This window comes from Pseudomonas sp. Z8(2022), assembly GCF_025837155.1.
Taxonomy (GTDB): domain Bacteria; phylum Pseudomonadota; class Gammaproteobacteria; order Pseudomonadales; family Pseudomonadaceae; genus Aquipseudomonas.
The window spans coordinates 3954728-4180178 of record NZ_CP107549.1; the positions used below are offsets into that span (position 1 = coordinate 3954728).

Here is a 225451-nt window from a genome sequence, read left to right on the forward strand (position 1 = left end):
GCCGGTGCTTCACAAATGCCACGCGCCCGCTATCATCGCCGCCCCGTGACCGCAGCGGCGCAGACCGCACCATAGCCAAACCATGATGAAGCCCCGCCTGATAGCCGCTGCAGAAATCGACCGCCTGGAAACCTGGGCCAAGTACACGGCCGACATGTGTCACAGCTGCTCGTCCAGCTGCTGCACCCTGCCCGTTGAAGTGCGCCTTAACGACCTGATTCGCCTGGAGCTGGTGGACGAGTTCGAGCGCAGCGAACCGCCGAAGAACATTGCCAGGCGTCTGCAGAAGGACGGCATCGTCGAACGCTTCAACCAGAAGTCGGGCATCTTCACCCTGACGCGCATGTCCAACAACGACTGCCTGTTCCTCGACCGCAAGACGCGCCTGTGCACCGTCTACGAAAAGCGCCCGGACACCTGCCGTCATCACCCCAAGGTCGGCCCGCGGCCGGGTTACTGCGCGTACAAGCCCAAGTAAGGCTCACACGGCGCCCTCTACGCAGAGCGGCGCAGGCCGATGACCCGGCCAACGCAGGCCGGCTGCGGAAACCCCTGATGCTCGCTGGCCAGTTGCGCGACTCTTTCTGCAACCTGATCGGCGAACGGCGCCGCGCGGCCGGCGGCGCTGTCGATGTTCATCAGCATCTGCTCGCTTTCCGCCAGGCTGGCGTCGTCACCGGGTCGATACATTGCGTGATGGATATGCAGGCGTTTGGTGTCATGTGCCAACAGCTGCGTGCGCACTTCCACCGGTTCGCCCTCCTTCACCTCGGCCAGGAAGTTGAGGTGGCATTCCAGGGTGTACAGCGTGTGTCCGGTACGGGCGCGACCGGCTTCGTCCAGCCCCAGCACGTCCATCAGCGCATCGGTGGCGTGGCTGAATATCAGCAAGTAGAAGGCATCTCGCAGGTGCCCGTTGTAGTCGACCCAATCGGGGGAGATGGTGGTGCGATAGGTTGGCAGACTCATGTTGGTATTCCGATAAGGCCCTCAGCTCTCGACTATGGCGTCCTGCGTCGCCCTGACGTCTGCATCGGTGCGGTCGTCTTCCGCAAGCGGGAGAGTGGAGCCGGATGGGCGTCGGTCTTCAGGGTGCGGCATGCGCACCGGCATGATTCGATTCATTCGGCGAAGGCGAAGCCGTGCCTGGCCTTGGTCTGACGAATCGCTTCCAGCACCGCCAGCAGGCAGTCGTCGCGGTAGCGCTCTAGGGCATCCAGGCTGCGCTCGCCCTGCTGTTCGGCCGTTCCCTCGACCACTGCATCGATCAGGTTCTCGGTGAGTTCGGGCGCCTCAAGGTAGGTCCAGGGCAGTTTCAGCGCCGGGCCGAACTGGGCCATGAAGTGGCGCATGCCGGCCGGGCCGCCGGCCAGGGTGTAGGTCAGGAAGCTGCCCATGAACGACCAGCGCAGGCCGGCGCCGAAGCGGATCGCGTCGTCGATCTCGCCGGTAGTCGCCACGCCGTCGTTGACCAGGTGCAACGCCTCGCGCCATAGCGCTTCGAGCAGACGGTCGGCGATAAAACCCGGTACTTCCTTGCGCACATGCAAGGGGCGCATGCCCAGCGACTCGTACACCCTGATCGCCGCCTGTACGGCCTCGGGTGCAGTCTTCGCCCCGCCCACCACCTCCACCAGTGGCAGCAGGTACACCGGATTGAACGGATGGCCGACCACGCAGCGCTCCGGGTGCGTGGCACCTTCGTAGAACTCGCTGGGCAGCAGCCCCGAGGTACTGGAGCCGATCAGCACGTCCGGGCGCGCCGCGGCGCTGATCCTGGCGTGCAGTTCGCACTTGAGTTCGAGCCGTTCGGGCGCGCTTTCCTGAATGAAATCGGCATCGCGTACGCAGTCTTCGATGCTGCTCACGAAGCGCAGGCGCTCAAGCGCAGCACCGGGCGCTAGCCCCTTTTTCTCCAGCGCCGGCCAGGCATTGGCCAGACGGCTGCGCAGCGCGGCTTCGGCGCCAGGGGCCGGATCCCAGGCGATCACGTCGAGGCCATGGGCCAGGGCGCGGGCGATCCAGCCGGCGCCGATCACGCCGGTGCCGAGGGCGGCGAATGTCTTGATATCGGTAACGAAGGTCATGGTTGAACTCCGGTGGCCCGGATGCAATCCGGGGCATGGCAGGTGAAGTTTTCCCGGATTTCATCCGGGCTACGGGAGATGCACACAAGCCTCTCCCCCGGCCCCTCTCCCATGAATGGGAGAGGGGGGAAAGCCGTGCTAGCGACGCTTGAGCTTCATCTTTTCCCGCCCTTCGGCCGGGGTCAGGGCGCGGCCGCCGAGGCGCTCGATGATCTCGATGGCACGCTCGACCAGTTGGCCGTTGCTGGCATGTACGCCACGGTCCAGCCAGATGTTGTCCTCCAGGCCCACGCGCACATGGCCGCCGAGCAGCATGGCCTGGGCGACCATCGGCATCTGCATGCGCCCGATGCCGAAGCCGGCCCAGGTGACACCCGGCGGCAGGTTGTCGGCCATGGCCTTCATGGTGGTGGTGTCGGCCGGCGCGCCCCATGGGATGCCCAGGCACAGCTGGATCAGCGGGTCGTCCAGCAGGCCTTCCCTGATCATCTGCTTGGCGAACCACAGGTGGCCGGTATCGAAGATTTCCAGCTCGGCCTTCACCCCCAGCTCGGTGATGCGCCTGGCACCGGCGCGCAGTTGCGCGGGAGTGGACACGTAGATGAAGTCGCCGTCGCCGAAATTCAGCGTGCCGCAGTCCAGGGTGCAGATTTCCGGCAGCAGCTCCTCCACATGCGCCAGGCGGGTGAGCGGCCCGACCAGGTCGGTGCCGGAACCGAACTCCAGCGGCTGTTCACCCTTGCCGATTTCCAGATCACCGCCCATGCCGGCGGTGAGATTGATGATCACGTCGGTGTCGCTTTCACGGATGCGTTCGACTACCTCGCGGTACAGCGCCACATCACGGCTCGGCTTGCCGGTCTGCGGATCACGCACATGGCAGTGAGCGACAGTGGCTCCCGCCTTGGCCGCCTCGATGGCGGCCGCCGCGATTTCCTTTGGCGTAACCGGGATCGCCGGGTGCTTGCCGACGGTGTCGCCGGCGCCGGTCACCGCACAGGTGACGATAACCTCGTAGTTCATGCTCAACTGTCCTTTCCAGGGGCGAACGGGGGCCGACGGCAGGGCCGCAGGCATTGTGCAAAAAGGGAAATCAGCGCCGGTTCGACCGGCGCTCGCGTATCAGTTGCCGGCGATCAGCGCCGCGCTGGCGGGCTTGCCGTCGAAGGTGGTGACGCCTGCGAGCCAGGCCTCGACCACCTTCGGGTTGGCCTTGATCCAGTCACGCGCCACCTGCGCTGGCTGCTTGCGATCCATGATCGGCTGCATCAGCTCCGCTTCCTGCTCACTGGTGAAACGCAGGCTGGTCAGCAGACGGTTGGCGTTGGGGCAGCGCTCGGCGTAGTCCGGCGCGGTTACGGTGGACACCGTGGCGGCGCCATCGTAGGGGCCGAACACATCCTCGGTGCCGGTCAGATAGGTGATCTGCATCGACAGGTGCATCGGATGCGGCTTCCAGCCGAAGAACACCACCGGTTTCTCGTTGCGCACGGCACGCCCAACTGCGGCGAGCATGCCGGCCTCGCTGGATTCGACCAGCTTGAAGCCGCCGAGGCCGAACTGGTTGGTATCGATCATCTTCTGGATCGCCGTATTGGCCCCGGAGCCGGCCTCGATACCGTAGATCTTGCCGTCCAGCTCGTCCTTGAACCTGGCGATATCGGCCAGGGTTTTCAGGCCCTTGTCGGCGGTGTAGCTGGGCACCGCCAGCACTGCCACCGCATCATCCAGCGACGGTTCGGCGGCCACCTTCACCGCGCCGGCATCGAGGAAGGGCTTGATGTTGTCGTCCATGATCGGCTTCCAGTAGCCGAGAAAGGCGTCGATCTGCCCCTTCTGGATACCGGCGAAGATGATCTGTTGCGAGGCCTGGGTCTGCTTGGTTTCGTAGCCGAGCCCCTGCAGCAGCTCGCTGGCAACGGCAGTGGTGGCGACCACGTCGGTCCAGCCGACGGCGCCGATGCGAACGTTCTTGCAACTGGCGTCATCGGCCAGCAGGGAGGTACTGAACAGGCTCAGGGTGCAGCACGCGGCCAGTGCGGTAAGACCTTTCATCTGGGTGCTCCTCATCGTGTCACAGCGGTTCTATTTCGTTCTTCTAGAGGCCAGGGTGGCCCCCACCGTGCTCGGGATTGCTCGCCTCCCGATGAAAACACCTTACGCCCGGCCCTGACGCAAAAATCGCATCTGGCCGACCATTTATTGACCTTCAGCGACCAGTTTTCGGTACAGATGCACTGATGGCGTATTAATCTCTCGGGCTACCAGCCACCCTGCTCCGGCCTCGTGACCTGTATGCCCCAGACCTTCTGCTTCCTGCTGCTGCCCGGCTTTTCCATGATGGGCCTGATGTCGGCCATCGAACCGCTGCGCGTGGCCAACCGCTTTCGCGGCGAGCTGTATCGCTGGCGCCTGCTCAGCCGGGACGGCAACGCCGTACAGGCGAGCAACGGCATGTCGCTGAACGTCGACGGCGCGCTGGAACTGCCGGACGATACCCGGGCGCTGTTCGTTGTCGCCGGTTTCGAGCCACTGGCCCACTACGATCATCACCTGGCGCACTGGCTGCAACGTCGCGAGGCGGAACTGACGGTACTTGGCGGCATCGATACCGGCAGCTTCGTGCTGGCCGAGGCCGGACTGTTCCAGCATCAGCGCCTGACTCTGCACTGGGAGGCCATCGATGCCTTCCGTGAGCGCTACCCGGCGCTACTGGTCACACAGGAGCTGTTCGAGATCGACGGCAAGCGCATCACCAGCGCGGGTGGCACCAGCAGCCTGGATCTGATGCTGGGGCTGATCGGCCGGGAACACGGCGAAGCACTGGCCGTGAAGGTCTCGGAGCAGTTCGTGGTCAGCCGTATCCGCACGCGCCTGGATCACCAGCGCATGCAGGTCGCCAGCCGCTACGACCTGCACAACAAGAAACTGGTACGGGTGATCGGCGAGATGGAACGCCAGTGCGAGCAGCCGCTATCCAGCGAAGTGCTGGCCGCTCAGGTGGGCATCAGCGTGCGTCAGCTGGAGCGTCTGTTCCGTCATCATCTGGACACCACCCCCTCGGCCTTCTACCTGGAGCTGCGCCTGGACAAGGCGCGCCAGTTGCTGCGCCAGAGCGACCTCAGCGTGCTGGAGGTGAGCCTGGCCTGCGGTTTCGATTCGGCGTCGTATTTCTCGCGCTGCTACCGCAGGCGCTTCGCCGCCAGCCCCAGCCAGGACCGCCGCGAGCGACTGGACTGATCGACAGCCGGCACGGCCACGCCGGAGCGGCTTCAACCACGAATCTCCTGTAGCACGCCGCTTCGGGACGAATCGCGGCTGAAAACGCAATGCCGCCCGACCGTACCTGCGGGTGATGGGAAGGCGAGGCTTCGTATCCATTCGCGACCTCGGCTTGACGCTTTCGGCAAACCCCCAGTCGTTTTTGTACCGGGTCGCCCAGCCCCCCGGGGATAAGCTCTCCCCAAAGCGCCGACAGCCGTCTCGGCGCACCAGTACCAGGGGACAAGCCAGATGAGCCCAGCCGAATTGCACGCCGACAGCATCGTCATCGACGGTCTGATCATCGCCAAGTGGAACCGCGAACTCTTCGAAGACATGCGCAAGGGTGGCCTGACCGCCGCCAACTGCACCGTGTCGGTATGGGAAGGGTTCCAGGCCACCGTCAACAGCATCGCCGCCAGCAGCAAGCTGATCCGCGAGAACAGCGACCTGGTGATGCCGGTGCGCACCACCGCCGATATCCGCAAGGCCAAGGAACAGGGCAAGACCGGCATCATCTACGGTTTCCAGAACGCCCATGCGTTCGAGGACCAGATCGGCTATGTCGAGGTGTTCAAGCAGCTCGGCGTGGGCATCGTGCAGATGTGCTACAACACCCAGAACCTGATCGGCACCGGCTGCTACGAGCGTGACGGCGGGCTGTCCGGCTTCGGCCGCGAGATCGTCGCCGAGATGAACCGTGTAGGCATCATGTGCGACCTGTCGCACGTCGGCTCGAAGACCAGCGAGGAAGTCATCCTCGAATCGAAGAAGCCGGTGACCTACTCCCACTGCCTGCCATCGGGCCTGAAAGAGCACCCGCGCAACAAGTCCGACGAGGAACTGAAGTTCATCGCCGACCACGGCGGTTTCGTCGGCGTGACCATGTTCGCGCCGTTCCTGGCCAAGGGCATCGATTCGACCATCGACGACTACGCCGAAGCCATCGAGTACGTGATGAACATCGTCGGTGAAGACGCCATCGGCATCGGTACCGACTTCACCCAGGGTCACGGCCAGGAATTCTTCGAGTACCTGACCCACGACAAGGGCTACGCCCGCCGCCTGACCAACTTCGGCAAGATCATCAACCCGCTGGGCATCCGCACCGTCGGCGAGTTCCCCAACCTCACCGAAACCCTGATCAAACGCGGCCATTCCGAGCGCGTGGTACGCAAGATCATGGGCGAGAACTGGGTGCGCGTCCTCAAGGACGTCTGGGGCGAGTAAGCCTCACCCAATCCAATTCTGGTAGGAGCGGCTTCAGCCGCGATCCGTCCGAAGGGGCGGCGCGCCTTGAAGCTTCGTGGCTGAAGCCGCTCCTACGCTTCCAATTCAGGAGTTCCACACATGGCCACCCACGCCCCCGAGATGCCCATCCAGGTCGACGACGAAACCGGCGTCTGGACCACCGATGCCCTGCCGATGCTGTATGTGCCACGGCATTTCTTCGTCAACAACCATATCGGCATCGAGGAAGTACTCGGCGCCGAGAAATATGCCGAGATTCTCTACAAGGCCGGCTACAAGTCCGCCTGGCACTGGTGCGAGAAGGAGGCCGAGTGCCATGGCCTGTCCGGCGTCGCGGTATTCGAGCACTACATGAAGCGCCTGTCGCAGCGCGGCTGGGGCCTGTTCAAGATCCTGTCGATCGACCTCGACACCGGTACCTGCGAGGTGCGCCTGGATCACTCGGCCTTCGTCTACGTCTACGGCAAGTGCGGACGCCCGGTCGACTACATGTTCACCGGCTGGTTCGCCGGCGCCATGGACCAGATTCTGCAGGCCCAGGGCAGCAGCCTGCGTACCGTCGCCGAGCAGGTCTATGGCGCCTCGCAGGAAGGCCACGACCACGGCCTGTTCCGCGTCAAACCGCTCTAAACAACAAAGATAGGCGGGAGGGTTTCAGGCTACTGAAGCACCTCCCGACCACAAGACCCCAGGCCGCTTTTTCCGTGAGGGTGCCGCAATGGCTTTTGAAGCAATGTTCCAGCCGATTCAGATCGGCAAACTGACCATCCGCAACCGCGTGCTCTCCACCGCGCACGCCGAGGTCTACGCCACCGATGGCGGCATGACCACCGAGCGCTACGTCAAGTATTACGAAGAGAAAGCCAAAGGCGGCATCGGCCTGGCCATCTGCGGCGGCTCGTCCGTGGTCGCCATCGACAGCCCGCAGCAGTGGTGGAGCTCGGTGAACCTGTCCACCGACCGCATCATTCCGCACTTCCAGAATCTGGCCGACGCCATGCACAAGCACGGCGCCAAGATCATGATCCAGATTACCCACATGGGCCGTCGCTCGCGCTGGGACGGCTACCACTGGCCGACCCTGATGTCGCCGTCCGGCATCCGTGAGCCGGTACACCGCGCCACCTGCAAGACCATCGAGGTCGAGGAAATCTGGCGGGTGATCGGCAACTACGCCCAGGCTGCACGCCGGGCCAAGGAAGGCGGCCTGGATGGCGTCGAGCTGTCCGCCGTGCACCAACACCTGATCGACCAGTTCTGGTCGCCGCGCGTGAACAAGCGTACCGACGAATGGGGCGGCACCTTCGAAGGCCGCATGAAGTTCGGCCTGGAAGTGCTCAAGGCCGTGCGCGCCGAAGTCGGCGACGATTTTTGCGTGGGCATGCGCATCACCGGTGACGAGTTCCACCCCGATGGCCTGTCCCATGAGGACATGAAGCAGATCGCCGCCTACTACGACGCCACCGGCATGATCGACTTCATCGGTGTAGTCGGCTCGGGCTGCGACACCCACAACACCCTGGCCAACGTCATCCCCAACATGAGCTTCCCGCCGGAGCCCTTCCTGCACCTGGCGGCCGGCATCAAGGAAGTGGTCAAGGTCCCGGTGCTGCACGCGCAGAACATCAAGGACCCGAACCAGGCCACGCGCATCCTCGAAGGCGGCTACGTGGACATGGTCGGCATGACCCGCGCGCATATCGCCGACCCGCACCTGATCGCCAAGATCAAGATGGGCCAGATCGACCAGATCAAGCAGTGCGTCGGCGCCAACTACTGCATCGACCGCCAGTACCAGGGCCTGGACGTGCTGTGCATCCAGAACGCCGCCACCAGCCGTGAATACATGGGCGTGCCGCATATCATCGAGAAGACCACCGGCGTCAAACGCAAGGTGGTAATCGTTGGCGGTGGCCCGGCCGGCATGGAGGCCGCCCGAGTGGCCGCCGAACGTGGCCATGACGTGACCCTGTTCGAGAAGCAGGACAGCCTGGGCGGACAGATCAGCATCGCCGCCCGCGCCCCGCAGCGCGACCAGATCGCCGGCATCACCCGCTGGTACCAGCTGGAACTGGCACGTCTGGGCATCGACCTGCGCCTGGGTACCGCGGCCGATGAAGCCACCATTCTCGATCTGCGCCCGGACATCGTGGTGCTGGCCAACGGCGGTCATCCGTTCCTCGAACAGAACGAACACTGGGGCGCGGCCGAAGGCCTGGTGGTGAGCAGCTGGGACGTGCTCTCGGGCAAGGTGGCGCCGGGCAGGAACGTGCTGGTGTACGACACCATCTGTGAATTCACCGGCATGTCCGTGGCCGACTACCTGGCCGACAAGGGCGCGCAGGTCGAAATCGTCACCGACGACATCAAGCCGGGCGTGGCCATCGGCGGCACCAGCTTCCCGACCTACTACCGCAGCCTGTACCCCAAGGAAGTCATCATGACCGGCGACCTGATGCTGGAAAAGGTCTACCGCGAAGGCGACAAGCTGGTGGCAGTACTGGAGAACGAATACACCGGCGCCAAGGAAGAGCGCGTGGTCGATCAGGTGGTGGTGGAGAACGGCGTGCGTCCGGATGAGTCGCTGTACTACGCGCTCAAGCAGGGTTCGCGCAACAAGGGCCAGATCGACGTCGAGGCGCTGTTTGCAATCAAGCCGCAGCCTTGCCTGAGCGAGCCGGGCGATGGCTACCTGCTGTTCCGCATCGGCGACTGCGTGGCCCAGCGCAACACTCACGCGGCGATCTACGACGCCCTGCGTCTGTGCAAGGACTTTTAAGCGGCCCCCTCTCCCGCTTGCGGGAGAGGACGGGGGGAGAGGGTGATCTGCCAACACGGTAGCGGGCCACTCCCCTCTCCCTCTCCCCCAGGGGAAAGGGAACTGGTTCGGCGTAACTCTCTCGGTCCCGCCAAGGAGACCAACCGATGTTGAACACCATTCTCCCCATCCTGCTCTTCGCCGCCCTGGCCCTTGCGGTCATTGGCGCGGCCAGGCGCTTTTTCATGTGGCGTCGCGGCCGACCGTCGAAAGTCGACTGGATCGGCGGCCTGCTGCAGATGCCGCGCCGCTATCTGGTCGATCTGCACCACGTGGTCGAGCGCGACAGGTACATGTCCAAGACCCACGTTGCCACCGCCGGAGGCTTCGTCCTGGCGGCCGTGCTGGCCATCGTCGTGCACGGTTTCGGCCTGCATAGCCGCATCCTCGGCTACGCCCTGCTGGCGGCCACGACGCTGATGTTCGTCGGCGCCCTGTTCGTCGCCAAGCGCCGCCTGAACCCGCCGTCGCGCCTGTCGAAAGGCCCGTGGATGCGTCTGCCGAAAAGTCTGCTGATGTTCGCCGGCAGCTTCTTCATCGCCACGCTGCCGGTCGCCGGGATTCTGCCCGCCGAGTTCGGCGGCTGGGTGCTGGCGGCGATTCTTGCCGTCGGAGTGGCCTGGGGCGTGTCCGAGCTGTTCTTCGGCATGACCTGGGGCGGGCCGATGAAGCACGCCTTCGCCGGTGCCCTGCACCTGGCCTGGCACCGCCGCGCCGAGCGCTTCGGCGGCGGTCGCTCGACCGGCCTGCAAGCCCTTGATCTGGACGACCCGAAAGCGCCGCTAGGCGTGGAAAAGCCCACCGATTTCACCTGGAACCAGCTGCTCGGCTTCGACGCCTGCGTGCAGTGCGGCAAGTGCGAAGCCATGTGCCCGGCCTTCGCCGCCGGCCAGCCGCTGAACCCGAAGAAGCTGATCCAGGACATGGTCATCGGCCTGGCCGGTGGCAATGACGCCAGGTTCGCCGGCTCGCCCTACCCCGGCAAGCCGCTCGGCGAACACAGCGGCGGCCCGCATCAACCGATCGTATCCCTGACGGGCAAGGCGCTGGTGGATGCCGAAACGCTGTGGTCGTGCACCACCTGCCGCGCCTGTGTCGAGGAGTGCCCGATGATGATCGAGCACGTCGATGCCATCGTCGATATGCGCCGCCACCTCACCCTGGAAAAGGGCGCGACGCCGAACAAGGGCGCCGAGGTGCTGGACAACCTGATCGCCACCGACAACCCGGGCGGCTTCAACCCCGGCGGCCGGCTCAACTGGGCGGCCGACCTGAACCTGCCGCTGCTCGCCGACAAGCAAGAAACCGACGTGCTGTTCTGGGTCGGCGACGGCGCCTTCGACATGCGCAACCAGCGCACCCTGCGCGCCTTCGTGAAGATCCTCAAGGCCGCCGACGTCGACTTCGCCGTACTCGGCCTGGAAGAACGCGACAGCGGCGACGTGGCGCGCCGTCTGGGTGACGAAGCCACCTTCCAGAACCTGGCCAAGCGCAACATCGCCACCCTGGCCAGGTACCGTTTCAAACGAATCGTCAGCTGCGACCCGCACAGCTTCCACGTGCTGAAGAACGAATACGGCGCCCTCGGCGGACACTACGAAGTGCTGCACCACAGCACGTTCATCGAGGAACTGGTGCGCCAGGAGGCGCTGAATCTCGGCCAGAGCAAGGCTGCCAGCGTCACCTACCACGACCCCTGCTACCTCGGCCGCTACAACGGCGAGTACGAAGCGCCGCGCGCGGTACTCAAGGCCATCGGCATCGAGGTGAAGGAGATGCAGCGTTCCGGCTTCCGTTCACGCTGCTGCGGCGGCGGTGGCGGCGCGCCGATCACCGACATTCCGGGCAAGCAACGTATCCCCGACATGCGCATGGTCGACATCAAGGAAACCGGTGCCGAACTGGTGGCCGTCGGTTGCCCACAGTGCACCGCGATGCTCGAAGGCGTGGTCGCACCGCGCCCGGAAATCAAGGACATCGCCGAGCTGGTGGCCGAGGTATTGATCGAAGCCACCGAGGTGGCGGCCAAGCGCCCGAATGCCAAGCGCGAACTGGCGGAGGTGCAGTGATGAACAACCAATCCCAGCGCATCCAGGAGGCCCAGGCATGAGCGACATCATCCGCCGCGACCCTCGCGCCGAGTGGATCGCCCGCAACCGCCTGCATCCGCTTCATGCGGCCATGCAGAACCAGACCAGCTGGATGGGGCCCAACGGCATCATCCGCAAGAACCCACATGCCATCGCCGCCGGTTTCCTTGGCCCGGCCGGGATCAAGCGCATCGACCGCAGCGGTGCCCAGCAGGGCACCGCCGGCAAACGCAGCAGCGCCAGCGTCGAGGTGCAGTTGCCGCTGCACGTCATCGAGCAACCGGCCTTCCACATCTGCGTGGTGCCGGACATGGTCGGTGGACGGCTCTCCAGTCATGACAAGGACCTGCTCGGCCTGGCCCGCAAGCTGGCCGGCGACGGCGGTGCGGTGGTGGCCGTGGTGTTCGGCGAGGACAAGGAAAGCGCCTTCGATACGGCCGGCGTCGACCGCCTGCTGCGCATCGCCGGCGAAGCCTTCGAGGGGTACGCCCCGGAAGCCCGCGTACTGGCCCTGAGCGCCGTGGAGAGCCAACTGGCGCCGCGCCACTGGCTGCTGCCCGACAGCCGCACCGGTGGCGGCGAACTGGGCCGGCGCCTGGCCGCCAAGCTTGGCGAACGCCCTGCAACGCGCGTCTGGCAGGTCGCCGGCGAGCAGGCCATCGGCCGCGCCGGCAGTGGCCAGCAGGACATTCAGCGCGCGTTGCCGCGGCTGATCCTGGCCGCCGCCGAGTGCGCCGAACCGGTCAGCGAAACCCGTCATGAAGTTCGCCCCCTGACGCTCGACACACGGATTGCTCACAGCCTGCCACGCATCGAAGACCTCGGCCCGGTGGCCGTGGACCCGGCACAGATTCCCATGGCCGAGGCCGAGTTCATCCTCTCCGGCGGCAACGGCGTGAAGGACTGGGAGCTGTTCCACCAGGCCGCCGCCGCCCTTGGCGCAACCGAAGGTGCCTCGCGCGTGGCGGTGGACGACGGTTTCATGCCGCGCAACCGCCAGGTCGGCGCCACCGGTACCTGGGTCACCGCCCGCGTCTATCTGGCGGTGGGTATTTCCGGCGCCATCCAGCACCTGCAGGGCATCGGCGCCTGCGACAAGGTAGTGGCGGTGAACATGGATCCGGGCTGCGACATGATCAAACGTGCCGACCTTTCGGTGATCGGCGATTCGGCGGCGATCCTGCGCGCACTGATCGAACGTGTCGCCGCCTGGCGCCAGGAGGGCAAGCGTGAAGCAGCCTGATCCTCACGAATACGCCCTCGTGGGAGGGGCTTCAGCCGCGACAGACTGCGCGTATGGCCATATCGCGGCTAAAGCGGAGTGCCGCCCAGCCGCTCCCACTGTTCGAGGTTGCCCAAATGACTGATCTGAATATCGTCGCCCTGGTCTCGGTCGGTGCCCACCCGACTTCCGCCCGCCCGCGCCGCGCCGAACAGGACGCCCGTGCGGTGGAACTTGGCCTGCGTCTGGCCGGACCGAACCTGCAATTGCTGCATGCCGGCGACCCGCAGGCCGAAGCCCTGCGTGGTTATCTGGGCATGGGGCTGGAACAGCTCGATGTGCTGGAACAGCCGGAAGGTGCCGACGCCCTGCCGCTGCTGGTCGATTACCTGCAAGGCAGCCGCACGCAACTGGTGCTCACCGGCAGCCAGGCGGAAACCGGCGAAGGTTCCGGCATGCTGCCGTTTCTGCTTGCCGAACGCCTGGGCTGGCCGATGGTGGTCGGCCTGGCCGAGGTGGAAAAGGTCGAGAACGGTGTGGCTCAGGTACTGCAGGCGCTGCCACGCGGTCAGCGCCGTCGCCTCAAGGTGCGCCTGCCCTGCGTCGCCAGTGTCGACAATGCCGCTCCGGTCGCGCGCCAGAGCGCCTTCGGTCCGGCTCGCCGTGGCCGGATCGAAGCCCATGAAGTCACTGTGATAGACGATCCGTTGCTGGCCGAAGCCAGCCTGCAGCCGGCAAAGCCGCGGCCGAAACGCCTGAAGGTGATCAAGGCCAAGACCGGCGCGGAACGGATGAAGGCAGCGACGGCCAAAACCAGTGGCGGCGGTGGCCAGGTCCTCAAGGATGTCTCGCCACAGGACGGCGCCGAGGCTATCTTCAAGCTGCTGATCGAAGAAGGTGTCCTGCGCTAGCAGGCGGTGAGAGCTGCCTGTGTCGCCCTTGCCGCTTCGCCTATGTTAAACGCCTGCTCTGCCACAAGGAGTCACGACCATGATGCACGCCGACCTGATCGACCAGGAAGATTTCCGCGAACGCCTGATTGCACTGGGCCTGAATATTCCTGCGGGCGCCACGCCGGAGCAATCCTGCGAGTTGGCCGTCAGCGGCCTCAGCCCGGACCGTGCCGTGGCCCTGCGCCAACTGGTGGAAGAATTGCTCGGCGGCAGCGCAACCGTGCTGCCCAATGTGCGTGAAGCCATCAGCCGGCATCTGTTGCCGGCCCTGGTACCGAAGCCGGTCTGATCAGGCCCACCCAGGGAGTGCGTCGGAGCCCAACGGCATCCGACTTGTCTGCAAGATCGGAAAAAATGGGGCGCCAGTGGCGCCCCGTTTTTTATCTGGCCCGACTCAGATCCGTACGCTGGCGAAGGTCGATTCGCCCTGAGCACGATTGAGGGCCAGTACCGCACTGGAATTGACCTGCTGCTCGGGAATCGGCAGCAGCACCACCAGGTTGTGCCCCTGCTGGCCGGCACGCTCATCACGCGGCGGAATTCCGAAATACTCGCGGTAGCACTTGGAGAAGTGCGGGGTGGAAACGAAGCCACACACCGAAGCCACTTCTATGATCGACATGCTGGTCTGCTTGAGCAGCTGGCGTGCACGAATCAGGCGCAGCTTGAGGTAGTAACGCGACGGCGAGCAGTGCAGATACTTCTGGAACAGACGCTCGAGCTGACGACGGGAGATGTCGACGAAGCAGGCCAGTTCGTCGAGGTCGATCGGCTCCTCCAGGTTGGCCTCCATCAACGCAACGATTTCCTGCAGCTTCGGCTGATTGCTGCCGAGCATGTGCTTGAGCGGTACGCGCTGGTGATCCTGCTCGTTGCGAATGCGTTCGTAGATGAACATCTCGGAAATGCCGGCAGCCAGTTCGCGGCCGTGCTGCTGACCGATCAGGTGCAACATCATGTCCATCGGTGCGGTACCGCCGGACGAGGTGTGGCGATTGCGGTCGATGGAGAACAGTCGGGTGGTGATGGCCGCACGCGGGAAAGCTTCCTGCATCGAGGCCAGACACTCCCAGTGCACGCTGCAATCGTAGCCATCGAGCAGACCGGCCTTGGCCAGCGCCCAACTGCCGGTGCACACGGCGCCCAGCTGGCGGCCCTGGCGCGCCTGCAGCTGCAGCCAGCTGACATGCTCACGCTTGACGCTGTGCTGGATGTCCACACCGCCACAGACGATCACCGAATCCAGAGCCGGAGCGTTCTGCAAGGAGGCATCCGGGGTGATCTGCAGACCATCGCTGGCGCTGACGGGCAGACCGTCGAGGGTGAGCGTGTGCCAGCGGTACAGCTCCTTGCCGGAGAGCTGGTTGGCCATGCGCAGGGGCTCCACCGCCGAGGCGAGTGAGATCAGAGTGAAATTGTCCAGAAGCAGAAAGCCGATGGACTGGGCTGCACGGTTCTGGGGCTGCGCCCCCTGGCAGGACTGCGACATCGATGAAACCCTCACGCTAAGCACGGTAGCGGTCCGGTGGTGACGGACCCTGGTTTTGTTATGGCGCTGATTCGAGACCAGCTGGTCATCTGAATCAGGCAAAGCCCATGCCGAAATTGAACAGGTCTTCAATAAAAAATATCGCCCACGCCACCCGGGCTTTTCCAACCTCGGCACAGCACCTGCGAGCACCCCAGGAAGCCCGGTATCAAGGGGCTCTGTGCATTTCGGTAGCACTGCGGAGCATAGCCCCTACCCAGCGTGGCGGAGGCAGTAACGGATGGGCGGTAACAGGCGACCGAAAGGCCAGATCGGAGCGCACCAAAAACTGGCAAAGAGACCCTGACTCGCCCCAGCGCAGCTCAACGAATGAGGCGGCTGACCCATTGCCTGCCCGGCTCAGCTGCAGGTGCAAATGCCCCTTGGAGACGCTCACCAATGGTTTGGCACAGGCCAGGTCATCCGCTATCTCGAGCAGCAAGAGGCAAGCAACGAAAAACGTCCCCCCTGGATACGTGGAGGTCGTTTTTCGCTATGCAGAAAGAGCGTCATTCGCTCTTTATTCAGCAACCCGTTCCCTCTCTCGAACAGACAGGTGTGATCCATGAACCGACTCGCTCATTGGCTGCTCGCATTTGGCCTGTTTTACGGCTCCAGCCTGCAGGCCGCCGAGGCCGAACGCTGTGGCCTGATCACCCTGGCCGATGTCGGCTGGACCGATATCACCATGACCACAGCCGTCGCCCGTCTGGTGCTGGCCGACCTGGGCTATCGCACCCAGGTGAAGCGGTTGTCGCTTCCTGAAACCTATCAGGGACTCGCCAATGGCAGCATCGACGTCTTCCTCGGCAGCTGGATGCCGGCGCAGACCCAGTTGATCGAATCACACCTGAAAAGCGGCCGCATCGACAAACTGCAGACCAACCTGCCCACGGTGCGCTACACCCTGGCCGTGCTGGAGCCGGCATACAAGGCCGGCCTGCAGAACTTTGCCGATATCCATCGTTTCAGGGATGAGCTGCGGGGTCAGATCTTCGGCATCGAGCCAGGCAACGAAGGCAACGACATGATCAAGACCATGATCCGCGAGAATGTTTTCGGTCTGGGCGGTTTCACCCTGGTGGAAAGCAGCGAGAAGGGCATGCTCAACCATGTCGAGCGGGCTCAGCAGATGGGGCGGCCCGCAGTGTTCCTCGGCTGGGAACCGCACCCGATGAATGACCGGCTACGCATGTTCTACCTGTCCGGCGGCGACCAGTATTTCGGCCCCGACTATGGTGCCGCCCGGGTCGACACCATCTCCCGTGGCGGCTTCGCCAGCGAGTGTCCGAACGTGGCCCGGCTGTTCACCAACATGATCTTCACCACCTCCGCGGAAAACCAGTTGATGAGTGGCGTCCTCGAAGGCAATACAAACCGCCGGCGCGTGGCCAAGAACTGGCTGGACAAAAACCCGGACATGCTCGGCGCCTGGCTTCAGGGGGTAAGCCCGCGCCCCTGAGCAAATATCACGAAAATCAGACAAAAAACCGACAAATATCGAGAACATGCCGACATGTTCGCTTAAAAGCGAACCTTCATGACATCGCCTTTGTCAGCAGCCGACGATCGCAACCCATCACCAGCGCCAGCCGACCAAAAAGCTGCCCCCTTCGACGCGACATGATCTTTTTAGCCTCTGCGCTGTCAATTTTTTTCAACACAAGCGTAACGCCCGTGACACGCTGCCTACAGCCTGATCTCGGAGCGGAGAACCGCGCCGCGCGCGGCCTCCAGGGTTGACCTGGGGGTAAAAAGGTCTGTTAAGGTCTTTAACGCGTGTACCGACCACTCATTCGAAATCTCGCCCAGGGAGGGATCAGAAAGTCATGGATTCACCCACATCGACAACGCGATCAGCGGGTGAAAAAACCGGTAAACACGCAGCGGACAGCACTATGTCGTCGCCCAACATGTCAGAGTCGCAAACCGATAATTGCGCAGACTCCAAGACTATATCGTTGAATCAGCCGATGACGTCGCTGCCGACTCCTTCAGAGGAGCGGCAGACCGGGGCCCCACACCCCCGGACCGAAGAACAGATAAGCGCTGGCCCACCCCCACGGGCGCCAGCCCAACAAGAAATTTCGGATGTACGCATGCTCCAGGAAGGAGCATGAAGCCCCGAGGGACTGGATTCGAAACACTGCCAGAGGGTTTGGAACGCGGTTTGCAGCACGGCAAGGCAATGATCATTCACAGACACCAGTCGACGGTGCGACGGGCTGCGACAGCAACCGCCCGCCGATCGTCCGAACCTGTCCGAATATCAACCCCCTGCCAGAGCAGCGAAACGCTCACCAACCTCGACTTTCAGAAAACACCCACAGATATCAGAGGTCTGTCACAGCTATTCTACGCTTCGCTGATGCGTGCCCAGCCGTGCCGGTACCAACTGGATGCCGATTGAAGGGGAAACGTCCCATGCAGTCTGGAAAGATCGTGGTCGAGCACCTGTACAAGGTGTTCGGCTCAAACCCACAAGAAGCCATTGGCCTGCTCAAGGAAGGCTGGAGCAAGGAAAAGATCCTTGCCGAAAAGGGCGCGGTAATCGGAGTCAGCGACGTGTCGTTCAGCGTCGAAGAGGGCGAGATTTTCGTTCTCATGGGCCTTTCCGGCTCCGGTAAGTCCACCCTGATCCGCCTGATCAACCGCCTGGTCGAACCCAGCGCCGGTGACGTGTACATCGATGGGCAGAACGTGGCCAAGTTGCCGCAGTCGCAGTTGATAGACCTGCGCCGCCGCGACATGAGCATGGTCTTCCAGTCCTTCGCCCTGATGCCTTCGCGCAGCGTGCTGGACAATGCCGCCTTCGGCCTTGAAGTGGCCGGCATCGGCCGCAAGGAGCGCGAGAAGCGTGCCATGGAAGTGCTCGAACAGGTTGGCCTGGCGCCCTTCGCGCACAAGTACCCGAACGAACTTTCCGGCGGCATGCAGCAGCGTGTCGGGCTGGCCCGTGCCCTGGCGGTGAACCCGTCGATGATCATCATGGACGAGGCCTTTTCCGCCCTCGACCCGCTCAAGCGCCGCGAAATGCAGGACGTGCTGCTGGAGCTGCAGAAGACTCATCGCCGCACCATCATCTTCGTTTCCCACGACATCGAAGAAGCCATGCGCATCGGCACCCGCATCGGCATCATGGAAGGCGGCAAGCTGATTCAGGTCGGCACTCCGCAGGAGCTGATCGAGAACCCGGCCAACGAATACGTACGCAACTTCTTCGACACCGTCGACACCAGCCGCTACCTCACCGCCGGCCAGCTCAAGGCCGACAGCGTGCCGACCTACGTGCATAACGGCAAGGCACCGGATGCGGCGAAGATCTGCAAGGAACTGCAAGCGCTGGACAAGCACTACGCGTTCATCGTCGACGAGCAGAACAACTTCCAGGGCTCCATCAGCCTGGAGAAGATCGCCCTGATGGTCGATGGCGACGAGCCCCGCCCTCTCGAGCCCAATGCGCTCAAGCAGGTGGAGCCGGTACCCGAAGACATGCCGCTGGAAGACGTCATCACCCGCCTGGTGGACAACGAAGGTCCTATTCCGGTGGTGGATGCCGAAGGCCATTACTGCGGCGCCATCAGCAAGGGCCGTCTGCTGACCCGCCTGCAGGGGGAATCCCATGAGTGACAAGAAACTCGACCTGGGTAGCTGGGTCAACGACGTGGTCCAGCACCTGCTGGACAACTACAGCGGCGCGTTCGACAGCATCGGCAAACTGGTCAGCGGTTTCTCCGAGGGCATCGAAGCGCTGCTGATGCTGCCGCCGGCCTGGCTGCTGATCGCCATCTTCGTCGGCTTAGGCCTGTGGCGCATCGGCGCGCGCTTCGCCATCTTCACCGCCGTGGCCTTCATCCTTATCGTGATGACCGGGTTCTGGGAACAGACCGTGGTCACCCTCGGCCTGACCTTCTCCTCGACGCTGATCAGCCTGCTGCTGGGTATCCCGCTGGGTATCTGGGCGGCACGCAGTGAGCGCGTGGCCACCATCATCCGACCGATTCTCGACTTCATGCAGACCATGCCGGCGTTCGTCTACCTGATCCCGGCGGCGATGCTGTTCGGCCTCGGTCGCGTGCCCGGCATCATCGCCACGGTGATCTTCGCCATGCCGCCTGCCGTGCGCCTGACCAGCCTGGGTATCCGCCAGGTGAACAAGGAAATCGTCGAAGCCGGCCAGTCGTTCGGCTGCACCAACAGCCAGTTGCTGTTCAAGGTACAGCTGCCCAACGCCATGCCGTCGATCATGGCCGGGGTCAACCAGACCATCATGATGGCTCTGTCGATGGTGATCATCGCCTCGATGGTCGGTGCCGGCGGCCTGGGTAATGATGTGCTGGCGAGCATCCAGCGCCTGGATATCGGTCTAGGCTTCGAGAGCGGCATGGCCGTGGTGCTGCTGGCGATCATTCTCGACCGCATCACCGAGAGCTTCGGCACCCCGCAGACTGCCAAACGCGGCCTGTTTGCCTGGTTCAGCGGCAAACTGCAGCGCCAGTAATTACTTTTTCACTCAACAGGGAACCGCAGATGAAATCGTTCAAGACCACCGCCGCCATCGGCCTGCTGTCCTGCGCTCTGGCGCAGGGCGCGCTGGCTGCCGAGCCGGCGAGCTGCAAGCAGGTGCGTTTCGCTGAAATCGGCTGGGCCGACATCGCCGCCACCACCGGCGTAGCCATGACCCTGACCGAAGGTCTGGGTTACCAGCCGCGCAAGATCATGGCCTCCGTACCGATCGCCTTCACCGGGGTGAAGAATGGCCAGATCGATGCATTCCTCGGCTACTGGGCGCCGTCGATGGACTCGGTGATCGAGCCCTTCCTCAAGGACAACGGCGTGAAGGTGCTCGAGAAAGCCAATCTCGAAGGTGCCAAGTACACCCTGGCAGTGCCGACCTACGCAGCCGAAGCCGGCCTGAAAAGCTTCCAGGACATCGCCAAGTTCAAGGACCAGCTCGGCGGCAAGATCTACGGCATCGAGCCGGGTAACGACGGCAACCTGCTGATCGAAGGCATGATCAAGAACAACCAGTTCGACCTCGGCGACTTCCGCATGGTGGAGTCCAGCGAAGCCGGCATGCTGGTACAGGTGTCGCGCGCGATCAAGAAGAAGGAACCAGTGGTCTTCCTCGGCTGGGCGCCGCACCCGATGAACACCCAGCACGACATCACCTACCTGTCCGGTGGTGACGACGTGTTCGGCCCTGACTACGGCGCAGCCAAGGTCTACACCGTGGTACCGCCGGACTACGAGGCGCGCTGCGAGAACGTCGGCAAGCTGCTGAACAACCTGCAGTTCACCGTCGATATCGAAAGCCAGCTGATGGAAAAGGTACTGGAGAAGGCCAACCCGCAGGACGTCGCCAAGGAGTGGATCAAGGCCAACCCGGAAATCCTCGACCAGTGGCTGAGCGGCGTGACCACCTTCGACGGTCAGGACGGCGTTGCCGCCGTGAAGAAACACGTCGGGCTGTAACAGGCCGCTACCCGATTCGCGCTCGAACCTCAGGGTTTCGGCGCGAAAACCTCCTCCTCGATCACTAGCGGCTGTTCCATGGCCGTGACGGGGAGGCTTTGCCCGCGAACCGGAAACCTGCAGCGCAACACGGTTTCGCAAGGCCCGCAATGAGAACGAGCCAGTCAATGATTCTGCAACTGCCACTCAACTGACGGAGCAATCCCACATGCGCGTATTCAAGCATCTCTGCCTCGGCGCCGCCGCCCTGGCCATCGGCATGGGCAGCGCCCTGGCCGCCGACAAACCCACCCTGAAGATCGGTTATGTGAACGGCTGGGACGACAGCGTCGCCGTCACCCATGTCGCCGGTGAAATTCTCGAAAGCAAACTCGGCTACAAGGTCGAGCTCAAGCCGGTGGAGCCGGCCATCATGTGGCAGGGCGTGGCCCGTGGTGACCTCGATGCCACCCTTTCCGCCTGGCTGCCGGCCACCCACGGCGAGTACTACGACAAGCTCAAGGACAAGGTGGAAGTGCTCGGCACCAACTATGCCGGCGCCAAGATCGGTCTGATCGTGCCGGATTACGTCGAAGCCAGAACCATCGAAGACCTGGAGAAGTACGCCAAGGACTTCGACGGCAAGATCACCGGCATCGACGCCGGTGCCGGTGTGATGCGCCGCACCGAAGACGCCATCAAGGAATACGACCTGAGCAGCATCAAGCTGATGCCGAGCTCCGGCCCGGCCATGGCCACTGCCCTGACCCGCGCCGAGAAGGCGCAGAAGCCGATCGTGGTCACCGGCTGGATTCCGCACTGGATGTTCGCCAAGTGGAAACTGCGCTTCCTCGAAGATCCAAAGAAGGTCTTCGGCGATGACGAACGCGTCGACACCGTGGCCAACCCGCAGCTGAAGAGCAAGGCTGCCGACGCTGCCGCCTTCCTCAGCAAACTGTCCTGGAGCGGTGAAGAAGTCGGTTCGGTAATGCTGGCCATCCGCGAAGGCGCCAAGCCGGACGAAGCTGCCAAGGACTGGATCGCCAAGAACCCGGATCGCGTTGCCGAGTGGCTGAAGTAAGCATCTTCCTGCCACATCACAGAGCGGGCTTCGGCCCGCTTTGTCGTTTCTGCCGCACTGAAGATGCCACCCTGATCAAGTTTCCGGACATTCGTGCTACGGCCTACGGGGTAGGCCCTCTAGACTCGCGCCTTCCGTAACAACTCAGCCACCGGAAGATGAAAAATACCGCCAACGTCTTCGCCTCCATCGGCTGCCTTACGCTGCTGACATTCCTCGTCGTCTACACCAGCTCGACCAACACCTTCCTGATCTGGGACGCGAAAGCCTTTGGCTATCTGGCGACCTGCGCCGGCCTGATGATCGCCGCCGTGGTCGGAACGGTTCTGCTGGCTGTAGACAAACCCTCCGCCTCGGGACCTGCCGTGACTGCCCTGCTGCTCACGGCCCTGATCACCCAGTTCCTATTCGGGTTCGATCTGCATAGCCTTCTGGCGGTCGGGCTGTTGTATGTCGCAGCGCTGGTCGAGCTCTGCGACCTGCTCGCGGACACGGCCGAGGAGCCACAGCAATGATGGCTGCAGCATGAGCAAACACCAGCATCCCGGGAGACGGTCGGCGCGTAACCGGCTCGAACGCTGGATACAGGCCGTGGCCAACCTGCCGGAAGGCCATAAGTTTCTGCTTCTGCCCTTTCTTCCCGCCTGGCTTGCCCCGGCTTCGTGGAGCCTTTGGGGAACTGGCGCCGGTGCTTTGGGCATATGCACCTGCGTGGCAGTCGCCCTGTTTTCCATTCGCCGTAACGAACGCACGCTGGACGCCCTGCTGTACAACAGCGATGCGCGCAGCATCACCAGGCTCTTCTTCAACCACCTGGCACAGGGCCTGGGACTGAGCATCGCGCTGTTTCTGCCCCATCTGCTGTTCACAGGTCGCTGACGGCAAAGAGTCCGCGCGGATTGATCGCCTGATCAAAAACTGCCTAGACTTCGACTCCCCCGCCCCTCACGGAGAGCCCCATGCCCAAGGTCGGCATGCAGCCCATTCGCCGCTCGCAACTGATCGCCGCCACCCTGGAAGCCGTCGATCAGGTCGGCATGGCCGACGCCAGCATCGCCTATATCGCCCGCCTGGCGGGGGTGTCCAACGGCATCATCAGCCACTACTTCAAGGACAAGAACGGCCTGCTCGAAGCCACCATGCGCCATCTGATGCAGGCCTTGCACGATGCCGTGTCCGAGCGACGCCAGGCCCTGGACGAAGACAGCTCGCGGGCGCACCTGCGGGCGATGATCGACGGCAACTTCGATGACAGCCAGGTCAGCGGCCCGGCGATGAAGACCTGGCTGGCGTTCTGGGCGGCGAGCATGCATCAACCGTCACTGCGCCGCCTGCAGCGGATCAACGACCGCCGCCTGTATTCCAATCTCTGTGGCCAGTTCCTGCGCGTATTGCCCACTGCAGAGGCACGCGACGCCGCGCGCGGCATGGCGGCCCTGATCGACGGCCTGTGGCTGCGTGGCGCCCTGTCCGGCGAGGCCTTCGACACCGACCAGGCCCGCCAGATCGCCTACGACTACCTCGACCTGCAACTGGGCAAGACTGCCGCCCGCGGCTGATCGCACCAGACGCCTCCATCGTTCCAGCCAGCCGGCATCCCTGAATCATGTCGCATTTGGTAGCACTCCGTCGTTTTTGTTGATTGATCGTTCAATTTAAATAAAATAGGCTGTTCTCTCAGCAGATTGACGAGTTCAGAGGACAGCCCATGCCCCGTTTCGCCGAACAGCAGCTCTACATCGGTGGCCAGTACGTCGCCGCCAGCAGCGGAGAAACCTTCGAGAGCATCAACCCCGCCACCGGCGAGGTGCTGGCCAGGGTGCAACGCGCCAGCCGGAGCGATGTCGACCGCGCCGTGGCCAGCGCTGCCGAAGGGCAGAAGGTATGGGCGGCGATGACCGCCATGCAGCGTTCGCGCATCCTGCGCAAGGCAGTGGATATCCTGCGTGAGCGCAATGACGAACTGGCCGAGCTGGAAACCCTCGACACCGGCAAGCCGCTTTCCGAGACCCGCTACGTCGACATCGTCACCGGCGCCGACGTGCTGGAGTACTACGCCGGCCTGATTCCGGCCATCGAGGGCGAGCAGATCCCGCTGCGCGAATCCTCCTTCGTCTACACCCGTCGCGAGCCGCTGGGCGTGGTCGCCGGCATCGGCGCCTGGAACTACCCGATCCAGATTGCTCTGTGGAAATCCGCCCCGGCTCTGGCCGCCGGCAACGCGATGATCTTCAAGCCCAGCGAAGTCACCTCGCTTAGCGCGCTGAAACTGGCCGAAATCTACTCCGAGGCAGGCCTGCCTGCCGGCGTGTTCAACGTGCTCACCGGCAGCGGCCGCGAGGTCGGCCAGTGGCTGACCGAGCACCCGGGCATCGAGAAGATCTCCTTCACCGGGGGCACCGTCACCGGCAAGAAGGTGATGGCCAGCGCCTCCAGCTCCAGCCTCAAGGAAGTGACCATGGAACTGGGCGGCAAGTCGCCGCTGATCATCTTCGAGGATGCCGACCTCGACCGCGCCGCCGACATCGCGGTGATGGCCAACTTCTACAGCTCCGGCCAGGTGTGCACCAACGGCACCCGCGTGTTCGTGCCGCGCATGCTGCAGGCGCGCTTCGAGGCCAAGGTGCTGGAGCGGGTCAAGCGCATCCGCCTCGGCGATCCTCTGCACGATGCCACCAACTTCGGTCCGCTGGTCAGCTACGCCCATATGGAAAGCGTGCTCGCCTACATCGACAAGGGCCGCAGCGAAGGTGCGCGCCTGCTGGTCGGCGGCAACCGCGTCACCGACGGTGACTACGCCAGGGGCGCCTACGTGGCACCGACCGTGTTCACCGACTGCCGGGACGACATGACCATCGTCCGCGAGGAAATCTTCGGCCCGGTGATGAGCATCCTCATCTACGACGACGAAGACGAAGTGATCCGCCGCGCCAACGACACCGATTACGGTCTCGCTGCCGGCGTGGTGACCCGCGATCTGAACCGCGCGCACCGGGTGATCCACAAGCTGGAGGCCGGTATCTGCTGGATCAACACCTGGGGCGAGTCGCCGGCCGAGATGCCGGTGGGTGGCTACAAGCAGTCCGGCGTGGGCCGCGAAAACGGCCTGGTCACCCTCGGCCATTACACCCGGATCAAGTCGGTGCAGGTGGAGCTGGGCGGTTACAGCTCGGTGTTCTGACCGCCATCGTCACGCCATGTAGGAGCGGATTCGTCCGCGATGCATTTCGCGGATAAATCCGCTCCTACACAACGCCGCCCCGTAGCCCGGATGCCATCCGGGGACATTCATCCAGTTTTCCCGGATCGCAGCCGGGCAGCAGGAGGAGCCATGACTCAGGAATTCGACTACATCATCATCGGCGCCGGCTCGGCCGGTAATGTCCTGGCCACCCGTCTGACCGAGGACGCCGACGTCAGCGTGCTGCTGCTGGAAGCCGGCGGCCCCGACTATCGCCTGGACTTCCGCACCCAGATGCCCGCCGCCCTGGCCTTCCCGCTGCAGGGCCGGCGCTACAACTGGGCCTACGAGACCGACCCCGAACCGCACATGAACAACCGCCGCATGGAGTGCGGCCGCGGCAAGGGCCTGGGCGGCTCATCGCTGATCAACGGCATGTGCTATATCCGCGGCAACGCCCTGGACTTCGACCACTGGGCCAGGCGGCCCGGCCTGGAAGACTGGACCTACCACGATTGCCTGCCGTATTTCCGCAAGGCGGAAACCCGTGACATCGGCGCCAACGACTACCACGGCGGCGACGGCCCGGTCTGCGTGACCACGCCCAAGGTCGGCAACAATCCGCTGTTCCATGCCATGGTCGAAGCCGGGGTTCAGGCCGGCTACCCACGCACCGATGATCTCAACGGCTATCAGCAGGAAGGCTTCGGTCCGATGGACCGCACCGTCACCCCACAGGGGCGCCGTTCCAGCACCGCGCGCGGTTATCTGGACCAGGCCCGCGCGCGGCCGAACCTGACCATCGTCACTCACGCCACCACCGACCGCATCCTGTTCGACGGCAAGCGTGCCAGCGGCGTCAGCTACCTGATCGGCAACGCCAATACGGAGAACATCGCCCGCGCCCGCCGCGAAGTACTGCTATGCGCCGGCGCCATCGCCTCGCCGCAGATTCTGCAACGCTCCGGGGTCGGCCCGGCCACTCTGCTGCACGAGCTGGACGTGCCGCTGGTACATGACCTGCCCGGCGTCGGCCAGAACCTGCAGGACCATCTGGAGATGTACCTGCAGTACGCCTGCACCCAGCCGGTGTCGCTGTACCCGGCGCTGAAGCTGCTCAACCAGCCGGGCATCGGCGCACAGTGGCTGTTCACCGGCAATGGCATCGGCGCCAGCAACCAGTTCGAGGCCGGCGGTTTCATCCGTACCCGCCCCGAGTTCGCCTGGCCCAATATCCAGTTCCACTTCCTGCCGGTGGCGATCAACTACAACGGCAGCAACGCGGTGAACGAACATGGTTTCCAGGCCCATGTCGGCTCCATGCGCTCGCCCAGCCGCGGCCGCGTACAGCTGAAATCCAAGGACCCGCGCCAGCACCCGAGCATCCTGTTCAACTACATGAGCCATGAACAGGACTGGCAGGAGTTCCGCGACGCCATCCGCATCACCCGCGAGATCATGGCGCAGCCGGCACTCGACCCTTACCGCGGCCGCGAAATCAGCCCTGGGGTCCACTGCCAGAGCGATGCGGAACTGGACGCCTTCATTCGCGAACATGCGGAAACCGCCTTCCACCCGTCCTGCTCGTGCAAGATGGGCGAAGACGACATGGCGGTGGTCGACGGCCAGGGCCGCGTGCATGGCCTTGAGGGCCTGCGCGTGGTGGATGCCTCGATCATGCCGGAGATCATCACCGGCAACCTCAACGCCACCACCATCATGATCGCCGAGAAGATCGCCGACAGAATTCGCGGTCGCCAGCCGCTGCCGCGCAGCACTGCGCCGTACTTCGTTGCCGGCGAGCGCCCGGTACGGGGCGAACCTCAGCGCCAGGTATCGGCCGCCTGAGTGCAGCGGATTCGCTCCTGCCATTGCGCAGGAGCGAATTAATTCGCGTTGGAACCGTCGAAGACAGGCATACCCGGCGATAATGGTTCAGGACGCCTGATCGCCTGCTGAATGGATGCCTCATGACGACACCATCCCAACTCGACGCACGCACCGCACGCTTACTGCCGTGGATCATCGCCATCGCGTTCTTCATGCAGACGCTCGATGGCACCATTCTCAACACCGCCCTGCCGACCATGGCCCGTGACCTTGGCGAGGACCCGCTGCGCATGCAGTCGGTGGTGATCGCCTACATGCTCACCGTGGCCCTGCTGATCCCGGCCTCCGGCTGGATTGCCGACCGTTTCGGTACGCGGCGCGTGTTCTACAGTGCCATCGCCCTGTTCAGCCTCGGCTCGCTGCTCTGCGCACTGTCCTGGTCACTGCCCATGCTGGTAGCGGCGCGCATCGTCCAGGGCATCGGCGGCGCGCTGATGATGCCGGTCGGCCGCCTGGTGGTGCTACGCGCCTACCCGCGCACCGAACTGGTACGCATCATGAGCTTCATCACCCTGCCCGGCCTGCTCGGCCCGCTGACCGGGCCGGCGCTGGGCGGCTGGCTGGTGGAGGCGGCCAGCTGGCACTGGATCTTCCTCATCAACATCCCCGTCGGCCTGCTCGGCGTGTGGGCCGCGCGGCGCTTCATGCCGGACATGCGCGGACCGTTGCAGAGCCGCTTCGACGGCATAGGCTTCATCCTCTTCGCCGGCGCCATCGCCCTGGTGTCGATCGCCCTCGAGGCCCTGGCGGCGCACGACCTGTCGGCCCTGCGCATCACCGTGATGCTGGTGGCCGGCCTCGGCCTGCTGGCCGTCTACTGGCTGCGCGCGGCACGCGTACCGCACCCCCTGTTCTCGCCCAGCCTGTTCTCTACTCCCACCTTCGCCGCCGGCATTCTCGGCAATCTGTTCGCCCGCCTGGGAAGCGGCGCCCTGCCGTTTCTCACCCCGCTGCTGCTGCAACTGGCACTGGGCTATTCGCCGGCCCAGGCAGGCATGAGCATGATCCCGCTGGCGCTCGGCGCGATGGCAGCCAAACCACTGGCCAAGCCGCTGATCGACCGCTTCGGCTACCGCCGCGTGCTGACCATCAACACGCTTCTACTCGGCAGCCTGATCGCCAGCATGGCCATGGTCGGAACCGAGACCTCGACCGTGCAACTCGTCGTGCAGCTGGGCCTGATCGGCGTGATCAACTCGCTGCAGTTCGCGGCGATGAACACCGTGACCCTGATCGACCTGGACAACACCGAGGCCAGCAGCGGCAACAGCCTGCTCTCGGTGGTGGTGCAGTTGGCGATGAGTCTCGGCGTGGCCACCGCCGCGGCGCTGCTCAGCGGTTTCAGCGGCGAGTTCGAGGCGGTGCACAGCGCCTTCCAGGCCACCTACCTGTGCGTGGGCCTGCTGTCGATGCTGGCAGCGGCGATCTTCCTTCAGCTCGACCCGCTCGATGGTCGGCGCGCGCGGCCGGTCGAGCCGCCACCGGAGGACTAGCGCGCACTGCTACACTAGCGGCCAATTCGTCTTCAGGTCCGCCCTTGTGAGTAGCCACGCCTTTTCCACCCTGCCCCTGTCCGCCGCCATGCAGGCCAACCTCGCCGCCATCGGTTACAGCGAGATGACACCGATCCAGGCCGCCAGCCTGCCGCTGATCCTCCAGGGGCGCGACCTGATCGCCCAGGCCAAGACCGGCAGCGGCAAGACCGCCGCCTTCGGCATCGGCCTGCTGCACCCGCTCAACCCGCGCTATTTCGGCTGCCAGGCGCTGGTGCTGTGCCCGACCCGCGAGCTGGCCGACCAGGTAGCCAAGGAGCTGCGCCGCCTGGCCCGCGCCGCGGACAACATCAAGGTGCTCACCCTCTGCGGTGGCGTGCCCTTCGGCCCGCAGATCGGCTCGCTGGAGCATGGTGCGCATGTCATCGTCGGTACGCCTGGCCGGGTGCAGGAGCACCTGCGCAAGGGCACGCTGAAGGTCGACGGGCTCAATACCCTGGTGCTCGACGAGGCCGACCGCATGCTCGACATGGGCTTCGTCGACAGCATCAGCGAGATCATCGAACAGACCCCCGCGCGCCGGCAGACCCTGCTGTTCTCCGCCACCTATCCGGCCGGCATCGAGCAACTCGCCGCGCGCTTTTTGCGCACGCCCGAGCGGATCGAGGTCGAGGCTCTGCACGACAACGACCAGATCGAACAGCGTTTCTACGAAATCGCCCCGAGTCAGCGCATGCAGGCGGTCAGCACTCTGCTGCGGCATTTCCGCAAGCAGCCGGTGGTGGCCTTCTGCGCCACCCGCCAGCAGTGTGACGAGCTGGCAGCACAACTGGAAGCCGAGAAGATTTCCGCCGCGGCGCTGCACGGCGATCTGGAACAGCGCGAGCGCGACCAGATTCTTGCCCTGTTCGCCAACCGCAGCCTCAGCGTACTGGTCGCCACCGACGTCGCCGCTCGCGGCCTGGATATCGCCGGGCTGGAGATGGTGATCAACGTCGAGCTGTCGCGCGATGCCGAAGTGCATATCCACCGCATCGGCCGCAGTGGCCGCGCCGGTGACAAAGGCCTGGCGCTGAGCCTGGTGGCACCGGCGGAAGCCAGCCGCGCCCAGGCCATCGAAGCGCTGCAGGGCAGAGAACTTGCCTGGTATCCGCTGCCCGCGGCCAAGGCCGCTGGCGAACCGCTGCTGCCACCGATGCACACCCTGTGCATCGGCGCCGGACGCAAGGAAAAGCTGCGCCCCGGCGACATCCTCGGCGCCCTGACAGGTGATGCCGGCATCCCGGGTGACCAGGTCGGCAAGATCGCCCTGTTCGATTACCAGGCCCTGGTCGCCGTGCAGCGTGATGTGGCGCGCCAGGCTCTGAAACGCCTGAGCGAAGGCAAGATTAAGGGCAGAACGCTGCGTGTGCGGCTATTGTAAGAGCCGCCTCGTGATCGACCGCACTCGCTCTAGCTCGCAAGATCGCGAACGGCCTCCTAGGCTGATATAAAGGATCAAACGGCCTGGGCCGGAGTTACCCATGCGCAATATCCTGGTCATCGAAGACAGCCCTCTGGTCCTGAAGATCCTCGAGCATCTGTTCCGCCAGGAAAACGATCTGGAGCCGATCTTCTGCGCCTCGCTGGCCGAGGCCGAGGTCATGCTGGAGACCTCCGCTTCGCTGTTCTTCGCCGCCATCGTCGACCTGCACCTGCCGGACGCACCGGACGGCGAAAGCGTCGATCTGGTGATGCGCTATCACCTGCCCTGCATCGTGCTCAGCGGCAGCTACAACGAACAGCGCCGCGACGACCTGCTGATGAAGGGCGTGGTCGATTACGTGCTCAAGGAAAGCCAGCACTCCTACGAGTACGCCTTTCGCCTGCTGCATCGCCTCGATCACAACAGCCAGATCAAGATCCTCGTCGCCGACGACTCCGCGGCACAGCGCCATTACATCCGCCACATTCTCGAAGCGCACCACTACCAGATCATCGAAGCCGCCGATGGCAGGGCAACCCTGCGCCAGCTGAACGAGCACCCCGATATCGACCTGCTGGTGCTCGACCATGCCATGCCCGGCGTCAGTGGCTTCGACCTGGTCAAGCTGCTGCGCCAGAAGCTGCGCCTCAACGACCTGATCATCGTTGGCGTTTCCGCCGACCCCAAAGGCTCGCTCAGCGCCCAGTTCATCAAGCATGGCGCCGACGATTTCCTGCGCAAGCCGTTCTGCCCGGAAGAACTCAACTGCCGGGTGATGTCGACCCTGGAGCGTCGCGACCTGATGCGGGCGCTGAAGAAAGCGGCGCAGTTCGACGCCCTGACCGGCCTGAACAACCGCCGGGCCTTCTACGAGCAGGGCATGCAACTGCTGCAGCAGGCACAACGGGAAAACCGTGAGGTCAGCGTGGCGATGCTCGATCTCGACCATTTCAAGCAGATCAACGACGGTTTCGGCCATGCCAGCGGCGACAGCGCTCTGGTGGTATTTGCACGGGCGCTGAGCAATGCCCTGCCCGACATGTTGCTGGGGCGCCTGGGCGGCGAGGAGTTCGCCCTGCTTACCCTGCACGGCGCCGAGCATGTGGCACAGGCGCTGGATGGGTTGCGCCGCCAGTGCGCCGGGCTGCATTACGCCGCCGGCGCCCCGCCGCTGTCATTCAGCGCCGGGCTCTATCAAGGTGAACCGGAAGATCTGGAGAGCCTGCTGCATGAGGCCGACATTCGCCTGTATCGCGCCAAGCAACAGGGCCGAGCGCGTACTGTCGTGGCCTGATCAGGGCGTATGCCGCTGCAGCGTCGCGGCGTAGCTGCCATCGGCATTCATCGACTGAATCGCTGCATCGAAGCGCCTGGCGATCTCGTAATAATAGGGATGGCTGCGGCGCACCAGGATATGCAGTCCGTTCTCGCTCAGTGGTAACGGCAGAAACTCCAGCTCATTGCGCAGGCAGCTCAACTCGCCCGCGAGCACATGCTGCGCCACCAGCTCGTCCTCCAGCGCAAGCTGCACTCGCCCGGCGTGCAGCATGCGTGCGGCACTGCCGAAGTTGCCGACACCAATCTTGAACAGACGCGGATCGCTGTCGAACGCCTTGGAATAGGCGTATCCCCTGACCACCGCGATGCTGTACGGGTAGAGATCGGCCAGCTGGGCAAAGTGAATATTGCTTCCCTTGCGCTGCATCAGACGGATGCGATTGACCAGATAAGGCTGGGAGAAATAGCCATATTCGGCGCGATCGGCACTGTACCAGGCGTTGATCAGTACATCGTAATCACCTCGTTTCAGCCCGCGTACCGCCCGCTCCCAGGGCACTTCCGCGTAGCGGGTGCTGTAACCTGCACGCTTGAGCGCCTGCTCGACCAGATCACTGGCCAGGCCCTTGCCGGGAAGCGTCTCATCGGTGAACGGCGGCCAGGGGTCGGCCACCAGGCGCAGCAGCTCGGCCGAAGCCAGCGCTGGCGACAGCAGGAGAAATAATAGCCAGGCGCGCATTGCAGGCATTGATGACGTCCGTCCGAAATGAACGCTCTAGTGATAGCAGGCATAACGCCATACGTCACTGTCTCAAATCTGATACAGCCAACTGCGCGCAGGCAGAACCGCTGGAGCAGAACCGCTTCGGGTAAACTCCGCGGCTTTGACGAGCCCTTCTGCGGCAGCGATCCATCCGAGGAAATCCCGTGTTGCAAACCGACGTACTGATCATCGGCGCAGGCGCCGCCGGCCTGATGTGCGCGGCCACAGCTGCCGCGCGTGGCCGCCGCGTGCTGGTGCTCGATCACGCCAACAAGGCCGGCAAGAAGATCCTCATGTCCGGTGGCGGCCGCTGCAATTTCACCAATCTGTACTGCGAAGCCGCCAACTTCCTCTCCGGCAATCCGCATTTCTGCAAGTCCGCCCTGGCGCGCTTCACCCAGTGGGATTTCATCGGACTGGTGAGCAAACATGGCGTGCCCTATCACGAGAAGAAGCTCGGCCAGCTGTTCTGCGACAACAAGTCCAGCGACATCCTCGAACTGCTGCTGGCCGAATGTGCCGAGGTGGGCGCGGAGATTCGCCTGAACACGGCGGTGCACGGCATCGAGAAAGTCGAAGGCGGCTTTCACCTGAACAGCGACATCGGCGAGCTGGCCTGCCAGTCGCTGGTGATCGCCACCGGCGGACTGTCGATTCCCACCCTCGGAGCGACCGGCTTCGGTTATCAGGTGGCCAGGCAGTTCGGTCACGAACTGCTGCCGACCCGTGCCGGACTGGTGCCCTTCACCATCACCGATCCGCAGCTCAAGGCGCTGTGCACGGAGCTTTCCGGCACCTCGGTGGAGGATTGCCGGGTGAGCTGCAACGGCCAGAGCTTCGTCGAGAACATCCTGTTCACCCACCGAGGTCTTTCCGGTCCGGCGATCCTGCAGATTTCTTCGTACTGGCAGCCGGGCGACACGGTGCATATCGACCTGCTGCCGCATATCGACCTGCCCGAATGGCTGGCCACCCAGCAGCGCGAACGTGGCAACAGCGAACTCAAGACCCTGCTGGCCGAACTGTTCACCAAGAAGATGGCGACCCTGCTGGTCGACGCCTGGTTCGCCAACAAACCGCTGAAGCAGTACACCCCGGCGGAACTGAAGGCGATCGCCCAGCGCCTGTCCGACTGGCAACTGGTGCCGGCCGGCACCGAGGGCTACCGCACTGCCGAGGTGACCCTGGGCGGGGTGAACACCGACGAGGTGTCATCCAAGACCCTGGAGTCGCTCAAGGTGCCCGGACTGTACTTCGTCGGTGAGGTGCTGGATGTGACCGGCCACCTCGGCGGTTTCAATTTCCAGTGGGCCTGGGCGTCAGGCTATGCCGCCGCCCAGTACGTCTAGCCAGCTGTTGAAACGACCTGCTAGCTGCCCTGCCCGAACAGCAGCTTGCGTGCTTCGGCGGTCAGCAGCGCCTGCGGGTCGTTGTTGACCTGCTCCACCAGCGCGTAGGCACGCTGCACGGCCGGGCGGGCATCGATGCGTTCGAGCCAGGCCGCCATGTTGGGGAAGTCCTCCAGCTTCTGCTGCTGCATCTTCCACAGCTTGGCCCAGGGATAAATGGCCATGTCGGCGATAGAGTACTGGTCGGCAACATATTCGCGCCCGGCCAGCTGGCGATCCAGCACAGCGTAGAGCCGCGCGGTTTCCCTCACATAGCGGTCGATGGCGTAGGGAATCGGCTCCGGTGCGTAGCGCACGAAATGGTGATTCTGCCCCGCCATCGGGCCGACACCGCCCATCTGCCAGTACAGCCACTGCAGCACCGTGAAACGCGCACGTGTCTCGCGTGGCAGGAACTGCCCGCTCTTGTCGGCCAGGTACTCGAGGATTGCCCCGGATTCGAACAGGGCGAAGGGTTCACCGCCATCGGCCGGCACATGATCGACGATCGCGGGGATGCGGTTGTTCGGCGCGATCTTGAGAAACTCGGGAGCAAACTGCTCGCCCTTGCCGATATGCACCGGGACGATGCGGTACTCCAGTCCGGCCTCCTCGAGAAAGATGCTGATCTTGTGGCCATTGGGTGTGGTCCAGTAGTACAGGTCGATCATTTGCTTACCTCCATCGGGATCCTGACCCGTTTGACCGGGCCATGGGTGGATTCGTCAGCCTGCAGGATACGCGCGAACCAGGCGCTCAAGGCAGCTGCCCCGCAGCTGACTGTCGGCCGGCAGGTCGCCGCAGTTGCCAGGGGTCTGGTATTCGCCGCGCCTTCAGATCGGCCCGACTCCCGAAACTGGCGTGCAGCGGATGGAAGCTCCGGCCCGATCTGCGGCCCTCAGCCGTGCGTATCGCAGTCTTTTGCGATACCCAGCGGGCACCGCGTTCAGGTAGGCTGCCAGCATCTTTACCAGCCAGATTGCATATGCCCCGACCTCGCCTCCGCCAATCGCTGCGCCGCCTCTGGGCGCTGGACAAGTTCAGCGCCAGTCTGCGGGTATTCATCGCCCTGGCCGGAGCCCTCGCGCTGTGCTGGTGGCAGGGCTGGGTGCACGGGCTGATCCCGCTGTTTCTGGGCATCATCGCCAGCGCCCTGACCGAGACCGACGACAGCTGGCAGGGCCGCCTCGGTGCGGTGCTGGTGACGCTGGGCTGCTTCAGCGCCGCGGCCTACGCGGTGGAATTTCTCTTTCCCTATCCCTGGCTGTTCGTCGTCGCCCTGGCGCTGTCGGCGTTCTGCCTGACCCTGCTTGGCGCTCTTGGCGAACGCTTCGCCACCCTCGGCTCAGGCACGCTGATCCTCGCCGTGTACAGCATGATAGGCGTCGAACAGCGCGGCGGCGTCGCCGGTCTGTGGCTGGAGCCGCTACTGCTGGTGGCCGGCGCCGCCTGGTACGGTCTGCTGTCGGTGGTCTGGCATGGTCTGTTCGCCCATCAGCCGGTGCAGCAGAGCCTGGCCAGGCTGTTCCGCGAGCTGGGCAAGTACCTCAAGCTCAAGGCGGCACTGTTCGAACCGGTACGCCAGCTGGACGTCGAGCAGCGGCGCCTGGAGCTGGCCCAGCAGAACGGGCGCGTGGTGTCGGCGCTCAATGCGGCCAAGGAGATCATCCTGCACCGGGTCGGTAACGGGCGCCCGGGGCCGAAGGTCAATCGCTACCTGAAGCTGTACTTCCTCGCCCAGGACATTCACGAGCGCGCCAGCTCCTCTCACTACCCCTACAACGAACTGGCCGAAGCCTTCTTCCACAGCGACGTGCTGTTTCGCTGCCAGCGCCTGCTGCGTCTGCACGGTGAAGCCTGCGAACGGCTGGGCAGCGCCATCGAACTACGTCAGCCCTTCGAATATCGCGAGCTGTGCAGCCAGGCACTGGAAGACCTGCATGCCTCGCTCGACCATCTGCACCTGCAGAGCAACCCGGCCTGGCGCAGCCTGCTGCGCTCGCTCGGCGCGCTGGCCGGCAACCTCGCCAGCCTCGACCTGCTGCTGGGCAACGCCAGCAACCCCGACGCCCTGGCCGATGAGCAGGACAGCAGCCTGCTCGATCGCGAGCCGCATTCGCTGCGTGAAGTGGCCGAACGCATCGGCCAGCAGCTGACCCCCACCTCGCTGCTGTTTCGCCATGCCCTGCGTCTGTCCATCGCCTTGGCCGCCGGTTACGGCCTGCTGCATCTGATTCACCCGACCCAGGGTTACTGGATACTGCTGACCACCCTGTTCGTCTGCCAGCCGAACTATGGCGCCACACGCCTGAAGCTGGTGCAGCGCATCATCGGCACACTGTTCGGCCTGGGGCTGGGCTGGGCGCTGTTCGACCTGTTCCCCGATCCGCGCATTCAGGCGCTGTTCGCCGTGGTCGCCGGAGTCGCCTTCTTCGCCACGCGCAGTACGCGCTATACCCTGGCCACAACGGCGATCACCCTGCTGGTGCTGTTCTGCTTCAACCAGGTAGGCGATGGCTACGGTCTGTTCCTGCCACGCCTGATCGACACCCTGCTTGGCGGCCTGATCGCCGGCCTGGCGGTGTTCCTGATCCTGCCGGACTGGCAGGGCCGACGCCTGGGGCGCATGCTCGCCGGTACGCTGAGCTGCAACAGTGCCTACCTGCGCCAGATCATCGCCCAGTACGCGCGCGGCAAGCGTGATGACCTCGGCTACCGCCTGGCCCGGCGCAACGCGCACAACGCCGATGCAGCGCTGTCCACCACCCTCGGCAACATGCTGATGGAGCCCGGTCACTTCCGTAAGGACGCCGACCTCGGCTTTCGCTTCCTGGTGCTGTCGCACACCCTGCTCAGCTACCTCTCCGCGCTTGGCGCGCACCGTGGTGAACAGTTGCCTCAAACCGCCCAGGCACAGCTGCTGGAGCAGGCCGAAGTGCTGGCGGGCAGCCTCGATGAAATCGCCAGCGGTCTGCGCGGCGAGCAGCCGCTGGCCATTCACAGCGACGAGGAACAGGCCCTGGCACGGAGCCTGGAGCAGATCGCCGACGACGCCGACGAGCGCCAGCGTCTGGTACAGACGCAACTGGCGCTGATCTGCCGCCAGCTCGCCCCGCTGCGTACCCTGGCGGTTCACCTGCAGAGGGATCGCCACTAGCAGGCGCACGGAGCTTTCTGCCACTATCTGATCACGCCTATTTCCCAGGCCTTTCTCATGCTTGCCAACCGACACGTAGCCCCTGCCTATATGGCCTCGTTGCCGGCCCTGCTGTTGATGTGCTGCCTGCTTCTGGGCAGCCAGGTCTGCCACGCGGCCACGCAACTGGGTGATACCACCCCGGCACAGGACCTTTACGGGCTGGTGGATTTTCTCGCCGACCCTCAGGGCACGCTGAAGCTGGACGATGTTCGCGCCGCCAATGCGCCGTTTGAGCCCTCGCTCAAGCGCCGTGATCTGAGCTTCGGCTATGTGCCGGGCGTGATCTGGCTGCGCCTGGCCCTGCAGTCGGACGCCCGGCAGACGAGTACCTGGCGCCTGGAGCTGAACTACGCCTCGCTGGATGAAGTGCGCCTGTACGACATCGGCGCCGATGGCGTGCGCGAATCACGCAGCGGCGACACCGTGCCCTACGCCGAGCGCGCCGTCGGCCATCGCTACCCGGTATTCGAGATCACTCTGCAACCTGGCGAGCAGCGCACGCTGTATCTGCGCGTCGACTCGCAGGGCAGCATGACCCTCAGCGGCGCCCTGATGTCGCTGCGCGATTTCGAACAGCACAGCCAGAACGGCTATCTGGTGCACGCCATCTACTTCGGCGTACTGATCGCCCTGGGTCTGTACAACCTGCTGCTGTATCTCGCCCTGCGCGAGCGCCCCTTCCTCAACTACGTGCTGTTCATGTGCGCCTTCGGCCTCAGCGTGCTGTCGCTCAACGGCTTTGGCGCACAGTACCTGTGGTCCGATGCACCCTGGAGCAACCGCATGCTGCCGGTCAGCCTGACCTCGGCGGCATTACTGTCGGTAATCTTCGCCCGCAGCTTTCTCGACACCCGCCAATGGCTGCCGCGCTGGGACAAGGTGCTGCTGATGCTGTGCGTGATCATCGGCATTGCCATATCGGCCACGCTGTTGCTGCCTGTACAGCGTGCGCTACAGCTGATGTCGCTGAGCGGCCTGATCGCCACTCTCACGCTGCTGGTGACCAGCTTCGTCTGTGTCGGCTACCGGGTGCCCGGTGCGCGCCTGTTCGCCCTGGCCTGGCTGATGCTGCTGACGGGCGCCGTGCTGCTGGCGCTGCGCAACTTCGCTCTGATTCCATCGAACTTCCTCACCCTGTACGCCATGCAGATCGGCTCGGGGCTGGAGATGATCCTGCTGTCCTTCGCCCTGGCGGCGCGCTTCAACGAACTCAAGCGCCAGCGTGAGGCCGCGCTGCAGCTCAATGAGCAGATCCTCGCCAAGCGGGTCACCGAACGCACCCTGGCACTGGAACAGGCCAATCAGCGCCTCAGCGAACTGGCGCTGCAGGACCCGCTGACCGGCCTGGCCAATCGCACCGCACTGCAGCAGCATCTCGATCAGGCACTGGCGCGCTGTCTGCGCCGCGGCGAACTGCTCGCGGTGATGCTGATCGACCTCGATGGCTTCAAGCCGATCAATGATCAGCATGGCCACGGCTTTGGCGACAAGGTACTGGCCGAAATCGCCGGACGCCTGCGCCAGTACATTCGCGATGCCGACCTGCCGGCGCGTCTGGGCGGCGACGAATTCGTGGTGATCTGCGAGAACGTACAGTCGGCCGAGGATGCCCAGGACATGGCCAAGCGCCTGCTGGAAGGGCTGGACACGCCCATGTATCTGGAAGATCGCGCCGTGCGCGTCGGCGCCAGCATCGGCATCGCCCTGACCCGCGGCGACGACGACGCGACCACGATGCTTCGTCTGGCAGACGCGGCCATGTACCGCGCCAAGGCCGATGGCCGTAACCGCTTACAACTGGCCGCCCTGCCCGTTTGAAGATGGGCATCGCCCATCCCCTTCTGCGAACCGATAGCGCACCATGGACAAGAATCTGCTGCTGCAAGACGTGCTCACCCATTTGCAGGCCGACCTCGAGCAGGCCCGCCTCGCCGCCCTTACCGCCCACGAAGCTGCCACTCACGAAGAGAATGTCGCCGAGAACAAGTACGACACCCTCGGTCTGGAAGCCGCCTATCTGGCCAGCGGGCAGGCACGCCGGGTCGAAGAGCTGCGCCAGACTCTGATCACCTGGCGCCAGCTGCGGCCGCGCTCATTCGACGAAGCGCAGGGCATCGAACTGGGCGCGCTGATTCTGCTGGCCGGCGAAGACGGTCATGAGCAGTGGCTGTTTCTCGGCCCGCAGGGCGCCAGCATGAAACTGCAGCATGGCGGACAGGCCATCCAGGTACTGGGCAATACGGCGCCGCTGGGTCGCCTGCTGCTCGGCAAGCGCCCCGGCGACGAAATCACTCTGCCGGTGGGCCAGCGCCTGCAGGTCTTCGAGGTGCTGGCAGTCGCCTGAACGGAACTATCTGAGCTAGGGTTGGGTAATAACGATGAACCTCACGTTTGGAGAACCCACCATGGAAAAGCCCGTTCACAGCCTGCCCGCGCTGTTCAAGCAACTCGGTTTGCCCGACGACGCCGCCAGCATTAATGCCTTCATCAGCACCCATTCGCCGCTGCCAGCCGAGTGCTCGCTCGCCGAAGCCCCGTTCTGGACGCCGGCGCAGGCCGCGCTGCTGCGTGAGGAAATTCTCGAAGACGCCGACTGGGCAACAGTGGTCGACCAGCTCAACGTGCGCCTGCACGGCTGAGCAGGCATGACACAGCCGCTCAACCGGCTGCCGTCATCTCGCGCCAGGTCAGGTACATGCGCAGGTCGAACTCGATCTGCGCGTAGCCCGGCAGCATATGGTCGCAAAGCTTGTAGAAGGCCTTGTTGTGCTCGGCCTCCTTCAGGTGAGCCAGCTCGTGCACCACGATCATCTGCAGAAAGACCGGCGCGGCGTCGCGAAACAGCGAGGCGACGCGAATCTCCTTCTTGGCCTTGAGCTTGCCGCCCTGCACCCGCGAGATCGCCGTGTGCAGCCCCAGGGCACGATGGGTAAGGTCGAGGCGATTGTCGTAAAGCACCTTGTCGATGGCCGGTGCGTTCTTCAGGTGTTCCTGTTTCAGGGCCATCACATAGCCGTAGAGAGCCTTGTCGCTCTGCACTTCGTGTCGCCCCGGATAGCGCTGCGCCAGGTAGTCGCCCAGCCGGTCATCGGCTATCAGTTGGCGGACCTGCTGCTGCAAGGCCACCGGATAACCCTGTAGATATTTCAACGGTGCGATCCCACGTTCATCAGGGCCGTCAGTGTAACGGATGGCGCATCACTCGCCCGGCAGCACACGCAGCAGTCGCCCCTGCGGATTGTCGGTGAGCAAATAGAGCGCACCGTCCGGCCCACTGCGAACATCACGGATGCGCTCTTCCAGCTCTTCGAAGAGCACCTCTTCACCGGCCAGCATGCCATCGTGCACACGGATGCGGCGAACGCTGCGCTCGGCCAGGGTGGCAACGAACAGGTCGCCCTGCCAGTCCGGAAACAGCTCACCGCGATACAGCGTGAGGCTCGAAGGTGCCACCGAGGGCGTCCAGTGCAGCAGCGGTGCGGTCAGCCCGGGCAGCTCGGTATAGGGACTGATCCGGGCACCGGTGTAGTCGACACCGAAGGTCGCCAGCGGCCAGCCGTAGTTCCTGCCGGCCTCGATCAGGTTGAGTTCGTCACCGCCGCGCGGGCCGTGCTCGTGGCTGTACAGGCGATCATGCTCAGCATCGAAGAAGATCCCCTGCACGTTACGGTGACCCAGGCTGTAGATCTCCGGCGCCGCGCCTTCCTGCCCCACCAGTGGATTGTCCTGCGGCACGCTGCCGTCGCGGTTCAGGCGCACGATCTTGCCCAGGTGACTGGCCGGGTTCTGCGCCTCTTCGCGCCAGTCGAAGCCATCGCCCAGGGTCAGCACCAGCGTCTTGTCGGCCAGGAAGGCGATACGCCCACCGTAATGCGCAGCGCCGGCCTTCAACGGCTGGGCGGTGAACAGCACTTCGAAGTCGTGCAGTTCGCCGTCCACCAGCCGGGCACGGGCCAGGCGCGTGTTGTTGGCCTCCGGCGAGCCGTATGCGTAGGTCAGATACAGCCAGCGGTTATCACCGTAATCCGGGTCGAGCGCCACTTCCATCAGGCCGGCCTGGGCAGCGATGAAAGCCTCGGGCAGACCCGCAACGGGCTCCGGGTCGACACTGCCATCGGCTTCGATGATGCGCAGGCGCCCGACGCGCTCGGTGACCAGCAGGCGGCCATCCGGCAGGAAGGCCAGCGCCCAGGGGTTCTCCAGACCTTCGCTGAAGGTTTCGATACGGTAATCCAGCGCCAGCAAAGGCGTACTGACCAGCAGGACGCCGAGCGATAGTGCGCGAGTACTTCTCAACATGGGCAACAGCCTTGTCACAGAGAGTCGGAGGAGGTCGGCTGCGTCCGATAGCGCACGCGCCGACCGAGCAGGCCGAACAGCAGCGCACCGACGCTGCCACAGGCCATCAGTCCCAGCGTGCCCACGGCACTGCGATCGGCGGCGATCAGCGTCGGCATCGGAGCTGCGGCATTGGCCAGCGCCAGTACCGACCAGATGGCCATGGCGCCCGCCACAACGAAGATCATCCAGCGCAGCATCGGCATGCGCCGGGCGCACCAGTTGGCCAATGGCAGGGCGACGACAAAGCCCAGCGCACAGAGCAGGGTGAAGATCGGCGCAAAACCGAGCAGGTCGAGGCAGGTGGTAGCCACGCGCACATCCAACGGCACAGGCGCGCCGAGAGCCTGCAGGGCGGCGAGATTGGTCTGGGTCTGAAAGATCGAGGCGAGCAGCGAGGCCAGCAACACGGCGAGGGCGAAAGCGAGCAACAGGCGCGGCTTGCTGGACATGGATCACGGATTCCCGGAACGATAGTGCCCGGATTATGGCCCACCCCACCGGCGGTTATGCCCCTGGTGTTTTACAGGGTTTTACCTGCGGGCGGCGACCATGTTCCGAGCCTCAGCCAGATGCCCTCGACCACGGTCCGAACGCCGGGCATGAGAAAGCCGCGAGAGCTTGCGCTGTCGCGGCTTTCGGCTGAACGATGCGGGCGTGGCCCGCGTCGAATCAGTTGACCTTGGCGGCCAGCTCGCCGCTGGCGTAACGCTTGTACATGTTCTCCAGGGAGATCGGCTTGATCTTGGAGGCGTTGCCGGCGGTGCCGAAGGCTTCGTAACGGGCGATGCAGATGTCACGCATGGCGTCGATGGTCTTGGCGAAGAACTTGCGCGGGTCGAACTCGCTCGGGTGCTCGGCCATCATGCGGCGGATGGCACCGGTGGAGGCCAGACGCAGGTCGGTGTCGATGTTGACCTTGCGCACGCCGTGCTTGATGCCTTCAACGATCTCCTCGACCGGCACACCGTAGGTTTCCTTGATGTCGCCGCCGAATTCGTTGATCACCTTCAGCCATTCCTGCGGAACGGACGAGGAGCCGTGCATCACCAGGTGGGTGTTGGGAATGCGCGCGTGGATTTCCTTGATGCGCTGGATCGACAGCACGTCGCCGGTTGGCGGCTTGGTGAACTTGTAGGCGCCGTGGCTGGTGCCGATGGCGATGGCCAGGGCATCGACCTGGGTGCGCTTGACGAAGTCGGCAGCCTCTTCCGGGTCGGTCAGCAGCTGGCTGTGATCCAGCACGCCCTCGGCGCCGACGCCATCTTCCTCACCGGCCATGCCGGTTTCCAGGCTGCCCAGGCAACCCAGCTCGCCTTCCACGGACACGCCGCAGGCATGGGCGAAGGCCACGGTCTGCTGGGTCACGCGGACGTTGTAGTCGTAGTCGGCCGGGGTCTTGCCGTCTTCCTTCAGCGAGCCGTCCATCATCACCGAGGAGAAACCCAGCTGGATGGAGCGCTGGCACACGTCGGGGCTGGTGCCGTGGTCCTGGTGCATGCACACCGGGATATGCGGGAATTCCTCGATGGCGGCCAGGATCAGGTGGCGCAGGAACGGCGCACCGGCGTACTTGCGGGCACCAGCGGAGGCCTGGACGATGACCGGCGAATCGGTCTTGTCGGCGGCTTCCATGATGGCGCGCATCTGCTCGAGGTTGTTGACGTTGAAGGCCGGCACGCCGTAGCCGAATTCGGCGGCGTGGTCGAGCATCTGGCGCATGCTGATAAGTGCCATGGTGTTTCTGTCTCCCGGTTTGGAGGTCGTTGATCGTGCAAGCCTGCCGCAGGGGCAGGCGTTGTTCAAGTTTCGTCGAGCTGGGACTGGGCCCGCGGCTCTCGTCTCGGCATCGCCGAGGGTGTTACCGCGCCTTGCAGCCGCGGCCGATCAGGTCATCGGTGGCCGTCCAGTAGACCAGGCCTTCCTCACCCTTGGTATGGAAGGACAGGCGCCCGTCGCTGTACAGCACACCGGACGCGGCCCGTTCCTGAGTGAGACGATAGACGATGTCGTCGCCACCCAGGCGTACATCCACCTGCTCGAAGCTGCCATCGGCGAAACGCCACTGGACTTCGGCCTGGCTGTCACAAACCCAGCGATTCCATTGCTCCGGCGCCGCCGGCTGACTGCTGCAGGCTGCCAGCAGCAGGGCGACGGCCACGAGCCCCGCCCGTCTGATTCCGCTCAATTGCCTCTCCTCGTCAGCAACGCTGTTCCGGCACCGGACCGGTAAGCTGGCCGGTGTTCTCTTCGACACGCTGATCATCCTGAGTGGTCGGGGTTTCGATCTGCGCAGGGCTGAATACCTCGCAGGCGGCTTCCCGACCACCGCCGGCGCAACCCGCCAGCAACATACCAATCACGCTCAATGCGGCTAACTTGTCCATGACACGACTCCTTGTACGATGATCCGGTTTTCTACAGACCACCCGTTCGCGTCAGGGTTTAATCAGCCGGGGCTCAGGGCAACTCCCTTCACCCTGGCTCGCCTTTACCTGGCGCGCTGCTCCAGCACTTCCACGGCCGGCAGTACCTTGCCCTCGACGAATTCGAGGAAGGCGCCGCCACCGGTGGAAATGTAGGAAATCTTCTCGGCCACGCCGTACTTGTCGATGGCCGCCAGGGTGTCGCCACCACCGGCGATGGAGAACGCCGGGCTCTCTGCGATGGCCTGGGCCAGCGCCTTGGTGCCGTTGCCGAACTGGTCGAACTCGAAGACGCCGACCGGACCGTTCCACAGGATGGTCTGCGACGCCTTGAGCATCTCGGCAAACTGCGCGGCAGTTTGCGGGCCGATGTCGAGGATCATGTCGTCCCCGGCCACGTCGCGCACCGACTTGACGGTGGCTTCGGCGTCTTCTGCGAAGGCCTTGGCCACCACCACATCCACCGGCAGCGGTACGCTGACCTTGGCCGCGATGGCCTTGGCGGTGTCGACCAGATCGGCTTCATACAGCGACTTGCCCACCGGCAGACCGGCCGCGGCGAGGAAGGTGTTGGCGATGCCGCCGCCGACGATCAGCGAGTCGCAGATATCGGCCAGCGAGTTGAGCACGTCCAGCTTGGTCGACACCTTGGAGCCGGCGACGATGGCCAGCATCGGTCGCGCCGGCTTGTCCAGCGCCTTGCCCAGCGCCTCCAGCTCGGCAGCCAGCAGCGGGCCGGCGCAGGCGACCTTGGCGAACTTGGCCACGCCGTGGGTCGAACCCTGGGCGCGGTGGGCGGTACCGAAGGCGTCCATCACGAACACGTCGCACAGCGCCGCGTACTGCTGCGCCAGCTCGTCGCTGTTCTTCTTCTCGCCCTTGTTGAAGCGCACGTTTTCCAGCAACACCAGCTCGCCGGCCTTGACCTCGACGCCGCCCAGGTAGTCCTTGACCAGCGGTACGTCGCGGCCGAGCGCCTTGCTCAGGTAGGCAGCGACCGGAGCCAGGCTGTCTTCCTCGCTGTAGACACCCTCTTCCGGACGCCCCAGGTGTGAGCAGACCAGCACCGCCGCGCCCTTTTCCAGGGCCAGCTTGATGGTCGGCAGCGAGGCGAGGATGCGCGCGTCGCTCTTGACCACGCCATCCTTCACCGGGACGTTGAGGTCTTCGCGGATCAGCACGCGCTTACCGGCGAGGTCGAGGTCGGTCATCTTCAGAACGGTCATAGATCAGTCCTTCACGGGGGCTGGTTGTACGGTGGAAGTGGATACAGCGAGAAAATGTTCGGCGACATCGAGCATGCGGTTGGCAAAACCCCATTCGTTGTCGAACCAGGCCAGCAGATTGACCAGACGCGGGCCGGACACGCGGGTCTGGCTGCCGTCGACGATGGCCGAGTGCGGGTCATGGTTGAAGTCGCAGCTGGCGTGCGGCAGCTCGGTGTAGGCCAGCAGGCCCTGGAGCGGACCGGTTTCGGCGGCCTGGCGCAACACCCGGTTGATCTCCTCGGCCGAGGTATCGCGGGAGGTCTGCAGGGTAATGTCCAGACAGGAAACATTGACCGTCGGCACGCGGATCGCCTTGGCCTGGATGCGCCCGGCCAGCTCCGGCAGCAGACGCTCGATACCGCGGGCCAGTCCGGTGGACACCGGAATCACCGACTGGAAGGCCGAGCGCGTGCGGCGCAGGTCTTCGTGGTGATAGGCATCGATCACGGGCTGGTCATTCATCGCCGAGTGGATGGTGGTAATGGAGACGTATTCCAGACCCACCACCTCGTCGAGAAGTTTCAACAGCGGCACGCCGCAGTTGGTGGTGCAGGAGGCGTTGGACACCAGGCGCTCGGCGCCCGACAGACAACCCTGATTGACGCCGTAGACCACGGTGGCGTCGATATCCGCCTCGCTGGCCATCGGCTGCGACAGCAGCACCCGCGGCGCGCCGGCATCGATGAAGCGCTGCGCCTGATCGCGGATGACGTACTGCCCGGAGCACTCCAGCAGCAGGTCGATATCCAGCGCCGCCCAGTCGATGGCCTCAGGCTCGCTCTGGCGCAACACCTTCACGCAGTCGCCATTGATATGCAGGCAGTCGCCATCGACCTTCACCTCACCGGGAAAACGGCCGTGAGTGGAGTCGAAGCGGGTCAGGTATTCGACGCTGGCCTGATCGGCCAGATCGTTGAGGGCAACGATTTCCAGGCCCGACGAGTTGCCGCGCTCGTACAGCGCGCGCAGCACGCAGCGGCCAATACGGCCATAGCCGTTGAGGGCGACACGATAGGGGCGATTGGACATGGCGTCTCGCAGGTTCGCAGCTCGGCTGTCCCTCCCCCACAGGCGGGAGAGGGGCGTCGAAGCATCAGGCGTCCAGCAGTTCTTCGGCAGTGGCGACGATGTTCTCGACGGTAAAGCCGAAGTGTTCGAACAGCGCCGGCGCCGGCGCCGACTCACCGAAGCTGGTCATGCCGATGATGCGGCCTTCCAGGCCCACGTACTTGTACCAGTAGTCGGCGTGCGAGGCTTCGATGGCGATGCGCGCACCGACCTGCAGCGGCAGCACGGCCTGCTTGTAGGCGGCGTCCTGCTGGTCGAACACGCTGGTCGACGGCATCGATACCACGCGTACCTGGCGACCCTTTTCTTCCAGTTTGGCGGCTGCCTGCATGGCCAGGGTCACTTCCGAACCGGTGGCAATAAGGATCAGCTCCGGCTCGCCGGCACTGTCCTTGAGCACGTAGCCACCACGGGCGACATCTGCCAGCTGCTGGGCATCACGCTGCTGGTGCGGCAGGTTCTGGCGGCTGAAGATCAGCGCGCTCGGACCGTCGTTACGCTCGATGGCGTACTTCCAGGCCACGGCGGATTCCACGGCATCGGCCGGGCGCCAGGTGTCGAGGTTCGGCGTGCCGCGCAGGCTGGCCAGTTGCTCGATCGGCTGGTGGGTCGGGCCGTCTTCGCCAAGACCGATGGAGTCGTGGGTGAACACGTACAGCACGCGCTGTTTCATCAGCGCGGACATGCGCACCGCGTTGCGCGCGTACTCCATGAAGATCAGGAAGGTCGCGCCGTACGGCACGAAGCCACCGTGCAGGGCGATGCCGTTCATGATGGCGCTCATGCCGAACTCACGCACGCCGTAGAACATGTAGTTACCGGACGCGTCTTCGGCGGAAACACCCTTGCAGCCCTTCCACAGGGTCAGGTTGGAGCCGGCCAGGTCGGCCGAACCACCGAGGAATTCCGGCAGCAGCGGGCCGAAGGCGTTCAGCGCGTTCTGGCTGGCCTTGCGGCTGGCGATGGTTTCGCCCTTCTCGGCCACTTCACGTACGTAGGCGGCGGCCTTCTCGGCGAAATCGGCCGGCAGTTCGCCAGCGATACGACGCTTGAATTCGGCAGCCAGCTCGGGGAAGGCAGCGGCGTAGGCTGCGAACTTCTCGTTCCAGGCAGCTTCGGCAGCAGCGCCGGCTTCCCTGGCATCCCACTCGGCGTAGATCTCGGCCGGGATTTCGAACGGCCCAAAGTTCCAGCCCAGCTGCGCGCGGGTCAGGGCGATCTCGTCGTTGCCCAGCGGCGCGCCGTGGCACTCTTCCTTGCCCTGCTTGTTCGGCGAACCGAAGCCGATGGTGGTCTTGCAGCAGATCAGAGTCGGCTGATCCGGCGTCTTGCGCGCGGTCTCGATGGCCATCTTGATTTCGTCGGCATCGTGGCCGTTGACCTTGCGGATCACCTGCCAGCCGTACGCCTCGAAGCGCGCCGGGGTATCGTCGGTGAACCAGCCCTCAACCTCGCCGTCGATGGAGATGCCGTTGTCGTCATAGAAGGCGATCAGCTTGCCCAGGCCCAGGGTGCCGGCCAGCGAGCAGACCTCATGGCTGATGCCTTCCATCATGCAGCCGTCACCGAGGAACACGTAGGTGTTGTGGTCGACGATGGTGTGGCCTTCACGGTTGAACTGCGCGCCCAGCACTTTCTCGGCGATGGCGAAGCCAACGGCGTTGGCGATGCCCTGGCCCAGCGGGCCGGTGGTGGTCTCGACGCCCGGGGTGTAGCCGTACTCCGGGTGGCCCGGAGTCTTGCTGTGCAGCTGCCGGAAGTTCTTCAGGTCGTCGATCGACAGGTCGTAGCCGGTCAGGTGCAGCAGCGAGTAGATCAGCATCGAGCCGTGGCCGTTGGACAGCACGAAGCGGTCACGGTCGGCGAAATTCGGGTTCTGCGGATTGTGCTTCAGGTAATCGCGCCACAGCACTTCGGCGATGTCCGCCATCCCCATGGGGGCACCGGGGTGGCCGCTGTTGGCTTTCTGCACGGCATCCATGCTGAGGGCACGAATGGCATTGGCTCGCTCACGACGGCTGGGCATCGCTGAATCTCCTACGGGGGCTGCTTCTGGATGAAGGGGGCGAAAAAAGGCGCCCATTTTCGCCCAGCCGCCCCCGCGGGGCAATGACAGATGGTCGTAGAGAGCAAATCAGCCCGCGCGAACAAGGCCGGACACCCATCGCCGGGCGGCCGGAATCACGACCAGACCAATATCAAAACTTTTTGATATTGGTATTGCTGTATGAAAAATGACCGACTAGACTGCGCCACCATGACCCTGCGCGCATCCCAGCTGCAATTCGACCCCTACGACGAGCTCGCCGCCCTGTGCAAGGCCGGCGGTGATGCGTTGCGCCTCAACGTGCTGCGCGCACTGAGCAACGATTCGTTCGGCGTGCTGGAACTGGCGCAGATCTTCGCCATCGGACAGTCGGGCATGAGCCACCACCTCAAGGTCCTGGCCCAGGCCGGCCTGGTCGCCACGCGCCGCGAAGGCAATGCGATCTTCTACCGACGTGCCCTGCCCAATGGCCGCCTGCACGCTGCCCTGCTGGACGATATCGACGACCTGCCGCTGCCCGATGACGTGCAGGCACGCATCGCCACCGTGCACCAGCAGCGCGCCACCGTCAGCCGCGACTTCTTCGCACGCATGGCCAGCAGCTTCCAGGCCCAGCAGGATCTGATCGCCGGCCTGCCGCAATACCGCGACAGCCTGCTGGCCCTGCTCGATGCGCTGCACTTCGCGCCGGATGCATCGGCGCTGGAAATCGGCCCCGGCGACGGCGCCTTCCTGCCCGAACTGGCACGGCGCTTCGCCCGGGTCACGGCACTGGACAACAGTCCGGCTATGCTCGAACTGGCCAGCCAGCGATGCGCTGCGGAAAACCTGCACAACGTCGAGCTGAAACTGGCCGATGCACTACAGGACGAACAGCAACCCGCCGACTGCGTGGTGTTGAACATGGTGCTGCACCACTTCGCCACGCCGGCCGAGGCCTTTCGCAGACTTGCCGGCCTGGTCGCGCCAGGCGGCAGCCTGCTGCTCAGCGAACTGTGCAGCCACGACCAGAGCTGGGCGCGCGAAGCCTGTGGCGACCTGTGGCTCGGCTTCGAACAGGAAGACCTGGCGCGCTGGGCGACGGCCGCAGGCCTGACGCCCGGCGAAAGCCTCTACATAGGCCTGAAAAACGGCTTTCAGATTCAATTACGGCACTTTGCCAAACCCGATGCGCACAGCGCCTTCAGCCTCCGGCAAGAAAGGAACCGATAGATGAGCGAATATTCCCTGTTTACTTCCGAGTCCGTGTCCGAGGGGCACCCGGACAAGATCGCTGACCAGATTTCCGATGCCGTGCTCGACGCCATCATCGCCCAGGACAAGCACGCCCGCGTGGCCGTGGAAACCCTGGTCAAGACCGGCGTGGCCATCGTTGCCGGTGAAGTCACCACCAGCGCCTGGGTCGACCTGGAGCAGATCGTCCGCGACGTGATCTGCGATATCGGCTACACCAGCAGCGACGTCGGCTTCGACGGCGCCACCTGCGGCGTGCTCAACATCATCGGCAAGCAGTCCCCGGACATCAACCAGGGCGTCGACCGCGCCAAGCCGGAAGATCAGGGCGCTGGCGACCAGGGCCTGATGTTCGGCTACGCCAGCAACGAAACCGACGTGCTGATGCCGGCGCCGATCTGCTTCTCACACCGCCTGGTCGAGCGCCAGGCCGAAGCGCGCAAGTCCGGCCTGCTCCCGTGGCTGCGTCCGGATGCCAAATCCCAGGTCACCTGCCGCTACGAGAACGGCAAGGTCGCAGCCATCGACGCGGTGGTGCTGTCCACCCAGCACAATCCGGAAGTGAAATACGACGACCTGCGCGACGGCGTGATGGAACTGATCGTCAAACACGTGCTGCCGGCCGAACTGCTGCACAAGGACACCCAGTTCCACATCAACCCGACCGGCCAGTTCATCATCGGCGGCCCGGTGGGCGACTGCGGCCTGACCGGGCGCAAGATCATCGTCGACAGCTACGGCGGCATGGCCCGTCACGGCGGCGGCGCCTTCTCCGGCAAGGATCCGTCCAAGGTCGACCGCTCCGCTGCCTATGCCGGCCGCTACGTGGCCAAGAACATCGTTGCCGCCGGCCTGGCCGAGCGCTGCGAGATCCAGGTCTCCTACGCCATCGGCGTGGCCCAGCCGACCTCCATCTCGATCAACACCTTCGGTACCCACAAGATCGCCGAAGACAAGATCATCAAGCTGGTACGTGACGTGTTCGACCTGCGCCCGTACGCCATCACCAGGATGCTCGACCTGCTGCACCCGATGTACCAGGACACCGCTGCCTACGGCCACTTCGGCCGCACCCCGCAGTCCAAGACCGTCGGCGACGACAGCTTCACCACCTTCACCTGGGAACGCACCGACAAGGCTGCCGACCTGCGCGCCGCTGCCGGTCTTTGATACTCGGACGCGACACGAAAAGCCCCGCCCAGTGCGGGGCTTTTTCCTGGGCGGTGGCCAGTGCACGCTGCACAAGCCATCAGTTGGTCTAGGCTGATTTCATGACCCCAAGCACGGACGCTTGCCATGAAACGCTGGATCGCGCTGCTGCTGTTTCCCCTCGCCGCCCAGGCGGCCAATTGCCCGGACTGGCCGGCCAGCCGCGCCAAGGTCGAACTTACCTCCCTCGGCGAGCAGATCGCCAGATGGGACCACGCGTACCATAACCTGGGCCGCTCGCTGGTCGCCGACGAACTCTACGATCAGGCCCGCGAGCGCCTGCATACCTGGCACCAGTGTTTTCCCGACGCACTCGACGCGCTACCGGAACCACTGGCAGGCAGCACGGGAAAGATCGCCCACCCGGTGGCGCAAACCGGTCTGCGCAAACACAACGACGCGGCGGTGGCCGAGTGGATCGCAAGCCGCGACGACCTGTGGATACAGCCCAAGGTCGATGGTGTCGCGGTCACCCTGGCCTACCGCGCCGGCGTTCTGCAGCAGGCCATCAGCCGCGGAGACGGGCGCCACGGGCAGGACTGGACGGCCCGTGCCCGGCAGTTGCCAGGGATACCGACGCGTCTGCCGGAGCCGCTCAATGCCGTGCTGCAGGGCGAGCTTTACTGGCGCCTGGACAATCACGTGCAGAGCCGTGACGGCGGTGCCGGCGCAAGGGGCAAGGTGGCCAGCCTGATGGCGCGACAATCCCTGAACGAGCAGGAGGCTGGCAAAGTCGGCCTGTTCGTCTGGGACTGGCCGGACGGCCCGGCGCAGATGCCTGAGCGCCTGGAGATCCTGCACCGGCTCGGCTTCGGCGACAGCCTGCGCTATACCCAGGCGCTGCAGAACTCTGCGCAGGCGCGCCAGTGGCGCCAGCGCTGGTTCACCGAACCGCAGCCGTTCGCCAGCGATGGCGTGGTGCTGCGCCAGGGCACGCGCCCGCCCGGCGAACGCTGGCAAGCCGAAGCGCCACACTGGGCAATCGCCTGGAAGTACCCGCCCAGCCAGGCACTGGCCGTGGTCCAGGCGGTGGATTTCAGCATCGGCCGTTCGGGGCGCATCACGCCGATCCTGCGCCTGCAGCCGGTCGACCTCGATGAACGCCGGATCAGCCGCGTCGCTCTCGGCTCGCTGCAAGGCTGGGAAAAACTGGATATACGCCCGGGGGATCAGGTGTCGATACGCCTGGCCGGACTGACCATCCCGCGCCTCGACCAGGTGATCTGGCGCAGCCCGGAACGCGCTGCGGTATTCACACCCGACCCCGAGCGTTACCACGACCTGAGCTGCTGGCGACTCAGCGCCGAATGCCAGCAGCAGTTCCAGGCACGTCTGAACTGGCTCGGTGGCAGACAGGGCCTGAACCTGCCGGGTATCGGCCCCGGCACCTGGAGCACGCTGCTGGCCAGCGAAAAGCTGGAGGGACTGCTCGACTGGCTGGAACTCGACAGCGAGCACCTGCAACAGCTGCCGGGCATCGGCCCGCGGCGCGCCTCGCAGCTGCAGCATGCCTTCGCCCTGGCCCGGCAGCGTTCACTGCAACACTGGCTGCAGGCGCTTGGTGCACCGCCCGGACTGACGCTGAGGCCGGAGGATGACTGGACAACACTCCAGGCACGCGGACGCAGCGAATGGCTGCAGCAACCCGGCATCAGCCGCAAGAGTGCCGAGCGCCTGCAGACCTTCTTCAGCCATCCGGAAGTCCGGCGCCTTGGCGAGCGATTGCAGCAGGCCGGCGTGGCCGGCTTCGAGCCTCCGCGCGGCTGACCGGGTCAGCCGACGGCGCATTCGCGTCGAACCTCGCGCCAGCATCAGGGTCACTTCGAAAGACACCCCGAGAGGAACAGATCATGATTCGCCAAACCACTGTGCTCGGCCTGCTGCTGGCGGCCAACCTGAACGCCACTCCACTGCTGGCTGCCGACGGCGAAGGCGGCTGCGCCGTCAAACGCCAGGTGCTTCAGGAAAAGATCGAGGCCGCACAACAGAGCGGTAATTCACAGGAGCTGGATGGCCTGCGCCGGGCAATGGGCAATGTCGACGCCCATTGCGATGACGCCTCGCTGCACGAGGAGCGTCTGGCCAGCGTCAAGGAAGCACGCGAGGAAGTGAAGAAGCGCGAGATGGATCTGCGCGAAGCCATGGGCAAGGACGATCAGGAGAAGATCGCCAAGCGCCAGGCCAGGCTGGCAGAGGCGCGCGCCGAACTGGAACAGGCCGAAGCCGAGGCGCGCGCCGGTCAATAGGCGCGGAACGCCTTGTGGCAGGCCTCGCAACTGTCCTCAACGGCCTGCATTGCGGGCTCCAGCTCGGCACGGCGCAGCGGCGGCGCCGTCGTCGCCTGCACCAGCGCAGCTGTAGCCTGCTCCAGATCACGCGCCATCTTCTGAAACTGTTCCTGGCGCTGCCACACCTCTGGATTGGCCTTGCTGCGCTCGTCATCCGCCACCGCCGGGAAATGCTGCCAGGGCTCGCGCGACAAACGATCCAGCTCGGCAGCGCCAGTGATGAATCCAGCCTCATCGTAGGGAATGCGGCCGCGCAGCATGCCGCCGAGGTCTTCGCTGACCTTGAGCATCTCCTTGAACAATGCCTGGCGCTTGCCCAGCGGCGAGTCGGGATCGACCCCGCCACAGGCGGCCAATATCGCGCAGACGCAGGTGAGCAGGTGGAATTTCTTCAGGGCCATCGACACGACTTCCGGGGTGACAGGAGGCCTGTCAGTATCGCGGCTCGACCGGATTGGGCCAAGCGACCTCTTGTCACAACGACTGTCTTTCACATGCCCCGGTCAGCCGCCGTTCAGCCGGGCCATCCCGAAAAACCGGGCTCGCGACTTCAGGCAGAGACCACGAACAAGGCGACGATCAGGCCCATACCGACGAGCCACACCAGCGAGCGCAGCGGCCCCCAGCCAGCCAAGTAGCAGACTAAATACAGCAGGCGGCTGACGATGAACGCTACGGCCAACTGATCGAGCAGCGCCTGCCCGGCGCCACCGGCCTGATGGGCAATGATCACCGCGGCAGCGAACGCCGGAGTCACTTCGAAGCCGTTGAGCTGGGCGTTGTTGGCCCGCTTGCGCCAGCCTTCAAGCGTATTCAGGAACGCACGCGGGTCCTGATTGGCGCTCGGCCCGTAGCCGGGGCCGAGAAACTTGGCGGTAGTCGTCCCCAGATAGGGCAGAAGGATGGCGATCAGGACGCACCAGTAGGCCAGGGTCATGGCAACTCCACAGTTTGCTCGGGGAAGTGCGCAGCTTGTCCGTTCGCCAGGTCGAGATCCTTGACCGACTGAGGGTATCTGCACGGCAATCCGGCCAATGCTCCGGCGACAGTTTCCGGCAGTGCCGCACGCGGGCGACGGAAAACCTTGGGCACAGCCGTTCGGCTCGCTATAATCCGAAAGTTTCACGCGACCGGCACCGCTCCGGTCGCTCCCGCCACCCGGTCGAGGGGCGCTGCAGCAGCCTTGAAGGCTGTCAGGCTCGCCCGGGGCGTTATCCAAACGCATCAACGGCGCCCATTCGCAGACAACGAATGGAGAGCTTTAATGAGCGCTGCTTTTACCGATTACAAGGTCGCCGATATTTCCCTGGCCGACTGGGGCCGCAAGGAACTGACCATCGCCGAATCCGAGATGCCGGCACTGATGGGCCTGCGCCGCAAGTACGCCGCCAGCCAGCCTTTGCGCGGCGCGAAGATCCTCGGCTGCATCCACATGACCATCCAGACCGGCGTGCTGATCGAGACCCTGGTCGCCCTGGGCGCCGAAGTGCGCTGGTCCTCCTGCAACATCTTCTCCACCCAGGATCAGGCCGCTGCCGCCATCGCCGCCGCCGGCATCCCGGTATTCGCCTGGAAGGGCGAGACCGAGCAGGAGTACGAGTGGTGCATCGAGCAGACCATCCTCAAGGACGGCAAGCCGTGGGACGCCAACATGGTGCTGGACGACGGCGGTGACCTGACCGAGATCCTGCACAAGAAGTACCCGCAGATGCTCGAGCGCATCCACGGCATCACCGAAGAAACCACCACCGGTGTGCACCGTCTGCTCGACATGCTCAAGGCCGGCACCCTCAAGGTCCCGGCGATCAACGTCAACGACGCGGTTACCAAGAGCAAGAACGACAACAAGTACGGCTGCCGCCACAGCCTCAACGACGCCATCAAGCGCGGCACCGACCACCTGCTGTCGGGCAAGCAGGCGCTGGTCATCGGCTACGGTGACGTGGGCAAGGGCTCGGCCCAGTCGCTGCGCCAGGAAGGCATGATCGTCAAGGTTTCCGAAGTCGACCCGATCTGCGCTATGCAGGCCTGCATGGACGGCTTCGAGCTGGTGTCGCCGTACCTCGACGGCATCAACGATGGCACCGAGGCCCGTATCGACAAGGCCCTGCTGGGCAAGATCGACCTGATCGTCACCACCACCGGCAACGTCAACGTCTGCGATGCCAACATGCTCAAGGCGCTGAAGAAGCGCGCCGTGGTGTGCAACATCGGCCACTTCGACAACGAGATCGACACCGCCTTCATGCGCAAGAACTGGGCGTGGGAAGAGGTCAAGCCGCAGGTGCACAAGATCCACCGCACCGGCGCCGGCGCCTTCGATCCGGCCAACGACGACTACCTGATCCTGCTGGCCGAGGGCCGCCTGGTGAACCTGGGCAACGCCACCGGTCACCCGAGTCGCATCATGGATGGCTCCTTCGCCAACCAGGTGCTGGCGCAGATCTTCCTGTTCGAGCAGAAATTCGCCGACCTGCCGGCCGAAAAGAAGGCCGAGCGTCTGACCGTCGAAGTGCTGCCGAAGAAGCTGGACGAAGAAGTCGCCCTGGAGATGGTCAAGGGCTTCGGTGGCGTGGTCACCCAGCTGACCCAGCAGCAGGCCGACTACATCGGCGTGTCCGTGGAAGGTCCGTTCAAGCCGGATACCTACCGCTACTAAGGTCATGAGCTTCAGGCTGCACGCAACTGGCGACTCGCTTCGCCCGCGGCGTGCGGCCGGTAGCCCGAAGGAACTACCTATGTCTCAAGAACGTCGCTACAGCTTCGAGTTCTTCCCCACCAAGACCGAAGCCGGGCATGAAAAACTGATGGACGTGGCGCGCCAGCTGGCGACCTACAAGCCCGATTTCTTCTCCTGCACCTATGGCGCCGGCGGTTCGACCCGTGACCGCACCCTCAACACCGTGCTGCAACTCGATGGCGAGGTGAAGGTGCCCACCGCACCGCACCTGTCCTGCGTCGGTGACAGCAAGGCCGAGCTGCGCGAGCTGCTCAACCTGTACAAGAACGCCGGCATCAAGCGCATCGTCGCCCTGCGCGGCGACCTGCCCTCGGGCATGGGCATGGCCAGCGGCGAGCTGCGCTATGCCAACGAGCTGGTCGAGTTCATCCGCAACGAAACCGGCGATCACTTCCACATCGAGGTGGCCGCCTATCCGGAAATGCATCCGCAGGCGCGCGACTTCGAGAGCGACGTTGCCAACTTCGTGCGCAAGGCCAAGGCCGGCGCCGACAGCGCCATCACCCAGTACTTCTTCAACGCCGACAGCTACTTCTACTTCGTCGAGCGCGTGCGCAAGCTGGGCGTGGACATCCCCGTGGTGCCGGGCATCATGCCGATCACCAACTACAGCAAGCTGGCGCGCTTCTCCGATGCCTGCGGCGCGGAAATCCCGCGCTGGGTGCGCAAGCAGCTGGAAGCCTACGGTGACGACAGCGACAGCATTCGCGCCTTCGGCGAGCAGGTGATCACCGAAATGTGCGAACGCCTGCTGCAAGGTGGCGCACCGGGCCTGCACTTCTATAGCATGAACCTGGCCGGCCCCAGCCTGGCCATCTGGAACAACCTCGACCTCAAACGTTGACGGGCAGGGAGCCCCAGCGGCTCCCGCGCTCAAGGATGAGCTCCATGACTCTCAAGCGCCTTCTCCCTCTCGCCGTCCTCGCCGGACTGCACGCCCCCGCCGCCCTGGCCAGTACCGATATGGTCTGCATGCCAAGCTGGCAGTTGGTTTCCGACAAGCTTTCGGCGTGCAACAACCTGGCCTTTCTCAGCCCCGGCAACGACAGCCGCGTCAATCTGCAACTGCTGCTCGACGACGCCGGCCACCTGAAAATGACGCGCCAACCACTGCCGCTCGCCGGCTATGAATACGGCTATGACCTTGTGCCCTTCAGCCTCGGCATGCTCGACCCGGCCCGCGCTCGCAGCGCAACGGCCAGGACAGACGAGCAGACTACCGATCCGGACGTGGCGTACCTGACCCAGGCCCTGCAGCGCCTGGGCATCGACAGCGAAGCGGATGCCTTTGCCGTGCACCGCTTTGCCGAAGGCGAAGGCAATCGCTGCCGCAGCAACGACCTGCAGGCCATGCGCGGCTTCGTCGATGCCCTTGCCGCCACATCAGAGCTGGCCGCAAGCGAAGCACAGGCCCTGGCCCGCTCGCGGCGCAGTCTGCTGAGCCTGTGCGGCGAGGGCGACCCGCAACCGGAGGACATCCTGCCGCAGGCAGCGCAACTGCAGTCGCCCGCAGCCCGGGCCTTCGGAGACTACCTGCGCGGCGCTGACGCCTTCTACCGTGGCGACTTCGAGCACGCCCGAGAGCGCTTCAGCGAGCTTACAGACAGCGGGCAGCCCTGGCTGCGCGAAACCGCCCTGTATCTGCTCGGCCGCGTCGCGCTGAACCAGGCCCAGTTGAACGCCTTCGACGAGTACGGTTTCTTCAGCCCCGAGCATGTCGACAACGGCAACCTCGATGCCAGCGCGAAGGCCTTCGAGCAGTATCTGGAAACCTACCCGCAGGGGCTCTACAGCAATTCCGCACGCGGCCTGCAACGCCGTGTGTACTGGCTCGCCGGCGACACCCGGCGTTTCGCCGAGGCCTTTGCCCGGCAATTCGAGGGTGGCGCGCAGCAGGTCGACATGCTTGCACTGATCGAGGAACTGGACGCCAAGCTGCTGCCCAGCCTGAATCCTGAAGACATCGAAGACCCGCTGCTGCTGGCCATGATCGACCTGATCCAGCTGCGCGATCCCGGCTCCGACAGCGAACCACACCTCAGTCTTGAGCAACTGCAGGCGCAGCAGCCGCGCTTCGCCAGTCAGCCCGGCCTCCACGCCTACCTGCTCGCAGCCTGGCATTTCTACCGCGGTGGCGATGCCGAACAGACCCTCGCCGCCCTGCCGGATGACGATGGCGGGCCGCTGAACGCCCTCGCCTTCAGCCGGGAAACCCTGCGCGGCCTGGCGCTGGAGACCAAGGGCGACACGACTGCGACGCTGCAGCATTGGCAGGCGCTGCTGGTACGCAGCACGGACCCGCTGCAACAGGCCCAACTGCAACTGGCTCTGGCCCTGAGTTACGAGCGCAGTGGCGAACTGGACAAGGTGTTTGCCGCCGACTCGCCAATCAACAGCGCGCCGATCCGCGAGCGCCTGCTGGCCTATGGCGCCAGCCCCGAGCTGCTGCGCCAGCAGGCCGGCGACGAACAGGCACCGGCGAGCGAGCGCGCAACCGCGCTGTACACCCTGCTCTACCGCGATCTGGACTACCGCCGCTACGCCGACTTCCTCAGCGATTTCGCGCAGTTCCCGTATACGCCGGCACAATCTGCGCAACGTCTCGATCCCGGGCTGTTCGCCTGGGCCGGCGGCAGCGATGCCGGTTATGCCTGCCCGAGCCTGGTCAGGATCGCCGAACGCCTCGCAGCAGATGCCGATGACGCCCAGGGCCTGCTGTGCCTGGGCGACTTCATCCGCGTCCATGGTCTCGACGAGCACTGGCTGAACCGCCCACCGGCTGCCGGTGAGCTGGGCAGTGCGCCGAGCCAGTTCCAGGGCAGGTCCTTTTCCCGACTGGCCGGCTACCAGAAGCTGCTGGATGGGCCTCAGGTCAGCCACGAGGACAAGGCCTACGCCCTGTTTCGCGCGATCAACTGCTATGCCCCAAGCGGCTACAACAGCTGCGATGACCAGGACATCAGCAAGGACCAGCGCAAGCAGTGGTTCCAGACCCTCAAGCGCAGTTACGCGGACACCCAGTGGGCACAGCGACTCAAGTACTACTGGTAGGTCTGCTCCTGCTGGCAACCGCTCTGCCGGCGCAGGCTGCACGCGTCGATGCGGGCGAATATCAGGCGTTCTGGCTGTGGGCCGGCGTCACGCCGCAGCCGGTACTGGCCCAAGCCCGCACCCTGTACGTGCTGCAGGGGCAGATCGACGGCCCGCGCCGCGCCGGCGATCCACCCGCGCGCATGCAGGTGCAGAACTCGGCCACACCCAGGCTGTCGAAGGATATCGAGCTCTGGGTGGTGTATCGCGCGCATACCCTGGACTGGAACGATGATGTATTCGCCCTGCTGCTGAGCCAACTGCAGCGCTGGCAGCGTTCCGGCAACCGGGTCAGCGGCGTGCAGATCGACTTCGATGCACAAACCCTGCGCCTGGACCGTTACGCCGCCTTTCTCGAAGACCTGCGCCAGCGCCTGCCGCGACAGTACGGCCTGAGCATCACCGGACTGCTCGACTGGGCCGGCAATGCCGACCCGGCAGCGCTGAACCGCCTCGCCGGAGTGGTCGACGAAGTGGTGATGCAGACCTACCAGGGCCGCCACAGCATCGCCGGCTACCAACGCTACCTGCCGAGCATCGCGCGCCTGCAGCTGCCGTTTCGCGTGGGCCTGATCCAGAACGGCGAGTGGCAGGCTCCGGATTATCTGGAAGACAGTCCCTGGTTCCGCGGCTATGTGGTATTTCTGCTGAACCCGAGCGAACCCGCAACCGACATCCCGGCCGCCAGACGCTGACCGTCTTCCGCTGCGACAACGAATTCGAACTCTCTCCGCGCCGGCTTCGGTGCGACTTCTCCATCAGGACCCCATTTCATGCTCAAACGCTCCACGATCAACGCCTCCGTCAGCCCCAAGGGCAGCCTGGAGACCCTGTCCCAGCGCGAAGTGCAGCAACTGCGCGAAACCGGCTCGGGTTGCGTCTACCGCCTGTTCCGCCAGTGCGCCCTGGCAATCCTCAACACCGGCTCGCACAGCGACAACGCCAAGACCATTCTCGAGGCCTATCCGGACTTCGAAGTGAAGATTCACCAGCAGGATCGCGGCATCCGCCTGGAGCTGATCAACGCGCCGGCCGATGCCTTCGTCGACGGCGAGATGATCGCCAGCACCCGCGAAATGCTGTTCAGCGCCCTGCGCGACATCGTCTACACGCAGACCGAGCTGGAGAACAAGCGCATCGACCTGGACAGCTCCGAAGGCATTACCGATTACGTCTTCCACCTGCTGCGCAACGCCCGGACCCTGCGCAGCGGTGTCGAACCGAAGATGGTAGTGTGCTGGGGTGGCCACTCGATCAGCACCGAGGAATACAAGTACACCAAGAAGGTCGGCCACGAGCTGGGCCTGCGCGGCCTGGACATCTGCACCGGCTGCGGTCCGGGCGTGATGAAGGGGCCGATGAAGGGCGCCACCATCAGTCATGCCAAGCAGCGCAACCTCAACGGCCGCTACCTGGGTCTGACCGAGCCGGGCATCATCGCTGCCGAGGCGCCGAACCCGATCGTCAACGAGCTGGTGATCCTGCCGGACATCGAGAAGCGCCTGGAGGCCTTCGTCCGTGTCGGCCACGGCATCATCATCTTCCCGGGCGGTGCCGGCACGGCCGAGGAATTCCTCTACCTGCTGGGCATCCTCACCCATCCGGACAACCAGGACCTGCCCTTCCCGGTCATTCTTACCGGGCCGAAGAGCGCCGGCCCCTACCTGCAGCAGCTGCATGACTTCATCGGCGCCACTCTGGGCGCAGCCGCACAGCAGCGCTACCGCATGATCGTCAACGACCCGACCGAAGTCGCCCGCGAAATGGCCCGCGGCATCAAGGCCGTGCACCAGTTCCGCCGCGAGCGCAACGACGCCTTCCACTTCAACTGGATGCTGAAGATCGACGAAAGCTTCCAGCGTCCCTTCGAGCCAACCCACGAAGCCATGGCCAGCCTCAACCTCACCCGCGAGCAACCGCTGCATCAGCTGGCTGCCAACCTGCGCCGCGCCTTTTCCGGCATCGTCGCCGGTAACGTCAAGGAGAACGGCATCCGCCTGATCGAGGAACACGGCCCGTACGAGATCCGTGGCGAAACCACCATCATGCGTCCGCTGGACCGCCTGCTGCAGGCCTTCGTCGAGCAGCACCGGATGAAGCTGCCGGGCGGTAGCGCCTACGTGCCGTGCTATCGGGTTGTGGACTGAAAGAATGGTCGGACTTTCAGGCTAGGGGCAAAATCGCTAATCTGGCACAATGACATTAATCCAGCGCCAGATTATCGCCACTTTCCTGTTGACCATTCTCTCGCTAACCGCCAGCAGTGAGACGTTGCGTCTGGTCACGGAGGCCTGGGCGCCGTATGTCCATGAAGAGAACGGCCAGGCCACCGGCCTGGACTACGAAATCACTCGGGAAGTACTGCATCGCCTGGGCGTTGAGCTGGAGCTGCAATTCCTGCCCTGGAAACGCTGCCTGTTGGCACTGGAGCAGGGGCAGGCCGATGGTGTTCTGGACATATTCCACCTCCCGAGCGCGAATCGCAGATGTTGTTCGTCGAGGAACCACTGAGCGAAGTCGAGCTGGTGCTGTTCTACGCACGCAACCGTCCGCACCCCTATCGCCGCCTGGAAGATCTGCGCGGCCTGGTAGTCGGCATCTCGCCCGGCTACTGGTACAACGACGAGCAGTTCCGTACCTCGCATCTGTTCAGCCGCGAGGAGGCGCCGACTCACGAGGCCAATCTGGGCAAGCTGGTTCGCCACCGCGTCGACCTAGTGCTCAACGACCTCCGTGCCGGCCTCTTCCTTAGCGCCCGACTGGGCCTGCTGGATCAGGTCGATTACAACCGCAAGGCCATCGGCCATGACCGCCTGTACCTGGGACTGCGTCATACCCCGAGACTGGAGCGTCTGGCCAGGGACTTCTCCGACGAGCTGCGCCGTTTCAAGCGCGAGCCTGCCTACGCCCAATTGCAGCGGCGCTACGCCGCCCCTGATCGGCCCAGGCCGTGAACCAACCGACAGGCTGATAGCTGCGCACACCTCAAGCTCTGTTATACTCGGCTCTTCCCGCCAGGCTTGCGCCCGGATGTTGGCGCTCAGAAGCCAGCAGTACCGGTCGGGATCATGCCCCCCAAGCGTGATTCAAGCCAGGCTCTACACCCCCAGGGCCACGCCCTCAATTAGTACAGGATTGCTCATGTCCTTTGCCTCCCTCGGTCTCTCCGAGGCTTTAGTCCGTGCGGTCGAATCCGCCGGCTACACCCAACCCACTCCGGTGCAACAGCGGGCCATCCCCGCCGTGTTGCAAGGTCGCGACCTGATGGTGGCGGCCCAGACGGGTACAGGTAAGACGGGCGGTTTCGCCCTGCCGATCCTCGAGCGTCTGTTCCCAGGCGGTCATCCGGATCGCGAGCAACGTCACGGCCCGAAACAACCGCGCGTGCTGGTGCTGACCCCCACTCGCGAACTGGCCGCACAGGTGCATGACAGCTTCAAGGTCTATGCCCGCGACTTGAAATTCGTCAGCGCCTGCATCTTTGGCGGCGTCGGCATGAACCCCCAGGTTCAGGCTCTGGCCAAGGGCGTCGACGTCCTCGTCGCCTGCCCGGGCCGCCTGCTCGACCTGGCTGGCCAGGGCAGCGTCGATCTCTCCCACGTGGAGATTCTGGTGCTGGACGAAGCCGACCGCATGCTCGACATGGGCTTCATCCATGACGTGAAGAAGGTGCTGGCCCGCCTGCCAGCGCAGCGTCAGAACCTGCTGTTCTCGGCGACCTTCTCCAAGGACATCACCGACCTGGCCGGCAAGCTTCTGCACAACCCCGAGCGCATCGAGGTCACGCCACCGAACACCACGGTCGAGCGTATCGAACAACGCGTATTCCGCCTCGCGGCCAGCCACAAGCGCGCCCTGCTCGCCCACCTGATCACTCAGGGTGCCTGGGAGCAGGTGCTGGTGTTCACCCGCACCAAGCACGGCGCCAACCGCCTCGCCGAGTACCTCGACAAGCACGCTCTGCCGGCTGCCGCGATCCACGGCAACAAGAGCCAGAACGCCCGCACCAAGGCCCTGGCCGACTTCAAGGCAAACAAGGTACGCATCCTCGTCGCCACCGATATCGCCGCCCGCGGCCTGGACATCGACCAGCTGCCCCACGTGGTCAACTTCGAGCTGCCCAATGTCGAGGAAGATTACGTTCACCGGATCGGCCGTACCGGTCGCGCCGGCCGTAGCGGCGAAGCCATTTCGCTGGTTGCCCCGGATGAAGAGAAGCTGCTGAAAAGCATCGAGCGCATGACCAAGCAGAAGATCCCTGACGGCGATCTGATGGGCTTCGATGCCAGCGCCGTGGAAGCTGAGCGCCCGGAAGTGCGTGAACCACGCCAGCCGCGCAATGCCGGCCAGAAGAAGCAGAGGGCCGAAGGCGGCGACAAACCCAAGGGTGAGCGCCACGGCAGCGGTCGCAAGGACAAGGACAAGGGCAAGGACAGCGGCAAGGAGCACAAGGCCAGACCGCAAGGTCAGGGCCGTCGTGGCCAGGCACAACGCAACGGAGGCCATGCCCAGCCGGTAGCCGCCATTCCCGCGCTGCCACCGGACCGCGATCCAGAAGAGTTCCTCGACGACGAGATCGACAACTTCGGCAACCGTGTCGACTACGTCAGCCCGATCCAGAACAAGCCTCAGGGCCGCGGCCGTCGCCCCGGTGGTGCTCCAGCCAATGGCGCAGCGCAGGGTCAGCCGCGTCAGAATGGCAAGGGACCGCGCAACAACAACGGCGGCGGCAATGGCGCGGGCAAGAACCGTCGCCAGGGCAGCGGCCAGGCCGCTCAAGGTGGTCAGGGCCGTAACGGCGGCAATCGTGGTCGCGGTCGTCCTGCCCATGATGGTCGCGTCACTTCGCTCGACCGTGACGAGCTGCCGCGTGCCGAGGCGGCCGTGCGCAACCCGCGCGAGAAGCAGCCGATCATCATGCACAAGGGCTCTCGCCTGGATCGCTTCCCCACTGCCGAGCAACTCGACGAGCTGAGCAACAGCACGCGCCCGCGCGGCGAGAAGCCGGCCCTGCTCACGCGCAACCGCGACGAGTAAGGCGCAGGGCACAGGAAACGCCGCTGGGCTCCGGCGGTTATCCTGCCGCGCCAGCGCACTAAAACAAGAACGCCGCCCTTAGGGGCGGCGTTCTCGTTTAGAGGAAGAGGCTAGTGGAGAACCAGCCTCTCCTGCCCTTCGGGCACCCCCGGCTTTAGCTCCTGCGTCGCCCTACCACCTGCATCCTTGCAGTCGTCTCCCATTAAACGGGAGAGGGTCATCGGCTGGCCGCTGGCGGCCGTTTTTCTTACTGGCGAATACCTTCGACCGAGATGATCAGCTCGACGGTTTCCGAGGCCGGACCGAGGTTCATCTTGATGTCGAAATCCTTCAGGGTCAGGGTGGTGGTACCTTCGAAACCGGCACGGTAGCCGCCCCACGGGTCCTTGCCCTCGCCGATGAACTTGGCGGCGATGACCACCGGTTTGGTCACACCGTTGAGGGTCAGATTGCCGGTGATATCGGCGGTGCCTTCGCCAGTGGACTTGACCGAAGTGGACTCGAAGGTCGCGGTATCGTGTTTGCTGGCGTTGAGGAAATCGGCGCTGCGAATGTGCTTGTCACGCTCGGCATGGTTGGTGTCGACGCTGGCGGTCTTCAGAGTCACGCTGACCTTGCTCGCCTCGGGGTTGGCGGCGTCGAAGCTGAATTTGCCGTCGAAGTCCTTGAAGGTGCCGTACAGCCAGCTGTAGCCCAGGTGGCTGATCTTGAAGTTGACGAAGGCGTGCTGGCCTTGCTTGTCGATGACGTAGTCGGCCGCCATGGCCTGGCCACCGATCAGAGCGGAGCCCAGAACCAGTGCAGCGAGGGCTTTCTTCAACATGGGGTGTTCTCCTTGCGAGGTTGTCGATCTAGTTGGGCCTTGGCCCGGTTATGGATGCTTCAGCGCCCGAACATCCGCAGCAGGGTGCTGTCGCGGTCGATGAAATGGTGCTTTAGAGCTGCCAGCCCATGCAGGATGGCGAAGATCACCAGGCCCCAGGCCAGGTATTCGTGGATGGCCCCGGCGACATCTTCCTGCTGCGGGATGGCGGTCAGGGTCGCCGGCACGCTGAACAACCCGAATACCTCGATGCCACGGCCATCGGCGGTGGAAATCAGATAGCCGGAGATCATCACGCCGAACAGACTGAGATAGAGCACGCCGTGTCCCAGCCTGGAGGCCAGGCGAGTGAGCCGGCCGTGGCTGGCGAGAGCAGCCGGAGCGGGATTGATCAGGCGCCACAGCACACGCAGCAGCATGGCGGCGAACAGCAGAATACCGATGCTCTTGTGCAGGTCGGGCGCGCTCTGGCGCCACGGGTCGTAGTAGCTGAGCCCTACCATCCAGAAACCAAGGCCGAACAGAGCGAAGACGGCCAGGGCGACCAGCCAGTGCAGCAGCACACTGACCAGACCATAACGAGCAGAGGTGTTGCGCCATTGCATGGGGGCTTTCCTGATGCGGATTTCGAGCAAGACTAGCGTCAAATATATCGATTTAAAGCGGAAAATTTCGCTACGAAACATCGGGAAATGCGATATCTCATTCCGGTTATTTTTTGCCGACCCGTTTAGTCCTTAGCGCCGGCCAAGAAGTTCGTCGGCCGCAGCGCCGACGGTGCATTACAGCGGACCAATGGCATGCGCCCCGTCTCTGTGCCGGCTTCTGATAGGCTGTGCCGCCGAACACTGGGAGATTTTCCATGAGCCTGAACGACCACTGGATGCAACGCGACCTCGACGTGTTGTGGCACCCCTGCACCCAGATGAAGGATCACGAACGCCTGCCCCTGGTAGCGATTCGCAAGGCCACCGGTGTCTGGCTGGAAGACTTCGACGGTAAACGCTACCTGGATGCAGTCAGCTCCTGGTGGGTGAATGTCTTCGGCCACGCCAACCCGCGCATCAATGCGCGCATCCGCGAGCAGCTGGAAAGCCTGGAACACGTGATGCTCGCCGGCTTCACCCACCAGCCGGTGATCGAGCTGTCCGAACGCCTGGTACAGATCACCCCGGCCGGGCTGAACAAGGTGTTCTATGCAGACAACGGCTCCTCGGGCATCGAGGTGGCGCTGAAGATGAGCTTCCACTACTGGCTCAACAACGGCCAGGCCGACAAGAAGCGCTTCGTCACCCTGAGCAACAGCTACCACGGCGAAACCGTGGCGGCGATGTCGGTAGGCGACGTGTCGCTGTTCACCGACACCTACAAGGCACTGCTGCTCGACACCATCAAGGTGCCGAGCCCGGACTGCTACCTGCGCCCCGAGGGCGTGAGCTGGGAGGAGCATTCGCGCGCCATGTTCGCGCACATGGAGCAGACGCTGGCCGAGCACCACCACGAAGTCGCTGCGGTGATCGTCGAGCCACTGATTCAGGGCGCCGGCGGCATGCGCATGTACCACCCGATCTATCTGAAACTGCTGCGTGAAGCCTGCGACCGCTACGGCGTACACCTGATCCACGACGAGATCGCCGTCGGCTTTGGCCGCACCGGCACCATGTTCGCCTGCGAGCAGGCCGGCATCACCCCGGACTTCCTGGTGCTGTCCAAGGCCCTCACCGGCGGCTACCTGCCGATGGCCGCAGTGCTGACCACCAACGACGTCTATGGCGCCTTCTACGACGACTACGCCACCCTGCGCGCCTTCCTCCACTCGCACACCTACACCGGAAACCCGCTGGCCTGTGCCGCCGCGCTGGCAACCCTGGACATCTTCCGCGATGACGGCGTGATCGAGCGCAACAAGGCCCTGGCGGCACGTATGGCCAGCGCCACTGCGCACCTGGCCGATCACCCGCACGTCGCCGAAGTGCGCCAGACCGGCATGGCCCTGGCGGTCGAGATGGTGCAGGACAAGGCCGGCAAAACGCCCTACCCCTGGCAGGAGCGGCGCGGCCTGCGCGTCTACCAGCACGCGCTGGAGCGCGGCGCGCTGCTGCGTCCGCTGGGCAGCGTGGTGTACTTCCTGCCGCCGTATGTAATCACCCCCGAGGAGATCGATTTCCTCGCCGAGGTGGCCAGCGAAGGCATCGATATCGCCACCCGCGAATCGGTCAGCGTGGCGGTGGATAACAGCCACTATCCGGATCATCGCGATCCGGGCTGAGATGCACCTCGCAGCCCCTGCGGCTAGAATCCGCGCCTCTGTTCAAGGTTGGTAAGCCATGCGCCTGTCCCGCTTCTTCATCGATGCCCCACTCTCTCTCGGTCAGCATGAGCTGCCCGAGGCCCAGGCCCATTACATCGGCCGCGTACTGCGCCATGCGGTGGGCGATGCCGTGCAGCTGTTCGACGGCAGTGGCCGGGAATACCTGGGCGAGCTGATCGAGGTGGGCAAGAAAAGCGTGCGCGTCGAGCTGCGCGAATGCATCGCTGGTCTGGCGGAGTCGCCGCTGCGCATCCATCTGGGCCAGGGACTGTCACGCGGCGAGCGCATGGACTGGGCGATCCAGAAAGCCACCGAGCTTGGCGTAGCGGAGATCACACCGATTGTCTCGGCGCGCTGCGAAGTACGCCTGAAAGACGAACGCGCCGACAAGCGCATGGCCCACTGGCGCCAGGTGGCGATCAGCGCCTGCGAGCAATGTGGCCGTTCGGTGCTGCCGGTGATCCATGCGCCGCTGGAGCTGGACGCCTGGCTGCAACAGATCGAAGCCGACCTGAAGCTGGTTCTCCATCCCGTCGCCGAGCCCTGGGTCAGCCACACCCCGCCACGCTCTCTGGCCTTTCTGATCGGCCCGGAAGGCGGTTTGAGCGATGCAGAAGTCGATCAGGCCAGGGGAGCCGGCTTCGAATCCGCCCGCCTGGGCCCGCGCGTTTTACGCACTGAAACGGCCCCGGTGGTGGCCCTGAGTGTCGCTCAGCAGCTCTGGGGCGACCTCTAAACGTAAAAATGTCGCCTCGACGTAACAAAATGCGACATCAAGAGATTGCAACTGCGGCAGTCTTTGTCATGCTCTGCGCGCCGCACGCGCGACCGGCTCACCAGCTAACGCGCGCGGCTGAGGCTCGCGCCCCGCAGCGCTGACCTCTTCCAATAACAAATCAACGGGTTTCGGCCCCGCCCAAAAGGCGGCCGCATACCCAGGAGCATTGCATGAACGAACTGGTCTCGACCTTAAATGGTCTGGTCTGGAGCCCGGCGCTGATCTTTTTATGTCTCGGCGTTGGTCTCTACTTCTCTGTGCGCGGCCGCTTCCTCCAGGTTCGCCACTTCAAGGAAATGATTCGCCTGATGTTCATCGGTAAAACCGATGAACATGGCATCACCTCTTTCCAGGCTCTGACCATGACCCTCGCCGGTCGCGTCGGTACCGGCAACATCGCCGGTGTAGCCACCGCGATCACCTTCGGTGGTCCGGGCGCCGTATTCTGGATGTGGATGGTGGCCTTCCTCGGCGCCAGCTCGGCGTTCGTCGAATCCACACTCGGCCAGGTGTACAAGGAAAAGCTCAACGGTGAATACCGTGGTGGCCCGGCCTTCTATATCGAACGTGGCCTGGGGATGAAGTGGTACGCCATTTTGTTCGCCATCGTCACCGTGTTCGCCTGCGGCCTGCTGCTGCCGGGCGTACAGGCCAACTCCATCGCCTCCAGCGTACAGACCGCGATGGGCATCGACCCGAACACTACCGCCGCAGTTCTGGCCATCATGCTGGGCCTGATCATCTTCGGCGGCGTGAAGCGTATCGCTCGTTTCGCCGAGTTCGTCGTACCGTTCATGGCGCTGGGCTACATCATGGTGGCCTGCGTTATCGTCCTGCTGAACATTGATAAGCTGCCGGAAGTCATCTCGCTGATTGTGCGCAGTGCCTTCGGCCTGGACGCCGGCTTCGGCGCCATCCTCGGCTGGGCGATCATGTGGGGCGTCAAACGCGGCGTGTACTCCAACGAGGCCGGCCAAGGTACCGGCCCGCACGCCTCCTCGGCAGCTGCTGTGAGCCACCCGGTCAAACAGGGTTTGGTACAGGGCTTCTCGGTGTACATCGACACCCTGCTCGTCTGCTCCGCCACCGCCTTCATGCTGCTGATCACCGGTCAGTACAACGTCCAGGCGCCTGATGGCAGCGCCCTGTTCACTGGCGTCGCCGGCGTCGCTGCGGGTCCGGGATACGTGCAGACCGCAATGGAGAACATCATGCCCGGCTTCGGCAACATCTTCGTCGCCATGGCCCTGTTCTTCTTCGCCTTCACCACCATCGTGGCGTACTACTATATCGCCGAGACCAACATTGCCTACATCAACCGCAAGGTCAATCGTCCCTGGATGACCCTATTGCTGAAGGCCGGCATCATCGTGGCGACCGTCTACGGCACCGTGAAAACCGCGGACCTGGCCTGGGGCCTCGGTGACCTCGGCGTTGGCCTGATGGCCTGGCTGAACATTATCGCCATCCTGCTCATGCACAAGGTTGCCTACAAGTGCCTGAAGGACTACGAGCAACAACTGGACGAAGGCAAGGACCCGGTCTTCCACCCGGAGAAGCTCGGCATCACCAATGCCGACTACTGGAGCGGCCATACCTCCGAAGACAACCTGTCTGCAGAGAAGGCCCAAGCGCAGCAACCGCAGCGCTGATCAGCTCACCGCAGTAACGAAAAAGCCCCGGCACTGCCGGGGCTTTTTCATGGGCGCTCGGCTGAGCGCCTGGTCACTTCAGATCAGGCCGGCATCGGCGAGCAGTTGTTCCAGCGCCGCCAGATCCGGAATACGCACCACGTCGTCACCAACGCGCGCTGCGCCCAGCTCCAGCGGCGCCAGTTCGACGTCGGCCGCCGGCAGATCGCTGCCAACCTTCAGCGAACGTGGAATGCCCTGCACCAGCAGGGCGATGAACTTGACCTTGGGCCGGCCACCGAGGGCGTTGATCACCGCCACGCGGGCGCCGCTGGCGACCTGCGCCTGACCACCGCTGGCAGCCTCGAAGGAAAGCAGCGGCAAGCGCAAATCACGCCAGGCGATCTGGCCGAGAAACCACTCGGGCATGCTTTCGCTGACCTGCGGGGCGCGATAGGGAATCAGCTCCGCCACCGCCACGTTGGGCAGCAGCAGGGTGCGGTCGGCCAGAGGCACCAGCAAACCGGTAAGACCGGTGGTGCTGTTCTGGATGGCGACGGCTTGGCTCATTTGAACGTCCTCAACTGCAATGTTCGGCGAGGTGATTGACCAGCGCCACGGCCAACTCGCGCGGGTCGGCGCTGAAACTGCTGTAACCGCCCTCACGCAGACTGTCAGGCATGCTCGGGCAGGCGCAGCTGTCGGCGCGCTGGGTCCAGATCACCCCGCCCTGGCGTTTGACGTAGGCAGCGGCGGCGCTGCCGTCGCTGCCCATGCCGCTGAAAGCGATCACGCCGCACTGGGCAGCGAACTGTTGCGCCAGGTTGAGCATCATCTGGTCGATGGATGGGCTGTAGGGCTCCGGCCAGCCGCGTTCGGCAATCTGCATAGTGCCGTCGTCGGCAAAGCCCAGCTCTCTGGAGATGGGTACTACCACCACCTCACCGCAGCGCACCGGATCGCCATGACGCGCCGAATTGACATGCCACTGGCTGTGACGGCCGACTGCCTGCGGCAATGCCGCCTCGAAACTGGCGTCGATGTGCTGGGCGTAGACGAAGCCGATGGGAAGTCCGCCCGGCAGGGCATCGAGGAAGGCCTTCACCGCCTCGGGCCCGCCCAGCGAGGCCGCCAGCAACCATACCTGTCGTGCCGGCTCACCCGCTTTCAGCGGAGTGTCGGCAAGTGCCTGCGGCAGCTCCAGGCGCGAAGGACGCTGTGCCTCGTCGAGCAATGCCTGCAGGCTCGGCCCGACCGCCTGGGTCGGATCGCCCACCAGACGCTTGAGCTTGCTGAACAGTCGGCGTTCCCAGCGTGGATAGTTTTCCGAATGGCGTTCGGGCGCATGCCCTTCGCCAAACAGTACGGGGGCACTGGCTCGCTCCAGCAGGCTGTCCACCAGTGGCGAATCTTCCGACTGAGCTAGATCCACCAGCCACAGGTCGGTATCGCAAGCCGCCAGCGCTTCCTCGTCGAGGCGCGCGGGGTCGCTGTTGAGCACCACCTGATAACCGCCACCGGCCAATGCCTGCTGCAGCACATGACGCTGCAGCGAGGTATCGGCGATCACTGCAATACGCGCTGAGGATTTGTCTGTCATGTCCTATTGACCCGGTGGCTATCCACCAACTGAGCGATGGTGTCGAGCAGCAAGGATTCCTGATAGGGCTTGCCGAGGTACTGATTGACGCCGATAGCCATGGCCCGCTCGCGGTGCTTCTCACCAGTACGCGAGGTGATCATGATGATCGGCAGGTCCTTCAGACGCTCGTCGTGGCGCACTAGGGTTGCTACCTCGAAGCCGTCCATACGCGGCATCTCGATGTCCAGCAGCATGATGTCGGGCTTGTGTTCCTGCAGCTGGGCGATGGCGTCCACCCCGTCCTTGGCGGTAACCACGTTCATGCCGTTACGCTCGAGCAGACGACTGGTGACCTTGCGCACGGTGACCGAGTCGTCCACCACCATGACCACCGTCGGCCGGTCGACTTCCACTTCCTCGCTGATCGCAGCCTGACGCGAGGCCAGACGCGGGGTCAGCTGGCTCTGCAGATGCGCATGCAGCACACGGATGGTTGCCAGCAGATCGAGAATCACCACCACGCGCCCGTCACCGAGGATGGTCGCACCGGAGATGCCCTGCACGCCGGCGAACTGCGGGCCGAGGCTCTTCACCACGATCTCGCGCGAACCGGCCAGGCTGTCCACCTGCACCGCCACGGCGTGCTCGCTGGAGCGAACCAGAATCACCGGCAGCGGCAGGCTCTGGCCCACAAGTTTGGGGTGCTGGCCGTTGTTCAGCAGATCGCCCAGATACTTCAGCTCGTAGGCCTGCCCGGCGTATTCGAAACGCGGCGCATCGGGGGCGTAGTAGGCCTCCAGCTCGTACGGCGAAACCCGCACGATACCTTCGATGGTGTTCAGCGGGATCGCATAGAGGTCTTCACCGGAGTAGACCATCAGCGCGCGGTTGACCGACACGGTGAACGGCAGGCGAATGGTGAAGCGCGTGCCCCGACCCTGTGTCGAGTCGATGCTCATCGAACCGCCGAGCTGCTTGACCTCCGAATGCACCACGTCCATCCCGACGCCACGCCCGGAAATCTGCGTGACCTTCTCCGCGGTGGAGAATCCAGCCTCGAGAATGAACTGCAGCACCTCGTAATCGCTCAGGTCGCTGTCGGTGTCCATCAGACCACGCTCGATGGCCTTGCGACGCACTGCCTCCAGGCGGATACCGGCGCCGTCATCCTCCAGCGTGAGGACGATGTCACCGCCCTCGCGGCCGAGATTGAGACGAATGGTGCCGGCCTCCGGCTTGCCGGCTGCACGGCGCACATCGGCCAGCTCGATACCGTGGTCGACGGCGTTACGCAGCATGTGCTCCAGCGGCGCGACGATGCGCTCGAGCACGGTACGGTCCATTTCCCCTTCGGCGTTGCCGACGACGAACTCGACCTGTTTGCCCAGCTCGCCAGCGACCTGACGGACGATTCGACGCAGACGCGGCACAAGGCGGTCGAAGGGCACCATGCGAGTGCGCATCAGACCTTCCTGCAACTCGGTATTGACCCGCGCCTGTTGCAGCAGCAGGGTCTCGGCGTCGCGGTTCTTCGCGGCCAGGGTTTCCTTCAGATCGAGCAAGTCGGAAGCGGACTCGAACAGCGCGCGCGAAAGCTGTTGCAACTGCGAGTGACGGTCCATTTCCAGCGGGTCGAAGTCTTCGTAACCGGCGCGCTCGGCCTCGGCCTGGTAACGGCTGAGAATCTGCGCCTGAGTCTCGGTGTCGAGGCGGCGCAACTGATCGCGCACCCGATCGATGGTCGCTTCCATCTCACTCAGGGTGAAGCTGACGTCACTGACCTGCTGCTCGACGCGGCCGCGGAAAATCGAGGTTTCACCGGCCAGGTTGACCAGGCCTTCAAGCAGCTCGGCCGGTACCTTGACCAGCTCCTGCGGAGCACGACGGGCAGCAGCCTCCTGAGCGGCTTCCCGGGCACGCTGTACGAACGGCAGCACCTTGGGTGCCTGCACCTGAGCCGGCGCCTCACTGGCGGCGACGATTGGCTGGCTCAGACTGGCCACCATTGCGGGAGCAGGTTCAGCCTCCACAGTCGCAGCCACCACCGGCTCGTCCACGAGACTGGCATTGAGGCGCTGGCGCAGCAGATCGAGTTCCTTCTGCAGCCCTTCGAAACCGGACTGCACATCCAGCAACAGGCTGTCAGGCCAGGGGGCTCCCTGCTGCAACGCCTCGCTGAGGTGCTGCTCGAGATCGTGGCTCAGATCGCCAAGGCGCTTCTGACCGGCCAGACGCGCACCACCCTTGAGGGTATGCAGGATACGCAGCATCTCGTCGATGGCCGTGCTGTCGTCGCGGTCTTCTTCCCAGCGACCGACAGCCACTTCCATCGCCTCGAGCAGGTCGTCGCCTTCTTCGAGGAAGATATCGAGGATGTCACTGTCCGCCTCATCGGCTTCGTCACTCTCGACCACCGCCTTGAGCTGTACCGCCGACGGCATGCTCAACTGCTCGTCAGGGTTGGCACGGAAGCGCTTGATGGTCTCGATCAGGGCATCACCCTGCGGCACCGCACGCTGACCACGCACGGCCTCGAGCATCTCGGCCAGACGGTCGTGGCAGGCCTGCAGCAAGTCGAACAGTTCCGGGCTGGCGCGTAGGCGACCGGCACCGAGACCTTCGTAGAGGAATTCCAGCTCGTGGGCCAGATCGCCGATTTCGCGAATCTCGGCCATGCGCGCACCACCCTTGAGGGTGTGCAGGTCACGCTGCAGGGCTTCCAGCTCCAGGCTGTTGTCGACATCGCTCATCCAGCGCTGCAGCGCGGCTCCGGCGCTCTCGATGATGTCGAAGCCTTCCTCGAGGAAGATCTCCACCAGCTCGGGATCGCGCTCATCGTGCCAGTTTGCCTGTGTTGCGCTCTGCAATTCCGGCTCTGGCTCTGGCTCTGGCTCTGGCTCTGGCTCTGGCTCTGGCTCTGGCTCTGGCTCTGGCTCGACAACAGCCGAGCTCGGCGGCTCCTCTGCGGGAAGCACCAGTTCGACTTCATCGACCAGCGGCAGCTCGGGTTCCGGCTCGACCGGCAGTGCTTCTTCAAGCACGATCTCGTCTTCGACCAGCGCCAGCGGCGGCAGCTCGAAGCTTTCCGCGTCAGATTCAACCGACTCGACCGGTTCAGCAGCGGCCTCGGGCTCGACTTGATCGACAGCGGCCGACAGGCTCTGCGCCGTGCCGCCCTGACGGAACGCACGGATCGCCTGAATCAGGTCCTCACCGGAAACCAGACGCTGGCGTGCCTGCAGCTGATCGAGCATTTGCGCCAGGCGGTCATGACTTTGCTGCAGCAGGCTGCCCAGCGCTGGCGAGTAGCTGTAACGGCGGTCGACCAGACCTTCGTAGAGCGATTCCAGCTCATGGCCAAGATCACCAATCGGGCGAATCGCAGCCATGCGCGCGCCACCCTTGAGGGTATGCAGATCGCGCTGCAGCGAAGACAACGGCAAGGTGTTGTCCGGTTCGCCTAGCCAGCGGTCCAGCGCCTGGCCGGCGCTTTCCAGAATGTCCACAGCTTCTTCGAGGAAGATCTCGACCATCTCTTCATCGAGATCGGCGTCGACGCTATCCGGGTCAGCTTCGGCATATGCTTCCGCCTGCGGCTCCTGGCCCGCATCCTCGACGCCTGCCACCTCGGCCAGCTGCTCCTGGACCTCCGGCCCGGCATCAGCCTGCTCCAGTTCGGCAGTGGCCCGGTCCAGCTCGACGATATCCAGACCCTCGGCGCCAGGCGTCAGCAGGGCCAGGGTATTGGGGTCGATGGCTTCGCCAAGCAGATCGCGCAGCGCTTGCACCCGCTCGGATTGCGGGCTGACCTGCAAGGCAGCCGCGACCTGATCCATCATGCCGATCAGCGCCTCATGGGCTTTTTCCGCCTCGTCGAAGAAGCGTTCGCTGACGGCCAGGCTGCCTTCTTCGACGGCGCCATAAAGATCCAGCAGGGCTTCGCAGAGTTCGTCGATCTGCGGCAGTTCGGCCATCTCGGCACCACGGCCGAGGGTGGTCAGTTCCTCCAGCAGTGCGGACAGTTCCTGGCGTTCGGACGGGTGCTCGCGCCATTTGCGCAGCAGATCCTCGGCGTCCAGCAGAATGTCCATGCCTTCGGCGAGGAAGATGCTGATCAGCTGAGGGTCGCGGCTCTCGCCGCTCTCCGCTCTGCGCTCATCCTCGGCATTGGCAAGACGCTCCTGATGCAGCGCCTGCACGCGCGCCAGGAATGCCTCTGCACCGGGAATCGGCGCCAGAGGCTGGCTTTCCAGGTTCTCGAGACCGATACGGAACAGGCCCTCGGCACTGCTGAGCAATTCGGCAGCCGCCAGATCCACCTGAATCAGGTTGGTCTTGAACTCCTTGACCAGCTTCTCCAGCGGCGCGGCGATTTCCGCCACCGGCAGGATGCCGGCCATGTAGGCGCTGCCCTTGAGGGTATGCAGCGCGCGCTGCAGAGCATCCGTCACCGGTTGCGGCAATTCCTGCGCGCAGTCGGCGAGAAAGCCCACCAGGGTGTCCAGATGGGTTTCCGCCTCGTTGCGGAAAATTTCCAGCAACTGCAGATCGAGGGACTCGCCATCGAGAGGCTCGTCATCGAGCGAAGAGGCGACTGCCGGCTCGGCCTGTTCGACGACCTCGGTAGCTTCGTCAACGCCCACGGGCTCGGCTACCTGCTGGGCGGCCGGGGCGTCAGATTTTGGGGGAGTCAGGCCCTTGGCCAGGGCATGCGCCGTGGCGGCCAGCAGGTCGACATCATCACGCTGACGCTGCGCCTTGGCGGCAAATTCCTCGACCAGCGCAGGCATTAGCGCGACGACGTCGAGCACGACCTGCTGCACCGGTTCGCTCGGCTCGATGCTGCGATCCAGCACACGATTGAGCAGGTTTTCGATCGACCAGGCGAGTTCGCCGATGATCAGCGCGCGCACCATGCGGCCACTGCCCTTGAGGGTGTGGAAAGCACGGCGGACTTCAATAAGCGCATCCTTGTTGCCGGTATCGGCCTGCCACTGCGGCAGGTATTCGGCGATGGTTTCCAGCACCTCGGCGGCCTCTTCGATGAAGACTTCCAGAAGCTCTTCATCCACTGGCTCTTCATCGGCGGGCGGTGGCAGCAGGCTGGGCGGCACATCGGCAGCTGGCGGGTTGATCGCCTGCACCGGAGCGGCCATCACATCGGCCATCGACAGCGCTTTTTCCGCTACCGGGGCCTCGACCTCAGGTGTGATCTCCGGCGCGCTGGGCAGCTCGACTTCCGGCAGATCCAGATCCGCGAGCTCCAGTTCGTCCCACTGCGGCGTCTCGGCCAACGGGTCGAAGCTCGGTTCTTCCAACGCCGGCGCAGACTCCGGCGCGGCATCGAACAAGGGTGCAGCGACGACTTCTTCGCTCTCCAGCGCAGGCAGCTCTTCCAGCTCGCCCAGTTCGAAGCTAAGGGTTTCGGCGGCCTCGCTCGCAGCAGGCAGCTCGGGCTCGGCGTCCAGCGCCGGCAGATCCATGACGATCTCTTCGGCTGGTTCGGCCAGCTCAAACGCCAGCGGTTCGATCTCGGCCAGCGGCTCTTCGAGCTGCTCGTCTTCGGCACTCAGCAGTTCGATTTCCTGCAACGGATCGGCCAGAGGCACCTGGCTCTCTTCCTGCGGTTCGACGCGGTCGAGGATCGAAGGCTTTTCCTTGAGCGGATAACCCAGGGACTCCAGGCTCTCTTCGGCGACGTCGAGAATCAGGTCGCCCTGAGTGCCATGGTCCTCGGCCAGACGCTCGAGGTAGTACTCGACACTGGTGATGGCGTCGGCCAGCGTATCCAGGCTCTGCCAGTTGGGCACGGCCTTGCGCGCCAGCAGTTGTTCCTGGATGTAGCGATTGCAGGCGTTGAGCAGGTCGGCGCCACGCTGCAGCGGGATCATCGCCAGACCGCCACGAACCTGAGTCAGCAGCTCGGGCACACGGGCCAGGTGCTCGTGGTTCCACTGCGAAGCGATGAACTCGATGATCGCGTCCTTGGCCTGCTCCAGGCCATTGCGCGCTTCCTTGATCACCACCTGATGGATCTGCGCCACATCGGTGGTCGGCAAGTGGCTCTGTTCGTTCGTACTCTCGTCGCTCGGGCCGACCATGCCGGCCAGCGTCGCTTCGACGTAGAGCAGCGCGCCGGCGACATCCATCAGCACCGCGTCGTTGGGTTCGCGCTGGCCGAGAGACAGACTGTGAACCACATCGATCTGGTCGAGGATGACCTTACGCGGCTGGCCGAAGCCCAGCACCGCCAGGGTGTCGGCAATCTGCTTGAGCGGAGCCAGCAGGGCATCCAGCTCACCGGGCTGACTGCGATCGCTGCGTACGAACAGGTCGAGACTGTCCTTGACCCGCACCAGCTCCTCGCACAGCGCGGCAACCACCGAGCGCATAGCGTCGCGGTCAGGGCCGGCAAGACGGGCACGCTCTTCGTCCACCAGTTCGTTGTCGGGCAGCGCTTCGTCGAGACGGTACTGTTCCTTCAGGGCACGGATACGCGGCGACTGCGCCGGTGCCTTGGCCACGTAGAACAGCAGGTTCTTGGTCAGTTCGTCGGGAGCGGCCTGGTTGATGCCGTCGGCACCCTGCTCGACCAGACGCTTGAGTTCCTTGTCCACCTGACGCAGCAGCGTGCGTACCGAGGTGCCATTGACCACATTGCCATTGGCAAGACCTTCGACCAGGCCGGAGGCGATCTGCCACAGACCGCCCAGCGGGGCGTCCTTGCACAGGCTTTCCAGGCGCGCGAATACACGGGCCATGTAGCCGAGGTTGGTGGCCAGATCCTGATTGCGGATAACGCCGACCAGCGCCATCTGCAGCATCTGCCGCAGCTTGCGCAGCAGCACCGGCAGTTCGGCGGTACGCAGGCGCGCCATGCTGCCCTCTGGCAGCGCCGGCAGGCGAGCGGACATGTCCGGCGAGAACAGGCTGGTTTCCGACAGCAGCTTCTCGCCACGGGCGGCGCGCAGGTCGTTGAGCAGCGGCAGCACGACCATCGGCAGGTCGCGACGAGCGGTCTGGATACGGTCGAGGTACACCGGCAGTTGCAGGATGGCCTGCATCAGCACTTCCAGGGCTTCGCCCTGGTTGGCCACGCGACCTTCCATCAGCGCCTTGGACAGCTGCTCCATTTCTTCGGCGAGCAGCGCAGCACCGTAGAATTCGACCATCTGCAAGGTGCCGTGAACCTGGTGTACATAGGTCAGGCAGAAGCGCATACGCGTGGGATCCTGCGGGTTCTCGACGAACGCCTCCAGGGCCTGCCGCGCCTGCTTCAGGGTTTCCCCGATCTCGCCTTTGACCCACTCCAGGGCGACATAATCATGCCGATCACCCATAGCCACTCCACTCATAAACTTGGCCTTATCCCTTGCGGGTAAACGCCAGAACTCGCTCGTCGGCCACCGGCACCAGTTGCGGGTGCTGCCAACCGGCTACTTCGCCCACACCCACGACCAGCAGGCCACCCGGCGCCAGACTCTCGGCCAGGCGGTTGAGGATGTCGCGGCGACGCCAGCGGCGGAAATAGATCAGCAAGTTCTGACAGAAAATCACGTCCATGCCGGACATCGGCGCCTTGGCCAGTTCCAGCACATTGAGCCGGGCGCAGCACACACGCGCAGCCAGGCTCGGTACAACCTTGAAGCGTCCATCGGCCTGAGCGAGAAAGTAGCGCTCGCGCAGTTCGTCACTCACCTGCTCCAGACGCCGAGCCGAATAGCACGCCTCGCGTGCCTTGCTCAGCGCGCCCTGACTGATATCCGTACCGGTCACTGCGAAATGCTCGGGTAGCTCGCTACCTTGCAGAGCCTCGGCGGCCATGATCGCCAGCGAATAAGGCTCCTCTCCACTGGAGCACCCCACGCTCCACAATTCCCAGGGTTTGCCCAGGCCTGCCGCCAGACGCTCCTGCAGGTACTGCGAGAGCACCTCGAAGGAAGGCGGATGACGAAAGAAACGGGTTTCCTGCACGGTCAGCCGGTCCAGCAGGGTCGACCATTCCACTGCACCACGCGGGCCGTCGGTGACCTGGCGGTAGTAGCTGGCGTAATCCTCGACGCCCAGTTCGCGCATGCGTGCGCTCAGGTTGGTCTGCAGGAACGCGCGCCGCTGCTCGCTGATCACCACGCCGGTACGCGCTTCGAGCAGCGTCTGCCAGTCATGGAAATCGGCTTGCGACATGTCGGTCACCGGGCGCAATGCCCAAACGCCCGCTGACTGCATACCTTCGCCCTGGGTCATGGCTGTGTTGCGGAGACTGCAGCCAGCCTCCGCGCTCCTTTATCAGGCGTCTGGCAGGGTGAAGCCGGACACCGACTTGCGCATCTCACTGGCCATCTTGGCCAGGTTACCAATGCTCTTGGCGGTGGCGGTGGTACCCGAGGACGTCTGCGAGGTGATCTCCTGGATCACGTTCATGGTGTTGGAAATGTGGCCGGCCGAAGAGGCCTGCTGACGGGCAGCGTTGGAGATGTTCTGGATGAGGGCCGCGAGGGTCTTCGATACCTTCTCGATCTCTTCCAGTGCCACACCGGCGTCCTGCGCCAGGCGGGCACCGCGTACCACTTCGGAAGTCGTCTGCTCCATGGAGATAACGGCTTCGTTGGTATCGGTCTGAATAGTTTTTACCAGTGCCTCGATCTGCTTGGTCGCTGCCGAGGAACGTTCTGCGAGGCGCTGTACCTCGTCCGCTACCACGGCGAAGCCGCGGCCCGCATCACCGGCCATGGACGCCTGGATCGCGGCGTTCAGTGCGAGGATGTTGGTCTGGTCGGCAATGTCGTTAATCAGGCTAACGATGTCACCGATCTCCTGGGACGATTCACCGAGGCGCTTGATCCGCTTCGAGGTGTCCTGGATCTGCTCACGGATGTTGTCCATGCCGGTGATGGTGTTGTGTACGACTTCGTTGCCCTTGTTGGCGATGGCTACGGAACGTTCCGCTACCGCGGAAGATTCCGAGGCGTTCGCCGATACCTGGTCAATCGACACGGCCATTTCGTTGATCGCCGCGGAGGCACCGGCGATTTCCTGCGCTTGGTGCTCGGAGGCCTCGGCCAGATGCATCGCCGTGGCCTGGGTTTCCTGGGCCGCACCAGCTACCTGAACGGCGGTCAGGTTGATGGTGGCTACCAGGTCGCGCAGCTGGTCGATGGAGTAGTTGATGGAGTCAGCGATGGCACCGGTGAAGTCTTCGGTTACTGTCGCGGCCACGGTCAGGTCACCGTCTGCGAGGTCGGCGATCTCGTCGAGCAGTCGCAGAATCGCCGCCTGGTTACGTTCGTTCTTCTCGGCGGTTTCAGCCAGACGACGGTTGGTTTCACGCACCATCACCAGGCCGATGAGGATGATCGAGCCCAGCGCCAGACCACCCAGCACATAGCCAAACAGGGTATTGAGTGCACGGCCGGCAGCCAGATCATCGAAACCGGCGGCCAGATCGGACGCTTTGTCCAGCAGGGTCTGCGACACGGTAAAGATGGAGTTCGCCGACTCACGAACCTGGAACAGTTCTGGCGAGGTTTCGAGAATCTCGTCCACCGAACCGGATACGAATTCGAACAGTTCGGAAATCTCGGCCAGACGCTCAAGGGCCTCCTCGTCGGTCACCTGGGTGATTTCCATCGCCGCGTTGCCTTCCAGCATCGCCGCCAGTACACGACCGAACAGGCTGGCATCACGACCGAACATGTCGGCAGCCTGTACCGAGTCTTCGTCACCCGCCAGAACCTTGTTCACCGAACCGAGAATACGTTCGGCCAGCAGCGACTGACGCTGAGCCACGGATACCTGGGCAGCCGGTGCACCGCTTTCCAGCAGGATGTCGACCACTTCCTCGTACTCGACCTGCAGCTGCGGAATGGTTTCCGCCAGGGTGGCGGCTACCTGGTGCAGCGACAATACGGTCTGTTCGCTGGCCAGAATGGCGTCGGTGTTCTGCCGCAGGCTGTCCCAGTCCTTCTGTACCGCAGCCATCTGTGCCTGTACCGACTCGGGTGCCGATGGCAAGCCGCTGCTGGGGTCGCCATCGGTCAGGTAGCCCCAGCGCTGCTGGAAGTCGTTGCGCGCATCGCGCAACAGCCCGAAGGCTTCGGCAGTACCGGTCGCCGCTTCAGTGGCGTTCTTGGCGATACGCTGGGACAGTACGCGCAGCTCACCGGAGTGACTGATGTACTCGGTATCGTAGTTGGACTGGGTGTTGATGTAGGCGAAGTTCGCGAACAACAGCACGATGGAAACGATAAGCACGACGAACAGCGCTGCGATCAGCGTACTGCTGCGTGCCCCCGCCAACAAATTGCCTGCATTGAGTTTTTTCATCATCTGGCCCCCGCCTGGACCGACCGCACTAGGGTTCCCATGTAACGCCAAAGAGCCGGAAGAACCGACCCAACCGAAAATCTGCAGACGCTCGCGTTTTTAGAACGGCCTGCTAATAAGCAACGTCGAGAAAACCCGGATCGGCAGTCAGCGCATGAGGGCTGAACACCAACCAGGGTTGTTCCCGTTGAAAAACACCATGGATGAACGGCGCAATGCTCGCCTCGAGAGGCGGCAGTTGTTCTGAGAATGCATCCACGGGGAAATGCTGCATACCGAAGACTTCGTCGACCGTCAGGCCAGCGAAGATTTCCTGGTGATCAACCACCAGGACCCGCCGCAGCTTGCGCAGCGGCGACAGTTCATTGCCGAAGAAGCCGCACAGGTCCATGATCGGCAGCAGGCGACCACGCACGTTGGCCACCCCCTTGACCCAGCCCTTCACACCCGGCAGCAGGGTGTAGCGCGGCTCGTGCAGAACCTCGCCTACTTCCCCCATCGGCGCGACGAAGAATCGCTCGCCCATGCGAAAGCCGATACCGCTCCAGGTCTGTACGGCAGCCTGTTGCGACGGCAAGCCGGCCGCCAGGGCCCGGCAACGCTGGTCGATCTCGAGGAGGATCTGGAAAGGAGTCTGCGCGTCCGACATGCCAGCCGTGGCCTTCTTCTTATTCAATACACGGACAGCACGGCATCAGCCGGCCAGTACCGCATTGAGAGTTTTCAGCAAGGTTTCTTCGTCGACCGGCTTGGTCAGGTAGTCCTTGGCGCCCTGGCGCTTGCCCCAGACCTTGTCGGTTTCCTGATCCTTGGTGGTAACGATGATCACCGGGATGTGGCTGGTTTCGGCGTCCTTGGTCAGCTGACGAGTCGCCTGAAAACCATTGAGACCCGGCATGACGATGTCCATCAGGACCGCATCCGGCTTCTCCTGACGGGCCAGAGCCACGCCATCGGCGCCGTTTTCCGCTTTCAGTACCTGGTGACCGTGCTTTTCCAGCATGGCGGTCAGCTTGTACATCTCGGTTGGGGAGTCATCAACAATCAGAATTCGAGCCATGGTGTTTCCCAATACAGAAGAGACGTAGAGGCCGTAAGGCCGCTAAATCAGGAGGCTTGTTCCACCGGGGTGAAGTCCGGCACGTGGGCCTTGATCGCACCGAGCAGCTCTTCCTTGCTGAAGGGCTTGGTCAGGTATTGATCGGAGCCGACGATGCGACCCTTGGCCTTGTCGAACAGGCCATCCTTGGAGGACAGCATGATCACCGGGGTGGATTTGAAGGCACTGTTGTTCTTGATCAAGGCACAGGTCTGATACCCATCGAGACGCGGCATCATGATGTCGACAAAGATGATGCTGGGGTGAGTGTCGGCAATCTTGGCCAGGGCATCGAAGCCATCGACCGCGGTGATGACATCACAACCCACTTTTTTCAGCAGAGTTTCAGCGGTGCGACGAATCGTTTTCGAATCGTCGATCACCATCACTTTCAAACCCTCGGAATGCTGTTCCATGTTCGCCCTACCATCGCCTCGGTGAGTCGTTATATTCGCGTTATCAGTATGCCTGAGGCCTAGTCGCCGATGGGCTTGACCCAATCGTCGGGCCTTTTTAGCACACTCTCTAGATGCAATCTATAAGCCTGCCAGGGCGGCGTCAGCCCTTGACCGAGGTCCAGACCGACGCCACCCTGACAGCCTCTTACGGCATGGCCAACTCGGCCTCTACCCTCTAACTCGCGGAGAGTTTATCCCCCATGAGCCTTCGTCTCGGGATCGTCATGGATCCGATTGCCAGCATCTCCTTCAAGAAGGACAGTTCGCTGGCCATGTTGCTGGCCGCTCAAGCACGCGGCTGGTCGTTGTTCTACATGGAGCAGCAGGATCTCTACCAGGTTCGCGGTCAGGCTCGTGCCCGACTGCGCCCACTGGCAGTGTTCAATGACCCGCAGCGCTGGTTCGCCCTCGGCACGGAACAGGACACGCCGCTCGCAGAGCTGGACGTGATCCTGATGCGCAAGGATCCGCCCTTCGATAACGAATTCGTCTACTCCACCTACCTGCTCGAGCAGGCGGAGCGCGACGGCGTACTGGTGGTCAATCGGCCGCAGAGTCTGCGCGACTGCAATGAAAAGTTCTTCGCCACCCAGTTTCCCCAATACACACCGCCGACTCTGGTCAGTCGGCGCCCCGATATTGTGCGCCAGTTTGCCGATGAGCACCGTGACATCATTCTCAAACCCCTTGATGGCATGGGCGGCTCGCAGATCTTTCGCCATCGCGCCGGCGACCCCAACCTCTCGGTGATCCTCGAGTCCCTGACCCTGCACGGCCAGCAGCAGATCATGGTGCAGGCCTACCTGCCGGCCATCAAGGACGGCGACAAGCGCATCCTGATGATAGACGGCGAGCCGGTACCCTACTGCCTGGCGCGCATTCCCGCCGCCGGTGAGACCCGCGGCAACCTGGCAGCCGGCGGACGCGGCGAAGCCCGGCCGTTGACCGAACGTGATCGCGAGATTGCCGCGGCAGTCGGACCCACCCTGCGTGAAAAAGGGCTTATTTTCGTCGGTCTCGACGTCATCGGTGATCATCTGACAGAAATCAATGTTACCAGCCCGACCTGCATCCGCGAGATCGATGCCGCTTTCGACACCCGTATCGGCGAGCGCCTGATGGACTGCATTGCCAGCAAACGCGGGTTAAAAGCTTGACGCAAGTGGCAGCCTGACGCCTGCAACTTGCAGGCGCCCACTGCTACCCGGCAGACTGCGCCCCATTCGTAAGCAGACCCGATACGCGATGAACGCAGCAGCAGCCACCCCGACCACCGTTTCCTCCGCTACCGTCCGTCCGGCGGATCGCCTGGGGTTCACCCTGTTCCTCGCCGCAGCCCTGCATGTGGCACTGATTCTCGGCGTCGGCTTCACCCTGGAGTCGCCGCCGGAAATCAGCAAGACGCTGGAAATCACTCTGTCCACCTTCAAGAGCGACAAGGCGCCGGAGAAGGCCGACTTCCTCGCACAGGACAACCAGCAGGGCAGCGGCACGCTGGAGCATGCCGCCGCACCGAAGACCACCGAGCAGGCGATGTTCCAGGACAGCGAGGTGCGCAAGGTCACTCCACCAGCCACCCCGCAACAGCCTGCCACCAGACAGGAAGCGCCCAAGGCCGCCGTTGCCACACGCGCCCCACAGCAGCAGAAAACACCCGTCAAGCGCGAGGAAGCCAAACCGGTTCCACAGACACGTCCGGCCCCGGTGTTCGACTCGGCCCAGCTCTCGGCAGAAATCGCCAGCCTGGAAGCCGAACTGGCGCAGGAAGTTCAGGCCTACGCCAAGCGCCCGAAGATCCACCGCCTCAACGCCGCCTCGACCATGCGTGACAAGGGCGCCTGGTACAAGGACGAGTGGCGCAAGAAGGTCGAACGCGTCGGCAACCTCAATTATCCGGATGACGCCCGCCGCCAGCGCATCTACGGCAGCCTGCGCCTGCTGGTGTCGATCAACCGCGACGGTTCGCTGTACGAGGTACAGGTCTTGGAATCCTCCGGCCAGCCCGTACTCGACCAGGCTGCACAGCGCATCGTGCGCCTGGCCGCCCCTTATGCCCCCTTCACCGGCGACCTGGCCGATATCGATCGTCTTGAAATCATCCGCACCTGGCGCTTCGAGCGTGGCGACCGGCTGTCGAGCAACTAGCCCGACATACCTGACGCACCCTGCGGCGCCTTTCATCCGCGCCAGGTTCTGGTACCAGAAACGATCGTCGCCCCGGACAGCGTCACGACTGAACAGCCCTGCAGCTTGAAGCCCGGCGCCTTAAAGCTGAAACTAGCCGCCATGAAGAACTCAGCCCCCACCTCGCTCAAGCACCATTTCCTGATCGCCATGCCGCATATGGCCGATCCGAATTTTGCGCAGACCGTTACCTATCTGGTCGAACACAACGAACAGGGGGCGATGGGCCTGGTGATCAACAAGCCCAACGGCCTCAACCTGGCCGACGTGCTGGAGCAGTTACGCCCTGACGAGGAGCCCGCAGCGCTGTGCCACAGCCTGCCGATCTTCGCGGGCGGCCCGGTACAGACTGATCGCGGCTTCGTTCTGCATCCGCTCGGCCCGCAGTTCCAGGCGACACTGGAGCTGGGCGAGCTGGGACTTTCGACCTCCCAGGACGTGCTGTTCGCCATCGCCGACGGCAGCGGCCCGGAGCGTTACCTGATCACCCTCGGCTACGCCGGCTGGGAAGCGGGGCAACTGGAAGCCGAGCTGGCCGACAACGCCTGGCTGACCTGCCCTGCCGACAGCAGCATTCTCTTCGACCTGCCTTACGACCAGCGCCTCAATGCCGCTGCAGCACGCCTGGGAGTCAACCTCAGCCTGCTGACCTCGCAGGTCGGGCACGCCTGATGAGCGACAAGCCACTGCGCCTGCTGCTCGGCTTCGACTACGGCACCAAGCAGATCGGCGTCGCTGTCGGCCAGGTGATCACCGGCCAGGCACGCGAACTGTGCGTGCTCAAGGCGCAAAATGGCGTGCCTGACTGGAGCCGCGTCGAGGCGCTGATCAAGGAATGGCAACCGGACGCCGTGGTCGTCGGCCTGCCGCTGAACATGGACGGCACCCCGAGCGAGATGAGCGCCCGCGCCGAGAAGTTCGCGCGCCGCCTCAACGGCCGCTTCAACCTGCCTGCCTACACCCACGACGAGCGCCTGACCACCTTCGAAGCCAAGGGCCAGCGCCTGCGCGAAGGCCAGAGTGGCGGCTATCGCGAGCGCCCGGTCGATGCCATTGCCGCCGCCCTGCTGCTGCAGGGATGGCTAGAGGAAAACTGCACGGTCTGAGAGCTACCTGCGTTGCCGATGCTGCGTTACAAACAGGCTCGGAATGCTCATTTACAACTCGTAAACTGCGCTTCCTCGCCTGTTTTTGCCTTGCCTCGGCGGCCTCGCCTACGCTCTCAGAAGCTGTTCATATTTGGAGTTTCGCCATGCTACCCAACCCCAACGACCTGCTGCCGGCCATGGCCAGTGCGCTGACCCAGCACCTCAATCAGCGCCAGATCAGCGAGCCGCGCTTCATCGGCATCCGCACTGGCGGCGTCTGGGTCGCCCAGGCCCTGCTGCAGGCGCTGGGCCGCGATGACGCCCTTGGCATCCTCGACGTGTCCTTCTACCGCGACGACTTCACCCAGAACGGCCTGCACCCGCAGGTGCAGCCGTCGGAGCTGCCGTTCGAGATCGAAGGCCAGCACCTGGTGCTGATCGACGACGTATTGATGAGCGGGCGCACCATCCGCGCCGCGCTGAACGAACTGTTCGACTATGGTCGCCCGGCCAGCGTGACCCTGGTCAGCCTGCTCGACCTCAATGCCCGCGAACTGCCGATTCGCCCCGACGTGGTCGGCGCCACCCTGTCGCTGGCAGCCAACGAGCGGGTAAAATTGTCCGGCCCCACGCCGCTGACCCTCGAACTCCAGACGCTCGCCAACTGAGACTTCCCGCGATGACGCCACTCGCCGCCAAGCGCCCGCTGCAACTGAATGACCAAGGTCAGTTGCGCCACTTTCTCTCACTCGACGGCCTGCCCCGTGAGCTGCTGACCGAAATCCTCGACACCGCCGACTCCTTCCTCGAAGTCGGTGCGCGCGCGGTGAAGAAGGTCCCGCTGCTGCGCGGCAAGACCGTGTGCAACGTGTTCTTCGAGAACTCCACGCGCACCCGCACCACCTTCGAGCTGGCCGCCCAGCGCCTGTCGGCCGACGTCATCAGCCTCAACGTCTCGACCAGCTCCACCAGCAAGGGCGAGACGCTGTTCGACACTCTGCGCAACCTCGAAGCGATGGCCGCCGACATCTTCGTCGTGCGCCATGCCGACTCCGGCGCCGCGCACTTCATCGCCGAACATGTGTGCCCGAACCTGGCGATCATCAACGGTGGCGATGGCCGTCATGCGCACCCGACCCAGGGCATGCTCGACATGCTCACCATCCGCCGCCACAAGGGCGACTTCGAAAAACTCTCGGTGGCCATCGTCGGCGACATCCTGCACTCGCGGGTGGCGCGCTCGAACATGCTGGCGCTGAAAACCCTGGGCTGCCCGGATATCCGCGTGATCGCCCCGAAGACCCTGCTGCCCGTCGGTCTGGAGGAAAGCTACGGCGTGCGCGTATTCAGCGACGCCAGTGAAGGCCTCAAGGACGTCGACGTGGTGATCATGCTGCGCCTGCAGCGCGAGCGCATGCAGGGCGGCCTGCTGCCCAGCGAAGGCGAGTTCTATCGCCTGTTCGGCCTCACCGAGCAACGCCTCAAGCTGGCCAAGCCGGATGCGCTGGTGATGCACCCTGGGCCGATCAACCGCGGCGTGGAGATCGAATCGGCGGTGGCCGACGGCCCGCAATCGGTGATTCTCAATCAGGTCACCTACGGCATCGCCATCCGCATGGCCGTGCTGTCTATGGCCATGAGCGGGCAGACCGCGCAACGTCAACTCAACGCCGAGGAGGCCAACTGATGCGTACCGCAATCCTCGGCGCCCGCGTGATCGACCCGGCCAGCAGCCTGGATCAGATCAGCGATCTGTATGTCGACGGCGGCAAGCTGGCCGCCATCGGCCAGGCGCCAGCCGGCTTCACTGCCGACCAGACCCTCGACGCCCAGGGCCTGGTCGCCGCACCGGGCCTGGTCGACCTGTCGGTGGCCCTGCGCGAGCCGGGCTACAGCCGCAAGGGCAGCATCGCCACGGAAACCCTGGCTGCAGCCGCCGGCGGGGTCACCAGCCTGTGCTGCCCGCCGCTCACCAAGCCGGTGCTGGATACCTCGGCCGTGGCCGAGCTGATCCTCGACCGCGCCCGCGAAGCCGGGCATACCAAGGTTTTCCCGATTGGCGCGCTGAGCAAGGGCCTGGCTGGCGAACAGCTCGCCGAGCTGGTCGCCCTGCGTGACGCCGGCTGCGTGGCCTTCGGCAACGGACTGACCAACTTCGCCAGCACCCGCAGCCTGCGTCGCGCACTGGAATATGCCGCCACCTTCGATCTGCAGGTGGTTTTCCACTCGCAGGACGCCGATCTGGCCGAAGGCGGCCTGGCCCACGAAGGTCCGACCGCCAGTTTCCTCGGCCTGGCCGGCATCCCGGAAACCGCCGAAACCGTGGCCCTGGCCCGTGACCTGCTGCTGGTGGAACAGAGCGGCGTACGCGCACACTTCAGCCAGATCACCAGCGCCCGCGGTGCCGAGCTGATCGCCGCCGCCCAGGCCCGCGGCCTGCCGGTGACCGCCGATGTGGCGCTGTATCAGCTGATACTCACCGACGAGGCGCTGATCGATTTCTCCAGTCTCTACCACGTGCAGCCGCCGCTGCGCTCGCGCGCCGACCGTGAGGGTCTGCGCGAGGCCGTGAAAGCCGGGGTGATCTCGGCCATCGCCAGCCACCACCAGCCGCACGAACTCGATGCCAAGCTGGCGCCCTTCGCCGCCACCGAGCCGGGCATCAGCAGTGTGCAACTGCTGCTGCCACTGGCCCTGAGCCTGGTACAGGACGGCTTGCTCGATCTGCCGACACTGCTGGCGCGTCTGTCCAGCGGCCCCGCCGCTGCACTGCGTCTGCCGGCCGGCAGCCTGAGCGTCGGCAACGCTGCCGATATCGTGCTGTTCGACCCGCAAGCCTCGACCGTGGCCGGCGAGCAGTGGTACTCCAAGGGCAGCAACTGCCCGTTCATCGGCCATTGCCTGCCCGGCGCTGTGCGTTACACGCTGGTCGACGGGCATATCAGCTACCAGAGCTGAGCCTTCCGAGCCCGCCGCCTGGCGGGCTCGCCTCTCATAGGCGACGCCCCCTTACAACGCTCATCCCATCCGCGACACGCCCCACTCTCGGCACGACATTGGACGAATGCGTGACTCAACGGTCATGATCCTCGTCAGGTTAGGCAGCCGAAATTTTCAAACGCCAACGCCCTATGACCCCATCCGCGCCAGGAGGCGCCGGCCTGGCGTCGCGCTGGCCTTGTTCAGGAGCTTTTGAGTTATGTCGCGCTTACCTGTGATCGTGGGTTTTGGGGGTTACAACGCAGCCGGGCGCAGCTCCTTCCATCATGGTTTCCGTCGTACCGTGCAGGAGTCGCTGGAACCCCGGGCGCGTCAGGAAACCCTGGCCGGGCTGGCGCAGATGATGAAGCTGGTGCGCGTGGTCGATGGCCAGTACCAGGATCAGGATGGCCAGCCGCTGAGCCTGGCCGAGATCGAGAGCCGCTACGCCAGGCAGATCCTCGCCGGCACCCTGGTGCGCCGCATCGAGAAGCAGCATCTGGACCCGGACGCCGCGCACTGGCAGAAAAGCATCGGTGTCGCCCCCGCCAACGGCGCCAGCCTGAGCTTCGTCACCCAGCGCAAGCAATTGCCCGAACCGCTGCCGGCCAACTGGTCGGTGGAAGAACTCGAAGGCAATGAAGTGCGCATCACCCTGCACGACAGCTGCGAATTCAAGGTCGACAGCTACCGCCCGCTGGCGGTGAAATCCGCCGGCCAGTTGCCCACCGGCTTCGAGCCGAGTGAGCTGTACAACGCCCGTTTCCACCCGCGCGGTCTGGCCATGACCGTGGTCGGTGTCACCGACGCGCTGCGCTCGGTGGGCATCGACTGGCAACGCATCGTCCAGCACGTCGCACCGGACGAGATCGCGGTGTTCGCCAGCTGCATCATGAGCCAGCTCGACGAGAACGGCTTCGGCGGCATGATGCAGTCGCGCCTGAAGGGCGGCCGCGTTACCGCCAAACAGCTGGCCCTGGGTCTGAACACCATGCCGGCCGACTTCATCAACGCCTACGTGCTCGGCAGCGTCGGCACCACCGGCAGCATCACCGGCGCCTGCGCCACCTTCCTCTACAACCTGCAGAAGGGCATCGAACAGATCGCCGCCGGCAAGGCCCGCGTGGTCATCGTCGGCAGCAGCGAGGCGCCGATCAATCAGGAGTGCATCGAGGGCTACGGCGCCATGGGCGCACTGGCGACCGAAGAAGGCCTGCGCCAGATCGAAGGCAAGAGCGAGGTGGACTTCCGCCGTGCCAGCCGCCCGTTCGGCGACAACTGCGGTTTCACCCTGGCCGAGGCCTGCCAGTTCGTGGTGCTGATGGACGACGAGCTGGCCCTGGAACTGGGCGCCGACATTCACGGCGCGGTGCCGGACGTGTTCATCAACGCCGACGGTTTCAAGAAGTCCATCTCCGCCCCCGGCCCGGGCAACTACCTGACCGTGGCCAAGGCCGTGGCCAGCGCCGTGCAACTGCTCGGCCTGGACGCCGTGCGCCAGCGCAGCTTCGTTCACGCCCACGGTTCCAGTACACCGGCCAACCGCGTCACCGAATCGGAAATCCTCGACCGTGTCGCCGCCGCCTTCGGCATCGAGCAATGGCCGGTTACCGCGGTGAAGGCGTTCGTCGGCCATTCCCTGGCCACCGCCAGCGGCGACCAAGTGATCGGCGCCCTCGGCGCCTTCAAGTACGGCATCGTGCCCGGCCTGAAGACCATCGACGCCGTCGCCGGTGACGTGCATCAGGAGCACCTGAGCCTTTCCACTGTCGATCGCAAGGTCGGCGAGAATGCGCTGGACGTGGCCTTCATCAACTCCAAGGGCTTCGGCGGCAACAATGCCAGCGCCCTGGTACTGGCCCCGCACGTGGTCGAGCGCATGCTGCGCAAGCGTCACGGCCAGGCTGCCTTCGACGCCTATCTGGCGCGCCGCGAGGGCACCCGTGCTGCCGCAGCCGCCTACGACCAGCAGGCGCTGCTGGGCAAGCTGGACATCATCTACAACTTCGGCAAGGACATGATCGACGACCAGGCGATCTCCATCAGCACCGAGGAGATCAAGGTGCCCGGCTTCGACCAGCCGCTGGTGTTCAGGAAGGACGCGCGTTACAGCGATATGCTCGATTGAACATAGCACGAGCGTAGGAGCGGCTTCAGCCGCGATTCCTTCCCGAGGGGCGGCGTACGGCAAACTTCGCGGCTGAAGCCGCTCCTACGCCAAGGGCCTTAGGATCGTAGGTTGCGTGCCAGCTCGATCAGCTCGCCCCGCCAAGGCGCCACAGCCGGCAGCGCCAGAAATGACGGATTGAGGAAGGATTCGCGCGCCTCGTAGGTCAGCGGCTCACCGGCGAGATTCAGCACCTCGCCACCGGCCCCCTCCAGCACGCCCTGCGCGGCGGCGGTGTCCCACTGCGAGGTGGGCGCTAGACGCGGATAGCAGTCGGCATTGCCTTCGGCCAGCAGGCAGAACTTCAACGAACTGCCGATACTGGCCAGTGCCGGCTCACCGAAACGTTCAGCCAGCCCCGCGAGCAGGGTTTCCTGCGCCGGGCTCGAATGGCGCTTGCTGGCCACCAGCGTGAAACCTTGTGCCGGCGCCAGACGCACGCGGATCGGTGTTTGTTCACCTGGCACCTCGCTGCACCAGGCGCCCAGGCCAGCACCGCCGTAATAGCAGCGGCCGCTGGCCGGAATGCCGACCACACCGAAGATCACGCGACCCTGCTCGATCAGCGCGACATTGACAGTGAACTCCTCCGACCCGGCGATGAACTCCTTGGTGCCATCAAGCGGATCGACCAGCCACCAGCGCGTCCAGGCGGCACGCTCGGCCAGCGGAATATTGGCCGCTTCCTCCGACAGCACCGGAATATCCGGCGCCAGCGCGCGCAGACCGTCGACCAGGATGTGGTGGGCAGCCAGGTCGGCAGCGGTGACCGGCGAGGCATCGGCCTTCTCCGTCACCGCCACGTCGCTGCGCCAATACGGCAGAATCGCCGCGCCGGCGGCCCGCACCCGTTCGATCACAGGAGCAATGAAGGGATGGTTCACGGGCGGAACTCCCCGCGCTGAGTGAGCAGATCGCGTACCAGGTACAAGGCTGCCAGCGCGCGCCCCTCGCTGAACTGCTCGTGCTGGGCCAGGCTCGACAGCTCGCGCAGGCTGATGCGATCGACCCGCATCGGCTCGGGCTCGTCACCGGGCAGACGTTCCTCGTACAGGTTGCGCGCCAGCACCACCTGAATCTTCTGGCTCATGTAGCCAGGCGACAGACTCAGTTCGGTGATGTATTCCAGCTCGTGCGCACCAAACCCCGCCTCCTCCTTGAGCTCGCGATTGGCCGCCACCAGCACGTCTTCCCCCGGTTCGATCAGGCCCTTGGGCAGCGACAGCTGGTAGTCGTCGGTGCCGCCGCAGTATTCCTCGACCAGCACGGCGTGCTCGGCATCGAGCATCGCCACCACCATCACCGCACCATAACCGGCGCCCTTGCCCACCAGTCGCTCATAGGTGCGCTCGGTACCGTTGGAGAAACGCAACTGCACCTCCTCGACACGGAACAGGCGGCTGCTGGCGACGATCTCGCGGGCGAGAACCGTAGGTTTTTGACGCATGGGGCGACTCCTTGGCGAGACCTGGTCGGGTATCATACAGCGGCTTTTGCGATTATCCCGGCGCAGATTGCACGTTCGCGACGCGCGCCGGCAGATTCACGACTTTCATCACCTGGCGCGCCCATGCCCTCACTACCCTGGCACCAGATCGACACAGTCCTGCTGGACATGGATGGCACCCTGCTCGACCTGCACTTCGACAATCATTTCTGGCTCAGGCACCTGCCGCAACGCTATGCCGAGCATCACGGCATCAGCCTCGCGCTGGCCGAGGCCGAGCTGCTGCCGCTGTTTCGCCAACACGCCGGCACGCTGAACTGGTACTGCACGGATTTCTGGAGCCGCGAACTGAAGCTGTCGATCCGCGAGCTCAAACGCGAGGTTGCTCACCTGATTGCCCTGCGCCCGGATGCCGAGATGTTTCTGCGTGCGCTACGTGAGGCCGGCAAGCGCGTGGTACTGATCACCAACGCTCACCGCGACTCGCTGTCGCTGAAGATGGAGCAGGTGCAACTGGCAACCTGGTTCGAGCGGATGATCAGCTCCCACGACTACGGTTTTCCCAAGGAAGACCAGCAGTTCTGGTTCGCCCTGCGCCAGGACGTCGACTTCGACCCGGCGCGCAGCCTGTTCATCGATGACAGCCTGCCGATTCTGCGCAGTGCCGGTCAGTTCGGCGTCGCCCATCTGCTTGCCGTGCGCCAGCCGGACAGCCAGAGCGGGCCGAAGAACACCGAGGAGTTCGCTGCGGTAGAGGATTACCGGGCATTGCTGCAAGGCCTCGAATAGCCCTGACGCAAGGCGGGAAGCCTGGGCGCTTCCCGCACGGGTCCGGTCACTCGGGGATGCGCAGGACCTGACCCGGATAGATCTTGTCCGGATGGCTGAGCATCGGTTTGTTCGCCTCGAATATCTTCATGTAGGCGTTGGCATTTCCGTACTCGGCCTTGGCGATGGCACTGAGGGTGTCGCCCTTCTTCACCGTGACGAAGCGCGCCTCGGGTGCCGCCGCGGCGACACTGATGCGATCCTCCACCTCGGCGACACCGGCGACATTGCCCAGGGCCAGAAGAATTTTCTCCTTCTCTTCCTGGCTGGCCACCTCGCCGGCGGCGATCACCTTGTCGCCCTCGACGCTGACCTGAATGTTCGGGTTACCCAGGCCTACCTTGGCCACATGCTCCTTGAGCGATTCGGCGGCCTGCGCCTCCTGGCCGACCAGCGATTCCCACAGCTTGACTCCGGCTTCTTTGACAAACGCGAACATACCCATGGCGATGCCTCTCGTTCCTTGTGGATGACCGGACCAGCAGCGTCCGGAAAGGCAAGTCTAGACCATGGAGAAACGCCGGGAGCGACGCTACCCCCGAGCGGGCGCCGGGCTGTAGATTCGCGGAACGCTATGGTGCGGCAGATGAATGAGGTTGAGGCGATGGCGGCGTGCCCAGCGAACGCACAGATCGGTCGGCGCGGACAGGCTCACCAGGCTGGCGAAACCGGCGCGCACCGCCTTGTGGATCAGTTCCAGGCTGCAGCGACTGGTGACCACGGCAAAGCCACTGCGGGCGTCGCGGCTTTCACGACTTAACGCGCCGATCAGCTTGTCCAGCGCGTTGTGCCGGCCAATGTCTTCTCGGCACAGGACAATCTCACCGAGTTCGTCGACGAACAGCGCTGCGTGCAGCGCACCGCTCTGGCGCGCCAGCTTCTGCATCTCGCCGATGCGTGTACGCAGATCGGCCAGGTGCGCAGCCGGTGGCAGCGGGTTGACGCTCAGGGTGTCGAGTTGCGGCAAGGCCTGCTCCAGTGCCTCGACACCGCACAGACCGCAACCACTGGTGCCGGCCAGACTGCGCCGCTGCTGCTTGAGCGTCCAGAATGCACGACTGGCGATCTGCACCTCGGCACTGAACGCCTCGCCCGCGCGCCGGACCTGAATGTCGTAGATATCCTTTGCTGCCCCGACGACAGCGGACGTGAGGCTGAAGCCGACGATGAAGTCCTCCAGCGCGCTGGGCGAAACCATCATCACCGCATGGCTGATGCCGTTGTAGGCGATGGCCAGCGCACACTCCTCGGCCAGCAGCGCATGGCCCACACTGGCGGCCTCGTCCAGTTCGACATAGGCGTAGCCGTCCGGCATTTGGGCAGTGGCGCTTTCGGCAAGCGGATCGGCAGTACGGTGTGACATGTGGCGCGGATTCCTCGCGAGGATCGCAGGGTGCCGGGTGACGTCCTGCACAACAGCCAGATTGCAGCGTTCAGACAGTAGCAGGCCGGGGTTCGATCTGTCCGCGCGACTCACGCAGCACCTGCAGCGCGAACTCGCTCAGGCCCTCGCCGCCGCAGGCATCCAGATGCGCGTACAGCGCCGTGCGCATCTGCGGGTCCCACTGTCGCCGCAGGTGCTGCGCGTATTCCACCCGTGCCTGAACGGCATCGGGCTGCGAGGCGAAGAAGGCACCGATCTGGTTGGCCATCTTGATCAGTTGCGTGGCATTCATGCCCATGGCTGCACTCCGCTAATGGATGGGTACAGATTGGCGCAGGGCAGGTGCGCACGGCCCTGCCTGCCGATCAGAGGCTTCATAGCTGCACCACCGGCAACAGGCTGACCTGCTCGCGGGTGAAGGCATCGAACTGCTGCTGCCAGTCAGACGGCGTCTCGACCTTGCGCACCTGCACTGCCGTGACCTTGTACTCCGGACAGTTGGTGGCCCAGTCGGAATTATCGGTGGTGATCACGTTGGCCCCGGATTCCGGATGGTGGAATGTGGTGTACACCACGCCCGGCTGCATGCGCTCGGTGACCTTGGCACGCATCACGGTCTCGCCGGCGCGGCTGTTGATGCCGACCCAGTCGCCATCCTTGATGCCGCGATCCTCGGCGTCCACCGGGTGCAGTTCGAGAACGTCCTCGGCATGCCAGGCCCTGTTGGCGGTGCGCCGGGTCTGCGCGCCGACGTTGTACTGCGAGAGGATGCGCCCGGTGGTCAGCACCAGCGGCCGCTTGCGCGAGGTACGCTCCTCGGTCGGGATGTACTCGGTGACCATGAAGCGTCCCTTGCCGCGCACGAAGGCGTCCTCATGCATGATCGGCGTGCCCTGCGGCGCGTTGTCGTTGCACGGCCACTGAATGCTGCCCAGGCGCTCGAGCTTGGCGTAGCTGACACCGGTGAAGGTCGGCGTGAGAGCAGCAATCTCGTCCATGATCTCGGACGGATGGTTGTAGTGCATCGGGTAGCCGAGGGCGTTGGACAAGGCCACGGTCACTTCCCAGTCTTCCTTGCCTGCCAGCGCCGGCATCACTTTGCGCACCGGCGAGATGCGCCGCTCGGCGTTGGTGAAGGTGCCGTTCTTCTCCAGGAAGGAGGCGCCAGGCAGGAATACATGGGCGTACTTGGCGGTTTCGTTGAGGAACAGGTCCTGGACCACCACGCACTCCATGGCCTTGAGCGCATCGGTGACGTGCTGGGTATCGGGATCGGACTGCGCCGGGTCCTCGCCCTGGATGTACATGCCCTTGAAGGTGCCGGCATGCGCCGCAGCCAGCATGTTGGGAATGCGCAGGCCCGGCTCGTCGAGCAGCTTTACGCCCCAGGCAGCCTCGAACTGCGGCCGCGCCACAAGATCGGAGACGTGGCGGTAGCCCGGCAACTCGTGGGGGAAGGAGCCCATGTCGCATGAGCCCTGCACGTTGTTCTGCCCGCGCAGCGGGTTCACGCCGACGCCGGGACGGCCGATGTTGCCGGTGGCCATGGCCAGGTTGGCGATGGCCATCACGGTGGACGAGCCCTGGCTGTGCTCGGTGACGCCCAGGCCGTAGTAGATCGCCGCATTGCCGCCAGTGGCGTAGAGACGCGCAGCAGCGCGTACCGAGGCGGCCGGCACACCGGTCATGGCTTCCATGGCCTCGGGGCTGTTGCGCTGCTCACTGACGAATGCACGCCATTGCGCGAAGGCTTCCGTCTCGCAACGCTCGGCGACGAAGGCCTCGTTGACCAGGCCCTCGGTGACGATCACGTGGCCCAGACTGTTGAGCAGCGCGACGTTGCTGCCCGGACGCAGTTGCAGGTGGTGCTCGGCACGGATGTGCGGGCTGCGTACCAGGTCGATACCGCGCGGGTCGGCGACGATCAGCTTGGCGCCCTGGCGCAGGCGACGCTTGAGCTGCGAGCCGAATACCGGGTGGCCGTCAGTGGGGTTGGCACCGATCACCAGCACCACGTCGGCGGACAGCACCGAGTCGAAGTCCTGGGTACCGGCGGACTCGCCGAGGGTCACCTTGAGGCCGTAGCCAGTCGGCGAGTGGCAGACGCGGGCGCAGGTGTCGACGTTGTTGTTGCCGAAGGCGGCGCGCACCAGTTTCTGCACCAGGTAGGTTTCCTCGTTGGTGCAGCGCGAGGAGGTCAGGCCGCCGACCGCATTGCGGCCGTACTGTGCCTGGATCTCCTTGAAACGCCGGGCGGCGTGACCGATGGCCTCGTCCCAGCTCACCGGGCGCCACGGCTCATGGATGCTGTCGCGGATCATCGGCGTCCTGATGCGGTCCGGGTGGGTCGCGTAGCCCCAGGCGAAGCGGCCCTTGACGCAGGCGTGGCCGTGATTGGCGTGGCCGTTCTTGTTCGGCACCATGCGCACCACGGTGTTGCCCTTGACCTCGGCATTGAACGAGCAGCCAACGCCGCAGTAAGCGCAAGTGGTGGCGACGCTGCGCTCGGCCTGGCCCATCTCGATCACCGACTTTTCCATCAGTGTGGCGGTCGGGCAGGCGTTGACGCAGGCGCCGCAGGACACACACTCGGAGTCGAGGAAGTCCTCGTCCTGGCCGGCGGCCACGCGCGAATCGAAACCACGGCCGTCGATGGTCAGGGCGAAGGTGCCCTGCACTTCCTCACAGGCGCGCACGCAGCGGTTGCAGACGATGCACTTGGACGGGTCGTAGCTGAAATAGGGGTTGGACTCGTCCCTGGTCTCGGCCAGGTGGGTCTTCACCGGGTCGTAGCGCACTTCGCGCAGGCCGACCACCCCGGCCATGTCCTGCAGCTCGCAGTTGCCGTTGGCCGAGCAGGTCAGGCAGTCCAGCGGGTGGTCGGAGATGTACAGCTCCATGGTGCCGCGTCGCAGTTCGGCCAGTTTCGGGCTTTGCGTGCGCACCACCATGCCCGGCTCCACCGGGGTGGTGCAGGACGCCGGGAAGCCGCGGCGGCCTTCGATTTCCACCATGCACAGGCGGCACGAGCCGAACGGCTCCAGGCTGTCGCTGGCGCACAGCTTGGGCACGGCAATGCCGGCCTCCTGGGCCGCACGCATCAGCGAGGTGCCGGCGGGCACGGTGATGGCGTTGCCGTCGATTTCCAGAGTTACCGGAGCACCGCTGCGAGCAGGGGTGCCATAGTCGAGTTCACGATACAGGGCCATGGGGACGCCTCCGGATTAGCGGGCTTCGGCGCTGTCTTGCGACATGCCGAAGTCCTCGGGAAAGTGGTTGAGAGCGCTCATCACCGGATAGGGCGTCATGCCGCCAAGGGCGCAGAGCGAGGCGCAGAGCATGGTGTCGCAGAGGCTCTTGAGCAGCTCGATGCGCCCCGGTTGCGGCCCTTCGGAACGAGCCACGATGATTTGCGACAGCAGCTCCTCACCTCGGGTCGAGCCGATCCGGCAGGGCGTGCACTTGCCGCACGACTCCACTGCGCAGAACTCCATGGCGTAGCGCGCCATGTCGGCCATGTCGACGCTGTCGTCGAACACCACGATGCCGCCGTGACCAAGCACGGCGCCGAGGGCGGCGAACGACTCGTAATCCAGCGGTGTGTCGAACTGCGACTCGGGCAGGTAGGCGCCGAGCGGGCCACCGACCTGCACCGCGCGGATCGGCCGGCCACTGGCCGAGCCGCCGCCGTATTCGTAGAGCAGCTCGCGCAGGGTGATGCCGAAGGCCTTCTCGATCAGGCCGCCACGGGCGATGTTGCCGGTCAGCTGGATCGGCAGGGTGCCGAGCGAGCGGCCCATGCCGTAGTCCCTGTAGTAGGCGCCGCCCTTGTCGAGGATGATCGGCACCGAAGCCAGCGAGATCACGTTGTTGATTACCGTCGGCTTGCCGAACAGGCCCTCGATGGCCGGCAGCGGCGGCTTCGGCCGCACGGTGCCGCGCTTGCCCTCGATACTCTCGAGCAGTGCGGTTTCTTCGCCGCAGATATAGGCGCCGGCGCCGCGGCGCAACTCCAGGTGGAAGGCCTTGCCACTATCGAGCACGTTGTCGCCCAGGTAGCCGGCGGCCGTTGCTCGGGCGATGGTTTCGAGCAGCACGGCTTCGGCGTGCGGGTACTCCGAACGCAGGTAGATATAGCCGCGCGTAGCTCCCACCGCGAGACCGGCGATGGTCATGCCCTCGATCAGCACGTAGGGGTCGTCTTCCATCACCATGCGGTCGGAGAAGGTGCCCGAGTCGCCCTCGTCGGCGTTGCAGACGATGTACTTCTGCTCGGCCTGGCAACCGAGCACCGTGCGCCACTTGATGCCGGTGGGGAATGCCGCGCCGCCACGGCCACGCAGACCGGATTCGGTGACTTCGGCGACGATCGCCTCGGGCGTCATGCCGAGGGCGCGCTTGAGGCCGCGGTAGCCGTCGTGGGCGATGTAGTCCTCCAGCGACAGCGGATCGGTGATGCCGACACGGGCGAAGGTCAGGCGCTCCTGGCGCTTGAGGTACTCGATCTCCTCGGTCAGGCCATGGCCCAGCGCATGCGCCTTGCCTTCGAGGAAACCGGCATCGAACAGGCCGGCGACATCACGCGCCCTGACCGGACCATAGGCCACACGCCCCGCCGGCGTGGCGACCTCGACCAGCGGCTCGAGCCAGAACAGCCCGCGCGAGCCGTTGCGCACCAGCTTCACCTCGATATTGCGCGCTGCAGCTTCGGCGACGATGGCTCGGGCCACCTTGTCGGCGCCCAGGCTGAGCGCTGTGGCATCGCGCGGGACGAAAACGGTAATGGCCTTGCTCATGCCAGGGCCTCCTGTTGCGCCAGCAGCGCCAGCACTTCCTCGGCGTCGACACGACCGTGCAGTTCGCCATTGAGCATCACGCTCGGTGCGCAGGCGCAGTTGCCCAGGCAGTACACCGGCTCGAAACTGAGGCTGCCGTCCTCGCGAGTCTCGCCCAGCGGCAGGCCGAGCCTGCTCTCCAGCTCAGCGGTCAGCGCCTTGACGCCCATCGACTGGCAGGCCTCGGCCTGACACAACTTGAGTACCTGGCGACCGGGCGGCGTGGCGCGGAAATCGTGATAGAAGCTGACCACTCCGTGTACCTCGGCACGCGACAGGCACAGGTCCTCGGCGATCAGCGGCAACAGCTCGGGCGGTACGGCGCCGAGCCGATCCTGAATGTCATGGAGGATGGGTAGCAGGGCGCCGGGCCGGCCGCGGTGAGCCGCGAGCACCTCACGGGCGACGGCCTCGCACTGCTCGGGGGCGAAGCGCTGGGGAAGAAGAGCCATGTTCGATGCTCCAGCCGGCGGCCATATCGGTGCGGTCAGAAGACAAGCCCACCGAGGTTGACGGGCACTCATCCCAGACGCAGCCGAAAGGCTCGCCACATATGAAGTAAAGTTCTTATACTTGGTCGCCATGCGCCCATGAATGGCAAACTATCATGGGAAATCGCCCGATCAAATATGAAGCATTGAGCATATGATCCGTATCGACATCCAGCCTCGCTGGCGTTTCCACCAGCGTGACGGCAGCAGCCTCGACCCGCAGGGGCTGGAGCTGCTGCAGGCCGTGCACGACACCGGCAAGCTGACCGAAGCTGCCGCCCGCGTCGGCTATTCCTATCGCCACGCGTGGAACCTGCTGGGCAAGTGGCAGACCTTCTTCGGCAGCCCGCTGATCGAGCTGGAGCGCGGCAAGGGCGCACGGCTGGCGCCGCTGGGGGAAAAGCTGCTGTGGGCCGACCAGCGTATTCGTGCACGCCTGTCGCCACAGCTCGACAACCTGGCAGGCGAGCTGGAGCTGGAGCTGAACCGGGTACTGCAGGCCAGCACCCCGGGCCTGCGCATCCACGCCAGCCACGGTTTTGCCGTGGCGGCGTTGCGCGAGTGGCTGGAGCGTGACCCCGGCTGGCAGTGGGACGTGCAGTTTCGCAGCGGCAACGACGCGGTGATTGCCCTGCAGCGCCACGACTGCGAGGTGGCCGGCCTGCACATACCAGCCGGGCCACTCGGCGCGTCGAGCATGAGCCGCATCCAGCCCTGGCTGCGCCCCGAGCAGCAGCGGGTGATCACCTTCGTCGTGCGTACCCAGGGGCTGATGCTCGCCCCCGGTAACCCGCTTGGCGTAAAAGGCCTGGCGGACCTGGCCGGCGGCACGCTGCGTTTCGTCAATCGCGAGCCGGGGTCGGGTACCCGCCTGCTGCTGCAGGACCTGCTGCAGCGCGATGGTCTGGACAGCATGGCCATCAGGGGTTTCCACAACGAGGAGTTCACCCACGCCGCCGTGGCGGCCTACGTCGCCAGTGGCATGGCCGATGTCGGCTTCGGTGTCGAGGCGGCGGCGCGCCAGTTCGGCCTGGATTTCATCCCCATGGCGCGTGAGCACTATTGCCTGCTGTGCCGCGAGGACAGTCTCGAACTGCCGGCAATGACTGCACTGCTGCGGGTGCTGCAGAACCCGGACTTCCAGGCGCGTATCGGCCAGCTGCCCGGCTACGCCCTGAGTCGCCCCGGCGAGGTGCTGCCATTGGCCCAGGCGCTGGAGCAGTGGGGACGCCAAAGCCTGCTGTGAACGCCGCCACACTATCCGACAGGCGGCCGGCCAACGGGGAACCAGAGGTGAGCCGTTTGGGTCAATGGAGCAGTTCCCGCCGCAAAAGCGGCTCCGTGATCGAGAAGCCTATGAAGTCTCTACAACTCCTCTTCCTCTCCCTGGGCCTGAGCACTGGCGGTTTCGCCTTTGCCGGCAGTACCGAAGCAGGTTTGGGCGGTGCCCTGGGCGGCGCGGTAGGTGCGATGGTTGGCCAGCAGGTCGGTGGCAACACCGGTGCTGCAGTCGGCGCCGGTCTCGGCGGCGCGGCAGGCAGCATCGTTGGCGCTGATCGTCGCAGCCGCACCGAAGCGGCCATCGGTGGTGCGCTAGGCGCGGCCGGTGGCAACGTGGTCGGTCAGCAGGTCGGCGGCCATACCGGCGGTGTGGTGGGTGCCGCCGTGGGTGGTGGCGCCGGTGGCGCGCTGGGCAACTACATGGGCAATGCCAGTTACGACGATGACCGCCGCGGCAAGCACCACCATCATCATCACCACGGCAAGAAGCCCAAGAAGCACCACAAGCACTGGCGCCGTCACTGATCGACCCCGACCAACCAGGGCTCAAGGCGCTGGCCGAAGGCAACTTCGACCTGCACCTTGGGCCTTTTGTCGTCATAGCCGCGCGAGCGCCACTGGACAAAGACATCCCGGTAAGGTTTCGGCACGCTGATGCGATCACCCTCCAGCACGACGCTGGCGCTGTAGCGGGTCGTATCACCGTAGCGGTAGGCTCTCAGGCGACCGGCCAGAATCACCTGGCGCTGGCGGTCCGGCCATACCCGGCGTAGAGCTTCGGCATCCAGGCCGGCATCTACCAGCAACAGTCGCGTGGCCTGCTGTGTCTCGTGCCGCAGATCAAGCCGACGCTGCTCGAGTTGCTGACGCAATTTCTCGTCCCCCGGCTGCGCCGCAGCTGCCGCCTGAGCGCTGGCCAGTTCATCCCGGGCACGCTCAAGCCGCTGTCGATAGCTCGGCCCGTCCAGTTCCAGCACCAGCCATAGCGGCCGCTCCGCAGCGCGGCCCAGGTCGTTCGGCGCGAAACCCAGCTCGCGCAGCTTGGCCTCGCCCAGCCATGACCAGTCGGGATCTGCCTGGCGCCAGAGCAGTTGCAGGCGCACGCCACTGTTTTCCTCGCTACGCAACCAACTGTCGGACGACAAGCGTAGCTCCCGCTCGCTCAATCGCAGTTGCGCCTGCGCTTCACCGCTGCGGTTGTACCAGACGCCCGCCAGGGCCACGGCATTGCTTGCCAGGATCAGCCCGATGCCCAACCAGAGTGAACGGTTCATGCCGCACCTCCACGGCGCCAGCGCTGCAGCACGACCAGCAACAGCAGCGCAATCAACCCGAGCAGCAGGAAGAACAGGTAGCGCGGCAGCAGCTCCCACCACCAGTCGAACAGCTTGCTGAACAGCAGCACCAGGGCAAAGCCCAACCCGGTGTTGACCACCTCGGCCCAGCCGCGGCGTATGCCCAGCCAGATCACCAGTCCCGCCAGAATGAAGCCCAGCGTCTGGTAGAAGGCTTCCACCCAGCGCACCGGCCAGTCGAGGTAGCTGCCCTGCCCCCAGTAGCTGAGGATCAGGACCGGCCCGAACAGGTACAGCAGGCCGACCACCCGATAGCAGGCGGCGAAACCGACCCGTCGCGTCTGATCGATGAACTGCGGCAGTAGAAACATCAACGCAGCAGGCAGGAAGTTCTCCGGGTGGTCATCCAGCGACCACCAGTACAGCCCCGCCCAGTCGTGCAAGCGGGCAGCAAGAAACAGACCGAAGCACAGCAGCGCAGTGACCAGCAGCAGACGCTGACGACACTGGTAAGCCAGCAGCAGCGCCAGCGCGCCCCAGGGCAACAGCGCCTTGTCCGAGGGCGTGATATTGAAGATCTGCCCGAGCATCGACAGGTTGAGCACGAAGCAGACGAATGCCAGCACCGCCGCCAGCTTGGCGTAGTAACCGGAAGCGTCGCGCGCCTGCAGCCAGAAGCACAGCAGCAGGCTGCCCAGCGAGCAGCCGACCAGCACACCGACCTGCGCACCGACATCGAACAGGCCCCAGAACTGGTAGAAGAGGAAGAACAGCCCGGCCGCCAGCGCCAGCGCACCGATCAGCGAGGCCAGACGCATACCCAGCGACAGCTGGCGTGCGCGGGTATCGGCGTCGATATCCAGGGTCTGCCGGTAATGCGCCAGCAACTGATCGTGGTAGGCAGTCAGGCCCTGCTCCTGCTCGGCACTCAGTTGCAACACCTGCTCGCGGCGCAGCTCGGCCAACTCGGCACGAAACGCAGCGATCCGTTCGGCACGGCGTTGCGCCTGCTCGCGTTGCAGATCGGACATAGGCACTCCCTGGCGGCATGAATCGCCACAGCCTAGCACGCCTCAGGCGACCAGCAGGCGCTCCAGCGCCGAGCGCAGCGGCCCGGGAATACTCACCGGACGATTGCTCGCACGGTCGACGAATACGTGGACGAAGCGCCCGGCGGCGCAGGCCTGCTCTTCTCCGGCTCTGAAGATCGCCAGCTCGTACTGCACCGAACTGTTACCCAGCTTGCCGACGCGCAGGCCGACCTCGATGGCATCGGGAAAGGCGATGGAAGCGAAGTAATCGCAGGCCGAGCTGACCACGAAGCCGACCACTTCCCCGTCATGGATGTCCAGGCCACCCTCGGCGATCAGGTAGGCATTCACCGCACTGTCGAAGTAGCTGTAGTAGGTCACGTTGTTGACGTGGCCGTAGATGTCGTTGTCGTGCCAGCGCGTGGTGATCGGCTGGAAGTGGCGGTAATCGCCACGCAGGTGTTGGGGTTGGCTCATGATGTTCCTTCGCTTGGTATCGCGGCTGAAGCCCCTCCCACAGGCTGCGTCGCTCTTGTGGGAGGGGCCTTGAATCAGTAGGCAGCCTGATAAATGGCCAGCGCCTGCTGCTCGGTCATCTCGCGCGGATTGTTCACCAGCAGGCGCTGCTGCAGCATGGCGTCCGCCGCCAGCGTCGGCAACATGGCCTCGCCAACCCCGGCATCACGCAGCCGCGTCGGCAGGCCGCTGCGCTGGCTGAAAGCAGCCAGCGCCTCGATCAGTTGCTCGGTCTGCGTTGCCGCACTGCCCGCACGCAGACGCTCACCCAGCACCAGCGGCGCCAACTCGGCGTATAGCGGTGCGGCAGCCGGTGCATTGAAGGCCAGCACCTGCGGCAGCACCAGAGCGTTGGAAAGCCCATGGGGAATGTGGAAATGCCCGCCCAGCGGATAGGCCAGCGCATGCACCGCCGCCACAGGGGCATTGGCGAATGCCTGCCCGGCCAGACAAGCGCCAAGCAGCATGGCCTGGCGCGCCTCGCGATTGCCGCCGTTATGCACCACCTCATCGAGATTGGCTGCCAGCAGACGAAGCGCTTCACGCGCCAGCAGGTCGGACAGCGGGTTCTTCTTCAGCGCGCTGGTGTAGGCCTCGATGGCATGCACCATGGCGTCGATACCGGTCGCCGCGGTGACCGCCGCCGGCAGACCGAGGGTCAGGTCGGCGTCGAGCAGGGCCAGATCCGGCAGCAGCAGCGGCGAAACCACGCCCATCTTGGTGGTCTCGCCCGTGGTGACGATGGCGATCGGCGTCACCTCGGAGCCGGTGCCTGCGGTGGTCGGCACCTGAATCAGCGGCAGACGCCGACCACGGGCATTACCCACACCGTAGATCTCGCTCAGGGTCTGGTCGCAGTCGGGATGCGCCAGCAGCGCCACCAGCTTGGCCACGTCCATCGAGCTGCCGCCACCGAAGCCGATCACCAGCTCGGCCCCCATCTCGCGAGCCTCTGCGACGGCGGCCAGCACCACGGGCTCTGGCGGGTCGGCCAGCACCTGGTCGAATACCCGCACGCTCATGCCGGCGCGGGCGAAACCTGACAGCGCCTCCCCGAGCAGGCCGAGACGGGTAATGCCGGGATCGGTGACGATGAGCACGCGCTGAGCGCCGCGCTCACGGCAGAGTTCGGCCAGACGCAGGCTGGAGCCGGATTCGCAGAGAATCTGCGCGGTGGTGGCGAAGCTGAAGGGATGCATGCAGTGCTCCTCTTGTTGTAGTCCGGATGAAATCCGGGGTCGGTCAGGCAAATCTCCCCCTCCCTTAAGTGGGAGAGGGAGCTATCCGCGATAGACCTGAACAAGGCGCTATCGCTCCGCTCTCCCGCTTGCGGAAGCGAAGCACCGCTTCGCCCGCTGGAGCGCCCTGAGCTCTGCGAAGAGCAGGGGCGCAAAGCGGGGCTGGTGGAGAGGGCTAGAAGGCGAAGCTGTCCTCCGCCAGGGCCATCAGGCAATCCGCTCCGCCCTGCAGGGCCTCCCGGTGTGCGCTGGCGCGCGGCAGCACGCGACGCAGGTAGAACTCGGCGCTGTGCAGCTTGGCCTGGTAGAACGCAGCCTCGCCGCTGTCCGAATCCAGGGCATCCTGCGCCCGCGCAGCGGCCTGCAACCAGAAGCCGGCAAGCAGCACATAGGCCGAGTACTGGAGGAAGTCCACCGACGTGGCACCGATCTCCTGCGGATCACGCTGGCAGGCGGCGATCACCTCGGCGCTCAGCTCACGCCATTCGCCCAGACGCGCCTGCACGACGCTGGCCATTTCCCTCAATGCCGGGCGCGAAGCCTGGGCGTCGCACAGCGCGCTGAACTCGGCCTGCAGCGCAGAGAGTTCGGCTCCGCCGTCGCCGAGCAGCTTGCGGCGAATATAGTCCAGCGCCTGGATGCCGTTGGTGCCCTCGTAAAGCTGGGTGATGCGGCTGTCGCGCATCAGTTGCTCCATGCCCCATTCGCGGATGAAGCCGTGCCCACCGTAGACTTGCACGCCATGGCTGGCCACTTCCTGGCCCATGTCGGTGAAGAAGGCCTTGACGATGGGAATCAGCAGCGCCGCGCGCTTGCCAGCCGCCTTGCGCGCCTCGGACGACTCTGCGCCGTGCTCCAGATCGAGCTGGCGCGCGCTGTAGGCGGCGAGCATGCGGCTGCCTTCCACCAGCGTTTTCTGCGTCAGCAGCATGCGCCGCACATCGGGATGAACGATGATCGGGTCAGCCGGCTTGTCCGGTGCCTGTACGCCGCTCAGGCCACGAGACTGCAGGCGTTCGCGGGCATAGCGCAGGGCGCCCTGGAAAGCCGCCTCGCCGATGCCCAGCCCCTGCAGACCGACCTGGAAACGCGCGTCGTTCATCATGGTGAACATGCAGGCCAGGCCCTGGTTGGCCTCGCCCACCAGCCAGCCGGTGGCGCCGTCGAAGTTCATCACGCAGGTGGACGCACCCTTGATCCCCATCTTGTGCTCGATGGCCCCGCACGACAGGCTGTTGCGTTCGCCCGGCGTGCCATCGGCAGCGGCGATGAACTTCGGCACCAGCAGCAGGCTGATGCCCTTCACACCCGCCGGGGCATCGGGCAGACGCGCCAGCACCAGATGGACGATGTTCTCGGACAAATCCTGCTCGCCGCCGCTGATGAAGATCTTGCTGCCGCTGACCTTGTAACTGCCATCGGCCTGCGGCTCGGCGCGGGTGCGCAGCAGCGCCAGATCGGTGCCGGCCTGCGGCTCGGTCAGGCACATGGTGCCGGTCCACTGGCCGCTGACCAGCTTGCCCAGATACTGCTGCTTCAGCGCCTCGCTGCCGTGCTTGTGCAGCGCCAGCACGGCGCCCTCGGTCAGACCGGAGTAGACGCGAAAGGACAGCGAGGCGCTCATCAGCATCTCGTGGAAGGCGCACGCCACCAGTTGCGGGAAGCCCTGACCGCCGTACTCCACCGGGCCGGTCATGCTCGCCCAGCCGTTGTCCACATACTGCCGGTAGGCTTCGGCGAAGCCCTTGGGCGTGCTGACCTGGCCGTTTTCCAGATGACAGCCTTCCTCGTCGCTGTTGCGATTGAGCGGCGCAACTTCGCCGGCAGCGAAAGCCGCAGCCTCCTCCAGCACGCCATCGATCAGCTCGCGATCCAGACCGTTGCCCAGGCGCTCGCAGTGGTCGGCAGCGTCGAACAGTTCGTGCAGCACGAAGCGCATATCGCGCAATGGTGCCTGATAGCTCATATCTCACCTTCCTGTACATCGCTGAAGCGCTTGTTCTCGCCAGCCAGGCGTTCGATCAGCGCCGCCGGTTGCCAATGCGCGCCGAAGCGCTCGGTCAGTTGCAAAAGACGTTGATGGATCGCCGCGATACCCTCGCCGTCGGCCCAGGCCATCGGACCACCGCGCTCGGCGGGAAAGCCATAGCCGTTGAGATAGACCAGATCGATGTCGTGGCTGTTGGCGGCGATGTTCTCCTGAAGAATCTTCGCCCCCTCGTTGACCAGTGCCAGCAGGCAGCGCTCGAGAATTTCCTCGGTGCCGATATCACGGCGGGTGAAGCCAAGCCGCTCCGACTGCATCTGAACCAGCCCGTCTACGACCGGGTCATGTTCGGCCTGGCGACTGCCGGGCGCATAGAGGTAGTAACCCTTGCCGCTCTTCTGGCCGAAACGACCCAGCTCGCACAGGCGGTTGTCCACCTGCACCGCCGGGTCGTCCTGGCCCTCGCCGGCCAGCTCGCGGGCACGCCATTCCAGGTCGATACCGACCACGTCGTACATGCGAAACGGCCCCATGGCGAAGCCGAAGCCCTGCAGCGCCGCATCCACCTGATGTGGCCAGGCGCCTTCGAGCAGCAGCATGCGCGCCTCGCGCACATAGGTGTGCAGCATGCGGTTGCCGATGAAACCGTGGCAGTTGCCGGCGACCACCGCCACCTTGCCCATGCGCGCGCCCAGTTCCTGCGCAGCCTGCAGAACGGCTGGCGCGGTCCTCGCGCCACGAACGATCTCCAGCAGCTTCATGATGTGCGCCGGGCTGAAGAAGTGCAGGCCCAGCACCGCCTCTGGCCGTGAGGTGACGGCGGCGATGGCGTCGATGTCCAGTGCCGAGGTGTTGCTGGCGAGAATCGCGCCAGGCTTCATCACCGCGTCCAGCTCGCGGAAGATGCTCTGCTTGAGTTCGAGGTTCTCGTAAACCGCCTCGATCACCAGGTCGGCGTCGGCCAGCGCTGCATAGCCGTCCACGGCCTCGATGCGAGCGCGTCGCGCTGCGGCTTCCGCCTCATCGATGCGGCCCTTGGCGACGTTGTGCGCCCAGGTTTCCTCGGCCATCGCCATACCCGCCTCGATCATCTGCGGGTTGTTGTCCAGCCACAGCACGCGCAGGCCGGCATTGGCCAGGCTGATGACGATGCCGCGGCCCATGGTGCCGGCGCCGATCACGGCGGCACAACGAAGCGGCGAGACGGTGTTGTTCATTTTTGTTCCTCTCGTGCACGAACGGAAAAGCTTGGGTCACGATAAGCAAGCCGCTACTATTTTTGAAATTTAGTCTTGTGATACGACGTATTCAGTATATGAATTTCAGCAATTTCGACCTCAACCTGCTGCGCGTACTCGATGCCCTGCTACGCGAGCAGAACGTCTCGCGCGCAGCCGAACGCCTGGCGCTGAGCCAGCCGGCGGTGAGCAATGCGCTCGGTCGTCTGCGCGAACTGCTCGACGACCCACTGCTGGTGCGGGTGGGCCGGCGCATGCAGCCGACTCCGCGGGCACTGGCGCTGGAGGCGCCGATCCGCAGCGCGCTGCGGCAGCTGGAGCAGAGCCTGAGCGCCGGCGAGGCCTTCGAACCGAGCGAAAGCCGCCAGCGCTTTCGCATCGCCGTCACCGATTACGTCGAGCTGGTGTGCATGCCGCGTCTGCTCGACCGCCTCAGCCACAAGGCGCCGGGCATCGGGATCGACATTCGCCACCTCAGCCCGAGCCTGCCGATGGAGGCGCTGGACAAGGGCGAACTGGACCTGGTGCTGGGCCGCTTCGATGAGATTCCGGCGCGCTTCGCCCGGCGCAGATGGATGAGCGAAACGCTCCAGCTGGTGGTGCGCCGCGAACATCCGCTGCTGCGCCGGGGCGATCTGGACCTGGACAACTTCCTGCGCCTGCGTCACCTCTGGGTGCACGGCGGGCAGACCCGTGGCATGGTCGATCAGTGGCTGGGGGAACAGGGTCTGTCGCGGCAGATCTTCTACACCACGCCGAACTACCTGCAGGCCGCGCATATCGTCGCCGGCAGCGAGCTGGCGGCAGTGCTGCCCACCGCCCTGGCCCGGCATTTCGCCACACTGCTGCCGTTGCAGCTGTTCGACCTGCCCTTCACCTTGGGGCCCTTCCACCTGGAGGTGGTCAGCCTGGCGCAACGTCAGCGCGATAGCGCACTGCAATGGCTGATCGAGGAAATCGTCAGCGTCGCCGGCTGATCACGATCCCACCGCCCCACCTTGGGTCTGCCCGGATTCCAGCCAGTTGCACCTCAGGCGAACAGCTCAATGATGCGCTGACGCTGCGCCGCGTCAGGCAGGCGCCCCTGACCAGCGAGAATGTTGTCGGCCATGTAGCGGGGGTTGGAGGTGGCCGGAATCACTGCCGTCACTGCCGGATTGGCGAGGATGAACTTGAGCATCAACTGCGCCCAGGAGCTGGCATCCAGCTCCACGGTGGCCCAGTCAGGCAGGCTCTTTCCCTTTACCCGCTCGAACAGCGCAGAGCGCTGGAACGGCCGGTTAATCAGCACCGCGATACCCTTGTCGGCGCAGTAGGGCAACAGCTCGCGTTCGGCATTGCGCTCGCCGATGGAGTAGTTGAACTGGACGAAATCCACCGGCTCGCGACGCAACACCTGCAGCAGGCTCTCATGCGCGGAATCCAGATAATGGGTGACACCGATGTAGCGCACCCGCCCCTGCTCCTTCAGCTCGCGCAACAGGCTGAGCTGAGTGCTGGTGTCCTGCAGGTTGTGTACCTGCATCAGGTCGATGGTGTCGGTGCGCAAGGCTGCGAAACTTGCCTCGACCTGGCGCTCACCGGCCGCACGCCCGGTAGAGGACACCTTGCTGGCCAGGAACAGACGCTGGCGCAGGCCGTCCCTGGCGGCCAGCTCCCCGCACACCGACTCGGCACGCCCGTAGCTGGGCGCGGTATCCACCAGGCTGGCGCCGCCATTGACCAGCGTTTGCAGCACCTTGCGCAAAGGCCCCAGCGCTTCGTCGGTCAGTGCCACGTCATGAGTACGCGAGGTCCCCAGGCCGATTACCGGCAGCGGCTCTCCAGTGCTGGGTATCGCCCGACTCGGCAGCGGGCCGGAGGCGAAGGCGGCCGCTGGCAACCAGGGTATCAGGGCAGCCAGCGCGGCCAGGCTGGCACTGCCTTGCAGAACTCGACGACGACTGGGCATGACATGGCTCCACTGACTGTGACCGATTGGTTATAGGCACTGACAGCGCACTGACCAAGTCGTCAACGCCACAGTGAATCCGCTGCGGTCGGCGGTGAGCGACCAGTCAAACGGCTACAGGCCGTTTATCGCGGGGCGAAGGGAAGGAGTGAGGCAGAAGGCGGACGCAATATCCGGTAACCAAAAACGCCGCTGCGCCAAACGGTTGGGGCGCAGCGGTTGGGAAAGCTCAGGCCGCGCGCGAGGAAGATTCGCTGATCAGCATCCCGTGGGAGACGAGGTAGCAGCGGTGGCCTTTCTGCAATATCAAAGGAGTGCGGCTGGAGATGATCCAGCCATCGCTCAACAATTGCTCGATATGAGCCCGCAGTGCGGGAAAATGGCGCTGTTCCTTCATGGCCTTCCTCGATAGCTGGGGGTGCCTGGCACCCTGTTGTTCTTCCGTGACACAGCTCGCAAAAGTGTAGTGGCGCTATGCCAGGAGCGTAAGCGGCGCAAACCCTGAATATCCTGTAGGACATTCGCCATATTTCGATGGTTCAGGGTTTTTCCGACGCCGGCAGAAAAGCGCAGCAGTCCGCATGAGCACGCTGGCCTGAGGTGCCCGAGCGGCGCTAAGCTGTGCCGATGACAACGCCCTATCTGACCTCGCAGCAGACCAGCAGCACGGACGCCGCCAGCGGCCTGCGGCTGGGTGGCGACTGGACGCTGGCCCACTACGCCCGGCTCGAACCTCAGGTACTGGCCCTGCGCGAACGTCTGCACGGCGAGGAACCTGTCGACCTGACTGAGGTGACCGGGCTGGATACAGCCGGTGCGGCGCTGTTGGTGAAGTTGTTCGGCAGTGATCGCCTGCGCCAGCTCACGCAGCAGAGTTCGTTCGACGAACGACGCCGCGCCCTGCTGCTGACGGTGGCCGATGCCATGGCCGGCAGCCAGGAAACGCGATCCGAGCGGGAGCCTTCGGTACTGCGCGAGGTGCTTGGCCATATCGGTGAGGTGGTCGAGGGCATCTGGCACCAGGGCCGCGCGCTGCTCGGCTTCATGGGCCTGACCCTGGCCAGCATGTTGACGATCCTGATAAACCCGAAGCGCTGGCGCCTGACCTCGCTGGCCGCGCATCTGGAACAATGCGGGCTCAACGCCGTGCCCATCGTCGCCCTGCTGACCTTCCTGGTGGGCGCGGTGGTGGCCTTTCTCGGCGCCACCATCCTTGCCGACTTCGGCGCCAGCATCTACACGGTGAACCTGGTGGCCTTCTCCTTCCTGCGTGAGTTCGGCGTACTGCTCACTGCCATTCTCATGGCCGGGCGTACCGCCAGCGCCTTCACCGCACAGATCGGCTCGATGAAGGCCAACGAGGAAATCGACGCCGTCCGCACCCTGGGTCTGAGCCCGGTCGAGTTGCTGGTGCTGCCACGGGTGTTCGCCATGCTCATCGCCCTGCCGATCCTGACCTTCATCGCCATGCTCAGCGGCATGCTCGGCGGCGGTCTGGTCTGCGCCCTGTCCCTGGACATTCCGGCGACCATGTATCTGTCGATCCTGCAGGACAGCGACCTGCTGCGGCACTTTCTGGTCGGCCTGCTCAAGGCGCCGGTCTTCGCCTTCCTGATTGCCCTGATTGGCTGCCTGGAAGGCTTCAAGGTCAGCGGCAGCGCGCAATCGGTGGGCGAACACACCACCTCGGCAGTGGTGCAGTCGATCTTCGTGGTCATCCTGCTCGACGCTTTGGCCGCGCTGTTCTTGATGGAGATGGGCTGGTGAGTCGGGACAAGGTCATCGAGGTGCGCGACCTGAGCAACCGCTTCGGCAGCCAGGTGGTGCACGAGCATCTGGATTTCGATCTTTACCGCGGCGAAATCCTAGGTGTGGTCGGCGGCTCGGGTACCGGCAAGTCGGTGCTGCTGCGCAGTATCGTCGGCCTGCGCCAGCCCAACGCCGGCACCGTGCGGGTGTTCGGCGAGGAGTTGCTGAGCCTGCCGGCCGAACGCCGCTCGCAGCTGGAGCAGCGCTTCGGTGTGCTCTACCAGCGCGGCGCGCTGTTCTCCTCGCTGACGGTCAGCGAGAACGTCGCCCTGCCGCTGATCGAGCATGCCGGCCTGTCACGCGCCGAGGCCGAGCGCCTGGCCCGGGTCAAGATCGCCCTGGCCGGCCTGCCCCAGGATGCGGGCAGCAAGTACCCCAGCTCGCTGTCCGGCGGCATGGTCAAACGCGCTGCCCTGGCCCGCGCACTGGCGCTCGACCCGGATATCCTGTTTCTCGACGAGCCCACCGCCGGCCTCGACCCGATTGGCGCGGCGGCCTTCGACCAGTTGATCCGCACCCTCAACGACAGCCTGGGTCTGAGTGTACTCCTGGTGACCCACGACCTCGACACGCTCTACAGCATCTGCGACCGCGTCGCGGTGCTGGCGCGAAAGAAGGTGCTGGTGGCCGACCGCCTGGACGTGGTGGCAGCCACCGACGACACCTGGATTCAGGAGTATTTTCACGGCCCGCGTGGACGCGCGGCCGCACAAGCCGCCGCGGCGGCAGGGAGTCGATGAATGGAACCCAGAGCCCATCACGTTCTGATCGGCCTGTTCACAGTGCTCACGGTAGGCGCCGCGCTGCTGTTCGGCCTGTGGCTGAACAAGTCCGGTGCAGACCGCGCCTTTACCGATTACGAGGTGATCTTCAACGAAGCAGTCACCGGTCTGTCGCAGGGCAGCGCCGTGCAGTACAGCGGGATCAAGGTCGGTGACGTGATCAGCCTCGGCCTCGATCCCGACGACCCGCGCACGGTGCGCGCACGCATCCGCATCGCCGGCCACACACCGATCAAGCAGGACACCCGCGCACGCCTGGCGATCACCGGAATTACCGGCCTGGCGGTGATCCAGCTCTATAGCGGCACTCCGGAAAGCCCGCCGCTCGTGGGCAAGGATGGCGCGCCGGGGGTCATCGTCGCCGACCGTTCGCCGCTATCGCGGCTGATGGCCAATGGCGAGGATCTGGTAAGCAGCATCACCCGCCTGCTCAACCGCGCCAACAACCTGCTCTCGCGGGAGAACGCCGAGCGCGTGTCGCGCACCCTGGACAACCTCGAACAGGCCACCGCCGGCATCGCCGAGCAGCGTGACGACCTGGCCGAAGCCCTGCGCCAGACCAGCGCTGCCACCCGTGAAGCCGCGGCGCTGATGGCGAATGCCAATCAGCTCCTCGACCGTCAGGGTAGCCAGGTGCTGGAGAGTGCCGAACGCCTGATGGTCTCGCTGGAACGCAGCAGCCAGACCATCGAACAGTTGTTGCAGAACAATCGCGGCGCGCTGGACAGCGGCCTGCAGGGCCTCAGCGATCTGGGCCCGACGATCAGTGAACTGCGCGAAACCCTCGGCGCCCTGCGCGGCTTCTCACGCCGCCTGGAGCAGGACCCCAGCGGCTACCTGCTGCGCAGCGACAGCATCAAGGAGTTCAAACCATGAAGCGCCTCACCCTGTTGCTGGCGGCCACCCTGCTCGGCGCCTGCTCGATCCTGCCGCAGAGTGAACCGCTGGATGTCTACCTGCTGCCGGCCACCGAACTGCCTGCGCAGACGCAACACGTCGACTGGTCGCTGCGGGTAGGCAGTCCGGTCAGCAACCAGTTGCTCGACGGTACACGCATCGTCGTGATGCCCGAGCCCGGACGGATCAATACCTACCAGGGCGTGCGCTGGAGCGAGCGCACCCCGCAGTTGCTGCGCGGCCGCCTGCTCGACGCTTTTCAGGATGACGGCCGGATTCAGGCGCTGAGCAACGAGGACCAGCGCCTGCAAGCCGACCTGGAACTGGTCAGCGACCTGCGCAGCTTCCACAGCGAATACCGCGACGGCATCCCGCACGCGCTGATCCGCCTCGAGGTCAGTCTGGTCGATGCGCGCAGCCAGCAGATTATCGCCAGCCGCCGCTTCAGCGTCAGTCAGGCAGCTGGCGACACCTCGATTGCGGCGGTGGTGGCGGCTTTCGGTCAGGCCGCAGATCAGGTGGCCCGTGAGTTGGTAGACTGGACACTGGCCGCAGGACAACGCAGCCGGGACGGCCTCACGGAGCCCTAGGCGATAGACGCCTCGAGCCAGGCGCGTACCTCGGCATAGGGGTAGTCCTCCAGCGCGGCGAAGCCCGCCAGCTGACGGGCCTTGAGCCTGGTGAACAGGGGCGCACTCACGCCGCAGAGAAAACGCGTCAGGCACTCGTGGCTCGGCTCGCATCCGGCGTACTGCCGGTGCTTCTCGAAGAAGGCGGCGCACAATGCCTGCGCATCCCGACCATTCAGAGCCGGCAACTCGGGTGGTTGCGGCAAGCTGGCAACCTGGCCCCGGCACACCGAACAATGCCCACAGCGCTCGGGCGCCTGCTCATCGCCGAAGTACAGCGCCAGACGGCGGCTCAGGCACTCGCTGCTTTCGAACAGCGCGAGCATGGCCTGGATACGGGCAATCTCGCTGGCCTCGTGAGCGCGAAAGTGCTCGTGCAGCTCACTGGCCAGCGCGTCCAGGTCGAAGCTGCCGTCGAGCACGGCGTAGACCTCGGTCATCTGCTTGCTTTCCAGCTCCAGCCAGCCCTTTTCCTGAAAGTAATCCAGCGCCTTGACCACCCGCGCGCGCTCGGCGCCGTACTCTCGATACAAGGCGTCGAAGTCCAGCGTCGACCAGGTACGCGCCCGCTTCGAGCAGGCCAGGATCGCCTCGACGAACTGCCGGCGCTCGCCCTCGAACTGTCCCAGCAAGGCCTCGTCATCCAGCAGCAGCTTGAAGCGATACTCGGCGAAGTAGGCATAGCGCGGCGCGATGATGCCGCGCAGCTCCAGCTGTACCAGCAGGGTCTTGAGCGGCAGCGCGCGGATATTGCTCTGCCCGGACAACTGGCCGAGCATCAGCTCCCACTGCCCGCCCGTGCCGGCTGCGCGCAGATCGTCGAGCACGGCGCGAATACCGGGGCGTTCCGGGGTATCGCCGTAGACGAAGTTCTCCAGCACGTTGAGGCCGTCGCGACTGGCCAGCACCAGGCAGTCCGAGGCCTCGCCGTCGCGCCCGGCACGGCCGATTTCCTGGCTGTAGTTCTCCACCGACTTGGGCAGATCGAAGTGCACCACGTTGCGGATGTCACGCTTGTCGATGCCCATGCCGAAGGCGATGGTGGCGACGATGCACTCCAGCTCGCCGGCCATGAAACGACGCTGGATCGACTCGCGCACCTCATGGGCCATGCCGGCGTGATAGGCGCTGACGGCCATGCCCTGCCCCTGCAGACGCTCGGCGACCTGCTCGGCGGTCTTCTGCTGGGTGACATAGACGACGCTCGCCTGCCCGCGCCGCGGCGCCAGCCACTGCTGCAGGCGCTGCAGCCTGGCGCCACCCGGTACAGGCTCGACCAGCAGGTTGAGGTTGGACCGGTAGAAGCCGGTGGTGACCACGTCCGCCTCGGCGATGGCGAATTTCTCGCGCATGTCGGCGATTACCCTGGGCGTCGCCGTGGCGGTCAACAGCAGCACCTGGCCGATACCGAACTGGCGCTGGTAGTCCGGCAGCTTCAGGTAATCCGGGCGAAAGTTGTGGCCCCACTCGGAGATGCAGTGCGCCTCGTCGACCACCAGCAGGGAAATCGGTACCTGGGCGATGAAGTTGCGAAAGCGCTCGTTCTTCAGGCGCTCCACCGAGATCATCAGAATCTTCAACTCACCACTGCGCGCGCGGTTCATTACCTCGGCGGCCTGCTCGCGGCTCTGCGCCGAGTCGATGCTGGCCGCGGCTATACCATGGGCATGCAGAAAGGCCAGCTGATCCTGCATCAGCGCCAGCAGCGGCGAGATCACCAGAGTCAGGTGCGGCAGGTGCAGGGCCGGCAGCTGGTAGCACAGCGACTTGCCCGAGCCGGTGGGAAAGATCGCCGCCGCCGAGCGACCGGCGAGTACGGCGCTGATCACCGTCTCCTGGCCGGGCCGCAGGCGATCGAAACCGAAGACACGTTTGAGGGTGGACATGCGCTGTCACTCCGTTGACCGACGAATGAACACCCACCATAACGGCAAAGCGAGCGAAGGCGTAGCCCGGATGCAATCCGGGAAGGGTGACCGGCCACCCCGGATTGCATCCGGGCTACGCAGCCAGCACGCCATAAATGACAAAGCCGCCCGAAGGCGGCCTTGTCAGAGAGCGCGGCTCAACTTACAGCTGCGGACCGGCGTTCTTGATCGCTTCGCTGACATCGAACTTCTGGAAGTTGTCGATGAACAGCTTGGCCAGGCCCTTGGCGGCTTCGTCGTAGGCGTTCTTGTCAGCCCAGGTGTTACGCGGGTTGAGCAGGTTGGTCTCGACGCCCGGAACGGCCTTCGGCACGTCCAGGTTGATGATCGGCAGGTGCTCGGTCTCGGCACCGACCAGCGCGCCGCTCTGGATGGCAGCAATCACGCCACGGGTGGTGGGGATGTTGAAACGCTTGCCGACGCCGTAGCCGCCGCCGGTCCAGCCGGTGTTGACCAGGTAGACCTTGGAGCCGAAGGCATTGATGCGCTTGATCAGCAGCTCGGCGTAGACACCGGCCGGACGCGGGAAGAACGGCGCGCCGAAGCAGGTGGAGAAGGTCGACTTGATGCCGCCGCCGGAACCCATTTCGGTGGAACCGACCAGTGCGGTGTAGCCGGACAGGAAGTGGTAGGCCGCCTGCTCGTTGTTGAGGATCGACACCGGCGGCAGTACGCCGGTCAGGTCGCAGGTCAGGAAGATAACGGCATTCGGCTCGCCGCCCAGGTTCTTCTCGCTGCGCTTCTCGACATACTCCAGCGGATAGGCGGCGCGGCTGTTCTGGGTCAGGCTGTCGTCGGAGTAATCCGGCACGCGGTTGTCGTCGAGTACAACGTTTTCCAGCACGGTACCGAACTGGATGGCTTTCCAGATCACCGGCTCGTTCTTCTCGGACAGATCGATGCACTTGGCATAGCAACCGCCTTCGATGTTGAACACCACGCCTTCGCCCCAGCCGTGCTCGTCGTCACCGATCAGGTAGCGCGACTCGTCGGCCGACAGGGTGGTCTTGCCGGTGCCGGACAGGCCGAAGAACAGGGTCACGTCGCCTTCTTCGCCAATGTTGGCGGCGCAGTGCATCGGCAGCACGTCTTTTTCCGGCAGCAGGAAGTTCTGCACGGAGAACATGGCCTTCTTCATTTCACCGGCGTAACGCATGCCGGCGATCAGCACCTTGCGCTGGGCGAAGTTGATGATCACGCAGCCATCGGAATTGGTGCCGTCACGCTCGGGCACGCACTCGAAGTTGGCGACGTTGAGGATCTGCCACTCGGCCTTGGCGGATGGGTTGTAGCGGGCCGGGTTGATGAACAGCTGACGACCGAACAGGTTCTGCCAGGCGGTGGCGGTGGTCATCTTCACCGGCAGGTAGTGTTCTTCGGCGGAGCCAACGTGCACGAAGGAGACAAAGTGCTCCTGGGCGTTGTTGAAGGCTTCCACGCGGTCCCACAGGGCATCGAACTTGTCGGCAGGGAATGGACGGTTGATGTTGCCCCAGGCGATCTGCGCCTCGGTGCTCGGCTCCTGAACGATGAAGCGATCTGCCGGCGAGCGGCCAGTACGGTGGCCGGTACGAACGACCAGCGCGCCGTTGGCGGCCAGTTCCCCTTCACCACGGCGAATGGCTTCTTCGACCAGTTGCGCGGCGCTGATGTCGGTGTACACGGCGTTGTTGGCTTGCGTCATGAGGGTCCCCGTCGGCCGCTGGCCGAGTCTTCCGAACGTTGTGTAGTACAGGGGCAACTGCACTACACGGTAAAAAAGTCGCGGGAGTATGCCAGAAAAGCGAACTGCTTGGCAGCCTCCGATCCGATAGAGAACGGCTATCGTTGCGAAAAGTTCATCAATGGCGGGTCTGCGACGGCGCCTCGCTGCCGGCACCGGCGAACAGCTGGCTGATGTCGGCGGCATCGAAGACATAACGCTCGTTGCAGAACTGGCAATCGATCACCACACTGCCGCCCTGCTCGGCCAGCAGCAGTTCGGCATCAGCCTGGCCAAGGCTGGCCAGGGCGCTGGCAGAGCGCTCGCGCGAGCAGCTGCAACGGAACTGCAGCGGCTGCTCGTCGAACAGGCGCACGTTCTCCTGGTGATACAGACGATGCAGCAGGGTCGGATTGTCCAGCCCCAGCAGCTCTTCGGCGGTGAGGGTGTCGGCCAGGGTCAGCACATGATTCCAGCTCTCGGCGCGCTCCTGCGGCTCGGTCTGATGGTGCGGCGGCAGCTGTTGCAGGAGCAGACCCCGGGCACGCTGGCCGTCTGCCTTGAGCCAGAAGCGGGTCGGCAACTGCTCGGAACTGGCGAAGTAGTTGGACAGGCACTCGGCAAGGTCCACGCCGTCCAGATCGACGATGCCCTGGTAACGCTGACCACGGGCCGGGTCGATGGTGATGGCCAGCACACCATTGGGCATCAGGCTCTGCAGGTCGGCATCGGCGCCGATCTGTTCGGCATCGTAGCGGGCGATACCACGCAGCTCACGGGCACTGGAGCACTCGACCATCAACAGCGACAGCGGGCCTTCGGCGCGTGCCTGCAGCACCAGCAGGCCATCGAACTTCAGTGTGCCGACCAGCAGCGCAGCGGCGGCCATCATCTCGCCGAGCAGTTGCGCCACCGGCTGCGGGTAGTCGTGCTTGGCCAGCACATGGGCGTAGCTCTCGCGCAGAGCGACCATTTCACCGCGCACATCGGTGTCGTCGAACAGAAAGCGTTGACTGAAGTCGTTCATAGCAGCTGGCCCGGGGTCTGAAAAAAGGCTGGCGATTTTATGCACAAACGCCGGCACAACCAAGGCCCGACCGTCATGTGCGGGCATTCACAGTCCCGGCAACAGCCCTGAACATCGACTGAACGACCAGGCTGCAGCCTTTGCACTATCGTCAACACGGCCTATCATCCGCGCGCCCGAGGCAGGGCCTGTCATACATTCCAGAGGGATCTTCCATGTCGAGCACATTCATCAATCGCCAATGGCACCCACGCGCCCTGCTGGTCTGCCATATCGTGGCCATCGTGCTACTCGCCAGCTGGCTGTGGCAGCCCACCCGTGAACTGTGGAACGCCTTCGATCTGTGGCTGTTCAAACTGCTCAACGATCCGGTACATGCTGGCGGCCTGTGGGCGCATATCTGGGCGATCGGCAGCATGCGTCCGGTCGATGCCGGCGTCGGCGTGGTGATGCTGGTGGTGATGCTCAAGGCCGATCTGATCTTTACCGGCGCACAGGTGCGTCGCGCGCTGTTCGCCTTTCTCGTGGCTCTGATCGTGATGCTGCTGATGCGCGTGCTGTTCGCCGACCTGATCGAATACATGGGCTGGCAACACGCCAGCCCGTCGCTGGTGGTGGAGGGCAGCGCGCGCCTGACGGAATTGTTCCCGGCCTGGGAAGAGCGCTGGGACCTGAAGGACAGCGCCAGCCGCAGCTTCCCCGGCGATCATGCCTCCGTGTTGCTGATCTGGGCCTACTTCATGAGCTTCTTCGCCCGCGGCTGGCGTCTGCTGCTGGTCTGGGCGATTACCTTGATCGGCATTCTGCCGCGCCTGGTGGCCGGCGCCCACTGGGGCGCGGATGCCTTCGTAGGCGGTGTGTTCCTCAGCCTGCTGGCCCTGGCCTGGAGCTGCTACACCCCGCTGGGTTATCACGCCAGCGAATGGCTGGAGAAGATCACCCTGCCGATCACCTCGCGCCTGGCCAGACTGCCGCTGCTGGGCCGCATGAGCATCATCAGCGGGCGCTGACCCGGGTAGCCCGGATGCCTGATTCCCCGGATTTCATCCGGGCTACAGACAACCCGACTCGCTCTCTAATCCTCATCCGCCCAGGGGTGGCGCAGGCCACCTTCCTGCTGTTCATTGAACTGATGGATCTGCCGGCGCTGCTTCTTGCTCGGCCGGCCATCGGTCTGCACGCCCGCTCCTCCCGCCTTGCGCATGGCCGCGGCCTGCTCGCGGCGGGCGATGCTCTCTTCGGTCTCGCGATACAGCAGCTGCGCCTCCGGAGCTCCACGGCGCACGGCTGACAGCGCCAGCACGACCACGGTGCGCTCGTCGAAGCCGGTGCGCAGCACGTACTCATCGCCGACCTTCGGCTCCTTGCCCGGCTTGCAGCGATCACCACGGTGATGCACCTTGCCACCTTCTATAGCGGCCTTGGCCAGCGCGCGGGTCTTGTAGAAACGCGCCGCCCACAGCCATTTGTCCAGGCGCACCTTGTCGTCGTCTTTTTCGCTCATCTCACACTCTGAAGGGGTTTGGCATTCGCACGCGCGGCGGATGCAGTTGTCACCCGACGCAACTAGAATGCGCGGAATCATAGGCGTTGTACGCCGCAGGGGACACTCTAACCTTGAAGACTTTCGACCAGCTCAGCGTGATCGGCCTGCGCGAGTGGATCAATCTGCCCGAGCTCGGCATCATCGGCCTGCGCGCCAAGATCGACACCGGCGCCAGCACCTCGAGCCTGCACGCCAGCGATATCCAGCCGTTCCAGCGTGATGGCGAGGACTGGGTGCGCTTCACTGCCTACCTCGGCACCCAGGTGCAGCGCCGCCATCGCTGCGAGGCGCCGCTGGTGTCGGTCAAACGCATCAAGAGCTCCAATGGCCAGGCGCAGAGCCGCTACGTGATCCGTACCGAACTGGCGCTGGGCAATCTGCTGTGGCCGGTGGAATTCACCCTGGCCTGTCGCAAGACCATGCGTTATCGCGTGCTACTCGGTTCCAAGGCGCTGATCACCGGCCAACTGGTGGTCAATCCTGCTCTCAGCTATGTGCAGGACAAACCCTCACTTTCCTCGTCCCTCTCAGGTGCCCAATGAAGATCGCCGTGCTGTCGCGCAACCCGCGTCTGTATTCCACCCGTCGTCTGGTGGAGGCCGGTCAGCAGCGGGGCCATGAAATGGTGGTGATCGACACCCTGCGCGCCTACATGAACATCGCCAGCCACAAGCCGCAGATCCACTACCGCGGCCAGGCCCTGGAAGGTTTCGACGCGGTGATTCCGCGCATCGGCGCATCAGTGACCTTCTATGGCTGCGCGGTGTTGCGCCAGTTCGAGATGATGGGCGTCTACCCGCTCAACGAATCGGTGGCCATCAGCCGCTCGCGCGACAAGCTGCGCGCCCTGCAACTGCTGTCTCGCAAGGGCATCGGCCTGCCGGTGACCGGTTTCGCCCACTCCCCGGACGACATTCCCGACCTGATTCAGATGGTCGGCGGCGCGCCGCTGGTGATCAAGGTGCTGGAAGGCACTCAGGGCATGGGCGTGGTGCTGGCCGAAACGACCAAGGCGGCCGAGTCGGTGATCGAGGCCTTCCTCGGCCTCAAGCAGGACATCATGGTGCAGGAATACATCAAGGAAGCCGGCGGCGCCGACATTCGCTGTTTCGTGGTCGGCGACAAGGTGATCGCGGCGATGAAACGCCAGGCCAAGGCCGGCGAATTCCGCTCCAACCTGCACCGTGGCGGCAGCGCCAGCCTGATCAAGATCACGCCGGAAGAACGCATGACCGCTGTGCGTGCGGCCAGGGTCATGGGCCTGAATGTCGCCGGCGTGGATATCCTGCGCTCCAACCACGGGCCGCTGGTCATGGAAGTGAACTCCTCGCCAGGCCTGGAAGGCATCGAGACCACCACCACCAAGGACGTCGCCGGGATGATCATCCAGTATCTGGAGAAGAACGCCGAACCCGGCCAGACCCGCACCAAGGGCCGCGGATGAGCCAGGCGTTCGATGGCCGCGTGGCGCTGATCGCCCCCGCTGCGGCCATCGCCGAAGACGTGCTGGAAGCGACCCTGGCGCAACTCGAGGTGCTGGGCGTGCCCTACCACCTGGGCCGGCACGTGCGCGCCCGTCATCGCTACCTGGCCGGCACCCCGGAACAACGCCTGGAGGACCTGCACCAGGCCTTCGCCCTGCCCGATATCGCCGCCGTCTGGTGCCTGCGCGGCGGCTACGGCTGCGCGCAGCTGGTAGCGGACATCGACTGGGCGCTGCTGCAGCAGGCCAGCCCGCGCCCGCTGATCGGCTTCTCCGATCTGTCGGTGTTGCTGGAGGCCTTCAGCCAACATGGTTTACCGGCCATTCATGGCCCGGTGGCGACGGCGCTCGGCCATCAGGTGCTGTCGGCGCCCGCTGGCCAGCGCGAGCGGCTGGCCTCGATGCAGGCGTTGTGGGACCTGCTCAAGGGGCAGCATCGACACCTGCCGCTGCGCCATATCAGCGGCCCGCAACTTGCCATCGGCGGCACCCTGCAGGGCGGCAATCTCACGGCCCTGGCCAGCGTCTGCGGCACGGCTGCCGGGATGCGCCTGGGCGAAGACTCGATCCTGATTCTGGAAGACGTCGGCGAGCCCTACTACCGTCTGGAGCGCAGCTTCTGGCAACTGCTGCAGAGCTTCGCCGGGCAACGCCCGCGTGCGGTATGCCTGGGCAGTTTCACCGACTGTCCGCGGCGCGGTGTGCACCACAGCCTGGAGCAGATCATCGGTGAATACCTGGCACCGCTGGGCGTGCCGCTGTATGGCGACCTGCCCAGCGGCCATGGCGACAGCAATTTCCCCTGGCCCTACGGCAAGCGGGCACGAATCAGCGCCAACAGCCTGAGCTGGTAAAAGGCGCTAGTCGCCTGGGCGCCCGCAGCTTCGATGCCCGGCTACACCGCATCGCGCGGCAGGAGCAGACCGAGCGGCAGGCGCACCCGCGCCTCCAACCCACCACCGCTGCGGTTGCGCAGTTCGACGCTACCGCCATGCATCGCCGCGATGCGCTTGACGATGGCCAGACCGAGGCCGGTGCCACGCCCGCCACGGGCCCGGTCACCGCGAATGAAGGGGTTGAAGATGCTGTCGATCTCGGCCGGATCGATGCCGTTGCCACGGTCCAGCACACTCAGCACCACATAGGGCGCGCCCTGATCACCGGCCAGGCTGGCGACCACCTCCACCGCATTGCCACCGCCATGGTTCAGCGCGTTCTCCACCAGGTTGGTGAGCAGGCGCTTGATCGACACCCGGCGCAACGGGAAGGGCGGAATGTTCTCCAGGCACAGACGTACGCGCTCGTCGCCCTGGTTGTACGGCGCCAGGGTCTCGCGCACCAGCTCGGGGAAGTCGGCCTCTTCCACCGGCTCGTCGCGACCGTCACGAATGAAGGCGAGGAACTGATCGAGGATGGCGTCCATGTCCTCGATATCGCGCACCATGTCCTCGGCCAGTTCCGAGTCGTTGTCCATGAATTCCAGCGCCAGGCGCAGGCGCGTCAGCGGCGTGCGCAGGTCGTGGGAGACGCCGGCCAGCATCAGCTCACGCTCGCGCCCGGCCTGTTCGACATCCTCGGCCATCTGATTGAAGGCGCGGTACACCTCGGTCATCTCGCTCGGCGTATCGCTCACCGGCAGGCGCACGCTGCGCCCCTGACCGAGCTGACGAGCGGCGAAGACCAGACGCTTGAGCGGCGCATTGAGCTGACGCACGAAGATCCAGGCAGCCGCAGTGGACAGCAGACCGATACCGAGGAACCAGCCCAGCACGCTCCAGATCCGCTGGCCGCGCAGCGGATGCGGGTACATCGGCACCCGCACCCAGCCATCGCCGAGGCTCGGCGCATGTACCCAGAGCGCCGGCGGCGTGGTTGCGCGCACGCGGGTTTCGGTATCCGGGCCGAGTTCGGTCTGCATCTGCCGCTGGAAGATTTCGCTGTAGGGCCAGTGCTGCTCGCTGGCCGGCACCTTGTCGCGCGGGATGCGCTTGAGCCCCGCCGCCTGGGCGATATGGTCGCGGTCATCGGGACTGGCCGCCCAGTAGGCTCGCAGCGTCAACGCCGCACCGTGACTGTACTGGCGGTCGACCAGCACGTCCTCGTTCATCATCAGGTACACCAGCGTCAGTGCCTTGGAAAACAGCACGACGACGAGCACCAGCCAGAGGGTGCGGGCGAAGAAGCTTTGCGGGAACCAGTAGGGAGCTTTCATCGATACTCGGGCGGGAGTGAGGTGGGGGCATCAGAAAACGCCCCGCCGGAAGAACAGGGCGGATGAATCAGCTCATCCGCCCAGGAAGATCACTTGCTGCCGTCCGGCACGAACACATAGCCCACGCCCCAGACGGTCTGGATATAGCGCGGTTTTGACGGATCCGGCTCGATCAGGCGGCGCAGGCGGCTGATCTGCACATCGATGGAGCGCTCCAGCGCATCCCATTCGCGACCGCGGGCCAGGTTCATCAGCTTGTCGCGGGTCAGCGGCTCGCGTGCATGCTGCACCAGAGCCTTGAGTACGGCGAACTCACCGGTGGTGAGCATGTGCACTTCCTCGCCTTTCTTCAGCTCGCGCGTGGCCAGGGACAGTTCATAGTCGCCGAAGCTGACGCTTTCGTCCTCGGTACCCGGCGCGCCCGGCACCACCGGAGCCTGACGACGCAGCACGGCCTTGATGCGCGCCAGCAGTTCGCGCGGATTGAACGGTTTGGCCAGGTAGTCGTCGGCACCCAGCTCCAGACCCTGGATGCGGCTGGACTCATCACCCTTGGCGGTGAGCATGATGATCGGAATCTGATTGTTCGCCTCGCGCAGGCGGCGGCAGGCGGACAGGCCGTCCTCACCGGGCAGCATCAGGTCGAGCACCACCAGGTTGAACAGTTCGCGAGCCAGCAGACGGTCCATCTGCTCGACGTTCTCCACCGCACGCACCCGGTAGCCCTGCTCGTCGAAGAAGCGCTCGAGCAGGCGGCGCAGACGGGCGTCGTCGTCGACGATGAGGATCTTCTCGCCTTCGGCGGCAAGGGCAGCGGACTGGGTCATGGCGTCTCCTTGGACAGCCGTACTAAGGACGGCAAGTGGCGGCATTATCGCTCAGGCGCATGGGCAGGCGCTTCAGCCATTGTTAGCAGATTTTTCCCCGAACGGTTCCCAGCGCGGGCGGGTGCGGTGTTTATAATGCGCCGCTTTCGTATCTGGCCGGCATCTTTGCGGCCGCCCTGTCGCTTCAGTGGGTAGTTTTCATATGGACAGCATCAACAATCGCATCGCCAACGAGCTGGGCGTGCGCCCGCAACAGGTCGCCGCCGCCGTGGCCCTGCTCGACGAAGGCTCTACCGTGCCTTTCATCGCCCGTTACCGTAAGGAAGTGACCGGTAGCCTCGACGATACCCAGCTGCGCCATCTGGAAGAGCGCCTGCGTTACCTGCGCGAACTGGACGAGCGCCGCGTGGCGATCCTCGCCAGCATCGAGGAACAGGGCAAGCTGACCCCGGAACTCAAGCGCGAGATCGACCTGGCCGACACCAAGACCCGCCTCGAAGACCTGTACCTGCCGTACAAGCAGAAGCGCCGCACCAAGGGCCAGATCGCTCTGGAAGCCGGTCTCGGCGAACTGGCCGACGCACTGTTCAACGACCCGAGCCTGACACCCGAGCAGGAAGCCGAGCGTTTCATCGACGCCGAGAAAGGCTTCGCCGATGTGAAAGCCGTGCTCGAAGGCGCCAAGTACATTCTTATGGAACGCTTCGCCGAAGACGCCGCGCTGCTCGACAAGCTGCGCAGCTTCCTCAAGGACAACGCCACCCTCAGCGCCCGTGTGGTGCCGGGCAAGGAAAACGAAGGGGCCAAGTTCAGCGACTACTTCGAGCACGACGAGCTGCTCAAGGGCGTGCCGTCGCACCGCGCACTGGCGATCTTCCGCGGGCGTAACGAAGGCATTCTCAGCGCCAGCCTGAAGGTCGGCGAAGAGCTGCCGGGCACCCTGCACCCGTGCGAGCTGATGATCGGCGAGCGCTTCGGCCTCGCGAACCAGGGCCGCGCCGCCGACAAGTGGCTGGCCGAGGTGGTGCGCTGGACCTGGAAGGTCAAGCTGTACAACCACCTGGAAACCGACCTGCTCGGCGAGTTGCGCGAGAAGGCCGAGGACGAGGCGATTTCCGTGTTCGCCCGCAACCTGCACGACCTGCTGCTGGCCGCCCCGGCCGGCCCGCGCGCCACCCTGGCGCTCGACCCGGGCCTGCGCACCGGCTGCAAGGTGGCCGTGGTCGATGCCACCGGCAAGGTGCTGGAGACCACCACCGTCTACCCGCACGCCCCGCGCAACGACTGGGACGGCACCCTGGCGATCCTCGCCAGGCTGTGCGCCAAGCATGGCGTCGACCTGATTTCCATCGGCAACGGCACCGCCAGCCGCGAAACCGACAAGCTGGCCGCCGAGCTGATCAAGAAGGTGCCGGATCTCAAGCTGACCAAGGTGATGGTCTCCGAGGCCGGCGCCTCGGTGTACTCGGCCTCGGAACTGGCCGCCCGCGAATTCCCCGATCTCGACGTATCGCTGCGCGGCGCAGTAAGCATCGCCCGCCGCCTGCAGGACCCGCTGGCCGAACTGGTGAAGATCGACCCGAAATCCATCGGCGTCGGCCAGTACCAGCACGACGTGTCGCAGCTCAAGCTGGCGCGCAGCCTGGACGCCGTGGTCGAGGACTGCGTGAACGCCGTCGGCGTGGACGTCAACACCGCCTCCGCCGCCCTGCTGGCGCGTATTTCTGGTCTCAACGCGACCCTGGCGCAGAACATCGTGCAGTACCGCGATGCCAATGGCGCCTTCCGCAGCCGCGCCGAGCTGAAGAAGGTGCCGCGCCTGGGCGAGAAGACCTTCGAGCAGGCCGCCGGCTTCCTCCGTGTAATGAACGGCGACAACCCGCTGGACGCCTCCGCCGTGCACCCGGAAACCTACCCGCTGGTCGAACGCATCGCCCAGGACACCGGCCGCGACATCCGCTCGCTGATCGGCGACTCGGCGTTCCTCAAGCGCCTCGATCCGGCCAAATTCACCGACGAGCGCTTCGGCCTGCTCACCGTCGGCGACATCCTCAAGGAACTGGACAAGCCCGGTCGCGACCCGCGCCCGGAGTTCAAGACCGCCGAGTTCCAGGAAGGCGTGGAGACCCTCGCCGACCTCAAGCTGGGCATGGTCCTCGAAGGTGTGGTGACCAACGTCACCAACTTCGGCGCCTTCGTCGACATCGGCGTGCACCAGGACGGTCTGGTGCACATCAGCGCGCTGTCGGAAAAATTCATCAAGGACCCGCACGAGGCAGTCAAGGCCGGCGACGTGGTCAAAGTCAAGGTGATGGAAGTGGACATTCCGCGTAACCGCATCGCCCTGTCCATGCGCATGGGCGACACCCCCGGCGAGAAGGTCGAGGGTGCGCGTGGCGGCCAGTCACGCGGTGGCAACCGTGGTGGCAACACGCCTCGCAGCGAGCGCCATTCCAGCCATGACAAACCAGCACCAGCCACCGGCGGCATGGCCGCCCTGTTCGCCAACGCCAAGCAGTTGAAGAAATGAGCACGACAGATAACGTAGGCACCGCCAGCGCCTTTTCCCGCCTGCTCGGCCTGGAGTTTCTCCAGGTCGGCGGCGGCGAGGCGCGCGTGCGCCTGACCCTTACCGACGAACTGCGCAACCTGCACGGCAAGCTGCACGGCGGTGCGCTGTTCTCGCTGATCGACACCGCCATGGGCCAGGCCAGCCACAGCCTGAGCAATGGCGAGGCAAGCACCGTCACCCTCGAATGCAAGATCAACTACATCCGCCCGGTTTCCGAGGGCAGCGTGCTGTGCCACGCCAAGGTGCTGCATGCAGGGCGCCGTACCCAGGTGGTGGAAGCCGAAGTACTGCAGGGCGACAAGCTGGTCGCCAAGGCGCAAGGCACCTTCGCCTGCGTGTAATCGGCCGGGCGCGAAGTCGTCTAATGTGGCCATGACATCGCCCCTTGCAGAGTGCGGGGGCGATCCCCATATTGTGGCGACTGCCCAGTTAGGAACTGCATCTTGAGCGATCTTCTCTCCCGCCGCCTGGCCCAGCTCGGCGAGCCGGCCAACCTGCCCCTGCTGGGTGAATGCCTGCACGGCATCGAGCGCGAATGCCTGCGCGTCGATCGCGAGGGTCAGCTGGCCCTGACCCCGCATCCGCAGGCACTGGGCTCGGCACTGACCCATGCGCAGATCACCACCGACTATTCCGAGTCGCTGCTGGAGTTCATCACCGGCACGGCCACCGATCCCGCCGCCACCCTTGCGGAACTGGAAGACATCCACCGCTTCACCTACGACAAGCTCGATGGCGAACTGCTATGGAGCCCGTCGATGCCCTGCGCGCTGCCGGACGAAGAGACCATCCCCATCGCCCGCTACGGCAGCTCCAACATCGGTCGCCTCAAGTACGTGTACCGCAAGGGCCTGGCACTGCGTTACGGCAAGACCATGCAGTGCATCGCCGGCATCCACTACAACTTCTCCCTGCCCGAAGGGCTGTGGCAGTTGCAGCAAAGGAGCGAAGGCAATACGCAGAGCCCGCGCGACTACCAGTCGACACGCTATATCTCGCTGATCCGCAATTTCCGCCGCTACAGCTGGCTGCTGATGTACCTGTTCGGCGCCTCGCCGGCGCTGGACAAGGGCTTCATGCGTGGCCGCCCGCACCATTTGCAGGAGCTGGACGACAGCACCCTGTATCTGCCCTATGCCACCAGCCTGCGCATGAGCGACCTGGGCTACCAGAGCGGCGCGCAATCGGGCCTGACGCCCTGCTACAACGACCTGGCCAGCTATACCGACAGCCTGCGTCTGGCTGTCGGCACACCCTACCCGGCCTATGTCGAGATGGGCACCAAGCGCGGCGACGAATGGCTGCAGCTCAATACCAACATCCTGCAGATCGAGAACGAGTACTACTCGAGCATCCGCCCGAAACGCGTGACCCGCAGCGGCGAGAGACCGATCCAGGCGCTGATGAGCCGTGGCGTGCAGTACGTGGAAGTACGCTGCCTGGACATCAACCCCTTCCTGCCGCTGGGCATCGACGAGGCGCAGGCGCGCTTCATCGATGCGTTCCTGCTGTACTGCGCGCTGGAAGACAGCCCGCTGCTGGAAAACGGCGAGTGCAGCAGCTGCACCAGCAACTTCCTCAAGGTGGTCAAGGAAGGCCGCCGCCCCGGTCTGCATCTGCAGAAGGGCAAGCAGCAGGTGGAACTCAAGGTCTGGGCCAGCGAGCTGCTCGAACGCATCCTGCCGCTGGCCGAACTGCTCGATCGCAGCCAGGGCCGTGGCGTGCATGTCGAGGCACTGGCGCAACAGCAGGCCAAGGTCGCCGACGCGGAGATGACCCCCTCGGCACAGATACTGGCGATTCTGCGTCAGGGCCAGAGCTTCACCGACTTCGCCCTGCAACAGAGCCTGCGCCACGCCGAGTACTTCCGCGCGCAACCGCTCAGTGCGCAAAAGCAGCAGGTCTTCGAGAAGGCCGCGCATGTCTCGCTGGCCGAGCAGGCGGAGCTGGAAGCGCAGCCCAGAGGCGATTTCGACGCCTTCGTCGCGGCCTACCAGGCAAGCATCCTGGCGCTGGCGGTATAGCCGTAGCGCCCAGGGATGGCCCGCCACAAACCGTCGACTCGCTCACAAAGCCAACCAGCGGAGCAAAACCCGGGATAGGCGGCCACTCCCCGGGCCGCCGGGCAAGCTAGCATTGCCGGGTGACTGACGACAGACGAGCAGCGCCCCATGGCCGAAGACGCCACGCCGCAATGGAGCCTGGAGAGCCTGACCAAGGCCTATCAGCAAGGCTATATGGTCGGGCTCACCGGCCAGCCCAGAACCCGCCAGCCCTATCCTGACGAAATCCCTGCAGCAGCCTGGGAGGCCGGCTGGGACGACGGTTTCGAGCAGATGCGCCTGCAGCAGCAGAGCGCCTGAACCCCTGAACGCACCGCAGGAGGGGCTTCAGCCGCGAAGCTCGCGGATAAATCCGCTCCTACGGCTCCGGCATGCTCTCGCCCCGCCTACAAAGCCTTTTCGAACACCTTGGAATTACGCTGGTAGTTGTACAGCGACGCGCGCGCAGTGGGCATGCGCTCGACGGAGCTCGGCTGGAAGCCGCGCTCGCGGAACCAGTGCGCGGTACGGGTGGTGAGCACGAACAGGGTCTTGATCCCCTGCGCCCGCGCCCTGGCCTCGATGCGCGCCAGCAGCTCGTCGCCACGACCGCCATGGCGGTAGTCGGGGTTGACCGCCAGACAGGCCAGCTCGCCGCAGTCGGAATCGGCGATGGGATACAGCGCCGCACAGGCGATGATCAGCCCTTCGCGCTCGACGATGCTGAACTGCTCGATCTCGCGCTCCAGCACTTCCCGTGAGCGACGCACCAGAATGCCCTGCTCTTCCAGCGGTCTGATCAGCTCGATCAGCCCGCCGACATCCTCGATGGTCGCCTCGCGCAGCGACTCGAACTGCTCCTGCGCCACCAGTGTGCCGTTGCCGGTACGGGTGAACAGCTCGCTGAGCAATGCCCCATCGGTGGCGTAGCTGACGATATGGCTGCGCTTGACGCCGCCACGGCAGGCCTCGGCGGCAGCATCGAGCAACTCGCCCTGATAGTTGCTACCCAGGCGCGCCAGATGCGCCGGCACCTGCTGCGGACGCAGCTCGCGCACCAGATTGCCGCTCTCATCGAGCAGGCCGTCCTCGGCACCGAACAGCAGCAGCTTGTCGGCACCCAGGTCGATGGCGGCGCGGGTAGCGACGTCCTCGCAGGCCAGGTTGAAGATTTCCCCGGTGGGCGAATAGCCCAGCGGCGACAACAGCACGATGCTGCGTTCGTCGAGCTGACGGTTGATGCCCTTGCGGTCGATGCGCCGCACTTCGCCGGTGTGGTGATAGTCGATGCCATCGAGCACGCCGATCGGCCGTGCGGTGACGAAGTTGCCACTGGTCAGTCGCAGACGCGAGCCCTGCATCGGCGAGGCGGCCATGTCCATCGACAGGCGCGCCTCGATGGCGATGCGCAGCTGGCCAACGGCATCGATCACGCACTCCAGGGTCTGCGCATCGGTGATGCGCAGGTCGCGATGATAGTGCGGCGTCAGACCGCGGGCAGCGAGACGCGCCTCGATCTGGGGGCGCGAACCGTGCACCAGCACCAGGCGCACGCCAAGGCTGTGCAGGAGCACCAGATCGTGGACGATATTGGCGAAGTTCGGGTGGGCAACACCCTCGCCCGGCAGCATGACCACGAAGGTGCAGTCACGGTGGGCGTTGATGTAGGGCGAAGCGTGGCGTAGCCAGTTGACGTAGTCGTGCATGAGCAATCCATTAACGTAGAGACGTAGGACGGCAGGGCCGTCATGTTCGGTCGGCAGGTCGGTCTCATCGTCGCAGCACGTCTTCGCTCCGGGTCAGGCAGTAGTGTTGGATCAGTTGGCGCAGCAGCGCCACGGTTGGTTCGATACGGGCCAGTTCCAGGTGTTCCCCTGGCTGGTGCGCGCAGTCGATATCGCCAGGGCCGAGCACCAGCGTCTCGCAGCCAAGGCGCTGAAGATAAGGCGCCTCGGTGCCGAATGCCACTGCCTGCGCGCTGTGTCCGGTAAGACGCTCGGCCAAGCGCACCAGCTCGGCATCGGCGTGCTGCTCGAATGGCGGCACTTCAGGGAACAGCGGGCCATAGTCGATGCGCACCTGATGCTTGAGCGCCAGCGGCTGCAACTTGCCACGAATGGCCTCGCGCAGCTGCTCCGGGTCCATGCCCGGCAGCGGGCGCAGGTCGAACTCCAGCGCACACTGGCCGCAGATGCGGTTGGGATTGTCGCCACCATGGATGCAGCCGAGGTTCAGCGTCGGCTGCGGCACGCCGAACTGCGGGTTGTTGAACTCACGCTGCCACTGTGCGCGCAGGCCGCGCAGCTCACCCATCACATCCTGCATGGCTTCGAGCGCACTGTGACCGAGCGCGGGGTCGGAGGAATGGCCGCTGCGCCCGAGGATATCGATGCGCTCCATCATCACGCCCTTGTGCAGGCGAATCGGTTTCAGGCCGGTCGGCTCACCGATCACCGCCGCCCGCCCGAGCGGCCGGCCGGCGTCAGCCAAGGCACGTGCGCCCGCCATCGAGCTTTCCTCGTCGCAGGTGGCGAGGATCAGCAGCGGTTGCTGGAAAGGCTGATCGAGCAGCGGCCGCACAGCCTCGATGACCAGGGCGAAGAAGCCCTTCATGTCGCAGCTGCCCAGGCCCACCCAGCGGTCGCCCACTTCGGTCAGCTTGAGCGGGTCGCTACGCCACAAGGACTCATCGAACGGCACGGTGTCGCTGTGCCCGGCCAGCACCAGCCCACCCGGCCCGGTTCCGCGACTGGCCAGCAGGTTGAATTTGCCCGGTGTGACCTGCTGGATCTCGCAGGTAAAGCCCAGCTCGCCCAGCCAGGTGGCGAGCAGATCGATCACTGCGCGGTTGGACATATCCAGAGAGGGCTGGGTACAGCTGACCGAGGGCGCGGCGATCAGTGCCGAGAATTGCTCGCGAAGTGACGGTAATGGCATGGCTCGGCTCTCTCGGTGCGGCAGGCCATCATAACAACAAGAGCGCCCGGCCAGGCCAGCCCGGAAACGAAGAAGCCCGGCACAGGCCGGGCTTCGCTGGCACGCGATGCGATCAGAGGAAGACCAGCATCATGATCTCGAAGTAGATGATCGCCAGGACCGCGCCGACCGGCAGGGTGACCACCCAGGAGGTGAAGATCTTGCCCACTACCGACAGGTTCAGCGCGCCGATACCACGCGCCAGGCCGATACCCAGTACCGCCCCCACCAGAGTGTGGGTAGTGGAAACCGGCAGGCCGATGCCGGACGCCGCGACCACGGTACCGGCAGTGGCAAGTTCGGCGGCGAAACCGCGGCTCGGGGTCAGCTCGGTGATGCCCTTGCCGATGGTGGCGATGACCTTCCAGCCATAGGTAGCCAGGCCGATGACGATACCGCAGGCGCCGAGCAGCAGCACCCAGCCGGGAACCGCGGATTTGCCACCGATGGCCATGTCGCCACCAGCCTCGATCACACCCACCACCGCGGCCAGCGGGCCGACGGCGTTGGACACATCGCTGGCACCGTGGGCGAAGGCCATGGCGCACGCGGTGAAGATCATCAGAACCGCGAAAACCTTCTCGACGCTGGCAAAGTGAAAGCTCTTGTTGGCTTCGGCATCGACCTTGATACGCGTGAGCAGGAGGATACCGATAGCGGCAACAACCAGGCCGACCAGGCACGCCAGCAGCACGGAGCCCGAAGTGGTGAAATGCAGACCAACGTGCTTGAGACCCTTGGTGAAGGTCATAAGCGCCAGCATGAAGCCGGTCAGGAACATGTACACCGGCACCCAGCGCTTGGCATTGCGGAACGGATCTTCAGTGTCCATGATCAGCCATTGCACGCTCTTGAACAGACCGAAGGCGATAAGTCCAGAGAGGAAAGGCGTCACTACCCAGCTGGAAACGATCGGCACCAGACCACCCCAGTTGACCGCATCCACCGAGACACCAACGGAAGCGAAACCGATCAACGCACCAACGATGGAGTGCGTGGTGGATACCGGCCAACCACGCAGCGAGGCCACCAGCAGCCAGGTGCCGGCGGACAACAGCGCCGACATCATGCCCAGCACGAACAGGTCAGGCGGAATGGCGGCACTGTCGACGATACCGTTCTTGATGGTTTCGGTGACCTGTCCACCAGCCAGATAGGCCCCGCAGAACTCGAATACCATGGCGACCAGGATCGCCTGCTTGATGGTCAGCGCCTTGGAGCCGACCGAGGTGCCCATGGCGTTGGATACATCGTTTGCCCCCACGCCCCACGCCATGAAAAAACCAAAGCAGCAGGCGAGCACGAGGAGTACGAAGCCGTATTCCGCGACAAGAGTCATAGAAAATTACCTGTGGATTCCTGAATGGCAGCTGGCGACTAGCGCGCCAGCAGTTGTTCCAGTCGGTTGCCGACACGCTCGGCACGGTCGGCGACGTCGCCAACCCAATCGATGATCCGGTAGAGGAACATCACATCAACGGCGGGTAATTCCTTTTCCAGCTTGAACAGGGTGCGACGCACCTCGATCTGCTGACGATCAGTGTCGTGCTCGATATCCTCGAGCTCTTCGACCATGCGTTGCACGAGGGTGGCCTCACGGCCACCGAAACCGGTTTCCAGCAACTCATCCAGTTCATTCATGGCTTTCAGCGCCTGGGCACTGGCGTCCACGCAACGCTGTACATAAGCCAGCATCAGCGGCTGCAGCGCGGCGGGGATGGTCATCTGCCGGCCAAGCATAAGCCCGGCGATGTCCTTGGCACGGTTGGCCACCTTGTCCTGCACGCTGAGCAGCTCCAGCAGATCGGAGCGTGGCACCGGCAGGAACAGGCTCTTGGGCAGGTGCATACGCACGTTCTTCTTGAGCTTGTCGGCCTCGCGCTCCAGGCGCACCATTTCTTGCTGAACCTGCTCGACACGCACCCAGTCTTCGGCCATAACCGCCTCGAAGAACGGCACCAGATTGGCCGCGCATTCGTGTGCCTTGGCAATGTGCTGTTGCATCGGGCCGATAGGAGAGCGGCCGAACAGACTGACGAAGGGATTGGTAGGCATAGGGTTGCCCCTGGCTGAAAAGAGTCGGCAAGTATACGGGGCGTCCCTAACGCCTACCAGCGTATGTCATCAGTTCGTCACATTTCTGTACATTCGGCGCTACGGCCTGACAGCGCACGACCTTTGCTCTAACCTTGTGCGCCCGGAGCACCGCCCCGCCGAACTCCGTCCTCTACCGCTGCTGCGAGCCGTCATCGCGATGAACAAAGAAACCGAAATCAAACTGCGCGCCAGCCGTGCCACGCTGGCTGCCTTGCGCGAGCATCCGCTGCTGAAGAAACGCAACAAGAGCGGCTGGCAGCGCGCGGAGCTGTTCAACCAGTACTACGACACGCCGGATCGTGAACTGGCCGGCGCCAAGGTCGCCCTGCGCATCCGGCGCGACGGTGAGCAGTTCATCCAGACCCTGAAAAGCCGGGGCCAGAGCGTTGCCGGCCTGTCCGAGCGCAACGAATGGGACTGGTACCTGAGCAAGGCCAAGCTCGACCTGAAGAAACTCGACGACAGCTGCTGGCCGGCCAGCCTGGCCGAGCTGGACAAATCGAGCCTGCAGCCGCTGTTCAGCACCGATTTCGTCCGTGAAAAGGCCGAGATCGCCTGGGGCCGAGGCAAGGCCAAAGTGGTTATCGAGGCAGCTCTGGATCTGGGCAAGGTGATCGCCGGCGAAGGCGAGGAAGAGATCTGCGAGCTTGAACTGGAACTGCGCCAGGGCGAACCCGCCGCACTGCTGGAGCTGGCCTGCGAGCTGGCCGCCGAACTGCCGCTGATGCCCTGCGACATCAGCAAGGCCGAGCGTGGCTATCGTCTGTTCGATGCCGGCAGCTACAGCCTCAGTCTGCCGGCTCCCGAACTGAACGCCGAAATGAGCCTGGACGATGCCTTCGCCGCCCTCGCCTGGCATCTGCTGGGCGCCAGTCAGCGCCTGGCCGAGCAGTATCGCTGGAATGGCCACTGGAGCCTGTTGCAGCAGTGGCTGGAACAACTGATCGACCTGCGCGCCCTGCTCGCCAGCCTCGGCCAGGCCGCGCCACGTGCCAGCTCGCGAGAGCTGCGCGAAGCACTCGACGCCCTGCTCGACGATTGGCGCCCGCGCCTGGCGGCTGGCCAGAACGACGACAGCATGCGCCACAACGCGCCCGCCTTGTTCGCCGCCGAACTGGATGGCTGCCGCTGGGGTCTGCTGTCGCTGAAACTGTCGCACTGGCTGCTACAACGCAGCTGGACTGCAGAGCGCAACAACCGTGGCAACCGCCAGGGCAACGCAGCGCTGGGCAACTGGCTGCCGACCCTGCTGGGCGAGGAAGGTGCCGCCCTGCAACTGCGCCGCTACCAGCAGCAACCGGAAGACCTGGCCGAGCAGATGCCGCGCCTGGAGCGCCTGCTGGTCTGGCTGCGCCTGGCTCGCGGCACGCTGGAAGTCCCCGAGGTCGACCGCCTGTATGGCGAGCTGAACAAGCTGTACGGCCTGGCCCAGCAGCCACTGGACGAAGAAAAGCGCCAGCTGCGCGCGACTCAGACGCAGATCGTGAGCAGCCTCAAGGCCTGGAAGGTGCTGGTGAAATAACGGCTGGGCCTCACAACCTTCGCGGCTGAAGCCGCTCCTGCAGATCGCGGTATCGCCCCGATCAGTGACACCATGAAAAAACGGGCCCCGAGGGGCCCGTTTTTGCTTTCAACCAGAAGCCTTAGTTGCTGCTGGCGCTGCGACGGCTGTCGATGACCTGCTGCCAGGACGGATTGGTGGTCTCGTCCATGGCCTGCTGCATGGCCTTCTTGCGCTTTTCCTCGGCACGATGGGCGAAGAACCAGGCCAGGAAGGTGGCGAACGACACCGCCAGCAGGATCAGGCTGGCCACTGCGTTGATCTCCGGCTTAACCCCCAGACGCACGGCGGAGAAGATTTCCATCGGCAGGGTGGTGGAACCGGGACCGGACACGAAGCTGGCCAGCACCAGGTCGTCCAGCGACAGGGCGAAGGACATCATGGCGCCGGCCGCCAGCGATGGCGCGATCATCGGCACGGTGATCAGGAAGAACACCTTCCACGGCCGCGCACCCAGGTCCATGGCCGCCTCTTCGATGGACATGTCCAGCTCACGCAGGCGCGACGACACCACCACCGCCACGTAGGCCGAGCAGAAGGTGGTGTGGGCGATCCAGATGGTGGTCATGCCGCGCTGCATCGGCCAGCCGATCAGCTGCGCCATCAGCACGAACAGCAGCAGCAGCGACAGACCGGTGATCACTTCCGGCATCACCAGCGGCGCGGTGACCAGGCCACCGAACAGCGTGCGTCCCTTGAACTGGGTGATGCGGGTCAGCACGAAGGCCGCCAGGGTGCCCAGCGCCACCGCCGCGATGGCGGTGTAGCAGGCGATCTCCAGCGAGCGCATCACCGAATTCATCAGCTGGGTGTTGTCCAGCAGGCCGACGTACCACTTCACCGACCAGCCACCCCACACCGTTACCAGCCGCGAGGCGTTGAACGAGTAGATTACCAGGATGACCATGGGCAGGTAGATGAAGATCAGACCGACCCAGAGCATGATGCTGGAGAAACTGAAACGCTTCATGGGCGGCCCTCCAGCTCTTTGGCTTGGTTACGGTTGAACAGGAACGATGAGGGCACGATCGAAAAGACAGTCGTCATGGTCTGCCCTCCAGTTCTTTCGCCTGGTTACGGTTGAACAGGATGATGGGCACGATCAGGATCGCCAGCATCACCACAGCCAGGGCGGAAGCCACCGGCCAGTCGCGGTTGTTGAAGAATTCCTGCCACAGCACCTTGCCGATCATCAGGGTCTCCGGACCGCCGAGCAGCTCGGGGATGACGAACTCACCGACCACCGGGATGAACACCAGCATCGAACCGGCGATGATGCCGTTCTTCGACAGCGGCACGGTGATCTTCCAGAAGTTGTTGAAGTTGCTCGACCCCAGATCGGACGCGGCCTCCAGCAGGCTGAGGTCGTGCTTCACCAGGTTGGCGTACAGCGGCAGGATCATGAACGGCAGGTACGAATAGACCACGCCGATGTAGACCGCGGTGTTGGTGTTGAGAATCTGCAGCGGCGAATCGATCAGGCCGAGCCCCATCAGCACGCTGTTGAGCAGGCCGTTGTTGCCGAGGATACCCATCCAGGCATAGACACGGATCAGGATCGCGGTCCAGGTCGGCATCATGATCAGCAGCAGCAGCACGGTCTGATGCGACTTCGGGGCCCGGGCGATGGCGTAGGCCATCGGATAGCCGATCACCAGGCACAGCAGGGTGCTGAAGAACGCCACCTTCAACGAGCCAAGGTAGGCCGACAGGTACAGAGCATCCTCGGAGAGGAAGATGTAGTTGCCGAAGTTCAGCAACAGGGTCAGCTTGTTGTCCACCCACTGGTAGATTTCGGTGTACGGCGGGATCGCCACGTCGGCCTCGGCGAAGCTGATCTTCAGCACGATGACGAACGGCAGCAGGAAGAACAGGAACAGCCAGAGGAAGGGTATGCCGATTACGACATGCCGCCCTCCGGGCAGATAGCGCATCAGTTTGCTCGGCTTCATGATTGCAGTACCACGCCGCTGTCATCTTCCCAGTACACCACCACCGGATCGTCCCAGGTCGGACGCTTGCCGCGGCGCTCGGCGTTGGCGATGAAGCACTGCACGATCTGCCCCGAGGTGAGCTTGACGTGGTACACCGAGTGGCCGCCGAGGTAGGCGATGTCATGCACGTGGCCACGGCTCCAGTTGTAGTCCGGGTGCTCGTGATCTTCCGGCAGCGCGGTGGCCATCAGCAGCTTCTCCGGACGCAGCGCGTAGCTGACGGACTTGTTCTCGGCGCGGGTACTGACGCCGTGGCCGATGTAGATCGGCTTGTCCAGATGCGGGCATTCGATGATCGCGTGGTCGGCCTCGTCGCTGACGATCTGGCCGTCGAACAGGTTGACGCTGCCGATGAATTCGCACACCAGGCGGCTGGTCGGCGTCTCGTAGATGTCCACCGGGCTGCCGGTCTGGGCGATCCAGCCCAGGTGCATGATGGCGATGCGCTGGGCCATGGTCATGGCCTCTTCCTGGTCATGGGTCACCATCACGCAGGTCACGCCGACGCGCTCGATGATCTCCACCAGCTCCAGCTGCATCTGCGAACGCAGTTTCTTGTCCAGTGCGCCCATCGGCTCGTCGAGCAGCAGCAGCTTGGGACGCTTGGCCAGCGAACGGGCCAGGGCCACGCGCTGACGCTGACCGCCGGAGAGCTGATGCGGTTTGCGCTTGGCGTACTGGGTCATGTGCACCAGCTTGAGCATCTCGGCCACGCGCTCGTCGATCTCGGCCTTGGGCAAGCCGTCCTGCTTCAGACCGAAGGCGATGTTGTCGGCCACACTCATGTGCGGGAACAGCGCGTAGGACTGGAACATCATGTTGATCGGGCGCTTGTACGGCGGCATGTCGGTGATGTCGACACCGTCGAGGATGATGCGCCCCTCGGTGGGCTTCTCGAAGCCGGCGAGCATGCGCAACAGTGTGGACTTACCGGAACCTGAGCCGCCGAGCAGGGCGAAGATCTCGCCCTTGTTGATGGTCAGCGAGACGTCATCGACTGCCACGGTCTCGTCGAACTTCTTGGTAACCCGATCGATCTTGACCAGCACCTCTTTCGGTGTCTGATCCCCCTCGAGGGCTTTTTTGTAGGCGCTGGAGGCAACAGCCATTTAGGAAAACTCCCGGAAAAGATTGCGCCCGACCCCTGCGGCCGGGCAGGAACGATTACTGACCCGACTTGACCTTGGTCCAGGTACGAGTCATCAGGCGCTGCACGCGAACCGGCAGCTCGGCGGAGATATACAGCTTATCCAGCACCTCTTGCGGCGGGTAAACGGACGGATCGTTGCGCACTTCCTCGTCCATGAACTCGTCCGCCTTGGTATTGGGGTTGGCATAACCGACGTAGTCGCTGACTTCTGCGATCACCTCGGGGTCGAGGAGGAAGTTGATGAAGGCATGCGCCTGCTCGGTCTTCGCCGAGTCGGCGGGGATCGCCATCATGTCGAACCAGAGGTTGGCGCCTTCCTTGGGAATGCTGTAGGCGATTTCGATGCCCTTGCCGGCCTCTTCGGCGCGGTCGGCGGCCTGCAGGATGTCGCCGGAGAAACCGGCCGCCACACAGATGTTGCCGTTGGCCAGATCGCCGATGTACTTGGAGCTGTGGAAATAGGTGACGTAGGGGCGCACCTCCAGCAGCTTGGCCTCGGCCTTGGCGTAGTCGTCGGGGTTGGTGCTGTTGGGGTCCAGGCCGAGGTAGTTGAGCACGGCCGGGATCATCTCATCGCCGGAATCGAGGAAGGCGACGCCACACTTGCTGAGCTTCTGGATGTTCTCCGGCTCGAACAGCACCGCCCAGGAGTCGATCTCGTCGACACCGAGCACGGCCTTGATCTTCTCGACGTTGTAGCCGATGCCGTTGGTACCCCACAGGTAAGGTACGGCGTACTGGTTGCCAGGGTCGTTGGTTTCCAGCTGCTTGAGCAGCGCCGGATCCAGATTGTCCCAGTTCGGCAGCTTGGAGCGGTCCAGTGCCTGGAAGGCACCGGCACGGATCTGCTTGCCGAGGAAATGGTTGGAGGGCACTACCACGTCGTAGCCGCTGCGGCCTGCGAGCAGTTTGCCTTCGAGGGTTTCGTTGGAGTCGAAGACGTCGTAGATCGGCTTGATGCCGGTTTTCGCCTCGAACTTGGCGAGCGTCTCTTCGCCGATGTAATCGCTCCAGTTGTAGATGTGCACCGTCTGCTGGGCCAGGGCGGCTCCACTCAGGGTAGCGGCTGCCAGGGCGATCAGTGTCTTGGGCAGGGTTACTCGCACAGTTTCATCCTCGCTTTGGTGCGCCGCTCAAAAAGGCGCGGCACTTTATAGGAAAACGCGTTGGGAATCAGCGACCGCCAGATCAGGCCGCACCGGTACACCTCAAGGCTCTCGGCCTGAATACGCGCACATCAATGGCCATCGTGGCCCTGTAAAGAGTTCCTGAGAAACCTGGCGGGCACGCCCGCCAGGCCATACTGCAACGTCGATCAGCGACCGGACTTGATCTTGGTCCAGCTGCGGGTCATGTTGCGCTGCACACCTGCCGGCAGGTCCGGGAAGGTGTAGATCTTCTTCAGCACTTCCGGCGTCGGGTAGACGCCCGGGTCGTTGCGCAGGGCTTCGTCAGCCAGTGGAACGGCCGCCGCGTTGCCGGTGGGGAACTGGGTGAAGTTGCCGATCTCGGCGATCACTTCCGGACGCATCAGGTAGTCCAGGAAGACATGCGCGGCCTCGACGTTCTTGGCGTCCGCCGGGATGGCCAGCATGTCGAAGAAGCTGCCAGCGCCTTCCTTCGGAATGTTGTAGCCGACTTGTACGCCGTTGCCGGCTTCCTCGGCGCGGGACTTGCCCTGGTAGATATCGCCCGAGTAGCCGACTGCGACGCAGATGTTGCCGTTGGCAAGATCGGAGATGTACTTGGAGCTGTGGAAGTAGGAAATCGACGGACGAACGCTGAGCATCAGCTCTTCAGCCTTCTTCAGCTCCTCGGTGTTGCTGCTGTCCGGGGCGTAGCCCAGGTAATGCAGAGCGGCCGGCAGGATTTCGGTTGGCGAATCAAGGAAGGACACGCCGCAGGACTTCAGTTTTTCCATGTTTTCCGGCTTGAACACCAGGTCCCAGGAATCGACCGGCGCACCTTCACCGAGCACCGCCGTGACCTTGTCGACGTTGTAGCCGAGGCCAATGGTGCCCCACATGTAGGGGATCGAGTACTCGTTGCCCGGATCGCTCGGCTCCAGCGCCTTGAGCAGGTCGGTGTCGAGGTTCTTCCAGTTGGGCAGCTTGGACTTGTCCAGCTTCTGGAATACGCCGGCCTTGATCTGCTTGGCGAGGAAGGGGTTGGACGGAACCACTACGTCGTAACCGGAGCTGCCGGCCAGCAACTTGGCTTCCAGCACTTCGTTGCTGTCAAAGACGTCGTAGACGACCTTGATGCCGGTTTCCTTCTCGAAATTGGCCAGGGTGTCAGGTGCGATGTAGTCGGACCAGTTATAGACGTGCAGCACCTTGTCGTCAGCCTGAGCAGCGCCTGCCACGGCCGCAGCCAGGGACAACGCGAGAAGGGTCTTGCCGAATGTTTTCATGCGTACAGCTCCTGTTGTTGTGTCGATATTCCAGAGGTCGCGCAGGCGGTTCGAATCAGGCCGGCTCGCGTACTCTGGCGCAGTCTGGCAAGGTCATGGCACCGCTGACAACTTTCCGTGACAGCGGCGTCTCAGACCGTCAGGTCACGCAGGGTCAGATCCAGGCACTTGCGTGCTTTCTCTACCAGTTCATCCACTTCCGCCTGGCTGATCACCAGCGGCGGCGCGATGATCATGGTGTCGCCCACCGCGCGCATGATCAGACCGTTGTTGAAGCAGTGGCCGCGGCAGACCATGCCCACACCCACCTCGCCCGGGAAGCGCGTGCGCGTGGCCTTGTCCTGCACCAGTTCGATGGCACCGAGCATGCCGACACCACGCACTTCACCCACCAGCGGGTGATCCGCCAGCTCACGCAGACGACTCTGCAAATACGGTGCCGTTTCCGTTTTCACCCGTTCGACGATGCCTTCTTCCCTGAGAATGCGCAGGTTCTCCAGGCCCACCGCAGCGGCCACCGGGTGGCCGGAATAGGTGAAGCCGTGGTTGAAGTCGCCATGCGCCTCGATCACCTCGAACACCTTGTCGCTGACGATCAGCCCTCCCATCGGCACATAGCCCGAGGTCAACCCCTTGGCGATGGTCATCAGATCAGGCTTGAGGTCGTAGTACTGGCTGCCGAACCACTCGCCGGTACGGCCGAAACCGCAGATCACCTCGTCGGCAACGAACAGGATGTCGTATTTGTCGAGGATTTCCTTGATCCGCGGCCAGTAGGTTTCCGGCGGGATGATCACGCCACCGGCGCCCTGAATCGGCTCGGCAATGAACGCGGCAACATTTTCTTCACCCAGCTCGAGAATCTTCTTCTCCAACTGGTCGGCGGCCCAGATGCCGAACTCTTCCGGCGACTGTTCGCCACCCTCGCCGAACCAGTACGGCTGCGGGATATGGGCGATGCCCGGAATCGGCAGGTCGCCCTGCTCGTGCATGAACTTCATGCCGCCGAGGCTGGCGCCGGCCACGGTGGAGCCGTGGTAGCCGTTCTCGCGGCCGATGATGATCTTCTTCGCCGGCTGGCCCTTGCACGCCCAGTAGTGGCGCACCAGGCGCAGCATGGTGTCGTTGCCTTCGGACCCCGAGCCGGTGAAGAACACGTGGTTCATGCCGGCCGGCGCCAGCTGGGAGATGGCGTGGGCCAGCTCCAGCACCGGCGGATGGGCAGTCTGGAAGAAGGTGTTGTAGAACGGCAGCTGACGCATCTGCCGGGCAGCGGCCTCGACCAGCTCCTCGCGGCCATAGCCCACGGCCACGCACCACAGGCCGGCCATGCCGTCGAGGATCTTGTGGCCCTCGCTGTCCCACAGATGCACACCCTTGGCCTCGGTGATGATGCGCGGACCGCTCTCGGCCAGCTGCCTGTAATCACTGAACGGTGCCAGGTGATGGGCCTGACTGAGGGCCTGCCACTGGGCGGTTCTGGGGTTGCTCGCTTGCTTGTTCATTACCAACACCTTGCTAACACGCAGCACCCTCGGCGCTACGCAAAGATTCTTGGCAGCGGCCGCGCCAGGCGCGGCCGCCAGCCTTTTACACCGACAGCAACAGGAACTCGCGTTCCCAAGAGCTGATCACGCGCTTGAAGTTCTCGTGCTCGGCACGCTTGACCGCGACGTAGCCACGGATGAACTTCTCGCCGAGGAACTTCTCGGCGTCCTTGCAGGCTTCCATGCGCTCCAGCGCGCTCTCGATGGTCACCGGCAGGCGCAGATTGCGGCGCTCGTAACCACGGCCCTTGACCGGCGCGCTGGGGTGCACGCCGCCGACCATGCCCATGTAGCCACACAGCAGGCTGGCCGCCAGCACCAGGTACGGGTTGGCGTCAGCGCCGGCCAGGCGGTTTTCCACACGGCGGTTCTGCGGGCTAGCCTCGGGCACGCGCAGGCCCACGGTGCGGTTTTCCTCGCCCCACTCCACGTTCACAGGCGCCGAGGTATCGGGCAGGAAGCGGCGGAACGAGTTGACGTTGGGCGCGAACAACGGCAGCAGTTCGGGGATGTACTTCTGCAGACCGCCGATATGGCTGAGGAACAGCTCGCTCATGGTGCCGTCGGCATTGGAGAAGATGTTCTTGCCGGTCTTGATGTCCACCACACTCTGGTGAATGTGCATGGCGCTGCCCGGCTCATCGGTGATCGGCTTGGCCATGAAGGTGGCCGCCACGTCGTGCTTGAGCGCGGCCTCGCGCATGGTGCGCTTGAACACCAAGATCTGGTCGGCCAGGTGCAGGGCGTCGCCGTGGCGGAAGTTGATTTCCATCTGCGCCGGGCCCTCTTCGTGGATCAGGGTATCCAGATCCAGGCCTTGCAGTTCGCACCAGTCGTACATGTCTTCGAACAGCGGGTCGAACTCGTTGGCGGCGTCGATGGAGAAGCTCTGACGGCCGGTCTCGGGACGGCCCGAGCGGCCTACCGGAGCCACCAGCGGGAAGTCCGGGTCGCTGTTGCGCTTGGTCAGGTAGAACTCCATCTCCGGCGCGACGATGGGCTTCCAGCCCTTGTCGGCGTACAGCTGCAGGACGCGCTTGAGAATGTTGCGCGGCGACAGCTCGATGGGATTGCCCTGCTTGTCGAAGGTGTCGTGAATCACCATCGCGGTCGGCTCGATGGCCCACGGCACGAGGAATACCGCATCGGCATCGGGGCGGCAGAACATGTCGATGTCCGCCTCGTCCAGGAGGTCGTAATAAATGTCGTCCTCGACGTAGTCGCCGGTCACGGTCTGCAGCAGCACGCTCTCGGGGAGGCGCATGCCCTTCTCGTCGAGGAACTTGTTGGTCGGCGAGATCTTGCCGCGGGCAATGCCGGTCAGGTCGCTGATCAGGCATTCGACTTCGGTGATTTTGCGTTCTTTCAGCCAGCTCGTGAGCTGGTCTAGCTTGGTACTCATAGAGACCTCAGGGTTGTAGAACCTGCATTGAGTTATAGCGGGTTCAGCGTTGCCCCGCCCTCTCCCTGCAAGCCTCACCAAAGGCCTGGAAGAAGGCGAGATATTCGTGTGGATGCTACCCGGGGTGTGGCACCTCCGGCACCTGACATTTCACTCCAACGCAATAAAATCGCTCGGCGCGGCCGACGCTCATGGAGCTGTCTATCTCGCGGCATCGCGCGAGCCCGGCGGAACCAGGGCGTGATCCGCACATTGCAGGACACGGGCCAGGGAGCACGCCGGACAGCGACGCACGACGTCGCACGCTATCGTGCAGGGAATGCAATGAACGAGAAGGCAGGACGCGCGGCACGGCAGCCGCAGAGCGAGGATGTTGCTGCTTCGCAGCGGCAGGGCTCATGGCCACGCGAGCCTGCAAGGTGTGCAGGTTCGCCTCGCGGATGCGGGAAGAGGCGGTATGACCGTTGGTCCTGACACAAGCGCTGACGCCGATGGTCGGCAGGCAAAACATGAGACACCCGTATTATTGCTGTTATGGGTTTCAACCGAGCTTAGCCTTGTTCATTTTTTTACACAATAGGTCTGTAAAAAATCGAACACACCCTGCTGAGCACCCTGAAACATCAGTGCCTGGACCATTCTGAAAGGCCCTGAAATGCCCCAAAAATGGCCGTCATGCCCCACTACAGGGCACCATGCGGCCAGCTTGACAGTAAAGTGCGTTTCGGATTGACTCACACCCATGCAGTCGCATGATTGATATATTTAACAAAAAGGTGTTGCATCATGTCGGTACCCCCGCGTGCCGTTCAGCTTAACGAAGCGAACGCGTTCCTTAAGGAACATCCTGAGGTCCAGTTCGTCGACCTTCTTATTGCAGATATGAATGGCGTGGTGCGTGGCAAGCGCATCGATCGGAACGCCCTGCACAAGGTGTACGAGAAAGGCATCAACCTACCCGCCTCGCTCTTCGCCCTTGACATCAATGGCTCCACCGTCGAAAGCACCGGCCTCGGCCTGGACATCGGCGATGCCGACCGTATCTGCTTCCCCATCCCCAATACCCTGTGCAACGAACCCTGGCAGAAGCGCCCGACCGCGCAGCTGCTGATGACCATGCACGAGCTGGACGGCACGCCTTTCTTCGCCGACCCGCGCGAGGTATTGCGCCAGGTGGTACAGAAGTTCGACGAACTGGGCCTGCGTATCTGCGCAGCCTTCGAACTGGAGTTCTACCTGATCGACCAGGAGAACGTGAACGGCCGCCCGCAGCCGCCGCGCTCGCCGATCTCCGGCAAGCGCCCGCACTCCACCCAGGTCTATCTGATCGACGACCTCGACGAGTACGTCGACTGTCTGCAGGACATGCTCGAAGCCGCCAAGGAACAGGGCATCCCGGCCGATGCCATCGTCAAGGAAAGCGCCCCGGCGCAGTTCGAGGTCAACCTGCACCACGTCGAAGACGCCATCAAGGCCTGCGACTATGCGCTGCTGCTCAAGCGCCTGATCAAGAACATCGCCTACGACCATGAGATGGACTCCACCTTCATGGCCAAGCCCTATCCGGGCCAGGCGGGCAACGGCCTGCACGTGCACATCTCGCTGCTGGACAAGAAGACCGGCAAGAACATCTTCGCCGCCGAAGATCCGCTGGAGAACACCTCGCTGCGCCATGCCGTCGGCGGCATCCTCGACACCATGTCCGCGTCGATGGCCTTCCTCTGCCCCAACGTCAACTCCTACCGCCGCTTCGGCGCACAGTTCTACGTGCCCAACGCGCCGAGCTGGGCACTGGACAACCGCACCGTGGCCGTTCGTGTACCCACCGGCAGCGCTGACGCCGTACGTATCGAACACCGCGTGGCAGGAGCAGATGCCAACCCGTACCTGATGCTGTCGTCGATCCTCGCCGGCATCCACCACGGCCTGACCAACCAGATCGAGCCGGGCGAGCCGATCGAAGGCAACGCCTACGAGCAGCTCGAACCCAGCCTGCCGAACAACCTGCGCGATGCCCTGCGCGAGCTGGACGACAGCGAAGTGCTGAACAAGTACATCGATCCGAAGTACATCGACATCTTCGTCGCGTGCAAGGAAGCCGAGCTGCAGGAGTTCGAGACCACCATCTCCGACCTCGAGTACAACTGGTACCTGCACACCGTGTGACCCCCGGAGAAAGCCGGCCGCAGAGCCGGCTTCTTTATGCCTGTCCAAACTGCCAACCGACCGTTCCGGTGCTCTGCGCCGGGGCCAGCGGTTCGCCGTATGGCGACTCCGCTGACATGAATCAACCACCGGCGGCGAAGGCCACCGGATACTGTTGTCTTCATCCATCAGGGAGCTACTCATGCAACGCGTCATTGCCGCCGTCCTGCTTGGCCTCTTCTCCGGCCTGACACAGGCCGCCGACAGCATCCGTGTCTACAACTGGAACGACTACATCGCACCGCAGGTACTGGAGAGCTTTACCCGCGATACCGGCATCGAGGTCGAGTACCACACCTTCGCCAGCGCTGAAGAGCTGGCCGCCGCACTGCAAAGCGGCCAGCCCATCGACATCGCCGTTCCCTCGCACAATGAGCTGCCCGGACTGATCACCAGCGGCCGCATTCGCCCGCTGGACTTCGGCCTGCTGCCCAACCGCAAGCACCTGGACAAGCAGCTGCTGAGCAAGCTGGCCGCGGTCGACCCGCAGAACCAGCACGCCGTTCCCTACCTGTGGGGCGCGGTCGGCCTGGCAATCAACACGCCGCAGGCCGAAACGGCCTATGGCGGGCCGCTGCCCAACAGCTGGAGCCTGCTGTTCGACCCCGAGCAGAGCCGGCGCCTGGCCAGTTGCGGCATCAGCGTGCTGGATGCACCGGACGAAACCCTGTCGCTGCTGCTCAACTATCAGGGGCGCAGCCTCGCGCGCAGCGCACCGAGCCGGATAGAACGGGCCGGCGGCGTGCTCGAGGCCCTGCGTCCGAACCTGCGCTACGTCGACAGCGAACGCTATATCGAAGACCTCAACAACGGTCATCTGTGCCTGGCCATGGCCTGGGTCGGCGACGCCCTCGCCGCCGCACAGGCCGGACAGCCGGTAAGCTTCGTTGTCCCCGATGAAGGCTCGGTACTGTTCATCGACAACCTGGTGATTCCGGCCAATGCCAGCCGTCCGGATCTCGCTCACCGCTTCATCGACTACCTGATGCAGCCGCAGGTGATCGCCCAGATCACCGCAGAGACGCTCTACCCCAACGGCAACGCCGACTCGGCCCAGTTCATCGACAGCGCCCTGCTGGCCCAGCCCGGCCTCTATCCGGATCAGGACACCAAGCGCCGTCTGTATCCGCTGGAAGTCCTTTCGCAGAAGCATGCTCAGGTCCGCAGCGACGTCTGGCAGCGCTTCCGTGACGATAGCTGATGGCTACGGCGAGGCTTGCCTCGCCGGCGCCGACTGACGTCCAATAGCGCCTCGCCCACCGAGGAGCTCCCCATGTCGCGCACCGCCAGTCCCCGCAAGCCGCGCGCCAGCAGCCAGGCGAGGATCGCCGGCATCCTCGCTGCCGCCCGCGAACTGCTGGCCGAGCAGGGCATGGCCAGCCTGTCGATCTACACGGTGGCCGAGCGCGCCGGGATTCCGCCTTCGTCGGTGTATCACTTCTTCGCCAGCGTACCGGCCCTGCTCGAAGGGCTGACGGCCGACGTACATGCAGCCTTTCGCGCCAGCCTGCTGGAGCCGGTCGAGCATGCCGCCCTGCGCAGCTGGCACGACCTCTCGCGACTGGTCGAGCAGCGCATGCTGGCCATCTACGAAGCCGATGCCGCTGCGCGTCAGCTGATCCTCGCCCAGCACGGTCTGGCAGAAGTCACCCAGGCCGATCACCAGCACGATCTGGAGCTGGGGCGACTGATGCACGCGCTGTTCGACCGCCACTTCCCCCTGCCGCAATTGCCGACAGATATCGACGTATTCAGCCTGGCCATGTCCCTGGGCGATCGCGTCTATGCCCGTTCGGTGCAGCTGCACGGCCAAATCACCCCACGCCTGGCCGAGGAAGGCATGCGCGTGTTCGATGCCTACCTCGGCCTGTACCTGCCAGCCTGCCTGCCAAAACGCCCGACGCCGCGGGACTGATCCGCAGCGCCCGCACCTCTCGCCCATCTTCGGCCACCTTGCATGGCGCTAGGCGCGCCCACAAATTCGATAAAAATCGAAAAATATCGGCTCAGGAAGCTTCAAACCTCTTCTAATATCGATATTTATCGGATATAAATCGATCATTCGCCCTGATTGATGACCGAACAGTAAGGCCTTCCGACTCACCGGAGCGGCCCGTGAACGAGCTAGAGAGGTGCTTCATGTCCCGTATCGTTACCGTTGCCGCCACCCAGATGGCCTGCTCCTGGGATACCCAGACCAACATCGCCAACGCGGAAAGACTGGTACGTCAGGCTGCAGCCCAGGGTGCCCAGATCATCCTGATCCAGGAGCTGTTCGAGACGCCCTACTTCTGCCAGAAGCCCAATGCCGACTACACCCAGCTGGCAACCACGGTCGAGGAAAACCCGGCTATCGCGCACTTTCGGAAAGTGGCCGCCGAGCTGAAAGTGGTGCTGCCGATCAGCTTCTTCGAGCGCGCCGGCCGCGCTCGCTTCAACAGCATCGCCATCATCGATGCCGATGGCACGAACCTCGGGATTTATCGGAAAAGCCATATCCCGGACGGCCCCGGCTATCACGAGAAGTACTACTTCAACCCGGGCGATACCGGCTTCAAGGTCTGGGACACCGCCTATGCGCGGATCGGTGTGGGCATCTGCTGGGACCAGTGGTTCCCGGAGTGCGCGCGCAGCATGGCGCTGTTGGGTGCGGAAATCCTCTTCTACCCGACCGCCATCGGCAGCGAACCGCACGACGCCAGCATCACCTCGCGCGAACACTGGCAGCGCGTGCAGCAAGGTCACGCCGGCGCCAACCTGATGCCGCTGGTGGCCAGCAACCGTATCGGCAGGGAAGAACAGGACGGCTACGACATCACCTTCTACGGCAGTTCATTCATCGCCGACCAGTACGGTGCGAAGGTCCGGGAACTGAACCAGACCGAGGAAGGTGTTCTGGTACACGGCTTCGATCTGGACGCCCTGGAGAAGGTGCGCACCGCCTGGGGTGTGTTCCGCGACCGCCGGCCGAACCTATACTGGCCGCTTTCCACGCTCGACGGCGAACGCCCCTGCGAGTGAACCTGGCCCGGATGCAGGCCGGGGCTTTTTCTCACGACTTTCCGGATTGCATCCGGCTACAGGTGAAATATGACCACACTGACCACCACTCCACGCGCCGACGGCTTTCGCATGCCGGCCGAATGGGAAACCCACAGCAAGACCTGGATGGTCTGGCCGGAGCGCCCGGACAACTGGCGCAACGGCGCCAAGCCGGCGCAGGCGGCCTTCACCGCCGTGGCCAAAGCCATCGCCCAGTTCGAGCCGGTGACCGTCTGCGTCTCCGACGCGCAGTACGAAAATGCCCGAGCGCGCCTGGACGACGACAACATCCGCCTGGTGGAAATCACCACTGACGATGCCTGGGTACGCGATACCGGGCCGACCTTCGTGACCCATTCCAATGGCGACGTGCGCGGCGTGGACTGGACCTTCAACGCCTGGGGCGGTTTCGATGGCGGCCTGTACTGGCCGTGGCAGCGAGACGACCAGGTGGCGCGCAAGATTCTCGAGATCGAAGGCTACAAGCGCTACCGCACCGAAGGTTTCGTCCTCGAAGGCGGCTCGATCCACGTCGACGGCGAAGGCACCCTGATCACCACCGAAGAATGCCTGCTGAACAAGAACCGCAACCCGCACCTGTCGCGCGAACAGATCGAGGCCGTGCTGCGCGAGCACCTGGCCATCGATACGGTGATCTGGCTGCCGGATGGGCTGTACAACGACGAGACCGACGGCCACGTCGACAACTTCTGCTGCTACGTGCGCCCGGGCGAAGTGCTGCTGGCCTGGACCGATGATGCGAACGACCCCAACTATCCGCGCTGCCAGGCCGCCATGCGCGTGCTGGAAAGCGCTCGTGATGCCAAGGGTCGCCAGCTGACCGTACACAAGATGCCGATCCCCGCGCCGATCCATGCCACCGAAGAAGAGTGCGCCGGCGTCGACATCGTCGAGGGCAGCCAGGAGCGTGACCCGTCGATCCGCCTGGCCGGCTCCTACGTCAACTTCCTGATCGTCAACGGCGGCATCGTCGCGCCGAGCTTCGACGACCCTAAGGACGAGGAAGCCTGCGCCATTTTGCAGCGGGTGTTCCCCGAGCATCGCGTGGTGATGGTGCCCGGCCGCGAGATTCTGCTCGGTGGTGGCAATATCCATTGCATCACCCAGCAGCAGCCCAGGGGCTGACACCTCGCCCCACGAAACGCAAAACGCCCGACATGTGCCGGGCGTTTTCGTTACAGCCAGCTCACTCGAACGGCTGCGGACGCGGCGTATCGTTGCTGGACGGCGGCAGGATCGGCAGAGCGAAGCTCGGCTGCTCACCGGTCAGGGTCTTGAGGAAGGCAGTGATCTTGCCGATCTCCTGCTCGCTCAGCTGTCGACCCAGTTGCAGGCGCGCCATGATGTCCACGGATTCCTCCAGCTTCCAGTAGGCGCCGTCGTGGAAGTAGGGATAGGTCAGCTCGACGTTGCGCAGGGTCGGCACCTTGAACTTGAAGCGGTCTGCATCCTTGCCGGTCAGGCCGGCCACGCCTTCGGCGGGGTTGCTGGTTTCATAGGGTTCGACCAGGCCCATCTTCTGGAACGAGTTGCCGCCCAGCGCCGGGCCATTGTGGCAGGCCACGCAACCGATGGACTTGAACAGCTCGTAGCCTTCCAGTTCGGTCTGGGTGATGGCCTGCTGGTCGCCCTTGAGCCACAGGTCGAAACGCGAATTGGGCGTGACCAGGGTCTTTTCGAATTCGGCGATGGCGTCGGTCACTTCATCCAGCGTGATCTCGTCCTTTTTGTACACGGCCTTGAACGACTCCCGGTACTGCGGGATCGAGCGCAGCACGTCGATGGCCAGAATGTGGGTGAAGGCCATCTCCTTCGGGTTGGAGATAGGCCCGGCGGCCTGCTCCTTGAGATCGGCGGCGCGGCCATCCCAGAACTGCGCCAGGTTCAGGCTGGAGTTGAGTACGGTGGGCGAGTTGATCGGCCCCTGCTGCCAGTTATGGCCGATGGAGCTGGGCAGGTTGTCACTGCCGCCCATGGACAGGTTGTGGCAGGAGTTGCATGAGATGAACCCCGAACGCGACAGGCGCGGATCGAAGAACAACTGCTTGCCCAACTCCACCTTGGCAGGGTCGGTGATCTCGGCGGGGGCGATGAACTGTACGGGTTCGTTGTCCGGTACTGCGGCCCAGGCGCTGGCGCCCAGGCACAAACCGGCCATCAGACTTAGCGTACGCATGTGTTATCTCCTCAGGTATTGGCTGTTCTGGTTATGTGCTGACCATGCCCAGCGCCCACCCGGTGCGGCTTGATCTGCATCAAGCTGCACATGCATTCGCCATCAATTGATTTGTTTCACTTCGTTTTTCAAAGCCTTACACCGCAGCGGTAACACCCGGCAGAAGCGGAAGATTCCACTCAGGCGGATGCAACCCGATGGCCACTGATACGGGCAATGAGCAGTACGCGAGCGATACGCCGGCAACAAAAAACCCGCCGAAGCGGGTTTCCTGCGTATCGACGCGAATCAGGCGTCGGCGTCGGCACTGGCCTGATAGGCGGCAGCGTCCAGCAGCTTGTCCAGCTCGCTGGCATCGCTGGGCTTGAGCTTGAAGAACCAGCTGCCGTACGGGTCGCTGTTGACGCTTTCCGGACTGTCGGTCAGTGCTTCGTTGATGGCGATGACTTCGCCGCCAACCGGGGCGTAGATGTCGGAGGCAGCCTTGACCGACTCAACCACACCCGCCTCCTGGCCGGCGTTCAGCTGCTTGCCGACTTCCGGCAGCTCGATGAACACCACATCGCCTAGGGCTTCCTGGGCGTGGTCGGAAATGCCCACGGTCACGCTACCGTCAGCTTCCAGACGAGCCCACTCGTGACTGGAGGCATAACGCAGATCGGCAGGGATATTACTCATTGTTCGATTCCTCATAAGCGATGACGGCAAGTGGGCCGTCAGGACAATTTAGCAGGCCGCGGCTGGAGCGAAAGCCAACGCCGCGACCAGATGATTCAGATAAGGGTTTTGCCGTTGCGGACGAAGCCCGGCTTGACCACCCGTACCGGGTACCACTTGCCGCGAATCTCCACCTCGGCACGGTCCCCGGTCGCTGCCGGCACCCGGGCCAGCGCGATGGATTTGTTCAGCGTAGGCGAGAAGCTGCCACTGGTGATCTCGCCGTCGCCAATGCCTTCAACGCGCACCACCTGATGCGCGCGCAGTACGCCCCGCTCCTCCAGCACCAGCCCCACCAGCTTGCTCGGGCAACCGGCGGCGCGTTGCGCCTCCAACGCCGAACGGCCGATGAAGTCTCGCGCGGCAGGCTCCCAGGCGATGGTCCAGGCCATGTTGGCGGCCAGCGGGCTGACCTGCTCATCCATGTCCTGGCCATAGAGGTTCATCCCTGCCTCCAGACGCAGGGTGTCACGGGCGCCGAGGCCGATGGGCGAGATACCGGCGCCGACCAGATCGTTGAGGAAGGACACCACCTCGGTGACCGGCAGCACGATCTCCAGACCATCTTCGCCGGTATAACCGGTGCGGGCGATGAACCAGTCACCTTCGGGCAGCCCCTGGAATGGCTTGAGCTCGTGAATCAGCGCCGCGCGGGCCTGGGTCACCAGCTCGGAAACGCGCGCCCGCGCCTTCGGCCCCTGAATGGCGAGCATGGCCAGATCACGGCGCTCGCGCAGCTGTACATCGAAGTCGCCAGCCTGCGCATGCATCCACGCCAGGTCCTTGTCACGGGTACCGGCATTGACCACCAGGCGGTAGCCCTCTTCGGTGAGGTAGACGATCAGGTCGTCGATCACCCCGCCCTGCTCGTTGAGCATGGCGCTGTACAGTGCCTTGCCGGCACTTTCCAGGCGTGCCACATCGTTGGCCAGCAGACGCTGCAGGTAAGCCTGCGCCTGACCGCCACCGACGTCCACCACACACATATGCGAGACGTCGAACACGCCGCAGTCGCGGCGCACCTGATGGTGCTCCTCCACCTGCGAACCATAGTGCAGCGGCATGTCCCAGCCGCCGAAGTCCACCATTTTGGCCCCCAGCGCCAGGTGCAGGTCATAAAGGGGGGTACGCTGTCCCATGGGTTATCTCCTTCCGGGCTTGGCGAAGCGATTAAGCCCCGAGAAACTGGCTGCGTTGCCATTGCTGCATTGCAGGCAAGCCGGAAATGCTCATGTGCAAAAGCACACTCCGCTTCCTCGCCTGCTGCGCCTTGCACTGGCGGCCTCGCTTACGTTTCTCAGCAGCCTGTCGGGATGCCCCGACTCGCGAATGGCGCGCATTGTAGCCGCAAGGTCGACGGGGGTCATCTGACCAAAGGTCGTTACCTTCGCAGGCGGCTCGCCTCAACCGAAACTGCGCGCCGAGCGACGGATCAGCAGAATCACCGGCAACAGGCCGACCAGCACCAGGGTCAAGGCCGGCAACGCGGCACGGGCCCACTCGCCCTCGCTGGTCATTTCGAATACGCGCACCGACAGCGTGTCCCAGCCAAATGGCCGCATCAGCAGGGTCGCCGGCATTTCCTTGAGTACGTCGACGAACACCAGCAGCGCGGCCGACAAGGTACCCGGCAGCAGCAGCGGCAGGTAAACCCTGAAGAACAGGCCAACACCGCCAACGCCCAGGCTGCGCGAGGCCTCCGGCAGCGACGGGCGGATCCGTGCCAGGCTGGTTTCCAGCGGCCCGAAGGCCACCGCCATGAAGCGGATCAGATAGGCCACCAGCAGCGCCGCCAGGCTGCCCAGCAGCAGCGGCTTGCCGGCTCCGCCCAGAGCGCTGGAGAGCGGGATCACCAGTTCGCGATCGAGGAAGCTGAACGCCAGCATGATTGCCACCGCCAGCACCGACCCCGGCAATGCATAGCCGATGTTGCCCAGCGCCACACCAAGTCGCACACCACGATTCGGTGCCTGACGACGGGCGAAGGCCAGCAGCATGGCCACGCTGACGGTAATCAGTGCAGCCATGCCGCCCAGATACAGGGTGTGCAGGATCAGCCCGGCGTAGCGTTCGTCGAGATCGAAACGGCCGCGCTGCCAGAACCACACCAGCAGTTGCAGCAGCGGGATGACGAAGGCGCAGGCGAACACCAGACCGCACCAGGCACTGGCCGCAAAGGCCTTCCAGCCATGCAGGTGATACAGCGCCTTGCCGCGCGGCCGCTCGTTGGCCGGTCGCGCCACCCCCCGCGCGCGACGCTCGCCGTAGAGCACCAGGGCCACCGCCAGCAGCAGCAGGCTGGCCAGCTGGGTCGCGCTGGTCAGGCTGTAGAAGCTATACCAGGTCTTGTAGATGGCCGTGGTAAAGGTATCGAAGTTGAACACCGAAACCGCGCCGAAGTCGGCCAGGGTTTCCATGATCGCCAGCGCCAGACCGGCACCGATGGCCGGACGCGCCATTGGCAGAGCCACACGCCAGAAGGCCTGCCAGGGGCTCTGCCCGAGCACCCGCGCCGCTTCCATCAGCCCCTTGCCCTGAGCCAGGAACGCGCCACGGGCGAGCAGGTAGACATAGGGATAGAACACCAGAACCAGAACGATGATCACCCCGCCGGTGGAACGCACCCGCGGCAGGCGCAGGCCGCTGCCGAACCATTCGCGCAGCAGCGTCTGCACCGGGCCGGCGAAATCCAGCAGGCCGACGAAGACGAATGCCAGCACATAGGCGGGAATGGCAAAAGGCAACATCAGGGCCCAGTCCAGCCAGCGCCGGCCGGGAAATTCGCAGAGGCTGGTAAGCCAGGCCAGGCTGACGCCCAGCAGCGTCACACCGATGCCGACGCCAAGCACCAGGGTCACGGTGTTGCCGATCAGCCGCGCCATCTGCGTCTGCCACAGGTGCGCCCAGATCTGCTGATCGACTTCATGCCAGCTCAGCAGCAGGACCGACAGCGGCATCAGCACCAGGACGGCGACAGCAAGGACGATGGGATACCAGCGACGCTGGACGGGATGCGGCACGCGGATTCCTCGACTACGGAAAGGACGACGCCCCGGCTAGGCGGGGCGTCGCAGTATAACGGCAGCAGGGCGGATCGCCGAAGGTACGCCGTGACGCACCTTCGCCCCAGGCATCACTGCCAGCCGGCACGATCCATCAGCATGGTCGCCTCGGCCTGACGCTTGCCGGCCACCTCGGTGGCGATGGAGTCGGCCTTGAAGGTGCCCCAGGCGGCCACTTCCTCGGACGGCGAGACCGCCGGGTTGGCCGGGAACTCCTGGTTGACGCCGGCGAAGATGGTCTGCGCTTCCGGGGTGGTCATCCACTCCAGCAGCTTCCTCGCTTCTTCGGCATGCGGGGCGTGCTTGGTCACGCCGGCGCCGGCCAGGTTGACGTGCACGCCACGGTCGTTCTGGTTCGGCCAGAAGGGTTTCACCTTCAGGTCCGGCTGCTGCTTGTGCAGACGGCCGTAGTAGTAGGTGTTGGTGATGCCCACGTCGCACTGGCCGGCGTCGATGGCCTGCAGCAGGGCGGTGTCGTCGGCAAACACGTCGGTGGCCAGGTTGTTGACCCAGCCCTTGACGATCTCTTCGGTTTTCTCGGCACCGTGGGTTTCGATCAGGGTGGCGGTCAGCGACTGGTTGTAGACCTTCTTGCTGGTGCGCAGGCACAGGCGGCCTTCCCAGTTCTTGTCGGCCAGCGCTTCGTAGGTGGACAGCTCCTCCGGCTTGACGCGCTCGGTGGAGTAGAAAATGGTCCGTGCACGCAGCGACAGGCCGGTCCAGCTGTCGGTGCTGGAGCGGTACTGAGGGGGGATATTGGCGTCGATCACGTCGGACTTGGTCGGCTGCAGCACGCCTTCCTTCTCGGCCTGCCAGAGGTTGCCGGCATCGACGGTGATCAGCATGTCGGCCGGAGTGTTGGCGCCTTCGGCCTTGAGGCGGGCGATCAGCGGCGCTTCCTTGTCGGTGATGAACTTGACCTTCACACCGGTCTTGGCGGTGTAGGCATCGAACACCGGCTTGATCAGCTCGTCGATTCGCGAGGTGTAGACCACGACTTCGTCGGCGGCCTGGACGGCAGTTGCCAAGGTGCTGAGGGTGAATGCAGCGAGCAGAGCGTTGCGAGCCTTCATTAAACCAGCCTCGTTAAGTGGAAATCGAAGTGGCTAAATAGTAGTGAATGCTATTTGCCTTCTCAATATAAATGCTGAAGCAGGGGGCACCAGTTATTACAAGGTGTTTTCGCCCTCCCGGGCCGCCAGCAGATCTGCCGGCAGCAACGGGCTGGATCAGGCCCTTGCCAGCTCCGGCAAATCCCCCGAGAGACCGAGTGCCTGGCGCACGAACAGCGCCTTGGCTTCTGCCTGACCATCGACCAGGTCGAGGCCGACATTGCGCAGCAGGCGCAGCGGCAGGGGATCAGCCTGGAACAGACGCTGGAAGCCTTCCATCGCAGCCATCATCGTCAGATTGTGCGGCATGCGCCGCCGCTCGAAGCGGCTCAGCACCCGCTCCTCGCTCAGGCTCTCGCCACGTTCGGCGGCGTGCAGCAGCACCTCGGCGAGTACCGCGGCGTCGAGGAAGCCCAGATTGACGCCCTGCCCGGCCAGCGGGTGGATGGTATGCGCGGCATCACCGACCAGTGCCAACCCTGGCTCGACATAACGTTTGGCATGCCGCTGGCGCAGCGGAATGCACAGCCTGCGGTCGGCATGCAGCACCTCGCCTAGGCGGTGTTCGAAGGCCTTGCCCAGCTCGGCGCAGAAGGATTCATCATCCAGCGCCATCAGACGCTCGGCCTCGGCCGGCACGGTGGACCAGACGATGGAACACCAGTGCTCACCGGCCGCCCCCGCCAGGGGCAGGAAGGCCAGCGGGCCGTCATCGGTAAAACGCTGCCAGGCGGTGGCCTGGTGCGGGCGCTCGCAGCGCACGCTGGTGACGATGGCGTGATGCAGATAATCCCACTCGCGGGTGGCGCAACCGGCCAGGCGACGTACCGCGGAGTTGGCGCCATCAGCTGCCACCAGCAGCGGTGCGCGCAGCTGGCGACCATCGGTGAGGGTCAGCAGCCAGTCGTCTCCGCTGCGGCGCAATTGTTCCAGGCGCGCCCCCGGCAGCAGACCGATCTGGCTGTCGTGCAGGCGATCGAGCAGGGCGTCCTGCACCACACGGTTCTCGACGATATGACCAAGGGTCTCGGCATGTACGCTGGCCGCAGCGAAGTGGATGCTGCCGGTGCCCGAGCCGTCCCACACGCGCATCTCGCCATAGGGGCAGGCGCGTCGTGCGGCAATACCCTGCCAGGCGCCCAGACGTTCGAGAATGCGCTGGCTGGCCATCGACAGGGCGCTGACGCGCGGCTCGAACGCCGCCTGCGCATCGAACGGCGCTACGCTGAGCGGGCTGCCGTCGACGATCAGGATGTCCAGGCCGCTGTGTTCAAGCGCCAGGGCCAGGGTACTGCCGACCATTCCGGCGCCGACGATGATCAGATCCGCTCGCATATTCATTCCTTGGCTGTCAGAGGCTTCGCGTGCCCATACCCATTGCCTGCCGGGCGAACCAGCGCTTGGCCGGTGGCAACAGGTCAAGCCCGAGCAGGCCCAGGTTGCGCCCGGCAGCCAGCAGCGGCTGGGCATTGCTGAACAGACGTGTCACCTGGTCGGAGAAACCGACTGTCATCTGCTGATCGAGTTGCTGTCGCTGCCGGTAGCGCTGCAGCGTGGCGAAATCGCCCAGGCTGGCCTCGCTGCCGATCAGCACCTCAGCCAGCGCCAGGGTATCGCGCAGCGACAGGTTGTAACCCTGACCGGCAATGGGGTGCAGGCTATGCGCGGCATTGCCCAGTACCACCAGATGCGCCCGCACCTGCTCCTGCGCCTCGATCAGGCTCAATGGATAGAGGTGCCGTGCACCAACCTGCTGCAAGGCGCCCAGGCGATAGCCGAAGGACTGCTGCAGTTCGCCGAGAAACCGTGCCTCGCTGACACGCAGCAAACGCTCGGCATCGGCGTTGCTGCGCGTCCAGACCAGCGCGCAACGATTGTCACTCAGCGGCAGCATGGCCATAGGGCCGTCATCGGTGAAGCGTTCGAAGGCCTGACCTCGATGCGCCTCCAGCGGGCTGACGTTGGCAATCAGCGCGCTCTGCCCATAGGGCTTGCTGCTGACGTTGATGCCGAGTTGCTCACGCAGCCCGGAGCGCCCGCCGTCGGCGAGCACGGCCAGATCGCAGTCGAGACAGCTTTCGTCGTTCAGGGTCAGGCGATAGCCGTCGTCGAGGCGCTGCATGCCGACCACCTCGGCCGGACAACGCCATTCGATCAGGTCCTGATCCAGCGCCTGCCACAGGCAATGGCCGATCCAGGCGTTCTCCACCACGTAGCCAAGCGCCGGCACGCCTTCCTCGATGGCCTGCAGGCGGGTCGCGCCGAAGCGGCCGCGATCGGAAACATGAATCTGCTGAATCGGCTCGGCGCGCCGGACGATGCTCTGCCACAGGCCGAGGCGTTCGTAGATCAGCCGGCTGCCGTAGGACAGCGCGGTGGAGCGGGCGTCATAGCTGGGCTGATATTCGCTGCCCGGTGCGAAGGGTTCGATCAGGGCGATGCGCCAGCCACGCTCGCGTGCGGTGTCCTGCAGGGCCAGCGCCAGGCTGGCGCCGACCAGACCGCCACCGACGATCGCCAGGTTCACACGGGACATGGCCTCAGGCCGCCTCGGTGCGCGCGGCAGCCATCAGTGCCTCGATCTCGACGACGGTCTTGGGCACGCCGCCGGTGAGAATCTCGCAGCCCTGGCGGGTCACCACCACATCATCCTCGATGCGCACGCCGATGCCGCGCCATTTCTTGGCGACCTTGTCGTTGTCGGGGGCGATATAGATGCCTGGCTCCACGGTCATCGCCATGCCCGGTTCGAGCACGCGCCATTCGCCGCCAACCTTGTAGTCGCCGACATCGTGCACATCCATGCCCAGCCAGTGGCCGGCGCGGTGCATGTAGAAGGGTTTGTAGGCCTCGCTGGCGATCAGCTCGTCAACCTCGCCGCTGAGCAGCCCCAGTTCCACCAGGCCGGCGGTGATCACCCGCACGGTGGCCTCGTGGGCCTCGTTCCAGTGCCGGCCGGGGGCGATATACTTGAAGGCCTCCTCGTTGGCCTCGAGCACCAGCTCGTAGATGGCCTTCTGCTCCGGCGAGAACCTGCCGCTGACCGGGAAGGTGCGGGTGATGTCGCTGGCGTAGCAGTCTATCTCGCAGCCGGCGTCGATCAGCACCAGATCGCCGTCCCTGAGCAGGGCGTCGTTCTCGCGGTAATGCAGGATGCAGGCATTGCGGCCGGCGGCGACGATGCTGCCGTAGGCCGGCATCTTCGCCCCGCCCTTGCGGAATTCGTAATCCAGCTCGGCTTCCAGGTGATATTCGTACAGTCCGGCGCGGCTGGCCTGCATGGCGCGGACATGGGCGCGCGCACTGATCTCGGCGGCCTCCTTCATCACCTTCACTTCGGCAGCCGACTTGTACAGGCGCATGTCATGCAGCAGGTGATTGAGGGCGACGAACTCGTTCGGCGGCGTGGCGCCTTGACGGGCCTTGGCGCGGATGTGGTTGACCCACTCCATCAGCCGGTGATCGAACTCCTGATTGCAGCCGATGGCGTAGTAGACGCGCTCGCGGCCCTCGATCAGCCCCGGCAGGATGTCGTCGATATCGCCGATGGGAAAGGCGTCGTCGGCGCCGAACTTGCTGATCGCGCCGTCCTGGCCGGCACGCAGGCCATCCCACAGTTCACGCTCGGGATCGCGCTCGCGGCAGAACAGTACATATTCACCATGCTCACGCCCGGGAATCAGCGCCATCACCGCCTCCGGCTCGGGGAAGCCGGTGAGGTACTGGAAGTCGCTGTCCTGTCGGTAGACGTGCTCGACGTCGCGGTTGCGGATATACACCGGCGCCGCCGGCAGGATGGCGATACTGTTGGGTTCCATCTGCGCCATCAGCGCCTTGCGCCGACGGGCATATTCGGACTTGGGGATGCTGATCAAGGCAGGCTCCGGCGGACAATCAGTGCAGGGAGGGTTTGGCGGCAGGCACAGCGGGCTTGGCGCACTCGGTAAACAGCAACAGCGGCGCCACACGCAGGTACTCCATGACCTCCATGTAGTCGCTCTCGCCGTCTTCGGATTCTTCCAGGGCGCTCTGCACCTGGGCGATGGCGGAGAGATCCTGCAACACCTCCATGGCCTCGGCGCTCAGCGCGCCGTCGCGGGCGGTCAGACCGAAGCCGCCGAGAAAGCCCTGACACCATTGGCCCAGAGCGGCGGCGCGCTGCGCCAGCGGGGTTTCGTCATCGGGCAACAGCAGAACTACGGTGATGTCCTCGCTGCACAGTTCACCCTTGACCATCTCCTGCAGACCGATCAGCGCCTGGCGTACGCTGTCCTGCGGTTCGCCGCCGAGCAGATCGGCAGCATCGAGCAACCAGGCGTCAGCGTCGAAGCCGGCACCGGCACAGCTGCGCCCGAGGAGCAGGCCGTGCAGTTCGGCAGGGGAAACGGAATACCCGGCGCTGTTCAACAGCGCGGCGAAGGCGGCATAGGGAGAGCTTGGAATCGACATAGATAGCTAGGCGCCAGGCGGCGCAATCTCTAGAATGGAGGCTTCGTATCCTAGCACCGGCAAGCGCGCCAAGACCATCCGAGGCCGCCGGTGTGATGCCGTCATCTGCATCACACCACTGCCAACCTTGGTTTGACCCATGACCGGGACAGGCCTATATAGTCCAGCCATTCCCTCCCCATAGCGAGAGCCCATGGAAGACGCCGAACTGCACGCATTGACCGCCAAGCTGGAGCTGCTGATCCAGCGTGTCGAGCAGCTAAAGGCTCACAACCGACTCCTGCTGGCGAATGAACAGGCCTGGCGCGAGGAACGCGCTCATCTGATCGAAAAGAACGAATTGGCCCGGCACAAGGTCGAATCGATGATTTCGCGCCTCAAAGCCCTGGAGCAGGACTCATGACCCAGCCGAACACCGTGACCGTCCATATTCTGGACAAAGAATATTGCATCGCCTGCCCGCAGGATGAACGCGCCAACCTGGAAAGCGCCGCCCGCTACCTGGACGGCAAGATGCGCGAAATCCGCACCAGCGGCAAAGTGATCGGTGCCGACCGCGTGGCGGTGATGGCCGCGCTGAACATCACCCACGACCTGCTGCACAAGCAGCAGCGCCTGGACCAGGACGCCAGCTCAACCCGTCAGCAGGTGCGTGATCTGCTCGACCGAGTCGACCAGGCACTGGCCGACGACTCGGCCCCCTGAGAACCCACATGCCTGCCTGTTCGTCGCAGGCCGCCCCCGAGGTGCGCCATTGGGGTATACTGAGCGCCACTTCCTGGGGTGTGCGCCAGTCGGGGATGTCCCTGAGCCGATACGCACAACCACGGGGGTTGCATGTTGGGGCAGGTGTGCATATCCGCCTGACGGAAAGCCTTAACGCCTCCTGCAACCTCCACCTTGAACTTTCGGGTTCAAGGGCTAAACCGACAGCGGCACGCTGGGAAGTCACCCTTTCCCCCGGTAGCCAGCGCTACCTCCCTCGTTTCATCCTGCGCTCATGACCACCTCCGCCCCACTCAGTCGCCCGCAACTGCGCCGCGTGCTGCGCCAGCGTCGCCGTGCGCTCAGCCGCAGTCAGCAGCGCATTGCCGCGCGCAACCTGTACAGACAGCTGGCGCAAAGCCCGGCATTTCGCCGTGCCCGACATATCGCGCTGTACCTGCCCAACGATGGCGAGATCGACCCGCGGCCGCTGCTGGCCGCCGCGCAGAAACGCGGCAAGCGCACCTACCTGCCGGTACTCAGCGCCTGGCCGCGCACCAAGATGGTCTTCCAGCAGGTCACCCGGCACGAGAAAATGGCGGGCAATCGCTTTCGCATCCTCGAACCGCGCCCGCAGCCCAAACGCCAACGCAGGGTCTGGGCCCTGGACCTGGTGCTGCTGCCGCTGGTGGGTTTCGATGATCGTGGCGGGCGCCTGGGCATGGGCGGCGGGTTCTACGACCGCGGCCTGGCCTATCTGCGCAGGCGCAAAAATTGGCACATGCCGACACTCCTGGGCCTGGCGCATGAGTGTCAGCGAGTGGACGAGCTGGCGATGGCCAGCTGGGACGTGCCCTTGCGGGCGACGGTGACGGACAGGGCGTGGTATTGAGACGAGCGATGCGGCACCGCGCTCCCTGCGGTGCTTACGCTGGCAACCCGCGACTCAAGGCTGCTGCGTTACATTGACCGGAGCGTCGCTCTGGCGCTCCCAAAGGCTCTGGGTGTAACCCGTGGTAACCACACCCAGGCTGAACAGTACAACGAGAACCCACAAAAGATCTGGCTTGCGTTTCATCTATTGCCTCCCCCTTCAAGGCAATGCGCGCGTTGGTCGCGCGTTATTGTTGTGTACAACATGACGGCGCCAAGCGTTTAGCCGGGCATTTTCCGCCAGCACGAGGCACGGCGCAATTTCTGGCGCCAACCGACCGTCGGAGATTTCGCTCAAACGAGCGTTCGCTTACCGACAAATTCGCAGGAGCAAAGTTCATGCCTTATTGGCTGATGAAGTCCGAACCCGATGAATTGTCCATTCATGATCTGCAGCGACTGGGCAAAGCGCGCTGGGATGGTGTGCGCAACTACCAGGCGCGCAACTTCATGCGGGCGATGCAACGGGGCGACCTGTTCTTCTTCTACCACTCCAGTTGCCCGCAACCCGGTATCGCCGGCATCGCACGCATTGCCGGCGAGGTATACCCGGACCCTACCGCGCTCGACCCGCAGAGCCACTACCACGATCCCAAGGCCAGCCCCGAGAAGAATCCCTGGAGCGCCCTGGATGTTGAGTTCGTCGAAGCCTTCGATGACGTCCTGACGCTTCAGCAGTTGAAGAACAATCCGCTGCTCGCCGACCTGGCGCTGGTACAGCGCGGCAGCCGCCTGTCGGTCATGCCGGTGACCGAAGCCGAATGGACGGCAATTCTCGCCATGCGTTGAGCGGAACACGGCACTGTGCTATCACCCACACAGAGCCCAGGGAGTTCTCCATGCCGGCATCCTCCGCCTGGCCAGCGCGTCTTGCGCTGGCCTTCCTGCTATTGGTGCTGAGCTGCGCCAGCGTATTGCTCTGGCGGCAGATCGAGAGCGTGCAACAGCAGCGCGTCGATGAGCGTGTCGGGTACCAGGCCCGCAGCCTGGCACGCCAGCTGGAAAGCACGCTGCACCTGGAGGTGGCCAGCCTCGGGCGCATCGCCCGGCTGTGGAATGACCGGGGCCGCCTGCTACATGCCAGCTGGGAGGAGGAGGTGGAACGCGTACTCCGCGATTTTCCCGCCTACCAGTCGATCCAGTGGGTCGGTGCGGATCTGCGCATGCGCTGGCTGCTACCGGTGCCCGGCAATGAAGCGGCGCTGAACTTTCAGCTGTTTCCGGAGCATCCCAACTACCCACTGGCCATGGACGCCCGCCAGACCGGCGAGCAGCGTTTCTCCAACAGTTTCGAGCTGGTCCAGGGCGGCCGCGGCTTCATACTCTACACACCGCTTTACCGCGAGCAGGATGGGATCAGGCTCTTCGACGGCTTTCTTCAGGGCGTCTTTCGCGTCGAGCCGCTGATGCAGGAGCTGCTTGCCCAGATCGACCGCGAAGAATTCAATCTCGAACTGCTGGAGAACGGCACCAGCCTGTTCCGCCACGGCGCAGCAGACGCCGATGAACGGCACAGCCTGCAACTGGGCCTGAGTCTGCTCAACAACCAGGGCTTCAGCCTGCGCCTGAGCCCTACTGCACGGTTGCTCAACCAACTGGAAACACCCTTGCCCGGCGTCGTGCTCGGCGCCAGCCTGGCGATCGGCCTGCTGCTGGTCGCCGCGCTGGCCCTGGCCCTGGAAAACAGCCGCCGAGCCCATGCCCTGCAGCTGGCCAACCGGCGTTTCAGGCAGGAGGCCGAGCGCCGCGAAGAGACCGAACAGCGCCTGCGCGAGAACCGTGAACGCCTGCAACTGGTACTCGACCTGACCGACTCCAGCCATGACGGCCTGTTCATCTTCGACAGTGAAAGCCGCGAGCTGCTGCACATGAATCACGCCACCTACGCCACGCTCGGCTACCGCCCGGAGCAGTTCGCCGAGCTGCTGCGCGACGATCCCGAGAAGCTCATGCCGGGCTTCCATCGCTGGCTCAAGCAGGCTCACCAGGCGCAGCGCGACAACCTCTCGCGGATCTTCCAGCGCGAGCTGATCCGCCGCGACGGCACTCGCCAGCCGGCGGAAATCAACACCCAACTGGTCGAGCTGGGCGGCCGCGAGTACCTGATCGCGGTGTCGCGCGACAACAGCGAACGGCTGCAGCTGGAAGCGCAGTTGCAGCGGCTTTCGCAGGTCGATGGCCTGACCGGGCTGTTCAACCGGCGCTACTTCGACCAGCAGCTGCAATCGGAATGGCGCCGGCTGCGCCGGCTCGGTGCGCCCATTGCACTGCTAATGCTGGATATCGACCACTTCAAGGCCTACAATGACGCCCTCGGCCACCAGGCCGGAGACGATGCGCTGCGCCGGGTCAGTGCAGCCCTGCGTGAAAGCCTGAACCGCGAAGGCGACACCGCCTGCCGTTACGGCGGCGAGGAGTTCGCCATCATCCTCGTCAACACCCATCAGGAGGGCGCCGAGCAGGTCGCCGCACGCATCCATGCGGCGGTTTCCAGCCTGGATATCAAGCACCCAAGCAGTCCGCTGGGGCGTTTGACCCTGAGTATCGGCATCACCGTAGTGGATCCGGTGATTAACGAACAGCCAGGCGAATTGCTCGCCCAGGCCGATCAGGCGCTGTACCGTGCCAAACATGAAGGGCGTAACCGCACCTGCCTGTGGCAGCCGCCCGTGCTTGACTTGCATCAAGCCACCTGAGGCCCATTCGGCAGACAATCGACAGGTCGTGAAAACTCCGCAACCGGGGTTCAACAGGGAAGCCGAAATGATCAACATCACATCTCGCCAGGCCGTTCTGCTCGCTGCCGCCGTCGCCCTACTGGCTGCCACAGCCTGGTGGCAGCTGCGCCCGAACGGCCTGGGCGAGGGCTTCGCCAGCGGCAACGGACGCATCGAAGCCACCGAAGTGGATGTGGCCACCAAGCTGGCCGGGCGCGTTGCCAACATCGAGGTCGACGAAGGGGACTTCGTCGAGCCAGGCCAGGTTCTCGCGCGCATGGACACTCAGGTGCTCGAGGCCCAACTGGCGCAGGCCCGCGCCCAATTGCGCCAGGCCGAGAATGGCCAGACCACCGCCGCCAGCCAGATCAGCCTGCGCCAAAGCGAGAAGCTGGCTGCCGAAGCCGTGGTGCGCCAGCGCCAGGCCGAGCTGGATGCCGCACGCAAACGTCACGCGCGCAGCGCCACCCTGGTCAAGCGCAACGCCCTGCCTCAGCAGACGCTGGATGACGATCTGGCCCGCCTGCAGAGTGCCGAGGCTGCGCTGGCCGCCGCGCGCGCTCAGGTTAGCTCGGCCGAGGCCGGTATCGCCGCCGCGCAATCGCAGGCCATCGAAGCGCAATCGGCGACCGAGGCCGCCCGTGCCAGCGTCGAGCGCCTGCAGGTGGACATCGATGACAGCTTGCTCAAGGCGCCGCGTGCCGGTCGCGTGCAGTATCGCGTCACACAACCCGGCGAAGTGCTGGGTGCCGGCGGCAAGCTGCTCAACCTGGTGGATCTCACCGACGTCTACATGACCTTCTTCCTGCCCGAGCGCCAGGCCGGTCGCGTCGCCCTCGGCAGCGAGGTACGCCTGGTGATCGACGCTGCGCCGCAATACGTGATCCCGGCCAAGGTCAGTTATGTCGCCAGCGTCGCCCAGTTCACGCCGAAGACCGTGGAAACCGCCAGCGAACGCGAGAAGCTGATGTTCCGGGTCAAGGCGCGCATCGACCCCGAATTGCTGAGCAAGCATCTACAGCAGGTCAAGACCGGCGTACCGGGTATGGCCTATCTGCGCCTCGACCCCGACGCCGAATGGCCCGCGCACCTGGCGATCAAGGTTCCGCAATGAGCACGCCGGTCGCACGCCTGGCCGGCGTCGGCCTGCGCTACGGCCAGACCCACGCCCTCGACGCCATTGATCTGCAATTGCCGGCGCGCTGCATGGTCGGCCTGATCGGCCCGGACGGCGTCGGCAAATCCAGCCTGCTGGCGCTGGTTGCCGGCGCGCGCAAGATTCAGGACGGCCAGGTCGAGGTGCTAGGTGGCGACATGGCCGATGCTCGCCACCGGCGCAACGTCTGCCCACATATCGCCTATATGCCGCAAGGCCTGGGCAAGAACCTCTATCCCACGCTGTCGGTGTTCGAGAACCTGGACTTCTTCGGCCGCCTGTTCGGCCAGGACGCTGCCGAGCGCGAGCGACGCATCGACGATCTGCTGCGCAGCACCGGCATGACTGCATTTCGCGAGCGCCCGGCGGGCAAGCTGTCCGGCGGCATGAAGCAGAAGCTGGGGCTGTGTTGCGCGCTGATCCATGACCCGGATCTGCTGATCCTCGACGAGCCGACCACCGGCGTCGACCCACTGTCGCGCAACCAGTTCTGGGAACTGATCGCGCGCATCCGCACGCAGCGCCCGCAGATGAGCGTGCTGGTGGCCACGGCCTACATGGAGGAAGCCGAGCGCTTCGACCATCTGGTGGCCATGGATGCCGGCCACGTGCTGGCCGAAGGCAGCCCGGCCGACCTGCGTGCACGCACCAGCAGCGCGAGCCTCGAGCAGGCCTTTATCGCCCTGCTGCCGGAGGAACGCCGACGCGACCATCAGCAGGTGGTGATTCCGCCCCTGCATGGCAGCAACGAGATCGCCATCGAGGCCAAGGGCCTGACCATGCGCTTCGGTGATTTCGTCGCCGTCGATTCGGTGTCGTTCCGCATCCGCCGTGGCGAGATCTTTGGTTTTCTCGGCTCCAACGGCTGCGGCAAGAGCACCACCATGAAGATGCTCACTGGCCTGCTGCCGGCCAGTGAGGGCGAGGCGCTGCTGTTCGGCCAGGCCGTCGACCCTCGCGACATGGCCACGCGCAAGCGGGTCGGCTACATGTCCCAGGCGTTCTCCCTGTATGGCGAACTGACCGTAAGGCAGAACCTGGTGCTGCATGCGCAACTGTTCCATGTCCCGACCGAGGAGATCGAACCACGCGTGGCGCAGATGGCCGCACGCTTCGACCTCGGCGAGGTCATGGACATGCTTCCCGAGCGCCTGCCGCTGGGCATCCGCCAGCGTCTGTCGCTGGCCGTGGCGGTGATCCACAAGCCGGAGATCCTGATCCTCGACGAGCCCACCTCGGGCGTCGACCCGGTCGCCCGCGACGGCTTCTGGCAGCTGATGCTCGACCTGTCGCGCCAGGACGGCGTGACCATCTTCATCTCCACCCACTTCATGAACGAGGCGCAGCGCTGCGATCGCATCTCGCTGATGCACGCCGGCAAGGTACTCGACAGCGACACGCCGCAAGGCCTGATGGAAAAACGCGGGCTGGATAGCCTCGAAGCCACCTTCATCGCCTACCTGCAGGAGGCGGTTGGCCAACAGCCCGCCAGCGAGGCGCCGCCGCTTGAACAGGCACCACCACCGCAGCGCCAGCTATTCAGTTTGCGCCGCCTGCTCAGCTACGCCCGGCGCGAAGCGCTGGAACTGCGCCGCGACCCGATCCGCGGCAGCATGGCGCTGCTCGGCACGGTGCTGCTGCTGTTCATCATCGGCTACGGCATCAGCCTGGACGTGGAAGACCTGACCTTCGCCGTGCTCGATCGCGACCAGACCACCACCAGCCAGGAATACCACCTCAACCTGTCCGGCTCGCGCTACTTCCTGGAGAAGCCGCCGCTGCGCGACTACGCCGAGCTGGAGCGGCGCCTGCGCAACGGCGACATCAGCCTGGCAGTGGAAATCCCGCCGCACTTCGGCCGCGACCTCAAGCGCGGCGCCGCCCCGCAGATCGGCATGTGGATCGACGGCGCCATGCCGACCCGCGCCGAGACCATCAAGGGCTACGTCAGCGGCCTGCACCAGCACTACCTGGCGGAGCTGGCGCGGCGCTCGCCGCAACCCCAGGCGACCAGCGCCGCCACCCTGGAAGTGCGCTACCGCTACAACCCGGACGTGGAGAGCCTCAAGGCCATGGTGCCGGCGGTGATTCCGCTGCTGCTGATGCTCATCCCGGCGATGCTCACGGCGCTGGGCGTAGTGCGCGAGAAGGAGCTGGGCTCGATCATCAACCTCTACGTCACGCCGGTCACCCGCCTGGAGTTCCTGCTCGGCAAGCAGCTGCCCTACATTGCATTGGGCCTGTTCAACTTCGTCCTTTTGGTACTGCTGGCGGTGACCGTGTTCGACGTACCGCTCAAGGGCAACGCGCTGACCCTGCTGGCAGGCGCCCTGCTCTACCTGGCCTGCGCCACCGGCCTCGGCCTGCTGATGTCGACCTTCACCAAGAGCCAGATCGCCGCGGTGTTCGGCACCGCCATCGCCACCCTGCTGCCGGCCATCCAGTTCTCCGGGCTGATCTACCCGGTGGCCTCGCTGGAAGGTTTCGGCGCGCTGGTTGGCCAGCTCTACCCCACCTCGCAGTTTCTGGTGATCAGCCGCGGGCTGTTCTCCAAGGCGCTCGAATTCCATGACCTGGTCGGCTACTTCCTCACCCTGGCGCTGACCATCCCCTTGCTGACGCTGCTCAGCGCCAGCCTGCTGCGCAAACAGGAGGTCTGATGGAACGCCTGGCCAATATCCTGCACCTCGGCATCAAGGAGCTGCGCAGCCTGCAGCATGACTTGGCGCTGGTGCTGCTGATCCTCTGGGCCTTCAGCATGGGCATCTACTCCGCCGCCACCAGCATGCCGGAGAGCCTGCACAACGCCGCCATCGCCGTGGTCGACGAAGACCAGTCGCAGCTCTCCGAGCGCCTCATCCAGGCCTTTCAGGAGCCCTATTTCCGTACGCCGGAGCGCATCGATCTGAGCGAGATGGATCGCGGCATGGATTCCGGGCGCTATACCTTCACCCTGAACATTCCGCCGAACTTCCAGCGCGACGTGCTCGCCGGCCGCAGCCCGGCGATCCAGCTCAACGTCGATGCCACCCAGGTGAGCATGGCCTTCACCGGTGCCGGCTATATCCAGAACATCGGCGCCAGCGAGGTGGCCGAGTTCGTCCGCCGCTACCGTGGCGAGCTGCAGCAGCCGGCTGAACTGGCGCTGCGCATACAGTTCAACCCCAACCTGACGCGCGCCTGGTTCGGCTCGGTGATGGAGGTGATCAACCAGATCACCATGCTGTCGATCATCCTCACTGGCGCGGCGCTGATCCGCGAGCGCGAGCACGGCACCGTGGAACACCTGCTGGTGATGCCGGTGACGCCGCTGGAAATCATGCTGGCCAAGGTCTGGTCGATGGGGCTGGTGGTGCTCACAGCTGCGGCGCTGTCGCTGCTGCTGGTGGTACAAGGCTGGCTGCAGGTGCCGATCGAGGGTTCCATCGCGCTGTTCCTGGCCGGCGCGGCGCTGCACCTGTTCGCCACCACCTCGATGGGCATCTTCTTCGGCACGGTGGCGCGCTCGATGCCGCAATTGGGCCTGCTGATCATCCTGGTGCTGTTGCCGCTGCAGATCCTTTCCGGCGGCACCACCCCGCGCGAAAGCATGCCGGAGCTGGTACAGCAGATTATGCTGGCGGCGCCGACCACCCATTTCGTCGCGCTGGCCCAGGCCATTCTCTATCGCGGCGCCGGGCTGGCTATCGTCTGGCCGTACATGCTGGCCATTGCCGGCATCGGCGCGCTGTTCTTCGTCGCGGCGCTCACCCGCTTTCGCAAGACCCTGGCACAGATGGCCTAAACAACATGTAGGAGCGGCTTCAGCCGCGAATCGCTTTTACCCTCACCGCTAACACAGCGTCCGAACGCCAAGAGAATTCGCCGCTACTGAATGATCAGATTGTTGAACAGCAAGTCTTCGACGATGGGCTTGCCCTCTTCGCCATTGATCGCGTCCTGCACCTTCTTCAACGCTTCCAGGCGCAGGTTCTCACGGCCATCGGGGGCATTGATGGTCTCGCTGGTCTGGGCCGAGAACAGCATCACCATCTGATGACGGATCAGCGGCTCATGCTGCTTGAGCTTCTCCTCGGCTTCGGTGCCGGTGACTCGCAGCGACACATCGGCCTTGAAGAACTTGAGGCGGTTGCCCTGATCCGCCAGATTGCCGATCAGCGCCGGAAACAGGTTGTGATAAATCGTCGTAGGCGCCTCTTCCTTCTTCTCCGAAGAGGCCAGGGCAGGCAGGCAGATCGACAGGCTCAGCAGCAGGGCGGTCAACAGTTTCACGTTCGGCACTCCATCGGGGATGTGCCTAGCATAGCCATCCCCACGCCAGCACCCAAGCCCGGCGCTTATGCCGACCTATCAGGCATGGGCATGCTCGTTGACCCACGGCAGGCGCTTTCTACACTGCATGGCACCCTGCAAGAGGAATGACCTTCATGAAAGCCCTGCTGTGCAAAGCCTTCGGCCCCGCCGAGACCCTGGTACTGGAAGACCTGCCAAGCCCCGAACCGAAAAAGAACGAGGTGCTGATCGAGGTGCAGGCCGCCGGGGTCAACTTCCCCGACACGCTGATCATCGAAGGCAAATACCAGTTCAAACCACCCTTCCCCTTCGCCCCGGGCGGTGAAGTAGCCGGCGTGGTCAAGGCCGTTGGCGAGAAGGTCAGCCACCTGCGCGCCGGTGACCGGGTGATGGCGCTGACCGGCTGGGGCGGCTTCGCCGAAGAAGTCGCCGTGCCGGCCTACAACGTGCTGCCGGTGCCCAAGAGCATGGACCTGACCACCGCGGCCGCCTTCGGCATGACCTACGGCACCTCGATGCACGCCCTCAAGCAACGCGCCAACCTGCAGCCCGGCGAAACCCTGTTGGTGCTCGGCGCCTCGGGCGGCGTCGGCCTGGCCGCGGTGGAAATCGGCAAGGCCATGGGTGCCAGGGTAATCGCCGCGGCAAGCAGCGCCGAGAAGCTGGAAGTGGCACGTAATGCCGGCGCCGACGAACTGATCAACTACAGCGAGCAGAGCCTGAAGGACGAGGTGAAGAAACTCACCAACGGCCAGGGCGTCGACGTGATCTACGACCCGGTGGGCGGAGCGCTGTTCGAGGAAGCCTTCCGCAGCATCGGCTGGAACGGCCGCTTCCTGGTGGTGGGTTTTGCCGCCGGCGGCGGCATCCCGGCTCTGCCGGCCAACCTGCCACTGCTCAAGGGTGCGTCGCTGGTCGGCGTGTTCTGGGGCTCGTTCGCCCAACGCCAGCCGCAGGACAACGCAGCCAACTTCCAGCAGCTCTTCGCCTGGCACGCCGAGGGCAAGCTCAAGCCGCTGGTGTCGCAGACCTTCCCGCTGGAACGCGGCGGCGAAGCGATCAATGCACTGGGCCAGCGCAGGGCGGTGGGCAAGCTGGTGGTGACCGTCCGCTGACAGCGCGCTCGGCACCGTGACAGAAGAAGCCGCCCAAGGGCGGCTTCTTCATTCAGCTCCGCGGCGCGTAGGCGAATACGTCGGCGCGCATCTGGTACGCATCCATCCCCGCTTCGACCAGTGCATCGAGCGTGGCGTAGACCATGGCGGGTGAGCCGCTGGCGTAGACGTGCAGCGACTTGAGGCTGGGGAAATCCTGGCGCACGGCCTCGTGCAAGAGGCCGCAACGGCCCTGCCAGCCACACTGGTCGCTGACCACCTGGTGCAGGTGCAGATTGTCCAGTTGCTGCCACTCGGCCCAGTGCGGCAGCTCGTAGAAGTCCTCGGGCCGACGCGCGCCCCAGTACAGGTGCACCGGGTGGGCGAAGCCGCTGGCGCGGCAGTGTTCGATCAGGCTGTGCATCTGGCCCATGCCGGTACCGGCGGCGATCAGCACCAGCGGGCCACCGGGCAGATCGGCCAGATGGGTATCGCCGTAGGGCATCTGCACGCGGGCCATGCCGCTGATGCGCAGATGCTCCAGCAGGGCAATGCTGCTGTCCTCACGGGCGAGGATATGCAGCTCCAGCTCACGTCCGGAATGCGGCGCCGAGGCCATGGAAAAGGCCGCCATCTCGCCGTCCGGTCGCTGCAGCAGCAGGTATTGCCCGGCGTGGTATCGCGGCGCCTTGCCGGCCGGGGTGCGCAGGCGCACGCGGAACACGTCGCCGCCCACTTCCCGACAATCGATCACCTGACAGCTCAGCTCGCGCACCGGCAATTCGCCCGGCGCCAGCACGCCGTCCCAGTGCAGCACGCAGTCTTCCAGCGGTTCGGCCAGGCAGGTGAACAACTCGCCATGATCCAGTTCGACATCGCCCTGGCGCACTCGCCCTTCCACCAGCAAGGCAGCACAGATATGGCAGTTGCCGTTGCGGCAGCTTTGCGGGCAGTCGTAGCCCAGACGGCGAGCGCCATAGAGGATGCGCTCGCCCGGCTGCAGCGCCAGGGTGACGCCGGAAGGTTGCAGGGTGACGTTCATCAATCGATTCCCAGCTCGCTCCACAGCGCGTCAACACGCGCCACCACGGCCGGATCCTTCTCGATCGCGCGGCCCCATTCGCGGCTGGTTTCACCCGGCCACTTGTGGGTGGCGTCCAGGCCCATCTTCGAGCCCAGGCCGGAGATCGGCGAGGCGAAGTCGAGGTAGTCGATCGGTGTGTTGTCGATCATCACCGTGTCGCGCTTGGGGTCCATGCGCGTGGTAATCGCCCAGATCACGTCGTTCCAGTCCCGTGCATTGATATCGTCGTCGGTGACGATAACGAACTTGGTGTACATGAACTGTCGCAGGAACGACCACACACCCAGCATCACGCGCTTGGCGTGACCCGGGTACTGCTTCTTCATGGTCACCACCGCCATGCGGTAGGAGCACCCTTCCGGTGGCAGGTAGAAGTCGGTGATCTCTGGGAACTGCTTCTGCAGGATCGGCACGAACACTTCGTTCAGCGCCACGCCGAGAATCGCCGGCTCATCTGGCGGCCGGCCGGTGTAGGTGCTGTGGTAGATCGGCTCGCGGCGACGGGTAATGCGCTCGACGGTGAACACCGGGAAGGTGTCGACCTCGTTGTAGTAACCGGTGTGGTCACCGTAGGGGCCTTCCGGCGCGGTTTCGCCCGGATGGATAACGCCCTCGAGGACGATTTCGGCGCTCGCCGGCACCTGCAGATCACTGCCGACCGCCTTGATCAGCTCGGTGCGATGACCGCGCAACAGACCGGCGAAGGCGTATTCGGAGAGGGTATCGGGCACCGGCGTGACGGCGCCGAGAATGGTCGCCGGGTCGGCGCCGAGCGCCACGCACACCGGATAGGGTTTATCCGGATGTTTCTGCCACCAGTCGCGGTAATCCAGAGCGCCGCCGCGATGGCTGAGCCAGCGCATGATCACCTTGTTGCGGCCGATCACCTGCTGGCGGTAGATACCGAGGTTCTGCCGCTCCTTGTTCGGTCCCTTGGTGATGGTCAGGCCCCAGGTGATCAGCGGCGCCACATCGCCCGGCCAGCAGTGCTGGATCGGCAACTTGCCCAGGTCGACGTCGTCACCCTCCTCGATCACTTCGTGGCAAGGCGCATCCTTGACCACCTTGGGCGCCATGGAAATGACCTTTTTGAAGATCGGCAGCTTGCTCCAGGCGTCCTTGAGCCCCTTCGGCGGCTCCGGCTCCTTGAGAAAGGCCAGCAGCTTGCCGATCTCGCGCAACTCGGAAACATCCTCCGCGCCCATGCCCAGGGCCACGCGCTTTGGCGTGCCGAACAGGTTGCCGAGCACCGGTACATCGAAGCCCGTTGGCTTCTCGAACAGCAAGGCCGGGCCGCCCTTGCGCAGGGTGCGGTCGCAGATTTCGGTCATTTCCAGAACGGGCGATACCGGCGTCTGGATGCGCTTGAGTTCACCGCGCTTTTCCAGTTCACGGATAAAGTCGCGCAGATCGCGATACTGCATGCAGGAGCCTCGTGTCAGGCGGGCTGGAGTCGGGGCGCAAAGTTTAGCGCCGAAGTGGGTCTTTCAGAAGGCTTGAAGCCGGCAGAAACGACAAGGCCGGGTTTCCCCGGCCTTGTGGCACTGCAATCGGATCGTAGCGAGCGGAGGTCAGGCAAGGCAAAAACAGGTGAGAGAGCGGAGTGTACGACTGTACATGAGCATCTTGAGTCTGTTTTTAACGCAGCATCACCTTCGCGCAGTAGATCCTCTTACTTGCGCTTCATCGACAGGAAGAACTCGTCGTTCGTCTTGGTCGCTTTCAGCTTGTCGATCAGGAACTCGATGGCGGCGATTTCGTCCATCGGGTGCAGCAGCTTACGCAGAATCCACATGCGCGACAGCTCTTCCTCGCCGGTCAGCAGCTCTTCGCGACGGGTGCCCGACTTGTTGATGTTGATCGCCGGGAAGGTGCGCTTCTCGGCCACACGGCGGTCGAGGATCAGCTCCATGTTGCCGGTGCCCTTGAACTCCTCGTAGATCACCTCGTCCATCTTCGAGCCGGTTTCGATCAGCGCGGTGGCGAGGATGGTCAGGCTGCCGCCTTCCTCGATATTGCGCGCGGCGCCGAAGAAGCGCTTCGGCTTCTCCAGGGCATGGGCGTCGACACCACCGGTGAGCACCTTTCCGGAGCTCGGGATCACGGTGTTGTAGGCACGGGCCAGACGGGTGATGGAATCGAGCAGGATGACCACATCCTTCTTGTGCTCGACCAGACGCTTGGCCTTCTCGATCACCATCTCGGCGACCTGAACGTGACGGGTCGGCGGCTCGTCGAAGGTGGAGGCGACCACTTCGCCGCGCACGGTGCGCTGCATCTCGGTCACTTCTTCCGGGCGCTCGTCGATCAGCAGAACGATCAGATGCACTTCCGGGTTGTTACGGGTGATGTTCGAGGCGATGTTCTGCAGCATGATGGTCTTGCCCGCCTTCGGCGGGGCGACGATCAGGCCGCGCTGGCCCTTGCCGATCGGCGCGCAGAGGTCGATCACGCGGCCGGTGATGTCCTCGGTGGAGCCGTTGCCGGCTTCCATGGTCAGGCGCTCGTTGGGGAACAGCGGCGTCAGGTTCTCGAACAGGATCTTGTTCTTGGCGTTTTCCGGGCGATCGAAGTTGATGCTGTCGACCTTGAGCAGGGCGAAGTAACGCTCGCCTTCCTTCGGCGGACGGATCTTGCCGACGATGGTGTCACCGGTACGCAGGTTGAAACGACGGATCTGGCTGGGCGAGACGTAGATGTCGTCGGGGCCGGCCAGATAGGAGGAGTCGGCGCTGCGAAGGAAGCCGAAACCGTCCTGGAGAATCTCCAGCACGCCGTCACCGGAAATTTCCTCGCCACTTTTGGCATGCTTTTTCAGCAGGGCGAAGATGATGTCCTGCTTGCGCGAACGGGCCATGTTTTCCAGGCCCATTTGTTCGGCCATGTCCAACAATTCGGCAATCGGCTTTTGCTTGAGTTCGGTCAGATTCATAGGAATGACGTGATCATCGAGAGGAGAAGAAAGCTGTTAGCTTGAGAGGCCGCGCCGCAGAGAAGGCGACAGGATCGCGAACGAATTCGTATAGGAATGAATCGGCGACGGCATGCAGAGAGCTGCATAGGAAGATGCAGCGAGGCCGAATTTAACACCGTGAAAAAACAGCGTCTAGCCCCGAAAACGAAAAACCCCGCTATATGGCGGGGTTTTCCAGTGCACTCGACTCAGATGTTGCTGTCGAGGAACGCAGCCAGCTGCGACTTGGACAGTGCGCCGACCTTGGTCGCTTCGACGTTGCCGTTCTTGAACAGCATCAGGGTCGGGATACCACGCACGCCGTACTTCGGCGGGGTTTCCTGGTTTTCGTCGATGTTCAGTTTGCAGATCTTCAGCTTGCCTTGGTAGTCCTTGGCGATCTCGTCGAGCACCGGTGCGATCATCTTGCACGGGCCGCACCACTCAGCCCAATAGTCGACCAGAACCGGACCCTCAGCCTGAATGACGTCCTGATCGAAGCTGGCGTCGCTGACGTTGGTGATGAATTCGCTCATGAGGGGTCTCCGTATATTCGGAAGCAAAAAAAGTGGCGCCATCATAGCCCGGCTTGAGTGACACCGAAAGGCGCTGACGATTGAGCCTTTCAATGGTCGCTAATGTACGCCTCAATCGCCAAGTGTGGCGAATGCGATGCCGGTGCGCAGCGCAGCGGCGCGGATATGCTGCTGCATGGCCTTCTGCGCCGGCCCGGCGGCGTGCCGGGCCAGGGCCTTGAGAATCTTGCGGTGCTCCTGCCAGGTTTCCATCGCCCGCTCCGGTCGGATGAACGGCAGCTTCTGACTTTCCAGGAAAATGTCCGCACTGGAAGTCACCAGGGCGAACATCGCCTGGTTGCCGCTGGCGGCGAGGATGCGCTGGTGGAACTCGAAGTCCAGGCGTGTCGCCTGCGCGAAATCGCCCGCGCGCAGCTCACGGCGCATCTGCTCGACGTTGTCTTCGAGGATGTCCAGCTCCTCGGCGGTCATCACTCCGGCCGCCAGGCCACAGGCGAAGCCCTCCAGAGCGAAGCGCAACTGAAAGGTGTCGGCGGCGGATACCTGAGCAGCGAACGGCCAGACGAAAGCACCGGCCGCCTCCCCTCTCGGTGCCTGCTGGACGAACACGCCCTTGCCGGCCTGCACGCTGACCAGGCCCAGCGCGCTGAGCGATGACAGCGCCTCGCGCAGCGAGGCACGGCTGACCCCCAGACGTTCGGCCAGGTCGCGCTGCGAAGGCAGCGCATCACCGGGGCGATAGCCCTCCTCTTCGATCAAACGGCGGATCGCCTGCAGGGCGTACTCGGGTACCGCACGGGGAGCAAAAGCATTCATGGCTGTTCGGGCCGGTCAGTCCAGTGAAGCCGCCTTTGTAAGGCCTGAATGACCCTCCAGGCAAGCAACGCACCCTTGTGGTACAGCCTGGCAGCAGAACGCACCGAGATGGCACAGAAGCGCTTCTGACCACCTGGTCAGCAACGCCAACTGTTCAGACCAGTAAGACCTTGCCCTCACTCGCCTGTAGCGATGAAAGCCCTGACTTCCCTGAACCTGGCACAGGCGATGCAGTGCATGACCCAAGCAAAACGCTTGAGTTTTCCTTTATTGATCGGGAGTTCGACATGCGCACCTTTCACCGCACACTGCTGGGTACCCTCTTCACCGCCCTGGCCTTCGGCGCCAGCACCGTTCACGCCGATGCGCTCGAAGACATCGGCAAGGCCGGCGTACTGAAAGTCGCCGTACCGCAGGATTTCCCGCCGTTCGGCTCGGTCGGCCCGGACATGAAACCGCGCGGCCTCGATATCGATACCGCGCAACTGCTGGCCGACAAGCTGGCGGTGAAGCTGGAGCTGACCCCGGTCAACAGCACCAACCGCATCCCTTTCCTCACCACCGGCAAGGTCGACCTGGTTATATCCAGCCTGGGCAAGAACCCCGAGCGTGAAGCAGTGATCGACTTCTCCGCCGCCTACGCGCCCTTCTACCTCGGCGTGTTCGGCCCGGAAGACGCCGCCATCGCCGGCCTCGACGACCTGAATGGCAAGACCATCAGCGTCACCCGCGGCTCCATCGAGGACATCGAGCTGAGCAACGTTGCCCCGAAAGGCGCCACCATCAAGCGCTTCGAGGACAACAACTCGACCATCGCCGCGTACCTCTCCGGCCAGGTCGAGCTGATTGCCAGCGGCAACGTGGTGATGGTGGCCATCTCCGAGAAGAACCCCAAGCGCGTGCCGAGCATGAAGCTCAAGCTCAAGGACTCGCCGGTATACGTCGGCGTGAACAAGAACCAGGCCGCACTGCTGGACAAGGTCAACACCATCATTGCCGACGCCAAGGCCGACGGCAGCCTCGAAGCGCTCAGCCAGAAATGGCTGAAGCAACCGCTGCCGGCCGGCCTCTGAGCCGCGCGGAGAACTGAGCCATGGCGTACCAGTTCGACTTCGCCGCCGTCCTGCAGCACAGCGATCTGCTGCTGCGGGGCGCGGCCTTCACCCTCGCGCTGACGGCGATCGGCACCCTGCTGGGGGTCGGTCTCGGCATCGTCGGGGCGATACTGCGCGCCTGGCGCATCCGCCCGTTCGACCGGATATTCGGCGTCTACGTGGAGCTGATCCGCAATACGCCGTTCATCGTCCAGCTGTTCTTCATCTTCTTCGGCTTGCCGTCGCTCGGTGTGCGCCTGAGCGAATGGGAGGCCGCCGTGCTGGCCATGGTGATCAACCTAGGCGCCTATTCCACGGAAATCATCCGCGCCGGCATCCAGGCCATCCCTCATGGCCAGCTCGAAGCCGCCAGCGCACTGGCCATGAGCCGCTTCGAGACGTTCCGCCACGTGGTGCTGCGCCCGGCGCTGGGCAAGGTGTGGCCGGCGCTGTCGAGCCAGATCATCATCGTCATGCTGGGTTCGGCGGTGTGCTCGCAGATCTCCACCGAGGAGCTGTCGTTCGCCGCCAACTTCATCCAGTCGCGCAACTTCCGCGCCTTCGAAACCTACCTGCTGACCACGGCGCTGTACCTGGTCATGGCCATCGGGATTCGCCAGTTGCTGGCCTGGGTCGGCCGCCGTTTCATCATGGGAGAGCGCTGATGGACTTCACCCTCTGGGACATCCTGCGCAATCTGCTGACCGGCCTGCAATGGACGCTGCTGCTGTCACTGGTGGCCTTCGTCTGCGGCGGCATCGCCGGTCTGCTGGTGTTGCTGGCGCGGCTATCGCCGTTATCGGCGCCGCGCATTCTCGCCCGTGGCTATATCGAACTGTTCCAGGGCACGCCGCTGCTGATGCAGTTGTTCCTGGTGTTCTTCGGTATCGCCCTGCTCGGCCTCGACGTGTCGCCCTGGCTGGCTGCAGCCACCGCACTGACGCTGTTCACCAGCGCCTTTCTCGCCGAGATCTGGCGCGGCTGCGTCGAGTCGATCAGCCGTGGCCAGTGGGAGGCGTCCGCAAGCCTGGCCATGAGCCGCCTGGAAACCCTGCGCCATGTGGTGCTGCCACAGGCGCTGCGCATCGCCGTGGCCCCCACCGTCGGTTTCTCCGTGCAGGTGGTCAAGGGCACCGCGGTGACCTCGATCATCGGTTTCACCGAGCTGACCAAGACCGGCAGCATGCTGGCCAACGCCACCTTCGAGCCCTTCATGGTCTACGGCTTCGTCGCTCTCGGTTACTTCCTGCTCTGCTACCCGCTCTCGCTCGCCGCATACCGCCTGGAAAGGAGGCTGAATGTCACTGCTTAACGTCACCGCCCTGCACAAGTACTACGGCGACAACCACGTGCTCAAGGGCATAGACCTCAAGGTCGAAGAAGGCGAAGTGGTCGCCATCATCGGCCGCAGCGGCTCGGGCAAGAGCACCTTTCTGCGCACCCTCAACGGCCTGGAATCGATCAACGATGGCGTGATCGAAGTCGACGGCGAGTACATCGATGCCGCACGCGCCGACCTGCGCAGCGTGCGACAGAAAGTCGGCATGGTGTTCCAGCAGTTCAACCTGTTCCCGCACCTGACCGTCGGCGAGAACGTCATGCTGGCGCCGCAGGTGGTGAAGAAGACCTCACGCGCCGAAGCCGAAAAAATCGCCCGGGGAATGCTCGAACGCGTCGGCCTGGAAGAGAAGTTCGACGCCTACCCCGAGCGCCTGTCCGGCGGCCAGCAACAGCGTGTGGCCATCGCCCGCGCGCTGGCCATGTCGCCACGAGTGCTGCTGTGCGACGAGATTACCTCGGCGCTCGACCCGGAGCTGGTCAACGAGGTGCTGGCGGTGGTCAAGCAACTGGCCAGCGAGGGCATGACCCTGATCATGGTCACCCACGAGATGCGCTTCGCCCGCGAAGTCGGTGACAAGCTGGTGTTCATGCACCAGGGCAAGGTGCACGAGATCGGCGACCCGAAAGCCTTGTTCGCTGCCCCGCAAACCGAAGAGCTGCGCAACTTCATCGGCTCGGTGAACCTGTGAACGCGCCAGCGCCACTACCGCTGCCGGTCGAGCAACTGACCCGCGAGGCCTTCGCGCCCTTCGGCGACGTGATCGAAACAGCCGGCGCCAACGCCTTCGCGATCAACGCCGGCACCACCACGCGCTACCACGACCTGGCTCAGGTGGAGCTGGCCGGCGAGGCGCCGCGTACCCTGGTCAACCTGTTCGAAGGCAAGGCCTGGCATGCCCCCATCGCCATCCGCATGCTCGAACGCCATCCGCTGGGCAGCCAGGCGTTCTATCCGGTCGACGGCGGGCGCATGCTGATCGTGGTCGCTCCGCCCGGGGAACTGGACGAGTCGAAAATACGTGCGTTCATCAGTGCGCCAGACCAGGGCGTGAACTATGCCCGCGGCACCTGGCACCACCCGTTGCTATGCCTGCAGCATCCTGGCCGTTTCCTGGTGGTGGATCGTGGCGGCGCGGGCCACAACTGCGACGAACAGCTTCTGAAACAGCCGCTGAGCGTGCCGAACCTGCGATAGCCACAGGTCTAGACCAGTTTCGTGCACGCACCCGAATGCGTTGGCTCATGCGCTCAGTCGTGGCAGGATGCGCGGAAATCGAACGAGATGCCGCAATCATGCCCCAAGCCCCTGCCGAGAGTTTTCCCCTGGTCGCCGCCATCGATCTGGGCTCGAACAGCTTCCATATGGTGCTGGCCAAGGCCGACAATCACGAAATTCGCATTGTCGAGCGCCTCGGCGACAAGGTTCAACTGGCGGCAGGTCTGGACGACGAGCGCCAGCTCAGTGAAGAGGCGATGCAGCGTGGCCTGGACTGTCTGCGCCGCTTCGCTCAACTCAGCAACAGCCTGCCGGAAGGCGCCGTGCGTATCGTCGGCACCAATGCCCTGCGTGAAGCGCGCAACCGCGCCGTGTTCATTCGCCGCGCCGAGGAGATTCTCGGCCATCAGGTCGAGGTGATTTCCGGCCGCGAAGAAGCGCGCCTGATCTATCTGGGAGTTTCCCACAGCATCGCCGATACCCCCGGCAAGCGCCTGGTCGCCGACATCGGCGGCGGCAGCACCGAGTTCATCATTGGCCAGCGTTTCGAGCCACTGCTGCGTGAAAGCCTGCAGATGGGCTGCGTCAGTTTCACCCAGCGCTACTTCAGGGACGGCAAGATCACCCCGGCGCGATATGCCCAGGCCTACACTGCTGCCCGCCTGGAGCTGATGGGCATCGAGCAGGGCCTGCGCCGCCTCGGCTGGGAAGATGCCGTGGGCGCCTCGGGCACCATCAAGGCCATTGGCCTGGCGACCAAGGCCGCCGGCCTGGGCAATGGCGAAGTCACGCTAGAAGGTCTGGCCTGGCTCAAGCGCAAGCTGTTCAAGCTCGGCGAGGTGGAGAAGATCAACCTCGACGGCATCAAGCCGGACCGCCGCGGCATCTTCCCGGCCGGCCTGGCGATTCTCGAGGCCATCTTCGATGCCTGCGAAATTCAGCGCATGAGCCACTCCGAAGGCGCGCTACGCGAAGGCGTGCTCTACGACCTGCTCGGCCGCCACCAGCACGAGGACGTGCGCGAGCGGACCCTGGCGGCGTTCATGGAGCGCTATCACGTCGACACCGATCAGGCCGGCCGGGTCGAGGCCAGGGCGCTGTCTGCACTGGACGAAGTGGCAACCGACTGGGGGCTCACCGACATCTGGCACCGCGAGCTGCTGAGCTGGGGTGCCAAGGTGCACGAGGTGGGTCTGGATATCGCCCACTACCATTACCACAAGCATGGCGCCTATCTGATCGAACACTCGGACCTGGCCGGGTTCTCCCGCCAGGACCAGCAGATGCTCGCCCTGCTGGTGCGCGGCCATCGACGCAACATCCCCCGTGACAAGTTCGCCGACTTCGGCGAGGACGGCGTCAAGCTGATGCGCCTGTGCGTGCTGCTGCGCTTTGCCATCCTGTTCCATCACATCCGTGGCACTCACGACATGCCGCAGGTGCAGTTCAAGGCCGGCGACAATAGTCTGGAAATCCTCTTCCCCGAAGGCTGGCTGGCGGCCAACCCGCTGACCCAGGCGGATTTCGAGGCCGAAGCCGAGTGGCTCAAGCGCATCGATCTGACCTTGAGCGTGCGTTGATCGGCTGATGCTTGCAGCGGGTCAGCCCGTAGCCCGGATGCAATCCGGGGCTCGAGAACGAAATACCCGCTGCTCCATGAAGAAGACGGCATGCTCCCGGCCTGATCGCCAGCGATCAGGCGCTCATCGACGCGGGAGCGGTGCGTCGCAAAGCTACAGCAGGCGGCCCTCAAAGCCCTCTCCCGCCCTTCGGGCACCCTCTCCCATAAATGGGAGAGGGTCATCAGATGGCCGCAAGCGGCTTTTCTAACGAGCGACGACGACCGGGGCCGTGAGCTTTTCCAGCAGGCCGGACTGCGCGCTGCGCGGGTTCTGGTTGCCGGTGGGCTGCAGACGCTGGTAGCGACCATCGGACTGCAGCACCCAGGCCTGGGTATTGTCGCTCAGGTAGCTTTCCAGCTCCTTCTTCACCCGGGTGATGAGCTTCTTGCCTTCCACCGGGAAGCAGGTCTCCACGCGCTTGTCGAGGTTGCGTTCCATCCAGTCGGCACTAGACAGGTAGACCAGTTCGTCACCGCCATTGAGGAAGTAGTAGATGCGGCTGTGCTCGAGGAAACGACCGACGATCGAGCGCACCTGAATGTTGTGCGACACCCCGGCGATGCCCGGGCGCAGACAGCACATGCCGCGCACCACCAGGTCGATCTTCACACCGGTCTGGCTTGCCTTGTACAGCGCACGGATGATCTTCGGATCGGTCAGCGCATTGACCTTGGCCATGATCTGCGCGGGCTTGCCCTCGGCCGCGGCGGCGGTCTCCTTGGCGATCAGGTCGAGCAGGGTCTTCTTCAGGGTGAAGGGCGCGTGCAGCAGCTTCTTCATGCGCAGGGTCTTGCCCATGCCGATCAGCTGGCTGAACAGCTTGCCGACGTCCTCGCCGAGCGCGACGTCGGCGGTGAGCATGCTGTAGTCGGTGTACAGGCGCGCGTTGCCGGCGTGGTAGTTGCCGGTGCCCAGATGCGCGTAGCGGCGGATCTCGCCGTTCTCGCGGCGCAGGATCAGCATCATCTTCGAGTGGGTCTTGAAGCCGACCACACCGTAGATCACTACCGCGCCGGCGGCCTGCAGGCGGCTGGCCAGGGCCAGGTTGGATTCCTCGTCGAAGCGCGCCCGCAGTTCGATCACCACGGTGACCTCCTTGCCGTTACGCGCAGCCTCTACCAGGGCATCGACGATCTCCGAGTTGGCCCCGGAACGGTACAGGGTCTGCTTGATCGCCAGCACGTGCGGGTCCTTCGCAGCCTGACGCAGCAGGTCCACTACCGGTGTGAAGGACTCGAACGGGTGCATCAGCAGGATGTCCTGCTTGCTGATGACGTTGAAGATGTTCTCGGCGTTCTGCAGCAGCTTGGGAATCACCGGGGTGAACGGCATGTATTGCAGTTGCGGGTGGTTATCCAGGCTGGTGATGGAGAACAGGCGCGTCAGGTTGACCGGGCCGTTGACCTGGTACAGCTCGCTCTCCGACAGGCCGAACTGCTTGAGCAACTGATCGGTGAGGTGTTTCGGGCAGGTGTCCACCACTTCCAGGCGCACCGCATCGCCATAACGGCGCGAGAACAGCTCGCCGCGCAGGGCACGGGCGAGATCCTCGACGTCCTCGGTGTCCACCGACAGGTCGGCGTTGCGGGTCAGGCGGAACTGATAGCAGCCCTTGACCTTCATGCCATGGAACAGGTCGTCGGCATGGGCGTGGATCATCGACGAGAGGAACACGTAGTTGTCACCGGGGCCACCCACCTCCTCCGGCACGCGGATCACCCGCGGCAGCGAGCGCGGCGCCGGGATGACAGCCAGACCGGAATCGCGGCCGAAGGCGTCGACACCCTCCAGCTCGACGATGAAGTTCAGGCTCTTGTTCACCAGCAGCGGGAAAGGGTGCGTCGGATCAAGGCCGATGGGGGTGATGATCGGCGCGATCTCGTCGCGGAAGTAGCGGCGCACCCAGGCCTTGAGCTTGGTGGTCCAGTAACGGCGGCGGATGAAGTTGATGTTGTGCTTGGCCAGCTCCGGAAACAGCGTGTCGTTGAGGATCGCGTACTGGCGCTCCACCTGCTCGTGCACCAACTCGGAAATCCGCGCCAGCGCCTGGTGCGGCTGCAGGCCGTCTGCGCCGGCCTGTTCACGGGCGAAATTGATCTGTTTCTTCAGGCCGGCGACGCGAATCTCGAAGAACTCGTCGAGGTTGCTGGAAAAGATCAGCAGGAACTTCAGGCGTTCGAGCAGTGGATAGGACTCGTCCAGCGCCTGCTCCAGCACCCGGATATTGAACTGCAGCTGCGACAGTTCGCGGTGGATGTACAGGCTGCTGTCATCCAGGCTGGGAATCGGGGCCGGCGGCGGGGTTTCCACCACCGGCGTCTCGGCGACCACCTCGACCGGAGGCGGGTTGTTGTCGAGCACTTCGCTGTTGAGTCCTTCGCTGTTCATCACTGGTTCCTGAGGGGACGATCACCCCTGTTTTAACAGTTCTGCCGCACGCACGGCGAAATAGGTGAGGATGCCATCGGCGCCGGCGCGTTTGAAGGCGGTCAGCGATTCGAGGATCACCGCCTCGCTGAGCCAGCCGTTCTGGATCGCGGCCATGTGCATGGCGTACTCGCCACTGACCTGATAGACGAAGGTCGGCACCTTGTAGGCGTCCTTGACCCGCCAGAGGATGTCCAGGTACGGCATGCCCGGCTTGACCATGACCATGTCGGCGCCTTCGGCCAGGTCGGCCGCCACTTCATGCAGCGCCTCATTGCCGTTGGCCGGATCCATCTGATAGCCGAGCTTGTTGCCCTTGCCGAGGTTCGCCGCCGAACCCACCGCATCGCGGAACGGGCCGTAGTAGGCGCTGGCGTACTTGGCCGAGTAGGCCATGATGCGCACGTTGACGTGCTCGGCCAGCTCCAGCGCTTCGCGGATCGCCTGCACACGGCCGTCCATCATGTCCGACGGCGCCACCACCTGCGCACCGGCTTCGGCATGCGACAGCGCCTGCTTGACCAGCGCATCGACGGTGATGTCGTTCTGCACGTAGCCGTTTTCGTCGAGGACACCGTCCTGACCGTGAGTGGTGAAGGGGTCGAGGGCGACGTCGCTGATCACGCCGAGCTCGGGGAATTTCGCGCGCAGGGCACGAATCGCGCGCTGGGCGATGCCGTCCGGGTTCCAGGCTTCGGCGCCGTCGAGGGATTTCTTCTCCAGCGGCGTGACCGGAAACAGCGCCAGCGCCGGAATGCCCAGCTCGACCCAGTGTTCGGCCGCCTGCAGCAGCAGGTCGATGGACAGGCGCTCGACGCCAGGCATCGACGGCACGGCTTCGCGGCGGTTTTCGCCGTCGAGGACGAACACCGGCAGGATCAGATCATCGACACTCAGGCGATGCTCGCGCACCAGGCGACGGGAGAAGTCGTCACGACGATTGCGACGCAGGCGGGTGGCGGGAAACAGGCGATTGGCGGGGGTAACGCTCACGGCAGACTCCAGAGCCCGCACGGGCGGGCCAGTGTGACGGTTATAAGCGACCATTATGACCAAATGATGAGGGTCACATGACCGCATGCGACGGCGGGTCGCACAGCCAGACGCGCATTGTGGCATGACGCGCCACCTTCCGGGTTCGTCACGGTCAGAGTAGTCTTCAGCACCTGCATCGTTGAGTGCACCGCATGCTCCAAGAACTGATCCGCCAGTTTGGCTATCCGGCACTGGTACTGGGCACCTTCCTCGAAGGCGAAGTGTCGCTGCTGCTGGCTGCCTACATGGCCGTGCGCAACGTGCTGGAAATCGAATGGGTGGCGCTGTGTGCCTTCCTCGGCACCTTCGCCAGCGATCAGCTGTGGTATTACCTCGGCCGCCGTCACGGTCGCGCCCTGCTGGCGCGCAAGCCACGCTGGCAGCCGCTGGGCGAGCGCGCCAGCGCGCTGATCAGACGCTATCCGGATCTGTGGGTCCTGTCCTTCCGTTTTCTCTACGGCCTGCGTACGGTGATGCCGCTGACCATCGGCCTGTCCGGCTATTCCTGGCGCCGCTACCTGCTGCTGGACGCCATCGGCGCCGGCGTCTGGGCCGGCGGCATCAGTCTGCTGGCCTACAGCCTGGGCAACGCCATGGGCGGATTGCTGGAGGAGCTGCGCAACTATCAGGTCATCCTGCTGGCCGCCGTGGTGCTGCTGCTCACCCTCGCCTGGCTATACCGGTGGCGTCAGCGCCGGCGTGGCTGAACCACGAACCCACCAGATACCCAGCAGACTGACCAGGCTGTAGGCGATCAGCCAGGTCCAGATCCCTGTATTCAGCGCCAACATGCCCAGTTCACCGGCCAGCCAGAAGGCCGGCAGGTTGCTCGCCAGACGCAGGTACTCCAGCCGCCGGGCGTTGCTGCGGTTCTCCAGCCACAGGCCGATGCTGCACAGGCCCAACATGAGCCACAGGCAGGCCAGCAATACCGCACCCAGCGGCAGAGCGTCGCCCTGCGCCATCAGCCATACGCCGGCCAACAGATAGCAAACGAACTGCAGCAAGGCGTAGACCTGCGCTCCGCGCCCCAGCGGCACCTCGAACTTGCGGAAGTTGCTCAGATCAGCCTTGGCCTGCGGATAGCGCGCCGCCACGTCGGCCGGGCGCCAGCCGGTCGGCATGAACCAGATGCGCAGGCGATCCCACCAGGAACCGGCGCGCCTGGCGTCGTTCCACAGCCCGGCGTAGACCTGCAGATTGGCCCACAGCGGGTTCCAGCTGGCTAGCGGCACGGTAACGCCGAAGATCACCGGCTCCTCGTCGAGCTCCTCCTGGAAGGTGCCAAAAATTCGGTCCCAGACAATGAACACACCGCCGTAATTGCGATCCATGTAGATAGGATTCTGCGCATGGTGCACGCGGTGGTTGGACGGGCTGATGAACACCCACTCGAACCAGCCCAACTTGGGGATGTGGCGAGTATGCACCCAGAACTGATAGAGCAGGTTAAGCGCAGCTACGGTGAGGAAGACCAGCGGCGGGACACCAACCAGAGCCATGGGCAGATAGAAGATCCAGCTGAAGATGAACCCGGTACTGGTCTGACGCAAGGCAGTGGAAAGGTTGTAGTCCTCGCTCTGGTGGTGCACCGCATGTGCGGCCCAGAGCACGTTGCGCTCGTGGCTCAGGCGATGGTTCCAGTAGTAGCAGAAGTCGTAGAAGACGAAGGCGAAGACCCACACCCAGAGGCTGTTTTCGGGCAGTTCGAACAGCGCCAGGTGTTCCCAGGCGAAGGCGTAGGTGAGCAGGCCGACCACCTTGGTGAGTATCCCGGTGACCTGCGACAGTACGCCTGCGCTGAGGCTGTTGAGGGAGTCGGCCAGGCGATAGGTGCGCATGCCGCGCCAGCGGTCAGCGAGCAGTTCCAGACCGATAAGCAGAAAGAAGAAGGGCACTGCATAGAGAACGTAATTCATGACTGCGCCATATCGTTGTACTTGTGTCGGGAATGAGCTGTTATTCATCCTATGCGCAGCTTCGCCAGGCTTCGCGGCAGCAAATGACAGCCCGGGTGGCATTTGGCGACAACCCGGAAACCGGTAATACCCGCGCCCGCTTCACGGTCGCGTCCTTCCTCACCAGGAGTCGAGCATGAGCAAGAAAGTGGCAGTGATTCTGTCCGGCTGTGGCGTCTACGATGGCGCCGAGATCCATGAAAGCGTGATCACCCTGTTGCGCCTCGACCAGCGTGGCGCCGAAGTCCAGTGTTTCGCCCCCAACGTGCCGCAATTGCACGTGGTCGATCACTACAGCGGCGACGAGATGGACGAGACGCGCAACGTCCTGGTGGAGTCCGCACGCATCGCCCGCGGCAAGATCAAGGACGTCAAGGAGCTGCGCGCGGCGGAGTTCGACGCGCTGATCCTGCCCGGCGGCTTCGGCGTGGCGAAGAACCTTTCCGACTTCGCCACCGGCGGCGCGAACTGCAGCGTGCAGTCGGACGTCCTGGACGCGTGCAAGGCCTTCGTCGACGCAGGCAAGCCGGTCGGCCTGATGTGCATCGCGCCGGCCCTGGCGGCGAAGATCTTCGGCGCCGGCGTGGTATGCACCATCGGCAGCGATCACGACACCGCCGCCGCCCTGACCCAGATGGGCGCCGAGCATCAGGAGTGCGAGGTCAGCGACATCATCGAGGACGAGCAGCGCAAGCTGGTGACCACGCCCGCCTACATGCTCGCCCAGTCCATCGCCGAGGCGGCATCGGGCATCAACAAACTGGTCGACCGCGTACTGGAGCTGACCCACCAGCAAGACTGACCAGGCACCACTCGCAGGGCGCTTCGGTCAATGGTCAGGGCAGTCCGGCCGCAGCCCTGGCCAATCTCGCCAGGCTGCGGCAGCGTGACAGACACCTGATTTTTCGGAGTGTCACGATGCCGCAAGCCTTCACCCTGGACGCCGACCTGCAACAGGCGGTGACCACCTTCTTCCAGCGCATCCCGTTCAACCAGCTGCTCGGTATCGAAATCGATGAACTGAGCGAAGAGCAGGTGATCATGCACCTGCCGATGAAGCCCGAGCTGATCGGCAACTACCTCCACGGCATTCTGCACGGCGGCGTGATCTCATCACTGCTCGATGTCTGTGGCGGCGCCATGGCACTGATCGGTGCCTTCGCCAACCACCAGCACCTGCCGGCGGCCGAGCGCATGAACAGATTGTCCAAGCTCGGCACCATCGACCTGCGCATCGACTACCTGCGCCCCGGACGCGGCCAGCGCTTCACCGCCACGGCCATGCCGCTGCGCGCCGGCAACAAGGTGGCGGTGATCCGCATGGAGCTGCACAACGACGAAGGCGTGCTGGTGGCCGTGGGTACCGGCACCTATCTGTGCGGCTAGCGAAACGCTCTCGGATGGTCAGGGCATCTAGCGACTCAAGCGCGTGAGAATCCGATCCAGCGCATTGGCGAAGGCCTGACGATCCTTCTCCGAGTAGGGCGCCTGGCCGCCGCCAACCTGGCCCTGCTCGCGCAAGTCGGTGAACAGGTTGCGCACCGCCAGGCGCTCGCCCATGTTGCGCTCATCGAACTCTCGGCCACGCGGGTCGAGCGCAGCGACGCCCTTCTTCACCAGGCGGTCAGCCAGCGGCACATCACTGCAGATCACCAGCTCGCCGGGCACGGCGTGCTCCACCAGGTGATCGTCGGCCGCATCCGGACCGCTGGGCACCACGATCAGCTTCACGCAGGCGAAGTTCGGCCGGACCACGGCCTGCCCGGCAACCAGCACCACTTCGAAGCCCCGCTTGAGGGCGAACTTGACCACCTGATCCCGCGCCGCCCGAGGGCAGGCGTCGGCGTCGATCCATACACGCATGCAGCAACTTCCGCAGAGAAACCAGCGCTCAGTATGCCAGCAGGCGAACGGCTCAGGCGTTGTAGAACGGCTGGCAGCGCTCGCGTACGGCGCGCGACAGGCTGTCGTCGGCCAGTTCGATCAGATCCAGCTCCACCTCATCCGGCAACAGCTCGGCCACCAGCGCGGCCAGGCGCCGCTGCCCGCTCTGATCGGCCCCGGAGACTGCCAGCAGCAACCTGGGTTGCGGGCCGATGGCCGGATCGCGCAATGCAGCAAGAAAGGCCTCGCGCACGGCGAGCTGGGCACAGGCCGCAGACAGCGCCTGCTCCAGAGAGGGGTGACGCAGAGCAGCCAGCGCCAGGTCAGGACTGTCGGCGTAATGAGCGGAATGGATCGAGGAAGACATGCGTGCACTCGGCAAGAGATTTGCGACCAGCCTAGGGGCACAGAGAGTCGCTGTCGTGGCAGCCGTTCACGCTATTGGGGTAACGAGGGCGATAAATCGCCCCCGTATCTTTCTTCAGCCCTGCCTAGGCAGATACCGACGCTGCCCCAACCAGCTGCGTCCATACAGCAGAGCGATTCCCGCCAGCGCCAGGCCTTGCGCCGACAGGCTCCAGGCATCGGCATAGATGCCCAGCCAGTCGAACTCGAAGAACGCCACCGGGCGCGTGCCGAGCACGCCGGCTTCCTGCAGTGCAGCCACACCGTGGCCGGCGAAAACCACCGACAGCACACACAGCAGCACTGCATTGATGCCGAAGAAGGTCGCCATCGGCAGTTTGCGCGAGCCGCGCAGGATCACCCAGGCCAGGCCGATCAGCAATACCAGCGCGGCAGCAGCACCGGCCAGTACAGCACCGTGTCCGGCCGGGCCGGCCTGCAGCCACAGGGTTTCGTAGAACAGGATGACTTCGAACAGCTCGCGATAGACCGAGAAGAACGCCAGTACGGCGAAGCCGAAGCGACCACCACCGCCGACCAGGCTGCTCTTGATGTAGTCCTGCCAGGCTGCGGCGTGGCGACGATCATGCATCCACACACCGACCCACAGCAGCACCACGCTGGCAAATAGCGCGGTGATGCCTTCGAGCAGTTCGCGCTGGGCGCCGCTGACATCGATAACGTAAGCCGCCAGCGCCCAGGTACCGACCCCGGCGAGCAGCGCCATTCCCCAACCGATGTGCACGCTGCGCACTGCCTGCTGCTGATCGGTGTTGCGCAGGAAGGCAAGAATCGCCGCCAGCACCAGAATGGCTTCCAGCCCCTCGCGCAGCAGGATCAGCAGGCTGGCGAAGAAGCTCAGGCTGGCGTCCATGACGCTCTCGGCGAGCAGTGCCGCGGACTTGTCCAGCTCGACTCTGGCCTGCTCCAGCGCCTGAGCCGCCTGGCCGATACCGGCACCATCCTGCAGCGCCTGCCGATAGGCCATCAGGGCTCGTTCGGTGGTCTTGCGCTGCGCAGCATCGAGGTTGTCGAGAGCACTTTCGACCAGCTCGAAGCCTTCCAGATAGGCACCGACGGAAAGGTCATAGGCCTGCTCGCGATCACCATCGCGGTAGGCCTGCAGACTGCGCTCCAGGGTGTCGCGGGTGTAGCCGATCAGTTGCTGCGGGCCGCGCTGCTCCAGCACTGGATGGGCACGCAGGGCGCGAAATGCGGCGACATCGCCACCGCTGGCGGCGATCTCGGCCGGCGTGCGACCGGCCAGCTCACTCATGGCGAAGCGCGTCTGCCCCTGCGCCGGCGCTGCGGTAAAGCCGGCGATGTAAACCGCCAGATCCCAACGCTGACGATCATCGAGCTGGTCGGCAAAGGACGGCATGTCGGTGCCCTCGATACCCAACCCCAGGGTGTTGTAGAGATCGAAGAGGCTCAACCGATCCAGACGCGCGACGTCACGCAGATTGGCCGGCGGCGGCTCCAGGCCAATCCCCGCCGGTCCGTCACCCAGCCCGGTGTCGCCATGGCACACCGAACAGTGCTGGGCGTAGAGCGGCTCACCACGTTGCGGATCCGGCGTCAGCACCGGTGTCAGCGGCACCTGATAGAGCTCGACCAGACGCGCCCCCAGTTGCCGCGCGGCGCTGGACACTTCCTCGCCCGGCTGCCGCTGGAGAACGGCCTGGCGCAGGTCAGCCACATCCTGCTCCAGATCGGCGCGCCCTGCCTGAGCTGGCAGGGCAACGATGAGGCCCTGCAGTACATCGAGAAATTCCAGTTGTTCCTGGTATTCGCCAGTGTCGATCACCTGGCCAGCGGCAACGGTGGCCGGGTAGTCAGCGCCGATATAACCGATCAGATGCAACGCCTGCGCGGCGTCGAGAGGTTCGCCAACGGCGAGAAAGCTGAGGCAGGCCAGCAGCGGCAGCATCAGCCAGGAAAGAGAGAGACGGAAACGAGTCATCAATGCATCCCAAATGAGAATGGGTGGCATTAAATTGTTGCCTGCCTAACGACTCAGCACAAGGGAGATGTGAAATATTTCGTAACACTCGGCCGAACAGAGCGTTGCAGTGGCTGACCTCGACCAGCAGGAAGTCGAGGTCGAAAGACGCTCAGACGGCGGCGCGCTTGACCGTGGCCAGGAGGCCGGCAGCAGCGGCGAACAGCGCGGCGAAACTGCGATTCATCACCCGTTGCTGACGCGGGGTACGCAGCAGGCGCAGTACGCGCGAGGCAAGACCGGTGTAGCCGGCCATGACGATCAGGTCCACGCTGATCATGGTCACGCCCATCATCAGATACTGCGCCAGCAGAGGTGCATGCGGATCGATGAACTGCGGCAGTACCGCGAGCATGAAGACGATGGCCTTGGGGTTGCTGAAATTGACCAGAAAACCGCGCAACACCAGCGCCAGGGGCCGGCCGATCGGTCGCTCCGCCGCACCGGTATCCAGATCGCTGGGAATGGCGACCCACTGTTTGTAGGCGAGGAATGCCAGATAGCCCACGCCGAACCACTTGATCAGGCTGAAGGCCAGCGCCGAGGTAGCCAGAATGGCGCCCACACCCGCCGCGACGATGGCGATCTGCAGCGCCAGACCAAGCTGCAGGCCGAGTGCGTTCCAGTAACCGCGCCAGAAGCCATACTGCATGCCAGCCGACATCGAGGCCACGGCACCGGCCCCCGGCGACAGGCTGATCACCCAGCAGGCAACGAAGAAGGCGAGCCAGGTTTCCAAAGCCATGATGCGTACCTCGAGAAGCTCAAATCAGGGAAACCGCACAGCCTACTCCTGCTCCGCGGTATCGACCAGTAGCTCAGCGCCAGCGGCGTACGGACTTCTGGAAGAACAGGCTGTTGGGAACCTGCAGCAGGGCGCCGGCGGCGTCCTCACTGAGATCCTGCAGGGTGGTGTAGAACAGGTTGATGGATATCACCCTGCCTTTCACGCCGGGCTTGTCGGCACTCTCGATGACCTCGACGGTATCGCCCAGGCGAAACGGTCCCATGGTGAAGATCAGCAATGCGCAGAACATGTTCGACAGCACGCTCCAGATGGCGAAGAACGCCACCGCAGCGACAGCGGTGAAACCGGTCAGCGCCGTCCACAGGACATTCGCCGATACCCCCAGACGCTCCAGCACCATGAGCAGCGCACTGCCCATGATCAGCCAGCGCACCAGGCCACGCAGCGGTTGCAGCACCTCTGCCGGCAACAGGCTGTAGCGCGCGCCGAGGCGGCTGATGGCTCGGGTAAGAATGCGCTGGGCGATCCACGCCAGCAGGATGATCAGCAGCACCTGGCCGGCGCGAATCAGCGGATCGCGCCAGGCCGCCAGCAACTCAAGCTGTTCCATTACTCGGTTTCCTCCAGTTGTTGCTGCAACGCCTCCAGGGTCTCCAGAGCCGATAGCCAGGCCTCCTCCAGCTCGGCCTCGCGGGCCTTGAGCTGCGCCTGTTCGGCCAGACGCTCGCGCAGCTCGTCCTTGCGCGCAGACTCGTACAGAGCGCTATCGCCCAACTGAGCTTCCACAGCCGCGAGCTTTTCCTGCACCTTGCCCAGTTCCTGTTCGAGCTTCTCGGCCTGTTTCTTGTGCGGCGCCAACTGCTGGCGCAGCGCCGCCGCGGCCTGACGCTGCGCGCGCTTGTCGGTCTTGTCCGCAGCACCTTCAACCGGTGCGCTGGGCGGCGCCTGGCGCTGACGGTAGTCGATCAGCCAACGCGCGTAGTCGTCCAGATCGCCGTCGAACGGCGTCACGCGACCATCGGCGACCAGCAGGAACTCGTCAGTGGTGCTCTTGAGCAGGTGACGGTCGTGTGAAACCACCACCACGGCACCGGCGAACTCCTGCAGGGCCATGGTCAGCGCCAGACGCATTTCCAGGTCGAGGTGGTTGGTCGGCTCGTCGAGCAGCAGCAGGTTGGGCTTGCCCCAGGCAATCAGCGCCAGGGCGAGGCGCGCCTTCTCGCCACCGGAGAAGTTCACCACCGGCTCGTCGCAGCGCGCACCGCGGAAGTCGAAACCACCGAGGAAATCGCGCAGCGTCTGCTCGCGCTCGGTCGGCGCGATGCGTTGCAGGTGCAGCAGCGGGCTGGCCTTGTCATCGAGGGCGTCGAGCTGGTGCTGGGCAAAGTAGCCGATCACCAGATTCTCGCCGCGGGTCAGGCTGCCGCCGAGCGGCTGCAGCTCAGCGGCGAGGTTCTTGATCAGCGTCGACTTGCCTGCACCGTTGGGACCGAGCAGACCGATGCGCGCGCCCGGCACCAGACTCAGCTTGACCTGCTGCAGCACGGCCTTGTCGCCGTAACCCAGGCGACCTTCGCTGAGGCTCAGCAGGGGCGTGGAGATTTTCTCGGCCTCGCGGAAGACGAAGTCGAACGGCGAGTCGACATGCGCCGCGCTCAGCTCCTCCATGCGCTCCAGCGCCTTGATCCGGCTCTGCGCCTGACGGGCCTTGGTAGCCTGGGCCTTGAAGCGGGCGATGTACTTTTCCATGTGCGCACGCTGCGCCTGCTGCTTCTCGTAGGCCTGTTGCTGCTGGGCCAGACGTTCGGCACGGGTACGCTCGAAAGCCGTATAACCACCGCGATACAGGTTCAGCTTGCGCTGCTCGACGTGGGCAACATGATCGACCACGGCATCGAGAAAATCGCGGTCGTGGGAAATCAGCAGCAAGGTACCGGGATAGCTTTGCAGCCAGCCTTCGAGCCAGAGAATGGCATCCAGGTCCAGGTGGTTGGTCGGCTCGTCGAGCAGCAGCAGATCGGACGGGCACATCAGCGCCTGGGCCAGGTTCAGGCGCATGCGCCAGCCACCGGAGAAGTCGCCGACGCGGCGGTCCATCTGTGCGTTGTCGAAGCCCAGACCGGCCAGCAGCTTGCGTGCGCGGGCATCGGCGGTGTAGCCGTCGGCGCTGTCCAGCTCGCTGTGCAGGCGGGCGATCGCGGCGCCGTCGTGGCTCTGCTCGGCAGCGGCCAGCTCAGCCTGCACGCGGCGCAGGTTGTGGTCACCGTCGAGCACATAGTCCACAGCCAGTCGGTCGAGGTTGTCGACCTCCTGACGCATATGGGCGATGCGCCAGTCGCCGGGCAGCAGACAGTCACCGGCATCCGGTGTCAGCTCGCCACGCAGGAGGGCGAACAGGCTGGATTTGCCGGCGCCGTTGGCACCGATCAGGCCGGCCTTGTGACCGGCGTGCAGAGTCAGCTCGGCGCCTTCGAGCAGGCGTTGCGGACCACGCTGTAGTGTGAGGTTCTGGAGTCGGATCATAATGGCCGCGGAGTCTATCAAATCGCCCCGGAGGCCGCGTGCAGGATCTGTGGAATTTCGCCCTCGAACGCTACGCCAGATCGGGCGTGGAGCAGGCCTGCCTGCAGTTGCAGGAGGCAGGTAGCGACGTCTGTCTGCTGCTGACCGGCGCCTGGTTGCAGGGGCGGGGCGTACGCTGCCTGGATCAACGCCTGTGCGCATTGAGGAACGTGGCCGGCCCCTGGCAACGCGAAGTGATCTCGCCCTTGCGTCAGACACGACGCGACTGGCGCGCGGCTGCAGGCCAGGACACCGAGTTGGCTGCCTTGCGCGAACAGGTCAAGAAACTGGAATTGCAGGCCGAGCGGGTGTTGTTCGAACGATTGCAGGCGCTGGCCGAAGGCTGGCCCGCCGAAGCGAGCGAAGATGACTGGCTGATTCGTCTGGCCGGAAACGACAGCGCCGCGCTGCAGGTGCTGCGCGACGCCGTCAATCAGCCTTAGGATGCGCTGGGAGCACCGCTGTCGGCGCTCACGGCAGGCGCCGCTGCGGCAGCCGGCGTGGCCGGTGCGGAAGCGGGCTTGGCCGCCGCAGGCTTGACCGGAGCCTTCTTCGCAGGTGCTTTCACTGCAGCCGGCTTCTTCGCCACGGCGGGCTTGCTGGCAGGCTTGGCAGGTGCCGCCTTGGCAGCGGGCTTCGCAGCAGGTTTGGCGGCTGCCGACTTGGTCGCTGCTGGCTTGGTGGCAGGCTTACTGGCCGTAGCTGGCTTAGCTGACGCTTTTGCTGCGGCCGGTTTTGCAGCCGGCTTGGCGGCAGGTTTGGCAGCAGCCTTGGGCGCGGCGGGTTTGGGCGCGGCGGCCTTGCCGGCAGCAGGTCTGACCGCTGGCTTACCGGCTACCGCGGGCTTTGCAGCCGGTTTGCTGGCCGATTTGGCAGCAGCGGGTTTGGCCGGAGCCTTCTTCACCGGTGCCTTTGCAGCAGCGGGCTTCTTCGCTGCGGCCGGTTTGCTCGCAGGCTTGGCTGCCGGCGCGGCGGCCTTGGCTTCACGTGCATCCAGCGCCTTGCCGGCGGCTTCCTTCACTTTGCCAACGCCCTGCGCCAGCTTCAGACTTTCCTGAGCGTCGCGCTTGAGCTGGACGATGTAACCACGGGTTTCGCTCTGGCGGCTCTTGAGCGCGTCGAGCAGCTCTTCCAGCTCGGCGACGGCATCCTTGGCCCTGGCTTGCGCCTTGGCCTTGCCAGCGACAGCGGCGTCCTGCAGCTTGGTGCGCGCCTTGCGCAGTTTTTCCTGGGCCTTGCCGCGCTGCTTCTCCAGCTTGGCAAGCAGTTTCTCGGCGTCGGTCAGCGCTTGCGAGCAGGCATTTTCAAGGTGTTCGAGCAGGCTGGCAGACAATTGATGCAACAGGTGCAACGGGGTGGTCACAGACTTCTTCTTGGCCGACATGGCGCGCCTCCTGGCGGATGTGGATGAGCCCATACTAGACGCAGGCGGGACGCCTCGCCATAGGCCTTTTGGCGACCGCGGCACGGGCATCACCCGCCTGGCATAATCGCCGGCAAATCCATCGGGAGACACAGTCATGAGCCGCGCCGTACTCGCCGCCCTCGTATTCTGCTGCAGCCTGGGCGTACAGGCCGACCAGCACCAGCAGGACCTGGCATACAGCCTCGGGGTACGCCTTGGCGAGCGACTGCACGACGAGGTGCCCGACCTGCCGCTGAGCGAACTGCTCGAAGGTTTGCGCCAGGCCTATGAAGGCAAGCCTCTGCGGCTTGAGGCCGGCCGTATCGAACAGCTCCTCGACGAACACGAGGCACGTATCGAAGCCTCGCCGCAACGCCTCGCCAGGGCCATCGAAGCCGAACAACGTTTTCTCGCAGAAGAAGGTCGCCGCACCAACGTGCGAACGCTGGCCAATGGCGTGCTGGTGACCGAGCTCAGCCCCGGCAGCGGTCCCAAACCCACCGCGCGCAGCCGAGTGCAGGTGAGTTATCGCGGCGAACTGGCCGATGGCAGCGTATTCGACGAGAGCATCACGCCTCAGTGGTTTCGCCTGGACAGCCTGATCGCGGGCTGGCGCAGTGCACTGCTGCAGATGCCGAAAGGCGCTCACTGGCGCCTGGTGATTCCATCGAGTCAGGCGTATGGGGAAGATGGCGCGGGCGACCTGATACCGCCCCATGCACCGCTGGTGTTCGATCTGCGCCTGCTGGACGTGACCGACTGAGCGCCGCCCCATTCAGCGACAGAAAGCCCGGACCTCACATCCGGGCTTTTTTGCATGGAGCCGTCAGAGCGCTTCGGCGACCTGCTCCTGATGCGCGTTGTGCAGCACCTCAATCAGGCAGTCTTCCAGCTCGAAACGCTCGTGCAGCAACGGGCCCAGGCGGTCGAGTTCGGCCACCAGCGAGGCGTTGTCGCGACTGTCGCCATTGTCACAACGATCATTGAAGGCCAGTGCGGCCTCGGTGATGGCTTCGATACGCGGATAGATCCGCTTGGCCAGCTCCAGGCCGCGCTGATCATTGAAGGCCTTGGCCTCGCTGGTCAGTTGCTCGTAAACCTCGAAGTGGCCGGCAGAGACATAGTCCACCAGCAATTCGCAGAAGCCCTGCAGGGACTCACAGTTGATGGCCGGAGCCTGCGGCGACTTGGAAAGAGCGGTATAGGCCTGTACCAGTTCGCGGCGCTCACCCAGCCAACGATCGATCAACTGGTGAACACCACCCCAGCGTTCCTGCGCGTTCCGACATTTCTCAAGCATGATGAACCTCGCTTCCCTTATCGATAATGCCTGTTATACGTCCGCTCCGAGACGTTCTATTAGGGCTGCCATCCTTAGCAACCGCCTTAGGCCATCGCTACGCGACGTAGAAATCATTCCCGACGCTTTTTTGTCGAGTGTCGCTTTGTTTCGGGTAGGTAACCGCAAAATGGCATTTTTCCGACGCCGCGTGCGAGCCAGATTATGCCCGTGGGCAGACACCATCAAGGCGCCGTGCCGAGAAATTTAATACGCGCGTTTGATCGGCACGGCAACAGCGTCGTGCCCGTCGCAGCTCAACGGCGACGCAGCAACTGGAACAGGCAGAACCCGAACATGCCGATGAAGGCCAGCAGGCTCCACTCGGGAAGGCTCATGCCGAACAGCGTCCAGTTGACCTCGGCACAATCGGCAGTGCCCTGGAAAACCAGGCGCACGACCTCCTGCATCGGCAAGGCCTGCATCATGAACTCCAGACTCGGTAGACAGGCCTCGAGCTGATCGGCCGGCACGCTCTGCAGGTAGATCTGCCGGCCTGCCGTGGCACCGCCGATGAGCACGAAAAGCAGCGCCAGCACAGCGTAAACACGCTGGCCGAGGCGAGCGGGACCATGAAGTGCAGCGATCAGGCAGACGATGCCGAAGCCGAACACGCAGATACGCTGGACAATACACATGGGGCACGGCTCCAGCCCCACCACATGTTCCAGATAGAGAGCCACCGCCATGAGCAGCACGCAGCCGAAAAATGCCAGAAAGAACAGGGGGCGCGGACTGGCCAGTTGCATGATGGCTCCAGGAGGGGGAATCGAGGACGGTACGGTAGAGGAAAGCGAGGGCGCCTTTCAAGGCGCCCTTTGGCTCAGAAGAGGCTGTTCGTCATAGCGGAACGCCCCTCTGTCCGTAGGCCGATGCGAGAGCGGCAATTGGCCGTAGCCATTCAGGCGTGTGCGCCCTGCGGTTGCGGCAGCGTCGGCAGTCCCTGGTGCAGCAGGCCGAGACTCTCCAGCAGCAGTTGATTGCTGCGCTCGATCTCGCCCAGTTGTGCCAGCAGGCGTGCCAGCTCGGCGCAGGTTTCCGGATGACGCTCGAGCTTCAGGCTGGTCTCAAAGTAGTCGCGCGCCTTGCCCCACAACTGGTTCTGCAGGCACAGGCGACCCAGTGTCAGCAGCAGGGCCGGATCCTGTGGATGCTGCTTGAGCCAGAGCTCCGCCGTCTGCAGCTGACGCGCCGGATCGGCACCACGCAGTACGCCATAGAAACGCGCCAGGCGGCTGTCATAACCACGCTTGAGCGCGCCACGCAGTACCTCTTCCGCTTCTTCCTGCGCGCCCAGACGCCGCAGCTGCTCGACATAGGTGGCGATCAGCTCCGGCTCGTTGCGCAGGCTGGCCGATAGATGGTTCCAGGCCTTGCTCAGTGGCTGCAGAGCGGTTTCCCCCTGCGCCAATCCGCTTTCACCGACCTGTGCCAGGCGCCCCCGCCAGGTTTCTCGCTCCAGCTCGTCGAGCTCTGCTGCCGGCAGCGCCTTCTCCTTGCGCAATTCAGGCAGCAGACCGAGTAGTGCAGACCAGTCCTGCCGTTGCAGATACAAGCGCTGAAGCTGGCGCAACACCAGGTGATGACCGGGATGACGCTCACGCATCGCCTGCAGGGTTTCCAGCGCCGCATCGCTGTCACCGCGGTTGCGTTGCAGCTCGGCGTGGGTCAGGGCAATAGCCAGCTCGGCCTGTGGCTGCCTGATCAGTGCGCGCTCCAGCAATGCGTCGGCCTGTTCGTGCTCGCCAAGCTTGCCGGCGGCCCGGGCAGCGCCGAGGTAATACATCAGCGGCTGATTGTCTGCTTCAGCGGCTCGGGTCAGCTGGCGCTGCGCACGCGCCCAGCGGCCTTCGGCGAGATCCAGCATGCCCTGCTCGGACGCCTGTCGCACACGACGAGTGCGGTGCAGACGCGACCAGGGGTTGGCCAGACGCGTCGAACTGAGCAGCAGGCGCAACGTCCACTTGATCAGGTAGCACAACACCACCACGACCACCAGCAGGCCAAGGAACGCCCACAGGCCGGACTGGTAACGGAAGCCCTTGTAGGCGAACAGTACATAGCCACGGTCGGCCTCGATAGCCAGGCTGAGCAGATACAGCCCGGCGGCGATGGCCAGCAATAGCACAAGCCATATCAGGCGTTTCATTGCGCCTCCCCGGCCGCGGCGGCCCCCTGCCGACGTTGCGCCTGCTTGCGTTGCAGGTAGGCCTGCAAGGCATCGAGCGACTCGCTCAGATCGGGCACCTTGACCTCGACACTGGAGCCGGCCAGCTCGCTGAAGCGCTGACGCAGGGCGCGACTGTCCGGGTTGTCCAGGTTGAAATGGGCATCGAGAATTTCTTCGGCCTGCTTCAGCGACTGCCGGTATACGCCAGTCTGGCCATGCAGCGCGGCCCACTGCGCCTGCTCCAGCGCCAGCGAAAGGCTCAGACGCACCTGCGACAGGCTCTGTCCGGAAAGCAGCGGACGCACGCTGCGGTCTGCGTCGAATTCGACCCGGAAGTAGTCCGAAAGCGTCTTCGCCCACTCAGCCCACCAGGCGCTGCCATCGCCCTCGGCGGCCAGGTCGGAGAGCACGTCACCCTTCCCCTCCAGGGTTGGCGCCAGGGGGTGGAGCGTGGCGGCCTGCTCACGCAGGGCAGCCAGCTGCAGGAACAGGCCGACTCGATCCGGTCGTGCCGTGGTGCGCAACGCTTCCAGGCTGCGGCTGAGCTGCTCGCGGGCCGCGAAGGCAGCGGGATCGTCCTGATCACGGAGGATATCGTCAGCCGTCCGCACCAGAGCCTCGGCCGTGGCCACGTCCTGCAGCGCCGACAAGCGCAGGGTCGCCAGACGCAGCAGATGTTCGGCTTCTTCCAGTCGCCAATCCTGACGGCTGCCTTCAAGCACGCTTTCCAGACGCTGGCTCATGCGCTGCTGATCGCTCTGCACGTTGGCCAGGAGGCGGCGGCGCTCGTCCAGTTCGGCAGCACTGGGCAGGGCTGCCAGGCGTGCGTCCAGACGCTGGGCCAGCTCGTCCACTTTCTTCGCGCTATCGTCGCGGGTGCGCTGCAGGTCTTCAACCTGCTGCTGGCCCTGACTCTGCATTTCATGCAGCTGCCAGAGGCTCCAGCCACCAGCGCCGGCACCGGCCAGACCTATCAACAAGGCCAGGGCGGCAAGAGCGCTGCCACCTCCGCTGCGAGATGCCTGGGCGGGCGAAGGTGTCGGGGTGGTCTTCACGGCTTCGCTGGCCGGCTGTTCTTCTGGCGTATTCGGGGTGGATGCTTCGCTCACGTATCCGTCCTTTTAGAGGGCGGCAGCCGGAAACTGCTCCAGCGCTGCCTGCAAGGCCGCGGCACTGGCGCCGCGACAGTCCACAACGATTTCCGCACCCGCGTTGCGCGCCTGCTCGGCAACGCGCGGGCTGGGTACGAACAAGGGTAGCCGAGCCAACGCCGGCCAGTCATCGCCAGCCAGCTGCAGTAGATGTCCGAAACCCTGTCCACTGCTGACAACCAGGCCGTTCAGGCGTTCCGCTCGCACGCACCGGCCAAGCTCGCCCGGCGCATACTGCGGCAATACGCGGCGATACAGTGGCAGATAGTCGACCGTCACGCCTTGGCCGCGCAAGCTCTCGGCGAGGAATTCTCGGCCACCCTCGCCACGCAGGATGAGTACGCGTGGCGCAGGTGCCGTGGCGATGGCCTGGTGCAGTGCCGGTAGGGCCAGAAGCGCTTCGCTGTCATCGCCGGAGCCGGGAAAGTGCACACGCAAGCCCTGCTCGGCGAGCACCGCGGCGGTCGCGGCTCCGACGCTGAACCAGGGTAGATCGGGCGCCGGCTTCGCATGACGAGCCAGCAATTGCAGGCCGATCCGGGCGGCAGGCTTGCTGACCACAACCACCGCGCAATAGCGTTGCAGCTCGGCGAGGGTGCTGCGCTGTTCGGCGGTTTCGGCCAGCGCCTCGATGGCCAGCAGCGGCATGCAGTGGCTGGCGATACCCTGTTCGGCCAGGGTCTGCGCCAACGCCGCACAGTCCTCGGCAGGACGAGTGAGAAGCAGGCGCCAGCTACTCAAGGGTGCCCGGCCTCACCGTAAACGGCCTCGAGAATGGCGTCGGCGCCCTGCGCCAGGAGCGCCTCGGCCACGCGGACGCCCAGGGCTTCGGCATCGCTGCTGGCAGCGCGCTCTTCTGCACGAAGCAACAAACCGCCGTCAGGCTGGCCGACCAGGCCGCGCAGCCACAGCTGGTCGCCTTCGAGCAGGGCATAGCAGGCAATTGGCACCTGGCAGCCACCATTGAGGTGCTTGTTCAGCGCACGCTCGGCAGTCACGCGCAGGGCAGTCTCACGGTGATGCAGTGGTGCCAGCAGCGCCTGCACGTCGCTATCGGCACTGCGGCACTCGATGCCAACCGCCCCCTGGCCGCCAGCTGGCAGGCTGTCCTCGGCGCTGATCGAGCTGCGGATGCGCTCTTCGAAACCCAGACGAATCAGGCCGGCGGCGGCGAGAATGATGGCGTCGTACTCGCCGGCATCGAGCTTGGCCAAGCGAGTATTCACGTTGCCGCGCAGGAACTGGATCTTCAGATCGGGCCGGCGCGCCAGCAACTGGGCCTGGCGGCGCAGGCTGGACGTGCCGACCACGCTGCCGGCCGGCAGTGCATCGAGGCTGTCGTAGGTATTGGAAACGAAGGCGTCACGCGGGTCTTCACGCTCGCAAATGCAGTACAGGCCAAGTCCCTCGGGGAAGTCCATCGGCACGTCCTTCATCGAGTGCACGGCGATGTCGGCCTCGTTTTCCAGCAGAGCGGTTTCCAGTTCCTTGACGAACAAGCCCTTGCCACCGATTTTCGCCAGCGGCGCGTCGAGCAGCTTGTCACCGCGGCTGACCATGGGCACCAGGCTGACCTTCAGACCGGGATGGGCCTGTTCCAGACGGGCTTTGACATATTCGGCCTGCCACAGGGCCAGGGCGCTCTTACGGGTGGCAATGCGGATTTCGCGGGACATGAGGCAATTCCAGAAAACGGATTGCCGCGAATCATAACAGGCTCGCCCATTACGGGCGCTGCCGGGTGGCCATCGGCCGCAGGTCTGTCGGTCACTGCAAAGACAATGACGTCCTGACCCGCGGGACAGGACGTCAGAGTGACTGCATCAGTTTGCGCACACCGGCCACGTGGCGACGGCTGACTACCAGCGAATCGCCGTCGAGGCCCTTCAGAAACAGCTGGAAATGCCCGAGCGGCGTGCGTTGCAGGCGTTCGATGCGCTCACGCGCCACCAGCGCATTGCGGTGGATGCGCACGAAACGCTCACCGAATTCGTCCTCCAGTGCCTTGAGCGGCTCATCCAGCAGTACTTCGCCACCCTCATGGCGCAGGGTGACGTATTTGTGGTCGGCGATGAAATAGACCACCTGATCCAGCGGGATCAGCTCGATGCCCTTGCGGGTGCGGGCACTGATATGAGTGCGCGGACCACCGCCAGTCTCTGCCGCGGGGCGGGTCAGGGCGGCGAGTTGCACACGATTGGGTCGCTCGGCCTTTTTCAACGCCTCGCTGAGGCTTTCGGGGCGCACAGGCTTGACCAGATAGCCAACGGCACTGACCTGGAACGCCTCCAGGGCAAATTCGTCGTGTGCCGTGCAGAAGATCACCGCAGGCGGTGCCTCGCGCTCGCAAAGCTTTGCGGCGACCTGCAGGCCGTCAAGGCCAGGCATGCGGATATCCAGCAGGACCACATCCGGCTTGAGGCTATCGATCAGGGTCAGGGCTTCCTCGCCGTTGCTGGCGGCGGGTTCCAGGACCCGGTAACCCTCGAGCTCACCGACCATGCGGCTGAGGCGCTCGCGGGCAAGGGGTTCGTCATCGACGATCAGGACATTCATATTGCTCTGGCTTCCTGCGTGAGTCTCGCACAAGGATAGCGTAGACAGCTGTAATGGCGGCCGTCACGGCGCTCCACGCTGAGACTCGCGCGCGGCCCAAAAAGTGCCGCCAGACGCGCATCAATATTACTCAGCGCTTGGCGCGTTCCCCGTGACGGGTGCTGCTCGCCCCGCTCTTCATACGGATTGCTGACACACAAGCTGAACACACCATCCTGGTAATCCGCTTCGACCCGCACCAGACCACCTTCGATACGGGGCTGGATGCCATAGATCAGCGCATTTTCCAAAAGAGGCTGCAGGGTCAGCTGGGGAATCGGCAGATCCTCAGGCACACCGTCAACCTCCCACTGCAACTGTAGACGCTCACCGAGCCGATAGTGCTCGATGGAGAGATATCGTTTTGCCAGTTCCAGCTCCTCCTTCCACGGCACCAGCGTGCCGGGTTTGGCCAGGCTGGCGCGAAACAGATCGGACAGATCCAGCACCGCCTGCTCGGCCTTGTACGGATCGAGCGTGACCAGACTGGCGATACTGTTGAGGCTGTTGAACAGAAAATGCGGGCGGATCCGCGCCTGCAACGATTCGATGCGTGCGCGCAACTCGGCCTGCTCCTGCCGCCGCCATTGGCTCTGCAGATAGAAATAGCGTAGCAGGAGTGCGGACATGATCAGGCTGATCAGCGCATGGCGCAGATAAAGATTTACTTCGCCACTGCGCGGTAGCGGCCCACCCAGCTCGTAATAGTCAGCCACCACGGTGCAACCCATGGTCAAAAGCACCACCAGAAGACAACACAAGCCACCCGCCAGTGCCGGGCGCAGGCGCGCCAGCAGAGGCCGCAGGCGGCACAGCACGGCAGCCGAAAGCAGCACGATCCACTGCACGAACAGCGAGGTCAGGGCCAGGCGCACCCAGTCGAACCCCGGTGTCATCGGTTCGGCGAGCACCAGCACCAGTACCAACAACTCGGCCAGCAGCACCATGCTCAGCAGGGCTTCCGGCTGGCACAGTTCCGGGACGAAGAAGTCGTCGATGGCGGCGTCGGGTTTATTCTTGGCAAGCAATTGTGTATGCATCGACGCAGTTTCCGTGTCGCCTGGCGAGCCGGCAAGCCAGACGGTTCCAGCCGGACAAAATAAAGCACCGAAATGCCGCCTTCAGCGCAGAATTGTGAAGCAACCGACAGCGCCGCCGCCCGCCCGATGGCGAACGCGGCCCGGCGAAACGTCCGCCGACCCTGTTATTATCGACCCTCTTTGTCCGCCATGCCGGCCAGCAACATGGCCTGCCCGATCCAGAGCCCAAACCATGAGCAGCGAAAAAACCAATCAGTCCTGGGGCGGCCGCTTCAGCGAGCCCGTCGATGCCTTCGTCGCCCGCTTCACCGCTTCGGTCGAATTCGACAAGCGCCTGTATCGCCACGACATCATGGGCTCCATCGCCCACGCCACCATGCTGGCCAAGGTCGGCGTGCTCACCGATGCCGAGCGCGATGCGATCATCGAAGGCCTCAAGCAGATCCAGGGCGAGATTGAAGCCGGCACCTTCGACTGGCGCGTCGATCTGGAAGACGTGCACATGAACATCGAGGCGCGCCTGACCGATCGCATCGGTATCACCGGCAAGAAGCTGCACACCGGCCGCTCGCGCAACGACCAGGTGGCCACCGACATCCGCCTCTGGCTGCGTGACGAGATCGACCTGATCCTGGCCGAAATCACCCGCCTGCAGCAGGGCCTGCTGGAGCAGGCCGAGCGTGAAGCGGAAACCATCATGCCCGGTTTCACCCACCTGCAGACCGCCCAGCCGGTGACCTTCGGCCACCATCTGCTGGCCTGGTTCGAGATGCTCTCGCGCGACTACGAGCGCCTGGTCGACTGCCGCAAGCGCACCAACCGCATGCCCCTGGGTTCTGCCGCGCTGGCCGGCACCACCTACCCAATCGCCCGCGAGATCACCGCCGAACTGCTGGGCTTCGATCAGGTCGGCGGCAACTCGCTCGACGGCGTGTCGGATCGCGACTTCGCCATCGAATTCTGCTCGGCCGCGTCGCTGGCCATGATGCACCTGTCGCGCTTCTCCGAAGAGCTGGTGCTGTGGACCAGCGCCCAGTTCCAGTTCATCGACCTGCCCGACCGCTTCTGCACCGGCAGCTCGATCATGCCGCAGAAGAAGAACCCGGATGTGCCGGAGCTGGTGCGTGGCAAGACCGGCCGTGTGTTCGGCGCTCTGACCGGCCTGCTGACCCTGATGAAAGGCCAGCCGCTGGCCTACAACAAGGACAACCAGGAAGACAAGGAACCGCTGTTCGACGCCGCCGACACCCTGCGCGACAGCCTGCGCGCCTTCGCCGACATGGTGCCGGCGATCAAGCCCAAGCGCGAGATCATGCGCGAGGCGGCGCTGCGCGGCTTCTCCACCGCAACCGACCTGGCCGACTACCTAGTGCGCAAGGGCCTGCCGTTCCGCGACTGCCACGAAATCGTCGGCCACGCCGTGAAGTACGGCGTCGAAACCGGCAAGGACCTGGCGGAAATGACGCTGGACGAGCTGCGCCAGTTCAGCGACCAGATTGAGCAGGACGTATTCGCCGTGCTGACTCTGGAAGGCTCGGTGAATGCCCGCAACCATATCGGCGGTACCGCACCTGCCCAGGTGCGTGCGGCGGTGGTACGCGGCCGCGAACTGCTGGCCAGCCGCTAAGCGCGGCTCGGCGAGAAACGGGAAAAGGAGTTCCCATGCCGGAATTATTGCTGCGCGGCTTGGCGCTACTGGCCGAGATCGCGCTTGAAATCATCATCGGCTACGTCTTCTACACCACCGGCTGGCTGGCACTACGACTGCTGACTTTAGGGCGCTACCCGCGCCTGCCGCTGCGCGTGGCCAACCCAATGGACTCGCGCAGTGCCTGGGTCGCAACGTTCGGCTGCCTCTGCCTGGTTGGTCTGCCCCTGACGTGGCTGACCGTCACTTACAGCTGAACGCTGCCACGAGACCGTTCCATGCCTATAGACATCCGCCCCGCCACCCCTGAAGACGCCGAGCTGATCCTGCGTTTCATCACCGACCTGGCCATCTACGAGAAGGCCGAGCACGAGGTGAAGACCGATGCCGCCGGCATCCGCGCCAGCCTGTTCGCTGACGGCAGCACCGCTCATGGCCTGATCTGCGAGCTCGACGGCCAGCCCATCGGCTACGCGGTGTACTTCTTCAACTACTCCACCTGGCTGGGCAGGCACGGCCTGTATCTGGAAGATCTCTACGTCAGCCCCGAGGCCCGTGGCCTGGGCGCGGGCAAGGCGCTACTGCGCCATCTGGCGCAACTGGCCGTGGCACGCGATTGCGGCCGCTTCGAATGGTCGGTGCTGGACTGGAACACGCCGGCCATCGACTTCTATGAGTCCTTCGGCGCCCGCCCGCAAAGCGAGTGGACCACCTATCGCCTGACCGGCCAGGCCCTGCTGGACTTTGCCGCCGGTAATCAATGAGGAATCCGACATGAGCCAGAACAACGACCAGGAAGACGAAGACTTCGCCGAGGCCACCCTGATCCAGGCGATCGAGAACCAGCTGGAAAGCGGCGAACCTGCCGCCGCCAAGGCGGTGTACAACAAGCTCACGCTGGTCGGTTACGAGCGCGAGGAGATTCTCGAGCTGATGGCTCTGGTGCTGGCGCATGAGGTCGACGCCATGCTGCGCGAGGACCGCCCCTTCGATGGCGCCTGGTACGAGCAGGCCCTGCGCGCCCTGCCGGAACTGCCGGAAGAAAACTGACAACGGGATTGATCCAGGCCACTGGTCGGACTGGCAGACAGATTGCTACTGTCACGCCTGTCCCGTCCGAGAAGGTATCGCCTTCGATGGCCTGCCCATTACCACGCCTCGCCGTCTTGCTCGCCCAGTTGCTGTCACTGCTCTGGGGCTGCACAGTGCTGGCCGACCCGCCCCGGATCGGTGCCGAGGATGACTGGTATCCCTATACCGCGTGGCGCAACGAGCGGATCGACGGCATGTCGGCGGATATCGTGCGCGCCGCCTTCGCCGCCAGCGGCTCGTCCGTCCAGCTGGCGCCCTATCCCTATTCGCGCTGCATGAAACTGGCGCGCTCGGGCAGCCTCGCGGCCTGCTTCAACACCACGCCCGACGCGCATATCCGCGCCGAGTTTCTGTTGCCGCAGGAGATGCTGCTGAGCGACGACATCCTGCTCTGGGGCCACAAAGATGCCGAGCCGGTCGATGATCTGGACGCCATTCGCGGCAAACGCGTGGCCGTCACCATCGGCTATACCTACGGCGAGTACTTCGACGGCTATGCCGATATCCAGCGCGTGCCGGTACGGCGCGACGTCAATGGCTTTCTCATGCTGCAACGCGGCCGCGTGGACTATGTGATCGCCTTTCAAGGCACCACCGCCGCGCTGCTGCGCGACAACCCCGAGCTGCTCGGCGAGTTCAAGCCGCTGGCGCGGGTGCATCGCCCGCAGCTCTACCTGAGCTTTTCCCGCCACCATCCGCAGGCCAGGGCCCTGCTACGCGACTTCGACGCGGGCATGCGCCAGATCAGGCAGGACGGCACCTACCAAAGGATCCTCGCCGACTGGCAGCTTGCCGATGAGCAGAGCGCTGCGCATGGCTCTACACTGCAAGAGCGCCACAACAACAAGACGGAGTCACCATGAAGTTATTCACCGCTGACCTGATCGACGAGCTGGAAATCCTCGCCCTGTACAATCTGGACAACCACCAGGAAGGGCTCAAGGTGCACAACAACGCCTCATTCAAGGCACAGGGCGCCATCACCCGCCTTCACGAAAAAGGCCTGGTAAGTCAGGCCGACGGCGGCTACCTGACCAGCCTGGGCATCGATGCTGCCGAGCATGCACAGGCGCTGCTGACCATCCTCTCGGCCCGCCGGACCACTCCCGCTTAATCCCGGTTGCCCGCCAGCCGCCCTTAAGGGAAAGGCGCGGCGGGCGATATAGCGTCAAGGCACTGCACTGGCGAGCACGCCGCTGATAGGCTTGCAGCATCCGCAGTTGAGTTCGAGCATGACGCGCACCCAGGAAATACGCCCCGATATCGATGACGGCATCGACCGCAAGGTGCTGGCGCAGCTGCGTGCACGCTTTCTGAAAATCAATCAGGGCCGCCTGCAGCGCGCCGTCGAGGCGCTGTCTACGCGCCAGCAACTGGTCCTCAAACTGTTGCCGCTGCTGCTGCACGTCAATCATCCGCTGCTGCCCGGTTATGTCTCGGCCAGCACACCGGCCGGCCTCAGCGGTTTCGAGCCGGATGACGACAGCCTGGCCGAAGTGCAGCGCCTAACCCGCTCCTTCGTCTACAAACCACGCCGCGGCCAGGGCAGCGCACCGTTGCACGGACTGTTTCTGATGGGCAGCCTGGGCACCGTGGCGCAGGCCGAACAAAGCGACATGGACCTGTGGCTGTGCCACTCGCCCAGCCTCAGCGCGCAGGAACTGCACGAGCTGCGCAAGAAGTGCGATCAGCTGGAAAGCTGGGCCGCCACCCAGGGCGCCGAGGTGCATGTCTTTCTGGTCGACCCGCAACGCTTCACCCAGGGCGCGCGTGAAGCACAGCTGACCTCCGACGACTGCGGCACCACCCAGCACTACCTACTCCTCGACGAGTTCTACCGTACCGCCATCTGGCTCGGCGGACGCACACCGCTCTGGTGGCTGGTGCCGGTGTATGAAGAAGGGCGCTATGAGGACTACTGCCGCACCCTGCTGAGCAAACGCTTCGTGCGCGACGAAGATGTGCTCGACCTAGGTCATCTGGCGCGCATTCCACCGGAAGAGTTCATCGGCGCCGGCATGTGGCAGTTGTACAAGGGCATCGAATCGCCCTACAAATCCGCACTCAAGCTGCTGCTCACCGAGGTCTACGCCAGCGAGCACCCACAGGTCGAGTGCCTGGCACTGCGCTTCAAGCAGGCCGTTTTCGAAGGTCGTCTGGACCTCGACGAACTCGACCCCTACATCGTCATCTACCGCCGCCTGGAGGAATACCTCAGCGCCCGTGGTGACCAGGAACGACTCGAACTGATCCGTCGCTGCCTGTACCTGAAGGTCAACAAGAAGATCAGCCGCCCGCCGACCCGGGGCCGCACCAAGAGCTGGCAGCGCCTGCTGCTCGAACGTCTGACCCGGGAATGGGGCTGGCAGGCCCGCCAGCTCAACGTGCTCGACAGCCGCAGCCAGTGGAAGGTGCGCCAGGTTGCCGCCGAGCGCCGCGTACTGGTCAACGAGCTGACCTACAGCTACCGCTTCCTCTCGCAGTTTGCCCGCAGCACCGAGGCCGGCAGCTCGCTCAACAACCGCGACCTCAACGTGCTGGGCAGGCGCCTGTATGCAGCCTTCGAGCGCAAGGCCGGCAAGGTCGAATTCATCAACCCCGGCATCGCCCCGGATCTGGCCGAAGACACCCTGACCCTGGTTCAGTACAGCAGCCCCGAAGCGCCGAACGAACGCCTCTGGGCGCTGTTCAACGGCAGCCTGGGCGCGCAGGAATGGGCCGATTTCGCGCCGCTGAAGCGCTCGCGTGAACTGATCGAACTGCTCGCCTGGTGCCATCGCAACGGCGTGATCGACAGCAGCACCCGCCTGTCGCTGCACCCCGGCGCCAGCGACCTCACCGAATACGAGCTGTCCAACCTGATCGGCAGCCTGCAACAGAGCTTCCCGCTGCCCCTGCAGCCCGTGGAAGAAGCCGCCCTGCTGCGTGCCAGCGTTCCCAGCCAGGTGCTGTTGCTGGTCAATGTCGGCGTCGACCCGCTCAAGCAGCACAGCCAGATGAACGTGCACATGACCACCGACCGCACCGACGCGCTGGGCTATTCCGGGGTACGCGAGAACCTGGTGCTGACCCTCGACCAGGTGGTGCTCAACAGCTGGAACGAACTGCAGGTCAGCCGTTACGACGGTGCCGACGCCCTGCTCGACTGCCTGCGCGACCTGCTCAACAGCCTGCCGCCCGGCAGCGCGCTCCCCAGGGTGCAGGTACGCTGCTACTGCCGCAACCGTGCACAACCCATCGCCGAACGGGTCGAAGAACTGCTGCGCGACCTGCTCGACAGCTACGCCGAAGGGTACCCGTCACGCTACCTGGTGCAGGTGCGCCAGCATTATCACGTTCTGCAACTGGCCCCCGGCCAGGTCAGCCACACCGCTCTGGGTGACGTGCCGGCCCTGCTCGACCATCTGGGCGCCGAACAGGAGCACTACAGCCCGCTGCGCCTGGATCGCCATGCACTCGAGGGCGACGACCTGGCGCTGATCCTGCCCATGGGCCGCCCACAGTGCCTGCAGGTGTTCTACCGCGTGCACGAGAGCAGCGGTGAGGCCGAGCTGACCCTGCTCGACGAGCACAACGCCCTGTGGCGCAGACGCCTGCCATTTCGCGACGAGCAAAGCCTGCTCACGCCGCTGCATCGTTTCCTGCAGTCGCTGCTTTACAGGCGCAATGCGATATTGCCGCTGGATGGCAAGGACAGCGAAGCGCCGCTGGAAATCCTCTATTACCAGTTGCTGCCGGATGCCCCGTTGCGCGCCCAGCGCCTGGAGCGCAGGCCGGTGCCCGAAGCGCAGGTCAGCCACCCGTTCTACGACGTGCAGGCCATCGTCGAACCGGGCGACGGTCGCCAGCGCCACGTCACGCTGTACTGCAACCACCGCGAATTCTCCGAGCTGGAGTACGGTCGCGAACTGTATCGAGCCGTCGCACAGCACATCCTCGCCCAGCGTGCCGGCGGTGAACGCTACCCCTGCTATATCACCGACCTTGACCTGTCCGCCGTGCTGGCCGGGCAACAGGCGCAGACCGTGCATTACCTGCGCTACAAGAACGGGCTGGAAGATGCGCTCAATATGGCGCTGCAGCAGGTCTAGGCCTGCACAGCGATCACTGCTCCCGCTCATGCGGCGACCTGAGGCACGAGACAGCTGGTAATCAGGGGGGGGAGCAAGGGGTGAAGGCTGGACAGGGCGATCCCCTCGCCACGTCCAGCCGCGGAAGGTCTCAGAGGTCGTATTCGCCCGCAGCTTCCGGCTGATACTCGACCGCCAGCAGGGTCAGCTTGAGCTTTTTGCCGCCCGGTACCGGCCAGTCGATGTGCTGACCGACGGACAGGCCAAGCAGGGCGCTGCCGACCGGCGCGAGGATGCTGACCTTGCCTTCGCCGCCGGCGTCCTGCGGATAGACCAGGGTGAGATGGTAATCCTTGCCGCTGCTCTCCTCGCGGCAGTGCACGCGCGAGTTCATGGTCACCACCCCTGCCGGCACCTCGTCGTGCCCCACCACTTCGGCACGATCCAGCTCAGCCTGCAACGCTTCTGCGCCAGGTCCGAACTCGTCCAGACTGTCGAGCAGGCGCTCCAGACGCTGCAGATCGAGGCGGGTAATGGTGATGGTAGGTGTGCTGTTCATGATGCCGGGCGGTCTCCTTGCGTAAGTCTTAGAAAAGCAAAAACCCCGCCCGAAGGCGGGGTTTAGCTGAATGTTCTGCTGACCCTAACACAGCCGGACAAATAAACAAGACTACCCGTTCAATGACTCTGCCGGCGCTGTTGCATACGCCGTTGCGCTGCCTCACAGATCGCACGGCGCCGCGCGTTATCAGCCGCGTCCCAGTCGAGAATTTCCTGCAGGGTGCGACCACAGCCAAGGCACTGGTCGCGCTCGTCCAGGCAGCACTGGCGCCGGCATGGCGAGGCCAGCGGCGCCTCGTCCGGCTCAGAGCTCATCGAACTCCAGTTCGGCACCGCACTGCTCGAAGACAATACGCACCAGCATCTCGCCCAGCTGCTCGTCGCTGGTATCACAGATCCAACGCCCCTCGGCTTCGTCGTAATCGAAGTGGAAACCACCGGAGCGGGCGGCCAGCCACAGCTGACGAATGGGCTCCTGACGACTGAAGATCAGCTGACTGCCGTTGTCGAAACGCACGGTCAGCACGCCGGCGCTATTTTCCAGATCGACGTCCAGACCGCTGTCGTCGAAGATGTCTTCCACCGCCTGCTGGGTGGCATCGACCAGATCGTGAAAGCGAGCTTCGCTCAGGCTCATCGGGGTGTCCTCACTAGATGCAGCGACTGCATGAAAATTGGCTGTAATTGCCTGACCAGGTTAGCCGGCCAGAGCGCAAAGGTGGCGACGGTACTCGCCTGGGCTCGTTCCCGTCCAGCGACGAAATGCACGTGCCAGAGAGCCCGGCTCGCTGAAGCCGACCAGAAAGGCGATTTCCGCCAGCTCCAGCGCCGGGTCGCGCAGGTAATGCAGCACCAGTTGCTGACGCGTCTCGTCGACCAGTTGGCTGAACGACAACCCGCCCTCACGCAAACGCCGCTGCAGGGTCCGCGGGCTCAGCGCCAGAGCGGCAGCGATGGCTTCCAGATCCGGCCCCTGCTCCGGTAACTGGCGGGCCAGTTCCAGCCGCGCACGATCCAGCACGCTGTTGCCCTGGTTGAGTTCGGCCAGTAGCCGGTCGGCATAGGCATCGAGCATTCCGCGCACCTGCGCATCAGCCTGGTTCAGCGGTACAGACAGCAGCCGCTTGGGAAAGATCAGGGCATTGTCGGCCTGGTCGAACAGTACCGGGCAACGAAAGATGCGCTCGTGCTCCGAGGTATCGGCCGGCGCCGGATGCTGGAAGCGCACTTCGGTCGGTGTGACATCCAGGCCACTGATCCAGCGTCCGAAGCTCAGCCAGCCAGCCAGGGTTTCCTCGCTCAGTTGCCGCTGTTGCTGCGCCAGAAACGGCTGCCAGCTATGGGCGACCAGCGGCTCGCAGCCGGGCCGGGCAGGTTCGTCATCGAGCACCACCAGGCCAAGATTGCCGACCAGCGAGGCGTAGCGCGCCTGACGATGCAGCGCGTCGGCCAGGGTCGCGCAGCTCATGATCAGGTAGCCGAGTACGCCGTAATAGCCCGGGCGCACCGACTCCCCCAGGTGCAGGCCCAGGCAGTCGTCGCCGGTCAGACGCACACCCTCGCCCAGCAATGTCAGGTAGGCACTGGCGCCGATGCGCTGCTCGCGCTGGCTCAGGGCCTCCGGGCTCAGCTGGGTATGGGCGAGCAGCGTTTCGGGCGCGACGCCCTGACGCTGCAGATGTTCGATCAGGCCTTGCAGGTAGGCCACTGAGACCGAGCTGGCCAGAATCGCAGGATTGTCCATCGGGGTTCCTCGTTACTCGCCGCATGCTAACCCAAGCCGATGCGAATGCCTTCGGCACGCACGCCAAATACGGACGCAAATCGAGCCAGCGCCCCGCCAGGCGGGCGCCGCGCGCATAGGCAAGGTGACAGGGGGCCGGTATACTCCGGCGCAATTCACGCTTATTTCAAGGACTGCCCCATGAAGCGACTGACCCTCGCGCTCCTCGCCGCCGTTTGCCTGTTGGCCGGCTGCGGTCAGAAAGGCCCGCTGTACCTGCCGGGCGACGAAAACGCCGGCAACAGCCGAGACCGTTTCGAACTCTGACAGGAGCTGCCCCATGGAAGCCTTCAACTACCGCGACGGCGAGCTGTTCGCGGAAGGTGTTGCCTTGTCCGCGCTGGCCCAGCGCTTCGGCACGCCCACCTACGTTTACTCGCGCGCCCATATCGAAGGGCAGTACCGCGCCTATGCCGATGCCCTGGCCGGCATGCCGCACCTGGTCTGCTTCGCAGTCAAGGCCAACTCCAACATTGGTGTGCTGAACGTATTGGCGCGCCTCGGCGCCGGCTTCGACATCGTCTCCAGCGGTGAGCTGGAGCGTGTGCTGGCCGCCGGTGGCGAACCAAGCCGCATCGTCTTCTCCGGCGTCGGCAAGAGCCGCGACGACATGCGCCGTGCACTGGAAGTGGGCGTGCACTGCTTCAACGTCGAGTCCAGCGTCGAGCTGGAACGCCTGCAGAAGGTCGCCGCCGAACTGGACGTCAAGGCGCCGATCTCGCTGCGCGTCAATCCGGATGTGGACGCCGGCACCCACCCGTACATTTCCACCGGCCTCAAGGAAAACAAGTTCGGCATCGACATTGAGCAGGCCGAGGCTGTCTACGCCCGCGCCGCCGAACTGCCAAACCTCGAGGTGATCGGTGTCGATTGCCATATCGGCTCGCAGCTGACCACCCTCGAGCCCTTCCTCGATGCTCTGGATCGCCTGCTGCTGCTGATCGACAAGCTGGCCGCGCGCGGCATCCACATCAAGCATCTTGATCTCGGCGGCGGTCTCGGCGTGCAGTACCGCGACGAACAGCCACCGCTGGCCGGCGACTACATCGCCGCCGTGCGCAAGCGCCTGGAAGGCCGCGACCTGACACTGGTATTCGAACCGGGCCGCTTCATCGTCGCCAATGCCGGCGTGTTGCTGACCCAGGTGGAATACCTCAAGCACACCGAACACAAGGACTTCGCCATCGTCGATGCTGCGATGAACGACCTGATCCGCCCGGCCCTGTACCAGGCCTGGATGGATGTGTCGCCAGTGCAGCCGCGTGAAGGCGAGGCACGCAACTACGACCTGGTCGGGCCGATCTGCGAAACCGGCGACTTCCTGGCCAAGGACCGTCAGCTGGTGCTGGAAGAAGGCGACCTGCTGGCCGTGCGTTCGGCCGGTGCCTACGGCTTCGTCATGAGTTCCAACTACAACACCCGCGGCCGCGCCGCCGAGGTGCTGGTGGACGGCGAACAGGCCTTCGAGGTGCGTCGCCGCGAAACCGTCCAAGAGCTCTACGCCGGCGAAAGCCTGCTGCCGGCCTGAGGGCGACGCCATGCTATTGCGCTTTACCAAGATGCACGGCCTGGGCAATGACTTCATGGTCCTCGACCTGATCAGTCAGCATGCCCATGTGCAGCCCAAGCATGCCAAGCAGTGGGGCGACCGCCATACCGGCGTCGGTTTCGATCAGTTGCTGATCGTCGAGCCGCCCAGCCAGCCGGACGTCGATTTTCGCTACCGCATCTTCAACTCCGATGGTTCGGAAGTGGAGCAGTGCGGCAACGGTGCGCGCTGTTTCGCCCGCTTCGTGCTGGACAAGCGCCTGACCACCAAGAAGACCATTCGCGTCGAGACCAAGGGCGGCATCATCGAGCTGCGCGTGCAGAACGATGGCCAGGTCTGCGTCAACATGGGTGCACCACGCCTCGAGCCGGCTCAGGTGCCGTTCCAGGCCGAACAGGCCGCGCTGAGTTACCGCGTCGATGTCGATGGCCAGAGCGTCGAACTGGCCGCGCTGTCGATGGGCAATCCGCACGCCGTGCTGCGCGTCGACAACGTCGACAGCGCACCGGTGCACGAACTGGGGCCGAAGCTTGAGCATCACCCGCGCTTCCCGCAGCGGGTCAATGTCGGCTTCCTTCAGGTGCTTGACCGCAAGCATGCGCGCCTGCGCGTATGGGAGCGCGGCGCCGGGGAAACCCAGGCCTGTGGCACAGGCGCCTGCGCTGCAGCCGTGGCGGCGATTCGCCAGGGCTGGATGGATTCTCCCGTGCAACTGGAGCTGCCGGGCGGCAAACTGTCCATCGAATGGGCAGGCGAAGGTCAGCCGGTTATGATGACCGGGCCCGCTGCCCGCGTATACGAAGGACAGGTTCGCCTATGACCGACCAGCAGGATTCGTCCAAACCGCTTGATTCGGAAACGGTCGCAGCCTATCTGCGCCTGCACCCGGAGTTCTTCCTCGATCATGAGGAACTGATTCCCGAACTGCGCATTCCGCACCAGCCCGGCAACGCCGTGTCGCTGGTCGAACGTCAGGTCAAGCTGCTGCGCGAGCGCAACATCGAGATGCGTCATCGCCTCGGCCAGCTGATGGACGTGGCCCGCGACAATGACCGTCTGTTCGACAAGACCCGCCGCCTGGTACTCGACCTGCTCGATGCCGGCAGCCTCGAGGAAGTGGTCAGCGTGGTCGAAGACAGCCTGCGCCACGAATTCCAGGTTCCTTTCGTCGGCCTGATTCTGTTCAGCGACAACAAGCTGCCGGTCGGCCGCTCGGTCAGCTCGACCGAGGCCCATCAGCAGATCGGCGGGCTGCTCAGCGGCGGCAAGACCATCTGTGGCGTGCTGCGTCCGCACGAGCTGGAGTTCCTCTTCGGCAAGGAAGATGCTGCGCAAGTCGGTTCCGCCGCCGTGGTCAGTCTCAATCACCAGGGTCTGCATGGCATTCTCGCCATCGGCAGTACTGACCCGCAGCATTACAAGAGTTCGCTCGGTACGCTGTTCCTCGGCTATATCGCCGAAGTTCTGGCGCGCGTACTGCCCAGCTTCGCCACGCCGCTACGCTCGGTACGCTAGGTCGTGTAGGGTGGACGACGCTGTTCATCCACCCTGGACCCGTTCGGAACCCGGCACGTGACACTTGAAAGCCATCTCGATGCCTACCTCGAACACCTGCGCCGCGAGCGTCAGGTATCGGTGCATACCCTCGACGGCTATCGCCGCGACCTCGGCAAGCTGCAGGCCTTCTGCGAAGCCGAAGGCCTGAGCGACTGGGCACAGCTGAATACGCGCAATCTGCGCCGCCTGGTCGCCCGCCTGCATCAGCAGGGCCTGTCCAGCCGCAGCCTGGCACGCCTGCTCTCGGCCACCCGCGGCCTCTATCAGTATCTGCTGCGTGAAGGCCTGTGCCGCCACGACCCGGCAACCGGCCTCAGTCCGCCGAAGCGCGAACGCCGCCTGCCACGCACCCTGGATGCCGACCGCAGCGCGCAGCTGCTCGACGGAGCGGTCGAGGACGATTTCATCGCCCGCCGCGACCAGGCCATGCTCGAGCTGTTCTATTCCTCCGGGCTGCGCCTGTCCGAGCTGGTGGGGCTCGATCTCGACGGCCTGGACTTGCCTGCCGGCCTGGTGCGCGTGCGCGGCAAGGGCAACAAGGTGCGCGAACTGCCGGTCGGCAGTCTGGCGCGCCAGGCGCTGGAACAGTGGCTGCCCCTGCGCAAGCTGGCCAACCCCGGCGACGGTGCCGTGTTCATCAGCCAGCAAGGGCGCCGCCTCGGCCCGCGCGCAGTGCAGCTGCGCGTTCGCCAAGCCGGCGTTCGCGAGCTGGGCCAGCATCTGCATCCGCACATGCTGCGCCACAGTTTCGCCAGCCATATGCTGGAATCCTCGCAGGATCTGCGCGCCGTGCAGGAGCTGCTCGGCCACGCCGATATCGCCACCACGCAGATCTACACCCACCTGGATTTCCAGCACCTGGCCAATGTCTATGACCAGGCCCACCCCAGGGCCAAACGCAAAGGCGGTTCCGAATGAGCATCGAGCTGATCACCTTCGACCTCGACGACACGCTGTGGGACGTCACGCCGGTGATGCAGGACGCCGAAGCGACGCTGCGCAACTGGCTGGCCCTGCACGCGCCGCGCCTGGGTGCAGTGCCGGTCGAGCATCTGTGGGCCGTGCGCAGCCGCCTGCTGGGGGCCGAGCCGATGCTCAAGCACCGTCTCAGCGAGCTGCGGCGACGCATTCTGTTTCACGCCCTGGAGGATGCCGGCTATCCGCACGCCGAGGCACAGACGCTGGCCGAGGCAGGATTCCAGGTATTTCTCAGCGCCCGCCATCAGGTGCAGCTGTTCACCGAAGTGCACCCGACACTGGAAGCACTGGCCGGGCGCTTCATGCTCGGCGTGATCACCAACGGCAATGCCGATGTACGCCGTCTGGGCCTGTCGGACTATTTCCGCTTCGCCCTGTGCGCCGAAGAACTGGGCATCGGCAAACCCGACCCGAAACCCTTCCGCGAAGCACTCAGCCGCGCAGGGGGCGTTGCTGCCGAGCGCGCCGTGCATATCGGTGACCATCCCAGCGACGACATCGCCGGAGCTCAGGCGGCCGGCATGCGGGCCATCTGGTTCAATCCGCAAGGGCGCGCCTGGGAGGGTGAAACGACACCGGATGCGCAGATCGGCAGCCTGGCCGAGCTGCCGGCGTTAATGGCTAGCTGGACGCGCTGACCCGCAGCGCATCGGGGATGCTGCCAAGGCCGCCGCCGATAGGCAGCAGTGCGTGCCCCTGCCGGCAAACGCAAGCGACAAAAAACCCGCCTCAGGGACGGGTTTCTTGCAGCGAGCAGTCCTCAGATGGGACGGCTGCCGTATTTGCTGTCGGGCTTCCTGGGTGGGTCGGCGACCACATTGGGTTCGACCTCCTGCACTTTGCCGCCACGGGCGAGGAACTCTTCCATGGCACGGGCCAGAGCGTCGCGCTCTTTCTGTTTGGCTTCGATGCTGGGCAGCTCATCGACTTCAACGGCTTTGGCCTTGCTCTTCTTGCCGCTGGCTACGACCTCGCCGTCGCCTTCGTCACCGCTGTCGCCGTCATCGGCAGCAGCCAGCTCCTCACCATCGTCCTCGTCAGCCCCTTCCAGATCGTCTTGTTCCAGGTCTTCGTCGCTCATGTTCAACCTCATGACTTGCGAAAAGCAGGTTAGTTATAGCCCAGCCGCACGACGTGCACCGTACGACAGGAAAAAATTCAAATCACCTCGCCGTGCAGGGTCGCTACCACTTGCCGAGCGCCGCCATGATCGCGGTGCTCACCCAGGTAGATGCCCTGCCAGGTTCCAAGCGCCAGCCGTCCCTGCTGTATCGGCAGCTGTAGATGGACGCCCAGCAGGCTGCCCTTGAAGTGCGCCGGCAGATCATCCGGCCCTTCGTAATCATGTTCGTAGCCCGCATCACCCTGCGGCACCAGACGGTTGAAGAAGCGCTCGAAATCGCGGCGCACCGCGGGATCGGCGTTCTCGTTCACCGTCAGCGATGCTGAGGTGTGCTGCAGCCACAGGTGCAACAGACCCACACGGATCTGCGCCAGTTCCGGCAATTTGGCCACCACCTCTTCGGTCACCAGGTGGAAACCGCGCTCACGCGGGCGCAGGCTGATGATGCGTTGCTGCCACATGCCTGTTTCTCACTGTCGATGGCTCCAGCGCGCGCATTCTAGCGTGCTGTCAGAAAAAACAAAGGGCGCCAAAAGGCGCCCTTGTCATTCCGGCAAAGCTTACTTCTTGCCGGTGAACTCCGGGTAGGCTTCCATACCGCACTCCACGAGATCCACGCCTTCGTATTCCTCTTCCTCGCTGACGCGCAGACCGATCACCGCCTTGATGATGGCCCAGACGATCAGGCTGGCAATGAAGACCCAGGCGAACACGCTGACGATACCCAGCAGCTGGGCACCCAGGCTGGCATCGGGGTTGGTCAGGCAGACAGCCAGCGTGCCCCAGATGCCGACCACGCCGTGTACCGAGATGGCACCGACCGGGTCATCGATCTTGATCTTGTCGAAGCCGAGGATGGCGAATACCACCAGCACGCCACCGACGCCACCGATCAGGGTAGCCTGCAGGGCGGTCGGGGTCAGCGGTTCGGCAGTGATGGCCACCAGGCCAGCCAGTGCACCGTTGATGGCCATGGTCAGGTCAGCCTTGCCAAACAGCAGGCGGGCGACGATCAGGGCGGCGATCAGACCACCGGCAGCGGCCATGTTGGTGTTGACGAAGACCTGAGCAACGGCGTTGGCGTCCTCGATGGTGCTCATCTTCAGCTGCGAGCCGCCGTTGAAGCCGAACCAGCCCATCCACAGGATGAACATGCCCAGGGTAGCCAGGGGCAGGTTGGCGCCGGGAATGGCGTTGACCTGGCCATTGGCGCCGTACTTGCCCTTGCGCGGGCCGAGCAGCAGAACACCAGCCAGTGCAGCGGAAGCACCGGCCATGTGCACGACGGTGGAACCGGCGAAATCGAGGAAGCCAGCGGCGTCAAGGAAGCCGGCGCCCCACTTCCAGTAACCCTGTACCGGGTAGATGACCGCGGTCATCACCACCGCGAAGGCGATGAAGGGCCACAGCTTCATGCGCTCGGCCACGGCGCCGGAGACGATCGACATGCAGGTTGCGGCGAACACGATCTGGAAGAAGAAGTCGGCGCGGGCGGCATAGTAGGGCGCGTCGTCACCGCCTGCGAGGACCGCATCGACGCTGTTCTCGTCGCCAATCAGGAAGCCCAGGCTCGGCAGGAAGCCGCCCTCGGGGCTGGAGTACATGATGTAGTAACCGACCAGCAGATACATGACGCAGGCAGTGGCGAACAGCGCCACGTTCTTGACCAGGATCTCGGTGGTGTTCTTGGAGCGGACCAGGCCGGCTTCGAGCATGGCGAAACCAGCCGCCATCCACATCACCAGGGCACCGCAAATCACGAAATAGAAGGTATCGAAGCCGTACTGCAATGCAGTCAATGCTGTGTTATCCATTTTTCACCTCTTGCCGGCGCGCTTATTCATGCGCTGTTCGGTCGAGGCGCCCGGGTTGGCTCCGGGCGCACTCGGTGTGCTTCAGGCCTGCCGGGCGGCAGGCCCCCATGTGCTTACAGGATGTATCCGCGCTCGTTGTGCTGAGCCAGGTCGAGGCCGACCGACTCGTCTTCTTCGCTGACACGCAGACCCATGACCACATCGATGACCTTGAGGATCACGAAGGTGACGATGGTGGTGTAGATCACGGTGAAGGCCACGCCCTTGAACTGAATCCACAGTTGCAGGCCGATGTTCTCCACCTCGCCGAAGCCGCCCAGAACCGGCGCAGCGAAGACACCGGTCAGCAGGGCTCCGACGATGCCACCGACGCCATGCACGCCGAATACGTCCAGGGAGTCGTCGTAGCCCAGCTTGCGTTTGAGGCTGGCGGCGCAGAAGAAACAGATGGCACCGGACGCCAGGCCGATGACCAGGGCGCCGACCGGACCCACGGTGCCGGCCGCCGGAGTGATGGCAACCAGACCGGCGACCACGCCCGAAGCGATACCCAGTGCACTCGGTTTACCGTGGCTCATCCACTCGGCGAACATCCAGCTCAGGGCCGCAGCAGCAGTGGCGATCTGAGTGACCAGCATGGCCATGCCGGCAGTGTCGTCAGCGGCGGCAGCGGAGCCGGCGTTGAAGCCGAACCAGCCGACCCAGAGCATCGCGGCACCAATCAGGGTGTAACCGAGGTTGTGCGGGGCCATGGCCACGCTCGGGTAGCCCTTGCGCTTGCCCAGCATGATGCAGGCAACCAGACCGGCAATACCGGCGTTGATGTGCACCACGGTGCCACCGGCGAAGTCCAGTACGCCCCAGTCCCACATCAGGGCGCCATCGCCACCCCAGACCATGTGAGCGATCGGCGCATACACCAGGGTGAACCAGACGGTCATGAACACCAGCATCGCGGAGAACTTCATGCGCTCGGCGAAGGCACCGACGATCAGGGCCGGGGTGATGATGGCAAAGGTCATCTGGAAGGTTACGAAGACGCTTTCCGGGAATGCCGCCGTCAACGATTCCTTGGTCAGATTACCCAGGAACAGGTTGCCCAGGCCGCCCACGAAGGAACTGAAGTTGGTGACGCCAGCCTCCATTCCGGTGGTATCGAAAGCCAGGCTGTAGCCGTAGACGAACCACAGGATGCTCATCAGAGCGGTAATGGCGAAGCACTGCATCATCACCGACAGGACGTTCTTCGAACGCACCATGCCGGCGTAGAACAGGGCCAGGCCCGGAATGGTCATGAACAGAACCAGCGCGGTGGCGGTCAGCATCCAGGCTGTGTCACCGGAATTCAGTGTCGCTTCCTCGGCCATGGCAAGGCCGGGGGAAAGCAGAGACAAAAGGGCTCCAAGCCCTGCGATTTTTCGCAGAGTCATGATTTAACTCCTGGGACGATTCTGGGGGTGGGGCGACGGTCTGGGCTTAGATCGCGTCGGTATCGGTTTCGCCGGTACGGATACGAATCGCCTGCTCCAGGTTGACCACGAAGATCTTGCCGTCACCGATCTTGCCGGTGTTGGCGGCCTTGGTGATGGCCTCGATCACGCGGTCCAGCTGATCGTCGGCGATGGCGACGTCGATCTTCACCTTGGGCAGGAAGTCGACTACGTACTCAGCACCGCGATACAGCTCGGTGTGACCTTTCTGACGACCAAAGCCTTTGACTTCGGTAACGGTGATGCCTTGCACGCCGATTTCAGACAGCGACTCGCGAACGTCGTCCAACTTGAACGGCTTGATGATGGCAGTGACTAGCTTCATGAACTCTCTCCCGTGTTAGGTTGACTTGCCCCAGGAATTCTCAGCCCTCGGCAAGTCTAAGCGCAGTGTCCGGCTTTTGTAATGCACCGACCGCTCTGGCTGGTGCGGTCGGTGCTCATCAAACGCTTCTGGCGAAGCACTCCCCACGCTTCACCCGACGCTCCGGTACTGCATCGGTGCATGCGTCACAAGGGCCTAAGCAGAAAGCTTGCCAGCTAGCACAAAAGCCCGCCGTTTCAGCACTTTGCGAAGCAACAGCCGGCATCACCGCTGATTCACAGCCAAAACAATGCACAAAATTGGTGCACACAACCTCCCGCGCGCGCCCAAAAACCGTGCGCGCACCCTGCCAGACCCCGCGTCCTGCCTGCGTGCTACACTGGCCGCTGTCTGTAACTGGAACCCAACCCATGCTCCCGCCCAAAGCCTTGCTCGATACTCTCAGTAGCCACGCCTCGCGCCTGTTCAGTGGTGACAGCCCACTCCCACGCGCCGAACTGGAAGCGCAGTTCAAGGCCCTGCTGCAGAGTGGCTTCAGCAAGCTCGATCTGGTCAGTCGTGAAGAGTTCGACAGCCAGATGGTGGTGCTGGCCCGTACCCGCGCCCGCCTCGAAACGCTGGAAGCCAAGGTCGCCGAACTGGAAGCCAAGCTCACCGAAGCAGACTAGGTTTGTTGTAGGGGCGGCTCCAGCCGCGAACAGGCTTCGCGGCTGAAGCCGCCCCCGCAGGTACTGCCCAATTGATCAAGGAGTGATCATGTCCCTGGCCATCGTCCACAGCCGCGCCCAGGTCGGCGTCGAAGCACCAGCCGTTACCGTCGAAGCGCACCTGGCCAACGGCCTGCCCTCGCTGACGCTGGTAGGCCTGCCGGAGACCGCGGTCAAGGAAAGCAAGGACCGCGTGCGCAGCGCCATCCTCAATTCCGCGTTCGAATTTCCCAGCAAGCGCATCACCCTGAACCTGGCACCCGCCGATTTGCCGAAGGACGGCGGCCGCTTCGATCTCTCCATAGCCCTGGGCATTCTCGCCGCCAGCGGTCAGGTGCCGGCCGATTCGCTCGACAAGTACGAATGCCTGGGCGAACTGGCACTGTCCGGCGCGGTGCGCCCGGTGCAGGGTGTCCTGCCCGCGGCTCTGGCCGCGCGCGAAGCCGGACGAACCCTGCTGGTACCACTAGCCAATGCCGAGGAAGCCAGCCTCGCCTCCGGGCTCAGGGTCATCGCGGCCGAGCATTTGCTGCAGGTCGCTGCACACCTCAACGGCAGCGCACCACTCGAACCCTATACCGCACGGGGGCTGCTCAGGCAAAGCCTGCCTTATCCGGATCTGGCCGAAGTCCAGGGCCAGCTGGCCGCCAAGCGCGCCCTGCTGGTGGCCGCGGCAGGCTCGCACAACCTGTTACTCAGCGGCCCGCCCGGAACCGGCAAGACGCTGCTGGCCAGCCGCCTGCCGGGCCTGCTGCCACCACTGGAAGAAAGCGAGGCCCTGCAGGTTGCCGCGATCCATTCGGTAGCCAGCCATACGCCGTTGCGGCACTGGCCGCAGCGACCCTTCCGCACCCCGCACCATAGTGCCTCCGGACCGGCGCTGGTCGGCGGCGGCAGTCGACCGCAACCAGGCGAAATCACCCTGGCACATCAGGGAGTGCTGTTTCTGGACGAGTTGCCGGAGTTCGACAGGAAGGTACTGGAGGTGCTGCGCGAACCACT

General features: G+C 64.4%; 208 protein-coding genes, 1 other RNA gene, 1 pseudogene and 1 riboswitch (1 of these 211 only partly in view). Of the genes and pseudogenes, 107 read left to right on the forward strand and 103 right to left on the reverse strand.

Annotation, left to right across the window (positions count from 1 at the left end):
- Positions 1–82 precede the first annotated feature (82 nt).
- Positions 83–478, forward strand: a complete 396-nt coding sequence (locus tag OEG79_RS18770; protein WP_264146453.1) for a YkgJ family cysteine cluster protein — start codon at positions 83–85, stop codon at positions 476–478.
- A 17-nt stretch (positions 479–495) separates the two neighbouring features.
- On the opposite strand, the gene OEG79_RS18775 is transcribed toward OEG79_RS18770, so the two are convergent.
- The 4 genes from OEG79_RS18775 to choX form a co-directional block, all read right to left on the reverse strand.
- Positions 496–969, reverse strand: coding sequence for a thioesterase family protein (locus OEG79_RS18775; RefSeq protein ID WP_264146454.1), 474 nt, complete (start codon positions 967–969; stop codon positions 496–498).
- A gap of 152 nt (positions 970–1121) precedes the next feature.
- Positions 1122–2087 carry an L-carnitine dehydrogenase gene (locus OEG79_RS18780; protein ID WP_264146455.1) on the reverse strand — a complete coding sequence of 322 codons (966 nt, stop codon included), beginning with the start codon at positions 2085–2087 and terminating at the stop codon, positions 1122–1124.
- 138 nt (positions 2088–2225) lie between these two features.
- A complete protein-coding gene (locus tag OEG79_RS18785; protein ID WP_220802108.1) occupies positions 2226–3110 on the reverse strand; it encodes a 3-keto-5-aminohexanoate cleavage protein in 885 nt (294 codons plus the stop codon).
- Between the two features lie 99 nt (positions 3111–3209).
- Positions 3210–4142, reverse strand: a complete 933-nt coding sequence (gene choX, locus OEG79_RS18790; protein ID WP_264146456.1) for a choline ABC transporter substrate-binding protein — start codon at positions 4140–4142, stop codon at positions 3210–3212.
- Positions 4143–4382: 240 nt separating this feature from the next.
- Between choX and OEG79_RS18795 the strand changes: the two genes are divergently transcribed.
- The 8 genes from OEG79_RS18795 to OEG79_RS18830 all read left to right on the forward strand — a co-directional run bounded on the left by OEG79_RS18795 (position 4383) and on the right by OEG79_RS18830 (position 13971).
- On the forward strand, positions 4383–5327 hold the full coding sequence (locus OEG79_RS18795; protein ID WP_264146457.1) for a GlxA family transcriptional regulator: 945 nt from the start codon (positions 4383–4385) through the stop codon (positions 5325–5327).
- A 273-nt stretch (positions 5328–5600) separates the two neighbouring features.
- Entirely contained in the window at positions 5601–6578 is a 978-nt protein-coding gene (locus OEG79_RS18800; RefSeq protein WP_264146458.1) for a dipeptidase, read from the forward strand.
- A 120-nt stretch (positions 6579–6698) separates the two neighbouring features.
- Entirely contained in the window at positions 6699–7229 is a 531-nt protein-coding gene (locus OEG79_RS18805; RefSeq protein ID WP_264146459.1) for a 4-vinyl reductase, read from the forward strand.
- 88 nt (positions 7230–7317) lie between these two features.
- Positions 7318–9378 (forward strand): dimethylglycine demethylation protein DgcA, encoded by a 2061-nt coding sequence (gene dgcA, locus OEG79_RS18810; protein ID WP_264146460.1) that lies wholly within the window; start codon positions 7318–7320, stop codon positions 9376–9378.
- Positions 9379–9524: 146 nt separating this feature from the next.
- Entirely contained in the window at positions 9525–11486 is a 1962-nt protein-coding gene (dgcB, locus tag OEG79_RS18815; protein WP_264146461.1) for a dimethylglycine demethylation protein DgcB, read from the forward strand.
- A gap of 37 nt (positions 11487–11523) precedes the next feature.
- The gene (locus tag OEG79_RS18820) at positions 11524–12750 is read left to right on the forward strand and encodes an electron transfer flavoprotein subunit alpha/FixB family protein (RefSeq protein ID WP_264146462.1); all 1227 of its coding nucleotides are present in this window, start codon (positions 11524–11526) and stop codon (positions 12748–12750) included.
- Positions 12751–12866: 116 nt separating this feature from the next.
- Positions 12867–13640 (forward strand): electron transfer flavoprotein subunit beta, encoded by a 774-nt coding sequence (locus OEG79_RS18825; RefSeq protein WP_264146463.1) that lies wholly within the window; start codon positions 12867–12869, stop codon positions 13638–13640.
- Between the two features lie 79 nt (positions 13641–13719).
- Positions 13720–13971, forward strand: a complete 252-nt coding sequence (locus tag OEG79_RS18830) for a hypothetical protein (protein WP_264146464.1) — start codon at positions 13720–13722, stop codon at positions 13969–13971.
- A gap of 105 nt (positions 13972–14076) precedes the next feature.
- On the opposite strand, the gene OEG79_RS18835 is transcribed toward OEG79_RS18830, so the two are convergent.
- Positions 14077–15171: a GlxA family transcriptional regulator gene (locus OEG79_RS18835; RefSeq protein WP_264146465.1), complete on the reverse strand. Its 1095-nt coding sequence runs from the start codon at positions 15169–15171 to the stop codon at positions 14077–14079.
- 604 nt (positions 15172–15775) lie between these two features.
- On the opposite strand from OEG79_RS18835, the gene OEG79_RS18840 reads away from it, so the two are divergent.
- From OEG79_RS18840 to OEG79_RS18900, 13 genes are all read left to right on the forward strand, one after another.
- Positions 15776–16672 (forward strand): ABC transporter substrate-binding protein, encoded by an 897-nt coding sequence (locus OEG79_RS18840; protein ID WP_264146466.1) that lies wholly within the window; start codon positions 15776–15778, stop codon positions 16670–16672.
- A 962-nt stretch (positions 16673–17634) separates the two neighbouring features.
- Positions 17635–18840, forward strand: a complete 1206-nt coding sequence (locus OEG79_RS18845; protein ID WP_264146467.1) for a quaternary amine ABC transporter ATP-binding protein — start codon at positions 17635–17637, stop codon at positions 18838–18840.
- Entirely contained in the window at positions 18833–19711 is an 879-nt protein-coding gene (locus OEG79_RS18850; protein ID WP_264146468.1) for an ABC transporter permease, read from the forward strand. The genes OEG79_RS18845 and OEG79_RS18850 overlap by 8 nt, the downstream gene beginning before the upstream one ends.
- Positions 19712–19740: 29 nt before the next feature.
- Positions 19741–20685 carry a choline ABC transporter substrate-binding protein gene (locus tag OEG79_RS18855; RefSeq protein WP_264146469.1) on the forward strand — a complete coding sequence of 315 codons (945 nt, stop codon included), beginning with the start codon at positions 19741–19743 and terminating at the stop codon, positions 20683–20685.
- 208 nt (positions 20686–20893) lie between these two features.
- Positions 20894–21745, forward strand: a complete 852-nt coding sequence (locus OEG79_RS18860; protein ID WP_264146470.1) for a glycine betaine ABC transporter substrate-binding protein — start codon at positions 20894–20896, stop codon at positions 21743–21745.
- A gap of 158 nt (positions 21746–21903) precedes the next feature.
- Entirely contained in the window at positions 21904–22260 is a 357-nt protein-coding gene (locus tag OEG79_RS18865) for a hypothetical protein (protein ID WP_264146471.1), read from the forward strand.
- A 10-nt stretch (positions 22261–22270) separates the two neighbouring features.
- Positions 22271–22624 carry a hypothetical protein gene (locus OEG79_RS18870; RefSeq protein ID WP_264146472.1) on the forward strand — a complete coding sequence of 118 codons (354 nt, stop codon included), beginning with the start codon at positions 22271–22273 and terminating at the stop codon, positions 22622–22624.
- 80 nt (positions 22625–22704) lie between these two features.
- On the forward strand, positions 22705–23304 hold the full coding sequence (betI, locus tag OEG79_RS18875; protein ID WP_264146473.1) for a transcriptional regulator BetI: 600 nt from the start codon (positions 22705–22707) through the stop codon (positions 23302–23304).
- A gap of 149 nt (positions 23305–23453) precedes the next feature.
- The gene (gene betB, locus OEG79_RS18880; RefSeq protein ID WP_264146474.1) at positions 23454–24926 is read left to right on the forward strand and encodes a betaine-aldehyde dehydrogenase; all 1473 of its coding nucleotides are present in this window, start codon (positions 23454–23456) and stop codon (positions 24924–24926) included.
- Positions 24927–25076: 150 nt separating this feature from the next.
- Positions 25077–26774 (forward strand): choline dehydrogenase, encoded by a 1698-nt coding sequence (gene betA / locus OEG79_RS18885; RefSeq protein ID WP_264146475.1) that lies wholly within the window; start codon positions 25077–25079, stop codon positions 26772–26774.
- Between the two features lie 122 nt (positions 26775–26896).
- Complete coding sequence (gene mdtD / locus OEG79_RS18890; protein WP_264146476.1) at positions 26897–28309, forward strand: multidrug transporter subunit MdtD; 1413 nt, start codon at positions 26897–26899, stop codon at positions 28307–28309.
- Positions 28310–28355: 46 nt separating this feature from the next.
- The gene (dbpA, locus tag OEG79_RS18895; RefSeq protein ID WP_264146477.1) at positions 28356–29732 is read left to right on the forward strand and encodes an ATP-dependent RNA helicase DbpA; all 1377 of its coding nucleotides are present in this window, start codon (positions 28356–28358) and stop codon (positions 29730–29732) included.
- A 100-nt stretch (positions 29733–29832) separates the two neighbouring features.
- Positions 29833–31068: a diguanylate cyclase domain-containing protein gene (locus OEG79_RS18900; protein WP_264146478.1), complete on the forward strand. Its 1236-nt coding sequence runs from the start codon at positions 29833–29835 to the stop codon at positions 31066–31068.
- Here OEG79_RS18900 and OEG79_RS18905 read toward each other — a convergent pair whose 3' ends face one another.
- Entirely contained in the window at positions 31069–31800 is a 732-nt protein-coding gene (locus OEG79_RS18905; RefSeq protein WP_264146479.1) for a substrate-binding periplasmic protein, read from the reverse strand.
- 179 nt (positions 31801–31979) lie between these two features.
- Here OEG79_RS18905 and OEG79_RS18910 point away from each other — a divergent pair, with 179 nt between their 5' ends.
- On the forward strand, positions 31980–33164 hold the full coding sequence (locus tag OEG79_RS18910) for an NAD(P)/FAD-dependent oxidoreductase (RefSeq protein ID WP_264146480.1): 1185 nt from the start codon (positions 31980–31982) through the stop codon (positions 33162–33164).
- A gap of 20 nt (positions 33165–33184) precedes the next feature.
- Here the strand turns inward: OEG79_RS18910 and OEG79_RS18915 are convergent, their stop codons facing one another.
- The gene (locus OEG79_RS18915; protein ID WP_264146481.1) at positions 33185–33874 is read right to left on the reverse strand and encodes a glutathione S-transferase N-terminal domain-containing protein; all 690 of its coding nucleotides are present in this window, start codon (positions 33872–33874) and stop codon (positions 33185–33187) included.
- 314 nt (positions 33875–34188) lie between these two features.
- Here OEG79_RS18915 and yccS point away from each other — a divergent pair, with 314 nt between their 5' ends.
- From yccS to OEG79_RS18935, 4 genes are all read left to right on the forward strand, one after another.
- Positions 34189–36360 (forward strand): YccS family putative transporter, encoded by a 2172-nt coding sequence (gene yccS, locus OEG79_RS18920; protein ID WP_264146482.1) that lies wholly within the window; start codon positions 34189–34191, stop codon positions 36358–36360.
- A gap of 57 nt (positions 36361–36417) precedes the next feature.
- Positions 36418–38220, forward strand: coding sequence for a diguanylate cyclase (locus OEG79_RS18925; protein WP_264146483.1), 1803 nt, complete (start codon positions 36418–36420; stop codon positions 38218–38220).
- Between the two features lie 43 nt (positions 38221–38263).
- Positions 38264–38746 (forward strand): transcription elongation factor GreAB, encoded by a 483-nt coding sequence (locus OEG79_RS18930; protein WP_264146484.1) that lies wholly within the window; start codon positions 38264–38266, stop codon positions 38744–38746.
- Between the two features lie 61 nt (positions 38747–38807).
- Positions 38808–39041 carry a DUF2789 domain-containing protein gene (locus OEG79_RS18935; RefSeq protein WP_264146485.1) on the forward strand — a complete coding sequence of 78 codons (234 nt, stop codon included), beginning with the start codon at positions 38808–38810 and terminating at the stop codon, positions 39039–39041.
- 19 nt (positions 39042–39060) lie between these two features.
- Here OEG79_RS18935 and OEG79_RS18940 read toward each other — a convergent pair whose 3' ends face one another.
- The 9 genes from OEG79_RS18940 to tkt all read right to left on the reverse strand — a co-directional run bounded on the left by OEG79_RS18940 (position 39061) and on the right by tkt (position 47528).
- A complete protein-coding gene (locus OEG79_RS18940; protein ID WP_264148748.1) occupies positions 39061–39561 on the reverse strand; it encodes a YgjP-like metallopeptidase domain-containing protein in 501 nt (166 codons plus the stop codon).
- A 39-nt stretch (positions 39562–39600) separates the two neighbouring features.
- Positions 39601–40701, reverse strand: a complete 1101-nt coding sequence (locus OEG79_RS18945) for a PQQ-dependent sugar dehydrogenase (RefSeq protein WP_264146486.1) — start codon at positions 40699–40701, stop codon at positions 39601–39603.
- 14 nt (positions 40702–40715) lie between these two features.
- On the reverse strand, positions 40716–41192 hold the full coding sequence (locus OEG79_RS18950; RefSeq protein WP_264146487.1) for a hypothetical protein: 477 nt from the start codon (positions 41190–41192) through the stop codon (positions 40716–40718).
- 220 nt (positions 41193–41412) lie between these two features.
- Positions 41413–42477 carry a class II fructose-bisphosphate aldolase gene (gene fba / locus OEG79_RS18955; protein ID WP_264146488.1) on the reverse strand — a complete coding sequence of 355 codons (1065 nt, stop codon included), beginning with the start codon at positions 42475–42477 and terminating at the stop codon, positions 41413–41415.
- A gap of 124 nt (positions 42478–42601) precedes the next feature.
- Complete coding sequence (locus OEG79_RS18960; RefSeq protein WP_264146489.1) at positions 42602–42928, reverse strand: MliC family protein; 327 nt, start codon at positions 42926–42928, stop codon at positions 42602–42604.
- A 13-nt stretch (positions 42929–42941) separates the two neighbouring features.
- A complete protein-coding gene (locus OEG79_RS18965; protein ID WP_264146490.1) occupies positions 42942–43127 on the reverse strand; it encodes a hypothetical protein in 186 nt (61 codons plus the stop codon).
- 104 nt (positions 43128–43231) lie between these two features.
- A complete protein-coding gene (locus tag OEG79_RS18970; protein ID WP_264146491.1) occupies positions 43232–44392 on the reverse strand; it encodes a phosphoglycerate kinase in 1161 nt (386 codons plus the stop codon).
- A gap of 3 nt (positions 44393–44395) precedes the next feature.
- Entirely contained in the window at positions 44396–45463 is a 1068-nt protein-coding gene (gene epd / locus OEG79_RS18975; RefSeq protein ID WP_264146492.1) for an erythrose-4-phosphate dehydrogenase, read from the reverse strand.
- A 64-nt stretch (positions 45464–45527) separates the two neighbouring features.
- On the reverse strand, positions 45528–47528 hold the full coding sequence (gene tkt / locus OEG79_RS18980) for a transketolase (RefSeq protein WP_264146493.1): 2001 nt from the start codon (positions 47526–47528) through the stop codon (positions 45528–45530).
- A gap of 231 nt (positions 47529–47759) precedes the next feature.
- Between tkt and OEG79_RS18985 the strand changes: the two genes are divergently transcribed.
- The 4 genes from OEG79_RS18985 to OEG79_RS19000 all read left to right on the forward strand — a co-directional run bounded on the left by OEG79_RS18985 (position 47760) and on the right by OEG79_RS19000 (position 52237).
- Positions 47760–48761, forward strand: coding sequence for an ArsR/SmtB family transcription factor (locus OEG79_RS18985; protein ID WP_264146494.1), 1002 nt, complete (start codon positions 47760–47762; stop codon positions 48759–48761).
- Entirely contained in the window at positions 48762–49952 is a 1191-nt protein-coding gene (gene metK / locus OEG79_RS18990; RefSeq protein WP_264146495.1) for a methionine adenosyltransferase, read from the forward strand.
- 126 nt (positions 49953–50078) lie between these two features.
- Positions 50079–51758 carry an NAD-dependent DNA ligase LigB gene (gene ligB / locus OEG79_RS18995; RefSeq protein WP_264146496.1) on the forward strand — a complete coding sequence of 560 codons (1680 nt, stop codon included), beginning with the start codon at positions 50079–50081 and terminating at the stop codon, positions 51756–51758.
- Between the two features lie 83 nt (positions 51759–51841).
- On the forward strand, positions 51842–52237 hold the full coding sequence (locus tag OEG79_RS19000) for a DUF1090 domain-containing protein (protein WP_264146497.1): 396 nt from the start codon (positions 51842–51844) through the stop codon (positions 52235–52237).
- Here the strand turns inward: OEG79_RS19000 and OEG79_RS19005 are convergent.
- Positions 52231–52680: a c-type cytochrome gene (locus OEG79_RS19005; protein WP_264146498.1), complete on the reverse strand. Its 450-nt coding sequence runs from the start codon at positions 52678–52680 to the stop codon at positions 52231–52233. The two genes, OEG79_RS19000 and OEG79_RS19005, sit on opposite strands and share 7 nt — an antisense overlap.
- A 149-nt stretch (positions 52681–52829) precedes the next feature.
- A complete protein-coding gene (locus OEG79_RS19010) occupies positions 52830–53216 on the reverse strand; it encodes an MAPEG family protein (protein ID WP_264146499.1) in 387 nt (128 codons plus the stop codon).
- Positions 53217–53437: 221 nt separating this feature from the next.
- Positions 53438–53522, forward strand: a riboswitch (S-adenosyl-L-homocysteine riboswitch).
- Between the two features lie 21 nt (positions 53523–53543).
- Here OEG79_RS19010 and ahcY point away from each other — a divergent pair.
- From ahcY to OEG79_RS19045, 7 genes and pseudogenes are all read left to right on the forward strand, one after another.
- The gene (ahcY, locus tag OEG79_RS19015) at positions 53544–54938 is read left to right on the forward strand and encodes an adenosylhomocysteinase (protein WP_264146500.1); all 1395 of its coding nucleotides are present in this window, start codon (positions 53544–53546) and stop codon (positions 54936–54938) included.
- A gap of 79 nt (positions 54939–55017) precedes the next feature.
- Positions 55018–55863: a methylenetetrahydrofolate reductase [NAD(P)H] gene (gene metF / locus OEG79_RS19020; RefSeq protein WP_264146501.1), complete on the forward strand. Its 846-nt coding sequence runs from the start codon at positions 55018–55020 to the stop codon at positions 55861–55863.
- 44 nt (positions 55864–55907) lie between these two features.
- Positions 55908–58070 (forward strand): hypothetical protein, encoded by a 2163-nt coding sequence (locus OEG79_RS19025; RefSeq protein WP_264146502.1) that lies wholly within the window; start codon positions 55908–55910, stop codon positions 58068–58070.
- Positions 58040–58804: a DUF3142 domain-containing protein gene (locus OEG79_RS19030; protein WP_264146503.1), complete on the forward strand. Its 765-nt coding sequence runs from the start codon at positions 58040–58042 to the stop codon at positions 58802–58804. The genes OEG79_RS19025 and OEG79_RS19030 overlap by 31 nt, the downstream gene beginning before the upstream one ends.
- Positions 58805–58882: 78 nt before the next feature.
- The gene (gene ppnN, locus OEG79_RS19035) at positions 58883–60256 is read left to right on the forward strand and encodes a nucleotide 5'-monophosphate nucleosidase PpnN (protein WP_264146504.1); all 1374 of its coding nucleotides are present in this window, start codon (positions 58883–58885) and stop codon (positions 60254–60256) included.
- 49 nt (positions 60257–60305) lie between these two features.
- A pseudogene (locus OEG79_RS19040) lies at positions 60306–61063 on the forward strand (substrate-binding periplasmic protein).
- Between the two features lie 187 nt (positions 61064–61250).
- Positions 61251–63146, forward strand: coding sequence for a DEAD/DEAH box helicase (locus OEG79_RS19045; RefSeq protein ID WP_264146505.1), 1896 nt, complete (start codon positions 61251–61253; stop codon positions 63144–63146).
- Positions 63147–63393: 247 nt separating this feature from the next.
- Here the strand turns inward: OEG79_RS19045 and OEG79_RS19050 are convergent, their stop codons facing one another.
- Entirely contained in the window at positions 63394–63969 is a 576-nt protein-coding gene (locus tag OEG79_RS19050) for a YceI family protein (protein ID WP_264146506.1), read from the reverse strand.
- 59 nt (positions 63970–64028) lie between these two features.
- Positions 64029–64574, reverse strand: coding sequence for a cytochrome b (locus OEG79_RS19055; RefSeq protein WP_264146507.1), 546 nt, complete (start codon positions 64572–64574; stop codon positions 64029–64031).
- 257 nt (positions 64575–64831) lie between these two features.
- On the opposite strand from OEG79_RS19055, the gene OEG79_RS19060 reads away from it, so the two are divergent.
- The 3 genes from OEG79_RS19060 to OEG79_RS19070 all read left to right on the forward strand — a co-directional run bounded on the left by OEG79_RS19060 (position 64832) and on the right by OEG79_RS19070 (position 68710).
- Positions 64832–66238: an adenosylmethionine--8-amino-7-oxononanoate transaminase gene (locus OEG79_RS19060; RefSeq protein ID WP_264146508.1), complete on the forward strand. Its 1407-nt coding sequence runs from the start codon at positions 64832–64834 to the stop codon at positions 66236–66238.
- A 58-nt stretch (positions 66239–66296) separates the two neighbouring features.
- Entirely contained in the window at positions 66297–67016 is a 720-nt protein-coding gene (locus OEG79_RS19065) for a 16S rRNA (uracil(1498)-N(3))-methyltransferase (RefSeq protein ID WP_264146509.1), read from the forward strand.
- A 212-nt stretch (positions 67017–67228) separates the two neighbouring features.
- Complete coding sequence (locus OEG79_RS19070) at positions 67229–68710, forward strand: alanine/glycine:cation symporter family protein (RefSeq protein WP_264146510.1); 1482 nt, start codon at positions 67229–67231, stop codon at positions 68708–68710.
- Between the two features lie 78 nt (positions 68711–68788).
- Here OEG79_RS19070 and OEG79_RS19075 read toward each other — a convergent pair whose 3' ends face one another.
- The 8 genes from OEG79_RS19075 to pilG form a co-directional block, all read right to left on the reverse strand.
- Entirely contained in the window at positions 68789–69259 is a 471-nt protein-coding gene (locus OEG79_RS19075) for a chemotaxis protein CheW (RefSeq protein WP_264146511.1), read from the reverse strand.
- Between the two features lie 10 nt (positions 69260–69269).
- Entirely contained in the window at positions 69270–70289 is a 1020-nt protein-coding gene (locus tag OEG79_RS19080; RefSeq protein WP_264146512.1) for a chemotaxis protein CheB, read from the reverse strand.
- Positions 70286–77611, reverse strand: coding sequence for an Hpt domain-containing protein (locus tag OEG79_RS19085; RefSeq protein WP_264146513.1), 7326 nt, complete (start codon positions 77609–77611; stop codon positions 70286–70288). The genes OEG79_RS19080 and OEG79_RS19085 overlap by 4 nt, the downstream gene beginning before the upstream one ends.
- 25 nt (positions 77612–77636) lie before the next feature.
- Positions 77637–78497: a protein-glutamate O-methyltransferase gene (locus OEG79_RS19090; protein ID WP_264148749.1), complete on the reverse strand. Its 861-nt coding sequence runs from the start codon at positions 78495–78497 to the stop codon at positions 77637–77639.
- Positions 78498–78557: 60 nt separating this feature from the next.
- Complete coding sequence (locus OEG79_RS19095; protein ID WP_264146514.1) at positions 78558–80594, reverse strand: methyl-accepting chemotaxis protein; 2037 nt, start codon at positions 80592–80594, stop codon at positions 78558–78560.
- Positions 80595–80706: 112 nt separating this feature from the next.
- Complete coding sequence (locus OEG79_RS19100) at positions 80707–81243, reverse strand: chemotaxis protein CheW (protein ID WP_264146515.1); 537 nt, start codon at positions 81241–81243, stop codon at positions 80707–80709.
- Positions 81244–81288: 45 nt separating this feature from the next.
- The gene (gene pilH / locus OEG79_RS19105) at positions 81289–81654 is read right to left on the reverse strand and encodes a twitching motility response regulator PilH (RefSeq protein ID WP_004373130.1); all 366 of its coding nucleotides are present in this window, start codon (positions 81652–81654) and stop codon (positions 81289–81291) included.
- Positions 81655–81701: 47 nt separating this feature from the next.
- Entirely contained in the window at positions 81702–82109 is a 408-nt protein-coding gene (gene pilG / locus OEG79_RS19110) for a twitching motility response regulator PilG (RefSeq protein WP_003458788.1), read from the reverse strand.
- 242 nt (positions 82110–82351) lie between these two features.
- On the opposite strand from pilG, the gene gshB reads away from it, so the two are divergent.
- The 8 genes from gshB to OEG79_RS19150 all read left to right on the forward strand — a co-directional run bounded on the left by gshB (position 82352) and on the right by OEG79_RS19150 (position 90530).
- Positions 82352–83308 (forward strand): glutathione synthase, encoded by a 957-nt coding sequence (gshB, locus tag OEG79_RS19115; protein WP_264146516.1) that lies wholly within the window; start codon positions 82352–82354, stop codon positions 83306–83308.
- 88 nt (positions 83309–83396) lie between these two features.
- Complete coding sequence (locus OEG79_RS19120; RefSeq protein WP_264146517.1) at positions 83397–84296, forward strand: energy transducer TonB; 900 nt, start codon at positions 83397–83399, stop codon at positions 84294–84296.
- 141 nt (positions 84297–84437) lie between these two features.
- Positions 84438–85007 carry a YqgE/AlgH family protein gene (locus OEG79_RS19125; protein WP_264146518.1) on the forward strand — a complete coding sequence of 190 codons (570 nt, stop codon included), beginning with the start codon at positions 84438–84440 and terminating at the stop codon, positions 85005–85007.
- Entirely contained in the window at positions 85004–85441 is a 438-nt protein-coding gene (gene ruvX, locus OEG79_RS19130; protein ID WP_264148750.1) for a Holliday junction resolvase RuvX, read from the forward strand. The genes OEG79_RS19125 and ruvX overlap by 4 nt, the downstream gene beginning before the upstream one ends.
- A 146-nt stretch (positions 85442–85587) precedes the next feature.
- Entirely contained in the window at positions 85588–86091 is a 504-nt protein-coding gene (gene pyrR, locus OEG79_RS19135; RefSeq protein ID WP_119692221.1) for a bifunctional pyr operon transcriptional regulator/uracil phosphoribosyltransferase PyrR, read from the forward strand.
- Between the two features lie 11 nt (positions 86092–86102).
- A complete protein-coding gene (locus OEG79_RS19140; protein WP_264146519.1) occupies positions 86103–87110 on the forward strand; it encodes an aspartate carbamoyltransferase catalytic subunit in 1008 nt (335 codons plus the stop codon).
- Positions 87110–88381 carry a dihydroorotase gene (locus tag OEG79_RS19145; RefSeq protein ID WP_264146520.1) on the forward strand — a complete coding sequence of 424 codons (1272 nt, stop codon included), beginning with the start codon at positions 87110–87112 and terminating at the stop codon, positions 88379–88381. Before OEG79_RS19140 ends, OEG79_RS19145 begins: the two co-directional genes overlap by 1 nt.
- A gap of 241 nt (positions 88382–88622) precedes the next feature.
- Positions 88623–90530: a beta-ketoacyl synthase gene (locus OEG79_RS19150; RefSeq protein WP_264146521.1), complete on the forward strand. Its 1908-nt coding sequence runs from the start codon at positions 88623–88625 to the stop codon at positions 90528–90530.
- Positions 90531–90628: 98 nt separating this feature from the next.
- Here the strand turns inward: OEG79_RS19150 and cysQ are convergent, their stop codons facing one another.
- Together cysQ and nudE are read right to left on the reverse strand one after the other, a co-directional pair.
- On the reverse strand, positions 90629–91453 hold the full coding sequence (gene cysQ, locus OEG79_RS19155) for a 3'(2'),5'-bisphosphate nucleotidase CysQ (protein WP_264146522.1): 825 nt from the start codon (positions 91451–91453) through the stop codon (positions 90629–90631).
- Positions 91450–92016, reverse strand: coding sequence for an ADP compounds hydrolase NudE (gene nudE, locus OEG79_RS19160; RefSeq protein WP_264146523.1), 567 nt, complete (start codon positions 92014–92016; stop codon positions 91450–91452). The genes cysQ and nudE overlap by 4 nt, the downstream gene beginning before the upstream one ends.
- A 123-nt stretch (positions 92017–92139) precedes the next feature.
- Between nudE and yrfG the strand changes: the two genes are divergently transcribed.
- Entirely contained in the window at positions 92140–92805 is a 666-nt protein-coding gene (gene yrfG / locus OEG79_RS19165; protein WP_264146524.1) for a GMP/IMP nucleotidase, read from the forward strand.
- A 46-nt stretch (positions 92806–92851) separates the two neighbouring features.
- Here the strand turns inward: yrfG and lysM are convergent, their stop codons facing one another.
- From lysM to OEG79_RS19195, 6 genes are all read right to left on the reverse strand, one after another.
- Positions 92852–93289 carry a peptidoglycan-binding protein LysM gene (gene lysM / locus OEG79_RS19170; protein WP_264146525.1) on the reverse strand — a complete coding sequence of 146 codons (438 nt, stop codon included), beginning with the start codon at positions 93287–93289 and terminating at the stop codon, positions 92852–92854.
- A gap of 87 nt (positions 93290–93376) precedes the next feature.
- Positions 93377–94207, reverse strand: a complete 831-nt coding sequence (gene fdhD / locus OEG79_RS19175; RefSeq protein ID WP_264146526.1) for a formate dehydrogenase accessory sulfurtransferase FdhD — start codon at positions 94205–94207, stop codon at positions 93377–93379.
- Between the two features lie 70 nt (positions 94208–94277).
- Complete coding sequence (locus OEG79_RS19180) at positions 94278–94526, reverse strand: formate dehydrogenase subunit delta (RefSeq protein ID WP_264146527.1); 249 nt, start codon at positions 94524–94526, stop codon at positions 94278–94280.
- A gap of 76 nt (positions 94527–94602) precedes the next feature.
- The gene (gene fdhF, locus OEG79_RS19185) at positions 94603–97437 is read right to left on the reverse strand and encodes a formate dehydrogenase subunit alpha (RefSeq protein WP_264146528.1); all 2835 of its coding nucleotides are present in this window, start codon (positions 97435–97437) and stop codon (positions 94603–94605) included.
- 15 nt (positions 97438–97452) lie between these two features.
- Positions 97453–99024, reverse strand: a complete 1572-nt coding sequence (locus tag OEG79_RS19190; RefSeq protein ID WP_264146529.1) for a formate dehydrogenase beta subunit — start codon at positions 99022–99024, stop codon at positions 97453–97455.
- Complete coding sequence (locus OEG79_RS19195) at positions 99021–99515, reverse strand: formate dehydrogenase subunit gamma (protein WP_264146530.1); 495 nt, start codon at positions 99513–99515, stop codon at positions 99021–99023. Before OEG79_RS19195 ends, OEG79_RS19190 begins: the two co-directional genes overlap by 4 nt.
- A 193-nt stretch (positions 99516–99708) precedes the next feature.
- On the opposite strand from OEG79_RS19195, the gene OEG79_RS19200 reads away from it, so the two are divergent.
- Both OEG79_RS19200 and OEG79_RS19205 read left to right on the forward strand, forming a co-directional pair.
- Positions 99709–100800 (forward strand): helix-turn-helix transcriptional regulator, encoded by a 1092-nt coding sequence (locus tag OEG79_RS19200; RefSeq protein ID WP_264146531.1) that lies wholly within the window; start codon positions 99709–99711, stop codon positions 100798–100800.
- A gap of 110 nt (positions 100801–100910) precedes the next feature.
- Positions 100911–101360, forward strand: coding sequence for a YMGG-like glycine zipper-containing protein (locus OEG79_RS19205; RefSeq protein ID WP_264146532.1), 450 nt, complete (start codon positions 100911–100913; stop codon positions 101358–101360).
- Here the strand turns inward: OEG79_RS19205 and OEG79_RS19210 are convergent.
- From OEG79_RS19210 to OEG79_RS19235, 6 genes are all read right to left on the reverse strand, one after another.
- Positions 101354–102109 (reverse strand): DUF4824 family protein, encoded by a 756-nt coding sequence (locus tag OEG79_RS19210; protein WP_264146533.1) that lies wholly within the window; start codon positions 102107–102109, stop codon positions 101354–101356. The genes OEG79_RS19205 and OEG79_RS19210 overlap by 7 nt on opposite strands.
- Positions 102106–103161, reverse strand: coding sequence for a DUF2157 domain-containing protein (locus OEG79_RS19215; protein WP_264146534.1), 1056 nt, complete (start codon positions 103159–103161; stop codon positions 102106–102108). Before OEG79_RS19215 ends, OEG79_RS19210 begins: the two co-directional genes overlap by 4 nt.
- A gap of 42 nt (positions 103162–103203) precedes the next feature.
- A complete protein-coding gene (locus OEG79_RS19220; protein ID WP_264146535.1) occupies positions 103204–103638 on the reverse strand; it encodes an acyl-CoA thioesterase in 435 nt (144 codons plus the stop codon).
- A 74-nt stretch (positions 103639–103712) separates the two neighbouring features.
- Positions 103713–104876 (reverse strand): iron-containing alcohol dehydrogenase, encoded by a 1164-nt coding sequence (locus tag OEG79_RS19225; protein ID WP_264146536.1) that lies wholly within the window; start codon positions 104874–104876, stop codon positions 103713–103715.
- A 214-nt stretch (positions 104877–105090) separates the two neighbouring features.
- Positions 105091–106881 carry an acyl-CoA dehydrogenase C-terminal domain-containing protein gene (locus OEG79_RS19230; protein WP_264146537.1) on the reverse strand — a complete coding sequence of 597 codons (1791 nt, stop codon included), beginning with the start codon at positions 106879–106881 and terminating at the stop codon, positions 105091–105093.
- A complete protein-coding gene (locus tag OEG79_RS19235) occupies positions 106878–108119 on the reverse strand; it encodes a 3-hydroxyacyl-CoA dehydrogenase (RefSeq protein WP_264146538.1) in 1242 nt (413 codons plus the stop codon). Before OEG79_RS19235 ends, OEG79_RS19230 begins: the two co-directional genes overlap by 4 nt.
- Positions 108120–108217: 98 nt before the next feature.
- On the opposite strand from OEG79_RS19235, the gene OEG79_RS19240 reads away from it, so the two are divergent.
- Entirely contained in the window at positions 108218–109117 is a 900-nt protein-coding gene (locus OEG79_RS19240; RefSeq protein WP_264146539.1) for a LysR family transcriptional regulator, read from the forward strand.
- 53 nt (positions 109118–109170) lie between these two features.
- On the opposite strand, the gene OEG79_RS19245 is transcribed toward OEG79_RS19240, so the two are convergent.
- Both OEG79_RS19245 and OEG79_RS19250 read right to left on the reverse strand, forming a co-directional pair.
- Entirely contained in the window at positions 109171–110091 is a 921-nt protein-coding gene (locus tag OEG79_RS19245; protein WP_264146540.1) for an aldo/keto reductase, read from the reverse strand.
- A gap of 229 nt (positions 110092–110320) precedes the next feature.
- On the reverse strand, positions 110321–110488 hold the full coding sequence (locus tag OEG79_RS19250) for a hypothetical protein (protein ID WP_264146541.1): 168 nt from the start codon (positions 110486–110488) through the stop codon (positions 110321–110323).
- 230 nt (positions 110489–110718) lie between these two features.
- On the opposite strand from OEG79_RS19250, the gene OEG79_RS19255 reads away from it, so the two are divergent.
- Genes OEG79_RS19255 through OEG79_RS19270 form a run of 4 tightly spaced genes read left to right on the forward strand, consistent with a single transcriptional unit; the run spans position 110719 to position 114169 of the window.
- On the forward strand, positions 110719–111858 hold the full coding sequence (locus tag OEG79_RS19255) for an MlaE family ABC transporter permease (RefSeq protein ID WP_264146542.1): 1140 nt from the start codon (positions 110719–110721) through the stop codon (positions 111856–111858).
- Positions 111855–112640 (forward strand): ABC transporter ATP-binding protein, encoded by a 786-nt coding sequence (locus OEG79_RS19260; RefSeq protein WP_264146543.1) that lies wholly within the window; start codon positions 111855–111857, stop codon positions 112638–112640. Before OEG79_RS19255 ends, OEG79_RS19260 begins: the two co-directional genes overlap by 4 nt.
- Positions 112641–113558, forward strand: a complete 918-nt coding sequence (locus OEG79_RS19265; protein ID WP_264146544.1) for an MlaD family protein — start codon at positions 112641–112643, stop codon at positions 113556–113558.
- Positions 113555–114169 carry an ABC-type transport auxiliary lipoprotein family protein gene (locus OEG79_RS19270; protein ID WP_264146545.1) on the forward strand — a complete coding sequence of 205 codons (615 nt, stop codon included), beginning with the start codon at positions 113555–113557 and terminating at the stop codon, positions 114167–114169. The genes OEG79_RS19265 and OEG79_RS19270 overlap by 4 nt, the downstream gene beginning before the upstream one ends.
- Here the strand turns inward: OEG79_RS19270 and OEG79_RS19275 are convergent.
- The 3 genes from OEG79_RS19275 to hslO all read right to left on the reverse strand — a co-directional run bounded on the left by OEG79_RS19275 (position 114166) and on the right by hslO (position 118865).
- Complete coding sequence (locus OEG79_RS19275) at positions 114166–116094, reverse strand: ATP-dependent DNA helicase RecQ (RefSeq protein ID WP_264146546.1); 1929 nt, start codon at positions 116092–116094, stop codon at positions 114166–114168. The genes OEG79_RS19270 and OEG79_RS19275 overlap by 4 nt on opposite strands.
- Before the next feature lie 184 nt (positions 116095–116278).
- Complete coding sequence (locus OEG79_RS19280; RefSeq protein ID WP_264146547.1) at positions 116279–117820, reverse strand: phosphoenolpyruvate carboxykinase; 1542 nt, start codon at positions 117818–117820, stop codon at positions 116279–116281.
- 157 nt (positions 117821–117977) lie between these two features.
- A complete protein-coding gene (gene hslO / locus OEG79_RS19285) occupies positions 117978–118865 on the reverse strand; it encodes an Hsp33 family molecular chaperone HslO (RefSeq protein ID WP_264146548.1) in 888 nt (295 codons plus the stop codon).
- A 215-nt stretch (positions 118866–119080) separates the two neighbouring features.
- On the opposite strand from hslO, the gene OEG79_RS19290 reads away from it, so the two are divergent.
- A complete protein-coding gene (locus tag OEG79_RS19290; RefSeq protein ID WP_264146549.1) occupies positions 119081–119875 on the forward strand; it encodes a phosphatase PAP2 family protein in 795 nt (264 codons plus the stop codon).
- A 65-nt stretch (positions 119876–119940) separates the two neighbouring features.
- Here the strand turns inward: OEG79_RS19290 and OEG79_RS19295 are convergent, their stop codons facing one another.
- Complete coding sequence (locus OEG79_RS19295; protein ID WP_264146550.1) at positions 119941–120369, reverse strand: RNA-binding S4 domain-containing protein; 429 nt, start codon at positions 120367–120369, stop codon at positions 119941–119943.
- Positions 120370–120515: 146 nt separating this feature from the next.
- On the opposite strand from OEG79_RS19295, the gene OEG79_RS19300 reads away from it, so the two are divergent.
- From OEG79_RS19300 to OEG79_RS19310, 3 genes are read left to right on the forward strand one after another with little or no spacing between them, the layout of a single operon-like run.
- Positions 120516–120953, forward strand: coding sequence for an ATP-dependent zinc protease (locus OEG79_RS19300; protein WP_264148751.1), 438 nt, complete (start codon positions 120516–120518; stop codon positions 120951–120953).
- Complete coding sequence (gene rimK / locus OEG79_RS19305; RefSeq protein ID WP_264146551.1) at positions 120950–121855, forward strand: 30S ribosomal protein S6--L-glutamate ligase; 906 nt, start codon at positions 120950–120952, stop codon at positions 121853–121855. The genes OEG79_RS19300 and rimK overlap by 4 nt, the downstream gene beginning before the upstream one ends.
- Positions 121852–122748 carry a S66 peptidase family protein gene (locus OEG79_RS19310; protein WP_264146552.1) on the forward strand — a complete coding sequence of 299 codons (897 nt, stop codon included), beginning with the start codon at positions 121852–121854 and terminating at the stop codon, positions 122746–122748. Before rimK ends, OEG79_RS19310 begins: the two co-directional genes overlap by 4 nt.
- A gap of 41 nt (positions 122749–122789) precedes the next feature.
- Here OEG79_RS19310 and OEG79_RS19315 read toward each other — a convergent pair whose 3' ends face one another.
- Both OEG79_RS19315 and ompR read right to left on the reverse strand, forming a co-directional pair.
- Positions 122790–124106, reverse strand: coding sequence for an ATP-binding protein (locus tag OEG79_RS19315; RefSeq protein ID WP_264146553.1), 1317 nt, complete (start codon positions 124104–124106; stop codon positions 122790–122792).
- Between the two features lie 89 nt (positions 124107–124195).
- The gene (gene ompR, locus OEG79_RS19320) at positions 124196–124933 is read right to left on the reverse strand and encodes a two-component system response regulator OmpR (RefSeq protein WP_264146554.1); all 738 of its coding nucleotides are present in this window, start codon (positions 124931–124933) and stop codon (positions 124196–124198) included.
- A 202-nt stretch (positions 124934–125135) separates the two neighbouring features.
- Here ompR and OEG79_RS19325 point away from each other — a divergent pair, with 202 nt between their 5' ends.
- From OEG79_RS19325 to rmf, 4 genes are all read left to right on the forward strand, one after another.
- The gene (locus tag OEG79_RS19325; RefSeq protein ID WP_264146555.1) at positions 125136–127463 is read left to right on the forward strand and encodes a Tex family protein; all 2328 of its coding nucleotides are present in this window, start codon (positions 125136–125138) and stop codon (positions 127461–127463) included.
- Positions 127460–127846, forward strand: a complete 387-nt coding sequence (locus tag OEG79_RS19330) for a PaaI family thioesterase (protein WP_264146556.1) — start codon at positions 127460–127462, stop codon at positions 127844–127846. The genes OEG79_RS19325 and OEG79_RS19330 overlap by 4 nt, the downstream gene beginning before the upstream one ends.
- Before the next feature lie 102 nt (positions 127847–127948).
- The gene (gene gshA, locus OEG79_RS19335; RefSeq protein ID WP_264146557.1) at positions 127949–129529 is read left to right on the forward strand and encodes a glutamate--cysteine ligase; all 1581 of its coding nucleotides are present in this window, start codon (positions 127949–127951) and stop codon (positions 129527–129529) included.
- A 147-nt stretch (positions 129530–129676) separates the two neighbouring features.
- A complete protein-coding gene (gene rmf / locus OEG79_RS19340; protein WP_264146558.1) occupies positions 129677–129868 on the forward strand; it encodes a ribosome modulation factor in 192 nt (63 codons plus the stop codon).
- Between the two features lie 86 nt (positions 129869–129954).
- Here the strand turns inward: rmf and argA are convergent, their stop codons facing one another.
- The 4 genes from argA to OEG79_RS19360 form a co-directional block, all read right to left on the reverse strand.
- Positions 129955–131253: an amino-acid N-acetyltransferase gene (argA, locus tag OEG79_RS19345; protein ID WP_264146559.1), complete on the reverse strand. Its 1299-nt coding sequence runs from the start codon at positions 131251–131253 to the stop codon at positions 129955–129957.
- A 64-nt stretch (positions 131254–131317) separates the two neighbouring features.
- Complete coding sequence (gene argE, locus OEG79_RS19350; protein ID WP_264146560.1) at positions 131318–132484, reverse strand: acetylornithine deacetylase; 1167 nt, start codon at positions 132482–132484, stop codon at positions 131318–131320.
- A gap of 112 nt (positions 132485–132596) precedes the next feature.
- Positions 132597–133862, reverse strand: a complete 1266-nt coding sequence (locus OEG79_RS19355) for an inorganic phosphate transporter (protein ID WP_264146561.1) — start codon at positions 133860–133862, stop codon at positions 132597–132599.
- 38 nt (positions 133863–133900) lie between these two features.
- Positions 133901–134578, reverse strand: coding sequence for a TIGR00153 family protein (locus tag OEG79_RS19360; protein WP_264146562.1), 678 nt, complete (start codon positions 134576–134578; stop codon positions 133901–133903).
- Between the two features lie 199 nt (positions 134579–134777).
- Here OEG79_RS19360 and OEG79_RS19365 point away from each other — a divergent pair, with 199 nt between their 5' ends.
- Positions 134778–136142, forward strand: coding sequence for an inorganic triphosphatase (locus tag OEG79_RS19365; protein ID WP_264146563.1), 1365 nt, complete (start codon positions 134778–134780; stop codon positions 136140–136142).
- A gap of 121 nt (positions 136143–136263) precedes the next feature.
- On the opposite strand, the gene OEG79_RS19370 is transcribed toward OEG79_RS19365, so the two are convergent.
- From OEG79_RS19370 to OEG79_RS19400, 7 genes are all read right to left on the reverse strand, one after another.
- Positions 136264–137151, reverse strand: coding sequence for an ABC transporter permease subunit (locus tag OEG79_RS19370; protein WP_264146564.1), 888 nt, complete (start codon positions 137149–137151; stop codon positions 136264–136266).
- 73 nt (positions 137152–137224) lie between these two features.
- A complete protein-coding gene (locus OEG79_RS19375) occupies positions 137225–138106 on the reverse strand; it encodes an ABC transporter permease subunit (RefSeq protein ID WP_264148752.1) in 882 nt (293 codons plus the stop codon).
- 23 nt (positions 138107–138129) lie between these two features.
- On the reverse strand, positions 138130–139284 hold the full coding sequence (gene potA / locus OEG79_RS19380; protein ID WP_264146565.1) for a polyamine ABC transporter ATP-binding protein: 1155 nt from the start codon (positions 139282–139284) through the stop codon (positions 138130–138132).
- Positions 139285–139339: 55 nt separating this feature from the next.
- Complete coding sequence (locus tag OEG79_RS19385) at positions 139340–140431, reverse strand: polyamine ABC transporter substrate-binding protein (RefSeq protein WP_264146566.1); 1092 nt, start codon at positions 140429–140431, stop codon at positions 139340–139342.
- 209 nt (positions 140432–140640) lie between these two features.
- On the reverse strand, positions 140641–141738 hold the full coding sequence (locus tag OEG79_RS19390) for a polyamine ABC transporter substrate-binding protein (RefSeq protein WP_264146567.1): 1098 nt from the start codon (positions 141736–141738) through the stop codon (positions 140641–140643).
- 131 nt (positions 141739–141869) lie between these two features.
- Positions 141870–143243, reverse strand: a complete 1374-nt coding sequence (locus OEG79_RS19395; RefSeq protein WP_264146568.1) for an aspartate aminotransferase family protein — start codon at positions 143241–143243, stop codon at positions 141870–141872.
- Between the two features lie 85 nt (positions 143244–143328).
- On the reverse strand, positions 143329–144687 hold the full coding sequence (locus tag OEG79_RS19400; protein ID WP_264146569.1) for a glutamine synthetase family protein: 1359 nt from the start codon (positions 144685–144687) through the stop codon (positions 143329–143331).
- A 786-nt stretch (positions 144688–145473) separates the two neighbouring features.
- Here OEG79_RS19400 and OEG79_RS19405 point away from each other — a divergent pair.
- The 5 genes from OEG79_RS19405 (at position 145474) to aguA (ending at position 151080) form a co-directional block, all read left to right on the forward strand.
- Positions 145474–146853 (forward strand): glutamine synthetase family protein, encoded by a 1380-nt coding sequence (locus OEG79_RS19405; RefSeq protein ID WP_264146570.1) that lies wholly within the window; start codon positions 145474–145476, stop codon positions 146851–146853.
- Positions 146854–147034: 181 nt separating this feature from the next.
- On the forward strand, positions 147035–148093 hold the full coding sequence (locus tag OEG79_RS19410) for an extracellular solute-binding protein (protein ID WP_264146571.1): 1059 nt from the start codon (positions 147035–147037) through the stop codon (positions 148091–148093).
- A gap of 72 nt (positions 148094–148165) precedes the next feature.
- The gene (locus OEG79_RS19415; protein WP_264146572.1) at positions 148166–148807 is read left to right on the forward strand and encodes a TetR/AcrR family transcriptional regulator; all 642 of its coding nucleotides are present in this window, start codon (positions 148166–148168) and stop codon (positions 148805–148807) included.
- 224 nt (positions 148808–149031) lie between these two features.
- A complete protein-coding gene (aguB, locus tag OEG79_RS19420; protein WP_264146573.1) occupies positions 149032–149913 on the forward strand; it encodes an N-carbamoylputrescine amidase in 882 nt (293 codons plus the stop codon).
- A gap of 69 nt (positions 149914–149982) precedes the next feature.
- Complete coding sequence (gene aguA / locus OEG79_RS19425; protein WP_264146574.1) at positions 149983–151080, forward strand: agmatine deiminase; 1098 nt, start codon at positions 149983–149985, stop codon at positions 151078–151080.
- 61 nt (positions 151081–151141) lie between these two features.
- Here the strand turns inward: aguA and OEG79_RS19430 are convergent, their stop codons facing one another.
- From OEG79_RS19430 to OEG79_RS19470, 9 genes are all read right to left on the reverse strand, one after another.
- Positions 151142–152131, reverse strand: coding sequence for a cytochrome-c peroxidase (locus OEG79_RS19430; protein ID WP_276488123.1), 990 nt, complete (start codon positions 152129–152131; stop codon positions 151142–151144).
- A gap of 288 nt (positions 152132–152419) precedes the next feature.
- Entirely contained in the window at positions 152420–152809 is a 390-nt protein-coding gene (gcvH, locus tag OEG79_RS19435) for a glycine cleavage system protein GcvH (protein ID WP_264146575.1), read from the reverse strand.
- Between the two features lie 95 nt (positions 152810–152904).
- Positions 152905–153987, reverse strand: coding sequence for a glycine cleavage system aminomethyltransferase GcvT (gene gcvT, locus OEG79_RS19440; RefSeq protein ID WP_264146576.1), 1083 nt, complete (start codon positions 153985–153987; stop codon positions 152905–152907).
- A 264-nt stretch (positions 153988–154251) separates the two neighbouring features.
- Complete coding sequence (locus OEG79_RS19445) at positions 154252–155868, reverse strand: ABC transporter permease (RefSeq protein WP_264146577.1); 1617 nt, start codon at positions 155866–155868, stop codon at positions 154252–154254.
- Positions 155869–155981: 113 nt separating this feature from the next.
- The gene (locus tag OEG79_RS19450) at positions 155982–156983 is read right to left on the reverse strand and encodes an extracellular solute-binding protein (RefSeq protein ID WP_264146578.1); all 1002 of its coding nucleotides are present in this window, start codon (positions 156981–156983) and stop codon (positions 155982–155984) included.
- A 156-nt stretch (positions 156984–157139) separates the two neighbouring features.
- Positions 157140–158357 carry a 2-octaprenyl-3-methyl-6-methoxy-1,4-benzoquinol hydroxylase gene (locus OEG79_RS19455; protein WP_264146579.1) on the reverse strand — a complete coding sequence of 406 codons (1218 nt, stop codon included), beginning with the start codon at positions 158355–158357 and terminating at the stop codon, positions 157140–157142.
- A gap of 16 nt (positions 158358–158373) precedes the next feature.
- Entirely contained in the window at positions 158374–159558 is a 1185-nt protein-coding gene (ubiH, locus tag OEG79_RS19460; RefSeq protein ID WP_264146580.1) for a 2-octaprenyl-6-methoxyphenyl hydroxylase, read from the reverse strand.
- Between the two features lie 4 nt (positions 159559–159562).
- A complete protein-coding gene (gene pepP / locus OEG79_RS19465; RefSeq protein WP_264146581.1) occupies positions 159563–160897 on the reverse strand; it encodes a Xaa-Pro aminopeptidase in 1335 nt (444 codons plus the stop codon).
- 19 nt (positions 160898–160916) lie between these two features.
- Positions 160917–161471, reverse strand: coding sequence for a YecA family protein (locus OEG79_RS19470; protein ID WP_264146582.1), 555 nt, complete (start codon positions 161469–161471; stop codon positions 160917–160919).
- 193 nt (positions 161472–161664) lie between these two features.
- Between OEG79_RS19470 and OEG79_RS19475 the strand changes: the two genes are divergently transcribed.
- The 9 genes from OEG79_RS19475 to OEG79_RS19515 all read left to right on the forward strand — a co-directional run bounded on the left by OEG79_RS19475 (position 161665) and on the right by OEG79_RS19515 (position 170766).
- Entirely contained in the window at positions 161665–161874 is a 210-nt protein-coding gene (locus OEG79_RS19475; RefSeq protein ID WP_013713533.1) for a TIGR02449 family protein, read from the forward strand.
- Positions 161871–162176 carry a cell division protein ZapA gene (locus OEG79_RS19480; RefSeq protein WP_264146583.1) on the forward strand — a complete coding sequence of 102 codons (306 nt, stop codon included), beginning with the start codon at positions 161871–161873 and terminating at the stop codon, positions 162174–162176. Before OEG79_RS19475 ends, OEG79_RS19480 begins: the two co-directional genes overlap by 4 nt.
- Before the next feature lie 67 nt (positions 162177–162243).
- Positions 162244–162422, forward strand: a non-coding RNA gene (gene ssrS / locus OEG79_RS19485) — 6S RNA.
- Between the two features lie 49 nt (positions 162423–162471).
- Positions 162472–163068 carry a 5-formyltetrahydrofolate cyclo-ligase gene (locus OEG79_RS19490; RefSeq protein ID WP_264146584.1) on the forward strand — a complete coding sequence of 199 codons (597 nt, stop codon included), beginning with the start codon at positions 162472–162474 and terminating at the stop codon, positions 163066–163068.
- A 380-nt stretch (positions 163069–163448) separates the two neighbouring features.
- Positions 163449–163898, forward strand: coding sequence for an EVE domain-containing protein (locus tag OEG79_RS19495; RefSeq protein ID WP_264146585.1), 450 nt, complete (start codon positions 163449–163451; stop codon positions 163896–163898).
- A 50-nt stretch (positions 163899–163948) separates the two neighbouring features.
- The gene (locus OEG79_RS19500; protein ID WP_264146586.1) at positions 163949–165805 is read left to right on the forward strand and encodes a diguanylate cyclase; all 1857 of its coding nucleotides are present in this window, start codon (positions 163949–163951) and stop codon (positions 165803–165805) included.
- Positions 165806–165872: 67 nt separating this feature from the next.
- A complete protein-coding gene (locus OEG79_RS19505) occupies positions 165873–166940 on the forward strand; it encodes an HlyD family secretion protein (protein WP_264146587.1) in 1068 nt (355 codons plus the stop codon).
- Complete coding sequence (rbbA, locus tag OEG79_RS19510; RefSeq protein WP_264146588.1) at positions 166937–169642, forward strand: ribosome-associated ATPase/putative transporter RbbA; 2706 nt, start codon at positions 166937–166939, stop codon at positions 169640–169642. The genes OEG79_RS19505 and rbbA overlap by 4 nt, the downstream gene beginning before the upstream one ends.
- Positions 169642–170766: an ABC transporter permease gene (locus OEG79_RS19515; protein ID WP_264146589.1), complete on the forward strand. Its 1125-nt coding sequence runs from the start codon at positions 169642–169644 to the stop codon at positions 170764–170766. The genes rbbA and OEG79_RS19515 overlap by 1 nt, the downstream gene beginning before the upstream one ends.
- 83 nt (positions 170767–170849) lie before the next feature.
- Here the strand turns inward: OEG79_RS19515 and OEG79_RS19520 are convergent, their stop codons facing one another.
- On the reverse strand, positions 170850–171254 hold the full coding sequence (locus OEG79_RS19520; protein ID WP_106735092.1) for a flagellar basal body-associated FliL family protein: 405 nt from the start codon (positions 171252–171254) through the stop codon (positions 170850–170852).
- A 155-nt stretch (positions 171255–171409) separates the two neighbouring features.
- On the opposite strand from OEG79_RS19520, the gene OEG79_RS19525 reads away from it, so the two are divergent.
- The gene (locus OEG79_RS19525) at positions 171410–172390 is read left to right on the forward strand and encodes an NADPH:quinone oxidoreductase family protein (RefSeq protein ID WP_264146590.1); all 981 of its coding nucleotides are present in this window, start codon (positions 171410–171412) and stop codon (positions 172388–172390) included.
- A gap of 52 nt (positions 172391–172442) precedes the next feature.
- Here the strand turns inward: OEG79_RS19525 and OEG79_RS19530 are convergent, their stop codons facing one another.
- The 5 genes from OEG79_RS19530 to OEG79_RS19550 all read right to left on the reverse strand — a co-directional run bounded on the left by OEG79_RS19530 (position 172443) and on the right by OEG79_RS19550 (position 177758).
- Positions 172443–173411, reverse strand: a complete 969-nt coding sequence (locus tag OEG79_RS19530; RefSeq protein ID WP_264146591.1) for a CDP-6-deoxy-delta-3,4-glucoseen reductase — start codon at positions 173409–173411, stop codon at positions 172443–172445.
- Entirely contained in the window at positions 173411–174877 is a 1467-nt protein-coding gene (gene ubiD, locus OEG79_RS19535; protein ID WP_264146592.1) for a 4-hydroxy-3-polyprenylbenzoate decarboxylase, read from the reverse strand. Before ubiD ends, OEG79_RS19530 begins: the two co-directional genes overlap by 1 nt.
- 248 nt (positions 174878–175125) lie before the next feature.
- The gene (rho, locus tag OEG79_RS19540) at positions 175126–176385 is read right to left on the reverse strand and encodes a transcription termination factor Rho (protein WP_264146593.1); all 1260 of its coding nucleotides are present in this window, start codon (positions 176383–176385) and stop codon (positions 175126–175128) included.
- Between the two features lie 230 nt (positions 176386–176615).
- The gene (gene trxA, locus OEG79_RS19545) at positions 176616–176942 is read right to left on the reverse strand and encodes a thioredoxin TrxA (protein WP_004373332.1); all 327 of its coding nucleotides are present in this window, start codon (positions 176940–176942) and stop codon (positions 176616–176618) included.
- A gap of 111 nt (positions 176943–177053) precedes the next feature.
- Positions 177054–177758, reverse strand: a complete 705-nt coding sequence (locus tag OEG79_RS19550) for a FadR/GntR family transcriptional regulator (protein WP_264146594.1) — start codon at positions 177756–177758, stop codon at positions 177054–177056.
- A 287-nt stretch (positions 177759–178045) separates the two neighbouring features.
- Between OEG79_RS19550 and OEG79_RS19555 the strand changes: the two genes are divergently transcribed.
- The 6 genes from OEG79_RS19555 (at position 178046) to ppx (ending at position 182989) form a co-directional block, all read left to right on the forward strand.
- Complete coding sequence (locus OEG79_RS19555) at positions 178046–178831, forward strand: transporter substrate-binding domain-containing protein (RefSeq protein ID WP_264146595.1); 786 nt, start codon at positions 178046–178048, stop codon at positions 178829–178831.
- 20 nt (positions 178832–178851) lie between these two features.
- Complete coding sequence (locus OEG79_RS19560) at positions 178852–179517, forward strand: amino acid ABC transporter permease (protein WP_264146596.1); 666 nt, start codon at positions 178852–178854, stop codon at positions 179515–179517.
- Positions 179514–180164: an amino acid ABC transporter permease gene (locus OEG79_RS19565; RefSeq protein WP_264148754.1), complete on the forward strand. Its 651-nt coding sequence runs from the start codon at positions 179514–179516 to the stop codon at positions 180162–180164. Before OEG79_RS19560 ends, OEG79_RS19565 begins: the two co-directional genes overlap by 4 nt.
- Positions 180151–180882, forward strand: a complete 732-nt coding sequence (locus OEG79_RS19570; RefSeq protein ID WP_264146597.1) for an amino acid ABC transporter ATP-binding protein — start codon at positions 180151–180153, stop codon at positions 180880–180882. The genes OEG79_RS19565 and OEG79_RS19570 overlap by 14 nt, the downstream gene beginning before the upstream one ends.
- Positions 180879–181388, forward strand: a complete 510-nt coding sequence (locus OEG79_RS19575; RefSeq protein ID WP_264146598.1) for an ureidoglycolate lyase — start codon at positions 180879–180881, stop codon at positions 181386–181388. Before OEG79_RS19570 ends, OEG79_RS19575 begins: the two co-directional genes overlap by 4 nt.
- 98 nt (positions 181389–181486) lie before the next feature.
- Positions 181487–182989, forward strand: coding sequence for an exopolyphosphatase (gene ppx, locus OEG79_RS19580; protein ID WP_264146599.1), 1503 nt, complete (start codon positions 181487–181489; stop codon positions 182987–182989).
- Between the two features lie 246 nt (positions 182990–183235).
- Here the strand turns inward: ppx and ppk1 are convergent, their stop codons facing one another.
- Positions 183236–185419 carry a polyphosphate kinase 1 gene (gene ppk1, locus OEG79_RS19585; protein WP_264146600.1) on the reverse strand — a complete coding sequence of 728 codons (2184 nt, stop codon included), beginning with the start codon at positions 185417–185419 and terminating at the stop codon, positions 183236–183238.
- A 21-nt stretch (positions 185420–185440) separates the two neighbouring features.
- Positions 185441–186451, reverse strand: a complete 1011-nt coding sequence (gene hemB / locus OEG79_RS19590) for a porphobilinogen synthase (protein ID WP_264146601.1) — start codon at positions 186449–186451, stop codon at positions 185441–185443.
- Positions 186452–186645: 194 nt separating this feature from the next.
- Here hemB and OEG79_RS19595 point away from each other — a divergent pair, with 194 nt between their 5' ends.
- Entirely contained in the window at positions 186646–187200 is a 555-nt protein-coding gene (locus tag OEG79_RS19595; protein WP_264146602.1) for a DedA family protein, read from the forward strand.
- Here the strand turns inward: OEG79_RS19595 and OEG79_RS19600 are convergent.
- Positions 187168–188412 carry a sterol desaturase family protein gene (locus tag OEG79_RS19600; RefSeq protein WP_264146603.1) on the reverse strand — a complete coding sequence of 415 codons (1245 nt, stop codon included), beginning with the start codon at positions 188410–188412 and terminating at the stop codon, positions 187168–187170. The two genes, OEG79_RS19595 and OEG79_RS19600, sit on opposite strands and share 33 nt — an antisense overlap.
- A 175-nt stretch (positions 188413–188587) precedes the next feature.
- Here OEG79_RS19600 and elbB point away from each other — a divergent pair, with 175 nt between their 5' ends.
- Positions 188588–189253, forward strand: coding sequence for an isoprenoid biosynthesis glyoxalase ElbB (gene elbB / locus OEG79_RS19605; RefSeq protein ID WP_264146604.1), 666 nt, complete (start codon positions 188588–188590; stop codon positions 189251–189253).
- 116 nt (positions 189254–189369) lie between these two features.
- Positions 189370–189837, forward strand: coding sequence for a thioesterase family protein (locus OEG79_RS19610; RefSeq protein ID WP_264146605.1), 468 nt, complete (start codon positions 189370–189372; stop codon positions 189835–189837).
- A gap of 27 nt (positions 189838–189864) precedes the next feature.
- On the opposite strand, the gene OEG79_RS19615 is transcribed toward OEG79_RS19610, so the two are convergent.
- From OEG79_RS19615 to OEG79_RS19640, 6 genes are all read right to left on the reverse strand, one after another.
- Positions 189865–190314 (reverse strand): YaiI/YqxD family protein, encoded by a 450-nt coding sequence (locus tag OEG79_RS19615; RefSeq protein ID WP_264146606.1) that lies wholly within the window; start codon positions 190312–190314, stop codon positions 189865–189867.
- Between the two features lie 52 nt (positions 190315–190366).
- Positions 190367–190702, reverse strand: coding sequence for an enhanced serine sensitivity protein SseB C-terminal domain-containing protein (locus tag OEG79_RS19620; RefSeq protein ID WP_264146607.1), 336 nt, complete (start codon positions 190700–190702; stop codon positions 190367–190369).
- 114 nt (positions 190703–190816) lie between these two features.
- Entirely contained in the window at positions 190817–192703 is a 1887-nt protein-coding gene (locus tag OEG79_RS19625) for an FTR1 family protein (RefSeq protein ID WP_264146608.1), read from the reverse strand.
- Between the two features lie 151 nt (positions 192704–192854).
- On the reverse strand, positions 192855–193487 hold the full coding sequence (locus OEG79_RS19630; RefSeq protein ID WP_264146609.1) for a LysE family transporter: 633 nt from the start codon (positions 193485–193487) through the stop codon (positions 192855–192857).
- Between the two features lie 73 nt (positions 193488–193560).
- Positions 193561–194100: a mechanosensitive ion channel family protein gene (locus OEG79_RS19635; protein ID WP_264146610.1), complete on the reverse strand. Its 540-nt coding sequence runs from the start codon at positions 194098–194100 to the stop codon at positions 193561–193563.
- The gene (locus OEG79_RS19640) at positions 194100–196013 is read right to left on the reverse strand and encodes an ATP-binding cassette domain-containing protein (RefSeq protein ID WP_264146611.1); all 1914 of its coding nucleotides are present in this window, start codon (positions 196011–196013) and stop codon (positions 194100–194102) included. Before OEG79_RS19640 ends, OEG79_RS19635 begins: the two co-directional genes overlap by 1 nt.
- Positions 196014–196051: 38 nt before the next feature.
- Between OEG79_RS19640 and OEG79_RS19645 the strand changes: the two genes are divergently transcribed.
- Positions 196052–196495 carry a TIGR02444 family protein gene (locus tag OEG79_RS19645; RefSeq protein WP_264146612.1) on the forward strand — a complete coding sequence of 148 codons (444 nt, stop codon included), beginning with the start codon at positions 196052–196054 and terminating at the stop codon, positions 196493–196495.
- Here the strand turns inward: OEG79_RS19645 and OEG79_RS19650 are convergent.
- A complete protein-coding gene (locus OEG79_RS19650; protein ID WP_264146613.1) occupies positions 196492–197436 on the reverse strand; it encodes an AlgP family protein in 945 nt (314 codons plus the stop codon). The genes OEG79_RS19645 and OEG79_RS19650 overlap by 4 nt on opposite strands.
- Before the next feature lie 136 nt (positions 197437–197572).
- Here OEG79_RS19650 and OEG79_RS19655 point away from each other — a divergent pair, with 136 nt between their 5' ends.
- A complete protein-coding gene (locus OEG79_RS19655; RefSeq protein ID WP_264146614.1) occupies positions 197573–198220 on the forward strand; it encodes an FKBP-type peptidyl-prolyl cis-trans isomerase in 648 nt (215 codons plus the stop codon).
- A gap of 63 nt (positions 198221–198283) precedes the next feature.
- On the opposite strand, the gene rsd is transcribed toward OEG79_RS19655, so the two are convergent.
- From rsd to OEG79_RS19695, 8 genes are all read right to left on the reverse strand, one after another.
- Entirely contained in the window at positions 198284–198757 is a 474-nt protein-coding gene (gene rsd / locus OEG79_RS19660; protein ID WP_264146615.1) for a sigma D regulator, read from the reverse strand.
- A gap of 296 nt (positions 198758–199053) precedes the next feature.
- The gene (locus OEG79_RS19665) at positions 199054–199545 is read right to left on the reverse strand and encodes a disulfide bond formation protein B (RefSeq protein WP_264146616.1); all 492 of its coding nucleotides are present in this window, start codon (positions 199543–199545) and stop codon (positions 199054–199056) included.
- Positions 199546–199697: 152 nt separating this feature from the next.
- The gene (locus OEG79_RS19670) at positions 199698–200945 is read right to left on the reverse strand and encodes a heme biosynthesis HemY N-terminal domain-containing protein (RefSeq protein ID WP_264146617.1); all 1248 of its coding nucleotides are present in this window, start codon (positions 200943–200945) and stop codon (positions 199698–199700) included.
- Positions 200942–202075: a uroporphyrinogen-III C-methyltransferase gene (locus tag OEG79_RS19675; protein WP_264146618.1), complete on the reverse strand. Its 1134-nt coding sequence runs from the start codon at positions 202073–202075 to the stop codon at positions 200942–200944. The genes OEG79_RS19670 and OEG79_RS19675 overlap by 4 nt, the downstream gene beginning before the upstream one ends.
- A 12-nt stretch (positions 202076–202087) precedes the next feature.
- Positions 202088–202858 (reverse strand): uroporphyrinogen-III synthase, encoded by a 771-nt coding sequence (locus OEG79_RS19680; RefSeq protein WP_264146619.1) that lies wholly within the window; start codon positions 202856–202858, stop codon positions 202088–202090.
- Complete coding sequence (gene hemC, locus OEG79_RS19685) at positions 202855–203793, reverse strand: hydroxymethylbilane synthase (RefSeq protein WP_264146620.1); 939 nt, start codon at positions 203791–203793, stop codon at positions 202855–202857. Before hemC ends, OEG79_RS19680 begins: the two co-directional genes overlap by 4 nt.
- 133 nt (positions 203794–203926) lie before the next feature.
- Entirely contained in the window at positions 203927–204673 is a 747-nt protein-coding gene (locus tag OEG79_RS19690) for a LytR/AlgR family response regulator transcription factor (RefSeq protein WP_264146621.1), read from the reverse strand.
- Positions 204670–205752 carry a sensor histidine kinase gene (locus tag OEG79_RS19695; protein ID WP_264146622.1) on the reverse strand — a complete coding sequence of 361 codons (1083 nt, stop codon included), beginning with the start codon at positions 205750–205752 and terminating at the stop codon, positions 204670–204672. Before OEG79_RS19695 ends, OEG79_RS19690 begins: the two co-directional genes overlap by 4 nt.
- A gap of 232 nt (positions 205753–205984) precedes the next feature.
- Between OEG79_RS19695 and argH the strand changes: the two genes are divergently transcribed.
- From argH to OEG79_RS19730, 7 genes are all read left to right on the forward strand, one after another.
- Positions 205985–207379, forward strand: coding sequence for an argininosuccinate lyase (argH, locus tag OEG79_RS19700; RefSeq protein ID WP_264146623.1), 1395 nt, complete (start codon positions 205985–205987; stop codon positions 207377–207379).
- A gap of 35 nt (positions 207380–207414) precedes the next feature.
- Entirely contained in the window at positions 207415–207657 is a 243-nt protein-coding gene (locus OEG79_RS19705; protein WP_264146624.1) for a hypothetical protein, read from the forward strand.
- Between the two features lie 21 nt (positions 207658–207678).
- Complete coding sequence (locus tag OEG79_RS19710) at positions 207679–208164, forward strand: GNAT family N-acetyltransferase (protein ID WP_264146625.1); 486 nt, start codon at positions 207679–207681, stop codon at positions 208162–208164.
- A gap of 10 nt (positions 208165–208174) precedes the next feature.
- Positions 208175–208450 (forward strand): hypothetical protein, encoded by a 276-nt coding sequence (locus OEG79_RS19715; RefSeq protein WP_013713486.1) that lies wholly within the window; start codon positions 208175–208177, stop codon positions 208448–208450.
- Between the two features lie 86 nt (positions 208451–208536).
- Positions 208537–209355 carry a substrate-binding periplasmic protein gene (locus tag OEG79_RS19720; protein ID WP_264146626.1) on the forward strand — a complete coding sequence of 273 codons (819 nt, stop codon included), beginning with the start codon at positions 208537–208539 and terminating at the stop codon, positions 209353–209355.
- Positions 209352–209606 (forward strand): TIGR02647 family protein, encoded by a 255-nt coding sequence (locus OEG79_RS19725; RefSeq protein WP_264146627.1) that lies wholly within the window; start codon positions 209352–209354, stop codon positions 209604–209606. The genes OEG79_RS19720 and OEG79_RS19725 overlap by 4 nt, the downstream gene beginning before the upstream one ends.
- 118 nt (positions 209607–209724) lie before the next feature.
- Positions 209725–212583, forward strand: coding sequence for a class I adenylate cyclase (locus OEG79_RS19730; protein ID WP_264146628.1), 2859 nt, complete (start codon positions 209725–209727; stop codon positions 212581–212583).
- 130 nt (positions 212584–212713) lie between these two features.
- On the opposite strand, the gene rnk is transcribed toward OEG79_RS19730, so the two are convergent.
- From rnk to OEG79_RS19750, 4 genes are all read right to left on the reverse strand, one after another.
- Complete coding sequence (gene rnk / locus OEG79_RS19735; protein ID WP_264146629.1) at positions 212714–213121, reverse strand: nucleoside diphosphate kinase regulator; 408 nt, start codon at positions 213119–213121, stop codon at positions 212714–212716.
- A gap of 119 nt (positions 213122–213240) precedes the next feature.
- Complete coding sequence (locus tag OEG79_RS19740; protein ID WP_264146630.1) at positions 213241–213438, reverse strand: DUF1289 domain-containing protein; 198 nt, start codon at positions 213436–213438, stop codon at positions 213241–213243.
- Positions 213428–213760 carry an iron donor protein CyaY gene (cyaY, locus tag OEG79_RS19745; protein WP_264146631.1) on the reverse strand — a complete coding sequence of 111 codons (333 nt, stop codon included), beginning with the start codon at positions 213758–213760 and terminating at the stop codon, positions 213428–213430. The genes OEG79_RS19740 and cyaY overlap by 11 nt, the downstream gene beginning before the upstream one ends.
- A gap of 60 nt (positions 213761–213820) precedes the next feature.
- A complete protein-coding gene (locus tag OEG79_RS19750) occupies positions 213821–214867 on the reverse strand; it encodes an AraC family transcriptional regulator (RefSeq protein WP_264146632.1) in 1047 nt (348 codons plus the stop codon).
- Positions 214868–215047: 180 nt separating this feature from the next.
- Here OEG79_RS19750 and lptM point away from each other — a divergent pair, with 180 nt between their 5' ends.
- The 6 genes from lptM to OEG79_RS19780 are packed head-to-tail and all read left to right on the forward strand — an operon-like array spanning position 215048 to position 219628.
- Entirely contained in the window at positions 215048–215173 is a 126-nt protein-coding gene (lptM, locus tag OEG79_RS19755; RefSeq protein ID WP_003242379.1) for an LPS translocon maturation chaperone LptM, read from the forward strand.
- Positions 215174–215186: 13 nt separating this feature from the next.
- Positions 215187–216434, forward strand: coding sequence for a diaminopimelate decarboxylase (gene lysA / locus OEG79_RS19760; RefSeq protein WP_264146633.1), 1248 nt, complete (start codon positions 215187–215189; stop codon positions 216432–216434).
- Positions 216435–216444: 10 nt separating this feature from the next.
- Positions 216445–217275, forward strand: coding sequence for a diaminopimelate epimerase (dapF, locus tag OEG79_RS19765; RefSeq protein ID WP_264146634.1), 831 nt, complete (start codon positions 216445–216447; stop codon positions 217273–217275).
- Positions 217272–217970 (forward strand): DUF484 family protein, encoded by a 699-nt coding sequence (locus tag OEG79_RS19770; RefSeq protein WP_264146635.1) that lies wholly within the window; start codon positions 217272–217274, stop codon positions 217968–217970. Before dapF ends, OEG79_RS19770 begins: the two co-directional genes overlap by 4 nt.
- 57 nt (positions 217971–218027) lie before the next feature.
- Complete coding sequence (gene xerC / locus OEG79_RS19775) at positions 218028–218930, forward strand: tyrosine recombinase XerC (protein WP_264146636.1); 903 nt, start codon at positions 218028–218030, stop codon at positions 218928–218930.
- A complete protein-coding gene (locus OEG79_RS19780; RefSeq protein ID WP_264146637.1) occupies positions 218927–219628 on the forward strand; it encodes an HAD family hydrolase in 702 nt (233 codons plus the stop codon). Before xerC ends, OEG79_RS19780 begins: the two co-directional genes overlap by 4 nt.
- 122 nt (positions 219629–219750) lie before the next feature.
- On the opposite strand, the gene sutA is transcribed toward OEG79_RS19780, so the two are convergent.
- The 5 genes from sutA to glnK form a co-directional block, all read right to left on the reverse strand.
- The gene (gene sutA / locus OEG79_RS19785) at positions 219751–220071 is read right to left on the reverse strand and encodes a transcriptional regulator SutA (RefSeq protein WP_264146638.1); all 321 of its coding nucleotides are present in this window, start codon (positions 220069–220071) and stop codon (positions 219751–219753) included.
- A 77-nt stretch (positions 220072–220148) separates the two neighbouring features.
- Positions 220149–220574 carry a secondary thiamine-phosphate synthase enzyme YjbQ gene (locus tag OEG79_RS19790; RefSeq protein WP_264146639.1) on the reverse strand — a complete coding sequence of 142 codons (426 nt, stop codon included), beginning with the start codon at positions 220572–220574 and terminating at the stop codon, positions 220149–220151.
- A 99-nt stretch (positions 220575–220673) separates the two neighbouring features.
- On the reverse strand, positions 220674–221927 hold the full coding sequence (locus tag OEG79_RS19795) for an ammonium transporter (RefSeq protein ID WP_264146640.1): 1254 nt from the start codon (positions 221925–221927) through the stop codon (positions 220674–220676).
- Between the two features lie 113 nt (positions 221928–222040).
- Positions 222041–223357, reverse strand: a complete 1317-nt coding sequence (locus OEG79_RS19800; RefSeq protein ID WP_264146641.1) for an ammonium transporter — start codon at positions 223355–223357, stop codon at positions 222041–222043.
- A 46-nt stretch (positions 223358–223403) separates the two neighbouring features.
- A complete protein-coding gene (gene glnK / locus OEG79_RS19805) occupies positions 223404–223742 on the reverse strand; it encodes a P-II family nitrogen regulator (RefSeq protein WP_003096476.1) in 339 nt (112 codons plus the stop codon).
- A 410-nt stretch (positions 223743–224152) separates the two neighbouring features.
- Between glnK and OEG79_RS19810 the strand changes: the two genes are divergently transcribed.
- On the forward strand, positions 224153–224410 hold the full coding sequence (locus tag OEG79_RS19810; protein WP_264146642.1) for an accessory factor UbiK family protein: 258 nt from the start codon (positions 224153–224155) through the stop codon (positions 224408–224410).
- Between the two features lie 88 nt (positions 224411–224498).
- Positions 224499–225451 carry the 5' portion of a YifB family Mg chelatase-like AAA ATPase gene (locus OEG79_RS19815; protein WP_264146643.1) on the forward strand. It continues 541 nt past the right edge of the window, so the window shows 953 of its 1494 coding nt (coding positions 1–953); its start codon is at positions 224499–224501; its stop codon lies off the right edge, out of view.

What these genes read in the sequence shown, in the direction of transcription:
- ahcY (WP_264146500.1), top strand. Translation starts at nt 53,544, where the DNA reads ATGAGCGCTGCTTTTACCGATTACAAGGTCGCCGATATTTCCCTGGCC.
- OEG79_RS19795 (WP_264146640.1), bottom strand. Translation starts at nt 221,927, where the DNA reads ATGGATAACACAGCATTGACTGCATTGCAGTACGGCTTCGATACCTTC.
- OEG79_RS18830 (WP_264146464.1), top strand. Translation starts at nt 13,720, where the DNA reads ATGATGCACGCCGACCTGATCGACCAGGAAGATTTCCGCGAACGCCTG.
- gcvH (WP_264146575.1), bottom strand. Translation starts at nt 152,809, where the DNA reads ATGAGTAATATCCCTGCCGATCTGCGTTATGCCTCCAGTCACGAGTGG.
- OEG79_RS19000 (WP_264146497.1), top strand. Translation starts at nt 51,842, where the DNA reads ATGATTCGCCAAACCACTGTGCTCGGCCTGCTGCTGGCGGCCAACCTG.
- OEG79_RS19655 (WP_264146614.1), top strand. Translation starts at nt 197,573, where the DNA reads ATGAGCCGCGCCGTACTCGCCGCCCTCGTATTCTGCTGCAGCCTGGGC.
- OEG79_RS19780 (WP_264146637.1), top strand. Translation starts at nt 218,927, where the DNA reads ATGAGCATCGAGCTGATCACCTTCGACCTCGACGACACGCTGTGGGAC.
- OEG79_RS19555 (WP_264146595.1), top strand. Translation starts at nt 178,046, where the DNA reads ATGCGCACCTTTCACCGCACACTGCTGGGTACCCTCTTCACCGCCCTG.
- OEG79_RS18900 (WP_264146478.1), top strand. Translation starts at nt 29,833, where the DNA reads ATGCGCAATATCCTGGTCATCGAAGACAGCCCTCTGGTCCTGAAGATC.
- OEG79_RS19245 (WP_264146540.1), bottom strand. Translation starts at nt 110,091, where the DNA reads ATGCCCAGTCGTCGTCGAGTTCTGCAAGGCAGTGCCAGCCTGGCCGCG.
- OEG79_RS19610 (WP_264146605.1), top strand. Translation starts at nt 189,370, where the DNA reads ATGCCGCAAGCCTTCACCCTGGACGCCGACCTGCAACAGGCGGTGACC.
- OEG79_RS19200 (WP_264146531.1), top strand. Translation starts at nt 99,709, where the DNA reads ATGATCCGTATCGACATCCAGCCTCGCTGGCGTTTCCACCAGCGTGAC.
- OEG79_RS19295 (WP_264146550.1), bottom strand. Translation starts at nt 120,369, where the DNA reads ATGAGCGAAAAAGACGACGACAAGGTGCGCCTGGACAAATGGCTGTGG.
- OEG79_RS19715 (WP_013713486.1), top strand. Translation starts at nt 208,175, where the DNA reads ATGAGCCAGAACAACGACCAGGAAGACGAAGACTTCGCCGAGGCCACC.
- OEG79_RS18870 (WP_264146472.1), top strand. Translation starts at nt 22,271, where the DNA reads ATGAGCAAACACCAGCATCCCGGGAGACGGTCGGCGCGTAACCGGCTC.
- betB (WP_264146474.1), top strand. Translation starts at nt 23,454, where the DNA reads ATGCCCCGTTTCGCCGAACAGCAGCTCTACATCGGTGGCCAGTACGTC.
- OEG79_RS19230 (WP_264146537.1), bottom strand. Translation starts at nt 106,881, where the DNA reads ATGAGCTATCAGGCACCATTGCGCGATATGCGCTTCGTGCTGCACGAA.
- OEG79_RS19095 (WP_264146514.1), bottom strand. Translation starts at nt 80,594, where the DNA reads ATGAAAAAACTCAATGCAGGCAATTTGTTGGCGGGGGCACGCAGCAGT.
- mdtD (WP_264146476.1), top strand. Translation starts at nt 26,897, where the DNA reads ATGACGACACCATCCCAACTCGACGCACGCACCGCACGCTTACTGCCG.
- aguA (WP_264146574.1), top strand. Translation starts at nt 149,983, where the DNA reads ATGACCACACTGACCACCACTCCACGCGCCGACGGCTTTCGCATGCCG.
- rsd (WP_264146615.1), bottom strand. Translation starts at nt 198,757, where the DNA reads ATGCTTGAGAAATGTCGGAACGCGCAGGAACGCTGGGGTGGTGTTCAC.
- argE (WP_264146560.1), bottom strand. Translation starts at nt 132,484, where the DNA reads ATGCCATTACCGTCACTTCGCGAGCAATTCTCGGCACTGATCGCCGCG.
- OEG79_RS19225 (WP_264146536.1), bottom strand. Translation starts at nt 104,876, where the DNA reads ATGCATCCCTTCAGCTTCGCCACCACCGCGCAGATTCTCTGCGAATCC.
- OEG79_RS18820 (WP_264146462.1), top strand. Translation starts at nt 11,524, where the DNA reads ATGAGCGACATCATCCGCCGCGACCCTCGCGCCGAGTGGATCGCCCGC.
- OEG79_RS18770 (WP_264146453.1), top strand. Translation starts at nt 83, where the DNA reads ATGATGAAGCCCCGCCTGATAGCCGCTGCAGAAATCGACCGCCTGGAA.
- OEG79_RS18925 (WP_264146483.1), top strand. Translation starts at nt 36,418, where the DNA reads ATGCTTGCCAACCGACACGTAGCCCCTGCCTATATGGCCTCGTTGCCG.
- OEG79_RS19085 (WP_264146513.1), bottom strand. Translation starts at nt 77,611, where the DNA reads ATGGGTGATCGGCATGATTATGTCGCCCTGGAGTGGGTCAAAGGCGAG.
- cyaY (WP_264146631.1), bottom strand. Translation starts at nt 213,760, where the DNA reads ATGAGCCTGAGCGAAGCTCGCTTTCACGATCTGGTCGATGCCACCCAG.
- trxA (WP_004373332.1), bottom strand. Translation starts at nt 176,942, where the DNA reads ATGAGCGAATTCATCACCAACGTCAGCGACGCCAGCTTCGATCAGGAC.
- OEG79_RS19525 (WP_264146590.1), top strand. Translation starts at nt 171,410, where the DNA reads ATGAAAGCCCTGCTGTGCAAAGCCTTCGGCCCCGCCGAGACCCTGGTA.
- fba (WP_264146488.1), bottom strand. Translation starts at nt 42,477, where the DNA reads ATGGCACTTATCAGCATGCGCCAGATGCTCGACCACGCCGCCGAATTC.
- OEG79_RS18865 (WP_264146471.1), top strand. Translation starts at nt 21,904, where the DNA reads ATGAAAAATACCGCCAACGTCTTCGCCTCCATCGGCTGCCTTACGCTG.
- OEG79_RS18795 (WP_264146457.1), top strand. Translation starts at nt 4,383, where the DNA reads ATGCCCCAGACCTTCTGCTTCCTGCTGCTGCCCGGCTTTTCCATGATG.
- OEG79_RS19370 (WP_264146564.1), bottom strand. Translation starts at nt 137,151, where the DNA reads ATGAAGCGTTTCAGTTTCTCCAGCATCATGCTCTGGGTCGGTCTGATC.
- OEG79_RS19690 (WP_264146621.1), bottom strand. Translation starts at nt 204,673, where the DNA reads ATGAATGTCCTGATCGTCGATGACGAACCCCTTGCCCGCGAGCGCCTC.
- OEG79_RS19730 (WP_264146628.1), top strand. Translation starts at nt 209,725, where the DNA reads ATGACGCGCACCCAGGAAATACGCCCCGATATCGATGACGGCATCGAC.
- OEG79_RS19145 (WP_264146520.1), top strand. Translation starts at nt 87,110, where the DNA reads ATGCGTACCGCAATCCTCGGCGCCCGCGTGATCGACCCGGCCAGCAGC.
- lysA (WP_264146633.1), top strand. Translation starts at nt 215,187, where the DNA reads ATGGAAGCCTTCAACTACCGCGACGGCGAGCTGTTCGCGGAAGGTGTT.
- OEG79_RS19430 (WP_276488123.1), bottom strand. Translation starts at nt 152,131, where the DNA reads ATGCGTACGCTAAGTCTGATGGCCGGTTTGTGCCTGGGCGCCAGCGCC.
- OEG79_RS18945 (WP_264146486.1), bottom strand. Translation starts at nt 40,701, where the DNA reads ATGTTGAGAAGTACTCGCGCACTATCGCTCGGCGTCCTGCTGGTCAGT.
- OEG79_RS19800 (WP_264146641.1), bottom strand. Translation starts at nt 223,357, where the DNA reads ATGACTCTGCGAAAAATCGCAGGGCTTGGAGCCCTTTTGTCTCTGCTT.
- dgcA (WP_264146460.1), top strand. Translation starts at nt 7,318, where the DNA reads ATGGCTTTTGAAGCAATGTTCCAGCCGATTCAGATCGGCAAACTGACC.
- OEG79_RS19600 (WP_264146603.1), bottom strand. Translation starts at nt 188,412, where the DNA reads ATGAATTACGTTCTCTATGCAGTGCCCTTCTTCTTTCTGCTTATCGGT.
- nudE (WP_264146523.1), bottom strand. Translation starts at nt 92,016, where the DNA reads ATGCGTCAAAAACCTACGGTTCTCGCCCGCGAGATCGTCGCCAGCAGC.
- OEG79_RS19390 (WP_264146567.1), bottom strand. Translation starts at nt 141,738, where the DNA reads ATGAAAACATTCGGCAAGACCCTTCTCGCGTTGTCCCTGGCTGCGGCC.
- OEG79_RS19615 (WP_264146606.1), bottom strand. Translation starts at nt 190,314, where the DNA reads ATGCGTGTATGGATCGACGCCGACGCCTGCCCTCGGGCGGCGCGGGAT.
- OEG79_RS19505 (WP_264146587.1), top strand. Translation starts at nt 165,873, where the DNA reads ATGATCAACATCACATCTCGCCAGGCCGTTCTGCTCGCTGCCGCCGTC.
- OEG79_RS19045 (WP_264146505.1), top strand. Translation starts at nt 61,251, where the DNA reads ATGTCCTTTGCCTCCCTCGGTCTCTCCGAGGCTTTAGTCCGTGCGGTC.
- yrfG (WP_264146524.1), top strand. Translation starts at nt 92,140, where the DNA reads ATGCCCTCACTACCCTGGCACCAGATCGACACAGTCCTGCTGGACATG.
- OEG79_RS19270 (WP_264146545.1), top strand. Translation starts at nt 113,555, where the DNA reads ATGAAGCGCCTCACCCTGTTGCTGGCGGCCACCCTGCTCGGCGCCTGC.
- OEG79_RS19490 (WP_264146584.1), top strand. Translation starts at nt 162,472, where the DNA reads ATGACCACCTCCGCCCCACTCAGTCGCCCGCAACTGCGCCGCGTGCTG.
- OEG79_RS19480 (WP_264146583.1), top strand. Translation starts at nt 161,871, where the DNA reads ATGACCCAGCCGAACACCGTGACCGTCCATATTCTGGACAAAGAATAT.
- OEG79_RS18970 (WP_264146491.1), bottom strand. Translation starts at nt 44,392, where the DNA reads ATGACCGTTCTGAAGATGACCGACCTCGACCTCGCCGGTAAGCGCGTG.
- OEG79_RS19275 (WP_264146546.1), bottom strand. Translation starts at nt 116,094, where the DNA reads ATGTCCACCCTCAAACGTGTCTTCGGTTTCGATCGCCTGCGGCCCGGC.
- OEG79_RS18785 (WP_220802108.1), bottom strand. Translation starts at nt 3,110, where the DNA reads ATGAACTACGAGGTTATCGTCACCTGTGCGGTGACCGGCGCCGGCGAC.
- OEG79_RS19210 (WP_264146533.1), bottom strand. Translation starts at nt 102,109, where the DNA reads ATGAACCGTTCACTCTGGTTGGGCATCGGGCTGATCCTGGCAAGCAAT.
- OEG79_RS18850 (WP_264146468.1), top strand. Translation starts at nt 18,833, where the DNA reads ATGAGTGACAAGAAACTCGACCTGGGTAGCTGGGTCAACGACGTGGTC.
- OEG79_RS19750 (WP_264146632.1), bottom strand. Translation starts at nt 214,867, where the DNA reads ATGGACAATCCTGCGATTCTGGCCAGCTCGGTCTCAGTGGCCTACCTG.
- OEG79_RS19025 (WP_264146502.1), top strand. Translation starts at nt 55,908, where the DNA reads ATGACTCTCAAGCGCCTTCTCCCTCTCGCCGTCCTCGCCGGACTGCAC.
- dapF (WP_264146634.1), top strand. Translation starts at nt 216,445, where the DNA reads ATGCTATTGCGCTTTACCAAGATGCACGGCCTGGGCAATGACTTCATG.
- choX (WP_264146456.1), bottom strand. Translation starts at nt 4,142, where the DNA reads ATGAAAGGTCTTACCGCACTGGCCGCGTGCTGCACCCTGAGCCTGTTC.
- dgcB (WP_264146461.1), top strand. Translation starts at nt 9,525, where the DNA reads ATGTTGAACACCATTCTCCCCATCCTGCTCTTCGCCGCCCTGGCCCTT.
- OEG79_RS19625 (WP_264146608.1), bottom strand. Translation starts at nt 192,703, where the DNA reads ATGACTCGTTTCCGTCTCTCTCTTTCCTGGCTGATGCTGCCGCTGCTG.
- ppnN (WP_264146504.1), top strand. Translation starts at nt 58,883, where the DNA reads ATGCTCAAACGCTCCACGATCAACGCCTCCGTCAGCCCCAAGGGCAGC.
- glnK (WP_003096476.1), bottom strand. Translation starts at nt 223,742, where the DNA reads ATGAAGCTAGTCACTGCCATCATCAAGCCGTTCAAGTTGGACGACGTT.
- OEG79_RS19665 (WP_264146616.1), bottom strand. Translation starts at nt 199,545, where the DNA reads ATGCAACTGGCCAGTCCGCGCCCCCTGTTCTTTCTGGCATTTTTCGGC.
- OEG79_RS19250 (WP_264146541.1), bottom strand. Translation starts at nt 110,488, where the DNA reads ATGAAGGAACAGCGCCATTTTCCCGCACTGCGGGCTCATATCGAGCAA.
- OEG79_RS19410 (WP_264146571.1), top strand. Translation starts at nt 147,035, where the DNA reads ATGCAACGCGTCATTGCCGCCGTCCTGCTTGGCCTCTTCTCCGGCCTG.
- OEG79_RS19560 (WP_264146596.1), top strand. Translation starts at nt 178,852, where the DNA reads ATGGCGTACCAGTTCGACTTCGCCGCCGTCCTGCAGCACAGCGATCTG.
- OEG79_RS19355 (WP_264146561.1), bottom strand. Translation starts at nt 133,862, where the DNA reads ATGACTCTTGTCGCGGAATACGGCTTCGTACTCCTCGTGCTCGCCTGC.
- OEG79_RS19455 (WP_264146579.1), bottom strand. Translation starts at nt 158,357, where the DNA reads ATGCGAGCGGATCTGATCATCGTCGGCGCCGGAATGGTCGGCAGTACC.
- OEG79_RS19315 (WP_264146553.1), bottom strand. Translation starts at nt 124,106, where the DNA reads ATGAAAGCTCCCTACTGGTTCCCGCAAAGCTTCTTCGCCCGCACCCTC.
- OEG79_RS19725 (WP_264146627.1), top strand. Translation starts at nt 209,352, where the DNA reads ATGAAGTTATTCACCGCTGACCTGATCGACGAGCTGGAAATCCTCGCC.
- OEG79_RS19635 (WP_264146610.1), bottom strand. Translation starts at nt 194,100, where the DNA reads ATGGAACAGCTTGAGTTGCTGGCGGCCTGGCGCGATCCGCTGATTCGC.
- ompR (WP_264146554.1), bottom strand. Translation starts at nt 124,933, where the DNA reads ATGACCCAGTCCGCTGCCCTTGCCGCCGAAGGCGAGAAGATCCTCATC.
- ppx (WP_264146599.1), top strand. Translation starts at nt 181,487, where the DNA reads ATGCCCCAAGCCCCTGCCGAGAGTTTTCCCCTGGTCGCCGCCATCGAT.
- OEG79_RS18825 (WP_264146463.1), top strand. Translation starts at nt 12,867, where the DNA reads ATGACTGATCTGAATATCGTCGCCCTGGTCTCGGTCGGTGCCCACCCG.
- pilG (WP_003458788.1), bottom strand. Translation starts at nt 82,109, where the DNA reads ATGGAACAGCATTCCGAGGGTTTGAAAGTGATGGTGATCGACGATTCG.
- OEG79_RS19215 (WP_264146534.1), bottom strand. Translation starts at nt 103,161, where the DNA reads ATGTCCGATCTGCAACGCGAGCAGGCGCAACGCCGTGCCGAACGGATC.
- OEG79_RS19195 (WP_264146530.1), bottom strand. Translation starts at nt 99,515, where the DNA reads ATGGCTCTTCTTCCCCAGCGCTTCGCCCCCGAGCAGTGCGAGGCCGTC.
- OEG79_RS18835 (WP_264146465.1), bottom strand. Translation starts at nt 15,171, where the DNA reads ATGTCGCAGTCCTGCCAGGGGGCGCAGCCCCAGAACCGTGCAGCCCAG.
- OEG79_RS19790 (WP_264146639.1), bottom strand. Translation starts at nt 220,574, where the DNA reads ATGTGGCAGCAACGCATCATCAGCCTGCGCCCGCGTGAGCGCGGTTTC.
- OEG79_RS19495 (WP_264146585.1), top strand. Translation starts at nt 163,449, where the DNA reads ATGCCTTATTGGCTGATGAAGTCCGAACCCGATGAATTGTCCATTCAT.
- ubiH (WP_264146580.1), bottom strand. Translation starts at nt 159,558, where the DNA reads ATGTCCCGTGTGAACCTGGCGATCGTCGGTGGCGGTCTGGTCGGCGCC.
- OEG79_RS19515 (WP_264146589.1), top strand. Translation starts at nt 169,642, where the DNA reads ATGGAACGCCTGGCCAATATCCTGCACCTCGGCATCAAGGAGCTGCGC.
- OEG79_RS19705 (WP_264146624.1), top strand. Translation starts at nt 207,415, where the DNA reads ATGCCGGAATTATTGCTGCGCGGCTTGGCGCTACTGGCCGAGATCGCG.
- OEG79_RS18965 (WP_264146490.1), bottom strand. Translation starts at nt 43,127, where the DNA reads ATGGACAAGTTAGCCGCATTGAGCGTGATTGGTATGTTGCTGGCGGGT.
- OEG79_RS19500 (WP_264146586.1), top strand. Translation starts at nt 163,949, where the DNA reads ATGCCGGCATCCTCCGCCTGGCCAGCGCGTCTTGCGCTGGCCTTCCTG.
- OEG79_RS19065 (WP_264146509.1), top strand. Translation starts at nt 66,297, where the DNA reads ATGCGCCTGTCCCGCTTCTTCATCGATGCCCCACTCTCTCTCGGTCAG.
- aguB (WP_264146573.1), top strand. Translation starts at nt 149,032, where the DNA reads ATGTCCCGTATCGTTACCGTTGCCGCCACCCAGATGGCCTGCTCCTGG.
- argA (WP_264146559.1), bottom strand. Translation starts at nt 131,253, where the DNA reads ATGCACGACTACGTCAACTGGCTACGCCACGCTTCGCCCTACATCAAC.
- OEG79_RS19125 (WP_264146518.1), top strand. Translation starts at nt 84,438, where the DNA reads ATGAAGAACTCAGCCCCCACCTCGCTCAAGCACCATTTCCTGATCGCC.
- OEG79_RS19255 (WP_264146542.1), top strand. Translation starts at nt 110,719, where the DNA reads ATGACAACGCCCTATCTGACCTCGCAGCAGACCAGCAGCACGGACGCC.
- OEG79_RS19365 (WP_264146563.1), top strand. Translation starts at nt 134,778, where the DNA reads ATGAACAAAGAAACCGAAATCAAACTGCGCGCCAGCCGTGCCACGCTG.
- OEG79_RS19080 (WP_264146512.1), bottom strand. Translation starts at nt 70,289, where the DNA reads ATGACAGACAAATCCTCAGCGCGTATTGCAGTGATCGCCGATACCTCG.
- rbbA (WP_264146588.1), top strand. Translation starts at nt 166,937, where the DNA reads ATGAGCACGCCGGTCGCACGCCTGGCCGGCGTCGGCCTGCGCTACGGC.
- OEG79_RS18780 (WP_264146455.1), bottom strand. Translation starts at nt 2,087, where the DNA reads ATGACCTTCGTTACCGATATCAAGACATTCGCCGCCCTCGGCACCGGC.
- OEG79_RS19150 (WP_264146521.1), top strand. Translation starts at nt 88,623, where the DNA reads ATGTCGCGCTTACCTGTGATCGTGGGTTTTGGGGGTTACAACGCAGCC.
- OEG79_RS19075 (WP_264146511.1), bottom strand. Translation starts at nt 69,259, where the DNA reads ATGAGCCAAGCCGTCGCCATCCAGAACAGCACCACCGGTCTTACCGGT.
- OEG79_RS19810 (WP_264146642.1), top strand. Translation starts at nt 224,153, where the DNA reads ATGCTCCCGCCCAAAGCCTTGCTCGATACTCTCAGTAGCCACGCCTCG.
- pyrR (WP_119692221.1), top strand. Translation starts at nt 85,588, where the DNA reads ATGCTACCCAACCCCAACGACCTGCTGCCGGCCATGGCCAGTGCGCTG.
- OEG79_RS19070 (WP_264146510.1), top strand. Translation starts at nt 67,229, where the DNA reads ATGAACGAACTGGTCTCGACCTTAAATGGTCTGGTCTGGAGCCCGGCG.
- OEG79_RS19280 (WP_264146547.1), bottom strand. Translation starts at nt 117,820, where the DNA reads ATGACGCAAGCCAACAACGCCGTGTACACCGACATCAGCGCCGCGCAA.
- ubiD (WP_264146592.1), bottom strand. Translation starts at nt 174,877, where the DNA reads ATGCAGTATCGCGATCTGCGCGACTTTATCCGTGAACTGGAAAAGCGC.
- OEG79_RS19310 (WP_264146552.1), top strand. Translation starts at nt 121,852, where the DNA reads ATGAGCCAGGCGTTCGATGGCCGCGTGGCGCTGATCGCCCCCGCTGCG.
- OEG79_RS18930 (WP_264146484.1), top strand. Translation starts at nt 38,264, where the DNA reads ATGGACAAGAATCTGCTGCTGCAAGACGTGCTCACCCATTTGCAGGCC.
- OEG79_RS18855 (WP_264146469.1), top strand. Translation starts at nt 19,741, where the DNA reads ATGAAATCGTTCAAGACCACCGCCGCCATCGGCCTGCTGTCCTGCGCT.
- OEG79_RS19240 (WP_264146539.1), top strand. Translation starts at nt 108,218, where the DNA reads ATGAATTTCAGCAATTTCGACCTCAACCTGCTGCGCGTACTCGATGCC.
- OEG79_RS19190 (WP_264146529.1), bottom strand. Translation starts at nt 99,024, where the DNA reads ATGAGCAAGGCCATTACCGTTTTCGTCCCGCGCGATGCCACAGCGCTC.
- OEG79_RS19595 (WP_264146602.1), top strand. Translation starts at nt 186,646, where the DNA reads ATGCTCCAAGAACTGATCCGCCAGTTTGGCTATCCGGCACTGGTACTG.
- metF (WP_264146501.1), top strand. Translation starts at nt 55,018, where the DNA reads ATGTCTCAAGAACGTCGCTACAGCTTCGAGTTCTTCCCCACCAAGACC.
- OEG79_RS19140 (WP_264146519.1), top strand. Translation starts at nt 86,103, where the DNA reads ATGACGCCACTCGCCGCCAAGCGCCCGCTGCAACTGAATGACCAAGGT.
- OEG79_RS19720 (WP_264146626.1), top strand. Translation starts at nt 208,537, where the DNA reads ATGGCCTGCCCATTACCACGCCTCGCCGTCTTGCTCGCCCAGTTGCTG.
- OEG79_RS19770 (WP_264146635.1), top strand. Translation starts at nt 217,272, where the DNA reads ATGACCGACCAGCAGGATTCGTCCAAACCGCTTGATTCGGAAACGGTC.
- tkt (WP_264146493.1), bottom strand. Translation starts at nt 47,528, where the DNA reads ATGCCCAGCCGTCGTGAGCGAGCCAATGCCATTCGTGCCCTCAGCATG.
- gshB (WP_264146516.1), top strand. Translation starts at nt 82,352, where the DNA reads ATGAGCCTTCGTCTCGGGATCGTCATGGATCCGATTGCCAGCATCTCC.
- OEG79_RS19695 (WP_264146622.1), bottom strand. Translation starts at nt 205,752, where the DNA reads ATGCATACACAATTGCTTGCCAAGAATAAACCCGACGCCGCCATCGAC.
- OEG79_RS19550 (WP_264146594.1), bottom strand. Translation starts at nt 177,758, where the DNA reads ATGAATGCTTTTGCTCCCCGTGCGGTACCCGAGTACGCCCTGCAGGCG.
- fdhD (WP_264146526.1), bottom strand. Translation starts at nt 94,207, where the DNA reads ATGTCACACCGTACTGCCGATCCGCTTGCCGAAAGCGCCACTGCCCAA.
- OEG79_RS18840 (WP_264146466.1), top strand. Translation starts at nt 15,776, where the DNA reads ATGAACCGACTCGCTCATTGGCTGCTCGCATTTGGCCTGTTTTACGGC.
- lysM (WP_264146525.1), bottom strand. Translation starts at nt 93,289, where the DNA reads ATGGGTATGTTCGCGTTTGTCAAAGAAGCCGGAGTCAAGCTGTGGGAA.
- OEG79_RS19265 (WP_264146544.1), top strand. Translation starts at nt 112,641, where the DNA reads ATGGAACCCAGAGCCCATCACGTTCTGATCGGCCTGTTCACAGTGCTC.
- rnk (WP_264146629.1), bottom strand. Translation starts at nt 213,121, where the DNA reads ATGAACAGCACACCTACCATCACCATTACCCGCCTCGATCTGCAGCGT.
- OEG79_RS18935 (WP_264146485.1), top strand. Translation starts at nt 38,808, where the DNA reads ATGGAAAAGCCCGTTCACAGCCTGCCCGCGCTGTTCAAGCAACTCGGT.
- OEG79_RS19120 (WP_264146517.1), top strand. Translation starts at nt 83,397, where the DNA reads ATGAACGCAGCAGCAGCCACCCCGACCACCGTTTCCTCCGCTACCGTC.
- OEG79_RS19415 (WP_264146572.1), top strand. Translation starts at nt 148,166, where the DNA reads ATGTCGCGCACCGCCAGTCCCCGCAAGCCGCGCGCCAGCAGCCAGGCG.
- OEG79_RS19180 (WP_264146527.1), bottom strand. Translation starts at nt 94,526, where the DNA reads ATGGGCATGAATGCCACGCAACTGATCAAGATGGCCAACCAGATCGGT.
- OEG79_RS18915 (WP_264146481.1), bottom strand. Translation starts at nt 33,874, where the DNA reads ATGATCGACCTGTACTACTGGACCACACCCAATGGCCACAAGATCAGC.
- OEG79_RS18805 (WP_264146459.1), top strand. Translation starts at nt 6,699, where the DNA reads ATGGCCACCCACGCCCCCGAGATGCCCATCCAGGTCGACGACGAAACC.
- betI (WP_264146473.1), top strand. Translation starts at nt 22,705, where the DNA reads ATGCCCAAGGTCGGCATGCAGCCCATTCGCCGCTCGCAACTGATCGCC.
- OEG79_RS19010 (WP_264146499.1), bottom strand. Translation starts at nt 53,216, where the DNA reads ATGACCCTGGCCTACTGGTGCGTCCTGATCGCCATCCTTCTGCCCTAT.
- OEG79_RS19530 (WP_264146591.1), bottom strand. Translation starts at nt 173,411, where the DNA reads ATGAACGTCACCCTGCAACCTTCCGGCGTCACCCTGGCGCTGCAGCCG.
- OEG79_RS19205 (WP_264146532.1), top strand. Translation starts at nt 100,911, where the DNA reads ATGAAGTCTCTACAACTCCTCTTCCTCTCCCTGGGCCTGAGCACTGGC.
- OEG79_RS19090 (WP_264148749.1), bottom strand. Translation starts at nt 78,497, where the DNA reads ATGCAGTCAGCGGGCGTTTGGGCATTGCGCCCGGTGACCGACATGTCG.
- OEG79_RS18845 (WP_264146467.1), top strand. Translation starts at nt 17,635, where the DNA reads ATGCAGTCTGGAAAGATCGTGGTCGAGCACCTGTACAAGGTGTTCGGC.
- rimK (WP_264146551.1), top strand. Translation starts at nt 120,950, where the DNA reads ATGAAGATCGCCGTGCTGTCGCGCAACCCGCGTCTGTATTCCACCCGT.
- OEG79_RS19710 (WP_264146625.1), top strand. Translation starts at nt 207,679, where the DNA reads ATGCCTATAGACATCCGCCCCGCCACCCCTGAAGACGCCGAGCTGATC.
- OEG79_RS19325 (WP_264146555.1), top strand. Translation starts at nt 125,136, where the DNA reads ATGGACAGCATCAACAATCGCATCGCCAACGAGCTGGGCGTGCGCCCG.
- ppk1 (WP_264146600.1), bottom strand. Translation starts at nt 185,419, where the DNA reads ATGAACAGCGAAGGACTCAACAGCGAAGTGCTCGACAACAACCCGCCT.
- OEG79_RS19100 (WP_264146515.1), bottom strand. Translation starts at nt 81,243, where the DNA reads ATGTCGGACGCGCAGACTCCTTTCCAGATCCTCCTCGAGATCGACCAG.
- OEG79_RS19620 (WP_264146607.1), bottom strand. Translation starts at nt 190,702, where the DNA reads ATGTCTTCCTCGATCCATTCCGCTCATTACGCCGACAGTCCTGACCTG.
- OEG79_RS19050 (WP_264146506.1), bottom strand. Translation starts at nt 63,969, where the DNA reads ATGTTGAAGAAAGCCCTCGCTGCACTGGTTCTGGGCTCCGCTCTGATC.
- OEG79_RS18950 (WP_264146487.1), bottom strand. Translation starts at nt 41,192, where the DNA reads ATGTCCAGCAAGCCGCGCCTGTTGCTCGCTTTCGCCCTCGCCGTGTTG.
- gcvT (WP_264146576.1), bottom strand. Translation starts at nt 153,987, where the DNA reads ATGGGACAGCGTACCCCCCTTTATGACCTGCACCTGGCGCTGGGGGCC.
- metK (WP_264146495.1), top strand. Translation starts at nt 48,762, where the DNA reads ATGAGCGAATATTCCCTGTTTACTTCCGAGTCCGTGTCCGAGGGGCAC.
- OEG79_RS18985 (WP_264146494.1), top strand. Translation starts at nt 47,760, where the DNA reads ATGACCCTGCGCGCATCCCAGCTGCAATTCGACCCCTACGACGAGCTC.
- lptM (WP_003242379.1), top strand. Translation starts at nt 215,048, where the DNA reads ATGAAGCGACTGACCCTCGCGCTCCTCGCCGCCGTTTGCCTGTTGGCC.
- OEG79_RS19570 (WP_264146597.1), top strand. Translation starts at nt 180,151, where the DNA reads ATGTCACTGCTTAACGTCACCGCCCTGCACAAGTACTACGGCGACAAC.
- OEG79_RS19005 (WP_264146498.1), bottom strand. Translation starts at nt 52,680, where the DNA reads ATGGCCCTGAAGAAATTCCACCTGCTCACCTGCGTCTGCGCGATATTG.
- OEG79_RS19640 (WP_264146611.1), bottom strand. Translation starts at nt 196,013, where the DNA reads ATGATCCGACTCCAGAACCTCACACTACAGCGTGGTCCGCAACGCCTG.
- OEG79_RS19650 (WP_264146613.1), bottom strand. Translation starts at nt 197,436, where the DNA reads ATGTCGGCCAAGAAGAAGTCTGTGACCACCCCGTTGCACCTGTTGCAT.
- OEG79_RS19400 (WP_264146569.1), bottom strand. Translation starts at nt 144,687, where the DNA reads ATGAGTACCAAGCTAGACCAGCTCACGAGCTGGCTGAAAGAACGCAAA.
- hemC (WP_264146620.1), bottom strand. Translation starts at nt 203,793, where the DNA reads ATGTCCCGCGAAATCCGCATTGCCACCCGTAAGAGCGCCCTGGCCCTG.
- OEG79_RS19055 (WP_264146507.1), bottom strand. Translation starts at nt 64,574, where the DNA reads ATGCAATGGCGCAACACCTCTGCTCGTTATGGTCTGGTCAGTGTGCTG.
- OEG79_RS19630 (WP_264146609.1), bottom strand. Translation starts at nt 193,487, where the DNA reads ATGGCTTTGGAAACCTGGCTCGCCTTCTTCGTTGCCTGCTGGGTGATC.
- pilH (WP_004373130.1), bottom strand. Translation starts at nt 81,654, where the DNA reads ATGGCTCGAATTCTGATTGTTGATGACTCCCCAACCGAGATGTACAAG.
- yccS (WP_264146482.1), top strand. Translation starts at nt 34,189, where the DNA reads ATGCCCCGACCTCGCCTCCGCCAATCGCTGCGCCGCCTCTGGGCGCTG.
- OEG79_RS18905 (WP_264146479.1), bottom strand. Translation starts at nt 31,800, where the DNA reads ATGCCTGCAATGCGCGCCTGGCTATTATTTCTCCTGCTGTCGCCAGCG.
- OEG79_RS19290 (WP_264146549.1), top strand. Translation starts at nt 119,081, where the DNA reads ATGTCGAGCACATTCATCAATCGCCAATGGCACCCACGCGCCCTGCTG.
- OEG79_RS18775 (WP_264146454.1), bottom strand. Translation starts at nt 969, where the DNA reads ATGAGTCTGCCAACCTATCGCACCACCATCTCCCCCGATTGGGTCGAC.
- argH (WP_264146623.1), top strand. Translation starts at nt 205,985, where the DNA reads ATGAGCAGCGAAAAAACCAATCAGTCCTGGGGCGGCCGCTTCAGCGAG.
- rho (WP_264146593.1), bottom strand. Translation starts at nt 176,385, where the DNA reads ATGAATCTGACCGAACTCAAGCAAAAGCCGATTGCCGAATTGTTGGAC.
- OEG79_RS19405 (WP_264146570.1), top strand. Translation starts at nt 145,474, where the DNA reads ATGTCGGTACCCCCGCGTGCCGTTCAGCTTAACGAAGCGAACGCGTTC.
- OEG79_RS19475 (WP_013713533.1), top strand. Translation starts at nt 161,665, where the DNA reads ATGGAAGACGCCGAACTGCACGCATTGACCGCCAAGCTGGAGCTGCTG.
- OEG79_RS19740 (WP_264146630.1), bottom strand. Translation starts at nt 213,438, where the DNA reads ATGAGCTCTGAGCCGGACGAGGCGCCGCTGGCCTCGCCATGCCGGCGC.
- hslO (WP_264146548.1), bottom strand. Translation starts at nt 118,865, where the DNA reads ATGAACGACTTCAGTCAACGCTTTCTGTTCGACGACACCGATGTGCGC.
- sutA (WP_264146638.1), bottom strand. Translation starts at nt 220,071, where the DNA reads ATGAGCGACGAAGACCTGGAACAAGACGATCTGGAAGGGGCTGACGAG.
- OEG79_RS19220 (WP_264146535.1), bottom strand. Translation starts at nt 103,638, where the DNA reads ATGAGCCAACCCCAACACCTGCGTGGCGATTACCGCCACTTCCAGCCG.
- rmf (WP_264146558.1), top strand. Translation starts at nt 129,677, where the DNA reads ATGGCCGAAGACGCCACGCCGCAATGGAGCCTGGAGAGCCTGACCAAG.
- OEG79_RS19060 (WP_264146508.1), top strand. Translation starts at nt 64,832, where the DNA reads ATGAGCCTGAACGACCACTGGATGCAACGCGACCTCGACGTGTTGTGG.
- OEG79_RS19360 (WP_264146562.1), bottom strand. Translation starts at nt 134,578, where the DNA reads ATGCCTACCAATCCCTTCGTCAGTCTGTTCGGCCGCTCTCCTATCGGC.
- ligB (WP_264146496.1), top strand. Translation starts at nt 50,079, where the DNA reads ATGAAACGCTGGATCGCGCTGCTGCTGTTTCCCCTCGCCGCCCAGGCG.
- OEG79_RS19470 (WP_264146582.1), bottom strand. Translation starts at nt 161,471, where the DNA reads ATGTCGATTCCAAGCTCTCCCTATGCCGCCTTCGCCGCGCTGTTGAAC.
- fdhF (WP_264146528.1), bottom strand. Translation starts at nt 97,437, where the DNA reads ATGGCCCTGTATCGTGAACTCGACTATGGCACCCCTGCTCGCAGCGGT.
- epd (WP_264146492.1), bottom strand. Translation starts at nt 45,463, where the DNA reads ATGTCCAATCGCCCCTATCGTGTCGCCCTCAACGGCTATGGCCGTATT.
- OEG79_RS19330 (WP_264146556.1), top strand. Translation starts at nt 127,460, where the DNA reads ATGAGCACGACAGATAACGTAGGCACCGCCAGCGCCTTTTCCCGCCTG.
- OEG79_RS19395 (WP_264146568.1), bottom strand. Translation starts at nt 143,243, where the DNA reads ATGAACAAGCAAGCGAGCAACCCCAGAACCGCCCAGTGGCAGGCCCTC.
- OEG79_RS19670 (WP_264146617.1), bottom strand. Translation starts at nt 200,945, where the DNA reads ATGAAACGCCTGATATGGCTTGTGCTATTGCTGGCCATCGCCGCCGGG.
- OEG79_RS19235 (WP_264146538.1), bottom strand. Translation starts at nt 108,119, where the DNA reads ATGAACAACACCGTCTCGCCGCTTCGTTGTGCCGCCGTGATCGGCGCC.
- potA (WP_264146565.1), bottom strand. Translation starts at nt 139,284, where the DNA reads ATGGCTGTTGCCTCCAGCGCCTACAAAAAAGCCCTCGAGGGGGATCAG.
- OEG79_RS19450 (WP_264146578.1), bottom strand. Translation starts at nt 156,983, where the DNA reads ATGAAGGCTCGCAACGCTCTGCTCGCTGCATTCACCCTCAGCACCTTG.
- OEG79_RS18800 (WP_264146458.1), top strand. Translation starts at nt 5,601, where the DNA reads ATGAGCCCAGCCGAATTGCACGCCGACAGCATCGTCATCGACGGTCTG.
- elbB (WP_264146604.1), top strand. Translation starts at nt 188,588, where the DNA reads ATGAGCAAGAAAGTGGCAGTGATTCTGTCCGGCTGTGGCGTCTACGAT.
- betA (WP_264146475.1), top strand. Translation starts at nt 25,077, where the DNA reads ATGACTCAGGAATTCGACTACATCATCATCGGCGCCGGCTCGGCCGGT.
- OEG79_RS18860 (WP_264146470.1), top strand. Translation starts at nt 20,894, where the DNA reads ATGCGCGTATTCAAGCATCTCTGCCTCGGCGCCGCCGCCCTGGCCATC.